The organism is Polaromonas sp. (assembly GCF_012927455.1).
Lineage (GTDB): Bacteria > Pseudomonadota > Gammaproteobacteria > Burkholderiales > Burkholderiaceae_C > Polaromonas.
This window is the reverse complement of the sequence record NZ_JABBPE010000005.1, coordinates 55,671-284,642: the sequence shown is the minus strand read 5'-3', so window position 1 is coordinate 284,642 and position 228,972 is coordinate 55,671. Positions and strand designations below refer to the sequence as shown.

Here is a 228,972-nt window from a genome sequence, read left to right as displayed (position 1 = left end):
ATTTGACTCTCTTTTTAAGCTATTTGCCGTTGTCGTGGCTGCCGCTGCCGTAAACATAGGGCTGCTGCGCCACCCGCGCTTGATCGTGTTCCGACTGCTCGGCCCGGCTCAGGTTTTTGTCCCACAGCAGGGCGCGTCCCGCGAGTTGCTCGGCTTCCAGCGTCGGCTTGTTGGCCTTGAGCTGGTCGATAAACAGGGTGGCTTCGGAGGTGTAGTCGGGGCGGCGAAAAATGGACATGGATCTGAGCTGCCTAAAACGTATAGTGGGCTGATTTTACCGGGGGCTTGCCTTGCACTCATTATTTCGTTTGACTGTGCCCGTGAAAACGGGCTCAGCATCGGCGGTTTCGCTGACAACTTGGCTAAGGACGGTGCTTTTTATGGGTTTGCTGTCGTTTGTTCTGTGGCTGGCGGGCTGCGACCAGCAACGCATCAACGAGTTGGAGGAGGGCGTGGCGACCGAAACCGATGTGCGGGCGCGTTTTGGCGAGCCCGAAAAAGTCTGGCTGCCGGCCGACATGGCCAGCGTGCCGTTGCCGCGCGCCACGCTCGACGTGGTGGCCGCGCCCGGCGCGCGGACGTTCGAATACAACCGCCAGCCGGCCGGTAATGTCAACTACATGATTACCATCGGGCCCGATGGCAAGATGAGCTCGCTGCGCCAGGTCTTGAGCCCGCAAATCTTCAAGCTGGTGATTCCGGGCATGCGCATGGAGCAGGTCAGGAAGCTGCTCGGCAAGCCGATGAAAATCACTCCGTATGGGCTCAAGCAAACCACCGAATACGACTGGCGCTACCTCAGCTCGCCCAATGTGCCGCACATCTTCACCACCGTGTTCGATGCCGATCTGCGCGTTGTCAGCACCGGGTCGGTCGAAGAAGCGCTGGTCAACCCGATGGGCGGGCAGCGCTAGGCTGGCCTTACGGTCGTAAACTCTTTTTTGATTAAATCAGAGAGAAAGCCAGGCTTTAGCCCACATAAATAGTGTGCAAGTTGCTATATTTGTGATAGCAATCCGGCGTTGCCCATCAGCCGCCGCCGCTGCCAACCCGCAGGGCCTCCCACGCCAAATTCAGCCTTGCCCGAATCCAGCGGCCGGTTGCGCGTGTTGGTGGCGGGCCGTCGCCTCGTCTTTTTCAACAACCAGATTTCTTACAAAAACCGGCTGTTGATAGACCATAATAACTACCACTGCTCTGTCTTTCGAGATATACCATGCTCGTCAAATATGTAAAAAAAGGTGGCGACTTGTGAACTTTGTCCTGTTGGGAAGAAGCACCCGGGTAGCGATCGAAGTGCTGCAGGCCATTCGTAGTTTCAGCCAAGGGGACTGCTTGGTCGCGGGCGATGAGGCCAGCCGGCCACTGCGCTGGTCAACGCATTGCTCCAGGCATGTCATGATCGAATTGGGCGGCAGCGGAGACGATGAATTTGTAACCATGATCAATGGTTTGGCTGCGAGGAATTCAGAGACCGTGCTGATACCGTTCGATTGCGACGGCATCCGCATGGCCAACCGCGTACAAGGCCGGCTGCAGGTCAAAACGGTTCCGGTGCCCGACGTGGCCACGCTCGATTTGCTGGAAGACAAATGGTCTTTTCACGCGTTTTGCAGCCAACACGCGCTGCCCGTGCCGCTGACGCGTTTCGTCGGCACCAAAGAGGCGGTGGACTTTGACGCCGTTGCCGCCGAATTCGGCCTGCCCTTCGTGCTCAAGCCCACTAACTGGTCGGGCTCGCTGGGGGTTCAGATCGTCACCAGCCGGTCGCAGTTCGAGCAGGACATTTTGGGCGATGCACGCTACGTGTTTGACACCTTGGTCGTGCAGCAATTCATCGAGGGCGAGGACGCCTGCCTGAGCGTGCTGGCCAACCGCGGCCGTTTGCTGGCCCTCGCCATTCAGCGGTTCGTTCTTAACCGGATCGAGTTCATGCCCAACGCCGGGCTGGAAGTCATCGCCAGCCAAATCTGCCGCGACAGCGTTTATCACGGCGTCATGAATCTCGACGTGCGGATTGAAAAGGACACTGGGAAGCTATTTTTGATCGAGGCGAATCCGCGCTTTTATGCCTCGCTCACCGCCGCGGTGTTTTGCGGGCTGAATTTTGTCGCCGAAAGTCTTGACCCCCCCGACGAGGTGAGCGAGCCCAAACGCCTCGTGGCTGGCCACTTCGACAAGCGTCACCCGCTGCTCACGCCGTCGTTATGGCCGCGCCTGCTGCTCGAACTGGGTGCGCGCGGCCGCTTGCTCAGGGCCAAGGCCTTCGATCTGTTCACCTTCGGCATGCTGCTTCGGCAACTGCCGTCAATGCCGCTGCGACTGGCGCGACGCAGTGCCGCGCTGGTCTTCAGGCCGCGTCATCCACGGCCAGCAGGGGTTGGTAGCACTGCCGACAAGGACGGTGCAAGTTGAAGTAGAAATGACTGTCGCGCCTGTAGAACGTGCGCCAGCAGCTATATTGTTGGTAGCAAAAAATTTCAGCCGGCAGCGGCCACCGCATCCACGTCGATCTTTTCCAGAAAGCCCGAACGCTCCATTACGGCCTTGGGCTGGGCATTCAGGCCGGCCAGCCTGAGGCGGCCGCCGCGCAGCACAATGGTTTTGTGCAACTGCTCAAGCACGTCCAGGCCGGAGGTGTCGAGCGCCTACAGCGACTACAGATCCAGCCGCACCACCAGAGCCTGCGGCGCGCTTTCGACGATGTTGACAATTGGGTCGAGCTTGGCCACCGCGCCAAAAAACAGCGAGCCGTAAAGCTGAAAACTCGCCGCGTCCGCGCTGCGCGACACCTCAACCACCTGAAACAGCGAGCTCATGCGCCGCGCGAACAGCACCCAGGCCAGCATCAGCCCGACCTGCAGAGCCACGGTCAGGTCAAAAATCACCGTGAGATGCGGCAGGCTGTTCAGTGAAAATGGGCGGCTCAGGGCTTGTCGGAGTCCGGCAGCACCGCGTCGGCGGTGGCCCCGACGGCTTTGCCGGCAATGCGCACGGTGCCAATCGCCGCATCGGCGACCAGCCCCACGGTGCCGACCGCCACCGAGGCCACGGTGCTGGCGACTGCCACCACGGCGCAAGCTTGCAGAGTCAGGCCGGCCAGCGCGATCAGAGCGATCAAACAGGCGCGGCGGCGTGGAAATAAAGGCATAGCTTCTTCTTCTATGTGATGGCAGGAAATTCTGATGACGACCTGCGATCAGTGGATACGCATGCCAGGCATCGCGCCCGGCAGCGGTTCCAGCACGTAAATGCCGGGCTGGGCCTTTTCATCGGCGTGGCTGGCCGCCAGCACCATGCCTTCGCTGATGCCGAATTTCATCTTGCGCGGTGCCAGGTTGGCCACCAGCACCGTGTGTTTGCCGATCAGGTCTTCGGGTTTGTAGGCGGAGGCAATGCCGCTGAAGACATTGCGCAGTTTGCCCTCACCCGCGTCCAGCGTCATGCGCAGCAGCTTGGTCGAACCCTCCACCGCTTCGCAGTTGACGATTTTGGCGATGCGCAGGTCGATTTTGGCGAAGTCGTCGATATTGATGGTGGGGGCGATGTCTTCGCCGCCGGGCCGCCCCAAGGCGGAGTCAGCCCCCTCGGGGGGCAGGAAGGACGCGCCAGCGTCTACCGTGGGGGCTAAATTCCTTTCGCCGCCGGGCCGCCCCAAGGCGGAGTCAGCCCCCTCGGGGGGCAGGAAGGACGCGCCAGCGCCTACCGTGGGGGTTGAATTCTTCCCGCCGCCAGGCGCTATGCTTTCGATAGCTGCTTGCGCAGGCGCTGCCTCGGCTGGAGGCTCAAACAGTGCATCAAGCTGTTTCACATCGACGCGCTGCAACAGGTGGGTATAGGGCTTGATGACATGACCGGCAGGCAGTTTGACAAGTGCCGAGTCCCACTTCTGGACATCGACACCCAGCCAGTCGCTGACCTGAGCTGCCAGGCGCGGCAGGATGGGCGCGAGTAAAACGGTCAAGTCCTTGAAGAGACCGATTGCAGTGGTACAGACCATATGCAGTTCCGCATCGCGCGCGACATCCTTGGCGATCAGCCAGGGCGCTTTTTGGTCTACATACTGATTCACCTGATCGGCCAGGTTCATGATGGTTCGAGTTGCTTTGGCGAATTCGCGGCTCTCGTAAAAGTCTTTGACTTCGTTCAACGCCGAGGAGGCCAGCTTGTAAAGCAAGTGGGCCTGGGGGTCCTCTTCGCCTAAGCGACCGGCAAATCGTTTCGTGATGAAACCCGCCGAGCGCGAGGCAATGTTGACATATTTGCCAATCAAGTCGCTGTTGACTCGCGCCATGAAGTCATCGGCATTGAAGTCAATGTCCTCATTGCGCGCATTGAGCTTGGCGGCCAGGTAGTAACGCAGCCATTCCGGGTTCATGCCCAGGCTCAGGTATTTGAGCGGGTCCAGCCCGGTGCCGCGGCTCTTGCTCATCTTTTCGCCGTTGTTCACCGTCAAAAAACCGTGCACAAAAATGTTGTCGGGCGTTTTGCGGCCGCTGAAGTGCAGCATGGCGGGCCAGAACAGGGTGTGAAAGGTGACGATGTCCTTGCCGATGAAGTGGTACTGCTGCAGACGCGGGTCGGCCATGTAGGCGTCGTAGTCTTCGCCACGCCGGTCCAGCAGATTCTTCAGCGAAGCCAGGTAGCCGACAGGCGCATCGAGCCAGACATAAAAATACTTGCCCGGCGCGTCGGGGATTTCGATACCGAAATAGGGCGCATCGCGGCTGATGTCCCAGTCGCCCAGGCCTTCGCTGGTCGTGCCGTCGGCGTTGGTGCGCACTGAAAACCACTCCTTGACCTTGTTGGCGACCTCGGGCTGCAACTTGCCGTCTTGCGTCCAGGCCTGCAAAAATTCGACGCAGCGCGGGTCAGACAGCCTAAAAAAGAAGTGTTCCGAGCTTTTCAGCACCGGTACCGCACCCGACAGCGCCGAATAGGGGTTGATCAGGTCAGTAGGCGCATAGACCGCGCCGCAGACCTCGCAGTTGTCGCCGTACTGGTCTTTGGCGCCGCACTTGGGGCATTGGCCCTTGATGTAGCGGTCAGGCAAAAACATGTTCTTTTCGGGGTCGAAGAACTGTTCTATGGTTTTGCTTTCGACCAGGCCGGCCTTTTTCAGATCCAGGTAGATCAGCCGCGCCAGCTGATGGTTTTCCGGCGAATCGGTCGAACTCCAGTTGTCAAATTTGATGTGAAAGCCGTCCAGATAGGGCGTGCGGCTGGCAGCGATGTCGGCGACAAACTGCTGCGGCGTTTTTCCGGCTTTTTCGGCGGCAATCATGATGGGCGCACCGTGGGCATCGTCGGCGCCGACAAAATTTACCGCATGGCCCTGCATGCGTTGAAAGCGCACCCAGATGTCGGCCTGGATGTATTCCATGATGTGGCCAATGTGGAAATTGCCGTTGGCGTAGGGCAGGGCGGTGGTAACGAAAAGGCGGCGCTGGGACATAAAAAGGGCTTTTAAAAGGCTTTAAGAAGGCTGGGCGGCTTCACGTGGAGTAAGGAGACTGAGCGGCGATTTTATGTCGCGCCAAGGCAGGCCGCACCCAGCAGCCAACGCCCCCGCAATACCCTGCACGCTTAAGGTCCGTGCTGCGGCGTTAGACTTAATGGCCGCCGCTGGCAGACGTGTCTGCTGAAGACACCTAAAACGCAGTCGTGCCGACTGCCCGATCTACCTGGAGAATTTTTCAATGGCCCTAGAGCAACAGACGCAACAACAGGCAGTTTTAAATGCCGTGCAAACCGTGTTGGACCCCAATACGGGCAAAGATTTTGTGACCAGCAAGGCGCTGAAAAACCTGCAGATCAGCGGCGGCGACGTGTCGTTTGACGTGGAACTCGGTTACCCCGCCAAAAGCCAGATTGCCGGGCTGCGCAAGGCGCTGATCGCGGCGGCCAAGGGCGTGGCCGGTGTTGACAACGTGTCGGTCAATGTCAGCGTCAAGATCGCCAGCCACAGTGTGCAGCGCGGCGTGCAACTGCTGCCGCATGTGAAAAATATCATTGCCGTGGCTTCCGGCAAAGGCGGTGTCGGCAAGAGCACCACCGCCGTCAATTTGGCGCTGGCCTTGGCCGCAGAAGGCGCCAGCGTGGGTTTGCTGGACGCCGACATTTACGGCCCCAGTCTGCCCATGATGATGGGCATTGAAGGCCGGCCCGAGAGCGTCGACGGCAAAAACATGGAGCCGATGGAAAACTTCGGCATTCAGGTCATGTCCATCGGTTTTTTGGTGGCGCAAGACGAAGCCATGATCTGGCGCGGCCCCATGGCCACCCAGGCGCTGGAGCAACTGCTGCGCCAGACCAACTGGAAAGACCTCGATTACCTGATCGTCGACATGCCGCCCGGCACCGGCGACATCCAGCTCACGCTAAGCCAGCGCGTGCCCATGACGGGCGCCGTGATCGTCACGACGCCGCAGGACATCGCACTGCTGGACGCCAAAAAAGGCATCAAGATGTTCGAAAAAGTCGGCGTGCCGATTCTGGGAATTGTTGAAAACATGGCGGTGCATGTGTGCAGCCAGTGCGGCCATACCGAGCACATTTTTGGCGCCGATGGCGGCAAAAAAATGGCGGCTGACTACCACATGGACTACCTCGGCGCACTGCCGCTGGACATGCAGATCCGGCTGCAGGCCGACAACGGCCGGCCTACCGTGGTGGCCGACCCTGACGGCGACGTGGCGGCCATCTACAAGGCGGTGGCGCGCAAGATGGCGATCACGGTGGCGGCGAAGGCGAAAGACTTCTCGGCCAAGTTCCCGACCATCACGGTTTCCAAAAACACGTGAGGCCAGGCCAGGCGCCGGTCAGGACCAGGTGCTAGGGCCATCCGCATGAACCTGCTGACCTCGCTGCGCTACCTGGTCGCGTTAGCCGAGCACCGGCATTTTGCGCGTGCTGCCGAGTCTTGCCATATCACGCAGCCGGCGTTGTCCAACGCCTTGCGGGCGCTGGAAAAGGAGTTGGGCACCTCCATCGTCAAGCGTGCCCGTAGCTACGCCGGCCTGACGCCCGAAGGCGAGCGCGTGCTGGTCACAGCCCAGCGCATGCTGCATGAACACGCCTTGCTGCAGCAAGAGCTGGCCAGCCGTGCCGGGCAACCCAGGGGCCGCTTGCAGCTGGGCGTGGTGCCGACGGCGGTACCGGTGGCAGCGCGTTTTGCCGCGATGCTGCAGGCCACGCATCCGGGGATTGCCCCGGTGGTACGCACCCTGAGTTCGCAAGACATTGAAGAGGGGCTGGAAAACCTCTCGCTTGACATGGCGCTGGGCTTTACCGATCGACTGAAAAAGGGCGGACCGCTGGCGGTGCTTCCACAGTATGCAGAGCATTACTTTCTGGTGCGTCGTCTTGAACAACCGGCGCGCGCAAGCAAAGCTGAACTGCAACTGGGCGCGGCCATGCCTTGGGCTGACGCCGCGCAGTTGCCGTTGTGCTTGCTGACGCCAGAAATGCACAACCGCAGCATCGTTGACCGGGCTTTTTCTAAAGCCGGCGCCGTGGTCACGCCTGTCATGGAAACCAATTCGGTGTTGACGCTCGCCCTGAGCGTGCTGGCCGGCGATGTCTGCAGCGTGCTGCCCGGCGCCATGGTGGGCGCGATTCGCGGCCAAGGCGAGCTTGAAGCCTTGCCGCTGGTCGAGCCGGAAATGGTGACGGCCATCGGCTTCATGCACCTCGCCAAAAACAGCGCGTCACGCGTATTGGAGGCGGCGCTGGCGCTGGCGAACGACGAGCGCTGGCTGCAGCATGCGGCGCAGCACAGCGGATCGCTCAAACCTTGAGTGACGCGCTTGCTGTTCGATGCGTTTCGAATCAAGTGCCGCTCCACAACATGCCGCTCCTTACCCGACGCCTGCGCTGCGCTGTCTGCCTGCGCGCGCAAAGCAGCTGTATCTGCCAGTGGATTACGCCGGTGGCCCACCGGGTTGAGGTGGTGCTGTTGCAGCATCCGCTGGAAGTGGCCCATGCCAAGGGCAGTGCGCGGCTGTTGCACCTGAGCTTGCCGCACAGCGCCCTGGCAGTTGGTGAAGTGTTTGCCGAGGTGGTATTGCAGGCGCTGATCAGCGCGCCGCTCGATTCACAGACGCCCCCGCCCAAATACACCATTTTGCTGTACCCGGATTCGCCGCCAAACCAGGCCCAGGCGCTGGGCCTGGCCGCGCCGCCCGCGCTGGCGTCGGAGCGCCTGCGGGAGCCGTCGGAGCTTCGCCTGATCGTGCTGGACGGCACCTGGCGCAAGAGCCGAAAAATGCTTTACCTCAACCCGCTGCTGCAGCATTTGCCACGACTGACGCTGCGTGACCTGCCGGCCTCCGGCTACCGCATTCGCAAGGCCCACAAACCCGACCAGCTGTCGACGCTGGAGGCCACTTGTGCGGCGCTGGCACAGCTGGAAGGCGATGCCGAGCGGTTTGCGCCCTTGCTGCGGGCATTTGACGGCTTTGTCGCGCAGCAGTCGGCTTATCGGGTTTAGGCTGCGCCACTGCCTGCGCGATTGTCTGCGGGGGCCAACCTGTCACCGCAATGCATGGCAAGCGCGTTATAAAAAGCGCCACAAAATTACTACCAGTTAAATCCAATGAAAATTTACAAAACCCTGGTCGGGCTTGGCCTGGCCGTGCTGCTGGGAGCTTGCGGAGGCGGCGGTGAAAGTGGCGGCGCCGTTCAGTTGGTTGCCGGCCGCACGTCCGTTTCAGCGATCGATGATCTGACAGCGGCGCCCGGAACCGCTGCTTCGACGCAGGGCTCGACGCTGTGCGGCTTTGATGTGGGGGCCAAAAAATTGCAAGGTTCGGTTTCTGCTGTTCATGATGGAGACACCGTGAAGCTGAATGCTGCTGGCGTCGTCCACAAAATCCGGCTGGACGGCATCGATGCGCCGGAGTTGGCGCAAGCGTTTGGCAGCCTGTCGCAATCCACCCTGGCCAGCGCCGTGCTGGGAAAAACCGTGCAGGTAGCCTATTCCCAGACCGATCAGTACGGCAGGATTGTTGGCGCGGTGTTCACGGCCGGTTGCGATTACGTCAACTTGAAGCAGGTGGCTTCGGGCATGGCCTGGTTTTACCGAGCCTACCAGTGTGAATTGAGCGCACCTTTGCGCGCGCAGTTTGCGAAAGCCGAAGATGCGGCCGTCGCCAGCAAAACGGGGTTGTGGCTTGATGCCGACCCGACCGCTCCTTGGCTGTACCGAAACGGCGTAGATCCAGTGGCGCCGGCCTGCTCCAGCGCTTCATCGGTCTGGACCGGCAACCCGGCGCCGCTTTCGGGCAGTTCGAGCGCATCGACTGGCACCGTCGTGTCCAGTAATTGCTTCCAGATATGGGTAAACCCTTACACGCGCAGCAACGGTACACACGTCAACGGCTACTGGCGCGACAGCGCAGGATGCGCTTGATTTCACTTTTAATTCCTCTACGTCCAGGGTCATTCACCGATTGAATCAGCCCATACAGCAATTCAATTTGACGCGCAGACCCCTGCGGCGCACAGTGCGGCATGAATCCATCCAGCCAGCATTCCAGCATGAAGGTCGTCGCCGTCGCCACGGTTGACGAGTTGCGCGAGCGCATTCGCCGAAAAAGCAAACTCAAGGGCCGCCAGGCCGACGATGCATCCCTCGTCGAGGTACGCGCGCTGATCGGCCTGCGGCCAGCTGATGGCCATAGACGCGACTTGCTGATCGAGCACCTGCACCAGCTCAACGACGTTTACCGTTGCCTGCATGACCGCCATCTGGTAGCGCTGGCCAGGGAGATGAAAATTCCCATGGCCGAAGTGTTCGAGGTGGCGACCTTTTATCACCACTTTGAAGTGGTCAAGGGCGATGCGAATGGCGACGGCAAGACCCCTGGTCTGACTGTGCGGATATGCGACGGGCTGGCCTGCGAAATGGCCGGTGCACAGGATTTGCTGGCGCGCTTGCCCGCGTTATTGGGCAATAGCGACGTGCGTGTGGTCGCCGCGCCCTGCATTGGCCGCTGCGAACAGGCACCGGCTGCGGCCGTGCACCAGCGCGCCGTGCCTTTTGCCACGCTGGACTCCCTTCAAGTCGTTATTTCAGAGCAAAATATGCCTGCAGCCCAGGTGGTACGGGCGCAAGCAGCTATCAATTTTGTAGCATCCGAGTTTGCCGAGCGGGCCATTCCCGGGCAGCTTGCCCGGCTGGACAGCGCTGCGCCGGTACACACCAGCTACCAGACTTACCGCGCGCACGGCGGCTATGCCCTGGCCGCCAGGCTGGGCAACGGTGAAGACGAGGCCGAGCGCGTCCTCAAGTCCATGGAAGATTCTGGCCTTCGCGGCCTGGGCGGCGCCGGCTTCCCGGCGGGACGCAAATGGCGCATCGTGCGCGCCCAGCCGGCGCCGCGCGTGATGGCCGTCAACATCGACGAGGGCGAACCCGGCACCTTCAAAGACCGCGTCTATCTGGAGCGCGACCCGCACCGCTTTCTGGATGGCCTCTTGATTGCCGCGCAGGTGGTAGGCGTTGAGGCTTGCTACATCTACTTGCGCGATGAATACCATGACTGCCGCGCGATTTTGGAGGCAGAGCTTGCGCTGCTGCGCGCCGACCCGCCCTGCCGCCTGCCGCTGATCGAGCTGCGGCGCGGCGCCGGTGCCTACATTTGCGGCGAAGAGTCCGCCATGATCGAAAGCATTGAAGGCAAGCGCGGCGAGCCCCGCATGCGCCCGCCCTACATCGCCGAAGTGGGGCTGTTTGGCCGGCCAACGCTGGAGCACAACTTCGAAACCCTCTACTGGGTGCGCGACATCCTTGAAAAAGGCCCGAACTGGTTTGCCGGCTTTGGCCGCAACGGCCGCAAAGGCCTGCGCTCTTTCAGCGTCAGCGGGCGTGTCAAGCAACCGGGTGTCAAGCTGGCACCCGCCGGCATCACGCTGCAACAGCTGGTGGACGAGTATTGCGGCGGCATGGCCAAAGGTCACCAGCTGTATGCCTACCTGCCGGGCGGCGCTTCGGGCGGTATTTTGCCAGCCAGCATGAGCAACATTCCGCTCGACTTTGACACGCTGCAGCCCCATGGCTGTTTCATCGGATCGGCGGCCGTGATTGTGCTGGGCCACAAGGACAGAGCCAGAGACGCGGCACTCAATGTGATGCGGTTTTTTGCCGAAGAAAGCTGCGGCCAGTGCACGCCGTGCCGCGTCGGCACCGTCAAGGCGGCCAAGCTGATGGAAGCAAAGGTCTGGGACGGGCAAACACTGGACGACCTGGCGCAGGTGATGGGCGATGCGTCGATCTGCGGCCTGGGACAGGCGGCGCCCAATCCGATTCGCAGTATTCACAAATATTTTCCGCATGAAGTCGGTGAAACACCTTGGACTGGCGCCTTGCCGCCACCGGGCGAGCCCGCAGTGACCGAACACGCCGTTAACGGCGAAGCACGAGGAAACGCACCATGAACGCACCGTCACGCCTGGCTGAGGTCACGCCGCAAACCATTGAATTCAAACTCGATGGAAAAACCGTTCACGCCTTTGAGGGCGAAACCATTTTCAAGGTGGCTGAGCGCCACGGCATAGCCATTCCGCACCTTTGCTACAAAGATGGTTACCGGGCCGACGGCAACTGCCGCGCCTGCGTGGTCGAGGTCAAGGGTGAACGGGTGCTGGCACCGAGCTGCTGCCGCAGCGCCACGGCTGGCATGGAGGTGCAGGCAAGCAGCGAGCGCGCGCTGAAAAGCCAGCAGATGGTGCTGGAGATGCTGCTGTCGGACATGCCCGATACCGGCTACAAATGGAATGAAGCGGACGAGTCGCTGCAGCACGGCGAGTTGAGCGAGTGGGCTGATCGCCTGAAGGTGTCGGTGCGCCCGCAGCTCAAGACCCTGCGCCGCGAGCAGCCCAGGGCGGATATTTCACACCCCGCCATGGCCGTCAACCTGGACGCCTGCATCCAGTGCAACCGCTGCGTACGCGCTTGCCGTGAAGAGCAGGTCAACGGCGTGATTGGTTATGCCATGCGCGGCTCGCACAGCGAGATCGTGTTTGACCTGAACGACGCCATGGGCGAGAGCAGCTGCGTGGCCTGCGGTGAATGCGTGCAGGCCTGCCCGACCGGCGCGCTCATGCCAAAGACCCAGATCGGCTCGCAAATAGTCGATAGGAAGGTCGATTCGGTTTGCCCGTTTTGCGGCGTCGGCTGCCTTGTCACGTACAACGTCAAGGACAACAGAATCGTCAGTGTGGACGGACGTGATGGGCCGGCCAACCACTCGCGGCTGTGCGTCAAGGGGCGCTTTGGCTTTGACTATGCCCACAGCCCGCAGCGCCTGACCAAGCCGCTGATTCGCAAGACGGGCATTGCCAAAGACCCCGAGGCCTTGCGGCATCTGAACCGCGATAGCGGCGACTGGTCGGACGTGTTCCGTGAAGCCAGCTGGGAAGAAGCGCTGGCGCTGACCACTGGCGCGCTGAAAGGCCTGCGCGATACGCAAGGCAAAAAATCGCTCGCTGGTTTTGGTTCAGCCAAGGGCAGCAATGAAGAGGCCTACCTGTTCCAGAAGCTGGTGCGTACCGGCTTTGGCAACAACAACGTGGACCATTGCACCCGCCTGTGCCACGCATCGAGCGTGGCGGCGCTGCTTGAAGGCGTCGGTTCCGGTGCGGTCAGCAACCAGGTCAATGACGTGGCTCATTCGGACCTGATTTTCGTCATCGGCTCCAACCCCACCGCGAACCACCCGGTGGCCGCGACCTGGATGAAGAACGCCGCAAAAAATGGCGCAAAAATCGTGCTGGCGGACCCGCGCATCACCGAACTGGGCCAACACGCCTGGCGCACGCTGCAGTTCAAGGCCGACACCGACGTAGCCATGCTCAACGCGCTGATTTACGCGGTGATTGACGAAGGTCTTGCCGATCTGGACTTCATCAATAAGCGCGCCAGCAACTACGAAGCCTTGAGAGAAAACATCAAGGGCTACAGCCCCGAGGCGATGGCGCCGATTTGCGGCATTGCGGCGCAAACCCTGCGTGAAGTGGCGCGTGAATTTGCCAAGGCCAGGGGCGCGATGATTTTGTGGGGCATGGGGATTAGCCAGCATGTGCATGGCACCGACAATGCCCGTTGCCTGATCGCCCTGGCCACCGTGACCGGGCAGATTGGCAAGCCCGGTTCGGGCCTGCATCCGCTGCGTGGCCAAAACAACGTGCAGGGCGCCAGCGATGCCGGCATGATTCCCATGATGTTTCCCAACTACCAGCGCGTGACCGACAACGCTGCGCATGCGTGGTTTGAGGATTTCTGGAAGATGCCGCTCGATGAGAAACCCGGCTACACCGTGGTCGAGATCATGCACAAAATACTGGCGCCCGAAAGTGACCCGCACAAGATTCGCGGCATGTACATCATGGGTGAAAACCCCGCCATGAGCGACCCTGACCTGAACCACGCGCGCCACGCGCTGGCCAGCCTGGAGCACTTGGTGGTGCAGGATATTTTTATGACCGAAACCGCCTGGTTGGCCGATGTGGTGCTGCCCGCCACGGCCTGGCCCGAGAAAACCGGCACGGTTACCAACACCGACCGCATGGTGCAACTGGGCAAGCAGGCGGTCGAGGCTCCGGGCGACGCCAAACCCGATCTGTGGATTGTTCAACAGCTGGCCCTTGGGATGGGTTTGAACTGGAATTACAGCGGTCCGGATGAGGGCGTGGCCGCCGTTTACGAAGAAATGCGCCAAGCCATGCACACGTCGATCTCGGGCATCACCTGGGAGCGCCTGCAGCGCGAATCCAGTGTGACCTATCCTTGCCTGAGCGCGGACGACCCGGGCGCGCCGACAGTGTTCATCGACCGTTTTGACACCGCAGACGGCCGGGTCAATTTGGTGCCGGCCGACATCATTCCGGCCAACGAACGCCCCGATGCCGACTATCCCTTCGTGCTGATCACCGGGCGCCAGCTGGAGCATTGGCACACCGGCAGCATGACGCGCCGTGCCAGCGTGCTCGATGCGATCGAGCCGATGGCAACCGCTTCGATGTGTGGCGCTGACATGCTGGCCCTTGGCCTGGCGGCGGGCGATGTCATCACGGTGCAGTCGCGTCGCGGTGAGGTCGCCATTCACCTGCGCCGCGACGACGGCACGCCGCAAGGCGCCGTGTTTGTCCCCTTTGCCTATTACGAGGCCGCCGCCAACCTGATGACCAACGCTGCGCTGGACCCTGTCGGGAAGATCCCCGAGTTCAAGTACTGCGCGGTGGCGGTTCGCCGGGGCGGTGAGCCTGCCGTGGCGGCGGGTTATGGAACGGCGGCGCTTACCAGCCAGCACTAAGCTGGTGGCGGGTTGACAAAAAGGCCCTTCCGCGTGTGGGCATGCAGGGCGCCGTACACTGCCGGCATGTCTGATTTTCTGCTGCATTCGCCCGCTCCCGACGCGGCCTTTCATCGGCCGTTTGTCAGGGTGGCGGTCGTCATGCGGCGCGAGCACATTGACAACCGCTGGCAGCCCTGGCGCTGGGTGCTGGCCGACATCGTGCCCCATGAAGACGGTTTTGGCGCGCTGCCGCGCCTGCTGCTCAAGGATGAACGCGAAGAACGCTGGTTGCACCCGGGCTTCACGGTTGAGTTGTTTGCCGACGATGCGGAAGGTTACTACCTCAACGTCACGACGCAGCAACCTTGTTTCTGGGTGGTCTGGCGCATGGAAGAAGAGGCCGCGTTGGCCGACGAACCCATCGCCGTGCCGCAGATTGTGACGCTGAGCTACCACGCCGCCGGCCGCTGGCTGGACGCGCAGGAAAACGTAGAGCAGGTGCCCGCGGGGCCGCAGGTGGTGCAGTGGCTGCAGGCGTTTGTCGATGAGCACCATGTGCTGGAGGCCAAACGCCGGCAGCGCCCGCAAAGCTTCAAGACCCTGCAAGACCGTTTTGGCAACCCGGCGCGCGTCAGCACCGACAAAGATTTTTTAGGTCCGCGCCGTGGTTGAAGAAGCCCGTGGTTTTTTGGGCCGTTGGGCGCGCCGCAAAACGGACGCCTTGCAGGGAACGCCTTTGGACGAGCCGGTGGCGCTGCCGAAAACTGGCGCGGTTATTGGCACGGGGGGCGAGGCTGCGCTTTCGGCGCCGGCAGAAGTTACGCCCGTCGCTGCGCCATCGCCCGGAACTGCTGCTGACGCCGACGCCGACGGAGCGGAACTATCGAAAAAACCGGCGTTGTCACTTGACGACGTGAAACTGCTCACAAAAGATTCTGATTTCAGGCCCTTCATGACCAGCGATGTCGGGCCCGAGGTGCGCAACGCTGCGATGAAGAAGCTGTTTGCCGATCCGCACTTCAATGTGATGGACGGGCTGGACATCTACATTGACGACTATTCAAAATCCGATCCCATCCCCGAGTCCATGCTCAGGCAAATGGCCAGTGCAAAGTTTCTCAAGCTATTCGATGAAGATGAGGAGGAGGGAAAAGATGGAGAAGCGAGAGAGGAGAGAGAGGAGAGAGAGGAGAGAGAGGAGAGAGAAGAGGGCGGTACGGTAGCCGCAAAAAATGGCACTACCAACGATAAAGAAGACGCTGCGTCGCGGGAAAGTGCGAATATCGCCGACGTCCAAAGCGTGGCACAGTTCAGTGAAAATCCTGATCTTTCCGGTCAAAACCTCAGCAGCTCCCCCCATTCCAGCCAAGCCGCGCCATTGCCTGACGCCGCTGCCAGCTCACAAGACCATGCCCACTCTCATTTGCAACTGCAACCAGACCATGCCGCTCCAGCCCCAGACCTTGGGCGCGGCACTTGACGAAAACCTGACGCTGCATTCGGCGCTGTGCCGGCGTGAAGCGGGCGCTTTCCAGAAGGCGATTCTGTCGGGCGATGATGTTGTCGTCGCCTGTACCCAGGAAAAGCGCCTATTTTCTGAACTGGCGCAGCAGACCGAAGGCGCCACTTCGGTTATCAAATTCGTCAATATCCGGGAAATTGGCGGATGGAGCAAAGACGCCGCCAAGGCCAGCCCAAAAATTGCGGCATTGCTGGCGGTAGCGCATCTGCCGGACGCCGAACCGGTGCCGACGGTCACTTACAAAAGCGCGGGCCGCCTGCTGATCATCGGCCCGCTCGATGCGGCCGAGCGGGCTGCCGGGTTGCTGTCGGACACACTCGATGTCACGCTATTCAGCCTAGGGGCCGGTCGTGACGGCGGTTTGCAGGAGCGGCGTTACCCGGTGCTGACAGGGCAGATCCAGCAGCTGACCGGGTGGCTAGGCGCGTTTGATCTGAAGTGGACGCGCAACAACCCGATTGACCTCGACTTGTGCACGCGCTGCAATGCCTGTCTGGCCGCCTGTCCCGAAGGCGCAATCGGTTTTGACTATCAAATTGACCTCGACTTGTGCAAGTCCCACCGGGCTTGCGTGAAGGCGTGTGGTGCTGCCGGAGCGATTGATTTCAGTCGTCAGCCAGAGGCGCTGAACGAGACCTTTGATCTGGTGCTCGATCTGCGTGCCACGCCAGCCTTCACGCAGCATGCCCTGCCGCAGGGCTACTTCCGCTGGGATGGTCAGGACAACCGCACGCTGCTGCAACTTCGCTCGCTGGTCGGCGAGTTCGAGAAACCAAAGTTTTTTGTCTACAAGCAAAAGCTGTGTGCCCACAGCCGCAACGAAAAAATCGGCTGCAACGCCTGTATCGATGTGTGTTCGGCTTCGGCCATCAGCAGCGAGAAGGGGCGCCAGCAAATCAAGGTCAACCCGCAACTGTGCGTGGGCTGCGGGGCCTGTACCACGGTTTGTCCCAGCGGCGCACTGACCTTTGCCTACCCGCGTGCTGCCGAACAGGGTACAAAAATCAAGACCCTGCTGGCCAGCTATGCCAGCGCCGGCGGCAGGCAGGCTGCACTGTTGTTGCACAGCCAGGAAGAGGGCGTGCGCCTGCTCGGTGATCTGGGCCGCGCGGCCCGGCTTGATCCGGCCACCCACGGCGTGCCGGCGCGCGTGCTGCCGCTGGCCTTGTGGCATACCGCCTCGACCGGCCTGGAACTGTGGCTGTCGGCCGTGGCCTATGGCGCCTCGCAGGTGTGGCTGCTCATGACGGACGAGGAAGCGCCCCAGTACCGCGACGCCGTGCAGGCGCAGATGGATGTGGCGCAGGCCATCCTCAGCGGCCTGGGTTACCAAGGGGAGCATTTCCGTATTTTTCACGCCAGGGATGCGCGCGATCTGGCCGCGCTGGATACCGCATTGCAAGCCGCCCCGGCCCAAGGCGTGACCAAGGCAGCAGGCTTTGCCGTGCAGGCCGACAAGCGCGTCACGCTGGAGCTGGCACTCGATCACCTGGTGACGCAAGGGCGGTCGCAACCCGAGCTGATCGTGCTTCCGGCCACCGGCTCGCCGCTCGGTGCGCTGGCCATCAACAAGGATGCTTGCACCCTGTGCCTGAGCTGCGTGAGTGCCTGCCCGGCCAGCGCCCTGCAGGACAACCCGGAGCGCCCCCAGCTCAAATTTATCGAGAAAAATTGCGTTCAGTGCGGCTTGTGCGTCAAAACCTGCCCCGAGAAGGCGCTCTCGCTGGTGCCGCAATTCAGGCTCACGGCGCAGCGCAGGGAAGCGACCGTGCTCAACGAAATGCAGCCCTATGCCTGCATACGCTGCAGCAAACCCTTTGGGACCCTCAAGGCGATCGAGTCCATGCTGGGCAAGCTGGCTGGGCATGCCATGTTCCAGGGGGCGGCGGCCGAGCGCCTCAAGATGTGCGGTGATTGCCGGGTCATCGACATTTACTCCGCAGACAATGAACTCAAGATCACCGATATTCGCTAACCATGCTGCAAGCCCAACTCATAACCTCGACCCTCGATGAAGAAACCGCACGCGCCGAGGTCTACGGTCTGCTGGCCGCGCTTTTCTATGCGGCTCCGTCGGCCGAGTTGCATGAAAACCTGCGCGTTGCCGTGACCGAGGCGCCTGCCGCAGGCGCCTTGCTGGAAAGTTCGTGGGGAGAACTGGTGGCTGCCGCGCGCGAGCGGAATCTGGCAGACATAGGCCAGGAATATGACGTCCTGTTCGGTGGCATCGGCAAGCCCGAGGTCTACCTTTTCGGCTCTCACTATCTCAGCGGATTCCTTAACGAAAAGCCGCTGGCGGCCTTGCGTCACGACATTGCGGCGCTAGGCCTGGGGCGCGATGAGGCCATGCCGGAAACAGAAGACCACGTCGCCTACCTGTGCGAGGTCATGCGCTACCTGATCGCCGGGGATGATGTGGAAGTGGCCAACCTGACGCGCCAGCGCGAATTTTTTACGCGGCATCTGCAGACCTGGCTGCCAACGATGTGCGAGGTGCTTATGCAGCATCCAAAAGCCGGTTTTTACCGTGCACTCGCCGTTTTTGCGCAGGCCTTTATCAACATTGAAGCACAGGGCTTTGACATGCTGGCGTGAAACCTTGCGAGTGCTCCCCCATAATTCGCGCGTCGAGCGTTTTCAAAACGTTGCAAGAAGCGCTACTCAGACAATAGGTTTACATATCGTTTTCCCTTAATCTGGGTATTTGGGTTGTACGAGGCAGTGCGAAAAATGTCGCGCTGACGTACAGTATCTTGAGAGTTGTACATCTATTCAGCAAGCTTCCTTGGAGATCAAGAATGCAGGACAGCCAGCCAAAACCCTCGCGAAGAGGCTTCTTTTTCGGTGCAGCCGCCGTTAGTGCAGCTGCTGCGGCGATAGTGGCCTTGCCCGGTGCCCAAGCACCTGAAGCCGCACTTTCCGAGCCCAAACCGGCGCCCGAAAATGGCGGTGGTTACAGCCTGACGGAACACGTCAAGCACTACTACAGAACCACACGCATTTAATCCGTTCCCGTTTTCATTCTTGCGGAGGGCCTCATGCTGCTCACGAAAAAATCTCACGATCTCCCTAGCAGTCCCGCACATCGCGCCGGCTCATCACGCTTCGTACAAAGTCTTGCGCGCGGCCTGTCCAATGCGCTGCCTACCATGGACCGGCGCGCATTTTTGCGGCGCTCCGGCCTGGGTGTGGGTGTCGGCTTGGCGGCTACCCAGTTAACGCTGGTGAAAAAGGCCAAGGCTGCAGCGTCAGGCGATGGGAACCGCAATGGAAAAATAGAAGTCAAGCGGACTGTCTGCACTCATTGCTCGGTCGGTTGCGCAGTCGATGCAGTGGTTGAAAATGGCATCTGGATCCGCCAGGAACCGGTGTTTGATTCACCCATCAACCTCGGTGCGCATTGCGCCAAAGGTGCCGCCTTGCGTGAACACGGCCATGGCGAGTTCCGCCTGCGCTACCCCATGAAGCTGGTGAACGGCAAATACGAGCGCATTAACTGGGACACCGCACTCAATGAAATTTCCGCGCGGATGCTCGAATTGCGCAAGGCCAGCGGCCCCGATTCGGTGTACGTGATTGGCTCTTCCAAACACAACAACGAGCAAGCCTACCTGCTGCGCAAGTGGATGAGCTTCTGGGGCAGCAACAACTGCGACCACCAGGCGCGCATCTGCCATTCGACCACGGTGGCTGGAGTTGCCAACACCTGGGGTTATGGTGCCATGACCAATTCCTACAACGACATGCAAAACAGCAAGTGCGCGTTGTACATCGGCTCCAACGCTGCCGAGGCGCATCCGGTGAGCATGCTGCACATGCTGCATGCCAAGGAAACCGGCTGCAAGATGATTGTGGTCGACCCCCGCTTTACGCGCACGGCAGCCAAGTCCGACGAATATATCCGCATCCGGTCGGGCTCCGACATTCCCTTTCTGTTTGGCATGCTGTACCACATCTTCAAGAATGGCTGGGAAGACACCAAGTACATCAACGACCGCGTCTACGGCATGGACAAGGTCAAGGAAGATGTTCTGGCCAAGTGGACGCCCGACAAAGTCGAGGAAGCCTGCGGCGTGCCCGAGGCCCGCGTCTATCTGGCCGCTGAAATGATGGCAAAAAACAGGCCGTCAACCATCGTCTGGTGCATGGGCCAGACCCAGCACACCACTGGCAATGCGATTGTTCGTGCCTCCTGCATCCTGCAGCTCGCGCTCGGCAACATCGGCGTATCCGGTGGGGGCGCCAATATTTTCCGCGGCCACGACAACGTGCAGGGCGCGACTGACGTCGGCCCCAACCCCGATTCTCTGCCGGGTTACTACGGCTTGGCTGAAGGATCTTGGAAACATTTTGCCAAGACCTGGGGTGTTGACTTTGACTGGATCAAGGGGCGCTACGCCTCGCCCGCGATGATGGGCAAGCCCGGTATCACCGTCTCGCGCTGGATCGACGGCGTGATGGAGAAAAACGAATTTATCGACCAGGACTCCAACCTGCGCGCCGTCGTCTTCTGGGGCCATGCACCCAATTCCCAGACCCGCGGCCTGGAAATGAAGCGCGCCATGGATAAGCTCGATCTGCTGGTTGTCATAGACCCCTACCCATCGGCAACAGCGGCTATGGCGGCGATGCCGGGCAAGGCGGAAGACCGCAACGCGAACCGCGCTGTGTACCTGCTGCCGGCGGCCACCCAGTTCGAGACCAGCGGCTCGGTTACGGCGTCCAACCGTTCCCTGCAGTGGCGCGAAAAAGTCATTGAGCCACTCTGGGAAAGCCGCAGCGATCACATGATCATGCACCAGCTGGCCGAAAAACTGGGCTTCGCCAAAGAGCTCTCCAAAAACTACAAGATGCAGAAGGTCAAGGGGATGGACGAACCCATGCCCGAAGACATCCTGCGCGAGATCAACAAGACTTGCTGGACTATCGGCTACACCGGCCAAAGCCCGGAGCGCTTGAAGGCGCATATGCGCAACATGCATTTGTTCGATGTCAAGACCCTTAAGTCCAGGGGCGGCAAGGACAAGGAAACCGGCTACGACACAACCGGCGACTATTTTGGTTTGCCTTGGCCGTGTTACGGCACGCCGGAACTCAAACACCCCGGTTCACCCAACCTCTATGACACCTCCAAACATGTCATGGAAGGGGGCGGCAACTTCCGCGCCAACTTCGGCGTGGAGCGCGAGGGCAAGAGCCTGCTAGCTGAAGATGGCTCTTTCTCCATGGGCGCTGATATCACCACGGGCTATCCCGAATTTGACCACTTGCTGGTGAAAAAGCTCGGCTGGTGGGACGAATTGACCGACGCTGAAAAAACCGCAGCCGAAGGTAAAAACTGGAAGACTGATTCGTCTGGCGGCCTTATCCGTGTGGTCATGAAAAACCATGGTTGTCATCCGTTTGGCAATGCCAAGGCGCGCGCCGTGGTGTGGAATTTCCCGGATGCGATCCCGCAGCACCGCGAGCCCTTGTACGGCAACCGTGCCGATTTGATGGCCAAATACCCGACGCACGACGACAAGAAAACCTTCTGGCGCCTGCCCACGCTGTACAAAACCCTCCAGCAGAAAAATATCGTCGACAAGGTGCATGAAAAGTTTCCGTTGATCCTGACCTCAGGTCGTCTGGTCGAGTACGAAGGCGGCGGCGAGGAAACCCGGTCCAACCCCTGGCTGGCCGAATTGCAACAGGAAATGTTTATCGAGATCAATCCCAAGGTCGCGGCCGAAAAAGGTATTCGCAATGGCGAACGAGCCTGGGTCAGTTCGCCTACTGGCGCGCGTCTGAATGTGCAGGCGATGGTGACGGAACGCGTTGGTCCCGACACCGTGTTCATGCCGTTTCACTTCTCGGGGCACTGGCAGGGCGCTGACATGCTGGCCTATTATCCCAACGGCGCAGCGCCGGTGGTGCGCGGCGAAGCCATCAATACTGCAACCACCTATGGTTATGACAGCGTGACGATGATGCAGGAAACCAAGACGACGGTCTGCAACGTCGAGAGGGCATAAGGAAAATACCATGGCACGCATGAAATTTGTTTGTGACGCAGAACGCTGCATTGAATGCAACGGTTGCGTCACCGCCTGTAAAAACGAAAACGAAGTTCCGTGGGGTGTCAACCGCCGCCGTGTGGTAACGCTCAACGACGGCGTACCGGGTGAGAAATCGATCTCGGTGGCCTGCATGCACTGCAGCGACGCGCCGTGCATGGCCGTCTGTCCCGTCAACTGCTTTTACCGCACCGACGAAGGTGTGGTTTTGCACGACAAGGACATCTGCATCGGCTGTGGCTACTGCGCCTATGCCTGCCCTTTTGGCGCGCCGCAGTTTCCAGCATCCGGCACCTTCGGTGTGCGCGGCAAGATGGACAAATGCACCTTCTGTGCCGGTGGCCCTGAAGTCAACGGCAGCCAAGCCGAATTTGAAAAATACGGCCGCAACCGGCTGGCGGAAGGCAAGTTGCCCGCCTGTGCCGAAATGTGTTCCACCAAGGCTTTGCTGGCCGGTGACGGCGATGTCGTCGCCGACATCTTCCGCAACCGCGTGGTGGTGCGCGGCAAGGGCGCCGAGGTTTGGGGTTGGGGAACGGCCTATGGCTCCAAGCAGGCTGGACAGCCGCAAGCAGGAGCCAAATCATGATGCGGCTTGCGCTGGCTGCTTTGGCGGTCATGGCCTTGGCGGCCTGCGGCGAAAGACCGCAAACGGCCAGCGCTGGCAAAAGCGACGTGAGCGCTTTCAAGGGAGCCGACAACCAGTTTGTGGTGCCGGGCTGGAAACCGGGTGACAAAACCAGCTGGGAGCAAGGGCTGAAGGCCCGCGCGCAGAACACCCAGAACGAATATTCCAAGGCGAAGTGACCAGGAGCCAGTATGCAACGTGCACGCTTAGCTATATTTTTAATAGCGTTTGGTTTGGCTGGATGGGCCGGAGCGCAGACCTCGGCGGCCCAACCGGCGGCACCGGCCCAGTCATCGGGCGTCGTCACGCCGGCGCCTGCGGCAACTGGCGGCATTCAGGGCCAAAATATTTTTGACGTGGCGCCGGACGCCAGCAGCGAGCCCAACTATGCCAAGCAAAGCAATGGCGAGCGCGCCAAGGTTCAGCCCGGTAACAACGCCCCCATGTGGCGCCAGATCGGCCAAGGCATTACCGGCTACAGCAGCCTTCCGAAAAGCCAGGCGCCAGAAGCGGGTAATTTGATCCAGTCTTTCGTGCAGTACCCGGGTTCACGCCTGACCAACGCCGGCGAGGCTTGGCGGCAGGTTCGCAACAACTGGTTGATTCCCTACGGCGGGGCGTTTTTACTGATCGTGCTGGGTGCGATCGCCTTGTTTTACCTGACCAAAGGCCGCATCATGCTGCACGGCTCCGAAACCGGCCGCAAGATCGAGCGTTTCACACCCTTTGAGCGTTCGGCCCATTGGGCCAATGCCATTGCGTTCAGCATTCTGGCCATTTCTGGCCTCGTGATGGCCTTTGGCAAGTTCTTTTTGTTGCCGGTCATGGGCAGCACGCTTTTTGGCTGGCTCGCCTATGCCCTTAAAAATATGCACAACTTCGCGGGACCGCTGTTTGCCGTGTCGCTGGTGATCGTCATTTTCACTTTTGCGCGCGACAACCTGCCCAGCCGTGGTGACGTGAACTGGCTTCTCAAGGGCGGCGGTCTGATGTCTGGCAAGGAGGTACCATCGCATCGTTTCAACGCCGGAGAAAAGCTGATTTTCTGGGGTGGCGTGCTGTTTCTTGGCTTGGTCGTAGTGGCCTCCGGCCTGGTTCTAAATCATCTGGTGCCTGGTCTAATCTATGAACGCAGCACCATGCAAATCGCCAATATGGTCCATGGCGTGGCAACCACGCTGATGGTGGCCATGTTCATCGCGCATATTTACATTGGCACGCTGGGAATGGAGGGCGCTTACGGCGGGATGAGAACCGGCTATGTCGACGAAACCTGGGCCAAGGAACACCACGAATTCTGGTATGACGATGTGAAGGCTGGCCATATTCCGGCCCAGCGCTCGCAGCCCGCGGCACCCAGTCAAACCGTACAGGCATGAAAAGCGAGAATTCCATGAGAAAATGTTTTCGACTTTTGACGCTTAGCCTGCTTGCGAGCAGCTCTTTGCTGGCGCTTGCCAAGCTTCCCCCACCCAGCGCCGAAGAAAAGGCCAAGGCTCCTGAGGCTGCCGCCAAGGCGGCCTGGGCCGGCAAGGTCGATGCTTATCAATTGTGCAAGTCGCAGGACAAAGTTGCGGCCAGCTACTACACCACCGCCAAGGCAGCAGGCAAGGAAACCAAGCCCGCAGCTGCTGCGCCTGCTTGCGCTGACCCGGGTACTTTTGCCTATGCAGCAGCGCCGGCTGAAGTCGCCAAGCCGATTGAGGCAGCGGGTGCACATTCGCCTGCGACAACGGCTGCCAACCCGCCCAGCAGCTTGCAGCCTGATGCCGTGGTCAATCCGGCCAATCCTGCCAAAAAACTCTAAGACACCAGCCCCACTGTCATCCCCGGAAAAAGGCCGGCCCGAGAGGGCCGGCCTTTTTTGTTGTAGTCTGCTCTCATGCCCTTGCCCCACCTGACGCTAGCCCAAGCCCCCTTGACCTGCGAGATCGACGCCGTCAATGAATACGGCGAGCACCTGCGCGTTTCCATTCCAGCCGAGCGCGCGCTCACGCTCTACGTTGACAAACGCGAACTGGTCACCTTGATGACACTGGGCGCGCACCCCGAACTGCTGGTGCTCGGCTACCTGCGCAACCAGCGGCTCGTCACATCGATCGACGACATCGAGTCCATCACGGTCGACTGGGAGGTGGGCGCCGCTGCGGTCAAAACCCGTCACGGCATTGAAGATATCGTCGAGAAAACGTCACGACGCATCGTCACTACCGGCTGCGGCCAGGGCAGCGTATTTGGCGGCCTGATGGACGAGGTTGACCAGATCGCGTTGCCGCCCAACGCAGGAATCACGCAAAGCCAGCTTTATGCGCTGGTCAACACCATCCGCCTGAAAGAAACCACCTACAAATCGGCCGGTTCCGTGCATGCCTGCGCGCTGTTTGACACGACATCTGCTGAGCCCGAGATGCTGCTGTTTGTCGAAGACGTGGGAAGGCATAACGCGATAGACACCATCGCCGGCTGGATGTGGATGCAGGAGATTGCCCCCACGCTCCCCACTGCGTGTGGTTCGCTGTCCCCCGAGAGGGCTGTTCCGCCTAAGGGCGGCCTGTCGGCGGAACTGGCCCCCGCGCTTGTCGCTTCGCGTGCTGCGCTGCCCCCCGAGGGGGCTGAACTTCGCTTGGGGCGGCCCGGCGCTTCGTTCGTGTCCCCCACGCTTGCCACTTCATGTGCTGCGCTGCCCGCCGAGGAGGCTGGCCTTGCTCAAGGCGGCCCTTCGCTGCGTTCGATGGCCCCCGCGCCTGACGCTACAGACGCTGTTTCGCCAACTTCAACGACAGCAGGACTGGCGTTCTACACCACCGGCCGCCTCACCAGCGAAATGGTCATCAAGTCGGCGCAGATGGGCGTGCCCATTGTGGTGTCGCGCAGCGGCATCACCCAGATGGGCCACCAGGTCGCGCAAGCGGTGGGCCTGTGCGCGATTGGCCGTGCCACCAACAAGCGCTTTGTCTGCTACAGCAACCCGCAGCGCTTGCAGCTGCAGCCGGGTCTGGTGATCAAGCCTGAGATCAAGGATGAATCCAGAGCCGAACTAAAGGCTGAACAGAGCGCCTGACACGCCAGGCGCGGGTGCTGCAATCAGTGTCCTGCCATTTAGATGGTTCCTGCGTTAAGGTCACCCCATGAACACCCTTTTTCTCAAGCTAGGCTGGCGCACGTTGTTGCGCGATTTGCGTGCTGGCGAGTTGCGCCTGCTGATCGTGGCGGTCACGCTGGCGGTCGCCGCCCTCACGGCGGTGGGTTTTTTTGCCGACCGCCTCAAAGGTGGGCTGCAGCGCGATGCCGGGCAACTGCTGGGCGGCGATGCCGTGGTGCGCAGCGACGGTGTGACGCCGGCAGCCTTCATCGCCAAGGCGCAGGCGCTGGGTCTGCAGGCCATTTCCACCGTCACGTTTCCGACCATGGCCCGCGCCAAAGATGAAGACGGTGGCGCCAGCAAGCTGGTCGCCTTCAAGGGCGTGCCCGCAAACTACCCGCTGCGCGGCGCCATGACGGTGGCCGGGCAGTTCGGCAGCACTGGCCAGCGAACCCGCGACATTCCGGCGCCCGGCAGCGCCTGGGCCGATGCCGCGCTGCTCGATGCGCTGGGCCTCAAGCTCGGCCAGACCCTGCTGCTGGGTGACGCCAGCTTTACCTTGAGCCGCATCATCGTGCAAGAGCCCGACCGCGGCGCCGGCTTCATCAGCTTTTCGCCCCGCGTTATGGTCAACCAAGCCGACGTCGCCGCCACCGGCCTGATCCAGCCCGCCAGCCGCACCAATTACCGTTTTGCCGTGGCCGGCGATGAGCAGGCCGTCAAAACCTACGTGAAGTGGGCGGCTGACGAGATCAAAAAGCCCGGCAGCGAATCGGGTATTCGCGGTGTGCGGCTGGAAAGCCTGGAAAGCGGCAGCCCCGAGATGCACCAGACGCTGGACCGCGCCGAGAAATTCCTCAACCTGGTGGCGCTGCTGGCGGCCCTGCTGAGCGCCGTGGCGGTGGCGATTGTGGCGCGCGGCTTTGCCGCCAAACACCTGGACGACTGCGCCATGCTGCGCGTGCTGGGCCAGCCGCAGCGCACCATTGCGCTGGCTTACGGTTTTGAGTTTGTGCTGGCCGGGCTGCTGGCCAGCGCGCTGGGGGTGGCGTTGGGCTTTGCGGTGCATTACGGCTTTGTGCTGCTGCTGGCCGGGCTGGTCGAAACCGCACTGCCGGCCCCCACGCTGTGGCCGGTACTGTTTGGCATGGGCATGGGCCTGACGCTATTGCTGGCGTTTGGCCTGCCGCCGGTGCTGCAACTGGCCTCGGTGCCGCCGCTGCGCGTGATTCGCCGCGACGTCGGCAGCCTCAAACCGGCCTCGCTGGCGGTGCTGGGCCTGGGCATGACCGGTTTTGCCGCGCTGCTGGTAGCCGCCAGCAGCGATCTGAAAATGGGCCTGATTGCCGTCGGCGGATTCTTGGGCGCCGTGCTAGTGTTTGCGGCCGCCAGCTATCTGGCCGTCAAACTGCTGCGCGCCAGCGTCAACGAGGCCACGGCGCCGCGCTGGCTGGTGCTGGCCACGCGGCAATTGTCGGCGCGCCCGGTGTATGCGGTGGTGCAGACCAGCGCCCTGGCGGTCGGCCTGCTGGCGCTGATTTTGCTCGTGCTGTTGCGCACCGACCTGATCAGCAGCTGGCGCAAGGCCACGCCGCCAGACGCGCCGAATCGTTTTGTCATCAACGTGCAGCCTGAACAGGGCGAGGCTTTTCAGCAGGCGCTGCGCGATGGTGGCGTGAAAAAATTCGACTGGTATCCCATGATCCGCGGCCGTCTGGTGGCGGTCAACGGCAAGCCCGTGACGCCCGAAGACTTTGAGGACGAGCGCGCCAAGCGCCTGGTTGACCGCGAGTTCAACCTGTCCAACAGCGCGCAGCAGCCCACGCACAATCAGGTGGTCTCCGGGCGCTGGACGGCCGGCGAAAAAGACGCCATCAGCGTGGAAGAGGGCCTGGCCAAGACCCTCGGCCTCAAGCTCGGCGACAGCCTGCGCTTTGACATGGCAGGCCAGCTCAGCGAGGCCAAGATCACCAGCCTGCGCAAGGTCGACTGGAGTTCGATGCATGTCAACTTCTTTGTGATGTACCCGGTGGCGCAACTGCCCGCTGAAGTTCCGGTGTCTTTCATCAGCGCTTTCCGAGCGCCCGAGCCCGCCATGCAAGCCGAAAACGGGCAAGCCAGGCCGCAAAGCTTCGACAACGCCCTCGTCAAAGCGTTTCCCAACATCACCAATGTCGATATGAGCAGCACGCTGAACCAGGTGCAGCGCGTGCTCGACCAAGTGATACGCGCGGTCGAATTTCTGTTTGGCTTCACCCTGGCGGCCGGCTTGGTGGTGCTGTTTGCCGCCATCACCGCCACGCGCGAGGAGCGCGCCCGCGAGTTCGCCATCATGCGCGCCGTCGGCGCCAGGGCCTCGCTGCTGCGCCAGGTGCAGCGCGCCGAACTGGCCGGCGTCGGCCTGCTGGCGGGCTTTCTCGCCTCCATCGTGGCGCTGGCCGTCGGCTGGGCCTTGGCGCGCTATGTGTTTGACTTCAGCTGGACTGGCTCCTGGAGCGTGCCTGTGCTCGGCAGCCTGGCCGGCGCGCTGCTGGCGCTGGCCGCGGGCTGGTGGGGGCTGCGCTCCGTGCTCAATACGCCGGTCGTTGAAACGCTGCGCAGGGCGCACTATTCAGAGTAAGGCTGGTACGTCAGATCAAGCTGCATTTAAATTTTGTTTGCTATTAATTAGATAGCTGCTTGCGCCCGTAGATATTGGGATTAAAGCCGATTTGATGGCTGAAAATCGGTAAGGACCGTAACAACGACCGGGCCAGAGCCCCGCGCAACCCGCAACGCCCTGCGCGTGCCGCCAGAACGCTGTTTCCAGATCAAAAAAATTCACGACCGGGGCCAGCCCACAGGGGCGATGCTCCGCGCGGGGGAAGCTACGCAGATGCGGCCTGGGCTGCGCATGACATGCGCTGAAGCGCCGACCGGATCGCCCATGTCGTGCAGGCAATCGAGCACCGCGACCAGGTCATAGTCATTGCCTGGAAAATCCTTGGCGCTTGCCACCTCGACGCGCACTGCTCGCCCAGGCCGGCCTTTATCGCCGCTTCGCGGGCACGCGCTATCGACGGCGCGTGGTAGTCGAAGCCCACATAGCTCGATGCCGGATAGGCCTGCGCCATCAGAATGATCGAGGCGCCGTGACCGCAGCCGACATCGGCAATGCGCGCGCCTTGTTGCAGCCGCGCCGCGACACCTTCCATCGCCGGAATCCACTGGCTCAGCGGGTTGGCCGCGTAGCCCGGGCGAAAGAAGCGCTCGGTGCCGTGGAACAACGCCGCATCGTGATCGTGCCAGCAGCCAACGCCCAGGCCGGTGCGCGTTGCCCCGCACCATCTTCTGGATGGCCTTGAACTGCGCCACCACGATCTCGACTGCGCCGGGAATGAAGGCCGGACTGCCTTCGTCGGCCAGCGTGAGAGCTTGTTCAGCGCTGAGCGAAAAGCGCTCGCCTTCGGGCTGCTACTGCACATAGCCGCTGGCAGCCTGCGCCGACAGCCACTCGCGCAGAGAGCGCGCATCGGTCTGGCTGCGCCTGGCCAGCTCCTCTGTCGTGGCGGGGCCATGGGCCAGCGCCTGGTACAGGCCGAGCTGGTCGACGACGACGAGGGTGGCGGCATGCATCGCAGCGCCGAAATCGTGCACCAACCGGCCCATAAAACATTGAGTTTTGTTTCGTCGATGGTCATGCGTCCCTCCTCGTTGCGAGGCTTGCAGCACAGCTGGTGCGCCATCACGGCCTCAAGGGAGGCAGGCTGACGCGGCGTATCTTCGATCTGGTGAGCCGGCACGACTTTCAGCGCAGCGCTTTGTAGGGCGACTACTACCGCGCATCGGGCTGGAGGACGCGATTGCCCTCCCGCTGCTTTGGGGTCAGCGCACGCTGGTAAGCGTGATGCTGAATCGGCGCGGCCTGGATTTCGGCAAGCGCGGCGAACTCTTTGCCAGCGGGCGCCGCGCAGTTGCCTTATGTGCCGGAGCCGCTCGACGTCGGCGCGACTGGCCTGACACCGCGTGAAGGCGAGGTGGTGCATTGGCTGGCCTGCGGTCAGACCGATGCGGAGATCGCGGCACTGCTGTCCATCAGCCCACGCACCGTGCAAAAGTACCTGGAGTTTATTTACGTGAAGCTGGGTGTGAAAACCCGCACCGCTGCGGTGATGTGCGCGCTGGCGTTGCGCAACCATGGCGGGATTGACCGGCCGCTGGCACCGGCGGCGCGTCAGGCCAGCTGACGGCACTCGGTTGCTATAAAAAGAGAAGCAGTTTGCGCCCGTCCTTATTGGGCTTAAGGCACTTTTCATGCTGAATACTGGCTCGTAGATCGGATTTATCGAAGGCGTAACCCGACCCACAAAAAAACCAGAGAAATAGGCCTCTAGCCCAATAAATACGGGCGCAAGCAGCTATTAAATAAATAGCAAACTGGCTGAAGTCGCCGGCGTCAACTCTGCGCCAGCAGCACCACCAGCGCCCCGGCGCCGCCCTGGGCCGGCCGCGCCTGCACAAAGGCCAGCACCTCCTGTTTCTGAATCAGCCAGCCTTGCACCTTGCCCTTGAGCACTGGCGCCTTGCCCGGCGAGCCCAGGCCCTTGCCGTGCACCACGCGCACGCAGCGCCAACCCATCTTGTTGGCGTCCTTGATGAACTGGCTGAGGGCTTGGCGCGCATCTTCGCGGCGCAGGCCGTGCAGGTCGAGCTGGCCCTGAATGCTCCAGCCGCCGCGGCGCAACTTGACGCAAACGTCCGGCCCCATGCCGGGGCGGCGAAAACTCAGCGCTTCATCGGTGTCGAGCAGGGTTGCGCTATCGAACTCGTCAGAGATGGCCTCGCGCATCACGGCCTGCTCGTCGCGCAGCTGCTGCACCGGGATGGGCGCCGGCTGCGCTGCTTTCAGCCTGGCCCGGTGGCCGGGATTGTCGGGCCGGTGCTGCGCGGCCAGGGCCCTGACCGGACCGATGGCAAGCGAAAACTCCTCCTTGTCGGCCTTGACTCTGGCTGCGGCGGCCAGGCGTGCGGCTTCCCTTTCCTTTTCCAGTTGGACGCGCGCCTCTAACTGCCGCTTCACGGCCTTCAGATCTTTCAGGTCGCGCAGCGGGCGGACCTGGAGGGTTTTGCGGGCGGGCGCAGTCATTTTTAGGCGGGGGTGAGGCGGGGGTGGGACGCGGGGTGACTCGGAGATGTTAAAGCAGCCCCAGCTCGGCCATCGATACCGCCTGGGTACTTGTCACCACAAAATGGTCGAGCACGCGCACATCAACCAGCGCCAGCGCGGCTTTCAGCGTCTGCGTCAGCGCCTCGTCGGCGCGCGACGGCTGGGCCGCACCGCTGGGGTGGTTATGCGCCAGCACCACGCTGGCGGCGTTGAGTGCCAAGGCCCGGATGACGACCTCACGCGGGTAGACGCTGGTTTGCGTCAGCGTGCCGCGAAACAGCTCCTCCAGCGCAATCAGGCGGTGCTGGCTGTCCAGAAACAACACGGCAAAAATCTCGTAGGGCCGGCTGCCCAGCATCAGCTGCAAATAGTCGCGCACCGCTTGCGGCGTGGCAAACAGGGCTTTTTCCTTCAGTTCTTCGGCAAGCGCGCGCCGCGCCAGTTCAAGCACTGCGACAATTTCCGCGCGTTTGGCCGGGCCCAGTCCCTTGATGCTTTTCAGCGCTTCGGGCCCGGTGTGCAGCAGTCCGGCCACGCCGCCGAAGTTGTCGAGCAGCTCCTGGCCCATCTGCAGCGCATTCTTGCCGGGCAGGCCGGTGCGCAGCAGCAGCGCCAGCAGCTCGGCGTCGCTGAGCGCGCCGGGGCCACGGGCCAGCAGTTTTTCGCGCGGGCGCGCGTCCTCGGGCAGGTCTTTAAGCAGCATGGGCGGGCCGGTCGGTGAAAGGATTGGGAATTGGAGATTCGAAATTGGGGGCTGGGCAGTTGTGGCGAGACTGTAGCGGTAAAGCCCCTCGAAAAGCGGGAAGGGGAGAAAAAGCTGAAAAAGCCGGCGTTGACCCGCGCTGGCTCCGGCTTTGCACAATTTTCTACAATGGAGGCAGATCACCAACACCTGTCGGCCAGCCGGGCTGACGCAGAAAGTTTTATGTCCACCGTGGAAACTTCCGCCCATTCCGCCCATTCCGCCCAGTCTGTCTGTCATCCCATCGTCCGGCCGGGCTCCTTCCTGACGCTGCACTACCGCATGGCCGGGCCGCATGGCATGAACATCATCACCACGTTTGAAGGCAAACCGGCCACGCTGAGCCTGGGCGCGGGCGAATTGTCGCCGGCGCTTGAGGCGCGCCTGCTGGGCCTGCCGGAAGGCACGCGCGCCACCTTCGAGCTGGCCGCGGGCGAGGCCTTTGGCGAGCGCAACCCCGAGCTGCAGCAGTGGGTGGCGCGCAAGTTGCTCAATCAACTGGGCGAGCCCGATCATCCCTACAGCGTCGGCGATGTGGTGCAGTTCCCCACGCCCGACGGCATGGGGCAGTACGCTGGCGCCGTTCATCAGGCGAAAGGTCCCGGCGATGCCGTGCAATTCGATTTCAACCACCCCCTGGCAGGGCAGCCCGTGGTGTTTGAAGTGCATGTGATTGGCGTGCTGTGAAAAATGTAGCCCCCACGCTTGTCGCTTCGCGTGCCTTCGGCGGTGCGCTGCCCCTCGCACCGGAAGCAGGGGCTGAACTTCGCTTGGGGCGGCCCGGCGCTCCGTCCGCTGCGCTTCCCTTGGACGGAGCTGTTCCGCCTGAGGGCGGCCTGTCGGCGGAAGTTGTCGCCAACCAGCTGCCGCAAGAAATCCTGCTCGCCGAGCCGCGCGGCTTTTGCGCCGGGGTTGACCGCGCCATTGAAATCGTCGAGCGCGCGCTGACCAAGTTTGGCGCGCCGATTTACGTGCGCCATGAAATCGTGCACAACACCTATGTGGTGAACGAGCTCAAGGCCAAGGGCGCCATCTTCATCGAGGAGCTGTCCGAAGTGCCGCCAGGCGCCACGCTGGTGTTCAGCGCCCACGGCGTGAGCAAGGCGGTTCAGCAAGAAGCACTGGCGCGCGGCTTTCAGATCTTTGATGCCACCTGCCCGCTGGTCACCAAGGTGCATGTCGAGGTCGCCAAACTGCACAAGGAGGGCTACGAGTTCATCATGATCGGCCACAAAGGCCATCCCGAGGTCGAGGGCACCATGGGCCAGCTCGACAGCGGCATCCATCTGGTCGAAGAGGTGGCCGATGTGGCGCGCATCACGCCGCTGCAAACCGAGCGGCTGGCGGTGGTGACACAAACCACGCTGAGCGTGGACGATGCCGCCGAAATCAGCGCCGCCGTGAAGGCGCGCTTTCCGCAGGTGCGCGCACCCAAGCAGCAAGACATCTGCTACGCCACGCAAAACCGCCAGGACGCTGTCAAGGTGATGAGCCCGCAGGTCGATATCCTGATCGTCGTCGGCAGTCCAACCAGTTCGAACAGCAACCGCCTGCGCGAACTGGCCGCCAAGCTCGGAACCGAAGCCTACATGGTCGATGACGCCAGCGAGCTGCAAGAACAGTGGTTTGTGGGCAAGAGCCGGGTCGGCCTGACGGCAGGCGCCTCGGCCCCGGAGGTGCTGGTCAAGCAGGTGATTGACCGCATCCGCGCGCTGGGCGCGGTGTCGGTGCGCAAGATGAAAGGGATTGAGGAAACCATCAAATTCCCGCTGCCCAAGGGCCTGAAGCTGGATGCGCAAGGCCAGCGGCTGACGATCAGCGACAGCCAGCTGCATCATTTGAGCTGACCTGTGATGGTGTCAAGCATCGTAGACCGCTATCAAATCGAGAGCTGCCAGCGCACATTCAGCAAGGGCTATAGCCATTTTATTCGCCAGACTCCACTGTGGAAGCTGCCCGGAAAGGCGCTCGGGGTGGACTGCGCCCAGGTCTGGCTCAAGCTGGAGCATCTGCAAACCGGCGGCAGCTTCAAGGCGCGCGGCATGCTCAATCGCCTGCTGAGCAACCCGATTCCGGTCAGCGGCGTGATTGTGGCTTCGGGTGGCAATGCCGGCATTGCCACCGCCGCCGCCGCCCGCGAACTGGGCGTGCCCTGCGAGGTGTTCGTGCCCGAAGTGTCCAGCCCAGCCAAGCGCGCCAGGCTCGCCGCGCTGGGCGCGCGCGTGGTGGTGACGGGCGCGGCCTACTTCGACGCGCTGCAGGCCTGCCTGGCGCGCCAACAGGAAAGCGGCGCGCTGCTGACGCATGCCTATGACCAGTCCGAGGTGCTGATAGGCGCCGGCACGCTGGCGCTGGAAATTGAGCAGCAAGGCGGCGTGCCCGATGCCGTGCTGGTCAGTGTGGGTGGCGGCGGCTTGATTGGCGGCGTGGCCAGCTGGTTCGGGCAGCGCAGCCGCGTCGTCGCGCTAGAGCCCGAACGCGCACCCACCTTGCACAGCGCGCGCGCAGCCGGCCAGCCGATCGATGTGGCGGTCAGCGGTATTGCCGCCGATTCGCTCGGTGCACAGCGCATAGGCACGCTGGCCTGGGCTGCCACTCAAGCGCATGTAACGGACGCGTTGCTGCTCAGCGACGAATCGATTCGGGCGGCGCAGCTATGGCTTTGGAAGGAGCTCAAGCTTGCAGTCGAGCCCGCCGCCGCGCTGCCGCTGGCGGCCTTGCACAGCGGCCGCTATGTGCCGCAAGGCGACGAAAACGTGTGCCTGATTCTTTGCGGCGCCAATCTTGATCCCGCCAGCCTGAATTAAGGCCAAAACCGAATCCGCTGCCGAATGCGGCAGGGCTGCGCGACAAAATACAATCCACCCATGCTAGACATCAACCTGCTCCGTAAAGACCTGCCTTCCGCCATCGCCCGGCTGGAGACCCGCAAAAGCCCGCAAGCCTTCCTCAATGTCGAAGCGTTTCAAGCGCTTGAGGCCGAACGCAAGGCCCTGCAAATCAGAACCGAAGAGCTGCAAAGCCAGCGCAACACGCTGTCCAAACAGATCGGCCAGTTCAAATCCAGGGGCGAGGACGCCAGCGCCGTTATGGCGCTGGTGAGCGCTTCCAAAACCGAGCTGGAGTCGTCCAGCAGCCGGCTGGAGCAGCTCCAGCTGGAGATGCAGGCGCTGCTGCTGGCCGTGCCCAACTTGCCGCACGACAGCGTGCCGCAGGGCGCGGGCGAGGCCGGCAATCTGGAAGTGCGCAAATGGAGCCCGGTTGAAGGCCTGGGCGGCTCGCCGCCGGCGCTGACGTTTGAGGTGAAAGACCATGTCGATGTCGGCCAGCCGCTGGGGCTGGACTTTGCGCTTGGCAGCAAGCTGACGGGTTCGCGCTTTACCGTGATGAAAGGCCCGCTGGCGCGCCTGCACCGCGCGCTGTCGCAGTTCATGCTGGATGTGCAGACGGCCGAGCACGGTTATATCGAATGCTATGTGCCCTACATCGTCAATGGCGATTCGCTGCGCGGCACCGGCCAGTTGCCCAAGTTTGAAGCTGATTTGTTTCATGTGGATGCTTCCCAAGGTTTGGCCTCGCTATTTGACGAACAAATTGCAGAGCTTGCTAAGCGTTCGCTTTACCTGATTCCCACATCCGAAGTGCCGCTGACCAATTTTGTGCGCGATGAGATCGTGGCCGAGACTGATCTGCCGATCCAACTCACCGCCCACACGCCTTGCTTTCGCTCGGAGGCCGGCAGCTATGGCCGCGATACGCGCGGCATGATTCGCCAGCATCAGTTTGACAAGGTGGAAATGGTGCAGATCGTCCATCCCGAGAAAAGCTACGAAGCGCTGGAAACCATGACCGGCCATGCCGAAGCGATTCTGCAGAAGCTGGCACTGCCTTACCGCGTCATGCTGCTGTGCACCGGCGACATGGGCTTTGGCGCCAGCAAAACCTACGACCTGGAGGTGTGGCTGCCCGGCCAGAACAGCTACCGCGAGATCAGCTCGATCTCCAACTGCGAAGCCTTTCAGGCGCGCCGGCTGCAGGCACGTTTCAAGAATGCGCAAGGCAAGAACGAATTCGTGCACACGCTCAACGGCTCTGGCCTGGCAGTGGGGCGTACTCTGGTCGCTGTGCTGGAAAATTATCAGCGCGCAGACGGCAGCGTCGAGGTGCCGGCTGTGTTGCAGCCTTACATGGGCGGCATGACGGTCATTGCACCGCCCGCGAAGTAAAACAAGCCTAACAGGCTGCTAGAATTGTGGCTCGACACAAAGGAGAGGTGGCAGAGTGGTCGAATGTACCTGACTCGAAATCAGGCGTACCGTAAGGTACCGAGGGTTCGAATCCCTCCCTCTCCTCCAGTAAGCATAAGGGTTTGTTGCTATGAATTTAGTAGCAAGCCTTTTTTGCTTTTGGGCTCATGTAGCCACCATGTAGCCACCGGTACGGCTTTTGTACCCTGTCGCCGCCAGCACTAACGGCAGAAAATCGCATCTCGCTTACCCGACTTGGCCGAGTCATCCTTCCTCCCGGAGTCTTTCGGTTTCACTCGGTACAACCAGACTGGCCAACGAAGCGCACCGTTTGCCCTGCGCCGGTTGTTGCTTGCCTAGAGGCTCTATACCGTACAGGCCGCGCAGTGTGGATGCCTTTAAGGCTACCTGGCACAGATTGAAGCGCATATTCTGGAGCAGGCCGGAATAGTGTTCGATGTCAAGGCCGCGCCCGGTGCGCTGCGTGTGGTGGCTGGCTGAAATAGCGTAACTACAAATAACCTTTGCAAATCAAATAAACGTAACTACAATAAAATATGAATGTGACGTTTGATCCGGCCAAAGATGCCGCAAATCTGGCAAAGCATGGCTTTTCACTGCTAGATGCCGTGGGCTTTGAATGGGAGGCTGCCGTGGTGTGGCCTGACAAGCGCCGCGAGTATGACGAGGCCCGCATGGTCGCGCTGGGCTATATCGGCTTGCGCATCATGGCCGTGGTGTTCGTTGACCGCCCGCCTGAGCAACCGACCGAGCGCCGCATTATCAGTTTGAGAAAAGCCAATACGCGAGAGGTGAAACGCTATGCCGAAACTTAAATCCGGAACCATCCTGCCAACCCTTGCCGAGGATGCCGCCATCACTGCCGCTGCCCTGGCAGACCCGGACGCCATGCCCTTCACGGATGCCGAATGGGAGCAAGTCAAACCACTGGTGCGCCGTGGCCGCCCGCTGGGCAGTGGCAGCAAGACCCAGATAACTTTGCGCCTGGACGTGGAGGTAATACAAAAATTCAAAGCCTCTGGCGATGGGTGGCAAACGCGCATCAATGACGCCTTGAAAAGCTGGGTGCAGAGTGACGCCTGACGGCAGCCCTCAACGATGGCACGCATGTTTAACCCCCCGCATCCCGGCCTAACGCTGAAGGATGATGTTTTGCCCGCGCTGGGGCTGACCGTTACCAAAGCCGCGCAACAGCTTGACGTGTCCCGTGTGGCACTGTCTCGCGTATTGAATGGCCGGGCTGCTATCTCGCCTGAAATGGCCCTGCGTATCGAGGCCTGGCTAGGCGTGGCGCGTGGTGGCGAGGCTCGGTTATGGCTGGCAGAGCAAAGCGCTTACGACGTGTGGCAGGCTGAACAGCGATTCAAGGCTGCGCCCATGCATGTTCGGCCTGCGCCGGCGCTGGCTGCCTAAGACATTTTGCCCCTGCCTGGCCTGCACTAAATTACCGCTGACGAAAGTCGGAATCATTCCCCGACAGGCATCGGCGTCTCAATAAATAACGCCTGAAGGGGGTGTGACATCGAATACACGATAGATGTACCAGAGTTCCTTGGCGAAATTTCCACACTTGATGGCGTAGCCCGTGCCATGGCAAAAAAAAGTGCTAGCGCTGGTGATAAAGGATTTCATAAGCCTGCATACGACGGAGCGCTTCGGGGGTTCACATTGGCATTGATTACCGACGCTCGGTCGGGCAGGCTTAAAGTCTGCAATCGATTTGGCACATACGGCATGCCAGATGAAATCATCAAAGCTTCCAAGCTTGAAGGCCCAATAGTTGAAGTCGAAAGCGACGCAAATCTCACCATAGCCTTGAATGTTTTCGTAGGCCTGCCACAACTGAATGCATGGGCCAAAGAGCGCGGTGACGTATTTCATATCAATCACAAAAATGCTCCATGGATTGACGGGCGCGGCTGGAATAACGTTGACGGCGAGCCGCCAGCGCTTCAAATCACAGTAGAACCAGTGCCGGCATCAGTTCCCCAGCCCCGGCCCGTCGGGGTTGTACCCGCGTTCGATGGCCCGGAACCTGTAAATAAGCTTACTGCCGAAGTTTTGCCTGAAGAGGTAGGCAACGGCTCAAGCGACATTGATTTGCCGGACGCATCACAAGACCCTTGGCTCGTAGCAGACGCAAGAGACCCACCAGCGGAATATCCTTGGTACACACCCGCTCGATACTTCGCCCGTCAACTTGTACGGTATGACAGCACCTTACTTATCAAAAAGCTGAAATTGGCGGATAAGGTTTCAAAGTCGCTTTTCAACGCCGGGATTTACAAGCGTGGCGGAATAAAACCACTTCTTGCTGAAACGATATTAAAAGCGTTTGTCAACGTGCCATTGGGATAAAACTCTCGAACTTTGGGTGAAAGTTTTAGCGAAAACCGGCCTGCAAGCCAATAGCCATGCGGGTTTTGACGAACTCTCGCAGTTGCTTGTAAGCGTTAAACGCACGACCCTACTAGTGAACCTCAACAGCGCTAAACGCGCAGAAAGGTTCACAAATGGAAACCGCATCAATCAGCATTCAAGCAACGCGCGAGGCAACAGCCCCGCAGCAAGGCAGCAAGCGGCGCATTGCCCGCGCACAGTGGATAGCGGAACTCAACGGTCTGCCGCAATTGCCGCAGTACCTGCCGCTGGAACTAGTCACAAAGCCAAACCTCACGACTCGCGAACTGGCGTACTACTCCAACATGGCAGAGCAGACGTGGCGGGAAAAAGCCTGCTACGACACCGCACCTGAAGGACTGCGCCCTTTGCGAGTCTGCGGAAGACTGGCCTGGCCCACCGCAGGTGCCAGAAAACTGCTTGGGGTGGGCGTAATGATAGCCACGCACCGCATGACCGATATTGAACGCGAGCGTCAAATCGAGGACCTCGGCCAGAAAGCAGAGGCTGCCTATGCCCACTACGAGCGCACTGGCGCCCTTGCAGACCATGGCAAGGCCCATGCGTTCCGCCTGGAAATGCAGCGCGCCATTGCCCAGCGCAGTCCTGCGCAGGTTGCCCTGATGGAAACTGCAAGGGGCTTGAAATAATGGCCCGCATTCGAACTGTCAAACCAGAAATCTGGACTGACGAAAAATTCACGGAGTGCTCACTGGGTGCTCGTCTGCTATTTATCGGCATGCTGAACTATGCAGATGACAACGGCAATCAGGCCAATTCGGCCAAGCGCTTGAAGATGCAAATCTTCCCGGGCGATGAGCTCCACTTGCAGCCTTTGCTTGATGAACTGATTGCTCAGGGAGTGGTCATTGAATACTCAGTGAGCGATCATAAATTCCTACACATCAAAGGCTTTCGCACCCATCAAGTCATCAACCACCCATCGCTTACACGGATTCCTCAGCCAGCACTCATTGAGCCGTCACTGAGCGCTCACGGAGTACTCCCTGACGGAAGGGAAGGGAAGGGAAAGGAAAGGAATAAAGAAGCTAACGCTTCTGTCGCCAGGGCAAGCCTGCCCACCTGTCCGACGCAATCGGTGATTGACCTTTATCACGAAGTCTTACCAGAACTTCCCGCCGTCCGATTGTTGAACGATGCCCGTAAAAAAGGGATATCGAACTTTTGGAAATTCGCTCTGACATCCAAGCGCTTCGATGGCACATCGCGCGCCAATGACGCCGAGTCGGCAATGGCATGGATACGCGAGTACTTTGAACTCGCCCGAGAAAACGACTTCCTGATGGGGCGCGGTGTCAAGTCGGGCACCCATGAAAACTGGACCTGCGACATTGACTTTTTGCTTTCCGAAAAGGGAAAAAAACATGTGATTGAAAAAACCAAGGATGCGTCATGAACATGCCTGTTGACGGATTCCTTGTGGATACCTTTACCTCAATCGAAGCGGAGTCAGCCTTGATTGGCGCCATGCTGCTTGACAACGCTGTATTCGACCAAATCAGCGACAAGCTGCGGCCCGACCATTTTTCTGCCGGCGGTCTGCGTGATATTTTTACTGAAGTGACGCAGCAAATCCTTGCGGGCATGGAGTGCGACATCGTCACGGTGTCGGCCGCAATGGGTGACAAAACCAGCCTCTCGCAGCTGAACTTGCTGGCGCAGTATGTGCCCAGCGCTGCCAATATCGGCCGCTATTCAGAGATTGTCATCGGGCGCGCCAAAAGCCGCGCCTTGATGGCACTGAGCCGCGAAATTAACGAACTGGCCCAAGACCACCGGCGCGGCATTGAAGAGCGCGTGCAAGAGGCTCAGGCACAGTTGGCCAGGCTGGTTGATGACGCGCCGCGTGATGAATTCGTAAGTGCCTATGAAGGCATGACGCAGCATACGCAGACCCTGGAAGACCGCGCTGAAGGGAACATCAAGGTCTGGCCAACGGGCTTGGCCGATCTGGACGAGTACCTGGAAGGCGGTTTGCGGCCCGGAGAGTTGGTGATTGTGGGCGCGCGGCCTTCCATGGGTAAAACAGCATTAGCCATGACGCTGGGGCTGAATATGGCTGCAAGTCACAGCATAGCAATGTTAAGCATGGAAATGCCGCACAACGAGGTGCGCGACCGTATGACCGCCATGCTTGGCAATGTAAGCCTGTCCAGCGTTAAGCGGCCAAATTTTGGCGATGGACTGGAATGGAACCGGGTATTGGAGGGCGTGGAAAAAGCCAAGCAGTTGATGTTTTATGTATCTGACCAAGGTGGTTTGAACATCAATGATGTGCGCAGCAAGGCGCGTTACGTCAAGCGCCTGCACGGCATGAACGTGCTGATCGTGGACTACATCGGCCTGATGTCCGGGATGGATGCCAGGCAGCCGCGCGCTTACCAGCTGGAGGAAATCAGCCGTGGCCTGAAGACGCTGGCCAAGGAGCTGGAAATCGCCGTCGTGTGCCTGGCACAGGTCAATCGCAAGGTCGAAGAGCGGGCAGACGCCACGCCCGCTCTCAGCGACCTGCGGGATTCTGGTGCGATTGAACAAGACGCCGACGTGGTGCTGTTTGTCCATCGACCGATTCAGGCAAAGCCGGACATGAACGACGATTGGCAACACTACGCCAAGGTCAGCATTGCAAAAAACCGGCAGGGGCGCTGCGGCGTGATCAGCTTGAGCTATATCGGGGAGCAGACGCGCTTTTCTGACTGGTCAGGGCCAACGCCTTCGCGCTCAGCATTTAGCTCTGGCAGCAGGGCTGGAATATGAATGTGTTTCATACCTTGCCCGAGCTGGTGCTAAACGCTGACGCGGCTCATAGCGAACCGCACGACAAAAGTCTTCCCGCTGCCGCATCCTTGATAAAACAGTAAATCACCACTGGAACTGGCCTTTATGACCATGAAAAATCCCGATACGAATATCGATAGCAACGGAAAAAAAGTCAATGCCTGGCAAGGTCGAACGCCGACACCGAGGCCATGAGTCAATTGACGGCACAAGCGGTTATTTCGCCGGAATTTTCAGCCGCGATCGTGGCGATGGCTTTCAGCCAAAGTCACACCATTGACCAGCAAGCCCGTATGGAGCAACTACGCGCGCAGCATGCAATGCACTTTATTGAATCCCCCTGTTTCAACAAGGAGCCCCATTGAAACACCCTCTTCTCGCTGATGTACGTCAGCAAGTGTTGGACCTGCGTCGCAGCTGTTCACTGCGCGAGGTGGCCCAACAGACCGGCCTAGCCATCGGCACGGTGAAAACCATCTGTTCACGGTCTGGAGCTTTCCGCGATAACCCGGCGCACCGTGCGCTGTTCAGCTTGCCACCGATTCAAGCCAGTAGCAACACAGAGCTTGTTGTGCCATCCCTGCCGCCGCAGGAAGCCGTCACGGGCGACAACGACCTTGATGCAGTACTGTGGCTGCGGTCAGTGATTCAGACCGGCCAGGCCGCGCTGATTGAAAAGGCAATGCTGGCGGCCAAGCTCATCAAGACGCCCCTGGCTGAGCTGGAAAAGCGGTACATGAATCACCTGGTTTCAAAGAACCCCGGCGACTTCACAAACATTTTTAAGACAATGGGCTTCGCTGACCTTGAAGGGCTGGCCAAGAGTGCGGTAACGAATCTGTCCACTCAGAATGAGGCAACGGCACGTTTTGGTGATGCCTTGTTTGCCGACACACCGGCCGAACAGTTCTGCATCGAGGCGCTGTCTGGACTCAATTGTGGCAAGACGCTGGAGTTTGACGAAAAAAAGGTTGACGCCAAATTCAAGGCCCGCCCTGAGTTGATGCCAAACACCCTGAGCGACTGCCTGCATGAACTCGCGTACTGGCGCGCCTTGTACTGGCTTAGAAATTCATTGGGCGGAGTCGATAACGCGCCAGAAGCGGGCGCCCGCGACTCATTCGTTTTCCGCTGCTTGGCCCGCATTCGCGCCAGGGCAAAGGATGAAGCCATCGCCGTGTTCCGCTATCTGGTCGACGACGAGCGAATGGACGACACGGATACCGAAGCCATCTTGCTGAACTTGATTGGCCATGCAAGTGCATAGACGGGGCTGGGATGAACTTGATGCAGCGGGTGATGCCCCCCCAAGCCGCACGCAGATACGGTAGTAAAAAGGCCGCACAGATGTTTATAGAGCCTCCGCCTTACTGCCAGCCCTTAAGTTACCGGCGCGTAATCAAACCCTTTTTCTTGCGCTGCTTTTGCAGCGCTGCATGAAGGTCATATTGTCCGATTCCAGATGAATCCCAGATCACCGCTCATACAGGGCGGACAGGTCAAGCGGGCCGGATGCCATTGCGCTTCATTTCGGCAATCTGCTTGAGCGCTGCATCGATTGGGTTTTCTCTGCAATCTTCTGCGCCGATGCCAAAGGCCTCACGTTCAAGACGGACGACCTTTTCCAGCATTTCAACGAGCTTCTTGGCGTTATCAACGCGGCCAGTCAAGCCAGTGACCTTGCGATACAGCTCATTGAGCTTGTCGGGGCGACCTTCATCGGCGGATCGGTCCAGCAGTTCACCGAGTTGCGCGAACAGCTCTTTGTTGCCGGCTGTCTCTTCCAGCTCGTCCATGAGCGCTGCAAACAGTGCGCGGCAGCGTTGAATGTCCTTGCGATGGCCCAGCCGAATGACTACTTGCTGGTTGGCATTGGCTTCAACGTCCTGCTTTTCGGTACTCACCGACACTTGCGTACTTGGCGTGCGTACCTCGGCTTTGCGTACCAACTCATCAGCCCTGGCTTTAATCCTTGCGCTTAGGTCGCGCGGCCACTTGTCGCGCTTGGCGCGCTTGCGTATCGCACCCTCTGTAACGCCAGCGTCGGTCGCCATTTCGCGCAAAGACTGGATACCGGCGCGGTAGTGGCGCTCGATCAGTTCCCAGTCGGCGGCCGGCCTGATAGTCTTTTTTTCAGTCATAAATTATATTTCCTGTTTGGCCTTTGTGCTTTTCCGAGTCAAGCTGCGATTGCCAGCGCTGCGAGTTCACCGCTGTCCTTGTCTTCAGGCTTTTTGGCCATGAAGCGATACCCCAGGCCCTCACGCTGGTTTTTGGCGTAGGCAGCCATGGCGTCAAAAGCAGTCAAGAACGCCACATTGCAAACCACCGCCTTTTTGCCGGTGGACTGCATCGCGAGCAATGTGAAGCCGTCACGGGTCAGCGTGTACGACACGCAGCTTTGGCCCTGGCTGTTCAAAAAGATGGCGGGCCGAAAATTACGCGTGCCGAAATCGACAGGTGATTGCTCGATCAATGCCCGGATGTCGCGCAGTACCTGGTCATGGGGCTTGCCTCTGACAAGAGCAACATGCACCGACGTAGTTGTTAGCGTTTCACCATCGGCTGAAATGAAATCCGTGAATTTGAGAATAGGGACAGGTGATTGGTTCATTTGCGCAATTTCATTGGTTGCAACGCCACCTTGAGCGGTATTGCGGCTTTGTTGGGTGCGTGCAATGTAGGCGTTCCCTGCGCCGTAGGGAAGGTGTAAACGAACATATTTTTGAACCAGATAGGCGCGCGTGGCACAGGTGATGCTCAGACCTGCGCTATTGCGGCCACAACCCCTCAAACCACTGCTTTTTTAATGCCTGGTATCTCGCCCTTGCGTTTGAGCATCAGCCTTGAGCCAATCGGTCAACGAATTGCCTTTAGAAGTGAAGACTGGAGTGATGCACTCCCCAGTGCATCGCTTTTGTATGGCTGCAATCAGCACGGTTGTCTCGGGGGCGCTTGAGAAAAGTACCTGGCCGGTCTGATGCGGTTGCATTGCCACGGGCCACAGCGGCGCGGCGCAAGTCGAGCAATGGAGCTGAGTAAATGGCCAGAAGCGAAAGCCACAAGGCATTTCGCTGGCTTCAATCACGTCCAGGTTGAAATCAGCGTCAATCCACATGGCGTAGGCGTACACCAGCGGCTTGGTCACATAGGTGCCTTGTTCGCTGGCGGCTCCCCCTTTGATGGTCACAACGGGAGCGATGCACTCCCCAGTGCATCGCTTTTGTATGGCTGCAACCAGCGCGATTGTCTCGGGGCGCTTGAGAAAAGTGCCTGGCCGGTTTGATGCGGTTGCTTTGCCGCGCGCCACAGCGGCGCGGTGCAAGTCGTTCAGGCAGTAGCGGCCTTCAATGTCCTGGCGAATGGCCGTGTTGATAATCGTTAGGGGTTTCATTGAGCGGCCTGGTTGATTGCCCCAGCAAGGTCGAAGCACGGGGTTGGCATGCGCCTGGTGTTTGGAGTGCTGACTTGCGAGGGGCGAAAAAAAAGCCACCCGGTTTACAACGCCAGGCGGCTGAAAAATGTGCCGAACTTTCCCGGCCGTCACACAAGCAGAACCTTAAGCACTGGGCCGTGTTTGCCTTGTGTGCGTAGCCGAATCAAGAAGGCCGGCTCAGCAAAGCGACGCCGACCGGCCAAGGCACATGCTGCAGGCGGCCGAAGAGGTGTTGGCTACGCTGGCGAAGACCAAACCGGAGGCGGGTCTGGTCAAGCGCGCCATTGCCGTTATCCGCGCGTGGTTGCGTGAGCACATTCCGGCGTTCAAGAATCTGGCGATGACGGATGACGAAATCATCACCCGCTTCATTCTGCCGGCGCGCAAGCACATTGAAGGCGGCGGGCCAGAGCCGCAGGGTGGCCAGCCGGTGCCGGCATTCAACCGCACCAATACAAGCGCTCAAAACGCACTGCAGGCACTGAGCGAAAACGACAAACTGTTTGCCCTGGCCAAATCGGTCCAGGACACGGTGGAGGGCATCGCAAGCGACACGGACTCTGCCATCAAGGTCAACAAGGAAAAGGATCCCGTGGGCCGCACGGTTTACACCTTCACCATGCCAGACGGCAAGACCGCAACAATGTCAGTGCGCCCGTTCAATGCGTATGCCACCGGGGAAGCACCGACGCTTTACGGCTACACCCTGAAAGACGGGGAAATGAGCGGGCTTGTGACACAACGGCCAGGGGAGAACCCCGAGGACGTGGGACCGACCGATGACGTGTGGATTGACGTATCGCGCCTGAACACTGGCGATGACGGGACAAAAATCTACAACATTGCCGAAACCTACGCCCACAACACCGAGCGGCTGTTTATTGGCGACCCGGCAGGCCTGAGTGACGAGGCATTGCGTCGCAGGACGGAGCAGATGCTGTCTTCGGCGCTGAAATTCGGCACTACCAGCCACCTGGCCCCTCACCCACGGCAGGTTGAAGGCGATACGGCCATGGGCGTGCCGCCTTTGAAGTGGACTTATGGGGATGATATTGGTAACATTGAAGCACTAATTCACACCTCACTGGCCTCATACAACCATGTCAACCCTCTTACCTTCGAGCCTCGCACTGGGCGATTCGTTGATTCAGAGGGTCATGAGCTTGATGAAGACGCCATTCGACAAATTGCCGACACAGGACCGGGCCGAGCGGCGGGAGCTGGGGGCAAGACGCTGCAAAGAGGCGCTATCTTCAACGCATTGGTACAAGAGGGGCGCGGAGCAAGCAGCAGCAATGGGGCCGGGGGAGGAAGCGGAATACTGGAAGGGCTTGTGGAGTTCGCACTGCAACATGGTGCATCCACCAACAAAGTCTTCTACAGCCGAGGCGGTACAAACACCTCCGGCACAGACGGCCTAGCCTTTAGCCGTACCCCGGCTGCTGACAGTGCGGGTGCCGATCCCGCCCCGCGCGCTACCCTGGCCAAGTACACCAGATAGCCACCGACAAGCTGAACGAGGTTTACAGCCATCCCGGCAAAATCTCGCTGTGGGACAAGACGGTGGGCAGCATGTATCACCTGGCCGAGCGCAACTTGCCATTCAAACGTGTGTTCACGACCACCCGGCCTGACCTATTGAGTGGCATGGCAAGCAGCGCAGCCGGAAGTTTTTGCTCGATGCTCGAATCCGAGCATCGGGTGCCAAGTCCGTGCGTGCGTTCGATCGAATCGGCCTGCGGATAGCGTCAAGCGGTATTAGAAAAGTTGCGTACTCCCCACTTGCTGGCATTTTGACTATTGGCCAGTCCCTGTTACTCGGTTGCGCTTTTCATGCGAAGCGGGCGATTTCACTGAGCTCAATTTTTCGTGCCCAACATGCGGGACAAACGCCTTGGGCACCTCCACGCCAACAACATAGGTCCAAAAGCGCGCGATCGCTGCGAAACATGTCAACCGGTATTTGGCTCTGTTGTTAGATGGGTATTTATAACTTGATTTGTATCAATTGCTGATCAAATCAATCGATTTCAATAGCTTTAGAACTGGTAATTCCATAAAATTGTTCGGTTAATAGCTGTAACAGTTTGTTAACAAATGTGCAGTGGGCGCCGATGGGAGTTGACTGTTTTGTGTGAGGTGGGACGGCACGGGATAAACCAGCAAATGGGATTTCAGGGGTTAAAAGCTGAGACGTTCGAGTCTTTGACTGAGCAATCTGAAGAGCAAGGCTGGTATGTGGCATATACCCAACCCAAGCGCGAGCAGGTCGCTACAACCAATCTTGCGCAACAGGGGTTTGAGGCCTATCTCCCCCAATACAAGACGTTCAAAAAATTGCCTGCTGGCTCCGTTGTTGTGTCGGAGCCCATGTTTCCTCGTTATGCTTTTTTCCGACCGTGTAACGCCGGGCAGTCCATTTCGGGCGCACGCTCGACTCGGGGTGTTTCTTTCATCCTGTCATTTGGTAGTCATCCTGCCATGCTAAAAACATTTGAGCTTCGAGCCATTCAGGCTTGCGAAGCCGAGCGAAATCTGACTGATCTCGCTGCGATCAGTCCGTTTCAGCCCGCGAACCGGGTGCGCCTTCGTAATTGCGGGTTGCGCGGACTCGAAGGTCTGGTTCAGTCTGTCTCCAGCAAACGCGTGGCGGTGCTGCTTTTGTTGCTGGGGCGCCAAAAGGTGGTGACTGTTGGTCATCACCAGCTTGAACTTGCCTGAAAACCGAGTGCCTTTAAAGGCTGACGCGAGTCAAGACCTGGGCCGGGTCAGGGTAGGGCGGGCCGGAATTTTCCGACGATGTGTTTCGACTTGAATCGCAAAACACTGCGGTAGCCTGCTCGTCACTTTTATTTCACAGATTTCTGATTTATCAATGTTCCCTATTGCATCCTTATACAAATTTTCACAAATGTCGCTCCTGCGCTGGCCGGTTCAGGCGCTGATCGTTGCATGGCTCGCGGGCTGCGCTTTCGCACCCGGACTGACCATGGGCGACGGCTTGACCGGCGCCGAACAGAAGGCCTCACGTTATTCCATTACCAGCCAGCGTGGCACCACGTCGTCCCCGGCTGAAGGTGCCAGCGCCGATGCGCCGCCGCCCGGTGCGCTGCTCAGCATCACCCCCGAGTTGATCCGCCAGCAGCGTGCTGCCCAGGCCACTGATGTCGGGCAAGACGTCAAGCGCCTGTTTGGCGTGGCCAAGCCTTACCTCATCGGACCGGGTGACGTGCTCAACATCGTCGTCTGGGACCACCCCGAGCTGGCCATTGCCCCCGCCGGCGCGTCCTTGACCGCAGACGCCACCAGCCTGTCGCCGGTCGGCAACGGCTACAACGTCAGCCCGTCCGGTTTGGTGCAGTTCCCCTTTGTGGGTAACCTTACACTCGGCGGCCTCACGGAATACGAGGCGCGCGACCTGCTGTCCACCCGCCTGGCCAAGTTCTTCAAGAACCCGCAGGTCACCGTCCGCATCCAGTCCTACCGCAACGGCAGGGTGTATGTCGATGGCGAGGTCCGAACACCCGGCCTGCAGTCAGTCAACGACATTCCGATGACCTTGCCCGAGGCCATTAGCCGCGCCGGCGGCTTCACCGCCACGGCCGACCGCTCGACCGTCTCCGTCTCACGCAATGGCAGCACCACCGCCATCAATTTGCCGCAGCTCACCGCGCTCGGCATCAATCCCACCAGCATCCTGCTCGGCAGCGGCGACCTGGTGCGCGTGCTCAGCCGCGACGACTCCAAGGTCTATGTCATGGGCGAAGTTACGCGCCCGCTGGCCCAGCCCTTGCGCAACGGCCGTCTTACGCTCAACGAAGCGCTAGGCGAGGCCGGTGGCGTCAACCCCACTTCGGGCGACCCGCGCCAGATCTACGTGGTGCGCAGCGCACCTGACGGCCCGCCCGAGATTTACCACCTCGATGCACGCTCGCCCGTAGCCTATGCTTTGGCCGAGGGCTTCGAGCTCAGGTCGCGCGATGTGGTCTATGTGGACCCCTCGTCGCTGGTGCGCTGGAACCGTGTCATCAGCCTGATTTTGCCGAGCGCGTCGGCCGTCACCTCCACTGCCTCGGCGATCAAGTGATCTTCACCATGGCGAGCGCAACGCGGCAATCCATAACCGCCATGAATCGCCACGGATCGCCTCGCAGCTACGCGCCTCTTCACCTTTTCATGACCATTTCATGAACCACATCCTGACGCTGTGTATTGGCAATATCTGCCGCAGCCCCATCGCTGAAGCCTTACTCAAACAGCAGTTTCCTGAAAAAACCGTCTGGTCCGCCGGACTTGGTGCGCTGGTCGGTCACCCGGCCGACCAGCTATCTGTAGAAGTGGCGGCGGCGCATGGCCTGGATTTGTCGGCCCACCGCGCCCAGCAACTGGTCAGCTGGATGTGCCAAAGCGCCGACATGATTCTGGTCATGGAACAAGGTCATAAAACCCAGATCGAGCAGCAGTATCCGCTGGTGCGCGGCAAAGTCTTCCGTCTCGGCGAGCTCGGCCAGTTCGATATTGCCGATCCTTACCAACAACCCAAGCCTGCGTTCGAAGCTGCCTATGCCCGCATCGCCCGCGGCGTCGCCGACTGGGCCCCGCGCATCCGGCAATTGGGCTGAAACCGCCCCCCATTAGAAATAGCAATCAGCGAATGAACTCCCGACTACAGAATTTCCCCCCCGTACAGCTTCCCTTACCCGACGAGGCTGAAGACGACGAGATTAACCTGTTAGACCTGCTTGACGTGGTGCTCGACAGCCGCTGGCTCATCGCCGCCGTCACCGCACTGGCCCTTTTGCTGGGCGGCGGCTATGCGTTTTTAAGCACGCCGATTTACGAAGCGAACACCCTGATCCAGGTCGAAGAGAGCAAGCCAGGCGGTGGCGCCGCCTCCAGCGCGCTGGGCGAGGCGTCCAGCCTGTTTGAGATCCGCTCCCCCGCCACGGCCGAAATGGAAATATTGCGTTCCCGCCTGGTGGTGGGGCAGGCAGTACAAAACCTGCAACTCGATTTGAGCATCCAGCCCAAATACACTCCCATGATTGGGGGCTGGCTGGCGCGCCGCGCCACAGAACCGTCCAATCCCGGATTGCTGGGCCTGAGCGGCTACGTCAGCGGCAACGAGTCGCTGAAGGTCGGCGCTTTTGACGTTCCGCGCAAGTCGGAGGGCGAGCGATTTTCGGTGCTCATCACCGCCGCCGGCTACGACCTCATCTCGCCTAAGGGTGAAACTCTGGCAAAAGGCATCTTTGGAACCACGCTTGAGTTTGTAGACGCGGGTCAAAAAGGCCAACTCTTGATCACTGAAGCGGTCGCCAAACCCGGGGCCGAGTTTTACCTCAAGCGCTTTTCGCGCCTTGGGGTGATTGAAGAGCTGCAACGCTCCCTGGCTATTACCGAGCAAGGCCGTCAGTCCGGCGTGATTCTTACCAGTCTGAATGGCCCTGAACCCGAAAAAATCGCCTGGACCTTGAACGAAATCGGCACCTTGTACGTTCGCCAGAACGTGGCGCGCAAGGTTGCCGAAGCCGAGAAAACATTAAGCTTTCTTGGCAACAATTTGCCGCAATTGCGCGCCAGGATTGAAGAGTCTGAAAATAAATTTAACCAGTTTCGCAACCGCAACAGCGCCTTCGATCTGACGACCGAGGCCAAGCTGGTGCTTGAGCAATCCGTCAAGCTGCAAACCTCCCTGCTTGAATTGCAGCAAAAGCGCAAAGACCTCGAAACCCGCTTTACTGCACAACACCCCAGCATTCAAACCGTCGATGCGCAAATCAAAAACATCAACGCCGAACTGGGTGCAATCAATGGCCGGGTCAAGGCCTTCCCCAATGTCGAACAAGACTTGCTGCGCCTCACGCGCGACCTGAAGGTCAACACCGAGCTTTACGCCAGCTTGCTCAACAGCTCGCAGCAGCTGCAGCTGGTCAAGGAAGGCAAGGTTGGCAACGTACGCATCGTCGATGCGGCGGCGGTACCCGAGGTCCCGGTCAAACCCCAGCGCCAGACTGTGCTGGCATTGGCGGGGGTGCTGGGCCTGTTGGCTGGCCTGGCGCTCGCATTCCTGCGCAATAGCCTGCGCCCTGGCATCAAAGACCCCGCGGACATAGAACAGCATGCCGGATTGCATGTGTTTTCAACCATTCCGTTCAGCCCGGATCAGGCGCTGCTGGTCAAAAAGGTCAAAGGCAAAGCCGCCGGAAACCATGTCCTGGCAATCGCGGCGCCGGAAGACCCGGCCATCGAAAGCCTGCGCAGCCTGCGCACCGCCCTGCAGTTCGCCATGCTGGACGCCGCCAACAACGTCGTGCTGATCACCGGCCCCACGCCGGGCATTGGCAAGTCGTTCACCAGCATCAACTTTGCCGCGGTGCTGGGCGCGGCCAATAAAAAAGTACTGCTGATCGACGCCGACCTGCGCAAAGGCCACCTGAATCAGTACTTTGGCATGGCCCGCGGTAAAGGCCTGAGCGAGCTTATCTGCAGCAGCGTCAAGCTGGAAGACGCACTGCACCGGCAAGTCCTACCCAACGTCGATTTTCTGACCACCGGCCAGCTGCCGCCCAATCCGGCCGAGCTGCTCATGACAGGCACCGCCCAGCAGTTGTTGCGGCAAGTCGCCACGCAGTACGACCTGGTCATTATTGACTCCGCGCCTGTGCTCGTTGCCTCGGACACAGCGATTTTGGCGCCCCTGGTGGGTGCAGTGTTTCTGGTGGCCCGCGCCGAGGTGACCAGCCTGAGCGAGCTGCAGGAATCGGTCAAACGCCTGGCCCAAAGTGGCGCCCAGGCCAAGGGCGTCATTTTCAACGGGCTCAACATCACCAAGCGCCGCTACGGCTACGGCATGGGCAACAAATACGGTAAATACCGCTACACCAACTACAAGTACTGAGCCCTCAATACCATGCACCAGGCTTCGCTAACCACCACAACCGTGCCGCAGCACATCGCCGTCATCATGGACGGCAATCGCCGCTGGGCCCGCCAGCGCGGCCTGCCAAAAGCCATTGGCCACGCCAGCGGTGCCAAACGCGTGCGCAGCCTGGTTGAAGCGTGTTCTGCGCGCGGCGTGCGCTGGCTTACGCTGTTTGCCTTCAGCACTGAAAACTGGAAGCGGCCGGCCGAAGAGGTGACCAGCCTGATGGGCCTGTTTTTGCTCTACCTGCAAAAAGAAGCCAGCGACATGCACAAAAAGGGCGTGCGCCTGAAAATCATTGGCGACCGCAGCGCCTTTGATGCGCGGCTGCAGGCGCTGATGGCTAACGTCGAGGCCATGACGGCCGACAACAGCACCATCACGCTGACCATTGCCGCCAACTACGGCGGCCGCTGGGACATGCTGCAAGCCGTTCAAGCCTGGCAGGCAGCCCAACCTCAGCCGCCCGTGAATGTACTGACCGAAGACGCCCTGCAACCCTACCTGAGCCTGGCCGACGCGCCCGACCCCGAGCTGCTGATTCGCACCGGCGGCGAGTCGCGCATCAGCAACTTCATGCTGTGGCAAAGCGCCTATACCGAGCTTTATTTCACCGACGCCCTGTGGCCCGATTTCAATTCCGGGTCGCTCGACCAGGCCCTCGCCTGGTATGCCCAGCGCGATCGCCGCTTTGGCGGGGCCAATGCCACAAGCCCCATCAGTGAGCTTGCCGCCGGCTAACCCCGGCTAATTTCGGCTAACCCTGGTTAAACCATCATGCAAAATTTTTTAAGCCTTCTTCCCTGGTCGGCGCTCTTGGCCGGTGGTGTTGCATTGATGGCGGCCATGCTGCTGGTGGCCACCCAGCACCAACATGGCCATTTCAGCATGGACAGCACCCTGGGCGTGCAGAAGTTTCACATCCACCCTACCACCCGTGTCGGCGGCGCTGCCATCGCATTAGGTGTGCTGGCTGGCTATGCGCTGGCGCACCCCAGCCGCCAAAGCCTGCTGGGGCCCTTGCTGCTGGCCGGCAGCCCGGCCTTTGTTTTTGGGCTGCTTGAAGACCTGACCAAACGCGTCAGCGTACGCACCCGCCTGCTGGCCACCATGGCGTGCGGCGTGCTGGGCTTTGGCATTACCGGCCTGTCGATTACCGATGCCAATCTGCCGGGGCTGGACTGGCTGCTAGGCATTACCGTGGTGTCGGTGGCCTTCACGGCCTTTGCGGTGGGCGGCGTGGCCAATGCCATCAACATCATCGACGGTTTCAACGGCTTGGCGGCCGGCACCGTCATCATCATCCTGACCAGCTTCGGCTTCATGGCCACCGCGCTGGGCGACGCTGACCTGGCCTACACCTCGCTGATTCTGGCCGGCGCCGTGCTGGGCTTTGCCTTGGTCAACTGGCCTTTAGGCAAGATCTTTCTGGGAGACGGTGGCGCTTACTTTGTCGGCTTTGCCGTGGCCTGGCTGGCGGTGCTGCTGCTGGCGCGCCACCCCGAGGTCTCGGCCTGGGCCCCCATGCTGGCATGCGGCTACCCCGTACTGGAAGTGTTCTTCAGCATCGCCCGGCGCCGTCGGCGCAAGCTCAGCCCTGGCGATGCCGACCGCCTGCACCTGCACAGCCTTGTCAAGCGCCGCGTGGTGCGGGCGCTTTTGCCCCGCGCCAGCAATCTGTTGCGCAACTCGGTCACTGGCGCATTGATGTGGACCGCCGCATTCCTGCCTGCCATCATTGCCGTCAACCTGCCCACCCATACGCCGGCGCTGGTGCTGGGCTTTGCGGTGTGTGCGCTGCTGTACTCAGTGGTCTATGCGCGGTTGACGCAGTTCCGCTGGTGCTTTAAAGCAGCCACTTTGGCTGCAAAAACCAGCGCCGCATGATTCAACCCCTCATCTTTTGTGGCGGCGCCGTTACGCGCCGTTGACCGCTTTCCTGGAGCAGCCGCAGCGCGGCAATCCATCCCCACGCAGCGTACCGGCAAAAATACCGATCAAATCAGCCTCTAGCCCATACACCACGGGCGCAAGCAGCTATAAAAAACAGAGCAAGCAGCGTCAGCCCATTCGCTAATGTCGGCTGTCGCTGCGCGAAGCAGAGCTTTGAAGCCGCAAGGCGATGCTCGATAAACCTCATAGAAATTCAACAGTCCATGCCCCTGAAAGTCTCCCCGCCTTTGGCTCCCATCCTGGCGCCACACGTCAGGCCCCGCCTCAGTTTCATTTGATCTAGCAAAGGATGGGCACTTCCAATCGAGTTCGAGCGCTGAACGTCGCCTTGCACGGAGCAACGCTGGCAAGCAGATTTCTTTTAATTTTTTTTCTGGCTCGATTTCTCGAACCCGCCCAACTAGGTCTGTACGGCCTGCTTACAGCCACCATTGGCTACTCTTTGTATTTGTTGGGTTTTGACTTTTACACGTTCACGACTCGTGAGGTGCTCAAGCGTGAACGCAGCGAATGGGGCGGGTTGCTTAAAGACCAGGGCGCACTATCGCTGCTGCTGTATGCCGTGTTCATCCCTTTACTGACCCTGATATTTTTCAAGGGATTGCTGCCCTGGAGCCTTGCCGGGTGGTTCTTTGTGCTGCTGGTTCTTGAGCATCTGAACCAGGAACTGGGGCGCTTGCTGATTGCAATTTCTGAACAATTGTTAGCCAGCGTGATACTTTTCATTCGGCAAGGTACATGGGCCATAGCAGTTACTGCGCTGATGGCCATCGAGCCGACGACACGCTCGTTAGACTACGTTCTCGGCGCGTGGATGGTAGCCGGTCTGGTCGCTGTTCTAGCGGGTGCTTATCGCCTAACCCAGCTTCGCATTGCCGGCTGGCACAAAAAGATCGATTGGCGCTGGATTGTTGCCGGTCTGAAGGTCTCTATCCCGTTTTTGATAGCGACTCTTGCACTTCGCGGAGTTTTTACGCTAGACCGCTATTGGCTCCAGTCACTCGGGGGGCTTGAGGTTGTGGGGGCCTATGTTCTGTTTATGGGCATTGCCGGCACATTGATGGCTTTCCTGGATGCCGGCGTGTTTGCCTTCAGCTACCCAGGCCTGATTAGCGCTTATCAAAAGAATCAGCCTGCCGCGTTCTACAAAGGCGTGCGCACCTTGCTAATCCATACGGTAATGCTCTCGGTGGCCTTTTCCGTTGTGAGCTTGCTGCTGCTCTCGCCCTTGTTAAGCTGGCTGGGCAATCCGCTGTATTCGGCAAAGCAATATTTATACCCTTGGGTGCTAATTGCCATGGTTCTCTACGCGCTGGGTATGGTTCCGCATTTCGCGCTGTATGCGCAAAGACTTGACCGGCCCATCATTCACAGCCACCTGGCCAGTCTTTTCGTTTTCGTCATCGCAACAGGGCTGTTTTCCCAGCGCTGGCCGATGGTGGCCGTTCCGCTTGGCTTGTGTGCAGCCTTTACCATCATCCTGATCTGGAAGGCATGGGCTTTTTTCAGGTTCACCCCCTTGCAGTACCGTTCTGCGCAGGCGTGACCACCCCCAATCCAAGAGTCGCGCGGCTACAAGAGTCGCGCCCACAAATACCGCTTAAAAATCCTATCGAAAGCCTCCCACCCATGATTCCTTACGGTCGCCAAGACATTACCCAAGCAGACATCGACGCCGTGGTGGAAGTGCTGCACTCCACCCACCTCACGCAAGGGCCTGCGGTTCCGCGCTTTGAGCAAGCCGTGCTCAGCCATTGCCAGGCCAAACACGCGCTGGGCGTTAACAGCGCTACGTCTGCACTGCACATTGCCTGCCTGGCACTCGGTCTTGGGCTTGGCGACTGGCTGTGGACCACGCCCAATACCTTTGTAGCCTCGGCCAACTGCGGCCTGTACTGCGGCGCGCAAGTTGATTTTGTAGACATTGACCCGCGCACCTACAACCTTTGCCCGCGGGCGCTGGAGCAAAAGCTCATTGCCGCAGAAAAAGCCGGCCGCCTGCCCAAAATCGTGGTGCCGGTTCACTTGTGCGGACAGCCTTGCGACATGCAGGCCATCCATGCCTTGGCCCAGCGCTATGGCTTCAAGATCATTGAAGATGCATCGCACGCCATAGGCGGCAAATACTTGGGCGAGCCCATTGGCAACTGCCGCTTTAGCGACATTACGGTGTTCAGCTTTCACCCCGTCAAGATCATCACCACTGCCGAGGGCGGCATGGCACTGACTAACGATGACAAGTTGGCAGAGCGCCTGGGCCTGCTGCGCAGCCACGGCATTACCCGCGACTCGGCCTTAATGACCAAAGGCATGGACGGCCCCTGGTACTACCAGCAAGTCGCGCTGGGCTACAACTACCGCATGACAGACCTGCAAGGCGCACTGGGTGCCAGCCAAATGAACCGTCTGGAGCAATACGTCGCCCGCCGCCACGAATTGGCCCGGCGCTATGACGAGTTGTTAAAAGACCTGCCGGTCACCACACCCTGGCAACACCCAGACGGCTACTCCGGCCTGCATCTGTATGTCATTCGCCTGCAGCTGGACAGAATCCAGGAAACCCACCTGCAAGTGTTTGAAGCCCTGCGTGCAAAAGACATCATCGTCAATCTGCACTACATCCCGGTACACACCCAGCCGTATTACCAAAATATGGGCTTCCAGGTAGGCCAGTTTCCAGAGGCAGAGCGCTACTACGCTGAAGCCATCAGCATTCCCATGTACCCCGTCATGTCTGAAGCGCAGCAAGACGAAGTGGTCAGTTGCTTGCGCGAAACGCTTGGCGCATGAGGCTTGCCGTCATTCCTGCGCGCGGCGGCAGCAAGCGCATTCCCCGCAAGAACATTAAACCGTTTTGCGGCAAGCCGATGATTGCGTGGTCGATTGAGGCTGCGCTGCAAAGCGGCTGCTTTGACGAAATAGTGGTGTCCACCGACGATGCCGAAATTGCCGAAGTTGCCCGGCAGTGCGGCGCTCAAGTGCCATTTACGCGCCCAACTGAACTGTCGGACGACCACACCGGCACCACAGCCGTTATTGCGCATGCCATCGACTGGTTTGCAATGCAGGGGCAAACACCGAAACAGGTCTGCTGCCTGTATGCGACCGCACCCTTTGTCGGCGCTGACGATCTGCGCCGGGGTCTCGTCGTGCTTGGCGAAACGGGCAGCGACTACGCTTTCTCAGTGACCAGCTACGCTTTCCCGATCCAGCGTGCCATCCGCATCACACCGGCTGGCCGTGTCGGCATGTTCAACCCCGAGCACTTCAACACCCGCTCGCAAGACCTTGAAGGGGCGTATCACGACGCAGGCCAGTTCTACTGGGGCCGCGCAGACGCCTGGCTGCAGGGGCGAATGATTTTTAGCTCGGCCGCCGCGCCGGTCATGCTGCCCCGGCATCGGGTGCAAGACATCGACACGCCCGAAGACTGGGCGCGGGCCGAATGGATGTTCAAGGCCCTGCAAGCGCAAACCAACAGCGCACCGCAAGCATGAAAATCGCCTTCCGCGCCGATGCCTCCCTTCAAATGGGCAGTGGCCACGTCATGCGCTGCCTGACGCTGGCAGATGCGCTTCGTGCACAGGGAGCGCAATGCCACTTCATCAGCCGGGCACACCCTGGCCACCTGCTTGAAGCCATACGCCAGCGCGGTTATAAGGCAAATAGCCTTGTAGCGCCCGTGCAGCAAGCGCAAGAAGCTATTAAAAACATAGCAAAAAAAGTGCCAGATCTGCAGCAAAAACCCACCCATGCAGCCTGGCTAGGCAGCACCTGGCAGACCGATGCGCAAGAAACTGGCGACATCCTGGCCCGCCTGCAGCCCGACTGGCTGGTGGTAGACCATTACGCCCTTGACCAGCGCTGGGAAGAGGCGCTTGCGCCCCATTACCGCAAACTGCTGGTCATAGACGACCTGGCAGATCGTCCCCACCGCTGCGACCTGCTGCTTGACCAAAATCTGGGCCGCCAGCCCGAGCACTACGTCCAGTGGATGCCTGCGCACTGCCAGGTGCTCACCGGCCCGCACTACGCCTTGTTGCGCCCGGAGTTTGCGGCACTGCGCCCCTACAGTCTGCAGCGCCGCAAGGCGCAGCCCGCCTTGCGCCAGTTGCTCATCACCATGGGCGGCGTCGATCAACCCAACGCCACCGGGCAGGTGCTGCAGGCCCTCAAAACCTGCGCTTTGCCAGCTGAATGCCACATCACCGTGGTCATGGGCCTGACGGCGCCCTGGTTGCAAAACGTCCGCGAACTGGCGGCACAAATGCCCTGGCCTACCGAAGTGGTGGTCAACGTCAACGACATGGCCAGGCGCATGGCCGACAGTGATCTGGCGATTGGTGCGGCGGGCAGTACATCGTGGGAGCGGTGCTGCCTGGGCTTGCCGACTTTGATGGTGGTGCTGGCTGATAACCAGCGTGATATTGCGACTGCTCTTGAGCATGCATGCGCCGCCATTACTCTGGACATACACAAAGACGCTCAGTTTGCAACCGAGCTTAAAAATGCAATCGTGAACCTTGTTAGCAATGAAATTGCTCTTATGAACCTTAGCCACGCTGCCTCAAATGTGACTACTGGCTGTGGCACAAATTTGGTAGCTGATCAAATGTTAGACAAATCTTCGTCATGAAAATCACAATCTTGTGCAGTTCCGCTGTGCATCCAGTCAACTCTTACCTTCAATCATGGATCGTCAGGCATCAGGAACAACATCAAATTGATCTTGTTCGAAAGAAGGCCGACTTGAGGGGTGGTGCCTTGTTGTTTCTGATTTCCTGCTCGGAAATAGTGAGCGAGGTGGATCGAAGCTCATACGCAAAAACATTAGTTATTCACGCCAGCGACTTGCCACTGGGACGAGGGTGGAGTCCGCATATCTGGCAAATACTCGGCGGAGCGACAGAAGTCACAGTAACCCTACTTGAAGCGGAGAACAAAGTCGATACCGGCGCCATCTGGAAGAAAGTACAAATCAACGTTGGTAACGATGCATTGTGCGATGAAATAAATCACGCGATATTTAAGGCTGAACTCATGCTCATGGACTTTGCCGTGGAAAACTGCGAGGTGATTAAACCGACGCCTCAATCAGCAACGATTCCACCAACTTACCTTCCAAGGCGAACTCCTGCAGACAGCAAAATTGACCCTGAAAAAAGCATCCAAGATCAGTTCAATCTTATTCGGGTCTGTGATCCCGAAAGATTCCCTGCTTACTTCGAGCTGCATGGTCACAAATACATCATCCGATTGGAAAAAGCCTAATGTCTAAAACAATTTCAATTGACGGTCGAGTGATTGGGGCAGAAATGCCGCCCTACGTCATTGCCGAAATGTCCGCCAACCACAACGGCAACATTGAAACCGCATTCAAACTCATTGAGGCCGCCAAACAGGCGGGTGCCGACGCCGTCAAGTTGCAGACCTACCGCCCCGACACCATTACCCTGAACTGCGACTCTGAAGACTTTCGCATTCGCGGCGGCCTATGGGACGGAAGAACGCTGTACGAGCTGTATGAAGAAGCCCACATGCCGTGGGAGTGGCACGCCCCGCTGTTTGCGCACGCCCGCAAGCACGGCATCACCATCTTCAGCTCACCGTTTGACAACACCGCCGTCGATCTGCTGGAAGACCTGAACGCACCGGCCTACAAAATCGCATCTTTTGAAGCGGTCGATCACGCATTGATTAAATACGTCGCCCGCACCGGCAAACCCATGATCATTTCCACGGGTATGGCTGATGCCCAAGAGATTCAGGAAGCGATTGACGCAGCGCGCGAAGGCGGCTGCAAAGAACTGGCCATCCTGCACTGCGTCAGCGGCTACCCCGCACCCGCAGAAGACTACAACCTGAGCACCATTCCCGACATGATCCAGCGCTTTGGATTAACCGTCGGTCTTTCTGACCACACTCTGGACAACACCACAGCCATCACCAGCGTAGCCATGGGCGCATCCATCATCGAAAAGCATTTCACGCTGGACCGGAAAGGCGGCGGGCCGGACGACAGTTTCTCGCTCGAACCTCTGGAACTGGCTGCGCTGTGCAAAGACAGCAAGACGGCCTGGGCGGCGCTTGGATGCGTGGACTATGGCCGCAAGTCCAGCGAGCAGGGGAATGTGAAATTCCGGCGCTCGCTCTATTTTGTCAAGGCATTAAAGGCCGGTGACGTAGTTACGAGTGAGGCGATTAGGAGTGTCAGGCCAGGATACGGTGCTTCCCCTAAATATGTCAAACAATTAATTGGCAAACACGTAAAGTCAGATGTTGGTGAAAATGAACCCGTTCTGCTAGAAAATATATACAAATGAAAAGACGTGTGTTTATTGTCGAACGTCCACTTCAAATATTAATCGTTTTTGCTATTTTAGATCAATTAGAAGATGATTGTGTAAATGATATTTTGGTTGCAAACTGCTTCCATGGGGCGGCAGAAGTTGTTAGCAGATTTAATAATCTGTCAACCAGTGGCATCAACTACATGCTATTTGGTGACTACAAGAAAGCATTTCTTTTTGCTGAGAAAAATAAATACGAAGAAATTTTTATACATTGGGATATTGGGTTTCGAACAAGCATAAGACTGAATCGCCTAAACTTCACAACTCCGAGAAGTAAAATTTATGTATTTGAGGAAGGTGCTGGTACATATCGAGATGACCTGTATACAGGTATCAAAAAAAGAATTTTCTCTAAAATTGGAGTGGCAATCAATAATGGGGGACATAATAAAATAGATGGAATTTTTCTATACTCTCCAGAATATTACAGACTAAGTGTATCAAAACCTGCCAAATCAATCGTACAAATTAATCTCAATGTTTCAGAGGTTATAGAGCAAAATGACGAGTTTTTAATCGCCATCTTTGATGGAACTAATTTTATTAAAAAATTAAAGATAGAAAAAAGCATTGAATGTGTCATATATTTGTCAAACTGGTGCTTTAGCCCAAGCGACCTTGATTTTATTCAAAACAGCAAAAGTACAAAAATACTAAAGCTTCACCCTCACATAAAGATTGATCATACAAACATTCGATCTGACTTTATAGTCTGCCCAAATGGAATACCTGCGGAACTGTTGATATCAAAACTACAGACTCTATACGAAAAGATTACTATATTTCATCATGGTTCGAGTGTTGCACGTTACGTAAATAGTAACTCGACAAAATTCATAGACTTACGGATTCCGTGCAAAAATTAACCTAGTGTCATATGACAAAGTGATCCAAAAAAAGCTTTCTTTAAATGAACAGTAGGTATTTCAGCAGCCTGTTAGCCAGTTCAGTTTTTGCATTCTGTGAGATGTATTCAGGCGTGGCAGATTCAGTGCGAAAAACGCACAAGAAGCCTAATGTTTTTGACCCCGATGGGGTACAAACTTTCTCTTGGGCAACCAAAAATTATTTGCAAAAACATAAACTGGTTGAGTGCCCGATTAATCTTGCGATATAACGGAAAATTGGTATTGCCCAAGTGGATTCGCCTTGTCCGGGGTAAGTACCTATGCCTGAAATAGATGAGCCTTTTAACATTAAATACTTCAACAATGGACAGAGGTGAAAATTCACAAAGCGAAAGATCCATCGGGACAATAAACTAAACTGGCAGGGGGCAACGAATGAGCCACAGGCGAAAACTAATAAGTATCCCTAAGACCGACTGTTCGCCGGCTCAGCAGCCGTCAATTCAAATCATGAAGAAAATTATTAACAAAGAAAACGAAAGAGGGAAAAAGAATATAGCCCACTATTATTATAGGATTATTGCGATAATCTTATTTCCGTTAATGATATTTCTAGAGCCACGCCTTGGAAGTGACGGCTATTTGTACTTTACTTACGGTGCAGCAGTTCTATATTTGTTTATATACTTGAGATCACACCACAAGCGGTCAAATACTTTTTTACTAGTCAACTTTTACCAAATATACACATTTATTGGCCTCCTAATCAGCGCGGCAATCATATCTTTCCGAGTGCCAATGATTGAAGTCGGTGAAACAGGAAAACCAAATGGACTTTTCTGGGTATTAATGATTTTTCTTATAGCAGGCTTGGAATGTTCCCACGCCTCGTATAGCAGAAGCATGAGTATCAATGTAAGAAGGCCGGCGCCGAGATTAGGCAGAAAAACTACTAAGCGAATTATTGCTGGGACTATCGCAATATCTCTGACATCGGCCACACTAATTCTTTTAAAGTACTCTGCCCCGATGTTTTTGGGGGTTGATAGAGTTACGTTTTGGACTCAAATTATTCCATCGCCCTTAAGCGTATTTGCAAGTGTAATAAGTCAGTCCTTTTTCTTTTGTGCTTATTTATACTTCAACCAAAAGCACGAAAAAAAGAATACAGCAATTCCAATTATCCTAATTTTCGTATATATCTTTTTCTCTATAATATTGCTCGGCGAAAAATTCTCCGTATACATAATATATTTGACAATGTGGCTATTTGTTTCCGTGGGATTTGGAGCGGCGCCAAAAATAAATATTAAATTTTTTATACTTGGATTTCTAATGTTGCTAGCCGTAATTTCTCTTGTCATCTTTAGCTATGTCAAGGAGGGGAAAGACGAGATATTCATTCTTTCAAGAATTGCACTTCAGGCGCAGTTAATGTGGAGTGTGATGAACGAGGGCAGCTCTATCCTACTTTCTGGAGCAAACTGGCAATGCTTTTTTGGGTGTGGAACTTTTTTGAGTGGTGAGGATTACATCTCTTTGCGATATCTTCCAACTCATTTATTCCATGCATACAAAGAATCCGGGGCGGGCCTAACCGGCTTCATGCCTGCACTTCCAGTTCTTCTGTGGGGCTTGCCCGCCGCACTATTAATCCATTCCCTTTTCTCGTATTTCTTTGGAACTATTCAAGCGAAAATTGTAAAATATATTAAAATGCAAAATTTCATTTTTGCGTTGCTTTTATGGAAATTTTATTTGGCTGGCACTATACTCTGGTTTGCCGCAAAACTAATTGTTATCCCTGGATTGGTAGTTGTCTCGATACTATTAATTCTGTATAAATTCATCGGCCGGGGCCTATTTACTCAATCTAGTAGTCAGGATGAAACTGACCAATTTGTATTTACGCATCAAGTTAAGTGAGTAAAACATGTAATCGCAACTGTTTGAACGGATATTTAAAACGGATGCTCCCTTTTGTGTATAAACCTTGTAACTGGCACCCAGAGAGGGCGGGGAAGGAATGCCGCATGGGGGTGAAGCGTCAGGAAAGTAAAGATATTAAGTACAGAAAGCACGAGAAGCGCAAGCGAATCACTGCAAGTGCTAAAAATGGGTAAGCGAATTGTCAGACACACTCCAGCGAGATAAATACTTCGTAAAAGCTGGGATTGTTAACCACTGCGGAAACCCCACCAGGGAACCAATCCCGATGAGAAAATAATCATGGAGTCGATATGCATAAATTTCCGCAGCGAAAATATTTCCACTTTTTGCGTAAGACCTGTTAATGAAGTTTTTATTTATAGGCCCACTTCCAGAACCGATAACCGGTCAGTCGCTAGCTTGCCAAATATTTTTTGATGAAATTAGTAAAAAACATACTGTCAATGTCATAAACCTAAGCAAGCGAAATTTCAGTTCAGGAATCGACTCACTTGGGCGTATTCGCGAGGTGTTGGCCTTCATCTGGCATGCATGGCGAAAGAGTCGGACGGCTGACTGCATCTATTTCACGATATCGGAGTCAGTAGCCGGTAATTTAAAAGATATTCTCATCTATCTTGCCTGCTTCGACAAGTTGTCAGGCATGGCTGTGCATCTTCATGGCGGTGCCGGTATGCGTGAGCTTCTGAAGCCTTCCAACAGAATACTCCGGGCACTGAATAGATTTTTTTTTGGTCGTATCGGTGCCGTGATCGTGCTGGGCGCTAGACATGTCGACATATTCGAAGGCATCGCACCGGTCGACCGCATTCATATTGCGCCGAACTTTGCAGAGGACTCGCTGTTCGTTGATGAGGCGCCCACTCGTCTGAAGTTCGACAAAATTGATCCGCTTCGATTGCTGTTTCTCAGCAATCTGATACCCGGGAAAGGGTATATCGAGTTGCTTGAGGCCTACAAATCTCTTGATGTTAATACGCGCGCCAGAGTACAAATCGACTTCGCAGGGGGATTCCAGTCAGATGACCATAAGAAGGAATTCCTGCATTCAATTGACGGCATCCCCCAAGTGCAGTACCACGGTATTGTCCGCGGAGCTCGCAAGTTGGAGTTATTTCGTGAGGCGCATTTATTCTGTTTGCCTACTTACTACCCTTACGAAGGACAACCGATCAGCATCCTGGAAGCTTATGCTTCAGGTTGTGCGGTGATGACGACTGATCACAGTGGAATTCTTGATGTTTTTGCCAATGGTCAAAACGGCTACTGCGTTGAAAAGCGGTCACCTGACTCGATTCGGCAGGCAATAGAACGCGCAGTGGCAGAGCCTGCCGCCTTGTGCCGCATGGCATTGAACAACCGTGCTGAAGCAGATGGGTTGTATCGGACCGACCGTTACAACGCTAGGCTTATACAAATTCTTGAATGTCTGAAGTGATATTCTTTTCCCGGTCGTCTGCACTATGAGAATGCTATTTATTGGTCCCTTGCCTGAACCGGTGACCGGTCAGTCGCTAGCCTGCCAAATCTTCCTTGATGAGCTCAGCAAAAAATATACTGTCGACGTTATAAACCTAAGCAAGCGAGATTTCAGTTCAGGAATCGACTCACTTGGACGTATTGGCGAGGTATTAGCCTACATTTGGCAGGCACGGCGAAAAAGCAGGATGGCAGACTGTATCTATTTCACGATCTCGCAATCGATCTCTGGGAATTTTAAGGATATTTTGATCTACCTTGCCTGCTTCGACAAGTTACCCCGTATGGCTGTGCATCTACATGGTGGCGCCGGTATGCGTGAGCTTTTCAAGCCTTCCAACAGAATACTCCGGGCACTGAATAGATTTTTTTTTGGTCGTATCGGTGCCGTGATCGTGCTGGGCGCTAGACATGTCGACATATTCGAAGGCATCGCGCCGGTCGACCGTATTCATGTCGTTCCGAACTTCGCTGTGGACCCACTGTTTGTGGACGAGGCAACCATTTGTCTTAAGTTTGATAGAGTCGCGCCCCTTCGTTTGCTTTTTCTCAGCAACCTGATATCAGGAAAGGGATATATCGAGATGGTTGAGGCCTACAAATCGCTCGACAGTAATACGCGTGAACAAGTACAAATCGACTTTGCAGGCGGTTTCCAGTCGCAAGAAAAGAAGAATGAGTTTTTGAGTTCGATTGACGGTATCTCCCAACTGCGATATCACGGCATTGTCGGCGGTGTTCGCAAGTTAGAGCTATTTCGCGACGCGCATTTATTCTGCTTGCCTACTTACTACCCTTACGAAGGGCAGCCGATCAGCATACTGGAAGCCTATGCCTCCGGGTGCGCTGTGATGACGACTGATCACAGTGGAATTCTTGATGTTTTCGCCAATGGTCGAAACGGCTACTGTGTTGAAAAACGATCACCTGACTCGATTCGGCAGGCAATAGAGCGCGCAGTGGCGGAGCCTGCCGCCTTGTGCCGCATGGCATTGAATAACCGTGCTGAAGCGGATGAGTTGTATCGTACCGACCGTTACAACGCCAGGCTTGTCCATATTGTGGAGCAGCTGAAATAATATCTATCACGAATTCTCTTTATGGGTGTAGCTGTCCATTTCCGTTAACAGTTAGAAAATTATCTTATTTTTTATACGCCACGGTGGCACAAGACGGTTCAATTTTGTTTCAAAATAATCTGGTTAATAAACTTTCATGACACTGCGCCGTTATCAAATTTGCTCCAACTGCATCATGGACACCAGCGACTCGAACATCACGTTCGACGAAAAAGGATGGTGTGACTATTGCAACAACTACCACACGAAGATACTGCCGCACTGGCACCCGGATGAGCGTGGTCGGCAGAAGTTGCTGACTACGGTGGAGCGTATTAAGCGCGACGGCAAAGGCAAAGACCATGATTGCCTTATTGGCCTCAGCGGTGGGGTAGACAGTTCACACGTCGCTTATCTGGCCAAGCAATACGGCTTGCGCCCGCTGCTGTTTCACGTTGATGCCGGCTGGAACTCGCAACAGGCTGTCAACAACATTGAAAAAATGGTTGATGGACTAGGCTTTGATCTGCATACAGAAGTGATTAACTGGCTGGAAATGAAGGACCTGCAACTGGCCTTCTTCAAGGCCCAGGTTCCACATATTGATACGCCGCAGGATCACGCTTTTTTCGCATCCTTGTATAACTTTGCAGCAAAGAATGGCTTCAAATATATTTTGACCGGTGCGAATTACTCCACCGAGTGCGTTCGGGAGCCTCTGGAGTGGCACTATCATGCGTCTGACCTGCGACAACTGAAGGATATCCACCGCAGCTTTGGTACACGCCCGCTCAAGACCTTTCCCTTGTGCGACATCTTCACCTTCAAACTCTATTACCGATTTGTGAAGGGCATACAGGTTGTCAAGCCGCTTAACTGCGTGCCTTACATCAAGGATGAAGTTATACAGGACCTGGTCGATAAGTTCGGCTGGCAGAAATTTGCGCATAAACACTATGACTCGCGCTTTACCCGGTTTTATGAGGGTTACTGGCTGCCGACAAAGTTTGGCTTCGACAAACGCCGTGCGCACTTTTCCAGCCTGGTTCTGACCGGGCAGCTGACGCGCGAGGACGCGCTAGAGAAGATTTCCAAGACGGCTTACGACGAAGAAACGGTGGCGCAAGACTTTGAGTACATCGCCACCAAGCTGGGGCTTACTGTGGCAGAGTTGCAAGAGCTCATGGCGGGCAAGAACAAGAGTTATCTGGATTACAAGTCCAGCATGCCCATGATCGAACTGGGTACCAAGGTGCTGCGTGCCCTGGGAATTCAAAAGGCAATCATTCGATGATCAAGATCGTTGACTACGGGCTTGGAAACATCAGCGCCTTTACCAACATCTTCAAGTGCACGAATCTGCCAGCAATGGTGGCCAAGACCGCTGCTGAGCTGGAGGGCGCCAGCAAAATCATTCTTCCGGGTGTGGGGGCATTTGATCATGCGATGGAGCTGTTGCATGCATCGGGCATGCGCCCAAAGTTGGAAGAACTGGTGCTGGGGCTCAAGGTGCCTGTTTTGGGCATTTGCGTAGGTATGCAGATACTGGCTGACGCCAGCGATGAGGGGCAATTACCTGGCCTGGCTTGGGTGCCGGGGCGGGTGAGGAGTTTCCAGTCTGACCCAGGCCCAGCCCAGCTCCCATTGCCTCATATGGGCTGGAACGATGTGTCGCCTAACGCCAACTCAACCCTGTTTAAAGGCTTGGAGAGCGACGCAAGGTTCTACTTCCTTCATTCATTCTTTTTTGAATGCGCGTCCAGCGACAGCATTGCCGCCACTGCAAACTATGGGCTTGACTTCAGCTGTGCCGTGCGTTCCGGCAATGTGCATGGGGTGCAGTTTCACCCTGAAAAGAGTCACCACTACGGTGCGACGCTGCTGAAAAACTTTGCGGAGGCCTGACTGATGCTGCGCCCAAGAATTATTCCCTGCCTGTTGGTGCATGAAGGCGGATTGGTCAAAACCACTGAATTCAAGAACCCCAAATATGTGGGCGACCCGATCAACGCGGTCAAGATATTCAACGAGAAAGAAGCCGACGAGTTGGTGGTGCTCGACATTGACGCCACTGTCAACGGCGTAGAGCCCGACTACCAGATGATCGCCCATTTGGCTGCAGAGTGCCGCATGCCTTTGTGCTACGGCGGTGGCATCAAGACTTCAGAGCAGGCAAAACGCATTATTGGGTTGGGCGTAGAGAAAATCGCCATCAGTGCCGCAGCGATTGATGACCCAGGCTTGGTAACGCGCGTTGCTGAAGAGATTGGCCGTCAGAGCGTGGTCGTGGTGCTGGATGTGCGTAAGACGGGGCTGCTCAGCAAAGACTATGAAGTCTGGACCCATAACGGCACCATGAATCGAAAAATCAGTGCGATGGAACTTGCACGCAAGTTTGAGGCGGCAGGCGCTGGCGAGATCGTGATCAACTCGATTGACCAGGACGGCCAGATGAAGGGCTACGATTTGAACCTGGCCCGCAAGCTGCGCGAAGCCGTGAAGATTCCCATCACGATTTTGGGCGGTGCTGGCTCCCTGGACCACATTGGCGCACTGATCAACACTTGTGGTGTGGTGGGGGCGTCTGCTGGTGGCCTTTTTGTCTTTAAGGGGACGTACCGCGCTGTGTTGATCAACTATCCCACGCCCGCGCAAAAAGACCAGATCATCCGAGAAGCACTTTCTTCGAAACCTTAATAAGCACAACACTTTGGCTGACACTTAGAACTACATGTTTACTGATAAAACACTCCTCATTACCGGCGGTACGGGCTCCTTCGGCAACGCCGTTCTCAAGCGCTTCCTTGACACCAAGATCTCGGAAATCCGCATCTTCAGCCGCGACGAGAAAAAGCAGGATGACATGCGCAAGCGCTACAACCATCCCAAGCTCAAGTTTTACATTGGCGATGTGCGCGATCGGCACAGCGTGGCCTCAGCCATGCGCGGGGTTGACTATGTCTTTCACGCGGCGGCGCTCAAACAGGTTCCATCTTGTGAATTTCATCCTATGCAGGCGGTGCGCACCAATGTGCTGGGCACTGAAAATGTGTTGGAAGCGGCCATTGCGGCCGGTGTGCAGCGCGTGGTGTGCCTGAGTACTGACAAGGCGGTGTACCCCATCAACGCCATGGGCATCAGCAAGGCCATGATGGAGAAGGTCATGGTGGCGGCCAGCCGCAACCTGGAAGGCACCAATACCGTGATTTGCGGCACGCGTTATGGCAATGTGATGGCCTCGCGCGGCTCGGTGATTCCGCTGTTTGTCGAGCAGGTGCTGGCCGGCAAGCCGGTTACCGTGACTGACCCGGCCATGACGCGCTTCATGATGACGTTGGCCGATGCGGTGGACCTGGTGCTGTATGCCTTTGAGCATGGCAACAATGGCGACATTTTTGTGCAAAAGGCACCGGCCGCCACGGTGCAGGTGCTGACCCAGGCCATCCTGGCGCTAATGCGTAAGCCCGAGCATGAGGTACGCGAGATTGGCACCCGCCACGGTGAAAAGCTGTATGAAGCGCTGCTAAGCCGCGAAGAAATGGCCTGCGCCGAAGACCGGGGCGAGTACTTCCGCGTGCCACCCGATGGCCGCGATTTGAACTACGCCAAGTTTGTGGAACAGGGCGACGAGCGCCTGACGCAAAGCTCGCACAGCGAGGAATACCACTCGCACAACACCACCCGGCTGGATGTAGCGGGCATGAAGGCGCTGCTGCTGAAGCTCGACTTCATGCAGCGCATTGCGCGCGGTGAACATGTGTTGGCAGAGGACTAAGCCCATGAAGGTGCTGATCAGCGGGGCCAATGGCTTCGTCGGTAAAAACCTGCAGTTGCAACTGGCCGAGCGCAAGGACGTGCAGGTGGTGAGCTTTACCCGTGGCGATGACGTGGCCCAGCTGCCCGCGCTGCTGCAAGGCGTGAATTTTGTGTTTCACCTGGCGGGGGTTAACCGCCCGCAAGACCCGCAGGAGTTTGTGTCGGGCAATGTGGATTTGACGCAGGCCCTGTGCCGGGCCGTTAGCGCGATGGCTGAGGCAACCGGCCAGCCGGTGCCCATCGTCTACACCTCGTCCGCCCAGGCGGAGTCCGATAACCCCTATGGCCGGAGCAAGCGCGGGGCCGAAGACGCCTTGCGGGCCGCAGCGCGCAGCCACCAAGTTCCGGTGCATATCTTCCGGCTGCCCAATGTGTTCGGCAAATGGTGCAAGCCCAACTACAACTCGGCGGTGGCCACGTTTTGCCACAACATCGCGCGCGGCCTGCCCATACAGGTGAACGACCCGGCCGCACCCGTCGCGCTGGTGTATGTGGACGATGTGATTGAGCGCTTTGTGCAGTTGATGGACGGCGCTGATGCTGCCGTGCGTGCAGATGGCTTTGCCACCGTGTCGCCGCAATACAGCACCACTGTGGGCGAGCTGGCGCGGCAGATTCAGGCTTTCAAAGACAGTCGCGACACTCTGATGACCGAGCGCGTGGGCAGCGGGCTGGTACGGGCGCTGTATGCCACTTACGTGAGCTACCTGCCGGTGGAGCTGTTTGCCTACGCCGTGCCGCAGCATGGCGACCCGCGCGGCGTGTTTGTGGAAATGCTCAAGACGCCTGATGCGGGGCAGTTTTCTTACTTCACGGCGCACCCCGGCATTACCCGGGGCGGGCATTACCACCACAGCAAGACCGAAAAATTTCTGGTGATCAAGGGCCAGGCGCGCTTCAAGTTTCGCCACATGCAGACTGGTCAGGCGCATGAGTTGGTCACCAGTGGCGACAAGCCTGAAATTGTGGAAACCGTGCCCGGCTGGACGCACGACATCACCAACATAGGCAATGACGAGATGGTCGTGATGCTGTGGGCTAACGAGGTGTTTGACCGCGCCCGGCCGGATACCTTTGCCTGCGCGCTCTAAGGAACGTTGGAATCAACAAAATACCTTCGTCATCGCGAGGCCGCAGGCCGTGGCGATCCATCGTCGCAAAAGCGCAGTCATGGATTGCCGCGCTGCGCTCGCGATGACGGGAACGGCGATCAGCAACGCTGCGATCCTCTCTTTCGTCACTGCGAGGCCGCAGGCCGTGGCAGTCCATGAATTGCTTTCTACTTACTTGTAATCATGAAAAAACTCAAAATTATGACGGTGGTCGGCACGCGGCCCGAAATCATTCGCCTGTCGCGCGTACTGGCGCGGCTGGACGAGCATTGCGAACACATCCTGGTGCACACGGGGCAAAACTACGACTACGAACTGAACCAGGTCTTTTTTGACGACCTGGGCGTGCGCAAACCCGATCATTTCTTGAATAGTGCCGCCAACGCCACCAGTGCGGTGCACACCATTGGCAACCTGATCATTGCGGTGGACCAGGTGCTGGCCGAAGTGCAGCCCGAGGCCATGCTGGTGCTGGGCGACACCAACAGCTGCCTGTCGGTGATACCGGCCAAGCGCCGCAAGATCCCGATCTTTCACATGGAAGCGGGCAACCGCTGCTTTGACCAGCGCGTGCCTGAGGAAACCAACCGCCGCATCGTCGACCACACGGCCGATGTGAACATGACGTACAGCACGATTGCGCGTGACTATTTGCTGCGCGAGGGCTTGCCGCCTGATCTGGTCATCAAGACTGGCAGCCCGATGTTTGAGGTGCTGACGCATTACAGGCCGCGCATCGACGCGTCCGACGTGCTGCAGCGTCTGGGCCTGCAGCAAGGGCAATACTTTGTGGTCAGCGCCCATCGCGAGGAAAACATTGAATCAACCCAGTCCTTCATCAAGCTGGTGGCGGTGCTCAATGCGGTGGCCGAAGACCACGGCTTGCCGGTGATCGTCTCCACCCATCCGCGCACGCAAAAGCGTATTGACGCGACGGGCGCCGTCTTTCATCCGCAGGTGCGGCTGCTCAAGCCTCTGGGCTTTCATGACTACGTGAAGCTGCAGCTGTCGGCACGCGCCTCGCTGTCAGACAGCGGCACTATCAATGAAGAGTCGTCGATTCTGAACTTTCCGGCGCTGAACCTGCGCGAGGCGCATGAGCGGCCCGAAGGCATGGAAGAGGCCGCCGTGATGATGGTGGGGCTGGAAGTTGACCGGGTGCGCCAGGGCCTGGCCATTTTGACCACGCAGCCCCGCGGTGAAACCCGTGGCTTGCGGCAGGTGGCCGACTACAGCATGCCCAATGTGTCTGACAAGGTGCTGCGCATCATTCACAGCTATACCGACTATGTGAACCGCGTGGTGTGGAAGAAATACTGATGACGGGGAAATCGCTGCGCCTTGCCCTGATCGCCGATGTCTTTCCACCGCTTCGTTCTTCGGGCGCGGTGCAGTTGCGGGACCTGTCGCATGAGCTGGTCAGGCAGGGCCACAAACTCACCGTCATGATCCCGGCCTCGGATATCGGGCAGCCCTGGCAGCTTGAGGACATGAACGGTGTCGAGGTGCTGAGGTTGAAGGCCCCCAGAACTAAGGACATGGGTTACGTGCGGCGCACCCTCAGCGAGCTTTTGATGCCCTTCGCCATGCTGCGCAGTCTTGGCAAAAGCCCGCTGGCTGGTGTGCGCTGGGACGGCGTCGTGTGGTATTCGCCGACCATTTTTTTGGGGCCGATGGCGAATTCGCTCAAGAAAGCCAGCGCCTGCCGCAGTTACCTGATCATTCGCGACATTTTTCCCGAGTGGGCGGTGGATATGGGCTTGCTGGGGCGCGGCCTGCCTTATCGGTTTTTCAAGGCCATCGAGCGCTATCAATATTCAGTCGCCAACGTCATCGGCGTGCAGACGCCGGCCAATTTGCCTTACTTCAGCAAGGCCGGGTTAAAGCCGGGCCAGCAGGTCGAGGTGCTGCAAAACTGGCTGGCCCACGCCGCCAACACGGGCTGCAGCATTTCGGTGGCCAACAGCGCGCTGGCCGGGCGCACCATCTTTGTGTATGCCGGCAACATGGGTGTGGCGCAGGGCATGGGCATCTTGATTGACTTGGCTGAGCGGCTGCGCAGTCGGGACGATATCGGGTTTCTTTTTGTCGGCCGGGGCAGCGACGCCAAAATTTTGCGCGAAGAGGCCATTCGGCGCGGGCTTGGCAATGTGGTGTTTTATGACGAGATAGAGCCCGAGGAGATTCCGGGCCTGTACGCGCAATGCCATGCAGGCATCGTGGCGCTGGACCCGCGCCACAAGACCCACAATGTTCCCGGCAAGTTTTTGACCTATATGCAGGCCGGCCTGCCGGTGCTGGCAAGCATCAACCCGGGCAATGACTTGATCCAGATGATTGAGCGTGAGCGGGTAGGGCGGGTGTGTACGGATCAGTCCGTTGCCAGCCTGGAAGCTTTGGTAGGCCGTCTGGTGGACGAAATCAAGGCCGATTCCGGGTTGCCGGAGCGTTGTAAAGCGCTGTCAGCCAGGCTTTTTGCGCCCGAAGCGGTGGTGAGGCAGATTACGTCTGCTTTGATTGTTAAGGCAGCAGTGTGAAGACTTCCCGGACTGGCGGAGGCTGGCCGTATCAGCACGCACTCACATTGGTCCTGGCCAACGTGCGCTCAAGGAGTTGGACGAGCGCATCGTGATCAGGCAGACGCTGGCGGTGTATGGGAGTTGCCGGGCGGGGCGGCAATTTATTGAACGCCCCAGGCGATAGCAAAAGCCACCTCCACCCGGCCACCAATCAGCATCAAATAAGCTTCCAGCCCATATCTGACGGGCGCAAGCAGCTACTAATTTAATAGTGACCAGCGGCCCCTTCTTTACCAACGGATGGGGGGCTCTAGTGTTCCGGGCATTTCGGACCGATCGCCGCCGCCGGTGTTGCAAGAACCCCTCAATCAGCTGCCATCTGATCGGCCATGTGCCTCTCATCGGCACGCCTACACCCCATAACGCGCGACGGCCCATAGATTGTTTCAAATAGCTAAATAATGATAATTAAAGTAACTGAGATGTCGGCAGGCCTGTATCCCCGACGCCCGCCCGCCGCCCGATGGGCCACCACCGTGCTGGGGCTGGCGTTGTGCCAGGTCACGGCGGTGCAGGCGCAAGGCTTGGGCGTGGCCAGCCTGGGCGCTACCGGCGGGCTGACCATTCCATCGGCTTATGTGCTGGGTTCGGGTGACTTGGCACTGAGCCTGGGCAACTATCAGGACCCGAAGTTTGGCAAGCTCGATCGCCAACGAAACTTCTCGATGGGCATTGGCCTGCTGCCCCGGGTTGAACTCTTCGGACGATTTGCGGAGTATTCAAACCGATTTGCCATCTCGCCCGGCGCGTTCAATCTGACGGGAGGCATCAGCGACATCTCAGCCAACCTCAAGTGGCAACTGCCGATTGAGCTGCGCGGCCTGCCCAGGCTGGCCGTGGGCGCAACCGACATCGGCGGTGGCGCAGTGTTGTTCAGCTCAAAGTACGCGGTGGCCAGCGATGAATACGGCCCGTTGCGCTGGTCGCTGGGCTATGCACGGGGCAAGCCGGCGCTGGGGCAGGCCAAAGGCGCAAAGGCGCTGGATGGCGTATTCGGCGGGGCTGAGTTCAAGCTGGGAAGCAGCCGCGCCACGCTGCTGGCCGAAACCGATGGCACGCAGCGCCACGCCGGCCTGCGCTACTACTCGGAGGTGCTGCCCTGGCTGGGCGACGCGCAATTGGTGGGCACACTGCAGCGCTCATTCGGCGCCACCAACCTGGCGGGGCGCGCGGCCGATGCGACAAGTTTTAATGTGTCGCTGATCGTGCCGCTGGGCACAGCTGACAAAACCCGCCAGGCTCGGGTCGATGCCGACGCCAAACCCTTGCCATCGCTAGCTCCAATGGTGCAAGCCGGCGCTGCCCCTGCTACCGGCGTCATGGTGGCCACAGCGCAAGACCGGCTGGACGATTTGGCCCGCGCGCTGCGCGCCACCGGCCTGGACCGGGTGCGCGTGGGCACATTGGGCGACCAGCTGGTGGTGGAGTACGAAAACCACCGCTATCTGCACAACGAGGCCGATGCCCTGGGCGTGGTGCTGGGGCTGGCGGCCGAGTACGCGCCAGCGGGCACGGTGCGCGCGCATGCGATCACGCGCAAGGCCGGGCTGGTGGTGTCTGAAACCTCGGTCGAGGTGGCGGCATACCGCAGCTTTCTGCGTGATGGCGATGCTGCGCGCGTGCAGGACACGCTGGGTTTTGGGCGGCTGCCGGGCTATGCCGCTGTGCAGTGGGCCGCAGGCGAGGCCGGGGCCGGGCGCCGCCGGACCTGGCTGCGTATGGAGCTCAAACCCCTGCTCAATTACACGCTGGGCACGGAGTATGGTGCTTTCGACTATTCGCTGGCGGCCCAGGTGCGCAGTACGGTGGGCTTGTGGAAGGGTGCCGAGGTCTACGCCGACGTGGTGCAGCGTCTAGCTCATAGCGACAACGTCGAGCCGGGGCGGGTGTTTGCCAGCTCGCTGCACCGCAATGGCCTGAAAACGGTGGCGCTGCAGCAGTCTTTTTGGCTCGGGCCGCGCTTGTTCACCAGCGTTGGGGCAGGGCGGTATAACTACGACGACCGCGGGGCCGAGGGCGAGTCCATCATGTTCCTGCCTTGGAACGACGACACGCTGCACCTGAAGGGCAGCTATATGCGGCACCAGGCCGACGTGCTGCCTCGTATCGAAGAGGCCTATGCGGCTTCGTACCGCTGGAGGTTCAACCCCCAGACCTGGATTGAGGCCGGCTACCAGCAGTACACCGACCGCTCAACAGGCCCGGCCTTGACCTTTACGCGATGGTTTAGTGATGTGGCAGTGCAGTTGTTTGCGCGCAAGGGCGGCAACAACACCTTTGTGGGGCTGGAGCTGAGCCTGCCGCTGGGACCGCGCCAAGCCATGGGAGCCGGCCCGCTGCAGATCACTGGCACCCCGCGTTATGCGCAGTCGATCCGCACCCGGCTAACCACCGGCGGAAACACAGGCAATTTTGTGGACGACGCGGCCGTGCGACCGGTAAACCTGAATTACAAGCCCGAAGTGGAGCTGCTCAACTCGGGCCGCATCGCGCCGGACTACATCAAGAGCCAAGTGCAGCGCATGCGGGAGTCTTTTTACTTGTATGCGCGCGAAAAAATTAATTAATTTATCAATTTTTGATGTTTGCCGGTGACTCTGCAAGGGCAGATCGGCTAGCATCAAGCCCGGGGTATCAAGTGGATACGTTTTATACAACTTGTAGTAAAGGGATGGAAATGCGTTTAAACAGAATCGTTTTGGCAAGCTTGGTTCTGAGTGGCAGCGCTTTGCTGGCCGCTTGCGGCGGCGACGGCGGTGGAAGCCTCGGTGGCGGATCGACTTTATCCCTCAACGGCACCGCCGCTACCGGCAAGGCTTTGGTTGGCGCCGTGTCGGCAACCTGCAAGACCGGCACTGGCTCGGGCACCTCGAACTCGGACGGTTCGTTCACGGTTCTGATCAACAACGGCGTCGGCCCTTGCCTGCTGTCCATCACGGCCGGCGCTACCACGCTGTACTCGGTCACCAGCGGCTCTGGCGCGACGCAAACAGGCAACATCACGCCCATGACCAACATGCTGGTGCGCTATCTGCGCAGCGTTCCCGGCATGGAGGACAACACAAGCCCAGAAAGCTGGTTTGCCTTGGCTACGACCCGGGCGCTGCTGGCCGACACCCCCGCCCTGACGCTGCGCATCACACGCGACTTCATTCCGGAGCTGAAAAAGATGCTGCCAAGCCTGAGCTTGAGCAGTGCCGGATTTCTATCCACGGCGTTCACGGCCAACCCGTTGACCTCAACCGACGACGCCGATCTTGAAAAGCTGTTGAAGGCTCTTATCGTCACGGTCACGGGCTTACCATCAGAGGCCGCGATAAAGGCGCTAGTAGCCGCAGCCATTGACGATATCCGAGCAGTTTTCGCCACGGGTGCCACGGGCGCTGGTAGCTGAGCCTCCTCTGACCTCTCGAAAAGCCCGCCTCGCGCGGGCTTTTTTATAACCGAATGTCAACACAACTTGACGCTCAAACGCGCCGAGCAGTTGGCAATCAGAAATCAGACGATGGTAAGTGTCGGCTCTCAGCGGTGCAGCAACAGCCATGCGATCTGCCGGTTCTGTGCGTAGGCACTCTCTACCAGTGGCCACAGCTAGCCCTCGATTCAGGGATGGGCTGCGCGCAGTCATTCAAATGTGCGACGGTGCGGGAATGTCTTGCCCGGCATCAATGGCGATTTCAATCCAGCCCGTGCACAGTGCACCTGGCGCGGCCCTGAATCGCCGTATACCTTGATGTAGCTAAATCGCGACCGGCTTCACTTTGAACCGTTTGGCGTTCTTGGCCAACACGACATCCAGGGTCACCATCCCTTGTGCCTTGGCCTCCATGGCAGACGCAAGGTGCAAGGCATCGCCCGCACGCAAGCCTGCGGCTGCATCCATGGTTAGCATGGCCGCCCTGTGAAACGTCATGACTTCCACCGGCAGCAAATGCAGGTCGTTGGCACAGATGCGTTCAAACTGCATCCATGCGGTTTGCGCCTGGGTCTCTGTCAGCTGCCCGGTGCGCTGCTTGAGTCCCATGGCGCTGGCAAACTCTGTGACGCACCAGGCAGCAGATGCCAGTTCTTCGGTGCAATCGGAATACCACTTGACCACGGCGGCGGTCTTGCCCTCATGCGTGCACAGAGCCACTAACACGCTGGTATCAACATACAACATCAATAGCGCGCCTCTTGGCGCAGCTGTTCCATCACCGACATGCCCATGGGCAGCGTTAAAGTGTTGCTGGTTAGTTCGTGTGCAAATAATTTGCGGTTCCACAGAGATGGCCGCAAGTTAAGTGCGCCATCAGCGCTTAGATGGGCTTGCAGCTGGTCGCCTTCTTTGACGCCAATTTGGCGCACATAGTCAGCAGGGATGCGCACAGCAAGGCTGTTTCCCCATTTGGCAATCTGTAGATTCATCATGATGGTTTTGGATATACGTTGAAGTGTCTACATTTTAGGGATTTATGAAGCAACGCGCAACTTGCCGGGCGCGACCTTGGCATCGAACACAATCCCGGCTTGCTCCAGAATCCACGCTTCAATTTTTTCATGGTGAATTCGCAGCAGGTCAAGCGGACGCACGGTGTAGTGTTTTTCAGCTGTGGCGCTTGGCTTGTGGCCCATGATTTGAGCCACCACCCCGGCGGGAATCTCTAACCACTCTGTCAGGGACTTAAACGAACGGCGCAGGCCGTGAATTGTTAGGTCGTCAATGCCAGCCACCTTGCACGCATCGTGATGCGGGTTACGCGGTATGACTACGGTTCCACCGGCAGCAATGGTGCTGGAAAAAACAAACTCATTGCGGCGGGGCAGGGCGACCAGTAGGTGCGCGACATAGGGCGTAAATGGGATAACGCGCGTTCCCTCCACTTTGTCTCGAATAGTCAACCCGCGCCATTTCGTGTTTATGTCATCCCAGCGCAAACCCAGCACCTCGCCAGCCCTTGCACCGGTCAACAATAAGGTCTGCAGGTAGGCGGCTATCACCGGGTTTTGTAGTTGGCCCACCGCGTCGAACCATGCGGGTAGTTGTTCTTTGAGGAGTGCATCCTGTTTTACGCCGGATTTCCCCAAAGACTCGCGGGCCTTCTTTGTCTTAGCTGGATTTGCTGATTGCAGCGCGGGCGCATATTCCGGCTGCTCAGAGCACCAGCTTAGAAAGGCTTTAAGGCATCGCCATGCAAGGCGGGCAGCAGCTGGCCGGGTTTGTGTTTCGCGTGCGGCCCACGATTCGATTACTGGCGCTGTCAAGTCACGCAGGGGCAAGGCCATCAGCGAGTGCAGTATTCCCGGCGCGGTCACGCCACCTGCAGCGCGGTTGGATGCGACTCCGCCGGGCTTGACCAGCAAAAGATGCTCGGTGTAGTGACGATCGCCCCAGTGCAAGCGGCGGGCCTTTAGATACACGGCCCAAACCTCACCCACGGTCACGGCATGGGCTGCGGCGGCGCTGGCCTTTACAGCTTTGTCAGCTTGTTGCTGGCGCTCAACCTCTCGCGGGTCTGTCCCGCTGTCCAAGGTCACGCGCAGTTGGTGCGCCTCATTGCGGGCGGCTTCAATGCTCCATGCTCGAACGTCCCCAATAGTGCGGCGAATGGTTTGCCGGTTCAGCTTCGCCTCGAACACGAATGCTTTAACGCCTTTGGGATTTTGGGCCGTGGCAGGGGTTACTCGCACCCGAAGACCAGGCGCTTCACTGTCTCGCATAAACGCCTGCTTCTTGCCTGTTGGGCAGGTCAGGCGGTCGATTGCTCCAACAGTCAGGTTTACCCGCACGGCTAGATCTGGTGCTTCGCTTTTCTTTGGTCGGGCCATGACCCACCCCCTTGTTGTTTGGCTACATGGGCAATCCATGTAGCCACCATGTAGCCACCATGTAGCCAAAAACCCCCAATTTTAGGGAATACGCTTCAACACTCAGGCTGCAATTTCTGGAGAAAACAAGCCTAACTTGTTGATTTATATAGTTTATGTCAACATTGATCAACATAGCGAAATCTATATTCTGCCCGACTCGAAATCAGGCGTACCTTAAGGTACCGAGGGTTCGAATCCCTCCCTCTCCTCCAGTAAGTCAACGATCAAGCGCCTTCCAGGGTGCTTTTTCTTTGCCCACTGCCTTTGCTCCACCACGGGGCAAGGCAGTTGCAGTTGCAGTTGCAGTTGCAGTTGCAGTTGCATGTTCGGCGTCAGGCGTCAGGGCGCAAATGATCTAGCTCAAGAAAGCATCAATCTGCTTGGGTGGCGCCGTTGCTTGACCTTAAACTCGCGGTTTCAGGAAACCCTACATGCCAAGCACCCAGAAAAAAATAAAAATCAATTCGGTGCTGTCCGCCAAAGTTGCGGATGCTCGCTTTCAACTGGTGCGCTATTTTTCGCTGACCGGATTTGGTCTGTTTATCGTGGTGGCGCTGGCGCTGACGTACTTTGAGCGTGACCAGGGAAAGTTCTTTCAGAGCGTGCAGCAAAAGCAGGGTGCATTTTTCAAACAGGTGCAGGAAGGTTTTGCGACGCAGCAGGATTCGGCGGCGCGGCGCGATCTGCTGTCGATTCATGAAGCCGGTAACGTCAACCTGACCCGGCTGTTTGCCAACACGCTGTGGGAGCGCGACTTCGCACCTTACGTTGCGCGGGCGCAAGCCATTTCGGTCGACCGGTGCCGCGCCATTGCCGACGTGAAGGACCCGACGGACGGCAAGATGAAGCCGCCCGGCGAGAAAAAGGCGTGTTTTACCGAGGTCGGCCAGCAGCTGGCTGCGTTCAAGGACTTTCCAGCGCTGAACGCCAAGGTCTTTGATGCGATGAAGAAGACGTCCGTGTTCAAGATCAAGGTGTTCGATTTGCGCGGCATCACGGTGTACTCGTCAGAGCACGCCCAGATGGGCGAGGACAAGATCACCAATGCCGGCTGGAAGTCCGCGGCGCTCGACGGCAAGCCGTCCAGCGAATTGACATTTCGCGGCAAATTCAGTGCCTTTGAAGGCGTTGTTGAAAACCGCGATTTGATCGGCAGCTACTTGCCGGTGCTGGAGCCCGGCACCAGCAAAATCGTTGGTGTGTTCGAGGTCTACTCGGATGTGACCCCGTTCCTTGATCAGATCAAGGCCACCTCGGTACAGATTCGCAAAGCGTCCGACGATTACCAGTCCGACGTCGAGGCGGTCGCCATCACGAACCAGTCGAGGGTCGAGGCCTCGAGCCGGACCACGCTGCTGATCGTGATCGGTTTGCTTGCCATTTTGTTTGCTGCGCTGTACGCGATTGTGCGCCGCGCCGACCGCATTCTGGTGCAGCAGGGAAGCGAGCGCGAGCATGTGCAGCAACAACTCGCGCAGTCCGAAAAAATGGCATCGCTCGGCCAGATGGTCGCGGGTGTGGCGCACCAGCTCAACACGCCGCTCGCGTTCTCGCACAACAATGTCAGTATGGTGATTGACGTGCTAAACAACTTCAGCCTGCCACTGAAGGTTGCCGGCAAGTTGACCCAACTGGTCAAAAGCACCGATGCAGACTGCGTCAAACTCAACGTCACCAAGGTGCGGGCCCAGATCACGGCAATTGACGAAGATGATCTGGATGTGTCGATGCCGCTGGAGATGCTGGGCGACACGCTGCTGGGCATCAGCCAGATGCGCGAGATGGTCGAGAACCTGCGCGACTTCACGCGCCTGGACCGCAGCAAAACCGCCGAGTTTGACATCAACAAGGGCTTGCACAACGTGATCTACATCGCCCGCAGCGTGATTCCGACCCATATCGAGTTGGTCGAGGCCTTCGGTACGCTGCCAAAAATAGAGTGCAATGCGTCGCAGCTCAACCAGGTGTTCCTCAATCTGATCAATAACGCGTCCCAGTCGATTGTTGCGGATCACGGCACCGTGACGGTGTTCAGCTGTGTCGAGAACGATCGCATTCGGGTGGATGTGAGCGACAACGGATCGGGTATTGCGCCCGAGGTGCTACCGCACATTTTCGACAACTACTACACCACCAAGGCGGCCTCCGAGGGTACCGGGCTGGGGCTGGCCATTGCGCTCAGCATCGTGCAGGAGCACGGCGGTGAAATCAAGGTCGCGACCGAATTCGGCAAGGGCTCGACTTTTACCGTGTTTCTGCCGGTCACGCTGGACGCCGCCACGCAAGCCATTGAAACGTCAGGGGCCTACGCATGATGGAAGCAGTCCGCACTCCAGAAAAACTCGGGCAGGTGCTCTGCGTCGATGATGAGCCGAGCATCTTGCGTTCGCTCCAGTGGCTGCTGAAAAAACAATTCGACGTCAAGACAGCGGCCAGCGGCAATGAGGCGCTGGCCTTGCTAGAGACGAACGACTTCGACGTGATCGTCAGCGATCAGCGCATGCCCGGCATGATGGGTTCCGAGTTTCTGCACGAGGCGCGCAGGATCTCTCCGCGCGCGATGCGCATCCTGCTCACCGGCTATTCGGACCTGCCGGCGATCCTGCGCTCAGTCAACGACGGCGAGGTATTTCGTTTTGTCAACAAGCCGTGGAACATCAAGGAACTGCCTAAGATCATCGCCGATGCAGCCAGCATTGCAAAAAGCCAGCTGGCCGAATCGTTGCCGGGCGGCGACGACGACAGCGAGCTCGATATCCGCGAGGAAACCATACTGCTGATTGACGACGACCCGATGATGGGGCAACTGATTGCGCTGGCGCTCGGAAGCGGGGTCAAGGTCGCCCATGCCACTTCGCTGGCCGAGGCCGTTGCCATCTTCGACGAGCAGAATGTTGGCATCATCGTGTCGGATACTCGGGTGTCCAATCTGGACACCACGACGATGCTCAAGGTGCTCAAGCACGAGCACCCTGAAATCGTCACGGTGGTTTATACCGCCACAGCGGATGCAGTGGATGTGATCACGCTGATCAACGAGGGCCAGATTTTCCGCTTCATCCCGAAGCCGGTGAAGATGGTGACGCTGAAACAGGCCTTGATGGCGGCTGCGCTGAAACGCAGACAACTCCGCGCCAGCCCCGATGCGGCAAAGCGGCACGCGGTCGAGAGCGTGTCTGCAGAGGTGCGGCAGGACATGCTCAACACCATTCAGTGGTCCGCAACCAGCGTTGCTGCAGTGGCGGGAGGCAGCCTGCTGCAGCGCATTGGCGGATCATTGAAGCGAATGTTGGGCCGTCGCTTGCCGCACTAATGCGCCAGTGACAATCCCGTCTTCCGGCGCTGATCTGGCAGGCACTACGTCGCCCTTTATCTCATGAACGCAGGGCTATGGCCGTCAAACCGTGGGAGCCGGCGCTGATTTGCCTTGCCGCTCGCTGATGGTCTGATCAATTTGTGTGAAGGTCTGCGACAAATCGTTCTGTTCGGAAATGATTCCCAACTGCCTTGCAATCTGCGAGGCAGAGAAAAGACCGCGGATCATTGGCTTGCCGGTGAACGGCGCCGCGTCGAGCACCAGTGCATGCTGCCGGCCGGAATGCTTGAGTGTTTCGATAATGTCGCCAACGCGCGCGTGAAGAACCGCTTCCAGCGCAATGACCTCCACCTCACTGGTCATGACGTCGCGGACTTTCAGTTGCTCCAGGCTGCCGCCAGTCGCGTGCAAGGCCTCTTCTACCCGGCGACCGGCCAGATCGCGCGCCGTGATCAAGCCGGTGACATCGTCTTCACTGTCCACAACAAGAAGCTGTCGCACGCCCCGCGCAATCATCTTCTGCGAAGCGGTTGCGACACTGACCTCGGCGTGAGTGGTCGCGGCAGGCACAAACTGTAGATCCGTCATCACCTCCAGTGCGTACGAAGTGATCTCAACCGGGTTCGGCGAATAGAAGTAGGGCCTGATAAAGCCGGTGCCGGGCTGCAACATCGACAGCAACTGGGGCTTGAAAGCTGTATCGGATTTGATTGACATGGTCTTTCCCGGTTGTTATCAGTTCATCTCTGCTTCGTTGCGCGGCAAAGCATCCTGTGAGCAAAACTGTGTGGCCGGACGAAGCTTGCGTGCCTACAGGAGGCCCTGGGTGCGGGCGAGGTGGCTTGCCTGTGAACGGCTTTTGACGTTGAGACGCCGGAATAGCCGCCACAGATGCACTTTGACGGTGTGCTCGCTGATTTGCAGTTCTTCGGCGATATCCCGGTTGCTCATGCCCCGGTCTAGCATCACCAACAGTTGTTTCTGGCGTTTGGACAGTTTTTCAGTGGGCGCCAGAGACTCCAGCTGGAGATCTTCGCTCAGGAACACGCGCAGCATGTTGGATATCTCGGTGGCGCCTGCCGACTTCTGGATGTAGGCATCGGCCCCTGCTTCGATGGACAGGTCTTCATAGTCCTGCGCAGATGAGGCCGAGAGGACCACGAGTGGAACATCGGGAAAATGTTGCTTGAGTTCCCGAACTCCCGACACGCCGTTGGTGTCGGGCAGTTTCAGGTCCAAACAGATCAGCTCAGGCACACCATGCTCCTGCACTGCAGGCATGACGGCGGCAAGTCGGTCGAGCTCGGTTACGACAGCCTTGCTGCTCAGGCGGCGTATCAGCATGACGACGGCCTCACGCATCAGGGGATGGTCGTCTATTACAAAAATACTCATGGGATTAGTACTGACAAATTGTTTCTGGAATTTGTCAAGCATAACTGCTACAAGATAACTTTAGCACGTAGAAAAATAGTGAATAACAGTAATTGTTCCTCTATTTGACTTACGACAAGTCTCAGCTAATAAGTCTAATGGTCTGGCCAGCTTCGCAGCTTTACAGCTTGACTTGATGGCCACAACTGCGGTTTAGGTTTTCATAGATGAAAAGAATTGCAAAGCCAGTTCAACTGCCAAACGGTCGGGCGCAGCTACCAGCTTGTCTTGTAGCCCGGCCAGTGCGGCAGCGCCTTCTTTTTGCAGCATGGAAACGGTCAGCGCCGCCTCGCGGGGCGAGTCAAAGCCGTGGCTTTGCAGCAGCAGCCTGGCATCAGCGTCGAGCAGCTTGAAATAAAACTTGCCATCGTTTTCGCGGTATTGCTTGAAGGATGGTGCCGTGCTTTTGCTGCTTTTGCTTTTTTGAGCCACGGCAGGCAGCGTGCTCAGGCTGCGCAGTCCGACGGCCTGACGCAACTCGCGCAGGAAAGGCGTGGCTACGGCGCGGGCTTTCTCGGCGCCCGCCTGCAACAAGCTTTCGATTTCGCCGGGATCGCTGATGAGCGCGTGGTAACGCTCGCGCATGGGCGCCACCTCTTGGTCAATGCGCTCGAACAACCGCTGTTTGGCGTCGCCCCAGGCGATGCCGTCGGCGTAGGCCTGGCGCAGCGCGGCGGTCTCGGGGGCGTCGGCAAAGGCCTGGTAAATCTGGAACAGCGCCGAGCCTTCGACCTCCTTAGCTTCGCCGGGCGCGCGCGAGTCAGTCACGATGCCGGCAATCAGCTTGCGCAGCTGGTCCGGCGGCGTGAACAGGGGAATCGTGTTGTCGTAGCTCTTGCTCATCTTGCGGCCATCCAGGCCGGGCAGCAGCGCCACGGATTCCTCGATCGCCGCCTCGGGCAGCACGAAATGATCGCCATAGAGGTGGTTAAAGCGCTGCGCCATGTCGCGCGCCATCTCGATGTGCTGGATCTGGTCACGCCCGACCGGCACTTTGTGCGCCTTGAACATCAGGATGTCGGCGCCCATTAGCACCGGGTACATGAACAGGCCGGCGCTGACGTCGGCATCGGGGTCGTGGCCGGCCGTTTCGTTCTTGTCGACCGCCGCCTTGTAGGCATGCGCCCGGTTCAACTGGCCCTTGCCGGTGACGCAGGTCAACAGCCAGGTGAGCTCGGGAATTTCAGGGATGTCGGACTGGCGGTAAAACATCACGCGTTCCGGGTCCAGCCCGGCTGCCAGCCAGCTGGCCGCGATTTCCAGCGTCGAGCGCTGGATGCGCGCCGCATCGTCGCATTTGATCAGTGCGTGGTAGTCGGCTAAAAAGTAAAAGCTTTGCACGCCGGGCAGGCGGCTGGCTGCCACCGAGGGGCGGATGGAGCCCACGAAGTTGCCCAGGTGCGGCGTGCCGGTGGTAGTGATGCCGGTCAGAAAACGTTGGGGAGATGGAGGGCTCATACGTGAAATGTCGGCTGGAAAGGGTAAATGACGGGCGAGGACGGGCGACGGCAGCGCGTGGCAGCTTAACGAAGCAGCGACAGCACGGGCGCCATCAGGGTATTGATCACGGCGTAGCCTAGCGTCATGAGCGGGCGCAGCCACAGCGTGCCGACCACGCCGGCGATCACCAGCGCCATCACGACGAAGAAGCCCCAGGGTTCAACGCGCTGCACCCACTGCGCTTGTTTCCATGGCAGCAGGCCGACCAGAATGCGGCCACCGTCCAGCGGCGGCAAGGGGAACAGGTTGAAGGCCCACATCACCAGATTGACCAGAATGCCGGCCTGCGCCATTTTGATGAAAAAAGGCTCTTGCGTACCCAGCGCCGCCAAAACCAGCAGTGCCACGGCCCAGAGCAGGGCCTGGGCAAAGTTCGACGCCGGGCCGGCCAGCGCCACCCAGATCATGTCGCGCTTGGGGTTGCGCAGCGCGCCGAAATTGACCGGCACCGGCTTGGCGTAGCCAAACAGAAAAGCGCCGGACGTGGCGAAATACAGCAGCAGCGGCATCGCGATGGTGCCGATAGGGTCTATGTGCTTGAGCGGGTTCAGCGTGATGCGGCCCATCGCGTAAGCAGTATTGTCGCCAAAATGGCGAGCCGCGTAGCCGTGCGCGGCCTCGTGAATCGTGATGGCGAACAACACGGGCAGTGCATAAATGGCGACGGTTTGAATCAGGTTGGCTATATCCATGCCCGGATTGTCTCAGACGCTGTAAGTCCGCCGTCCGTCCCGGCTTTACAGGCCCAGTGCGGCCAGGCTGCCGCGGCCTTGCCGTATCACTATCGGGTCACCGCCATCGGCCATGGGCGTCAGGTCAATCACGGTGGTCGGCTCCTTGTGGCAGGCGCCGGCGTCAATCACGGCGGCCAGTTCGCTTTCGAGCTGGTCGCGAATCTCTTGCGGGTCGCTGAGCGCTTCGGTTTCACCGCGCGGAATCAGCGTGGTGGCCAGCAGCGGGCCGCCATGCAGCTCCAGCAGCGCATGCAAGGCTTTGTGATCGGGCACGCGCAGGCCGATGGTCTTGCGTGACGGGTGGCTGATGCGGCGCGGCACTTCCTTGCTGGCCTCAAGGATGAATGTGTAGGGTCCGGGCGTGGCCGCTTTGAGCAGGCGGTACTGCTTGTTGTCGACGCGCGCGTAATTGGCCAGCTCGCTCAGGTCGCGGCACAACAGCGTGAGGTGGTGCTTGTCGTCGACGCCGCGGATGCGCCGCAATCGGTCGGCTGCCGCCTTGTCGTCCAGCTGGCAGACCAGCGCGTAGCTGGAGTCCGTTGGCACGGCCGCAATGCCGCCGCGCTGTATCAGCTCTACCGCCTGGCCGAGCAGGCGTGCCGGAGGATTGTCAGGATGAATCTCAAAAAGCTGGGCCATACAAAGGTTTTAGGGTTTCGGGAAGGTCTGGGTTGCTGAAATCGCTTCAGGATTCCGTCGGTTCGATCATTATCCGGCTCTCGCGCACAGTAAGCCAGGCGCCGGCCGCGCCGCACAGCGCGACCAGCGCAATGCCCAGCAAGGCCCAGTCATCGGGCACATGCGAGAACGCCAGCCAGCCACCTATCATGGCAAAGCCGATCTGGGCATACAGGAAGGGCGTGAGCGTCGCTACCGGCGCCCGCGCATAGGCCAGAATCATCATGAAATGCCCCACGGTGGCCATCAAACCCATCAGGACCAGGCTGGCCCACAGCGTCCACGAGTCCAGCGCGGTCCAGACAAAAGGCAGGGCGATGGAGGCCAGCAGCATGCCGACCCAACCGGTATAAAAATGCATGGTGAACGGGTCTTCGGTGCGGGCCAACCGGCTGGTCAGAATCTGGAACCAGGCATTTGTCACCACCAGGCCAAGCGGCAGCAGCATGCTCCAGTCAAAGCGCTCGCCGCCGGGGCGGATGATGATCAGCGTGCCGGCAAAGCCACCCGTCACGAGTGCCCAGCGCAGCGCCGAAACGCGCTCGCCCAGCGTCAGCGCAGCCAGCAGCGTGATGACCAGCGGGGTGATCATGACGATGGCGGTGAACTCGCCCACTGGCATGTAACGCAGGCTGAAAAACGCCAGTGCGCTGCTCGCGAGCAGCAGCACGCCGCGCAGGCACTGGAACTTCGGGTGCGCCGTGCGCAGCAGCGACCAGCCGCGGCGCGGCAGCACTGTCACGGTGGTGGCTATGGCCTGGAAGGCGTAGCGAAACCACAGTGCCATCAGCAGCGGAACGCTCAGCGAGACGAATTTGGTGGTGGTGTCCAGCACCGCGAAGCAGGCCAGCGCGGCCACCAGCAGGGCGATGCCTGTAAGCGCACTGGCCCGGCTGCTCGAGCGGGCACTACCTGCTGTACTCACTGGATGCGGTCAGCCAGCAGTTCCCATACCGGGGTCAGCGTGTCCGGTAAAAACGGCAAGGTGCCCAGCTCGGTGTGGCTTTCGTCGGGGCTGTGAAAGTCGCTGCCGCGCGATGCAGCCAGATCGAACTCCTTGGCTGTTTCGGCGTACTTCAGGTATTCATGCGGCGTGTGGCTGCCGGTCACAACTTCCACCGCCTGACCGCCATGCGACTTGAATTCGGTAAACAGCGCGTACTCTTCATTGGGCGTGAATTTATAGCGCCCGGGGTGGGCAATCACCGCGATGCCGCTGGCCTGCGTGATCCAGTACACGGCGTCGCGCAGCGTGGCCCAGCGGTGCGGCACATAGCCGGGCTTGCCTTCGGTCAGATACTTGCGAAATACTTCGTTGGTGTCGCGACAGACACCCGCTTCAACTAGAAAGCGGGCAAAGTGGGTGCGTGAAATCAGTTCGGGATTGCCGACAAACTTCAGCGCGCCCACATAAGCGCCCTGAATGCCGGCCTTGGCCAGCGACTCGGACATGTCCATGGCGCGTTGCTGGCGGCCGCCGCGCGTGTCGTGCAGGCCTTGTTGCAGCGCGGTATCCTCGGCGTCAAAGCCCAGGCCGACGATGTGCACGGTCTGGCCGGCAAAGGTGACGGAGACCTCGACTCCGCTCAGGTAGCGCAGGTCGTGCGCCTTGGCCGCGGCGGCGGCGCGCCGCTGGCCGCCAATCTCGTCGTGGTCGGTCAATGCCCACAATTCGACGCCGTTACTTTTGGCGCGTTCAGCCAGCGCCTCCGGGCTCAGTGTGCCGTCCGACACTACAGAGTGGCAGTGCAGGTCAGCGTTCAGTATGGTTTTGGAAGTCACCCAGGCATTTTAGGCTTTCTGATCTGCGGCCGTGGCCCGCGCGCTGCGGCGTCGGGACAGGCGTTGGCAGCGCCATAGCCTACCATTGCTCTTCAGACTGGCTGAATTAACCTTGGCGGAGCGCCCATGATCACCGTTCACCACCTCAACAACTCGCGCTCGCAACGCATTGTCTGGCTGCTCGAAGAGCTTGGCCTGGACTACGAAATTAAACGCTACCAGCGCGACCCCAAAACCATGCTGGCGCCGGCCTCGTTGCGCGCGGTGCACCCGCTGGGCAAGTCGCCGGTGATCACCGATGGCGAGCTGACCTTGGCAGAGTCCGGCGCCATCATCGACTATCTGATAGAGCGCTACGGCGCTGGCGGCTTTGCCCCTGCTGCCGGCACGCCGGCGCGGCTGCGCTACAACTACTGGTTGCACTACGCCGAAGGCTCGGCCATGACGCCCTTACTACTTAAGCTGGTGTTCGACCGCATCGAGAGCGCGCCCATGCCGTTTTTTGTCAAGCCGATTGCCAAGGGGATTTCCGCCAAGGTCAAAAGCAGCTTTATCGAGCCGCAACTCAAGCAGCACCTGGACTACCTCGAAAGCGAACTCGGCCAAAGCGGCTGGTTCGCCGGCGATGCGTTCAGCGGCGCAGACGTTCAACTGAGCTTTGTGCTGGAAGCCGCCGCAGCGCGCGGTGGGCTGGATGCGAGCCGGCCGAAGTTGATGGATTTCCTCAAGCGCATTCGTGAACGGCCGGCTTACCAGCGGGCATTGGGCCGCGGCGGAGAGTATGCGTTGATGAAATGAACGCTCACTCTGCGCGGTTTTACGCCGTTTCGGGTGTGTTTTAAGCCTCTAGCCCAATGAATACGGGCGCAAACAGCTATCTATTTGATAGCTTTTAGCAAGTCAGCGCTTGCCCGCGAGCGCACAGCGATGGCTTTACTTGGCTGCCGGCGTCTGGCGCTTGGCAGCCTTCGCGCCGCCTCAGCGAAAGCCGAAGTAAGACAGGATGACGCCAATAATGACGACCAGGCCGACGATGTAAATGATGGAGTTCATGCTTTTCCCCTCTGGCAAGGATTGACGCGTCGAAGTGAGCGCCTTCTGAATCTTGATCTTTGCCGCCGTGTTGGCGCCCGGCTGTAGGCGGCCCGGCGCAGGCATCGTCAGACAAATTCGGACAAATGCGCTAGCGCCGGGGCGCGGGCTGCCTCAGGCCCGGCTCTTCAGGGGGCAGCTGTTCAAGCCCAGCATGGCGTAAAGCGGGCACCAGCCGATCAGACCGGTGGCCAGCGGCACGATGCCGATCCAGCCCCACAGGCCGACCGTGCCGGTGGCGGCCAGGCCGATCAGCACCAGGCCGAGGACGATGCGCAGCATGCGGTCGATGCCGCCTTCATTGGATTTCATGGCTATTTCCTTGGGTGAAGTGATTGATGACTCGATTGGACGCTTGCCTCCGCCGGGGGGTCTGTGACCTGAGTCACCCAGCGCCGCGTTCAGGCCGGCAGCGTGGCGGCCAAGGCGCGCAGCGCGGCGCTGTCGCTGATGTGAATGCGTTCGCGCGACAGCGTCACCCAGCCTTCGCGCTCAAAGCGGCGCAGCAACCGCGAGACGATTTCGCGCACGGTGCCCAGCTCATCGGCCAGCGCCTGGTGCGTGATGGTGAGTTGCTGGCCACGGCCCAGCAGTGCGGCGGCCAGGCGTTGGTCCAGCCGGTGAAAGGCCACCGCATCGATCAGCCCCGTCAGGTCGGCCATGCGTTCGGCGAACAGGCCCAGCACCTCATTGCGAAAAGCTGGCGTTTCCAGCCACTGGTTGAACACCGGCGGCGCAATCATCAGCAGCGTGGTCGCCTTGGTGGTCACGCCGTGGGCCGACAGCGGCTGGCTGCGAAACAGGCAGGCGCTGGAAACCAGGCACAGCTCGCCGGGCACCACGCGGTACAGCTCCAGCGAACGCCCGTCGCTGGAATGGCGCGACACCTTGATCTCGCCGGCCAGCAGCAGCGGAAAGCCCTGGCAGGGTGCGTTTTCGTCAAACAGCACGCTGCCCGCCGGCACGCTGAGCGGACCCACCGTCGGCCCCAGCTCGGCCAGCGCGGGAACGACGTGCGCCAGGGCGGGGTAGAGCGCGAAGGGGTCGGTCATGCGGTGGTCCTTGTCTTGATGGTTGGCTGATTGCTATGAATTAAATAGCTGCTAGCGCCCGTGGATATTGGGCTAGAGTCGTTTTTGATACCTGTTATCAGACTTCGGCCGCTTCCACCAAAAAGCGCACCCGCCGCACACCCTGCCACTCATCGGCATCAAGCCGAAACGCCAGCGTGACGCGCGTCGGCAAAGCCTCGGTATGGCCAAACCAGATGCCGTCGACCGGCTGGCCCTGGTGCTTGAGCTTGAGCGCCAGGTGCTTCTCACCGACCAGGCGCTGCGACACTACCTCGACTTCCTCGCTGAAGGTGGGTGCGGCGAAGCCCTGGCCCCATACCTCCTTGTGCAGCGTATCGACCAGATCGGCACGCCGGTACTCCGGCGCCAGCGGGCCGTCGGTGTCGAGGCGGCGCGTCAGGGTGGCGGCGTCCAGCCACTCGTGGGCGACCTGCTGCAGCGCCTGCTCGAAAGCCTCGAAGTTTTCTTCGGCAATGGTGCAGCCGGCCGCCATGGCATGGCCGCCAAAGCGCAGCAGCACGCCGGGACAGCGCTTGGCGACCAGATCGAGCGCGTCGCGCAGGTGAAAGCCGGGGATTGAACGGCCGGAGCCTTTCAACTCGTGCTCCTTGCCCGGCGCCTGGCTTGCGGCAAACACAAAGGTCGGGCGGTGCAGCTTGTCCTTGATGCGCGAGGCGACGATGCCGACCACGCCTTCGTGAAAGTCCGGCTCAAAAATCGCAATCGCCGGCGGCGGCTCCTCATCCTCGTCGATCATCGCGTCGGCCGCCAGCTGCGCCTGTTCGCGCATGCCGGCCTCGATGTCGCGGCGCTCGCGGTTGATGCTGTCAAGCAACTTGGCGAGTTCGTCGGCGCGCGCCGCGTCGTCGGTCAGCAGGCACTCGATGCCCAGCGTCATGTCGGCCAGTCGCCCCGCCGCGTTGATGCGCGGACCGAGTGCAAAGCCAAAGTCAAATGTCGTGGCCACAGGCGCCAAGCGGCCTGCAGCGGTAAAAAGGCTGGCAAGCCCCGCCGGCAGGGCGCCAGCGCGTATGCGCCTGAGCCCCTGCGCCACCAGGCGGCGGTTGTTGGCGTCGAGCTTGACCACATCGGCCACCGTGCCCAAAGCCACCAGCGGCAGCAGCGTGTCCAGCTTGGGCTGCTGGCTCGCATCAAAAACCCCGCGCTGGCGCAGTTCGGCGCGCAGCGCCAGCAGCACATAAAACATCACGCCAACGCCGGCCAGCGCCTTGCTTTCGAAGCCGCAACCGGGCTGGTTCGGGTTGACGATCACGTCGGCGTCGGGCAGCACGACCAGCCCGCCCTTGAGCGCCGGCAGGTGGTGGTCGGTCACCAGCACCTGCATGCCCAGCGCCTTGGCGCGGGCCACGCCGTCCAGGCTGGCAATGCCGTTGTCGACGGTGACCAGCAGATCGGCGCCGCTGGCCTTGACGCGCTCGGCAATCGGCGCCGTCAGGCCATAGCCGTCTATCACCCGGTCTGGCACCAGGTAGCTAACGTGTTGGGCACCCAGCAGCTTCAGGCCGCGCAGCGCCACGGCGCAGGCGGTGGCGCCGTCGCAGTCGTAGTCGGCGACCACGCAGATCCTTTTGCCGGCGGCCATGGCATCGGCCAGCAACCGGGCGGCGGCGCTTGCGCCTAGCAGCGAGGCGGGCGGCAGCAGCCTGGCCAGCCCGTCGTCGAGTTCGTCCATGGAGTGAACGCCGCGCGCCGCGTAAAGCTGCGCCAGCAAGGGGTGAATACCGCCCTGCTGCAGCGCCCAAACGCTGCGCGGCGGCACGTCGCGTACCTGTATCTTCATGGTGTCATTTTCAGTTCTGTAGTTGCTATGATAGTTATAGCTGTTGCAGCCCGTCCCATATGGGTTTGGGAGCTAAAAGACTGGAAATCCGGGCAAAAAGGCCGGCTTGGCTGGATGCAAAGGTTTGCGCGCTGCGCTCGCCGCACAAGGTCAGCCGCACGGCCTCGCCAGCCTGCTGGCGCGCCAGCAGCTGGGCCACGGCGCCGCCGTCGAGCTGGGCCCAGGCCTGCGCGTAGGCGTCCCAGTCGTCGGCAAAGACCGCCTGGGCCAGGCTGCGCGTCACGTTGATGTTGGCCTTGGCCGCAGGTGCGTAGTCTGTCGGCAAGGCGCCGGTACCGCTGATCCAGATCGAATTGACCGGTAACTCGCGCCGGGCCGCCCGCTCATCGTTGAGCGGATGCGTGTACAGCAGCATCTGCATTTCGTTTTGCAGCAACGTTATCTTTTTTGCCCCCACGCTTTTTGCGCCGGGCAGCCAGGCATCGACATTGCGGCCCAGCACGCGGTCCAGCGAGGCCGTCGGCAGGCTGCGAAACAGCTCGCCTTCGGCCAGCCAGCGCTGTGGCCCGGGAGCGTCGACGTCATGCAGCGTGATGCCGTCGGATTCAAAATAAGGTTGCATGGCCGTCAGCAGGGCGCGCGATTCGTCTTCGCGCAGCGCCAGCGCGGCCGGGTCGCTCAGCGTGGCGTGCCCGCGGCCCATGGCCCAGTGGCAAGGCGTGATCCAGGCCCAGGCCAGCTGGCCGTCAGCTTGTAGGTGCTTGGCAGCGTCGCTGGCCGCCCAGGGAATCAGCCCATCGACGCCGGCGTCGCCCAGCAGGCCTTGCGCCCGCGCCAGCGCCCGCTCGTGCGGTGGCGACAGCGTGTGCGCGTCGCCTTCGTCCGTGCGGATGGGTTTCATGCCCTGCAGCAAACGGCTTAGGTTGCGCGTGCTGTCGCGCGGCAAGGCCTGCATCGTCGGCAGCCAGGCCGGGGCGCTGCAGGCGGCAAATGGAATCAGCAGGTGTGGCAGGGCGGAATGCGCGCGGGAGGAGGAAGACGAGGTGGCTGAATTGGCTGACATGGGTCTATTGTCCGGGATGCCACAATCGCGCTCATGCAAATTCCTTACGAGCTGCTTCTGGGCTGGCGCTACACCCGCGCCGGCCGCGCCACCCGGCGCAACGGCTTTATTTCCTTTATTTCGGGCGTGTCGATGCTGGGCATTGCGCTGGGGGTGGCGGCGCTGATCATTGTGCTGAGTGTGATGAACGGCTTTCAGAAGGAAGTGCGCGACCGCATGCTGGGCGTGATCTCGCACATCGAGGTGTTCGCGCCCCAAGGCGTTGCCTTGCCCGATCCGCAGAAAACCCTGGCCGAGATAAAGGCCAACCAGAACGTTCAGGGCGCTGCAACTTTCATAGCATCGCAGGCCCTGCTGGCGCGCGGTGAAGACATGAAGGGCGCCATGGTGCGGGGCATTGACCCGGCACTGGAAGGGCAGGTCACCGACTTGGCGGGGCAGCGCACCGGCGCGGCTTTTGCCAAACTGGTCAGCGGTGAGTTTGGCGTGGTGCTGGGCGGCGAGCTGGCGCGTTCCCTGGGGGTGCGCGAGGGCGACCGCGTCACGCTGATTGCGCCCAGCGGCCAGGTCACGCCGGCCGGTGTGGTGCCGCGCCTGAAGCAGCTGACGGTGGTCGGCACCTTTGATTCCGGCCATTTTGAATACGACTCGGCGCTGCTGATGCTGCACCAGGACGACGCTGCCAAGATTTTCCGGCTCGACGGCCCCACCGGTATCCGCATCAGGCTCAAGGACCTGAACAAGGCGCGCGAAGTGGCGCGCGAGTTGGCGGGCAGCCTGAGCGGCGACCTCTTGATTCGCGACTGGACGCGCCAAAACAAGACCTGGTTTGACGCTGTCCAGTTGGAAAAACGCATGATGTTCATCATCCTCACGCTGATCGTGGCGGTGGCCGCCTTCAACCTGGTCAGCACGCTGGTCATGACGGTGACCGACAAGCGCGCCGACATCGCCATCTTGCGCACGCTGGGCGCCAGCCCGAAAAGCATCATGGGAATTTTTGTCGTGCAGGGCGCCATGGTCGGCGTGATTGGCACCTTAGCGGGCCTGCTGCTGGGCCTGGGCATCGCGCTCAATATCGACGTGCTGGTGCCGGCGCTGGAACGGCTGTTCAACGCCAGCTTTCTGCCCAAGGATATTTACCTGATCAGCCGCATGCCGAGCGACCCGCAGTACGCCGACATCATGCCGATTGCCGTCATCTCGCTGGTGCTGGCATTTTTGGCAACCATCTACCCAAGCTGGCGCGCCAGCCGCGTCAATCCGGCAGAGGCCCTGCGTTATGAATGATGCCCCCACGCTCCCCACTGCGTGTGGTTCGCTGCCCCCCGAGGGGGCGCTGCGCCGGCGGCCCGGCGAAGCCGGTTCCGCGGCCCCTGCTGGGGAAGATTGCCCCCTACGCTCCTCTCTGCGTGTGGTTTGCCCTCAAGGGCCGCTGCGCCTGCGGCCTGGCAAAGCCAGATCTGCCGCCGGTACTAACTTGAAGAGGAGACCGCTTTGACTTTTGCTGCACCCGAATTGCTCCTTCCCCCGCTGGGGGAAGGCAGGGATGGGGGCCTCCCCGGCGCCAAATTTGAGCAGCGAGGCGAGGTCGTGCTGCGTGCCAGCGGCCTGACTAAACGCTTCACCGAAGGCCGGCTTGACGTAACCGTGCTGCAGGGCGTTGACCTGCAGGTGCATCGCGGCGAAACGCTGGCCATCGTCGGCGCCTCGGGTTCCGGCAAAAGTACCTTGCTGCACCTGATGGGCGGGCTGGATGCGCCAACTGCCGGGCAGGTTGAGATCAAGGGGCAGCGCCTGTCCACGCTGTCACCGGCCCAGCAGGGCGAATTGCGCAACCAGCACCTCGGCTTCGTCTACCAGTTTCACCATCTGCTGCCCGAGTTCAGCGCTCTCGACAATGTCGCCATGCCGCTGTGGATCAGGCGGCAGGCTAGGGAGGAAGCTGCGCGGGTTGCTGCAAAAATGCTAGCGGATGTGGGCCTCGGGGACCGCCTCCACCACCGCCCCTCCGAGCTTTCGGGCGGCGAGCGCCAGCGTGTCGCGATTGCCCGCGCCCTGGTAACGCAACCGGCATGCGTGCTGGCCGACGAGCCCACTGGCAATCTTGACCGGTCGACGGCCGACGGCGTGTTCGAGCTGATGCTGCAACTGGCGCGTGAGCACGGCACGGCGTTTGTGCTGGTGACGCACGACGAAACGCTGGCGCTGCGCTGCCGGCGACATTTGAGGCTGGTGCTGGGGCGCTTGTCGGAGGCGGGGTGATGGCGCGGTCGTGCCTGAGCAGCCCGTTCAGCGCAGTCTGGGCTGTTACTTGATTTCGTGAAGCGCCATGCCGGCAAAGCTCGGCCAGGCTGAAAAGACGCTCTCCAGTTCAGGAAGCTGCCTGAGCAGACTTGCCGTATCCCCATAAAAACTCGTGGCGCTTCCCGTGATGTTGTGGGTGCCAAGCGCGCGCAAAGCGATACCGTGCGGATTTTCCATCGGCCGCCTGAGCACCAATAGAAAATACTGCTTGCCGAGCAGAACCTGCCACAACTCGCCTGCCGCCGCCGGTTCGTAGCGGTAGCGGGTCTCAAGCGCAATCGGGCCCGCTTCAAGCGCTACCCGAACGCTCTTGCCGTGTCGATCGCCCCAGTCAAGAAACGTTGCGGCAAAGCGATAGATCTCTTCGGGGTCGGTGCGGTAGTCCATCACCACCAGGCCGCTCAGCCAGGGCGCGATGCTGTCAAGCAGGGCTGGCTTGCCGGCCCACCAGAAGGGCACGACCATTTCCAGTGCCATGTCGCTGTTGTCGTGCAGGGACTTGACGAGTTCGACGTAACGCTGGTCCCACGCCGCTGCGGCCATTTCGTAACCCGCCAGCAAATAGGGTTCCACATCGAACTGCACGCCGCGCAAGCGAGCGCCGGGCGGCATGGCGCTGTTAAAGCGGGAATAGGCGCGGGCACGCGCCAGCGTGGCCGGGCGCTCCTTCAGTTGCACCATATTCGGATCGCCGTCCACGGCCCACACCGCAATACCTGCTGCCCCAGCACGCCGGATAAAGGCGGCGAGCCGATCGGGCTGGTGCACCGCGCCGGCTGCGACGGGCACGGTGATGTAAAGCGTGCCCAGCGCGTACTTTCGAGCCAGTGCAAGAACCGCCTCAGGCTTTTGCTGCCATTGCGCGGCCTGCCACACCCATGCGGCGCGCGATGGCACTGTCGTGGCCTGCGGGAGAAGCAGCAAGCTGTCCAGCTGCAGCTGGGCCGAGCCCGCCGGGCAGGCGATGGTCCAGTGGCGCCAGTCGGACCGGGCAGCTACCTTGTCCAGCGCATAGGCCTGTGTAAGGTCTGACGGTCGGGCCTCAAAATAGCCCAGATGCGAGCCCGCATCGCGTGCGGCCTGCGCAGCACTGACCGCAACTATTTCAAAGCTTCCGTTGCCATTGCCCCGAATCTGCAATTGGCTGCGGGCGCGCGGCAAGTAAGAGGAGGGCGCGCTCAGCACCACGCCCGCCGGTTGTCCGCCCGGGCTGCATTGCATCGACAACCGCCCCTGCTGTAGCCTGGCGTTCACCCGGTTTTCTGCGCCGAATGTGGCGGCGTTCAGCTGGTTTAGCAAATTGTGGCCCAGCGGCAGGGGCAGCGTTGCTGGCGCAGGCGCGCTGCTGGTTTCGGCAGCGATGATTTCAGTGATCAGGAAGCGGCTGTCCTGCGTTTTCCCCGACAGCGCAAACGGGCTACCCGGCTGCGCCGCCTGCGCTGGCGTGATCGGACGCAAGCCCACGACATCCTGGGCGGACAGTTCCAGCACCTTGTTCTCGCATCGGGGGCTGGGCAGCGTATCGCTGATGGAGGCGCGCAGTTCGGAGCCGTCAGGCCGCAGCATCTGGACCTCATACCGGCTGGATGCCGCGTCATCGCCTGCCGGGCAGATTTGCAGCCAGGCCGCTAGCGCCTGCTGGCCAAAGAGCAGGGCCAAAACAGCTAGTCCGTACTTCATGAAGTTTGACCGGGAGGCTATTGGGAAAACTGTATTTCTACGTTTCCGCTGAAGCTGGGCAGTAGCAGTTGACGGCCGGACTGTACAGGGGCCGCCGTGGCGGGGCGGCTGCCTGTCAGGCGCCAGCCCGCCGGAACCTCGACAGTTAGCCCGGCAATGGGTTGCGGCGCCTTCAGGGTGAGGGTCTTGCTGCTGTTGACTGTGACCACATCAACGCTGACCTGATCGCGCGCGGCCCACCACTGGCCGAAAGAAGCCAGGGTGCCAAACCATGCCGTTGGTTTCATTGCTTGCACCAGACCGCGCGTGAAAGCTAGCTTGTGGTCAAGAACATTCGGATGCGTCAGCACCACGTAAAGCCCACCGTAGCGCTGTATTTTTTCGGCGATCTGCAGGGCCTGCGGGAGTCGGCTGCCCATCAGCGGCGCGCCCTCATCTTCAATGGTGATCGGAAACTCAAAAATGCCGGTCTCATCCACTGAGCGGCGGTTGTAGTTCAGTCGAAACGGCAAATGCGTCAGCGCGTTGTTGGCTGTGGCAGAGGAACTGAAGCGGTAGCCGGTCGCTTCAAGGGCCTGTGGCAGGGTTTCGGGATTTTCCAGATGGCCGGGCCGAAAACTGGTCACAGCCAGGCCGGGCACGGTGGCCTCCAGTAGGTAGCGGCTGATTCGCAGTTCGCCAAGCACCGTCGCGTGGCGGGTTTCGGTCCGGCTCTTGACGAAGGGCTCATAAGCGGGATAAGCCTCACTGCCGCTTCCCAGTGGCAGCGCGCCGAACGCTTTTGAGTGGGCCACCGAGTGACTGGCTACTTCCATGCCCATCTCTGACAGCTGACGAACTTTGGCGGCGCCCTCGGTGTTGAAAAAGACATCGTCATTCCAGTCCCGGATGTATTTGGTCTGTATGAAATAGGTAGCCGCGATGCCTTGCGACTTCTGGTACTGCGCGTAGCTCAGGGCGTTGTTGACTGAGCGGGTGTAGTCAATGTCGTGCGTCAAAATGATTGAAAGCCGTTTGCCGTCCGGCACAGTGCCCAGCAGCACGGCATCAGGTTCGCGCTCGGCATAGATGTCACGCAGCAGCAGGTAGAGCGTGTCAAGGCCCGGCTCAAAGCTGTTGACATAGCTTTTGGCCACACCTTCTTGCCGGTTGTTGTAGCCCAGCAGGCTGAAGGCGCCGATATCCAGTCCAAGTGCATAAGCGCGGCCCTTTCCCACGTCCTGGCTTATGAGTGCCGGCGTGTTGTCGTCATAGCGGGCCAGCACGCGGCCGGTGGGGCTGGAATAACTGTAGGTTCCGCGCGGCTGCAGCGTGCTGCCGATGGGAATGTTCAGATCAGCGTTGCCAAAATACCGTTGGATGAAAGCGTTGTCAGATGCAAAGCGTAGCTGGGTATGCGCCGTGGACGAAACGGCTTCCGAGAACCCGAACAGGCTGTTCACGCCGCCTCCCAGCACGTGGGTGGCCACCAGCGTCCCGCCTTGCCGGGTGAATTTGGCCAGCGCTGACAGCGCCTGCGCCGTCATGGTCTTGCCTGAAATGACGGGATAGACCATTACCAGTCCGTGTTTCAGGGCCTCCTGGTAATCCTCGGTGAGGGTAAAGGGAATACCGAAAGATTTCAGGCCCTGCACCAGGCCGAGCCAACTCGAATCGCGGTCCGTCAGCAAAATGGCCATGCGGCTCAATCCGCCTCCTGCGTATTCGCTGATGGGTGTAGGTACGTCTGGCCCCACCACGCTGGTTGTGCTGGGGCCTGACAGGCCCGGGAAGCGAAAAACGCTGTCGTCCAGAAAATGCCACAGCGCGGCGATGAGCAGGGAAAAAAAGACAAGCCCCGAGAGGAGTTTTGCAGGACGGGACATGGCACAAACCGATCAACCAAAGGATTGCGCATCGTAACAAGCTTGTGCTGCCACTTTTTGCGGCAGCGCTACGCGCCAGCCCCGTCGGCAAACTCGACGCGGCAATCGCGCGACGGCGCCTTCGAGTTGATGCTGCAACTGGGGCGCTTGTTGAAGGCGGAAAGCGCATTTGCGGGGCATTTCCTGGCCTATGCCGCATCCGTCGCTGTGGTGGGCCTCAGCGCATTGGGAATCCATCATGCACCGCAGCGTTGTTGCTGGCGCTGCTTGCGGGAATGGCGGCCGGCATTGCGGCTGACTTTGATGCACCGAGTTGGCCGGGCGCTGTTGGCGTCGCCGGGTCAATGATGTTCATTCTGGGTTGTGCGCTGGCCGCATTTCACGATTTGGCTGGCCTGCCTAAACTTCAGTCCATTTTGCCCATCGCACGGCGGGTGCTTGGTTCGTGGGTCGCGGCAATAGGGCTGTAAATGACCACACTGGCTATCCATTTGAGTAAGAATTGATTTAAGGCGGCCATCACTACGGTCAGTCACGGACCTGATTTTTCCCCGTGCATGAACTCTGCGACACCGGTTGCACTTCACACGCGAATGACTGAATCGTCTAACGAAGATAATTCTCATTGGCAAGAGGAAAATTCTCAATTTTCGCCTCCGCTCAAGCTGCTGATTGTTGATCACTTTTTCGGCTAGTATTTATTTCATGGGACTTCGCCGACTAACAAGATGCCTGACTGCATGGATTGCATGTTTTGTCATGCTGTTTGCGTCGCTTGCGCCGTCAATCTCCCATGCTGTTACTGCTGCACGCAGTAACACTTCGTTCTGGGCCGAGGATTGTTCGATACATGGTGAAGTGCACAAGGCGGCAGATCACCAGGATCACCAGGATCATGGGGTTCCGACTCATGACCCGAAGGGGTCGCATTTTGAACACTGCCCGTTTTGCCTGACACACGCGGGCTCGTTTGCCTTGATACAGACTTCTGCGACCGCGGTATACGAGGCCGGCGGCTTTTCTGAGTTTCCTTTACTTTTATTTCAGGCCCCGCGCCTGCTTTTCGTCTGGGTCTCTGCCCAGGCACGCGCTCCCCCCGCTGTTTCCTGATCGCTATTGGCGCCACGCTCGTCCGCACTGATGCGGGAGCCTGTGGTTTTATTCCTGGCCCAGCCAAGGAAGCTGTCCTGCTAATCGGCAGGCGGCAGCCATCACCCGAGAGCCTGCATGTCTCTTGGGGAAAAAGTCAGATATCAAACACATCAGAGTTGGAGCATTCATGCAAAAAACATCTTTGTGCCTGGCGCTAGCCATGGCGTTTCAAATCACCGAAACACGCAGCGAATCCGATCTCAACCTTAACGGCATCACCTTTGGCAAACGTCTTTTTGGCGACTGTAAGTCCGGTGTCGATGGGCGCAGCTTTAGCGTGTGCCAACGCCGACGGCAAAGGCAGCAAAAGGGTCAGCTTCCTGGGCGCTGCCATTTGCCGCAACAAGTCTCGAAAATGCGCCGCCACCTTCGGTGCTGACATCTGACCGGCCAAGCACAGCTGCGAAAGCCGCTGAATTGTCATGATGTCAGGCGCCAGTCCGCACCACGGACCCGGCTGGCGCCTCTTCCCAGATTGCTTGCATGTTGGCCTGATGGCTTGCATGTCTATGACCGTTCCGTTCAAAGGTGAGTTTCATGAAATCAATTCGTGCCTGTTTTTCGTTTCCTCTCAATGCCGTAGCCGCTGCCACGCTGGCCAGCCTGACGGCGGCCGGAGTCATGCTTTCCCTGCCTGCTTTCGGGCAGACTTCAGCCGATGCGGTATCGGCCGCTACTGCCGATTCGCCCACCAAGTCGCTGGGCATGGTCACCGTCAACAGCGGCCAGCCGACCTCGCTGCCCACGCAGATTCCCACCACGATGGAGGGCATCACCCGCGAGCAGATCGAGCAGACCATCAACGCCACCGACAGCGAGGATGCGCTCAAGTACCTGCCCAGCCTGTTGGTGCGCAAACGCTACATCGGCGACTACAACCATGCCATCTTGTCCAGCCGCGCCTCGGGCACCGGCAACAGCGCGCGTTCGGCGGTTTATGCCGACGGCATCTTGCTTTCCAACTACCTGGGAAACGGCGTCGGCGGCCTGAGTTTTCCGCCGCGCTGGGGCTTGGTGACGCCCGAGGAAATCGAGCGCGTCGACGTGATGTATGGCCCGTTCTCGGCCGCCTACCCCGGCAACTCGGTTGGCGCCGTGGTCGACTACGTGACGCGCATGCCGACCAAATTCGAGGCGCACGGCAAGATCGACTACGTGAGTCAGCCCTTCGAGCTGTACAGCACCAGCAGCACCTTTACCGCGACGCAGGCCAGTGCCTCGCTGGGCAATAAAAACGGCGGCTGGTCGTGGTGGATTAACGCCAACCGTACCGACAGCCACGGCCAGCCGCTGACCTTCCCGACCCGGGTAGTGTCAACCGGCGCAGCGGGCAATGCCGGTACGGCGGTGAGCGGTGCGGTGCTGGAACGCAACAACGCCAACCTGCCTTGGTACATCCTCGGCACCGGCACCGAGTACCACACGATTCAGGACCACCTCAAAATCAAGCTGGCCTACGACATCACGCCCACGCTGCGTGCCGCCTACACGCTGGGTTACTGGCAGAACAAGTCCGAGGGCGATTCCGTTTCCTACCTGCGCAACGCGGCAGGGCAGCCGGTTTACAGCGGCCCTGTCAACATCAACGGCCGCTCCTTCACCCTCAACGGGGGCGACTTCGCCCTCACCAGGGAAAACCTCAGCCATGTCATGCATGGCTTGTCGGTCAAGAGCCATACGCAAGGCGTGTGGGACTGGGAGGTGGCAGCCAGCCTTTATGACTACGATCGCGACCTGAAGCGCCAGAACGGGGTCGCCAATCCGCTGCCCGCAGCGGCGGTCGGGGGCGCTGGAACCATTGCCGACGGCAGCGGCACCGGCTGGTACACGCTGGCACTCAAGGGCACCTGGCGTCCGCAGGGCCTCAAAGGCGCGCACATCGCCGATTTTGGTGTGCAGCAGGACAGCTACAAACTACGCTACCGCACTTCCAACATCGCCGGCAACTGGCTGGCCGATGGCGCCGGCACGCTGGCGAGCAATGTACGCGGCGACGCGCAATTGCAAAGCCTGTATGCGCAGGACGCTTGGGCCTTCGCGCCACGCTGGAAAACCGTGCTGGGTGCGCGGGTCGAACGCTGGACTGCATCGGACGGCCTGACCAATTTTTCCGCCAGCAACGCGCTGAGTTTTTCTTCGCGCAGCGAGAGTTTTGTTTCGCCCAAGGCCGCGCTGTCCTGGCAGTGGACTGACGATACCGTGCTTAAGGCGTCGGCCGGACGGGCCATTCGTTTTCCAACGGTCGGCGAACTGTATGGCGCAACCGCGACGGCCAACTCGCAGTTCATCAACGACCCCAATCTGCGCCCCGAGAAGTCCTGGACCACCGAATTGACGGCCGAAAAAGACCTTGGCAGCGGACTGCTGCGCCTGACCTTCTTCACCGAAAACACACGCGATGCGCTGTACACGCAAACCGCCTTCGATCCGGTTGCCAACTTGAACATCAGCCGGGTGCAAAACGTCGGCCGCATCGCCACCAAGGGTCTGGAGGCGGCCTACAACGGTTTTGACGTGGGACTTAAGGGACTGGACCTGGGCGGCAGCATCACTTACGCCGATTCGATCATCAAGGAGAACAGCGGCTTCGTCGCCACGCCGGGCGATACCGTGGGTAAACAGCAGCCCAACATCCCGCGCTGGCGCGCCACCGCGCTGGCCAGCTACCGCTTTAAACCGCAGTGGACGGCCACGCTCGCTGCGCGTTACAGCGGCACGCAGTACCGAACGCTGAACAACGCCGATGTCAATGGCTTCACCTATCAGGGCGTCAGCAAGTATTTCACCGGCGACCTGCGCGTGCGCTATCAGGTCAGCAAGGCCATGACGGCAGCCTTTGGCATCGAGAACCTGAACAACTACAAGTACTGGAACTTTCATCCCTATCCGCAGCGCAGCTACGTGGCGGAACTGAAGGTTAATCTGTAAACCAGTCAACACGGTTGCCAACTGAGTAAAGAAATTCCTTGGGACACAAGCCTTTTAACCACGCGTTCCGCATGTAGCGCACACAGGAGTTTTTATGAAATACCGCTTTTTAGTGGGTCTGATGTTGTCGGGGATGCTATTGCTGTTGGCAGGGGGCCAGGCCCAAGCGCAGGCGTCCTCGTCTGTCAAGAATCTTGGCACCTTCGGCAACGACTTTCATTTAACTGATCCCGAGGGCAAGGAAAGATCGTTCGGCGAGTTTCGCGGCAAGGCCGTGATGTTGTTCTTCGGTTTTACGCAGTGTCCGGCGGTATGTCCGACCACGCTGGCAACAGCGGCCGGGGTACGCAAACTTCTTGGCAAGGATGCCGAGCGACTACAGGTAATTTTTGTAACGATCGACCCGGAGCGGGACAGCGCTGCGGTGCTTAAAAACTATGCCGCCGCCTTCGATCCCACCATTCTTGGTTTGCGCACCGATATGGCACATACCAAGAAAGTTGCAAAGGCATTCAATATTTTCTATGAAAAAGTTCCCACTGGCGGCTCTTACACGATGGACCACACCGCGTTCAGTTTCATCTTTGACGGCAAAGGCGATTTTCGCCAGGCGGTGCACCACGGCCAATCCGCCGAGCAAGTCGCAGCCGATGTGCGCCAGCTTCTTTAATGCAATTTGAAGGAATCACCATGAAAACCCATTTTTTAGCTTTGTTGTTCAGTCTTTTTGTTTCGTCAGCATTCGCGCAAGTCACCGTGCGCGACCCATGGGTACGGGCAACCGTGCCAGCGCAAAAAGCTACCGGGGCATTTATGCAAGTGATCTCATTGCAAGATGCCCGACTGGTTGAAGTGCGTTCGCCGCTTGCTGACGTGGTCGAGATTCACGAAATGAAGATGGAAAACGACGTGATGCGCATGCGGGCTGTGCCGGGCATCGACTTGCCCGCAGGCCAGCGGGTTGACCTTAAATCGGGGGGCTACCACATCATGCTGATTGATATCAAACGGCAAGTCAAAGAAGGCGAAACGGTTCCCTTAACGCTGGTTGTTGAAGGCAAAGATAAGCAGCGCCAGACCCTTGAACTCAATGTTCCCGCGCGTGCGCTGACGAATGTGCCGGATCATTCGAGTCATTCGAAACCCTAGCCGCATGAACAACCCGACTTACAAAGCCGCAGGAGGTTTGACATGACGCAGGCACCCCGCCATGGCAGCGGCCCGGCAGGCCGGTTGCCACAAGATCGGCATCATTGCCGAACCGAAGAATCAAGGAGAAAACGCTATGAATAACAGAGTGCCGTGCGCGCGTTACATATGGGCTGCAGCCGTTTTAGGCATTATTTTGCTGGGCGGGACACACGCTGCGGTGCGCGCCCACGAGGCGCATGAGCGTGGGGCCACCGCCGCGTCGGCCCCCAAGATAGCCAAATCGCACACCTCCCGCACGCAGCTTGCCAGCGGGGTGGCATTTGCCCCTGACGGCGCGCTGTGGCTGGTGGGGCTCAATGCGCAAAACCAGCTCTTCGTGCAGCACACGCCGCCCGGGCAAAGCGGCCCCTGGACCGCGCCGCGCGTCGTGTCCAACGCGGGCGATGCCGTTTCGGCCAATGGAGAAGCCTTTCCCAAGCTGGCTTTCGGTCCCAAAGGCTGGGTAGTCATCAGCTACACGCAGCCTCTGGACAAGCCGTACACCGGCTTTGTCCGCATGCTGCGCTCCAGCGATGGTGGCCAAACCTTTTCTGCGCCGTTCACGGTGCATGCCGACCGGCAAATCATCACCCACAGCTTTGAGTCCATCGCGTTTGATGACAAGGGCGTACTGCACACCAGCTGGGTCGACAAGCGTGACCTGACGCTGGCGCTGAGCGAAAGCGCCGCAGCGTCCGTCAACGCCGGCGGCAAGGCCGGCAATAAAAGCAGCTACCGGGGCGCTGCCATCTACCGCAACGAATCGCGCGACGGCGGCGCCACCTTCGGCGCGGACATCAAGCTGGCCGACCACAGCTGCGAATGCTGCCGCATTGCTATGGCGCTAGGGGCCGATGGCCAGTTGCGCGCCCTTTGGCGGCAGGTGTTTGAGCCCAATGTCCGCGATCATGCCTTCGCCAGCCTGGCTACCGATAGCGCCAAGACCCCGCCGGTCCGCGCCACCCAGGACGACTGGCGTATTGACGCCTGCCCGCACCACGGCCCCGGTCTGGCGCTGGCGCCCGACAAAGGGTTTCACGCCGTCTGGTTCGGCATCCGCAAGGTTGATGGGCAAGACCAGGCGGCCGTGCGTTATGGCCGGCTGAACGCCGACGGCATACCGCGCCTGGACACGGTGCGGCGCCTACCCGATATGCGCGCCGAACATGCCGACGTGCTGGCCGACGGCGACAATGTGGCCATCGTCTGGCGCGGCGTAAACGCCACGGGTAGCCAGCTGCGCGGCTGGTTTTCGTCCGATGGCGGGCAGACATTTGCCCTGAAAGAAATTGCCAGCACCACGTTGGACAACGATCAACCCCGCCTGGCCCGCCAAGGTCACCGCATGGTCGCGGTATGGCGCAACTCCCAAGAGGTACAAGTCCATGAACTCCATCCCTGAAGCCTTGATGCGGCCTGTGTCGCGTCGTCAGTTGCTGCAGGCGGGCAGTGCCGCCAGCGCGGCCTGGTGCCTGAACGGCGTTGCCTTTTTTATACCAAATAAGGCTGCAGCCCAGGAAGGACGGGCGCAACCCGCTATTAAAACAGTAGTGAATTTTGATGCCGGCGTTTGGCAGCAGTTGCTGGCGAGCGGACCACGCCCGGCCGCCTATGTGTTCACCACCAGCTATTGCCCCAGCTGCCCGGCCGTGGTGGCGCAGCTGGCGCAGCATATCCGGCGCCAGGGCCGCCAAGTAACGCTGGCAGCTGTGCTGATGGATGTGGTGGGCGACGCCGCGCTGGCGAACCTGCACCACTACAAGGGCATCACGCAGGTGTTTGCGTTTGACGGTTTTGAACCGGCCATCCGCCATGCCGTCGATCCGAACTGGCCCAACGTCACGCCCTACACGGTGCTGGTCTCGCGCTCCGGCCAGTTGCAGCGCGTGATCGGTCCCCCCGACCCCAGCTTGCTGCAACGCTGGTTGTCGTGAAAAAAAGGTGCTTGTGGAAATGGTCAGCAATTGAGACAAATAGCAGTGGAAGACTGAAAGCGTCCAAAGCGTCCAAAGCATTTAAGGATCGACGCAACACAATGAGTGAGCGTCTTTGGAAACGTTTTTGTGTGCGGCCCGAATGCCGCTCACTGGCAGCAGCCAGTGCGAAAGCTCCCGGGCTCGAAGGCTCTGGAATTCACAAACTTACCGCCATTTCAAGAATGCTTGATGTATGACCATCAAATACTTCTCTTACAGCTTAGCTTTTGCGATGGCCTTTGTCGCCAGCGCAGCCATGGCCCACGACGTCTTCCGTGCCCCTAAAAAAACCTTTGACCCCGCAACGGTTGAAGAGACTGCCTTTGGTCGAGCCGGTGACCCGAGGAAGGTCACGCGCACGATCAAGATAGGCATGAGCGACGCGATGCGCTTTACGCCGTCCAGCTTCACGGTCAAGCCCAACGAAACCGTCAGGTTCGTCATTCGCAACGGCGGCAATGTGCTGCATGAAATGGTTATCGGCACAGCTGAAGAATTGAAGAAGCATGCAGAACTGATGCGCAAGTTTCCGGAGATGGAACATGACGAGGCTTATATGGCGCATGTGAAACCCGGCAAGCGCGGCGAGATAGTTTGGCACTTCACCAAGCCTGGGGAATACAGCTTTGCCTGTCTGGTACCCGGTCACTTCGAGGCCGGCATGGTCGGCAGGCTGGTGGTCCGATAACCCGCCTGACCGGAGCTGAGGACACGGGGCCGACATGATCGACTTGCCTGGGGTCAAGCATTTCAAAAAATAAATTGATCCGCATCAATTTATTCAGATCAAATCAGCTCGCATGGTTACACGCGATGCTGGCGAAAGTGAAAAATGTAAGGATTTATCGCTTTAAGCTCGGCAGCGAACAGACCCTGCTGTGCGTGCCGTCATAATAATTTGTTCGGCCGTTTTGGCCGGGTACGACCCAATAAGGAAATGTTATGAAATATTTAACGCCCTCACTTTTGCTGATCGCGCTGCTCGGACTTGGCGCCTGCACCGGCCCGATGGGCCCTCAGGGCAGCCAAGGCAACACGGGAAACACCGGAGACGCCGGTGCCAGGGGCGCCACTGGTAACCGCGGAAACACGGGAAATACGGGAAACACAGGCGACACCGGCGCTACCGGTAATCAAGGCAACACTGGGAATACAGGCAACACCGGCGAAACCGGTGCCACTGGCAACCAAGGAAACACCGGCAATACCGGAGACACTGGCGCCACGGGCACGCGCGGCGCTGCTGGAAACACGGGCAATACAGGCAGCACCGGCGCTACGGGTGCTTCTGGCGCCAAAGGCCGTGCTGGCACAGGTCCTAGCACCATTGTCGTGGTGCCGCCAGCCCAGTAATTTGCGCCTCGCCTGAAGCAGGGCGCCGGGACTAAAAACCTGCCCTGCTTCTTGCCCGACGAGCAGCATGGGTTGCCGTCGCGGTGGGATCGTCTTCGACAACGCTTCCTGCCCCCCCATCGGACCTTTAGGACCTGCAGGCTGCAGATCCAATCTCACAAAATACGGTTAAACCAGAGCAGCGACAAAGCGGCCGACAAAAGTCCCAAAGCCGCCGCCACCAGTGCCAGCAGTCCAGATATTTCGGTTTCCTTTTTCTCGACCGCTAGCCGCGAGCTGAGGGTTTCATAGACTTTTTTAAGGTCGGTCGCGGTGCCCGCATAAAAGTATTCGGCCTGCGTTGCTCTGGCAATGCCTTTGAGCGTCTCCTCGTCAAGTTTGACGCGCATAGACCAGCCTTCAAAACCAATCGTTTCCCCATCCACCGTGCCTATGCCGACGGTGTAGACGCGCACGCCTCGGTCAGCCGCCGCCTTGGCCGCATCCAGGGAATCGACGCCGGTGGTGCGCTGGCCGTCGGTCAGCAAAATAATGGCGGCCGAGGTGTAGGACCCGGGTGCTACCGGGATGAATTCCTTCTTGGCTTCCTTGGCTTCTTTGTCCGGGTCCAGAGCTTGGTCCAGAGAGGTTCCGCGCGGACGCTCGCGGCCGTACTGCATGGAGGCAATGTCTATACCGGCGTCAGGGAACAGTTCGGACAGCGACATCACAATGCCATTGCCGATGGCGGTGCCGCGTTGCAATTGAAACTTGTCAATCGCCGTGATCAGGTCTTCACGGCTCAGCGTGGGCTGCTGCACAACGGCGGCAGTGCCGGCAAATGCGACGATGCCAACTCGCACGCTGCGTGGCAGCTCGGCCAAAAAGGCCTTGGCGGCGTTTTGCGACGCCACCAGTCGGTTGGGCAGCACATCGGTGGCGCGCATGCTGCCCGACACGTCCATGGCAAGCATGATGGTTTCGCGCTGCGAGGGCAGGCTGACCACGGCAAACGGGCGCGCCGCCGCCATCAGCATGGCTGCCAGCGACAACAAAAACAGCAGCGGTGGAATGTGCCGGCGTACGCCGGAGCCCTTGCCCATGGCTTCGCGCACGATGGACAGGCTGGCGTACCGCAAGGCCAGCTTCTTCTTGCGGCGTAACAGCCAGACATAAACGGCGACCAGCAGCGGGAGGGCCAGCAGCAGCCAGAGAAATTGAGGCCAGAGAAAGTTGGGCCATGGCAGGTTCATAGTGAGCTCCTAGTCGCGCCTGCGGCTCAGGCGTGCATCAGGTGGGCCGGCAGCTTGCCGCCCGCACGGGCGCCGGATAGGCGGCTGCGGCGTTTTCGCATGTCTACAAATCGCATGATGGTGTCTACCAGATCATCATCGGTTGAAAGCTCCAGCGTGTCGACGCCGGCACGGCCCAAGGCTTGGCGCAACTCGGCTTCACGCTGGGCCGCAATGCGCGCGAAGCGCCTGCGAAAGCCTGCATCGTGGGTGTCCACCAGCAACTGCTCGCCGGTTTCCACATCGCGAATCGGAATCAGGCCCAGGTCGGGCAATTCCAGCTCCATGGGATCGAGCAGACGCACGGCCACGACTTCGTGCCGCTGGGCCAGCAAACCCAAGGGCTTTTCCCAGCCCGGCTCGCTGATGAAATCAGACACCACAAACAGCGTGGAGCGGCGCCGCACCAGGTTGGCAGCAGACTCCAGCAGCTCGCGCAGGCGCGTCAGGCCAGTCGCCTTGTCATGGGCGCCATCGCCGTCAGCCGCAGGTCGCGTCTGCAGCGTGTGCAGCAGGTGCAACACATGGTGGCGACCGCCGCGCGCAGGAATGACGGCATCCACCCCTGCGCCATAGAGCATGGCGCCGACGCGGTTGCCGTGGCGCGTCAGCATGCGCGCCAGCACGGCGACAAATTGGCTGGAGACATCGCGCTTGCGCTGATCACCGGAGCCGAAATCGACGGAGGGGCTGAGGTCCAGCAAAAACCAGGCGCCCATTTCACGGTCTTCGGTGAAGACGCGCACATGCGGCTGCTGCAGGCGGGCAGTCACGTTCCAGTCAATGTGTCGCACGTCGTCGTTATGCTGGTACTCGCGCAGGTCGGCCAGGTCCATGCCGGTGCCGCGCAGCAGCGTACGGTAGTCGCCCTGCAGCAGCCCGTCGAGGCGGCGCAGCACAGTCCATTCGAGCCGGCGAAGTAACTGCTCCGCGCTTTCGGCGGGGGCTGATGCATCAGGCGGCTGTACAGCCTGTGAAAGCTTAGGCATGGCACATTCCCCGGTCGTCCAAGTACCGGCCGCGGAACCGGCTTTGCCGGGCCGCAGGCGGGGCGGCCCCTTTGGGGGGCAGCGAACCACGCGAAGCGGGAAGCGTGGGGGCTACAGGACGCTGCGCCGGGCCGCCCCAAGCAAGGCCAACCCCTTCGGGGGGCAGGGCAGCACGCGAAGCGGCAACCGTGGGGGCCATATTTTCAAGCGGCGAGTTTTTCATGTTCAAGCGGCTTGGCCGGTGGCGGAATTTTCGCCATGATCTGGCTGACCAGGCCGTCGGGAGAGAGACCTTCTGACAGTGCTTCGTAAGACAGCACCAGCCGGTGGCGCAGCACGTCGGGCACCAGGTCTGTCATGTCTTCGGGCAAGGCGTAGCCGCGACCACGCAGCAGGGCCAGCGCGCGGGCGCCCTCAGTCAGGTTGATGGTGGCGCGTGGACTGGCGCCGAAGGTGATGAAGCGTGCCATATCCTTGAGCCCATGCCGGGCCGGGAAGCGCGTGGCCGACACCAGCCGCACCGCGTATTGCACCAGCGAAGGGTCGACATAAATGCGTCGGCATTCCGCCTGCAAGGCAGACAGCTGTTCGGTGCTGGCCACCGCTGACACGGCCACTGCCGGGCCGGTAACGCGCTGAACAATAACGAATTCTTCCTCGTCGGTCGGGTAATCGACCAACACCTTCATCATGAAGCGGTCCACCTGCGCTTCGGGCAAGGGGTAGGTGCCCTCGGTTTCTATCGGGTTCTGCGTAGCCATGACAAGGAAGGGCTCCGGCACCTTGTGCGTCACGCCGGCAATCGTGACCTGTCGTTCCTGCATCACCTCCAGCAGGGCACTTTGCACCTTGGCAGGAGCGCGATTGATCTCGTCGGCGAGCAGCAGATTGGCGAAAACCGGCCCGAGCGAGGTGCTGAACTCGCCAGTTTTCTGGTTGTAGATGCGCGTGCCTACGAGGTCTGCCGGCACCAGGTCGGGCGTGAACTGGATGCGCTTGAAATTGCCGCGCACGGTGCAGGCCAGCGTCTTTACCGTCAGGGTCTTCGCCAAGCCGGGCACGCCCTCCACCAGCAGATGGCCCTGCGCCAGTATGGCAACCATGACGCGTTCAAGAAAACGGTCTTGCCCGACCACCACGCGTTTGACTTCGTAAAGAATTTTTTCCATTAGCTGCTCGGTGTCGTGCCGGGCCGGGAATTGATCGGGCAGGTGCTGTTCCATACGGGTCTTTCAGAACGGGGGGATACCGGCGGCTGACGCGGCATTTTCAATCGGCACCGCAAAGGCGATACCGACAAAAGTACGTTGCTTGTTGGGGTTGTAAATGGCGGTGACGATGCCAATCACCTGGCCGTCCATAGTGACCAGCGGGCCGCCTGAATTGCCGGGGTTTGCGGCGGCGTCGAACTGGATCAGGTTGGTCATCTGCTGCTTGCCTTCGGGCGAGCGGAAAGTGCGGTGCAGCCCCGAGATGACCCCGCTGGAAACCGAGGGGCCAATGCCAAAGGGATAGCCCACTGCCGCGACCAGATCTCCTGGCGCCAGATCGGCGGTGGAGCGCATGGTGGCGGCAATCATGTCGTCCGGAATTTTTTGCGCCTGCAGCACTGCGAGGTCGTTTTCGGGCTGCACGCCGGTAATCGTGGCGATGGACTCCAGGCCGTCCGCAAACGTTACCTTGATGGTTTCGGCGCCCTGCACCACATGCAGATTGGTCAGTATGACTCCTTTGTCGACAATCACCACGCCCGTGCCGACGCTGCGATCAACATCCTCCTTGCGCTCCTTGTCCGTCTCTTTGCCCAGGCCCACCACGCGCACGACTGAAGGGCGGATGATGTCGTAGGCTTTTGCTGCGGGCGAGGGCAGGATCGTGGATTCAAGCGTTTTCAGCACTGCGGCATTGATATCGTTTTGCGTCAGCTTGCGGGCTGCGGGGCGCAGCGACAGCGACAAGCTGATGGCCAGCAACAAAGCCAGCAACCCCACCACCGACCACAGCAGGTACAACTGGTTACCAGCCAGTCGCTGACGCATGCTGGAAAGGCGCGACGGGGGCAAGATCGTCGATTCTGGAGAGGGGGTTTGTGGCGCTGCCGTGGCGTCGGCCGTGCCCGGTGAATCGCCGCCACGGCGATCATGGCTGAAACGGTTGGAGCTACTGTAAAGGGCAGGCCTTCGCATCCGTACACCTGTGAGATAAGTAAGTATAAAAACCCGGGCTCACCTCGTAAAACTTGAGGTGGGCCGGTCAAAACACACTCAGATAACGGGGCAACCGTATCACGATTTTTGCATTCCTGCACGCCATTTGGAAAGACGTGCCAAGACGCTGTAACAGACGGTTCTTTTGGTGTGATGATCTGCTATCAGGCGAGCGTTTCAAGCCGCCGTGCGCTTGACCGGTTGGCGCAGCAAAGTCAGCGCCAAGGCGGCTGATGCCAGCATCAAGAACAGGCTCACGGCATTGAGCACCGGGGTGGCGCCTTCACGCATGCGGCCGTACATCATGACGGTGAGCGGCGCATCAGAGCCCACCAGCATCAGCGTGGTATTGAAGTTTTCGAAAGACATCAAAAACGAGATGGCCGCGGCACCGACCAGCGCGGGCCTGAGCGCCGGCAGCGTGATGGTGGCAAATACCGCAGCGCGCGAGGCGCCCAGGTTGTAGGCGGCCTCTTCCAGCGTGCTGTCGAAGCGCTTGAGACGCGCCGTGATGATCAGGGTGGCAATCGACACGATGTAGGAAAACTGGCCCAGCACCACCAGCGGTAGGCCGGGGCGCAAAAAATCAAGTTCGATCCCCAAAAGGTCGTCGGCTAATTGCGCCATGCGGCTGGCAAAGGCCAGTATCGAGATGCCCAGAATCACGCCCGGAATCACCAGCGGCGCCAGCATCAGCAAGGACAGGGCCTGCTTGCCCGGAAAGCGGCTGCGTTCAATTAAAAAAGCGTTGCTGGTGCCCACCAGCACTGCCAGTAGCGTGACCCAGCTGGCCACCACCACGCTGGTCCAGAGGCTGGCCAGCAGCGGGGCATCGGCAAACAGGCCGGTGCGGCCCTTCAGGCTGCCAAAAAACCAGTCGAGCGTAAAACCGCGCCAGGGCGGGGCCGGGTAGGGCGCGTCATTGAACGCAAACACCGCCACTACTGCCAGCGGCAGGAACAAAAAAGCGAAGAAGACAATGGCATAGGCCAGCGTGCTGGCCCGCAACCAGGCCGGACGCGGCAGTGAAGCAATCATTCGATGATTCCCCTGCGTGCGCGGTGACATGCAAGTGACATCGCGGAACCAGCTTTGCCGGGCCGCAGGTGTCGCTCCCTGCAAGGGGGGAGGCGGCTACACGAAGTGAGTCCGCAACGGGGGTGTGTCATGTCCGGTTCATCACTTCGCCGAATTTTTGGCCGGTGAGCTTGAGCCCCAGCCAGACGATGGCAGTTGACAGCCCCAACAGCAAAAAGCCGAATGCCGCCCCCTGTTCCCAGTTGAAGCGGGTGATGAACTGGCTGTAGATTTGCTCGGTAAACCAAAGCGAATTTTTTCCGCCAAGCAAGGTCGGTGTGAGGTAGTTGCCCAGTGTCAGCATGAAGACCACGATGCAGCCCGCCAGAATGCCGGGTGCCGCGTGCGGAATCACGATCTGGCGCAAAATGGATGGGCCGTCGCCACCCAGGTCGTAGGCCGCTTCAATCAAGGCGTCGTCCAGGCTTTCGAGTGCGCTGATCAGCGGCACCACCATGAACAGCATGGAGGTGTAGACCAAACCCACCAGAATCGTCGCATCGCGGTAGAGCAGTTCCACCGGCATTGTCGTGATGCCGAGTTGCACCAGCAGCGCCGGCAGCACGCCGGACTCGCGCAGCAAGATCATCCAGCCCAGCGTGCGCACGGTTTCGCTGACCCAGAAAGGAATCAGGCACAGCACCAGCAGCAGCGACTTGATACGGCCGCGCACCAGCTTGGCAATGGTCCAGGCGATGGGAAAGGCCAGCAGCAGCGTGATCAGCGTCGCCAGAATCGACAGGCTGGCGGTGCGCACAAAGGTGTGCCAGTAAAGGGGCTCTTCGATGAAGGTGCGGTACTGCGCCAGGCTGGGCGCATATTGACGCGGGGCGACGCGTTCGCGCAGCGACAGCACGGCCAGGTCGATATGCGGCAGCACGATCAGGCCGAGTAGCCAGATCAGCGCCGGCGCCAGCAGCAGCAAGAGCATCAGCCTGGCCTGCAGGCCAGCAGAAGCAATTCCCCTGATCGGAACGGCAGTCGTAGCCATGACGTTAGCTGCTTGCCGACGCAAAGCAGACCGCCTGCTGCGGATCAAAACTGAAGGCGACGGCCTCGCCGATGCGCAAATCGGAAAATCGGCCGGTTTGCGGCAGCGCGATGCGAAATTCCATGCGGCTTGCCGTCTCGCGCAGCAAAACGGCTGAGTTGGCGCCGTCAAACAGCAGGCTTTGCACTTCGCCCGCCTGTGTGGGATGCTGCGCTGGCAGTTCAGCCGCTTGACGCGCCAGGTTGACGGCTTCGGGCCGAATAAACGCTTCCACCGCCTGGCCCGACTCAATTGGCCCGATGGCGCGGGCGCGCATGGCCAGCCCCTGGGCTGTGGTGAAAGCCACCAGACCACCAGCGGCAGCGCCCGTTGTTGATGATGATGTCGCCCGGCCCGAAAGCCGGTTGCTGGCGCCCACAAATCCCGCGACAAATGGCGTTTGCGGTTCGTAGTAAAGCTGCTGCGGCGTGCCCACCTGCTCAAAGCGGCCGGCGTTCATCACCGCGACGCGGTCAGACAAAACCAATGCCTCAGACTGGTCGTGCGTGATATAGACAAAGGTTGTGCCAAAGGCCGCCTGCAGCTGCTTGAGCTCCAGCTTCATGTGCTCGCGCAGCTTCAGGTCCAGCGCCCCCAGCGGTTCATCGAGCAGCAGCAGCGTAGGCTCCAGCACCAGGCTGCGTGCAATCGCGACGCGCTGCCTTTGTCCGCCCGACAGCTGGTCAACGCGCTTGTCTTGCATGCCGGGCAGGCTCACACGCTCCAGCATGGCACCAACCTTTTTTGCAATCTCGGCACGCGGCAAACCGCGCCGCGCCAAGCCGTAACCGACGTTTTCGCCGACCGACATCATGGGAAACAGCGCCAGGTGCTGAAACACCATGTTGACCGGCCGCTTGTTCGGCGGCACACCGTTCATGGGCTTGCCGCCGATGTGGATCTGGCCGGTATCGGGCACCAAAAAGCCGGCAATCATGCGCAGCAAGGTGGTTTTGCCGCAGCCCGAGGGGCCGAGTATAGAAAAAAAACTGCCGCGTTCGACTGTGAAAGACAGGTCTTTCACGGCGGCCTGGCCGCCGTAGTGCTTACCGACATGCTCGGCTTGCAGATCTACGGGCAGCACGGATGTCGCGGGCAAGCGGCGCTTACTGCGCAGCCTTGATGCGGTCGAGCACGCGGCCTTCTATGTCTTCAATGCCGGCGGGAACGGCCGGATACCACTTGACGTTTTTCAGCGCCGCATCCGGAAAGCTGGTGGCGAACTGGGCTTTCAGCTTGGCGTCCATCAACTGGTCGGCGCCTTTGGCGGCGGTGAAGTTACCGGCCGAACCCGCCACCTTGGCCGCGATGTCGGGGCGCATATTGAAGTTGATCCAGGCGTAGGCGGCGGCGTCATTGCGGCCCTTGGCGGGCAGCGCAAAGGTGTCAATCCAGCCAAGCGCGCCCGATTTGGGGGCGATGAACTGAATCTCGGGCTTTTCTGCATTGAGTTTCCAACCGCCGGTGTCCCACATCATGGCGCCCACCACTTCGCCTGCCCGCATGCCGTTGAGCAGCTGGTCCTTGTTGTCCCAGTAAAACCTGATGTTGCCCTTGCAAGCCATCATGGTTTTGCCGACCTCGTCCATCAGGGCGCTATAGGCCTTGGGATCGTTATAAAGCGCGAACGGATCCTTGCCGGAGGCAAACGCAAAGGCCAGCAGGGTCGGGCGTTTCAGGCGAACAGCGGTCTTGCCTTTGACGTCGGCCTTGCACAAATCGGGGTAGTCGCCCATCTTCGCCAGCTGGGTGTTGACGACCAGGCCATCGGTGCCCCAGATGTGCGGCAGGCCATAGACCTTGCCGGCCAGCGTGGTGTTCTTTTTGGTGGCGTCGAGCATGGCGGGAATGAACAGCTCGGTCTTGATCTTGCTGAGGTCCATCGGCTTGTAAATGCCGAACTCCTGCTGCGGGCCGGTGATGCGGTCCTGCGAAGGCTGCGCCAGATCAAAACCGGCGCCGCCGGTGGCACGCAACTTGGAGATCATTTCCTCGTTGTTCGACAGCGTGAGCTCCACGTCAATCCCGGTTTCCTTCTTGAACTGCGCCACCACATCGGCTGGCACATAGTCTGCCCAAGTGATCAGCCGCAGCTTTTGCTCCTGCGCCCACAGCGGGCTGGCCAGGCTCGAAGCAAGGAGACTGGCGCCAATGATCAGGCGAGATAATTTCATTTTGGTTTTCCTTGGTTGAGGGGGGCGAAGGCTCGGGAGATCAGGCAAGAACATCAGAAAATGGGCCGGTAGGCAGGGCATTTCCCGCCAAAAAAGCATAGCGTGTCCCTGTTTCATTTATGTGTCAATGGCTTTTGCTCGCCTGTTAACCTGTTGACATGAGCTTCTGGATTGACACGCATTGCCACCTCGATGCCAGGGAATTTTCCGGCGACGTGGCGGAGGTTCGCGCCCGCGCCAGCGCCAATCAGGTAATGCATTGCGTCTTGCCGGCTGTGGCGGTGGCCAATTTTGACGCGGTGCGCTTGCTGGCGCATCAGTTTTCCGACAGCTATGCGCTGGGCATCCATCCGCTGTGCGTGGCCGAGGCGCAAGACGCCGATCTGCAGGCACTCGATGCCGAACTGGCCCTCAGAAAGTCCGACCCGCGGCTGGTGGCGGTCGGCGAGATCGGGCTGGATTATTTTGTGCCGGCGCTGCTGCAAAGTCCCCTGCGTGAGCGCCAGGAGTATTTCTACCGCGAGCAACTCAAGCTGGCGCGCAAGCACGGCCTGCCGGTGATCCTGCATGTGCGGCGCTCGGCCGACAAGCTGCTTAAACACTTGCGCGAACTGTTGCCCGAAGGCGGTTGGCGCGGCACTGGACATGCCTTCAATGGCAGCGAGCAGCAGGCGATGGAATTCATCAAGCTGGGTTTCAAGCTCGGCTTTGGCGGCAGCGTCACGTTTGATTCTGCCTTGCAGATCAGACGCCTCGCAAGTGGGCTGCCGCTGGACAAGCTGGTGATGGAAACCGACTCGCCGGATATTGCGCCGCACTGGCTTTACCAAACCGCGCGGCAACGCGCCGACGGGCAGGCGCAGGGCCGCAACGAGCCCGGTGAGTTGCCGCGCATCGCCGGCGTGCTGGCGCAGCTGCGCGGCATTTCACCCGAGGCGTTGGCAGCCGCCACCAGCGCCAACGCGCTGCAGGCTTTTCCAAAGCTCAAGGCATTGCTGCCGTGCTGACCGGCTTGCCGCCGCTGGTGGGCAGCCGCACGCGCCTGCTGATTCTGGGCAGTTTCCCCGGCGTGGCGTCGCTGGCGGCACAGCAGTACTACGGTCACCCGCAGAACCATTTCTGGCGCATTTTGCAGGTCATTTGGCCTTCCAGCCCAATAGGGACGGGCGCAGATAGCTATAAAATTCGTAGCGAATGGTTGCTTGCCAGGGGCTTGGGCCTGTGGGACGTGTACGCCGCATGCGAGCGCGAAGGCAGCCTGGACAGCCGAATCCGCAACCCGCAGGTAAACGACTTTGCAGCGATCAGGCGGCTTTGCCCCGAGTTGCAGGCGATTGCGCACAATGGCGCCGAGAGCTTCAAGCATTCTCGCCACACTCTGCTGATCGGTTTGTCGGTCTACCAGCTGCCGTCCACCAGTCCTGCAAACGCGTCGTGGAGTTTTGAGCGCAAACTCGCTGCCTGGCGCGAGGTTTTTGAGAAACACGGATTGATTTAATGTCGAGAAAAGATACCGCGAAAGCCGCGCTGGAACTGCCGGAAGTCAATTTTTCGGACTACGGCGATGTGCGCTTTCTGCACCTGGGCACCGAGTGGGTGCAGGGCTCCATGCTGCGCGATGCACCCTATGACCTCGAGCTTGAGTATGTGCAGCGCATGATGGTCGGGCTGCTGTTCACCGATGCGACCACGGTGGCCAAAAAGCATGCCATGCAGCTGGGCCTGGGCTCAGCGGCGCTGACCAAGTTCTGCTACAAAAAGCTGCGCATGAAAACCACTGCGGTCGAGATCAACCCGCAGGTGGTCACGGCCTGCCGGCTCTGGTTCAAGTTGCCGCGCGATGACCTGCGCCTGCATGTCATTGAGGCCGACGCTGCCGCAGAAATTCAAAAGCCGGCGCACCAGGGCACGGTGGACCTGTTGCATGTTGACCTGTACGACCATGAAGCGGCCGCGCCGGTGCTCGACAGCGCTGATTTTTATGCGCATTGCCGCGGCCTGCTGACCGAAGACGGCGTGATGACGGTCAACCTGTTTGGCCGCGATTCCAGCTATGTCCAGTCACTGACTAAACTAGCCGAGGCGTTCGGCCCTGAATCCGTGTGGGCTTTTCGCCCTACGCGTGAAGGCAATACCGTGGTGATGGCCCAACGCGAGCCGACGCGACCCGAGCGAGCCGACCTGCTGGAACAGGCGGGCATTATTGAATCGCGCTGGGACTTGCCGGCTAAAAAATGGTTGCGGCTTTTCAAGCCCGTGGCGTGACGTACTTAGGGATGTAGCAAGGCTGTGGCAGCAATGGTTGCGGTAAAGTGCCTTCCATGACTGCAGTGCTGCCTCCCACCTCCCCACGGGCCTCTCAAACCAGCCAAGCCCACGCTGGCCCGCTCGACTGGCGCACCTTGGTCGAATGGCTCAGTGAAGACGGCGTCATCAGCCGCGCCGAGGCGCAGCGCACCATTGCCCGTTGCGCGCAGGTGCAAAGCGCCCAGCATGCGCTGATTCGCTTGGCCAGTGTCAGCATGACGCGTGTGGCCGATGGCAAGCCACTGGATATCGAAACCATTGCCCAGTGGCTGGCCGGCCGCGCGGGCCTGAACTACCTGCGGATTGACCCGCTCAAGGTAGATGTGGGCAAGGTGGCCGACACCATGTCGGCCGTCTACGCAGAGCGCCACAAGGTGTTGCCGGTGCAGGTGACGCCGCTGGAGGTGGTGATTGCCACGTCCGAGCCGTTTGTCACCGATTGGGTGCAGGAGGTAGAGCGCCAGTCCAGACGCAGCGTGCGCCTGGTGGTGGCCAACCCGGTGGACATCGCCAAGTACACCGTCGAGTTTTTTGCGCTGGCCAAATCGGTCCGGGCGGCGCTGAAGGCGGGCGGTGCATCGGGCACGGCCAGCTTTGAGCAGCTGGTTGAACTGAACAAGAGCAACAAGCAGCTTGACGCCAATGACCAGGGTGTGGTGCAGGTAGTCGACTGGCTCTGGCAATACGCTTTCGACCAGCGCGCCAGCGACATCCACCTGGAGCCGCGGCGCGAGCAGGGCGTGATCCGCTTTCGCATCGACGGCGTGCTGCACCCGGTCTACCAGATGCCGATGGGCGTGCTGGGCGCCATGACGGCGCGCATCAAGCTGTTGGGGCGCATGGACGTGGTCGAAAAACGCCGGCCGCAAGACGGCCGCATCAAGACCCGCAACCCGCGCGGTGACGAAGTGGAAATGCGCTTGTCGACGCTGCCCACCGCCTTTGGCGAAAAAATGGTGATGCGGATTTTTGACCCGGACACCACCGTCAAGGACCTTGATGCGCTGGGCTTTTCGCAGCACGATGCCGGGCGCTGGGAGCAATTGGTCAGGCGCCCCTATGGCATTGTGCTGGTGACCGGCCCGACCGGTTCAGGCAAGACCACCACGCTGTATTCCACGCTGAAGCGGCTGGCCACCGAAGAGGTCAACGTCAACACGATTGAAGACCCGATCGAGATGATAGAGCCAGCCTTCAACCAGACGCAGGTGCAGCCGCATCTGGATTTTGGTTTTCCCGAAGGCCTGCGCGCCTTGATGCGGCAGGACCCGGACATCATCATGGTGGGCGAAATCCGTGATTTGCAAACCGCCGACATGGCGGTGCAGGCAGCGCTGACGGGCCACCTGGTGTTCAGCACGCTGCACACCAACGACGCGCCCTCGGCCGTGTCGCGCCTGATGGAGCTCGGTGTACCGCCTTACTTGATCAACGCCACCTTGCTGGGCGTGCTGGCGCAGCGGTTGGTGCGCACGCTGTGCAGCCATTGCCGTGTGCCCGATGCGAGCGCTTCACGCGAAGCCCTCGCCGAACTGGTCAAGCCTTGGCAAATCAGTGGCGGTTACCGGCCCTACAAAGCGGTCGGTTGTGTCGATTGCCGCATGACCGGCTTTCGCGGACGCATGGGCTTGTACGAGTTGCTCACGGTGACCGAGGGCTTCAAGGAAAGGGTTTCGAAAGAACCTAACATTGACTCCCTGCGCCGGCAGGCGGTTACCGACGGCATGCGCCCGCTGCGGCTGGGCGGTGCTTTGAAGGTGGCCGAAGGTCTGACCACGGTTGAAGAAATACTGGCAGCCACGCCCTCTTTGTCCTGAGGCGGCCCGGCCTTGGGGTATTCCCGCACGAGCTGACACATTGCTGCCTGCAACGGGCTGCGTAGGTGAAAGCCACATGCCCTGCACCGGGTATTAAATGCACAATCAGCCGATTCATTCTTTAATATAGGAGAGACGAACCGTGCAAATCAAAAGTCAGAAAGACTTCTTTTCCGGTCTCATGTTCATGGGAATCGGGGTGGCGTTCGCTTGGGGTGCAACGACTTACAACGTCGGTGAGGGAGCGCGCATGGGCCCGGGCTATTTTCCGCTGATGCTGGGCATCTTGATGACCATTTTGGGAATAGCCATCACTTTTAAAGCGCTGGTCATCGAAGTGGAGGGCGGCGACAAGATCGGCAAGTGGGCCTGGAAGCCGCTGATCTTCATCATCCTCGCCAACCTGATTTTTGGCGTCCTTCTGGCCGGCCTGCCTGTCATCAAACTGCCAGCCTTCGGCATGATTGTTGCCATTTACGCCTTGACCTTTATTGCCAGCGTGGCGGAGCCAGGCTGGAAGGTCAAAAACACCTTCATTCTTGCGACGATATTGGCCGCCGGCAGCTACCTGGCTTTTGTCGTTCTGCTCAAGCTGCAGTTTCCGGTGTGGCCCGCCTTCATCACCGGCTAAGGAGATAAAAAAATGGAATTGATTGAACATCTGTCGCTGGGTTTTGGTGTGGCGTTCACACCTATCAACCTGCTGTACGCCTTTATTGGTTGCCTGCTGGGCACGCTGATTGGTGTATTGCCCGGCATTGGTCCGGTGGCCACCATTGCCATGCTGCTGCCCGCCACCTACGCGCTGCCGCCGGTGTCTGCGCTGATCATGCTGGCCGGTATTTATTACGGCGCGCAGTACGGTGGGTCCACCACCGCCATTTTGGTGAACCTGCCCGGCGAGTCTTCCTCGGTGGTTACCTGCATTGACGGCTACCAGATGGCGCGAAAGGGGCGAGCGGGGCCTGCGCTGGCTGCTGCCGGTTTGGGCTCGTTCTTTGCAGGTTGTGTAGGTACGCTAATTTTGGCGGCGTTTGCGCCCCCATTGACCGAACTGGCCTTCAAGTTTGGTCCTGCTGAATATTTTGCGCTGATGGTGCTTGGCCTGATAGGTGCGGTGGTGCTGGCTTCCGGTTCGCTGCTTAAAGCCATCGCCATGATCGTGTTGGGCCTGCTGCTCGGTCTGGTTGGCACCGACGTGAATTCGGGTGTGGCGCGCTTCAGCTTTGACGTTCCCGAACTGACCGACGGCATAGGCTTTGTCGTGATCGCAATGGGCGTGTTCGGCTACGGCGAGATCATAAGCAACCTGGCGCAGCCCGAGCACGAGCGTGAAGTGTTCACGGCCAAAGTGTCGGGCCTGTTTCCGACCAAACAAGACTTCAAGGACATGATACCGGCGATGCTGCGCGGTACCTTCCTGGGCTCTGCTCTGGGTATTCTGCCCGGTGGTGGTGCCTTGTTGTCCGCCTTTGCGGCCTACGCGCTGGAAAAGAAAATGAAGATGAAGCCGGGTGAAGTACCTTTCGGCCAAGGCAACATTCGCGGCGTGGCGGCACCCGAGTCTGCCAACAATGCTGGCGCGCAGACCTCCTTCATTCCGTTGCTGACCCTGGGCATTCCACCCAACGCCGTAATGGCCTTGATGGTGGGCGCCATGACCATTCACAACATCCAGCCCGGCCCGCAGGTCATGACCAGCAACCCCGAGCTGTTCTGGGGTCTGATTGCTTCGATGTGGATCGGCAATGCGATGCTGATCATTTTGAACCTGCCGCTGATCGGCATGTGGATCAAGCTGCTGACCGTGCCCTATCGATACCTTTTTCCGGCGATTGTGCTGTTCTGCGCGATCGGGGTTTACTCGACCAACAACAACACCTGGGACGTCTGGATGGTGGGTCTGTTCGGCGTGATCGGCTACCTCTTTGTCAAGCTCGGCGCGGAGCCCGCGCCCTTGCTGCTGGGCTTTATTCTGGGCCCCATGATGGAAGAAAACCTGCGCCGCGCGCTGCTGCTGTCGCGTGGTGACTGGAGTGTCTTTGTCACGCGTCCCTTGTCGGCCGGGCTGCTCGCGGCCGGTGCGCTGATGCTGGTGGTCGTGTTGCTGCCCGCAGTCAAGTCCAAGCGCGAAGAGGCTTTCGTCGAAGACTGACGATGAATGCGTGGGGCTGAAGCCCTTGTTGAAAAGGGCACCTTCTGGTGCCTTTTTCATTTCCATCCTATCCTTCCTGGTGCAAGCGTCTGACCGGGGAGTGCACCGAAAATTGTTTAAACGCCGGATAATTCTGTATGAACTTCAACTTCAGCAATCCCTACACCTCCACCCGTCTGCCGCTGTTTGCCCGCAATGTGGTGTCGACCTCGCACCCACTGGGCGCGCAGGCAGGCCTGCGCATGATGCTCAAGGGCGGCAACGCGGTGGATGCGGCCATCGCCGCCGCCGCTGCGATGACCATCGTCGAGCCCGTCAGCAATGGCCTGGGCAGCGATGCCTTCTGCATTTTGTGGGACGGCAAGGAATTGCATGGGCTCAACGCCTCTGGCGGTGCGCCGCAGAGCTGGACGCCCGAGTATTTCAAGCGCAAATACGGCGCCGATGCCGCTACGCCGCCCAAACGTGGCATGGACGCCGTCACCGTGCCCGGCGCCGTGGCCAGCTGGGTTGCTTTGAGCGAGCGCTTTGGCAAGTTGCCATTTGCCGACCTGATGGAGCCGGCCATTGAAATTGCCGAGCGCGGCTACTTGGTGCCCACCGTGGTGCAACAGAAGTGGGCGGCGGCTACGGCCGAACTGCAATCGCAGCCCGGTTTTGCAGCGTCCTTTTTGCCCTGGGGCCGGGCGCCGAAGGTGGGCGAGTTGTTTCAGTTCAAGGCCGCAGCCAAAGCGCTGCGCGCCATCGCCGAAAGCAAAGGCGGCGCGTATTACGGCGGCGCCATCGCCCAGGCGATTGAGAAATTCTCCGCGCAAAACGGCGGCAGCATCACGGCCAGGGACTTCGCCAACTATCAGGCCGAATGGGTCAGGCCGATCGCACAGAACTACCGTGGCTACACGCTGCACGAGATTCCCCCCAACGGGCAGGGCATTGCGGCGCTGATTGCGCTGGGCATTCTGGATCAGTTCGACCTCGCTGGCCTGCCGGTCGATGGTGTGGATTCGCAACACCTGCAGATTGAAGCCATGAAGCTCGCGTTTGCCGATACCTATCACTACGTCGGCGAGCCTTCGGCCATGGAAGTGACGCCAGCGCAGATGCTCGATAGCAGTTACCTCGCCGCGCGCGCCAAACTCATAGACATGAAAAAGGCGCAGGACTTTGGCGCCGGAAACCCGGTCAAGGGCGGCACGATTTACCTCACGGCGGCCGATGAAAACGGCATGATGGTCAGCTTTATCCAGAGCAACTATATGGGCTTTGGCTCGGGTTGCGTCGAGCCCGAATTTGGCATCAGCCTGCAAAACCGCGGCCACGGCTTCAGCCTCAAGCCGGGCGCCAACCAGGTGGCGCCGGGCAAACGCCCGTTTCACACCATCATCCCGGCCTTCCTCAGCAAAGACGGCCAGCCCGTGATGAGCTACGGCGTGATGGGCGGCAACATGCAGCCGCAAGGCCATATGCAGACGCTGGTGCGCATGCTCGACTACGGCCAGAACCCGCAAGCCGCCTGCGATGCGCCGCGCTGGCGTTTCAATGCCGGCCTGGAGATCAACGTCGAATCAGCGATGACGCCGCAGACAGCGCAAGGCCTGGCAGCGCGCGGCCATCGCGTCGACGTCATCAACGACTCCTACCAGGACTTTGGCGCTGGCCAGTTCATCTGGCGCGCCGGCGACCCCCAGGTTGAGGGCTATGTGGCCGCCAGCGACGCGCGACGCGACGGCCAGGCCGTCGGTTTTTAAGCCGCTATCTTGAACCCAAGTTCGGAGCAAAAACTGCTTGCAGCCCAGGCAGAACGGGCGCATGTAGCTACTAAAAGCATAGCACCCGGGCTTTTGCTGGCAACCTTCGGCGCCATCGCTTTCAGTGGCAAGGCGATCATCGTCAAGCTGGCCTACCGCCACGGCGTCGATGCCGTCACGCTGATCATGTACCGCATGCTGTTTGCGCTGCCGATTTTTGCCGTCATGGCCTGGTGGGCCAGCAGAGGCAAAGCGCCGCTGACGCGCAAGGAATGGCTGGGCGTGCTCTGGCTGGGCTTTACCGGCTACTACCTGGCCAGCTTTCTGGACTTCGCCGGGCTGGCCTACATCAGCGCCTCGCTGGAGCGGCTGATTTTGTACCTTAATCCCACCCTGGTCTTGCTGCTGGGGCTGCTGCTGTATCAGCGGCGCGTCAAGGCGCGGCAGATGATAGGCATGGCGATCAGCTACTGCGGCGTGGTGCTGGTGTTTGGCCACGAGATCACGCAACAAGGCCATGGCGAAGCGGCGACTTCGACCGCCTGGGGTACGTTGCTGGTCTTTTTGAGTGCGGTCAGCTATGCGATTTACCTGGTCTACAGCGGCGAAATGGTCAGGCGTCTGGGTTCGCTGCGGCTGGTCGGGCTGGCCAGCACGGTCGCCTGCCTGCTTTGCCTGCTGCAGTTCGTGCTTCTCAGGCCGCTGAGCGCCGCCGTCGTTGCGCCCGAGGTGATCTGGCTGTCGCTGCTGAACGCGACGCTGTGTACCGCCGTTCCGGTGCTGATGGTGATGATGGCGATAGAGCGCATTGGTGCCGGCCTGGCGGCGCAGACCGGCATGGTCGGCCCGCTCTCCACCATCTTGATGGGCGTGGTTATTTTGGGCGAACCTTTCACCGCCTGGGTCGCTGCCGGCACAGTGCTGGTGATTGCCGGAATTTTTGTGGTGACCCGATCGGGCCGTTAGGCAAACGCAAGCGCCCACCGAGCATGCTGGTTTTGACTGTTATCACTGAACGAAGGAGTTGCTATGAACTTTGGTATTGAAGGCAAATGGGCGCTGGTCTGCGGCGCCAGCAAGGGTTTGGGCTTTGGCTGCGCGCAGGCGCTGGTGCGCGAGGGTGTGCATGTGCTGATCGTCGCGCGCGGCGCCGCTGGCCTGCAAGCCGCTGCTAGCAAATTAATAGCTGATAGCGCCCGCCCAGCAAGCGCCAGCGTCCAGTTTGTTGCAGCAGACATCACCACGGTGGAAGGCCGTTCCGCCGTCTTTGCCGTGCGCAAGGACTTTGACATAGTCGTCACCAACGCCGGCGGACCGCCGCCGGGCGATTTCCGCGACTGGGACCGCGACGCCTGGATCAAGGCCGTCGACGCCAACATGCTGACGCCGATCGAGCTGATCAAGGCCACGGTCGATGGCATGGCAGCACGCGGTTTTGGCCGTATCGTCAATATCACGTCGAGCTCGGTCAAGGCGCCCATCGAGGTCCTGGGCCTGTCCAACGGTGCGCGCAGCGGCCTGACCGGTTTTGTCGCTGGCGTGGCGCGCAGCAAACTGGCGGCGCAGGGCGTTACCCTCAACAATCTGCTGCCCGGCGTATTTGACACCGACCGCATCAAGACCATGCTGCAGACAAGCTCGCAAAAGACCGGTCAGTCGGTCGAGGCCTTGGCGGAAGCGCGCCGCAAGACTATTCCAGCCCAGCGCTTTGGCACGTCCGAAGAGTTCGGTGCCATCTGCGCTTTTTTGTGCAGCGTGCAGGCCGGCTACATGACGGGCCAGAACGTGCTGGCAGATGGCGGTGCGTATCCGGGGACGTATTGAGCGGAACCGGCTTTCATGACGCTGAACTATCTGCATTTTGACTACGGCGAGGACACCGAAGGTGTGGGCACGCTGGAGGCAATGGCTTCCACCTGGCCGGAGCAGGTGGCCGCCGTGCAGGCCGAGGTGGCCCAGGTGCTGGACTGGGCCTACGCGACCTTTCCGGATCGGCGCGGTCCCATCGAAGAAGGCGGGGACTGGGACTATGACTTGCAGGGCATGCAAGAATTCACGGCGCCGCAGACGATACGGTACGACGAAGTCACGCGCCAGTTTTCAGTTGACCTGGGTCCAGCCGGCAAGCCGCGCCACTCCGTCACCGTTTGCATCAGCGGGACTGCTGAGTTTTGCTTGGCCTTCAGGCAGCACTTTGCTTTGGATGAGCAGGCCTAGCGCTGCGCCTGGGCTGTCCGCCTTGCGGATTTCGGACGACGCAAGCCAATGGCGGGGAGTATCCGGGGACTTGCTCCGAACTCAATGGCCGGTGTCCGTTTCAATCGGGTATCTCCCCCATGAACTCTCTATTTTCCGCCGGGCATCAGGCGGCGTATTTCAGGCGGGATGGCGATGCCGCGCTCTGCATAGGCATCGCATCCAAACTGTTTTGAAAGCGCTGCTGCACAGCCCCTCACTATGTCAGCCATGGTGCCGCCCGGTGAGGGCGGAATGTTCTGGATGGAGCCGACGATGGCGACAATTCCTATCAGGTCTTTGGCGCTTCGCAGGATGGGCGCGGCAAACACGTTGATGCCCGTCAGGGCCTCGTTGGGCGCGTCTTCCATCAGTTGCTCGCGGATGCGTTGCAGGCGCAGCCTAATGGCCTGGATGTCCAGCAGCGAATGCGGTGTGTGGGCTGCCAGAGGCCCACTCAGCAGCCGTTCCCTTTGTGTGTCCGTTGCATAGGCCAGGGCGATGCGGCCCTGGGCCGAGCAGTGGGGCAGCGGGCGGTTGCCGGGCTTGACGGTGATGCTGACGTTGCTGTCATTGTCCACTGCAGCAATGACCAGCGCCTCACCATTGAGTGGAATGGACAGCAGCGAGCTCTGCCCGGTGGTTTCACACAGGAGCTTGAGATAAGGGGCGGCCATGGCGCGAATGTTCGATTGCACGCCGGCCCGTTCGCCCAGTTGGAACAGCTTCCAGCCCAGGCGGTATTTGTCGGTCGCTTCATCCTGGTCGATCAGGCCAAAATGCTTGAGCGAGACCAGATTGCGGTGAATCCGTGCTTTGGACTGGTTTAAGGCACGGGCTATTTCACTAACTCCCACGGGTGCCGGCGCGGCAGCCAGTTCATCGAGCAATTGGGCTATCACTGCTACGGAATCGAGCGAATTCGCGTTCTCCTTTTCCACGGTCACGGCAGTGCCCTTTCGCATCATTGCAGTTACTTCAGGCCGATCAGATCAGCCGCATTGGTAGACACCATTTTGCGCACATCTGCTTCGCTGTAGCCCAGATCAAGACAGGTTTCAATGACGTTCCTGAAGCCGTCGACGAGTCGCGGGTTACCGATCTGCCCGAGGTCAGAGCCGAGGATCGTGCGATCTACCGTGCCGGCTGTGATCATGGCCTGCAACTCGGGCGGGTCGTAGAACTTGAACTTGGAGCCGGGAACGAACATGCACATTGAGTGTTCCATATAGGCGCCCATGCCCACCATCTGGCGGATATCGTCAAGCGAAGCATCCACCACATAGGTCGGGTGGTTGCACAGCAGGCGCTTGACCCCGCGCCGTCTGGCCTCTTCAAACAGCGGCCAGATTTCGCTGATGTGCAAATGTCCGGAGGACAGAACAATATCGCTTTCCGCAATCAGGTCCAGGATAGGCAGAACCTCGGGCAGCAGCTTGCCGGCCCCGTCCGTGACGGTCAGCGGCGTCGGTTCGATCATGACCTTCTTGGTCTGCGGAAATTTGTCTTTGAAATGCTCGTCCTGCTTGTGGTGATCGAGGTGGTTCTTGGCTGAAAAAGTTGGCATCCAGACCAGTTTGGCTCCCAACTTGATACCGTGCTCCACCGCATACAGGTTGAGTCCGCCTGTGGTGTTGTTCAACGGTATGCCAGACAGCAATGTCACTTTCAAGTGGGAAAAGTGCTTGTTGAGCACTTCGGTCACGGGCGTGGCCGAGTAGTAGTGGTCCTTGATGAGCAGGGCCCGCATGCCGACCGAAGAGGCTTCGTGCATGGCATCGTAGTGGTCAAAATAACGCGGCATGACCGAGGGACCACTGTGGCAGTGCAGGTCAATGGCGCCTTCAAGCAGGCGGTCCGGCAGACCGGGATCGGTGGCGCGCCACGCGGCAGGATTGATAGCGCTTGCTGTTGCTGTTGCTGTTGTCATAGTCGGTTCTCCTCAGGTTTTGTCGGCAAACTCGGCAGCCTGGTACTCCACCAGGTGCTTGTAGTCATCGCGGATGGGAGCGAACACGTCCAGGTTGAGCGCCACCTCGTCGCCCAGGGGCTCGACATAGTGCATGGTGTGCGGCGGTACGCGTACCATGCAGCCAGGCGTCATTTCGAACACCTGATCGCCGACGTGGTAGTTCATGCGTCCCTGAACGCAGATGGCGATCTGCTCAAAGTCGTGCTGATGCGGACGGAGCTGGATCCGGGGCTGCACGAAGTTCATCACCATGATCACGTCTTCGCCGCGAAATCCGCAGCGTTCAATGCCTTCGCGCACAAATTCGCGGGGTAGCTTGTTCCAGTCAAACATCTGGGTCATAACCATTCCTCTCTGTATTGAAAAAAGTTTTTGTTCATCAGGCAGACCGGACTTGGCTGGCCGTTGCGCTAGCGCCCGCACGCAGGTACGCCTGGTCCGATCCAATGACAAAAAAGCTGACGCCCCTTTGTATCCATTCGTCCAATTCACTCAGGTTCGCCAAGAACATGCCAACTGGCCTTTTTAGTGCGACACAGGCTTGGCAGATCCGAACCGTCGCCGCGTAGACCTCGGGATGCGCCGGGTCAAAAACGCCATAGGACACGGCCAGGTCGGCGCGTCCGATCAGGAAACCATCGACTTCCTTCAGGGCGGCCAGGGTTTCGATCGCTTCAACTGCCTCACGGTCTTCGATCTGGAACACCACCGCTACGTCCCGGTCGGCGGCGTCCACCAGCGGCAGCATAGGCGTCAGGCCGTACTGTCCGGCCCGCGATGAATTGGAAAATCCCCTGCTGCCACCGCGGTAGCGAGTGCATGCCAGCACTGCCTGGATGCCGGCAACCGTCTTGGCGTGGGGCACCAGCAATCCGGTAGCGCCCATGTCCAGTGCCTGCAAGATCGTGGCCGGCTGGCTGTCGGCAATCCTTACTAGCGCGGGCAACTGCGTGGCTCTGGCCGCGAGCAGGCAGATGTCCAGAGCATTTTGGCTAAAGGGTGCGTGTTCAGCGTCAATGACAATGAAGTCCAGCCCGCTGGTCCCCAGCACCTCGACCGTTTGATGGCTTGCAGTCTTGACAAAGGTGCCCGCCAGCCGGTTGCGGGCACGCACGGCCTGCCGGAAGCTGCTGCTAATCAAGTTTGATCCCCAATGCCCTGATGCGCTTGCCGGACACGTCTTTGTCCTTTTTTAGGAAGGCTTCAAACTGTTGTGGCGTGTCGCCTATGGGCTCATAGCCGTAGGGATCGACGAAGCGATCCAGAAAGTCCTTGCTTTTCAACACCTTCTGTACGTCAGCCGTAATTTTGTTGGCGATGGCGGGCGGCGTTCCGGCCGGGCCGGCGAGTGCCAGATAGAGGTTGGCCATCACGTTGGGGTAGCCGGATTCGGCAAAGGTGGGGACATCGGGCAGGGCCTTGGCACGCTTGGACCCGGCGATTGCCAGTATCTTGACCTTGCCACTGGGCAGATGAGGGATGGCAGCAGAGGCCCCGGCCACCATGGCGTCGATGTTGCCGCCCAGCATGTCCTGTATCGCCGGGGCAATGCCCTTGTAGGGCACATGGACCATGTTAAATCCGGCTTCCTGTTTCAGGCTCTCAATGGCCTGGTGCGTGGTGCCGCCGCTGCCGGCCGATCCGTAGCTGTGTTTGCCGCCTTCTTTTTTCATCAGGGCCACAAAGTCCTTGAGCGTTGGGGTTTTTAGATCCCCCCTGCTGATCAGCACCATGTTGAAGTGAACAGCGCGCGTGATTGGGGCCAGATCCTTGTCTGCGTCGTAGGGCATCTTGGAATAAAGAAACGCGTTATGCGTGAACGCCGCGTCGGAACCTACCAAGAGCGTATAGCCATCGGCCGGGGCTTTCGCCACAAAGGAGGCGGCGATGATTTCATTGGCGCCGGGCCGGTTGTCAACGATCACCGGTTGCCCCCACAGGCCGGTGAGCGCCTCGCCCAAACCCCGGGCAAAGTTATCGACCGGCGCGCCTGCCGGATAGGGCACGATCAGTTTGACCGGTTTGTTTGGGAACGGCTGGGCGCTGGCTGGCGACGCTGCAGCCGCCAGCGCCAAGACGCATGCGCCCAGCAGGTGTTTTTTAACAGCTAGCTTGATCATCAGAAATCTCCATGGATGAATGAAATGCAAATACAGAAATTAGTACTGTCTCGCCAATAGGAACACTGTACCTTTCAACGGAACGATTTGGGAATCAAGGTTTACCCTTATAAAAACCTTGCGAGCCGCTTTTTTGCTGGCTTGCATCGGTATCAGTCACGCCCGTCAGCGTCATGTTGTGAGCCGGGCAACGCTATCTGTGGCAGGATGCCGCCTGAGTCCAAACTTGAAAAAATACCCAAGGAGATAAGACATGAGTCCGACCACATCCAAAGCCGTCCGCATTGACCAGCACGGCGGCCCCGAAGAACTCAAGCTTGTTGATGTCAGCGTGGGCGATCCCGGCCCCGGCGAGATTCGCATCCGCCACAAGGCCGTGGGCCTGAACTTCATTGATGTCTACCAGCGCAGCGGCCTGTATCAGCTGCCCATGCCGCTGCAGCTCGGCATGGAAGCGGCGGGCATTGTCGAGGCCGTGGGCGAGGGCGTGACGCACCTCAAGGTGGGTGATCGCGCCGCTTACGCCAGTCAGCCGCCGGGCAGCTACTGCGAGTTGCGCGTGATGCCCGCCAAGTGCGTCTGCCAGCTGCCCGATGCGATCTCGTTTGAAACCGGCGCGGCCATGATGCTCAAGGGCCTGACCGCGCAATACCTGCTGCGCCGCACGCAGCCGCAGGGCGGCCTGAAAGCGGGCGACTTCGTGCTGTTTCACGCGGCTGCCGGCGGCGTTGGCCTGATTGCCTGCCAGTGGGCTAAAGCCATGGGCCTGCAGCTGATCGGCACGGCAGGGTCTGACGAAAAATGCGCCTTGGCCAAGGCGCATGGCGCGGCCTTTGCCATCAACTACGCCAAAGAAGACTTTGTCGCCCGCGTCAAGGAAATTACCGGTGGCCAAGGCGTCAAGGTGGTTTATGACTCGGTTGGCAAGGACACCTTTGACCGGTCGCTCGACTGCCTGCGCCCCTTCGGTCTGATGGCGAGTTTTGGCAACGCTTCCGGGCCGGTCGCGCCGTTTTCTCCCGGCATCCTCGGACCCAAAGGCTCACTCTACGTGACGCGCCAGACCCTGTTCAGCCACATCACCACGCGCGAAAGTACGCAGCAGATGGCCGACGAGCTGTTTGAGATGGTGACCAGCGGCAAGGTCGTCATTCGCATCGACCAGCGCTTTGCCCTGGCAGATGTGGCCGAGGCCCACCGCGCGCTGGAAGCCCGCAAGACCACCGGCTGCACCATATTGACGCTGTAAGCGTTGCTGGCGTCATCACTGGCGCGCATGGCTCTGGATGGCTTGCTGAAAATCGCCTGAGTTCAGTAAAAAGGCATTAAATAGCCTTCTAGCCCAATGAATACGGGCGCAAAGTGCTATAAAAAATATAGCACTTGGCAGGCATCCGCAGCCTTTGATGGGCGCTGCCAGGACCGTCTGCGGGCTCAGGGCTCTTCGGCCAGCGCCAGGGGGCGCAGCCGGTTCGGTGCCAGCGCGCCGGCTGAATCCAGAATCGGGTAGGCAATCGAACAGATGTGCGAGTTGATGCGCTTCAGGTCACTGATCAGGTCAATATGCAGCGCGCTGGTTTCCTGGCTTTGCAGCGTGTTGGCGTAAAGCCGGCCCAGGTGCGCGGCGGCGTAGGCGTGCTCCAGATCGCGAAAGCGCGCTTTTTCTTCCAGCAATTTTTGTGCGTCGCGCACGCTCCCGTTTAAAAACACGCTCATGCCCAGGCGCAGGTTGTCGCCCAGCCGGTTGTGCAACTCGGTGATCTCAGCCATGCCGGCTTCGGAAAAATGCCGGCGCGGCTTGATTTTCTTGTCTTCAATGTCAATCAGCACGCGCTCGATGATGTCGCCGACCTGCTCCATGTTGATGGTGAAGCTGATGATGTCGGTCCAGCGCCGGCTTTCTTCCTCGGCCAGCGCTTCGCGCGAGATTTTGGTCAGGTAGTACTTGATGGACGAATACAGCTCATCCACCGTGCCGTCCATCTCGCGCAGCGCTTCAGCCAGCTTGATATCGTCTTTCTGAATGACGAGCAGCAGGCCACGCAGCATGGTTTCCACCACATCGGCCTGGTGCAGCGCCTCACGCGCGGCGCATGAAATGGCCAGCGACGGCGTCGCCAATGCCGACGGGTCCAGGTGGTTTTGCCGGCCGTTGCCGCCGGAGCGGTTGGGCTTGGGCAGCAGTTTTTCAACCCAGCGCGCAATCACCTGCGTCCAGCCGATAAACACCAGACCCACCAGCACATTGAAGGTGAAATGAAACAGCACCACCACGGCGGCCGGCTCGCCTAGATAAGGCCGCGCATGGCGCAGCCACAGGCCTATAAACGGTGCGGCCATGGCGACGCCGAGCAGCTTGAAGAAGAAGTTGCCTAGCGGCACCTGGCGCGCCGCCACGGTGGAGCGCAGCGTGGTCAGCACCGCCAGCAGGCCGCTGCCCAGGTTGGCGCCCAGCACCAGACCCAGCGCCACATCGATAGGAACGACGCCAGAGGCGGCCAGCGTGGCCGTCAGCAGCACCAGCGCCAGGCTGGAATAAGACAGCACCGCCAGGCAGGCTCCGACGGTGATCTCGAGCAGCAGGTCGCTGCTCAGGGAACCCAGCAGCGCCTGAACGGCGGGGGCCTGCGTCAGCACGCTGGTAGCGACGGTCACCAGCCGCAACGCCAGCAGCATCAAACCCAGGCCAATCAGCACGCGGCCACAGCGGCCGGTATTGGAGTCTTTCTGCGAAAGAAACAGCACCACGCCGACGAAGATGAACAGCGGCGAGAGCCACGACAGGTCAAACGAGAACACCACGGCCATCACGCTGGTGCCGATGTCTGCGCCCAGCATGACGGCCAGCGCCAGCGGCAGGGTAACCAGGCCTTGCCCGGCAAACGAGGAAACAATCAGGGCGGTGGCGGTGCTGGACTGCACCAGCGCGGTGACGCCTAAGCCAGCGACAGCGGCGGCGTAGCGGTTGCCTATGCTGCGCGCCAGCATTTGGCGAAGATTGGCCCCGAATACGCGCAAGATGCCGGTGCGTACCAGGTGGGTGCCCCAGACCAGCAGCGCAATGGCGGCCAATAAATCCAGCAAATGCTTCATAGGTGTCCGATTGACTATATGCAGGCGCAGCGTCCCTGCTGGGGGGCAGAACCTTGGGAAACCTGTTTACTTTGCCCTGCGCACCCGCAGCAATTCGTCAAGGATCAGACAGACTGCGCCTACGGTGATGGCGCTGTCGGCTATGTTGAAGGCCGGGAAATGCCAGTTGCCATAGTGAAAGTCCAGAAAGTCCACGACATAGCCGTGCAGCGTCCGGTCAACCACGTTGCCGACGGCGCCGCCCAGAATACAGGCCATGGCAAACGAGAACAGCTTTTGCCCGGCATGCGACTTGAGCATCCAGATGATGAAGAGCGCTGCCACGATGCCAATGCCCGTGAAAAACCAGCGCTGCCAGCCCGAAGCCGATGCCAGAAAGGAAAACGCCGCGCCGGTATTGTGGACGCGCACGATACTGAAGAAGCTGGTGACATAGGTGGCATCGCCCAGGCGGTAGTAGCCCAGGATCAGCACTTTGGTGAACTGGTCGGCAATCAGCAGCAGCAGCGCCAAGCCCAGCCAGGGCAACATGGCGCCCGACGATTTGACGAAAGTAGTCTTGCTCATTACGCAAACCTCCTGACTTCACCGGCGCCATGCAGGTTGCTGCTGCAGCGCCCGCAGATGGTCGGATGCGCAAGGTCGATGCCGACGTCCTCGCGGTAGTGCCAGCAGCGCTCGCATTTAAGGTCTGAACTGGCGCTCGCGCTTGATTGAAGGGCACTGCCAGCTATCAAATCAATAGCGGATGTGATGAAGACAAACTTCAGGTCGTCGCCCAGACTGGCGAGCAGGGCGTAGTCTGGCTCTGGTACGGTCAGCGTCACGTTGGCCTGCAGTGACGAGCCCACCTTGCCGTCGGCGCGCAAGGCTTCGATGTCCTTGTTGACGGCGTCGCGAATCTCGCGGATGCGTGACCACTTCGCCAGCAGGATGGCATCCGGCGCCGGGAGTTCGGCGTAGGTTTCCAGAAAGATCGACTCGGACTGGCCGAAGATTTTCCATGCCTCTTCGGCGGTAAAGCTTAAAAACGGCGCCATCCAGCGCAGCATGGCGTGCGTGATCTGGTGCAGCGCGGTTTGTGCGCTGCGCCGTGCCAGCGACTTGGGCGCGCTGGTGTAAAGCCGGTCCTTCAAAATGTCAAGGTAGAACGAGCCCAGGTCTTCGCTGCAATAAATCTGCAACTTGGAGACCACCGGGTGAAATTCATAAACCTCGTAATGCGCCAGAATGTCGGCCTGCAACTGCGCTGCTCTGGACAGCGCGTAGCGGTCTATCTCCAGCAGGTCTTCCAACGGCACGGCATCTTGGGTTGGGTCGAAATCGCTCACGTTGGCCATCAAGAAGCGCAGCGTGTTGCGGATGCGGCGGTAGGCATCGACCACGCGCGCCAGGATCTTGTCGTCAATGCTCAGGTCGCCCGAATAATCGGTGGAGGCGCACCACAGGCGGATGATTTCTGCGCCCAGCTTACCCGAGACCTCTTGCGGCGCCACCACATTGCCTTCGCTCTTGCTCATCTTGCGGCCCTTGCCGTCCACCGTGAAGCCGTGCGTCAGCAGGCCCTTGTACGGTGCGTGGTCGTACATCGCGCAGGCTGTCAGCAGGGAAGAGTGGAACCAGCCGCGGTGCTGGTCGTGGCCTTCAAGGTATAAATCGGCCGGCCAGGTCGATTGCGCGGCGTGGCTGTGGCGCAGCACATGGTCGTGCGTGGTGCCCGAGTCAAACCAAACGTCGAGAATATCGGTACTCTTGATGTAGTCAGGGGCATCCGCGCCAATCAGGGATTCGGCCCTCGCCTTGCTCCAGGCCTCGATGCCGCCGGCCTGCACCATGCCGGCTGCCTGATCGATGATGTCCATGGTGCGCGGGTGCAGTTCGCCGGTCGCGGTATGGATGAAAAAGGGCAGCGGCACGCCCCAGTTGCGCTGGCGGCTGATGCACCAGTCGGGCCGGCCGGCAATCATGCCCTGCAGGCGCGTCTTGCCGTTTTCCGGATAAAAGCGGGTTTCCTCGATGGCGGCAAGCGCCAGCTGGCGCAAGGTTTTGCTGGCCTTGTCCTTGCTGAAGACGCCTTGGGTGCCTGGCGTTTCCTCGTCCATGCGGATGAACCATTGCGCCGCTGCGCGGTAGATCACCGGCGTCTTGTGGCGCCAGCAGTGTGGGTAGCTGTGCACGATGTTCTCGGTGGCAAACAGCCGGCCGTGTTCGCGCAGCTTTTCAATCACCAGCGGCGCGGCCTTCCAGATGTTGAGCCCGCCAAACAGCGGCAGCTCATCGACATAGCGGCCATTGCCCTGCACCGGGTTCAGGATGTCATCCAGGGCAATGCCGTTGGCGACGCAGGAGTTAAAGTCTTCCACGCCGTAGGCAGGCGAAGAATGGACGATGCCGGTGCCGTCGTCGGCGGTGGCGTAGTCGGCGAGAAAGACGGGGCTTAGGCGTCGGTAGCCGTAATTGCCCTCGTCATCTTTGACGTCGTAAAACGGGTGCATGAAATTGAGCAGCGCCAGGTTTTTGCCCTGCGTGGTGGCCAGCACCGAGCCGGTCAGCTGGTAGCGCTCAAGGCATTTTTCGACCAGAACGCTTGCCAGCAGCAAGATGCCGCGTTCGGTATCGACCAGCGCGTAGTCAAGTTCGGGGTTGAGGTTGAGCGCCTGGTTGGCCGGAATGGTCCACGCGGTGGTGGTCCAGATCACGGCAAACGCGTCTTTGGCCAGGCTCGTCAAGCCAAAGACGGCGGCCAGCTTGTCCGGCTCTGCACACTTGAAGCCGACGTCGAGCGTTTGCGACTTCTTGTCGGCGTATTCAATTTCAAACTCGGCCAGCGACGAGCCGCAGTCAAAACACCAGTACACCGGCTTCAGGCCGCGGTAAACAAAACCGCGTTCCATGATGCGTTTGAGCGCGCGGATTTCATCGGCTTCATTTGCGAAATCCATGGTGCGGTAGGGGTTGTCCCATTCGCCCAGCACGCCCAGCCGTTTGAAGTCGGCCATCTGGCCGGCGATCTGCTCGGTGGCAAAGGCGCGGCTTTTGGCCTGAACCTCATCACGCGGCAGGTTACGTCCGTGTAACTTTTCGATGGCGTTTTCGATCGGCAAGCCGTGGCAGTCCCAGCCCGGCACATATATCGCGTCAAGCCCCCTGAGCTGGCGTGCCTTCACGACCATGTCTTTGAGCACCTTGTTGACGGCGTGGCCGATGTGGATCTGGCCGTTGGCATACGGCGGGCCGTCGTGCAGCACAAACTTGGCCGCGCCACTGCGCGCGTCACGCAGCTTTTTATAAATACCCTGGTCTTCCCAATCCTTGACCCAGCCGGCCTCGCGCTTGGGCAGGTCGCCGCGCATCGGAAAGGGGGTGTCGGGCAAGTTCAGGGTGCTGCGGTAATCGATTTTTTGGTCAGACATGGGGGCGTTTTTGTTGAGGGCAGCACTGGGAATGCGCAGCAGGGAGATTGGGTCGGTGGTCAGGCGTTCGCCCAAGGGGCAAAGGCTGGGGACGAGGCACGAGATCGTCTAAATTCGGTCGCGCGCGCTCTGGCGGCTGGTTTGCGTGTTTAACGGTAACGGTAAGGCGGCTGCAAAGTCCGGATCGGCAAGAGCTGCCTGGGCAAAAAATGTCCGCGCATCGTCGCAGTCCCTGGCAATGCCCGCTTTCAGGCTGTCCAGACCCTCGTATTTCAGTTCGTCGTGCAGTTTGTGTAGCAATTCCACACGAATGATTTTACCGTACGCCCCTTCTGCGCCCAGGCTTTGCGGCCAGTCCAGGCAGTGGGTTTCCAGCAGCACCCGCCCACCGTTGACGTCATCCGGGTCCAGCGAAGGCCGGATGCCGAGATTGGCGACACCGGGCAGCGGCTGCGCCGCCAGGCCATGAACCTGCACCGCAAAAATCCCGCTGGCAGCCGGGTTCCAGTGGGAAAAACGCAGGTTCAGGGTGCTAAAGCCGAGTTGACGGCCCAATTTGCGGCCATGCACCACATGGCCCGAGACGCTGTATGGCCGGCCCAGCAGACTCGCTACCCGGACCATATCGCCTTGCGATAGGGCTTCACGCACGGCCGAGCTGGATACGCGCGCGCCATGCACCTCGTAGCTGTTCATGCGCGCCACGTCAAAACCCAGGCGTTCGCCGGCCGCATCCAGCATGGCGTAGTCGCCCGCGCGTTTGGCGCCAAAGCGGAAGTCATCGCCCACCAGCACGTACTGCACCCCCAGGCCGCGCACCAACGCATCCTGAATGAAAGCCTCGGGCGACAGCGCTGCCAGCCGCGCATTGAAGGGCAGCACTACACACTGGTCAATGCCGCAGCGCACCAGCTCGGTCAGCTTGTCGCGCAGCGTTGCAATGCGCGCGGGCGCCAAAGCCGGTTTGCGGGCGAGCGCGGCGAAATAGTCGCGTGGATGCGGCTCAAAGCTCATGACACAACTGGGCACGCCGTGGTGCTGCGCCTCGTTTTTAAGCAGCGCCAGCATGGCCTGGTGGCCGCGGTGCACGCCGTCGAAGTTGCCAATCGTCAGGGCGCAATGCTGCGCCAGCTCGGGATGAAGGTAGCCGCGGAAAACTTTCATGAGGACAATTATCGTTTTTATAGCTGAGGGGCCGATTGGGGGCAGCCCGGCAGGCGTGGCATGAGCGGCATGAGTGGCAGGAGCGCAAGAAGGATTGAGCAGTTTCCTCTGGCTTTAGCGTGGTTAAGTGTCATGTGCAGGGTTTTCGTCATAAATTCACTGTATATTGATACACGCTCCGCTTGACATCATCTTTCCGTCTTTCCATCTGCATGGAGGTTCGTTTGAAGGTCTTGAAACTCTCAGCCCAGGGCTTGCCGCAATCGTGGATCAGCCTGGAAGAAGCCGTGTTGCATTACGCGACCGATGAAGTGCGCTGGGAAATTGGTGCCCGGGTCGCCACCTTTCATGGTGGCTACAACGCCATCACCGGCGCGCAGTCCATCATCGACGTCAACAGCATCATTGGCACCAAGGGCGTGCCCAACATCAATCCATTTGACCTGAAACCGGGGCTTACCAACGGCAAACTGTTTGCGCGGGACCGCAATGTGTGCGCCTACTGCGGCCGGGACTTTCACGAAGAAGACCTGACGCGCGAACACATCATCCCGTTCGCCCAACAGGGCGTCGACATCTGGATGAACGTAGTTACCGCCTGCCGTGCCTGCAACCACCGCAAGAGCAGCCGCACGCCCGAGCAGGCCAACATGCCACTGCTGTACACGCCTTATGTGCCCAGCCTGTGGGAAGACTTCATCTTGCGCAACCGCCGCATTCTGGCCGACCAGATGGAGTTTTTGATGGCGCACGTTCCCAAGTCGTCGCGCCTGCTTAACTGAAAAGCGGCGTTCGTTTCGGCTTCAAAAGGGTTCTACGTAGCGCTCGAACCCCCCCTCCTGGATGAGGTAGTGCGCGTGAAACGGCAGCGCTTCGACAATCTTCTTCATGACATCGAGCTCGCCCTGCATAAACGCGGCGGCATTTATTGCCGGAACATAGCTGTTGCTGGTCGCTTCTTGTTTATCAAGAAAGCTTTTGTATTGCGGCATGGCTGCAACCTTGTCGAGTGCTTCGGACATCAACTTGACCTTCGCCGGATCGGTGCCGGCCCTGACGACGATGGCGCGGAACTGGTTGCGCCCATTGCCAAAACCCAGTTCACTGGATGCCGGCACATCCTTGAAGCCGGCAAGGCGCGTGGCGTTGAACACGATGATGGGCCGAAGCTGCTTTGCGTCGATAAGCGACTGCACGTCACCGGGCTGCTCGTACAGCGCATCGGCTTGTTCGTCAAAGGGCGCACGGTAGCGCTCCTCGGGATTGGCTAGCGGCACCGGAGCCAGCCGGATGCCTTTGGCGGCCAGCTGCTGCAGCATCAGGTAGTCAGGACTGCCGAATCCCGTGATCGCCACGCGCAGCTTGTCGGGCCGCAAGCGCGCTTCTTTCTCGAAGTCGGCCCAGGTTTTGAAGCGGCTATTTGCAGGCAGAAAAAGCGCCGACGGCTGTTTCATCATGATCGCCAGCGGGATGACATCGGCCATTTTCCAGCCCGGGTTCAGGTACGCAAGCAACGAGAACGTATCGGCGGTTAGCACCGCCATCGTGGTGCAGTCATTCGGTGCGGCCATCAGCTTGGCCATGCCGGTGTTGCCCGTGGCGCCGGGAACGTTCGTCACTGTCACGGGCGCGGCCAGAATGCCGATGAGAAGCTTCGCGCTTTCGCGCGCCAACTGGTCCGCGCCACCGCCAGGTCCGAACGGAACAATGAGTTCCAGCGCGGTGGCATTCGGCTTTTCGTCGGCCCGCATTGGTGTGGTGACGGCGCATGCGAGCACGATTACCGGAACGCAAAACGCAGATGAAAGCCGCCTCGATTGCAATAAGGGGTACATATCAATTTCCTCAAGTGCGTGTCAAATGTAAGAAGGCACGCGAACGATAGTTCCTGACCAGTAAAGTTGCTATCCTTCTCAAGGAGGGGATCGTAGGGCCGTGCGACAAGATACGGCGGTGACTTTATGACCGGTATTTGGCCTTGGTGGCTGACGGCACACAGAGCACGCGTCTGCTTTCGTGCAATCACAATGCAACGCTTGGGGAGGGCCCGCAATGTTCAAAAAAACCGGGGAAATGGCGAGGCTTCGTCAGACCTGCTGTCTGGGATTGACATCGTCCATCGTCATGCCGCAAATTTTGGCTGATCTTCATCAGGTCGTGATGTCGGACCGGATACATTTCGCCTGGACCGACAGACTGGGCAATGTGGTCAACGGCTACTTCGAAAAACCCGATGCCAGGGCGCTGGATTACTTCAAGCACCATCACCTGCGCTTTTTTGATGACGCCGGCCTGTCCTTTCGGCAGGCCCTGCTGTTCGGGAAATCGACCGGCAACTTTCGCTGGCCCTTTAAACCCGGGTTTGAAAGTACCGAAAGCCATGAGCGGCTTTTTGGATCGCTTGGACTGGAACATTCCCTTGATGGAGTGCTGCGGGATCGCTATGGTCCGCTCGGGCTGATTTTTCTGCTTAGACGTAAGGGCGATGCTGATTTCAGTGCCGAGGACGAAGCCAATCTTGCGCAGACGCTGCCATATATCGCCCATGCCATCTCGCATGAAGCGAAAACACCCGAGTCCTTTATCGAAGCGGGCGATGCGGGTTTGATGGTGTTTGACTTTGAAGGCCAGTTGAAATACCAGTCGGCGCATGCCAGGGATTTATGTCTTTACGCGCTGGCTGACAACATGGCACCCGGATGGGAGGCGACTATTGGTATCCACGACATGCAGCATGCGCTGTGCTCGCTGTTTGATCGCATCAGGCGCGCGTTCGATGAAAACTTGCCTGCTGACCCGCCGGCGTGGATCATCGCCAACAAGTGGGGCGAGTTTCAGCTTCGGGCCTACGCGCTGCACGAAAGCACCGGCAAGCCTTCTTCCTACGGCGTCATCGTGAAAAAAAAGCTTCCGATCGAGGTGTGGCTACTGCAAAAAATCAAGGAAATGCCGCTTTCGAACAAGCAGCGCGAGGTGTGTTTTTTGCTGGCCCGGGGCGTTGAAACGTGTGAAATTGCCAAGCAGCTCGGCATTGGCCAGACTACGTTGAAGGAACACATCCAGACGGTCTATCGCAAGCTTGGCATCCACAAGCGCGAAGAGCTGCTGCGGCTGGTGCTTTCATGAAGGGGCTAAGCCCGCAACGGTCCAAAAAATCCGTCTTGGTTCTTGACACCTCAATCCTGAGTTGAACCGCTGCGACAGTTGCCTGTCGGTTTTCCAAAACAAAAAGATGTGTCGAAAGGGCCGGCATCTTCTTGTGATATCACAGTGGCACGCGTCACGAAGGAACAGGGTTGGGCGCTCTGTGTCTTGACCGCCTTCCAAGGCCTCGTACGCCGTCGCTGCGGTCTCGCGCACGGCGCATATACGATCCCCTCCTTGGGGAGGATGGCAACGCCTCTCGCCCACAACTATCCTTTGCTTGTCACCGTAAATAGCTGACCCCTTTTGGCATGACAAACCGAACCCCCACCTTTTCAGGAGATTGTTATGAACTTTGTTCCAACCCCCGGTAGAGCTGTGCGCGCCGTGCTCGGGGCGCTCGCGTTACAGACGCTTTGCCTGCCGTGGACCAGCGCGCTGGCCGCCCAGCCACCCGATCAGGTAATCGTTATCAATGGCCCGGCGAGCCCGGTTCCGGTTGCGGTTGCGGGTACGTTAAACGTTAATCCTGCGCCACAAGTTTTGAATCCCTACCAAGAAATGAAGTCGATCTCGGATTCATCAACCTGTGCCCCGCAATGCATCATTACTTTCAATTCGGTGCCCGTCGGGAAACGGTTGGTCATTACCCATGTTTCTTCCCAGATCGGCACAGTGATAGATGCCTTCGTCATCGAAGGCAATGCAAACACGATTTTCATCCCGAAGGCATACCCAACCGCTGGCGTTATATCTGCACCGGTGACGATCTATTTCGAGGCTGGGAGCACCCCAACTGCCCGCTTCTTTGTGCAAGATGCGACGCAACATACCTCCCTGATCGTCACCTTCGTCGGGTACTTCGTTCCACTGAAGTAAGAGGCCGACTGGTTTTCAGCAGGCCTTGCTGTTCGGAAAATCGGCCGGCAACTTTCGCCGGCCGATTTGCCGGGGATTGACGCACCGAAAGTCATGAGCGGCCTTTTTATTGCTCGGACTAGACCACCACGACAGCGGGCGAGATCGGTGAGCACTGGATGTCCCCAAAACCCTAGGCAAACACGCCCGCCGTGTCCTGCATCTGCCTGGACACCTCGCCCAGATGGTGCAGCGTGTCGCCAAACGTCATCTCCAACTGCGTCAGTTTCTTGAAATAGTGGCTCACGATGTATTCGTCCGTCATGGCAATGCCACCATGCAGCTGCACCGCCTGCTGGCCGACAAACCGCATGGAAGCGCCGAGCTGGTACTTGGCGCGCGACAGGCACTGGCTGCGTTCTTCGGCCGGTGCATTGAGCTTGAGCGAGGCGTAGTAGCTCATCGAGCGCGCCAGTTCCAGCTGCATCTTCATGTCGGCCACGCGGTGGCGCAGCGCCTGAAAGCTGCTGATGGCCACGCCAAACTGCTTGCGCGTTTTCATGTACTCCACCGTGATGGCCAAGGTCTTGTCCATCACGCCGACGGCTTCGGCGCAGCTGGCGGCAATGCCAATGTCGAGGGCGTGGCTCAGGGCGGTCAAACCGTCTAGCGTGATCAGCGTGGCGGGTGCGTCTTTCAGCACCACATCGGCCGCCCGCCCGCCGTCTTGTGTGCTGTAGCCGCGCGTGGTCACGCCGGCAGCTGCGCGCTCCACCAAAAATAGCGCCAGCGCGCCGTTCATCATCGCCGGTACGATGAAGGCATCCGCCGAGTCGCCTGCGGGTACTATGCTTTTAGTAGCAGTCAGACCCCATAAACCTTGGGCCAGAGCCGCTTTTGCTTCACATTGTTCAAATTGGTAGCGGGCTGCGCGCTCCTGCTGGGCCAGCACCACCAGGCTGTCACCGGCGGCGATTTTTTGCAGCCAGGCTGACCGGATCGGCTCTGGCGCATAGCCCGAAAGCACGGCACCTGCGATTAGCGTCTGAGCGAAGGGCTCCAGCACGATGCCGCGCCCCAGCTCTTCCATCACCACCATGCCTTCGACCGGCCCCAGGCCGAGCCCGCCCTGCGCTTCGGGGATGTAGAGGCCGCACAGCCCCAGCCCCGCCAACTGGCCGTAGGCCGCACGGGAAAATCCACCGGCCCTGGCGATGCCGCGGCGGCGTTCAAAGTCGTAACCTTTGTCGACCCACTTGCGCACGGCGTCGCGCAGTTGTTCCTGGTCGTCGGTGAAATCAAAATCCATTTTTAATCCTTGTGTAGCCTTGCTGAAAGCCCCCTCACGGAGGGGGTGCGGGGGAGCAGTCTTGTTTCGCAAAGCGAAAAATCGTCGCCATCCCGGAACAATTTTTTAACCCAGTACCGTCTGAGCGACGATATTTCGCTGCACTTCGTTGGAGCCGCCGTAAATCGTCGTCTTGCGCAGGTTGAAATAAGTCGATGCCAAGGGCGCATTGGCCGACACGCCCCCAGGAAAATTGCCTTGCCAGCCCGCTTCCATGGCCTCTTCGATAAAGGGCAGGCTGAACGGGCCGGCGGCCAGCATCATCAGCTCGCCGTAGCGCTGCTGGATCTCGCTGCCGCGAATTTTCAGCAGCGCGGCTATGTCCAGCGAGTTCTTGCCCGATTTCTCGGCCGACAGCACGCGCAGCACCAGCATTTCCAGCGCCACCACATCGACTTCGAGTTTGGCGATCTCGTCGCAAAAACGGCTGTCTTCCCACATGCCTTCGGCTTTGGCGATGCGCTTCAAGCGCTCCAGTTCGCGCTTGCTGCGGTTCACATCGGCGATGTTGGTGCGCTCGTGGCTAAGCAGGTGTTTGGCATAGGTCCAGCCCTTGTTTTCCTCGCCGATCAAATTTTCAGCGGGTACTTCGACGTTGTCGAACCAGACCTCGTTGACCTCGGCCTCGCCGTCCAGCAGCACGATCGGCCGCACCGTCACGCCGGGCGATTTCATGTCGATCAGCAAAAAGGAAATGCCGGCCTGCGGTTTACCTTCAGTGCTGGTTCGCACCAGGCAAAAAATCCACTCGCCGTACTGGCCCAGCGTAGTCCAGGTTTTCTGCCCGTTGACGATGTACTGGTTGCCGACGCGCTCGGCCCGGCACTTGACCGAAGCCAGGTCAGAACCGGCGCCCGGCTCGCTGTAGCCCTGGCTCCACCAGACGTCGCCGCTGGCGATGCCGGGCAGAAAACGCTGTTGCTGCTCGGTATTGCCAAAAGCCATGATGACGGGTGCGACCATCACCGGGCCAAACGGCACCACGCGCGGCGCGCCGGCCAGCGCGCATTCTTCTTCAAACAGGTGTTTTTGCACCGCGTTCCAGCCCGGACCACCAAACTCCTTGGGCCAGCCATGGCCGAGCCAGCCCTTGGCGCCGAGTATTTTGGCCCAGCGCTGCAGGTCGTCACGCGACAGGCGCAAGGCGTTGTGCACCTTGTGCGAAATATCGGCCGGCAGGCTGGCCTGGACCCAGGCGCGAATCTCTTCGCGAAAGGCCTGCTCTTCAGGGGTAAACGCTAAATCCATGTGAAGTTCTCCAGTTTCGTATTTTTAGCACGATGGGGCGCACGGCGCTGTCAGGCTTGAGACAAGCCGAGCTCTTGCTGCAGGTGCGCGAGCTGACTCTGCAATTGGCCGACCTGGCTTTCGAGCGCCTGCAGGCGCTGTTCCAGCCGCTCGGCCTGGCCCAGGGAAATCGGTTCTGCTTCAGGATTGCTAGCGCCATCGCCGAACTGGGCGGGCGACAGTCCCGCCAAAGCCCCGTCGCCGCAAAGCAGATGAAGCCAGCGCTGCTCGCGCATGCCGGCGGCGCGCGGCAGCTGCGCCACCAGCGCCGTGCCGCTGTCCTCGCCGCGCGCCTTCAGGCCCGCCAGCGCATCTTCCACGCTGGCAATGTCGGCAAATTTGTACCAGCGCTCGCTGTTGGTGCGCAGCTCGCCCGGGGTCAGCGGGCCGCGCAGCATCAAAAGGCCCAGCACCACCGCCTGCGGCTCGGTCACGCCAAAGCCGCGCTGAAAGTTGTGCTCAAAGCGCGGCACGCGGCTGGAGCTACCCTCAAACACCAGGCTGCGCGCCTTCAGCGCGTCAACCGCCGCCTGCGCCTGGGCTTCGGTGATGTCCGTCACCGGGTCGCGGCTGGTTTTCTGGTTGCAGCCCAGCAGCAAGGCGTTGAGCGACAGCGGGTAACTGTCGGGCACGGTGCGGGCTTTTTCCATCAGCGTGGCCAGCACGCGGGCTTCGATGGGGGTGAGTGCTCTCATGGGGATAATCCTAAAACAATGAACAACATCGTGATCTTAATTTCTGGCAGCGGCTCCAACATGGCCGCCATCGCCAGAGCCGCCCAAAAGGAAGCCTGGCAAGACAAATTTGGCGCACGCGTCGCCGCTGTTTTCAGCAACCAGGCCGATGCGCCGGGGCTGGCCCTGGCACAACGCCTTGGCATTGCCAACGCCACCTTGTCGCACCGCGACTTTGCTTCGCGCGAGGCCTTTGACGCGGCGCTGATGGCGCGCATTGACGCGCACGCGCCGCAACTGGTGGTGCTGGCCGGTTTCATGCGCATCTTAAGCCCGGCTTTTGTGCGGCACTACGCTGGCCGGCTGATCAATATCCACCCGTCGCTGCTGCCGGCTTTTACCGGCCTGAACACGCACCAGCGCGCCCTTGATGCGGGCTGCGGCGTTGCCGGGGCGACCGTGCACCAGGTGACGGCCGAGCTGGACCATGGCGCCATCCTGGCGCAGGCAGTGGTGCCGGTGCTGCCGGGCGACTCGGCTGACACGCTGGCGGCGAGGGTGTTGACGCAGGAGCATCTGATTTTTCCGCGAGCGGTTCGGGAGTTTTTTGAGGGTCAGGGGTGGGGGAGGGATCAGTGTGCTTGACGTGGTAGGGACGGTACAGGGCGGGTTTATTCTTGTTAAATTGGCCTTTAATCCGATGGATATGGGTGGAAGCAGCTATTTATTTGATAGCACTGTTTTCTTTTATTAGTCCGCTGGCCGGGCTACCCCCGGCCCTGGAACTGAAAAAACCATCAGACGCCAACCAGCAATTCGCTATTTATTCAATAGCTACTTGCGCCCGTACTCATTGGGCTACAGGCCAATACGACACCAAAAACCAGCTTACAGCCAACCCGCAAAAATCTAATCCCGCTTGCCCCGCTCAGAATCATCAGCCATATAGGCCTCACGCAGGTTCACGGGCTTGCCTGCCTTTTTGCGCATCCGGATATTGAGCAGCTCCACCCCAAGCGAGAACGCCATCGCAAAGTACACAAAGCCCTTGGGTACGTGGTAGTCAAACCCTTCGGCAATCAGCACCACGCCTACCACCACAAGGAAAGCCAATGCCAGCATCTTGATGGTGGGGTGATCAGAAACGAAACGGCCAATGGCCGGCGCGAACAGCATCATCAGGCAGACCGAGGCGACAACCGCCGCGATCATCACCGGCAGGCTGTCAACCATGCCGACCGCCGTGATGATGGAGTCGAGCGAAAACACCATGTCCACCACCATGATCTGCAAAATGACAGCGGCAAACGTGGCCTGCACTGCCTTCGAACTGTGGCCCTCTTCGCCTTCAAGGGATTGGTGGATTTCCCCAGTGCTTTTCCAGATCAGGAACAGGCCGCCGGCAATCAAAATCAGATCGCGGCCCGAGATGTCCTGGCCCAGCACGCTGAAAATCGGCGCGGTCAGGCCAATGATCCAGGACAGCACCAGCAGCAAGCCGATTCGCATGAACATGGCCATGAACAGGCCCAGGCGCCGCGCCAGCTCCTGCTTCTCACGCGGCAGTTTGTCCACCAAAATCGAAATGAACACGATGTTGTCGATACCCAGCACCAGTTCCAGCGCGGTGAGCGTGGCAAAGGCTATCCACGCTTGCGGATCGGTCAGCAGTTCCATTATTCTTTCCGTTCAAGGTGTTGATTTAAACCAGTGATTATCAGCAATACCAGATGGCCGCCTCGCTCTCTTCACGCAAGCAGGGGCTGCGGAACCGGCTTTGCCGGGCCGCAGGCTCCGGACTGCAAGACGCAGTCCTTCTGCGTGCCGTCCAAGCCTGCACTGCAGGCTCGGAGCCGCGGCACACAGCCCCCTCGGGGGGGCAGAGAGCTACGCGAAGCGAGCGAACGTGGGGGCGATGTCATGACCCCAAAAACTCGCCAATCGGCTTTAAATCATCAACCCGGTCGCAAACCGATTTGACAATCATCAAAATGGGAACGCCGAGCAGCAGGCCCCAGATACCCCATAACCAGCCCCAGGCCAGCAGCCCGACAAACACGGCCACCGGGCTCAATCGGCTGGCGCGGCTGGTCAGCCAGGGCGTTAGCAAATTGCCGATCAAGGTGTGTATGAGCAGCGAGGCGCCGCCTACTGCCATGGCCATGTTGAGCGAGCCAAACTGCAAAAAACCGACCAGCCCCGAAGCCGCCGCCGTGACCAGCGAGCCGACGTAAGGCACCAGATTGAGCACGCCGGCAATGACGCCCCACACCGGCGCGTTGTCCAGCTTCAGGGCCAACAGCGCCAGCCACGTGAGTACGCCTACCAGCACGCTGGTCAGCAGTTGCACCTGCAGGTAGCGCTGGATCTGGCCAGTAACTTCGTGCAGCGCCTGCAACGTGATTTTCTTGCTGCTGAGGGTGGGGCCGGCCAGCTTGATCAGCTTGCGGCGAAAGGTATCGCCGGAGAGCATCAAAAAGTAGGTTAGGAAAAGTACCGCCGTGGTCTGCCCGATCAGCGCGATCAGCCCTATGGTGCCTGACCACAGGTATCTTTTGATGTCAAAACGCGCCGGCTCGACGATTACCCGCATGGCGCCCCGCGTGATAGCCGGCGCGTTACCGCTTTCCTGCGCGGCCTGCTCGATTTGCGCCGCGGCTTTCTGCACGATGTCGAGCGTGCTGTTTGATTTGCCGCTGCGCGTCTTCATGGCCTGGCGAAACTTTTGCGCCGCTACCGGTATCGCCTCTACCAGTTGCGAGGCCTGGTCGCCGAGCGAATAGACGGTTGAGCCCATGGCGCTGACAAACGCCAATAGCAGCACCGCAGAACTCAGCCAGCGCGGAACGCGCTTGAGCTCCAGCCAGTTGACCATAGGCGAAAGCGCGTAGCTGAACAGCACGCTGAGCATCACCGGAATAAAAACGGCCTTGGCCCAGTGCAACACAAACAGGCTGGCCAGGCCGGTCAGCAGCACCAGCGAGACACTGCGGATGTCCACCGGCGTGCGCAGATGAAAGCGTTCGGGTTCGGGCGCAGCGGCCTCCAACGCCGCGGCGCTGGCTGGCGGGGCGGGGGCCTTCATGGCTTGTGCTGCTGGCGGCGCTGCTACAGCGTCTTGTTCGGGCATGTTGTCTTTCATAAATCGCTGCGCGCGCCGCCTTGCGGATCTGCTGGTTGACCGTTCCGCTGGAAGCTTTTCCCAGACTCGAAGCTCTTTCTATTCAACCCGAGGGACGGCCGAAACCGTGTAGGACGCTTGCGCTGAATGGCGCCGAAACGGCGCGCCTGGCCGTCAGTCCCAGCCCTGCTCATCCTGCCATCGCGCCACGCACCGCACTGACCTGGCGCCGCGACACCACCAGTAACTCTTCTATGCCCTTGAGCCGAACCGCCCAGCCCTCGCCTTCTTCGGGGTCGAAGTGTTTTTCCAGCGCTCGCACGGCACGCCGGGCGATCAGCGCATTGCGGTGTATGCGCATGAACTGCGCGCCATGAAGCGCTTCCAGCTCGTTGAGCGAGCCGTCCAGAATATAGCTGCGGCTGGCGGTGCGCACGGTGATGTATTTGAGCTCGGCCTTGAGGTACAGCACCTCGGCCAGCGGCACCCGCTCGGTCCGGCCACGGTCTTGGATGATCAACACCTCCTCAGGCAAATCAGGCTGCAGCGCCCGCTCTGATTGCGTCAGGCGCTCCACTTTTTGTAGCGCCTGCTGAAGCCTCTCAAGCCGCACCGGCTTGGTCAGATAGTCAACTGCTGCCAGCTCGAAGGCCTGCACCGCATGGCTTGAATGCGCCGTGACAAACACCACGGCGGGCGGCTGCGGTAAGGTGGCAATGACCCGGGCCAGCCCCATGCCGTCCAGCCCCGGCATGCCGATGTCGAGTAACACCGCATCAAAGCTGTCGCGCTGCAGCGCGCTCATGGCCTGTACGGCATCGGCGGCTTCGGCAACTACCAGTGCAGCCGGCGCCACGCAATCAGCCAGCAAAGTACGCAGGCGCAGGCGCGCCAGCGCTTCATCGTCAACCACCAGTACCTTAATCGTCGTGTGGGGAAGCGTCATGCGGGAATCTCCAGACGGACCTGAAACACGCCGTCTTTGAAGACAGTCCTGAACTGCGACTGCACGTCGTGCAGCAGGGCCAGGCGTTCACGCACATTGGCCAGCGCCAGCCCGTGGCCGCGCGCGCCCACGCCAGAGGGCGTTGAATTGGTGACTTTGATAACCACGGTGGCACCGCGCCTGAGGGTTGATATCTTGATGTGCGCGCCGCCCGGGCTGGGCTCGACACCATGAATGACAGCGTTTTCAACCAGCGGCTGCAGCAGCAGCGGCGGCAGCTTGGCCTGGTCAGCGCTGGCGTCCAGGCTCCACTGCACCTGCAGGCGCTCGCCAAAGCGGATCTGCTCAATCGCCAGGTAACGCTGCGCCAGCGCGATTTCCTGGCCCAGCGTGACCGACTCGGCCGGGTCGGCCAGCGCATGACGAAACAGCTCGCTCAGGTCTTCCAGCACGGCCTCGGCCTTGGCCGGTTCGGCGCGCACCAGCGCAATCGCGCTATTGAGCGTGTTGAACAAAAAATGCGGCCGGATGCGCGCCTGCAACTCCGCCAGCCGCGCCGCCGTGGCCGCTGGCGTACGCGCCTTGGCGCGCCAGAACAGGCCCGCCAGCACCATGGCCGACAGCAAGGCGCCGGCGGCGCCGCTGGCCCACCAGGGCGCCGGCTGCAGCAGCCCCATCAGCGCCAGCAGGCCACAGCCGTACAGGCCCGCAGCCGTTCCCAGCAATACGCCGGCAAGCCACTGGTAAGAAGGTTGCAGCCGGTTCAGGCGGGTCTTCAGCGCGCAGACGGCAATTAACCAAGCCAGTGTGGCGGGCAGCACGCCGCCAGTCAGCAGGGAAAAGCGCAACAACCACTCGCCCACCTGGCTGGCGCCAAACATCGCGCCCACCCCCAACACCGCTTCCACAAACAGCACCGCGCGCAGCACCACACCGACATGGCAGGCGTCGAACATGCTGGCGCGCGCCGGCGCGGCGGGCAGCGTTTCCTCCTCCCCCGGAAACAAGGTGCCGCGCAGCGTGGATTCCGAGAAGGACGGTTGGTGTGAAGGCTTCATGGTTTGGACGCAGGGGTTTGGAGATTTGTCGGTTCCGTTTCTAGGTTCAGCGGAGAGCGAAGTTTTCCGGGCAGCCGGTGCACAGATAAAATCCCCAGCATAAGTATTGCACCGGTCGCGGCCTTCCAGCCATCGCTTGAACCCGTAAAAATCCGACCGCGCCCGCAAACTTGCCCAGAATAGCGCAGTTGGCCCCCTAATCCGGCCCGCTCCGACCCGTTACTTGCCTGCTACTGCCCCGTGACCGCCTCAAAGAAAGCCCGACGTGAATCAACTCGACAAAAAATCCCAAGCCTGGTCTGCCCTGTTTTCCGAGCCCATGAGCGAGTTGGTCAAGCGCTACACCGCCAGCGTGTTTTTTGACAAGCGCCTGTGGCAAGCCGACATTGCCGGCTCGCTGGCTCACGCCGACATGCTGGCTGCACAAAAAATCATCGCACCAACCGATCATGCCGCCATCCAGCAAGGCCTGGCGCAAATCACCGCCGAGATCGAGTCGGGCGCGTTTGACTGGAAGCTGGACCTGGAAGACGTGCACCTGAACATCGAGGCACGCCTGACCCAAATCGTCGGCGACGCCGGCAAGCGGCTGCACACCGGGCGCTCCAGAAACGACCAGGTCGCCACCGACGTGCGGCTGTGGCTGCGCGGCGAGATTGACCTGATAGGCGGCCTGCTCGGCGACCTGCAAAAAGCGCTGGTCGACCTGGCCGACAAAAATGTCGAAGTGATTCTGCCCGGCTTCACGCATTTGCAGGTGGCGCAGCCGGTCAGCTTTGGCCACCACATGCTGGCTTATGTGGAAATGTTTGCCCGCGACGCCGAGCGCCTGCTCGACGTGCGCAAGCGCGTCAACCGGCTGCCGCTGGGCGCCGCCGCGCTGGCCGGCACCAGCTACCCGCTGGACCGCGAGCGCGTCGCGCGAACGCTGGGCATGGTCGATGCGCAAGGCCTGCCGCAGGTCTGCCAGAACAGCCTGGACGCCGTCAGCGACCGCGACTTCGCGATTGAATTTGCCGCTGCTGCATCACTGGCGATGATTCACATCAGCCGCCTGAGTGAAGAGCTGGTGCTGTGGATGAGCCAGAGCTTCGGCTTCATCGACATTGCCGACCGCTTTTGCACCGGCTCATCCATCATGCCGCAGAAGAAAAACCCCGACGTGCCGGAACTGGCACGCGGCAAGACCGGACGCGTCGTCGGCCACTTGATGGGCCTGATCACCCTGATGAAAGGCCAGCCGCTGGCCTACAACAAGGACAACCAGGAAGACAAGGAACCGCTGTTTGACACCGTGGATACGCTGAAAGACACGCTGCGCATCTTCGCCGAGATGATGGGCGGCGTCGAAGTCAAGCCCGAAGCGATGGAACGCGCCGCCCTCAAGGGTTACGCCACCGCCACCGACCTGGCCGACTACCTGGTTAAAAAAGGCCTGCCGTTTCGCGATGCCCATGAAACCGTGGCGCATGCGGTGAAAGCGGCGATCTTGCACGCCGTCGATTTGTCGGAACTGCCGCTGGCGGTGCTGCAGCAGTTCAATCCGAAAATTCAAAAAGACGTTTACGCAGTGCTCAGCCTGCGCGGTTCGCTCAATGCGCGCAATATTCTGGGCGGCACAGCGCCGGCGCAGGTGCGGGCGCAGATTGCGCGGCACCGAACCCGGATGACTTAAACGAAAAATGCCTGCAGCCCGCCCAGATCCCCGGTTTGGAAAAGGCGCGATCTTCACGCTTGTAAAACGCAGGCTTCGCCAGGATTGAGCGTTATGTGCAAAGGGAAAAGCGCTTTTATTCCTGCATCGGAACGAGGCGTTTGCTTTCCCTGCAGCGCAAGTGATTTTGGTGGTAGCGAGGCAAAGTTGTCGACGCACCGCATCCCGTTGGTCGCATGACTTGCGCGCGACTAGCGTCGTAAATATGTGTTGTGGTTTCTACAACCACGCCCGTCACCCAGCAGTGCTGCGTCCACGAGTTACTGACCGCTCACGAGACGCAAGCGACCAAGTCTCGCCAGCCCTGCATTTCACCGGCAAAAAACGTTTTATCAGCCGGCGCGATGACTGACACGGACCGTGGCTTCTGTCTGACCTAAGCGTTTTGGTGCACCGAATTTACTTGGAATGTGGGAAATACACCCCCGCGATCCAAATGAATCAGCATGGTCATCATGTTTCAGGCGCTTTGTTGCAAATAACTTATCTGGAGATATTCAATGCTCAAACAGACTTCTAAATTCATCGCCGCGTCAGCGGTGTTCCTCGCGCTAGCCGCTTGTAGCGGAGGGTCGGATGATCCGGCTCCGGCTCCGGCTCCGGTTCCGGTTCAACCGGGCCAGCCGGGCCAGCCGAGTCAACCTAGCGCCGTCCTCGTCGGCGACACCATTATTCTGACCGCATCCGGCAAGCTGTCGTCTTTTAACCGGACAGCGCCGCAAACCGCTGTCGGTTCGATTGCCATTACTGGCCTGACCGCAGGCGAAACGCTTGTCGGCATTGATTACCGGCCTGCAACGGTAAACGCAGCGCCAGTCGCTCCAGCAACCAGCGCGCTTTACGGTGTCGGCGGTAAGGGCGGTATTTACACCATCGTCCCGACCACGGGCGTTGCCACACGCGTAGCGACGTTGAAGGCTGACGCAACCGACACCACAGCGCCTTTCACCACACTTGCTGGCGCGAGCTTTGGTGTTGGTTTTAATCCAGTTGTTGACCGCCTGCGCGTAGTTAGCAATACCGGCCAGAACCTGCGCATCAATGTCGCAACAGGCGACACCATCACTGACACCGCCATAACCCCCGCCGGTGCCGCCGTTTCTGCGTCAGCGTATACCAATCAGTTTGGTGGCGCCTCTTCGACCGAGCTTTATGCCATCAACCTGACTGGCACCGCTTCGCTGCAGTCGCAAACCCCTGCAAATGTCGGCACTCTTGTCGATACGGTTGCGCTCGGCGTGTCCCCAACAGCCGCCAACGGTTTTGACATCGACGGCACGAACAACATTGGTTATGCCGCTTTGACCGTGGGCACCACCACCTCACTGTATAGAATCAATCTGTCTGCAACGGCCGCACCTGCGGCCACGGTTGTCGCGGGCGGCGCTATTGCAGGTGGCGAAGGCGTGGTCGGCATGGCGCTGGTTCCAGCGGCCTCCGAAACGGCCACTGTCCGCATGGTCGGACTGGTTGATGATCGGTCAACCGCCAATCGATTGATCACCTTCGCTGCTGCAACACCGAACGCAACCACCAACGTGGCAATCACGGGTCTGACGGTCGGCGACACAGTGAAGGGTATCGATTTCCGTCCTGCAGACGGCGTGCTGTGGGCATTCGCAGTCGATGCAGCAAACACCGGAGCATTCCTCTATTCGATCAATCCAGATACTGGCGCAGCCGCAGGGCGTCGTGCTGTGACTGGTTACACGTCTGAGGGCAGCACCAGCTTCGCGGTGGACTTTAACCCGGCGGCCGGCGCACTTCGCGTCATCGGTTTTACTGGTCAAAATCTGGCTATCAATGTGGACACTGGCGCTGCCACGCAAGGCATCGCGTTCGGTCTTGGGCGGGCAACGGCAGCGGCTTATTCGAACAGCTTTGCAGCTGCCCCGTCGACGACTCTCTACACCGTTGACCAGCTTGCTGACAATCTCAATACTGTCCCCACGCCGGGCGACGGATCGACCATTACCCCGGTCGGACCACTGGGAATCAACGTAGGTGAAGTGCAATCGATGGATATCAAAGGCGGCGACAACGGACTAGTATTAGCGGCTCTCCGACTTAGCGGAGCGGCAATCACGGCTCCACATTCGCTGTACCGGATTGCATTGAAGGCAATTCCAGCAACGGGCACCACGCCTGCAATTCCTGCCGGCTCTGCCATCCGCTACGGCGCGCAAACCGCAGCACAGGCAGAAATAGGCGGTGCAGCTGGGCAGCCGCTTATTGACATCGCCATCCGCCGCTAAGTTGATGTAAACCTTGTAGAGCTTTTACAGACAGAGTCAATTGCGGCTGATGCGGGCAAATGCCTGCATCAGCCGCTTTACTTTGTCCGCGCGATTTATATACCTGTGCGGATAGCGAACTGACGGTCTCGGTTCCGACCCACTTTGCAGTTACCAGCTATTATTTTTATAGCTGCTCACTCCTATTTCCATTGGGCTACGACCGTGTTTTACTTAAACTTCTTGTCAGTGTTGATGAAGCCTCTGGCCGTGTGGGGTGCCAGCGCGAAATATCCACCATATAAAGCCCCTATCGTCATCAAGGCATCGCACCGACCGCACGACCTCCGGAAAATAAAATAACGCAAGTTATTGATCTGCACTGTGCCCATGCCTCGCTTCATTACTCCCGCTCGCTGCTGCGCTGCGCGTCTCCTGCATGCAATGTTGGGCGCCGCTGTGGCTGGCAGCGCTGATGGCGCTTGGCACAGCGCGCGCGAACTGAATTGCCGCCCGGCCCAGATCCCGGCCCGGTTTTGAATCGGTCCAACGCGCCGACACCTCCGACCAGTCCTGCCCCGATCACCGACCTGGCTTTTTCCGCCTGGGCCCCGATCTTGACGGCTTCTCTTCGGCAGACGAGCAGCTCTGGCCCGAACAAGACGGCGTGCTCTTCATTGGTAGTTCGACTATTCGCCTGTGGCGCAATTTGGCTCAAGATTTTCGCCACCAGCCGTTTATCATCAACCGCGGTTTCGGTGGCTCGACGCTGGCCGCCTGCAATTTTTTTGCAAAAGAACTGGCAGTGCTGCAGCAGTTCGATCCAAAGATCCAAAAGGACGTTTACGCAGTGCTCAGCCTGCGTGGTTGGCTCAATGCGCGCAATTTTATGGGCGGCACGGCACCGGCTCAGGTGCGCGCGCAGATCGCGCGCCATAAGACGCGGCTAGGATAAAGATTCGGCTATCGGAGGTGGACCGACAAACCCATGCAGATGATAAGGATTCGAACGCGCCGAACCTGGCCGATTACTTCGCTTACCTCTTGATGAAATCGAGCAAATCCTTGGTCAACAAATCTTTGTGGGTGACCTGCAAGCCATGAGGCCCGTCGTCGTACTCAATCAGCTCGGCCTGCGCAATGCCTCGGGCGGCAACACGGCCAGCCGCATCTATGGGCACAATCTTGTCCTCCACGCCGTGAATGACCAGCGTGGGAACGTTGAACGCGGGCAGGTCACCCCTAAAATCGGTGGTGGCAAAGGATTTGGCGCACTCCAGTGTTGCCTTCAGGCTGGCCTGCATGGTGACACTGCGCGCCCATTCCAGCACCTCAGGACTGGCCTGGGACGACATCAGACTGACACCAAAAAAATCTTTGAAGAAGGAGGCAAAAAATTTCGCCCGGTCAGCTTTCATGCCCTGCGCCATCTCGTCGAACACCGATTGCGGAGTGCCATTGGAGTTGTCGCTGGTCTTGAGCATGTAAGGCACCACCGAACTGACAAGCACGGCTTTGGACACCCCCTTGCCGTTGTGGCGGGACATGTAGCGGGCAACTTCGCCGCCGCCCATCGAAAAACCGATGAGCACGGCATCCTGTGCGCCCGTTTGCTCGATCACCGCCGCCAAATCGTCGCTCAGGGTGTCGTAGTCATACCCGCTCCACGGCTGCGATGAGCGGCCGAAACCGCGCCGGTCGTACGCGATGGTGCGGTAGCCCGCTGCGGCAATCGCCATGGCCTGATCGTCCCAGCTGTCTGATGAAAGGGGCCAGCCGTGCAGCAAAATGACTGGGCGGCCTGAGCCCCAGTCTTTGAAATAAAGCTGTGTGTTGTCAGTCGTCTTCACGTAGTTCATGGTTGCGCCTTCTTTCTAGGAATAAAACTGTAACTTTCGGATGGCGAAGCGTCCAGCTCTGTCGGTCAAGTCCCCACGGCGGTGTAAGCGCTGATCCAAAAAAAAGGCGAGCCGGATGACAAACCTTTTGCTGCGGCTCGGCCTGCAAAGTCGAGCGGCTTGGTTTTGTCGTCAGTGCCTTGCATGATGAGCTTAGGCAACTTGAACGCCGGCCGCCTCTGCGCACACGGATTGCCGCGGCGAAGTGGGCGGTGGCACGGTTAAACCGGCGTCGCACGCGTCGGTGAAACTTTCTTTGCTATTAATTCAGGAGCAGCTTGCGCCCGTCCTGTATGGGCTGCAGGCACAAAATCCTTGAAAAGAAGGCCCTGGGGCCGGCCCGCCCAAAAAGATGGCTTGTTGCGCGCCCTATCAATAATTTCAAAGTCGCCGAACCAGAATTCACGCACACGCCGCGCAGCGCCAGCTACCATGGCGCCTGCATCGAAAAACGCCTGCTTTCTGGAGACCCCATGCCCGTAATAACCAACATTGAAGATCTGCGCGTTCTGGCGCAAAAACGCGTGCCGCGCATGTTCTACGACTATGCCGATTCAGGCTCATGGACCGAGAGCACCTACCGCGCCAACGAAGCCGATTTTCAGAGCATCAAGCTGCGTCAGCGCGTTGCCGTGAACATGGAAAACCGCAGCACAGCCACCACCATGATCGGGCAGAAAGTTGCCATGCCGGTGGCGATTGCACCGACCGGTCTGACCGGCATGCAGCATGCCGACGGCGAAATCCTGGGGGCGCTGGCGGCGAAAAAATTTGGCATTCCATTCACGCTCTCGACCATGAGCATCTGCTCGATCGAGGACGTGGCCAAGGCCACCGACGGCCATCCGTTCTGGTTCCAGCTCTACATGATGAAAGACCGCGACTACATTGCGCGCCTGATCGACCGCGCCAAGGCCGTCAAATGCTCGGCGCTGGTCATCACGCTGGACCTGCAAATCCTCGGCCAGCGTCACAAGGACCTGAAAAACGGCCTGTCGGCGCCGCCCAAGCTGACGCTTGCCAACATGATCAACATCGCCAGCAAGCCGCGCTGGGCACTCGGCATGCTGGGCACGCCGCGCCGGCAGTTCGGCAACATCGTCGGTCATGTCAAGGGCGTGGAAAACATGGGCTCCCTGAGCGAATGGACGGCCAAGCAGTTTGACCCGGCGCTTAACTGGGGCGACGTGGAATGGATCAAGCAGCGCTGGGGCGGCAAGATCATCCTCAAGGGCATACAGGATGTGGAAGACGCCAGACTGGCCGTCAACTCCGGCGCCGACGCGCTGATCGTCAGCAACCACGGCGGCCGGCAGCTGGACGGCGCTGAAAGCAGCATCCGTGCGCTGAGCGCCATCATCGACGCCGTCGACAGCCAGATCGAAGTCCACATGGACGGCGGTATCCGCTCGGGGCAAGACGTGCTGAAGGCGGTGGCGCTGGGCGCAAAAGGCACCTACATTGGCCGCGCCTTTTTGTATGGCCTGGGCGCCCTGGGCGAAGCCGGCGTGACCAAAGCGCTTGAGATCATCCACAAGGAGCTCGACATCACGATGGCGTTTTGCGGCCGGACCGACATCAACACCGTAGACAAAACCATCCTGCTGCCCGGTACGTTTTGAACATTGAAAAAGGCGGCAACCCGTGCGGGGCGCCGCCTTTTTATTTCAAAAAAAAACTTCGAAGATTACTTCAAATCAGCTTGGCGCCGGTCTTGGCCTGCAGCGCCTCCCGCGTCACGCCGGGCGCCAGCTCCATCACCTTCAGGCCCTCGGGCGTCACGTCCATCACGGCCAGATCGGTGATGATGCGGTTGACCACGCCCACACCTGTCAGCGGCAGCGTGCAGTGCGGCAAAATTTTCATGTCTTCGCTGCCGTCTTTCTTTTTGGCGACATGCTCCATCAAGACGATAACGCGCTTGACGCCGGCCACCAAATCCATGGCGCCGCCCATGCCCTTGACCATCTTGCCCGGAATCATCCAGTTGGCCAGATCGCCTTTTTCGCTGACCTGCATGGCGCCCAGAATCGACAGGTTGATCTTCCCGCCGCGAATCATGGCAAAGCTCTCGTGGCTGCCAAAAATCGACGAGCCCTTGATAGTGGTGACGGTCTGCTTGCCGGCATTGATCAGATCGGCGTCGACCTGGTCATCAGTGGGGAACGGGCCAATGCCCAGCATGCCGTTTTCCGACTGCAGCCAGACTTCTTTGTCGCTCGGTACAAAGTTGGCCACCAGCGTCGGAATGCCAATGCCGAGGTTGACATAAAAACCGTCTTCGAGTTCCTGGGCGGCGCGCGCCGCCATCTGGTCTTGGGTCCACGCCATGATTTATGCTCCTGCTTTTTCGGTGATGGTTCTTTTTTCGATGCGCTTTTCGGGGTTCGGGTTGTGCACGATGCGGTGCACGTAAATGCCGGCCAGGTGAATCGAATCGGGTTCGAGTTCGCCGGTTTCGACAATCTCTTCCACTTCGACGATGCAGATCTTGCCAGCCATGGCCGCCGCCGGATTGAAGTTGCGCGCCGTCAGGCGAAACTGCAGGTTGCCGGACTTGTCCGCCACATGCGCCTTGACCAGCGCGATGTCGGGCACCAGCGAACGCTCCATCACGTAGATTTCGCCGTCAAACTCCCGCAATTCCTTGCCTTCTGCCACCAGCGTACCGACGCCGGTTTTGGTGAAGAAGGCCGGAATGCCAGCGCCGCCAGAGCGCAGCTTTTCAGCCAGCGTGCCTTGCGGCGTGAACTCCAGCTCCAGCTCGCCTGCCAGGTACTGGCGCTCGAACTCCTTGTTCTCGCCGACATAGCTGGAGATCATTTTCTTGATCTGCCGCGTCTCCAGCAGCTTGCCCAGGCCAAAGCCGTCGACACCGGCATTGTTCGAAATCACCGTCAGGTCCTTAACGCCAGAGTCGCGCAGTGCGTCGATCAGCGCCTCGGGAATGCCACACAGGCCAAAGCCGCCAACGGCCAGCAGCTGACCGTCCTTGACCACTCCCTTGAGGGCTTCCTGGGCAGAGGGAAAAAGTTTCTTCACAAAAATGTCTCCTTGTTTCGTTCGGCCTTCAGAACACCGGCTGGGCACCTGATCGGTCCATTACGATACTACCTATTTAACTAGGTAGTTTTTCGTAAAGGTTAGCCCTCATGGAAATGGATTACAAGCTGGCTTTCGATCTGGCTCCGGTGGGTTTGGCGCTGTCGCGCAACCGCACCATCATGGATTGCAACCAGCATATCTGCGAGATGTTCGGCGCCACGCGCGAGCAACTTGTCGGACAGTCTTTTCTGATTCTGTATCCCAGCGTCGACGAGTACGAGCGCATCGGCGTGCGCATGCTGCCTATCCTCAACGCCACGGGAATGTATTCCGACAATCGCATCATGAAACGCGTCGACGGCTACAACAAGGGCGAAGTCTTCTGGTGCCACGTCACCGGGCGCGCGCTGAACCGAAGTGAACCGCATGAGGCCGGCATCTGGACCTTTGAAGACCTGAGCTCGCGCCGACCGGTGACGGCGGAGCTGACGGCGCGCGAACGCGAAGTGGCCGCCCACCTGATGGACGGTTTGACCTCCAAGGAAATCGGCCGCGCCCTCATCCTCAGCCACCGCACCGTGGAGATTTACCGGGCGCGCCTGATGCGCAAGTACGAGGCTTCGACCACGGCCGATCTGGTGCACAGGCTGTTGGCAGGCTGAAATGCTATTGAATTAATAGCTGCTTGCGCCCGTCCCTATTGGGGTAGAGGCATAAAACACCCCCAAAACGAATTGCAGCGCATGGGGTGGCATTAAGCGGTATTCGGCCCATCGACCACTTCCGCAGCGCTGCGGAAGGCCTCGACCGCTGCCGGCACGCCGCAATATACCGCCGCGTGCAGCAATACCTCCTGTAACTCGACGGGCGTTGCGCCATTGTTCAGTGCGCCGCGCAGATGGCCCTTGAGCTCATGTTGTTTGCCCATGGCTGTGAGCATGGCCACCGTGATCAGGCTTCGGGTCTTAAGGTCCAGCCCGGGTCGCTGCCAGACGTCGCCCCAAGCCTTCGCCGTGATGTGCGCCTGGATTGGCCGGGTGAAGTCGGTAGCTTGGGCAAAAGCGTTGGCCACAAAGTCCTCACCCATCACCTGCTTACGGGTGGCAAGGCCTTTGTCAAAAGGGGCATCCATCGCAACTCTCCGGTGAAAAAAACGGCCAGCATAGCGCAGCGTACGGGCTCAGGGGGACCAACTGCTGATACGGAACCTGGACGGCCCGTGAGCATATATCTATCAACTATCGGTATCATTATCATTATTGAGTTGCTCTATCGATGACACACACCTAGACTCGGTTCTGCAAGAATTTGATATCACCCCCAGGAGAAAATTTTGACAACAGAAACAACATGCCCATTTGCGGGCACCGCCCTCAAACCCACCGTGGCTGGAGCCAGGAGCAATGCGGACTGGTGGCCCAATCAGCTGAACCTCAAGATCTTGCATCAGCATTCCGAAAAGTCCGATCCCATGGGCAAGACGTTCAATTACGCTGAAGAGTTCAAGAGCCTGGACTTGCACGCCGTGGTCAAAGACCTCCATGCCTTGATGACGGATTCGCAGGACTGGTGGCCTGCAGACTATGGTCACTATGGCCCGTTCTTCGTCCGTATGGCCTGGCACAGCGCCGGCACTTACCGCATCGCCGACGGTCGCGGTGGCTCAGGCTTCGGCACGCAGCGATTTGCGCCCCTCAACAGCTGGCCGGACAACGTAAACCTGGACAAGGCGCGCCGCCTGCTGTGGCCGATCAAGCAAAAATACGGTCGCAAGATCTCCTGGGCCGACCTGATCGTTCTGACCGGTACGGTCGCCATGGATTCGATGGGCTTGAAAACTTTCGGCTTTGCCGGCGGTCGCGAAGACGTCTGGGAACCAGGTGAGGACATTTACTGGGGCCCTGAAGACACCTGGCTTGGTAACCAGCGCTACACTGGCGACCGTGAACTCGAGCAGCCTCTTGGCGCCGTTCAGATGGGTCTGATCTATGTGAACCCGCAAGGACCGGATGGCAACCCGGATCCGATCGCGGCAGCACGCGATATTCGCGAAACGTTTGCCCGCATGGCAATGAATGACTACGAAACCGTGGCGCTTTGCGCTGGCGGACACACCTTTGGTAAGTGCCATGGTGCGGCGTCTGAGGACTACAAAGGTCCGGCACCTGAAGGCGCCAGTATTGAAGAGCAAGGCTTTGGCTGGACCAGCAGCTTTGGCAGCGGCAAAGGTGTCGATACTATTTCCAGCGGCCTCGAAGGCGCGTGGACGGCTACACCTATCACTTGGGACAACGGCTACTTCGACACCCTGTTCGGTTACGAGTGGGAGCTGACAAAGAGCCCTGCCGGAGCGCACCAGTGGAAACCAAAGGATGGCGCTGGCGCCGGCACCGTGCCTGATGCCCACGACCCGGCAAAGCGTAATGCGCCCTTCATGGCAACCACCGACCTGTCCCTGCGCATGGATCCGGCCTACGAGAAGATTTCCCGGCACTTCCATCAGAACCCTGCAGAGTTCGCAGACGCTTACGCTAAAGCTTGGTACAAGCTGACGCACCGCGACATGGGTCCGATCGCGCGTTACTTGGGTCCTTTGGTTCCAAAAGGCCTGCAGCTGTGGCAAGACCCGGTGCCTTCGGTCGATCACGAACTGGTCGGGGCGGACGACGTGGCGGCACTCAAGGTTACCGTTCTTGCATCCGGACTGTCGATTTCGCAACTGGTCTCGACGGCCTGGGCATCGGCAGCAACTTTCCGCGGCAGCGACAAGCGCGGCGGGGCTAACGGAGCACGTATTCGCCTGGCGCCGCAAAAGGACTGGGAAGCGAATCAGCCGGACCAGCTGGAGACGGTGTTGCAGGCTTTGGGAAGCATTCAGAGGGACTTCAACGGTGTGCAGTCGGGCAACAAAAAAATCTCGATGGCTGACTTGATCGTTTTGGCAGGTTCAGCGGCCGTAGAAGCCGCGGCCAAGAAGGCCGGTCACGATGTGACGGTTCCGTTCACAGCGGGACGCACCGATGCTTCGCAAGAGCAAACCGATGTGGACTCGTTCGCTGTGCTGGAGCCGTCAGCCGACGGATTCCGAAACTTCATCAAGAAGGACCACTCGAGGTCGGCGGCCGAGCTGCTGATTGATCGCGCGAACCTGATGACACTGACCGCGCCCGAAATGACGGTATTGATCGGCGGCATGCGCGCCCTCAACGCTAACTTCGGGCAGGCTCAACATGGTGTTTTCACCAACCGGCCTGAGACATTGACCAATGATTTCTTCGTGAACCTGCTGGACATGAGCACGAAGTGGCAGAAGTCAGCGACCGCCGAAGGCGTGTTGGAGGGGCATGACCGGGCGTCGGGCGAGGTCAAGTGGACGGCTACTGTCGTCGATCTGGTCTTCGGTTCCAACTCTCAGCTTCGCGCCATCGCAGAAGTTTATGCATGCAGCGACTCGCAGCAAGTGTTCGTGCGTGACTTTGCCGCAGCCTGGACCAAAGTGATGATGCTGGACCGCTACGACCTGGCGTAAAACTGAAAGCAAGGCCCTGAAGCCTTGCACCGCGCGGCCGCCAGTTGGTACCGGGTTATTCCGGGCTGACTGGCGGCTGTTCTATTTCCAGCCGGCTTTTGGCCCACGGTTGTTTGCATTTCACAGTTAATCTCAAGGTTTACCAACTCCAGGAGCCCGTCATGTCAGCGCCACAGTCAACTCGCATCGCCTCCCCTCGTTACCCGGCCCCCGAGCTGGCAAACCTGCCCGACGACATAAAAGCCAAGGTGCTGGAAGTCCAGGAGAAGGCGGGCTTTGTGCCCAATGTGTTTCTGGCGCTGGCCCGTCGTCCGGCCGAATGGCGGGCCTTTTTTGCCTACCACGATGCGCTGATGCTGCGGGAAGAATCCGGCCTCACCAAAGGCGACCGAGAGATGATCGTCACCACCACCAGCGCAGCCAACAACTGCCTGTACTGCGTGGTTGCGCACGGTGCGATTTTGCGAATTTACGAAAAAAAGCCATTGGTGGCCGACCAGGTTGCAGTGAACTACCGCAAGGCCGACATCACGCCGCGCCAGCGCGCCATGCTTGATTTTGCGATGAAGGTGTGCCTGCATTCCGAGCAGATTGAAGACGCCGATTTTGCAGCGCTGCACGCGCACGGCTTTGACGATGAAGACGCCTGGGACATCGCGGCCATCACGGCGTTTTTCGGATTGTCCAACCGCATGGCGAGCTTTTCCAACATGCAACCCAATCCAGAGTTTTACCTGATGGGGCGCCTGCCAAAGCCAGCCAAGTCGGCTTAAGGCTTGCAGGGTGATGCCGTGCGCTTCGCCACTGATCTCTGGATGGATGTGGATGTTGACGTTGAGGTGAGCGGACCCATTTTCCCAGCGGCGTGTAAGAAAAACGCTGGTTACACGACCAAATCGCAAGCAGTGCATTGAAGTACTGCTTGCGTAACGCGAATTCGATCCGGGCGTTCTGGATGAGTCAGCGATGTCCCGAAACTTTTCAACTTTGAAAGATCTTTTATGAAACAAATCACCAACACCCTTGCCATCTTGCTGCGTCCCTGGTGCCGATCGCGCCGTTTGCGGCTCACGCCCAAACCGACCAGCCAATGGTCGGCAAATTCAATGCTCGGGCGGGTTTGAAAATGGCCAAAAAAGAGGGCACGATGAAGAAAGCCGGCGTCATGAAAATCGTCAGCGAGAAGTTCGACAAGATGCAAAAGGGCGGCATGATTTTCATGGACCAGATGGAGGAAATGCTCAAGGACCTGCACCACGGTTATTGATTCGCCTGCATCCTAGGCGGCATAGACGGCTCGGTCGTTCTTGCCCGAACGGCCTGCGCACAAAGGCAGCGCAGGCCGGCACCTTGTCCCGACCGGTTGCCGAAAAATTTGCCAGTTAGCTATTAATATGGTAGCTGTATACGCCCGCCCATCATGGGACGCAGGCACTTTTTTATATTAATGCGGGGAAGACGGCAGGGCCTGACCTTCAACCAATCAGCTGGCGCATCCAGTCCGGCAAGGTCTTGGCTTTTTGCGCCGGAAAGTCAACCCAGATGGTGGTGGCGCCACCGGCGGCGTAAATCACACCGGGCTGGTCCACACGCTCCAGCGTGGCCCAGCTTTCAAACGTGGTGCGGCCCGGGTCGCTGACGTACATCTTGACGAGCACATCGCCCGGGTATTCAAGCTGCTTGTAGAAATTGCAAAAGGCGTTGACGATAACCGGGCCTTCGCCTCGCGGGTCGGGCATGCAGCCGATGGCGCACATCCAGTCGATGCGAATGGTTTCAAGATAACGAAAATAACTGGTGTTGTTGAGGTGGCCCATCGCGTCCATGTCGCCCCAGCGGATGGCGATATGCATCTCATGGACCAGTTTTTTCTTTTCAGGAATTTCAATTTTCATGGGGTTCAGTAGTTCAGCGGTAGTTTATCGGTGAGTCCGTGTAGAGCATTTCGTTATACACAAGTCCGAATCAGGCATGAGGCATGAGGCATGCTATGAATTTAATAGCATTAGAAATAAATGAGCTGGGCTGCCACGGAATTTGAAAGCATTGATCTCGGAGACCCCAGACGCAATCGGCGCACGATCGGGTGGATCGAGCGCTTGAGCGCCGAGCTCACGGCCAGCATTGTCCAGGCCTGCGGCATGTTCGCGCACCCTACTTACGCGGTCTCGACCTCGCGCGAACCAGCGCCTTGGTGCTGGATAGGGTGGTGGCTTGGCGCATCGCCCGGCTGATGCGGCTGGGGCGAAGTTGCCCGGGGCTCGATGCACAACTGATTTCCGAGCCCGACGAGTGCGACGCTGGCTGCATCCTGAACAAGAAAAATCACCTGACAAGCCGCCCACACTCAACGAGGTGGTGCGCCTGGTTGCCAGACTGGGCCGCTTTCTTGCGCGAACGGGCGATGACAAACCGGGCGTCAAGACCATCTGGCTGGGTATGCAGCGCATCCTTGATTTCGCCGCTGGCATCAGGTTCCAGGGCGCAATGAAAATGAATCCTGAAATGGCAACTTTTCTGCGTTGGTTTGCCAGCAAACCGCCCGCATTTACAAAAGAATTGCAGCGCCCGACACAGCGGCGTTGAATGTTTGAAATTCAAAAACGACTATTTTTAGGAGCTTTTAATGCTGTAGCCCAATAGCTACGGGCGCAAGCGGCTATTATTTTCATAGCAATTTAATCGCCGTTTTAGCTGCCGGCACTGGCACGGGCCGTGCGTTTTTCACGGGGCGTCTGCTGCAGCGCCCAGTCAAAGCGGATGGGTTCATCTCCCCGCAAGCCGGCGACTGCCAGCGGAACCGGCCACTCGCTGCGCCCATCATCAAATGCCACGCCATGACCCCACCCGGCGCCGTTGCCGGGTAGTTGCGGCACCCCTTTGCCTGAAATTTGCGTACAGTGGCAGCTGCCATGAACGATTCCACACCCCACCCTCTCTTGACGCAAGCAGCCGCCACCAGCCCGGAGCGCGACCCCGACCCGCAGGAAACCGCCGAGTGGCGCGAGGCCTTTGAAGCGCTGGCCGCCGCCCAGGGCCCGGCGCGGGCGCGCCGGATGCTCGACGAACTGAGCCGGGTCGCCAGAGCCCACCGCATCGGCTGGCAGCCCGAGCTGTCCACGCCCTACGTCAACACCATTGGCGTTGACGAACAACCGGTTTTCCCCGGCGACCTGGCGTTGGAAGAACGCCTGGCCTCGCTGATGCGCTGGAACGCGCTGGCGATGGTGGTGCGGGCCAATCAGGCCGAATCGGGCGGATCAAGTGAGTTGGGCGGCCACATCGCCAGTTATGCCAGCGCCGCTGACTTGTTTGAAACCGGCTTCAACCATTTCTTTCATGCGCGCGAGGGCTTGGATGAGGGCCAGCACCGCGGCGACCTGGTTTTTTTTCAGCCGCACAGCGCGCCCGGCGTGTATGCGCGCGCCTATCTGGAAGGCCGGCTCACTGAAAAAGACCTGAGCTTTTACCGGCAGGAACTCTCGGCATCCAAAGAAGGCGCGCAGGGCCTTTCCAGCTACCCGCATCCCTACCTGATGCCCGACTTCTGGCAGTTCCCGACCGGCTCCATGGGCCTGGGACCGATCAGCTCGATTTACCACGCGCGCTTCATGCACTATCTGACGCATCGGCGCCTGCTCGACTGCGCGGGACGAAAAGTCTGGGGCGTATTCGGCGACGGCGAGATGGACGAGCCCGAATCCATGAGCGCGCTGACGCTGGCCGCGCGCGAAGGCCTGGACAACCTGGTGTGGGTCGTCAACTGCAACCTGCAGCGCCTGGACGGCCCGGTGCGCGGCAACGGCCGCATTATCGACGAGCTGGAAAAACTGTTTCTAGGGTCCGGCTGGAACGTCATCAAGCTGGTCTGGGGCAGCGACTGGGACGGGCTGTTCGCGCGCGATGTGACGGGCGCGCTGACCAAAGCCTTTGCGCAGACAGTGGACGGCCAGATGCAGACCTTTGCCGCGAAAGACGGGCGCTTCAACCGCGACAACTTCTTCGGCCAGAACGAGGAACTGGCGCGACTGGCCCAGGGCATGACTGACGAGCAGATTGACCGGCTCAAGCGCGGCGGCCACGACCTGGTGAAGATACACGCGGCCTATGCGGCGGCGGCCCATCACACCGGCCAGCCCACGGTGATCCTGGCGCACACCAAAAAGGGTTACGGCATGGGCAGCGCTGGCCAGGGCAAGATGACCACGCATTCGCAAAAGAAGTTTGACGAGACCGATCTGATCGGTTTTCGCAACCGCTTTAATCTGCCGCTCAGCGATGAGCAGGCCAGACGAATCGACTTCTACAAGCCGGCCGAGAGCAGCGCCGAAATGCAGTACCTGCAGTCCCGCCGCGCCGCGCTGGGCGGCTATTTGCCCAGGCGCGACACCACGGCCGACGCGCTGGCCATTCCCGCCCTGAGCGCCTATGCCGGCTTTGCGCTGGCCGCCGCCGGCAAGGAAATGAGCAGCACCATGGCTTTTGTGCGCATGCTGGGCGGACTCTTGAAAGACCCGTCGCTCGGCCCCCGCATTGTTCCCATCGTCGCCGACGAGGCGCGCACCTTCGGCATGGCGAACCTGTTCAAGCAGGTCGGCATTTACTCCAGCGTGGGGCAGCGCTATGCCCCCGAAGACATCGGCTCGGTGTTGAGTTACCGCGAGGCGCTCGATGGCCAGATCCTCGAAGAAGGCATCAGCGAGGCCGGCGCGCTGGCCAGCTGGACGGCTGCGGCCACCAGCTACAGCGTGCATGGCCTGGCGATGCTGCCGTTTTACATCTACTACTCGATGTTCGGCTTTCAGCGGGTGGGCGACCTGATCTGGGCCGCTGCCGACCAGCGGGCGCGTGGCTTTCTGCTGGGCGCCACCTCGGGCCGCACCACGCTGAGTGGCGAGGGCCTGCAGCACCAGGACGGCACCAGCCATCTGGTGGCCGCCACCATTCCCAACTGCAAGGCCTACGACCCGGCCTTTGCCTGCGAGCTGGCCGTCATCTTGGCCCGCGGCATGCAGGAAATGATGGCCGAGCAGCAGGACGTTTTTTACTACGTCACGCTGATGAATGAGAACTACGCCCAGCCCGACTTGCGCGCCGGCGCCGAGGCCGACATCCTGCGTGGTTGCTATGAATTCAATAGCTACTTGCACACGTCAGATATGGGCCAGAGCCCTAAAACACCAGTAAAACCGGGCCAGGTCACGCTGCTCGGCTCGGGCGCCATCCTGACCGAGGTCATCAAGGCCGCGCAGCAGTTGGCGGCCCAGGGCATAGCCGCCACGGTCTACAGCGTGACCAGCTGGAGCGAGCTGGCGCGCGACGGCGCCGCCTGGCAGCAGCGCGTGCTGCGAGAGGGGAAAGGGGCCGGCGCAGACCAGCCGCCCTTCATCACCGGACTGCTGCGCGCCAGCCAGGGCCCCATCATTGCGGCCAGCGACTATGTACGCGCCGTGCCTGAAAGCATTCGGGCTTTTTTGCCGGAGGGCCGCAGTTATCTGACGCTGGGCACCGACGGTTTCGGGCGCAGCGACACCCGGGCCGCCTTGCGCGAATTTTTTGGCGTCAACGCGCAAAGCATTGTCAAAGCGGCGCTGCTGCAGCTGCAGCCGACAGACCAGCCGGCGAAACCCGAGCCGCCAGCTGAGCCGCGCTATTCGGCACTGCAGTTTCCGCGTCGGTCGAGTTAGCTGCGGCGGTGCGGGGTGGGCCCGGGAGGCTGGACGGACAGCCGCCGCGCCGGCATCGATCTTCTGGAAGGTCGGTCGGCGTTCATCTCTCTGTTTAGGTTTCGAATTGGCCCCTAGCCCAATGGAGACGGGCGTTAGCAGCTATTTATTTAATAGCATAGTTCGCTTTTCCTAGTCCGCTGGCCGGGCGACCCCCGGCCCCGGAACTCACGCCAACACCAAACTCCAACCGATACCGCTATTAATTCAATAGCTGTTCGCGCCCGTATTCATTGGGCTAGAGCCAGATTTAAGTAAAAATACCATCAAAAAAAATTAAACCGAGCTCTTTTCCTTCTCAGCCGGAGCCGCCGTCACCCCCTCGCCCCGCACCAGCAACACCGCCCGCTGCGGCAGCGTATCCAACTCCACCCACTCACCCCAGGCCAGCACCTGGTCGGCCTCTTGCAGCCATCTGGAATCCCGCTCGCGCTGCCAGTGCACGGTGATGTCGCGTTCCTGCAGTTTCAGGCGGAGTTCCACGCTCGGCCAGTGTGCCGGCAGGCGCGGCGACAGCGACAGCCGGCCTGGCCTGACCGCCAGACCCAGCAGCGTTTCCAGTGCCGCGCGGTACAGCCAGGCGGCCGAGCCGGTGTACCAGCTCCAGCCGCCCCGGCCGACGTAGGGGGCGGCGCTGTAGACGTCTCCGGCCATCACGAAAGGCTCCAGCTCGTAGGCCGGGCCGCGTTGCGCGTTAGCGCTGCGGTGGGCCGGGCTGAGGGCTTCAAAGCTGCGCCAGGCGCCCTCGGTGTCACCGTTGAGGGCTTGCGCCATCAAAGCCCAGACGCCGGCGTGCGAATACTGGCCACCGTTTTCGCGCACGCCCGGTGGGTAGGCCTGGATGTAGCCGGGGTTGTTGGCCGAATGCTGCAGCGGCGGATCGAGCAGGCGCAGCAGGCCGGCCTCGTCGTCGACCAATTGCTGCTGCAGCGCCTGCATGGCGGGCGTCGTGAAGGCGGGCGTGGATGCGCCGGACAGCACGGCCCAGGCCTGCGCGATCAGGTCGATGCGGCATTCGGCGTTGGCGGCCGAGCCCAGCGGCGCACCGTTGTCGAAAAAGGCGCGGCGGAACCAGGCGCCGTCCCAGCCGGCATCGTGCAGCGCGGCAACCCAGCCGCGGCGTGCCTCCAGCCAGCGCGCGGCGCGCGCGTCGTCGCCGCACATGTGAACAAAAGGCACAAAGCTATCGACTACGCTGCATAAAAACCAGCCCAGCCAGACCGATTCGCCCTGGCCCTCATGGCCGACGCGGTTCATGCCGTCGTTCCAGTCGCCGGTGCCCATCAGCGGCAGGCCGTGCGCGCCTACCGCCAGGCTGCGGTCTATGGCGCGGGCGCAGTGCTCGTAGACGCTGGCGACCTGGCTGCTGGTCTGCGGTGCATAGTAGGCGTCTTCGGCGCCCTCGGGAATTTGCGGGCCGTCGATGAAATGGACCTTTTCATCGAGCAGCGTCACATCACCCGTGACCTCAATGTAGTGCGCGCAGGCGTAGGGCAGCCAAAGCAGGTCGTCGGAAAAATGCGTGCGTACGCCTTCGCCGCCTGGCGCGTGCCACCAATGCTGCACGTCGCCTTCAGGGAACTGGCGCGAAGCATTCAGCACGATCTGCTGGCGCAGGCGTGCCGGGTCGGCCAGCGCCAGCGCCATCGCGTCCTGCAACTGGTCGCGAAATCCGAAAGCGCCGCCGGCCTGGTAGAAGCCGGCCTTGGACCAGAGCCGGCACACCACCGTCTGGTAGAGCAACCAACGGTTGAGCAGCGCGTCAAATAGTGGATCAGGCGTTCTCACCTGCACCTGGCCCAGCAGGTTGGACCACCAGGTCTTGACGCCTGCCAGCGCCTGGCTGCTACCTTGGCTGCTGCTGGCGTCACTCGCATCGTGGGCATCGGATTGAGCCCAGTGCGCGGCCATCTGCTCGGCGGCAGCGGCGTTTTCCGCATGACCGAGGATGAAGCTGAAGGCCAGTGTGCCCTCGCCGCGCAGTTCGAAGTCGCTGGCCAGCGCCGCGCAGGCGTCGTAGGCGCCGCCACTGCGCTCTTCCAGGCCGGCGGGCAAGGCCAGCCGCCCCAGCGGGTCAAAAAATTCGGCGCGATTGCAGGTCCATTGCAGCTCCGGCGAAGCGCCGCTCATGGCCACAAAGGCCGTGGCCCCGCCGAAGCCGCCCTTGCTTTCGCGCTGCTGGGCGAACAGCGCCGCCTGTTCGGGCCGCTTCCAGGTGTGCAGCGTGCGCCGGTCGTGGCGCGCCTGGCCCATCTGCCACTCCACCATGGCCCAGGCGCGAAAGCGCCGCCGCCCGCTGCCTTCCAGCCGCACCCGCACCTGCACCACCTTCACCGCCTCGCGCAGGTCGGCGAAAAGAGTGGTTTCTGTTTTGATGCCGCCTTGATGGCCTTCAAACACCGAATAGCCTTGGCCGTGACTGACACGCCAATGGCTGTCGGGTGCCGCCAGCATCGAAGGCGTCAGGGGCATGACTTTGCCGCTGTCCAGGTCCTGCAGCAGCCAGTGCTCGAAGGCGGGGTCGCGCACCGGGTCGTTGGACCACGGCGTGAGCTGGTAGAGCCGGCTGTTGCCAGCCCAGGTAAAGCCGCTGCCGGTCTCGGACACCTGAAAGCCAAAGCTTGGGTTGGCGATGACATTGACCCAGGGTCGGGGCGCCGCCTGGCCGCCTTGCAAGTCGAAGCGGAACTCGCCGCTGGCGCTGTCAAAACGGCCCTGGGGTGCTGCTGCTGCTGCGGGCGGCGCGCTCGCCTCTGAGGCAGCGCCCGACAGCACGGTCCGGTCCAGTAGCTGGCTGCGCGGCGGCAGCCAGCTCTCGCGCAGGCTGGCGACCTGCAACTCCAGCGGCCGGCCATCGGCGCTAAGTACGACGCGCGCCAGCCCGGCCAACGCGGCCCGTTCGCCGGGCGATGTCTCCTGCTCGCGCAGCAGGTAAAACCCGGCAGAAAAATCCGCACCCTGGTGGTTTGGGAAACTGTTTTGCACCGAGCGCATCAGGCGGTCGCGCAGCGCCAGAATGTCGCGCTGCAAGGGCATCAGGTAAGAGTCGGATTCGCTGTTGAGCACTACCACGTCAACGGCCAGCCCGCCAAAGGCCCACCACGGCCTGGCGCGCAGCAGCGAGTGCACCAGTGCGATGCCGCTGGGTGAGTGAATGCGCACGAGCACGATAGGCTTGTCGCCCGAAATGCCAAAGCGCCAGAGCTGACGCTGGTCCAGCGGCGTTCCCTCGGCGCCCGGCCGGGGCAGGCTGTACATCAGCGCCGTGGTCAGGTCCTGCAGCGCCAGACTTTCTTCTGGGGTCAATGCCAGGTCGCGCAGCCGGACCTGGGCCAGCGTGGCGGCCATGCGGGTGGCGCGCTCGATATGCATGGGCTGCAAATACTTGTCGATGCGCGCGGCCAGCTCTTCCGCGTTGTCGGCGGCGGCGGTGGCAAAGCTCAGCCTGGCCATGGCACCGGGCGCCAGCCGCAGCGTCACGCGCAGGCTGGCCACCGGGTCCAGGCCGTTGATCGGGGCGCCGCTGCTGTCCAGCAGCTGTTCCCCCAGTGCCGGCCGGTGCGCCGGCTGGCTGCGGCCGGCAAACACCCGGCGGTCGGCGATGCAGTCCACCGCCAGCAGCTCGGCATCGGCCTCGGCCAGAAAGTGCGACACCGCCATCTGCGGGTCGCCGTGCAGGCGTGGCTGGCGTGTCAGCATCAGGGCGCGCCAGCGCGGCTCCCAGCGCGTCTGCACAAACAGGTTGGAAAAGGCCGGATGCGCTTCATCGGCACGCTGCTCGGCCAGCACCGCCTCAAAGCATGAGACCAGTTCAAGCACCTGCTCGGTGCGGCCGCTGTTGTGCAGCGTCACAGTGCGCAGTTCGGTGTCATCCTCGGGGCTGACCAGCACGGTGATGCTGGCGCTCAACTCGTCGCCATAGGCTTCGAACTGCACCCGGTCGGCCATGAAGCGCGCCTGGTAGCTCCAGCCCTCGCCCGGGGCCGGCGTAGCGGTCAGCGAGACCAGCGCCTGCTCGCCTTGGCGCCGCAGGTAGAAAAAACTGCCGTAGCCGTCGCGCAGCAAGTCGTCGCGCCAGCGTGTCACGTTGCGACCGCGCCAGCGGCTCAGGCCGGCGCCGCCGGCGTGCAGGGCGACGTTGTAGCTGCCGTTGGACAGTAGTTGCGTGGGCGTCCAGCCCGGCGCAAACGGGTTCACCTCGCGCGAATGGAACACCGGCTCGGCCACATAACCGCCGGGTTCGGGTGGTAGGCGCGGGTCAGCGCTTTCGACGATCTGGCGCGGCGAGCTTTCGTGCAGCAACGCGCCGTGCGCGGCTACCTGGGGGTCGGCCGCAAACCAGCGCCGCGGCGCATCGCCGCACAGCACGTTGCACAGCGCCGTCAGCGACATGCCCTGGTGGTGCGCCATGAAAGCCTCGACGATGCTGAACGCCTGTTCGTCTGGTTGGTGCGACACGGTGAAGTCCAACGCCTCGAACAGGCCGAGTTCGCCGCGTGCGCCCAGGCGCTCCAGCCGCTGCAGATTGGCGACGGCTTCATGCGGCTCAAACAGCGTGGCCAGCACGCTGGCGTAAGGTGCCACGACGCGATCAGTCTGCGGGGTGCGGCGTAGCGCCAGGCGCGGCACGCCGAAGGGCGAGTACTGGTAGGCCAGCGTGTGGTCCTGCGCGAAATAGGCCGACTCCGAAACGCCCCAGGGCAAGTGCTGGGCGGTGCCAAAAGCGCGCTGTTCGGCCACCGCCGCGCAGCCCGCGACATGCAGCAGGCCGCCTTCGGGTTCGCGCATCAGCAGCGAGGGCATCAGGTACTCGAACATCGAGCCCGACCATGATTTGAGCCCGGGTGCCGCGCCGACCGACAGGAACGGCCGGCCCAGCGCGGCCCAGTGGCGGCGCGGCACGTCGCCCTTGGCAATCGCCAGGAAGCTGGTCAGGCGCGACTCGGAGGCCAGCAGGTCGTAGTAGCTGGCATCCAGCGTCTGCTCCTGCACCCGCAGGCCGATGTGAAACAGGTGGCGTTTGGTGTCGTACAGACCGCGAAAGTCCATCGCCGCGTAGTAAGTCTGGCAGCGCTCAGCCAGGCGTAACAGGACGGTCTGCGCTGGCTTGCCGTCGGCGCCGTTGCGCGCCAGGCTGCAGCAGGCCTGCGCCACCGCCAGCAGCAGACCGGCCAGGTTGCCGCTGTCCACGGTCGAGACATAGGCCGGTTGCAGGATCTCCAGCGTGCGCGTGTCATACCAGTTGAACAGGTGGCCATGGTGCTTGGGCAGCCGCTCCATGGTGTCCAGTGTGTTGCCAAGGCGCTGGATCAGCTCGGCCGTGCTGATCCAGCCAAATTCGCGCGCGCAGCAGGTCGCCAGCAGGTACAGCCCAACGTTGGTGGGCGAGGTGCGGTGCGCCAGTGTGGGCTCTGGCACCAGCTGCAGGTTGTCCGGGGGCAGGTGGTTGTCCTCGGGACCGACGCAGCGCTCAAAAAAGCGCCAGGTGTCGCGCGCCAGGGTTTCCAGGTACAGCCGGTCCTTGTCGCGCAGCTCGTGCCCGGCGCCGCGCGGGCGGGGCTGGCTGGCCCACCAGGCGGCCAGTGGTGATACCGCCCACAGAAAGAACAGAGCGATGCCGGCGAGCGGGTGCGCGCCCCAGGGTGCCGCCAACGCCAGACCGGCGCAAAGAAAGGTGGCTGCAGCATGGCGGCGCGTGAACGCCGTCAGCTCGCTTTTGGCCGAGGCCTGAACCTGCGCGGCGGTGGTCCATTCCAGCAGGCGGCGCCGGCTCAGCGCCATGCGCCAGAGCGAGCGCAGCACGGCATCCAGCAGCAGCACGGCCTGCGCGCCCAGCTGGCTGAACTGCCAGGCAGCGCTGGCGAAGGCGCGTAACATTTCGCGCACACCCATGTCAAAAAAGTGACGCCAGGCAATGCCGCTGCGTGTCGGCACCAGGCCGGCCAAAGCGCCCAGCAGGGGGCCGGCCAGCAGCGCGGCGAAGCTCACCAGCAGCGCGGTGGACAAGGGCAGCGCCCCGGTGAACACGACCCAGACCAGCAGGCCAAAAGCGCCGGGCACGACCAGCGAGCGGCGCAGGTTGTCGCTCATCTTGAATAGCCCCAGCGCGTCCACGCCATAGTGTCTGGCGCGCCACATCAGCGGCAGCAGCTGCCAGTCGCCGCGCGTCCAGCGGTGCACGCGCGAGGCCGCCACGCCCGCGTGGTGCGGATGCTCTTCAATCAGCACCACGTCGCTGACAAAGCCGCAGCGCGCCACGCTGCCTTCAAGCAAGTCGTGGCTCAGCACCAATCCGTCGGGCAGGCGGGCGTCCAGCACCGCGTGCACAGCCTCGACGTGCAGCAGTCCCTTGCCGCTGAAGCTGCCGCTGCCGAACAGATCCTGGTAGACGTCAGAGACGCCGTTGTTGTAAGGGTCTATGCCGCATTGCCCGGCAAACAGCTGGTGGTACAGCGTGCGTTCTGACCGATCCGGCAAGGGCGTGACGACGCGCGGCTGCAAGATGCCGTAACCGCTGACGACGCGGCGCGAAGTGCTGTCTATCTGCGGGGCGTTCAGCGGGTGCGCGGCCACAGCCACCAGCTCGCGCAGGGCGCCCGGTGGCAGGCCGGTGTCGCTGTCCAGCGTGACGACATAGCGGATGCCTTCGGCCAGACGCAGCCCTGGCGCTACTGGCGTGAAGCCGTCCAGGCTGCCGGTGACCAGCGTGCGAAGAAGCTGTTCAAGCTTGCCGCGCTTGCGTTCCCAACCGAGCCAGCGCTGCTCGGTGTCGCACCAGCTGCGCGGCCGGTGAATAAGCAAAAAACGCGGCGCGGCGCCCGCGGGCACGGCAAAGCGTGTGTTCAGCTCTGTCACCTGCGCCAGCGCATCGTTTAGCAGGGCGGCGTCGCCGGGCAGGCTGGCGCTGGGTGCATCGGCCCAGTCCGTCAGCAGCGCGAACTGCGCCTCGGCCTCGCGGTTGGCCAGCCAGTGCAGTTCGAGCTGCTGCACCAGCGCGCGGGTGGAGGCCGCCGACGTCAACAGCGTCGGTATCACCACCAGCACGCGGTGTTCCGGCGGAATGCCGCTGGCGAAGTCCAGGCGCGGCAAAAAGCGCACCTTGAGTGACTCGGCGATCAGACGATGCCCAAACGCTGCCGCCGCTTCAGACGCTGGCCAGGCCAGCAAACACAATGCGAGCACCGCCTGCCAGCCGCGCGCGTCGGCGTGCTGCCAAGCCACCAGTACGATCAGCAGCGTTGTTAGGGTGATGGGCGCCATGTACAGCGGCAAGCGCCAGTGGCGTACGCCGGCGCGTCGCGCGGCGCCTGGTCCTGGCATGCCGAGCGCCGCTTCCAGTGACGCGCGGCCCGCGCCCATCAGATAAAAACCGGCAGTGCGCTGGGCGGTTGCCGCGCCGCCGCTGGCGTTTTGCGCGGCGTTGACCACGGCCTCGGCTACTTCACGTTCGGATTTGCGGCTTTGTCGCGCCAGCCGCTCCATGGACTGGGTGATCTGCTGGCGCGTCAGCTCGCTTTCCAGCACAAAGCTGGGCAGGCGCCGCAGCACCTGCAGGGAACGGCTCACCGGCTCGATCAGATCGAGCCAGTCGACCTGACCAATCAGGCGCAAATTGGTGATGATGTTGCCCACGGTCAGGTTGGCCGCGACCTGGGCGCTCTGGCTTTCGACCATCAGCACCTGTCCGTCAGGGCAATGCCTTTCGGTCCAGAGCACCAGCGCCGGCGCGCTGTCCAGCCGCTCCGTCGGCATGCGCTGCCACAGCTGCGTCAGGTAAGCGCGCCGCAGGCCGCGCTGCTTCATCAGGTCCTCGATCGCGTCGAGGTCGCTATCGTTCAGCCGGTCGGCACAGTCCCACACCGCATGCGCCACTTCGCGCGCCACCTTGCCGCGTGCGATTTCATCTGCCATGCGGCGCAGGTTTTCCAGCAGCACCACGCGCAAAGTGGTCGGCAAGGCCCACAGCTCGCTCAGGCGCAGTTCGCTGTGTTCCTGGTAGGCATTGAGGAAGGCGACGAAAACGTCGGGGTTCAGCACGCTGTCGGTGTGGGCCACATAAGCCCAGGCGATGCCGTAAACCCGTGGCAAACCCTGCAGCGGTGCTTCTGCCAGCTTGGGCAGGCTGGCGTAGTAGCGCCTCGGAACACCCTCGCGAATTTGCTGCAGCTGCGCCTCGACCAAATGAAAATTGTCCAGCAGCCATTCAGCGGCCGGGGTCACGTAGTGACCGCTGCGTGACATCAGAGCTATGTAGTCATAGGCATGGCGCAGAGCCGCCAGGTTTTCATCGACCCGGGGAAAAAAGAAAGCACGGCGACGCGAATTTGCATCGGTTTCTATCGCCTGGGCCTGCGCCAGGCTGTGACCGTGCTCTTCAAAGCGCTGAACGCCGAACAACTCCGCGCGGATGGGTGCCTCTGCATCAACCGTGCGCGACAGCAGAAGGGCGCGAGCGTAGGGGGTTAGTGCTTCGAGCCGGTCAAGAACCGCCGCGTCCACCCGTCAGTCCGGCTCAGGCCAAAGCCAAAAGGCCAAGCGCGCAAAAGGCGAAGACTGCGGCGGTCGTCACGATGCGCGGCGACGCCATCGCGTGCAGGGACTCCAGCGTGGCACGCAAGGTAAACCATCGACCGCGCGAGCGCTGACACGCGTTCATATGCGAAGCCAAGGCCGAAAAATCACTGGATACAGGGTTGTCGACAGGTGAAAAGCCGCTGGCGGCCCCGGACGCAGGGGTGGACATGTTTGTAGGCTCCTGTGGTTGCTGCAGCACCGCAAAGCGCAGTGCATTATTAGGGTTTCCACTTATGATAGGAGCGCGAAAAGCTTGGCGCTATCGGACGCCGCCGGTGCGTTTGTAGGAGGGGACCGACAGTTGCAGCGAAGGTGGTGCGGCCCGCCGGAAAACAGCTGCGCTCGTTTGGATGACTGGAGCGCGTCAAGTGCCGGGTTTTGGTGTCAAACTGGTTTGCAGCTCATGGGCTGGAAGCCAATTTGACCAGGAAACCAGCGCTAACCAGTGTTGCGCAAGCCTGCTGCAATCCCGTTGATCGAAATATGTATCCCCGTCTGCACGCGCTGGTCAGTCTGGCCGGCGCGGTAACGCCGCACCAGCTCGACCTGCAAATGGTGCAGCGGATCAATGTAGGGAAAACGGTGGCGGATCGAGCGTTGCAGCGCGGCGTTGCCGGCCAGCCGTTGCTTTTCACCGGTGATCAGCGCCAGCGCGTCGGCCGTGCGGTGCCACTCGGCCTCGATGGTGCTGAAGACCTTTTTGCGCAGCCGGGCGTCGCCCACCAGTTCGGCATAGCGCGAGGCCAGCGCGAGGTCGCTCTTGGCCAGCACCATGTCCACGTTGCTCAGCAGCGTACGAAAGAAGGGCCATTGCCGGTACATCTTTTGCAGCAGGGCGAGCGCCTCCTTGCGGCTGGCGGGGGTGCCGCCCTGCACCAGAAACTGTTCAATGGCGCCGCCAAAGCCGTACCAGCCCGGCAAGGTCAAGCGGCATTGGCCCCAGCTGAAACCCCAGGGAATAGCGCGCAGGTCTTCGATGCGTGAGAAGGGTTTCGCCGCTGGGCCGCCCCGAGGCGGAACAGCCCCCTCGGGGGGCAGCGCAGTGCGCGAAGCGACAAGCGTGGGGGCCACATACCGTGAGGCCGGGCGCGAGCCGATGTTGAGCTCGGCAATCTCGCGGATCGGTGTGGCGCTGAAGAAGTATTCGGTGAAGCCGGGGGTCTCGTACACCAGCGCCCGGTAAGCGGCCATGCTGGCCTGCGAGAGCTGGTCGGCGGCCTGCAGGAAGGCCTTGGTCGCAGGTTTGGTGGGCTGCAGCAGCGTCGCCTCCAGCGTGGCGGCGACCAGCGTTTCGAGGTTGCGCCGGCCAATTTCCGGGTTGGCGTATTTGGAGCCTATGACTTCGCCCTGCTCGGTCAGGCGAATCTGTCCGCGCACCGTGCCGGGTGGTTGCGCCAGGATGGCCTGGTAGCTCGGACCACCGCCGCGGCCTACCGTGCCACCCCGGCCGTGAAACATGCGCAGCGTGATCCTGTGGGAAGCGGCCAACTGGTCAAACAGTTCGACCAGCGCGATCTCGGCGCGGTACAGCTCCCAGTTGCTGGTGAAGATGCCGCCGTCCTTGTTGCTGTCGCTGTAGCCCAGCATGATGTCCTGCTCGCCGCCGCTGCGCTGCACCAATTGCGCCACGCCCGGCAGCGCATAAAACTCGCGCATGATGGGCGCCGCATTGCGCAGGTCTTCAATGGTTTCAAACAGCGGCACCACGATCAGGTCGCAGGTCGCGGCGCTGCCTGCACTGCCGACACTGCCTGAACCGGAATTGGGCGCGTCCTGCAAAATGCCGTGCAGCAAGTCCACCTCTTTTTGCAGCAGCAGCACTTCGAGCAGGTCGCTCACTGTCTCGGTGTGGCTGATGATGTAGTGGCGAATCGCTTCCTTGCCAAAACGCGCGAGCGCCGTGCGGGCCGCTTCAAAAATCGCCAGCTCGCTTTGGGCCAGCGCCGAGTAAACGGCGCCGAGCACGCGCAACGGCCGGGCGTCATTGAGCAGTTGCAGCAGCAGCGCGCGCCTGGCCGGCTCGTCCAGACTGGCGTAGCGCGGCGTTATGCGGGCCACGGCCAGCAACTCGGCCACCACTTCCTGGTGCTTGTCAGAGCTTTGGCGTAGGTCAATCGTCGCCAGATGGAAGCCAAACACCTCGACGGCGCGAATCAGCGGATGCAGGCGCTGGGCAATCAGTGCTTGGCCGTGATGGCTGCGCAGCGAGGCCTCGATGGTGCGCAGGTCGGCCAGAAAATCTTCGGCTAGCGCATAGGCGTTTTGCGGCGCCACGGCATGGCGCGCCGCCTCACCGCCGGTCAGCGCCTTGAGCGTGGCGGCGAGCCGGGCATAAACGCCGGTGAGGGCGCGCCGATAGGGTTCGTCCTTGCGGTGTTCGCTGGTGTCAGGTGAGCTTTCAGCGAGTAGCCGCATGGCGGGGCTGAAGTCGACCAGCATGGCCGACATCGACAGCTCCGCGCCCAGAAAGTGCACCTCGGTCAGGTAGTGGCGCAGCGCCACGTCGGCTTGCCGACCGAGCGCGTAGTTGAGCGTTTCGGCGCTGACGTTGGGGTTGCCGTCGCGGTCGCCGCCTATCCATTGGCCCATGCGTAAAAAGCTGTGCACCGGCTGGTTGCCGAGTTCGCGCTCCAGGTTGGCGTAGAGCTTGGGAATCTCGCGCAGAAAAGTGGCTTCGTAGTAGCTCAGCGCGTTCTCGATTTCGTCAACTACCGTGAGCTTGGAAAAGCGCAGCAGCCGCGTTTGCCACAGCTGCATGACGCGGGCGCGCAGCTGCGCTTCGTTGGCCGCCAACTCGCGCGGGCTCAAGGCATCTTTGGCGGCGTTGCTGGCCTGGGCCAGCGCCTTGATGTCATCGCGCGCCGTCAGCAGTTGCGCAATGTCGCGTTCGGCGTCCAGAATGCTTTTACGCTGTACTTCCGTCGGGTGCGCCGTCAGCACCGGCGAGACAAAGCTGCGGGCCAGCGTATTTGCTATTGTTTTAGGAGCTATACCGGCCCAGCGCAAGCGGGCCAGTGCCACTTCTATGCTGCCTTCCTGAGTGTCGCCGGCGCGCTCGTGAACGGCCCGGCGGCGAATGTGGTGGCGGTCTTCGGCCAGGTTGGCCAGGTGGCTGAAGTAGGTGAAGGCGCGAATCACGCTAACGGTCTGGTCGGCCGACAAGCCCTTAAGTAATTTTTTCAGGGCCTTGTCCGCCTCCTGGTCGGCATCGCGCCTGAAGGCCACCGATAGCCTGCGCACCTGCTCGATCAGTTCGTAGGCGGCAACGCCATCCTGCTCGCGAATCACATCGCCGAGCAGGCGGCCCAGCAGGCGGATGTCTTCGACCAGCGGACGCTCGTTGTCGCGTGATCTATTGGAAGCCCTGGCGAGGATGGGCTCTTTGGTGTCTTTGGTGATGCGGGCGCCTGCTGCAGTGACCATGTCTATCTCTTCCCCTAAAGTCGCTCGGGTTTAAAACCTCGCATGCTAGCATTCACTTCGTTTAAAAAGATTACAGGCAGGAACCCAGTGGCAGCAGTATTGCAAACCGTTAAAGAAGTCGGCACAGCTCTCAAAGTCGTCATCGCCACGCGCGAAAGCCGTCTGGCGCTGTGGCAGGCCGAGCATGTCAAGGCGCTGCTCGAAGCGCGTCTGGGCTGGCAGGTCGAGTTGTTGGGCATGACCACGCAAGGCGACCAGATCCAGGATCGCTCGCTCAGCAAAGTCGGCGGCAAGGGGCTGTTTGTCAAGGAACTCGAAGTGGCGCTGAGCGAAGGCCGCGCCGACCTGGCCGTGCATTCGCTCAAGGATGTGCCGATGGATCTGCCCGACGGCTTCGCGCTGGCCTGCGTGCTGGAGCGCGAGGACCCGCGCGACGCCTTTGTGTCCAATCAGTTCGCCTGCCTGGCCGATTTGCCGCAGGGCGCGGTGGTGGGCACCTCAAGCCTGCGCCGGCTGGTGCTGCTTAAGGCCATGCGGCCCGACCTGAACATACAGCCGCTGCGCGGCAACCTTGATACGCGGCTGCGCAAGCTTGATGAAGGCCAGTACCAGGCCATCGTGCTGGCAGCCGCCGGCTTGAAGCGGCTCGGGCTTGAATCACGCATTCGCAGTGCCTTTGCACCGGCTGACATGTTGCCTGCGGCCGGGCAGGGCGCTTTGGGCATTGAAGTCTGCGCCGATCGCGCCGATTTGCTGGAGGCGCTGGCCACCTTGGCGCATCAACCAACCTGGCTGGCCGTGACGGCCGAACGCACCGTCTCGCGCGCCATGGGCGGTAGCTGCTCGATGCCGCTGGCGGCTTTTGTCACCGATTTTGGACAAGACCCGTCCGCTGCAGGCGAGCACGCCATGCAGCTCAACGCGGCCTGGGGCGATCTGGCCAGTGCCGAAGACTTGTCCGCCTTGCCACCGGTTCCCCTGGTACAGGTGCAACTCAGCGCCGCGGTACGCAACTTTGCCGAGGCCGAGGCCTTGGGCGAAGCGGTGGCGGCGAAGTTGCGCGTCGGCGGCGCCGTCTGGGCCAGCAACGACTCAGCCCTGTGATGCCGGGGGCTGGCGTGACGACCGCCGGTGCCTCGGCCCATGTGATCGTGACCCGGCCCGCGCGCGACGCGCAGCGCTGGGTGCAGCAGTTGCAGCAGAACGGTTTCAGCGCCGAGGCCTTTCCGCTGATCGAGATTGCGCCGGCTGACGATCCCGCCGACGTGCAGGCGTTGGCGCGGGCCTGGCAAAGGCTGAGCGACTACGCCGCCTACCTGTTTGTCAGCGGCAATGCCGTGACCTATTTCTTCAAGGGAAAAGAGGCGCTAGACCAGCAGCTATGGGCGCAGGCAGCTATTAATTCAATAGCAGATAAAAGTCCTGGCTTGCGCTGCATGGCGCCCGGCCCGGGCACCGTGGCGGCGCTGCGTGCCGTGGGCGTGCCGGCCGGTCAGATTGACGCACCGGCTGCGGACGCCCAGCAGTTTGATTCGGAAGCCTTGTGGGACACCGTGGGCCGGCGCGACTGGCGGGGCCGGCGCGTGCTGATCGTGCGCGGGGCCAGTGCTGCGTCGGACGCAGGCGCTGCCGCACCCTCGGCAGGGCGCGACTGGATCGCCCAGCAATGGCGGGCCGCCGGTGCGCAGGTTGATTTCGTCGGCGTGTACCAGCGTCGCGCGCCCGCACTGACGCAGGCGCAGGCCGAGCGCGCACGCGCTGCCGGAGCCGATGGTTCGGTCTGGCTCTTCAGCAGTTCGGAGGCGGTGGCAAATCTGGCCAGCTTGCCCTCCCTGGCTGGCACGGACTGGAGCGGCGCGCGCGCCGTCGCCACGCACCCGCGCATTGTTGACGCGGTACGCGCGGCCGGCTGGGGTGTTGTTGTGGCGTCACGTCCGGCGCTGCAGGACATCAGCGCCACGCTGCGCTCGATAGAATCACTCTATCCATGAGCGACAGCCAACCTGCTTTGCCCCTTTCATCTGCACCCCGTGAAGAACCTGTCGGCGCTCCGATGTCGGAGCGCGGACTGATCCCGCTCGATGCGCCCATCCCGCCCTATGCCTGGCTGGTGTCGCGCAAGTGGGCGTTGCTGGTGCTTGCGCTGGCGGCGGTCGCCCTGCTGAGCAGCTTTTTGCTGTGGCAAAAGCTCAACACCATCCAGGAAGAACTGGCGCGCCGCAGCACCGATTCGGGCGCCCAGGCAATTGAGGCGCGCACGCTGGCGCGCCAGGCCGAGAACAGCACGCGGGAACTGGCGGCTCGGCTGACGCTGCAGGAAACCCGCATCAGCGAAGTCAGCCTGCAGCGCAGCCAGCTTGAAGAACTGATGCAAAGCCTGTCACGCTCGCGCGATGAAAACCTGGTGGTCGACGTTGAATCAGCGCTGCAGCTGGCGCAACAGCAGGCGCAACTCACCGGCAGTGCAGAGCCGCTGCTGGCCGCGCTCAAATCGGCCGAGCAACGCCTGGCGCGTGCCGCCCAGCCCCGACTTAACCCCTTGCAGCGCGCGATTGCGCGCGACATGGACCGCATCAAGGCGGCCAGCCTCACCGATGTGCCGGTGCTCATGCTCAAACTCGATGAGCTGGCGCGCCTGGCCGATGAACTGCCGGTGGGCAACGCCCTGTCAAGTGCCGTGACCCCCACGCTACCGGCCGCAGTGGTCGTTTCTCGCAATGGCGCGTCGGCGGCCAGTGGCCTCTCCTTGGGATGGTTTGATAAATTGAGCCTCAGTGCCTGGTCGCGTGGCGCGCTGGACGGGCTGCGCGAGGAAGCGCGCAAGCTGCTGCGCGTCAGCCGCATCGAGCAGCCCGAGGCGGCCCTGCTGGCGCCCGAACAGGCGTTTTTTCTGCGTGAAAACCTCAAGCTCAGGCTGCTCAACGCGCGCTTGGGATTGCTGTCGCGCCAGACCGACAACACACACGCCGATCTGGCCAGCGCCAGCGCCTGGCTGGACAAATACTTTGACCCGGCTTCGCGTAAAACCCAGACCGCCGTCCAGTTGCTGGCCCAGGTGCAAAGCCAGCTGAAAACCAGCGAGCTGCCGCGCCTGGACGACACCATGTCGGCGCTGTCCACAGCCGCGGCTGGCCGTTAAAAGTACCAGGGCGGGAAGCTACAACATGCGCGCGGCACTCTGGCTTTTGGCCCTGTTTGGCGTGGCCGTCGCGGTCGCCCTGTTTGCCGGCAACAACCAGGCGGTGGTTTCCATTTTTTGGCCGCCGCACCGGGTCGATATTTCGTTCAACCTGATGGTGCTGCTGTTGGCAGGTTTGTTCTTGCTGCTGTACCTGGCCCTGCGCGCCATGTCCGCACTGTTTGCCTTGCCGGACCAGGCCCAGCGCTGGCGCGCGCAGCAAAAAGAGCGCGCCATGTACGGTGGCCTGATGGACTCGCTGGCGCACTTGCTGGCCGGCCGCTACATTCGCGCGACCAAGTCGGCGCACAACGCGCTGGCGCAGGAAAAAAGCCTGGCTCAACTCGCCGACTCGCCCGTGCATACCGACGGACACAGCCTGAGCCGCGCCGCGCAATTGCGCTCGCTGGCGCATTTGCTGGTCGCTGAAAGTGCGCAGTCGCTGCAAAACCGGACGGTGCGCGACCAGCACCTGCAACTGGCCCTGCAGAGTTCGGCGCAGCGCAATGCACTGGAACTGCGCGAGGGCGTGCATTTCCGCGCTGCCCGCTGGGCGCTGGAAGACCGCGACGCCGATGCCGCGCTCGACTGGCTGACCCAGCTGCCGCAAGGCGCGGCCCGCCGCACGCTGGCGCTGCGCATGAAGCTGCGCGCCGCCCGGCAGGCGCGGCAGACCGCGCAGGCGCTGGAGACCGCGCGCCTGCTGGCCAAACATCGCGCCTTTTCGTCGGTCGCTGCTCAAAGCATCGTGCGCGGTTTGGCGCTGGAGTTGCTCAACGAAGCGCACGATCCGGTGCAACTGCAACAGGCCTGGCAGTCACTCGACGACAGTGAGCGCGCAATGCCCGAGCTGGTGGTACATGCGGCAGCGCGGCTGCTGGCGCTGCACGGCGACGCCACGCTGGCGCGTTCATGGCTGCTGGAAGTGTGGGAGCGCATGCTGCTGCTGGACGCCAGCATCAACGACAGCCTGCGCATCAAACTGATAAGCGTCCTCGAAACCGGACTCGATTCCCTGGATGCCGCCTGGCTGGCCCGCATCGAAACGGCCCAACTCAGCCGTCCGCGTGATGCCGGCCTGCAGTATCTGGCGGGCATGGCCTGCCTTAACCGCCAGCTTTGGGGCAAGGCGCGCCAGCTGCTGTCGCAGGCGGCGCCAGCCTTGCAGGACAAAACGCTGCAGCGCAACGCCTGGCGCGCTTTGGCGGTGCTGGCTGAACAGCGCGAAGATGAGGCGGCTGCCGCGCAGGCGTACAAGCGGGCGGCGCAAGACTGACCGTATTTCGATACCGCTCAAGCTTCTTCTTGCGCTCTGTACCGGTATGGCGTTTGCCGCGGCTTTCGCATCGACTTTCACGTAGCAGCCCGAACGCCAGGCGCAGCGCTGCTAGGCACCGCAGACGAGCGATTTTGCTTCATCCCATTTTCCCGATGTGCCCGCAGGCGCTGACAACTGGCTGGCCGAGATGACATCGCCTTCGCCTGGCTGGCCGACGCCCCCTGGTGGTATGGGGCGCTGCCGCGCTGCTCCCCCTGGTCTTTGAGTGCAGATTAAAAAAAAGGCCCGCGATGCGGGCCTTTTTCAATCGCTCAAATGAGCATAGGGCGTCGCTTTGTCCGCCGTTTAATCCGCTGACTTCTCAAACGGCAGCGTCATGGCGGCCAAATCGCGTTTGGTCTCGACCAGCACCAGCGGACCTTCTTCCGACACCGCCGGTGCGGAACGCTCGCGCGGCACATGCACCGGCTTGACCGCAGCGGCTATGGCGGCTTGCGCCTCGGCTATCTTGGTCGCATCGGAATTGACCCATTGCAAACCTGAACCCTGAGCCACTTGGGCCAGGTCCTGCATCGGCAGATCGTAGGACTGGACCTTGGGTAGAGCTGTCGTAGCGGCGGCGGGCGCCGCGGCTACGACGGGTACTGGTACAGGTGCAGCTACAGGGGCCCGGGGCGGCGCGACAACCACAACTGGCGCCGTGTAAACAACTGCGGGTGCAGCTGCCGGTGGTGCTACGGGTGCTACAAATTCAGTAGCTAGTGGCACCCGTGCTTGCTGGGATAGAGGCTGATTAGGCTCTGAAAACCCGGAAAACGCCGGCGCTGCCGGGGCGCTGCTGCCATCGGCAGGTTGCTCGTTGCGGTCGCTGCGTTCACGGCGTTCGCGGCCATAGCGATCGCGGCCGCGACGCGGCTGGCGCTGCTCGTCGGCTTGATCATTCTGGGCCGGTGCCAAGGCGTTGCCGGCCTCGTCCAGCGCTGCTGCGTGCAGCGGCGTGGCTTCGGCGTCCAGGTTGGCGGGGGCATCCAGCGCTGCGCTCTGGTTGTCGCTGCCCTCTGGACGCTCGCCACGCCTGTCGTTGCGGCGGCCACCGCGCTCAGCACCGCGTTCACCAATACGCTCGCCACTGCGTTCACGGCGGCCTTCGCCACGACCTTCACGTCCACCGGGCTGGCGTTCGCCCTCACGGCCTGCGTCTTGCGGCGCATCTTGGGCTGGCCGATCCTGGCGTTGGGCCGCTTCGCCGCCCATGGCTGCGGCCATGGCCGCCTGATTGGCCAGCGCCAGGTCCTGCTCCACGGCATCGCGCGGGATGCGCTCAGCGCGCTCGCCACGGCCACCGCGCTCGCCTCTTGGGCTGCGTTCGCCGCGCTCACCCCGGCCTTCGCGGCTGTCGCTGCGCGGCTGTTCTTCATTGCGGGTGTCGGTGCGGCCTTCGCCGCGGCTGTCGGTACGTGGTTCAGCGGCAGGGCGTTCCTGGCGACCGCCTTCAGCACGACCCTCCGGGTTGCGTTCGCGGCGCTCGCCACCCCGGCCCTCGTTGCGATTTTCGCTGCGACCTTCAGGGCGACCTTCGGTGCGACCGTCCGCGCGGCCCTCACCACGGCCTTCACCTCGGGCCTCGCCACGTCCCTCACTGCGACCACGGCCACCACGGCGGCCATCTCGGCCACCGCGCTCGCCACGGTCCGAACGCTCGCCGCGTCCATCAGGGCGAATGTCGGGGCGCGTGTCGGCGGCGCGTTCGTCTTTCTTGACTTCCTGGGCAGGCGCTGCAGCTGGTATTTCCGCGCCGCCAAACAAGTTTTTGACCCAGCCAAAGAAACCGTTTTCCGCGGGTGCTGGTACCGGAGGCGCGACCGGCGCCAGACGCGCTGCCGGTTTGGGTGCCGCATGGACAGGTGCTGCCGGCCGGGGCTGCGCCACCGGAGCGGGCGCATCGGGCAAAACGCCCTTGATGATGGGCTCCTGCTTGTTGTGCTTTTCCTGGTTGCGACGCGTGACCAGCGTCGGGTCTTCGATTTCCTCGGCCATCTTGTAGCTGGCTTCGATGTTGTCCAGACGCGGATCGTCGTGCTTCAGGCGCTCGAGTCGGTAGTTGGGCGTTTCCAGCGTCTTGTTGGGCACCAGCAGCACATTGATGCGCTGCTTCATCTCGATCTTGGCGATCTCGGAGCGTTTCTCGTTGAGCAGGAAAGACGCCACATCGACCGGCACCTGGCACAGCACCGAGGCCGTGCTGTCTTTCAGCGACTCTTCCTGAATGATGCGCAAAATCTGCAGCGCCGAGCTTTCGGTGTCCCGGATATGGCCGGAACCACCGCAACGCGGGCAGGGAATCGATGCGCCTTCGTTGAGCGCCGGGCGCAGACGCTGGCGGCTCATTTCCATCAGGCCGAACTTGCTGATAGTGCCGAACTGCACGCGTGCGCGGTCTTGCCGCAGCGCATCGCGCAAGCGGTTTTCCACGTCGCGGCGGTTGCGAGATTCTTCCATGTCGATAAAGTCGATGACGATCAGGCCGCCCAGGTCGCGCAAACGCATCTGGCGCGCCACTTCGTCGGCGGCTTCCAGATTCGTGCGGGTGGCGGTTTCCTCGATGTCGCCGCCCTTGATGGCGCGCGCCGAGTTGACGTCGACCGACACCAGCGCTTCGGTATGGTCGATGACGATGGCGCCGCCGGATGGCAGCTGCACAGTGCGGGCGTAGGCCGACTCGATCTGGTGCTCGATCTGAAAGCGGCTGAACAGCGGCGCGTCGTCGCGGTAGCGCTTGACGCGGTGCTCATGCTCGGGCATCACGTGGGCCATGAACTGGCGCGCTTGCTCGTACACGTCGTCGGTGTCGAACAGGATGTCGCCGATGTCGCTGTTGAAGTAGTCGCGGATGGCGCGAATCACCAGGCTCGATTCCTGATAAATCAGGAAAGCACCCTTGCCGCCCTTGCCGGCGCCGTCAATCGCGGTCCAAAGTTTGAGCAGGTAGTTCAGGTCCCACTGAAGTTCAGGGGCGCTGCGGCCGATTCCGGCGGTGCGCGCGATGATGCTGGCGCCCGCCGGGTATTCCAGCTGGTCCATCGCTTCCTTGAGGTCGGCCCGGTCTTCGCCCTCGATACGGCGGCTCACGCCGCCGCCGCGCGGGTTGTTGGGCATCAAGACCACGTAGCGCCCGGCCAGCGATACAAAGGTGGTGAGCGCAGCGCCCTTGTTGCCACGTTCTTCTTTTTCAACCTGAACCAGCAGTTCCTGGCCTTCCCGGATCACATCGCTGATGCGCGCCTGGTTGACCGGCACGCCTTGCGTAAAGTACTGCTTGGAGATTTCCTTGAAAGGCAGAAAACCGTGGCGGTCTTCGCCGTAGTCAACAAAACAGGCTTCCAGCGAGGGCTCGACGCGGGTGACGACGGCCTTGTAGATGTTGCCCTTGCGCTGTTCCCGCCCTTCAATTTCAATTTCGTAGTCGAGGAGTTTTTGTCCGTCAACAATCGCCAGACGGCGTTCTTCTGCCTGGGTGGCATTTACCAGCATTCGTTTCATCGGGTAGTCCTTTGTCGTTCTTCGTTTCCGATGTCGCAAAACATCTCATCGATGTCAAGCTCATCTCATGCCCAAAATGGGCTAACGATGCCAGGAGGGACGCTGCGCGAACGTGGGGAATTGCCGGAGAGCTTTTGACCGCGAAATGCCTGACTGAAAAAACAGTCGGCTAACCGGGTCTGGGCGTAGGCGCGTGGATGGAGTGAGCGAAGGTCCGACCGGTGTTTGCTATCAAAATAATAGCTGCTTGCGCCCGCTGTACATGGGCTACAGGCTGATTTATGCCATAAAGCAGGGCCAAGAGGCGCCGCTGGCATAGATAAATCAGACTGACCGGTGTTGTCATCGGAGGGCGACCTGTGAAGGACTTTTGTCTCAGCTGGATCCGCATGCAGCCATTTGTTCGTGACTCGGGCTGCACGCATGGTATTCCGTAGTTGTATTCGCAAAACGTCGACTCGCTTGCCGCTTAATACGCTCGCCGCGGGGTGACTGGCACTCGTCGCTTGCGGGCAATTGCCGGCTTGGCATCGACCTTCCAGCGACGCTGCAGGTTGGCCTTTTCAGGGGCTTGCGACTCGCGTGGACTAAACTCCAGACGAATCAACAACTTACAGCATATCGCTAGTGAAACACATTATAGGGGCAGCTTCAGGCAAAACGCGGCAGGCACTCAAGCCGCCTGTCCGCACCGCGACGCCTGCCGTCCCGCCCCGTCCCCCCGTCCCAGAGCGCCCGGACATCCGCGAGGAGCCGGGCAAAGCGCCGCCGCAGGCAACCTTGGTCACTGTGGATGAGGACTACGCAGGCCAGCGGCTTGACAATTTTCTGATTCGCCAGCTCAAGGGCGTGCCCAAAACCCATGTGTACCGCATCATTCGCAGCGGCGAGGTGCGCATCAACAAGGGCAGGGCGCATGCCGACACCCGGGTTGAAGCCGGTGACATCGTGCGCCTGCCGCCGGTTCGCACCTCGGAGCGGGCCGATCAAAAGGCCCAAGCTATGGCCGAAGAGGTGGCACGCCACGGCGCCAGTTCCACCCTGGGCGGTTATGCGCCTTCGCGTGAGTTTCCGATTCTTTTTGAAGATGATTTCCTGCTGGCCATCGACAAACCGGCCGGCGTGGCTGTGCACGGTGGCAGCGGCGTGAGCTTTGGCGTCATCGAGCAACTGCGCATGGCGCGCCCCGGCGCGGAGTTTCTGGAACTGGTGCACCGGCTAGACCGCGAAACCAGTGGCATTTTGCTGATTGCCAAGCGGCGCATGGCCCTCAAAGTGCTGCAGGAGCAATTCCGAGAACGCGAAACCGACAAGATTTATCTGGCGCTGGTCAGCGGCATCTGGCCCGCCAATCTGCGCGTGATCGACAAGGCGCTGCACAAATACCTGCAGCCCGACGGCGAGCGGCGCGTCAAGGTGGTGGCCAATGAGCATCCCGACGGCATGCGCTCGGTCACGCTGCTCAAGGTCAAGTCTGTCATTGCCGCCAATTCCGCAGCGCCAGCCACGCCGTTCACCCTGCTCGAAGTCACCATCAAGACCGGGCGCACCCATCAGATTCGGGTGCACCTGGCGGGCGAAGGGCATCCGATTGCTGGAGACGACAAATATGGCGATTTTGAGCTGAACAAGGCGCTGCAACGATCCAGTGCGGGCGCAGCATCGCTCAAACGCATGTTTTTGCATGCCTGGAGCCTGAAGTTCAATCATCCCAAAACTAGAAAAGCGATTCATCTGCAAGCCGGCTTGCCCGATGAACTGCAGCAGTTTCTGCCCGCCCGACCTCCCGAGCCGTCCCGCGCGCCCGCCACAGAGCCCGACAATTCCTGATGGTTTGCGTTGATCGGCCGGGCATTGCGCTTGGCGGCCAGCGACAATCGAGTCATGTATATTCGAAACTTTGACCTGATTGCCTTCGACTGGGACGGCACCTTGTTTGACTCTACCCAAATCATCGTGCGCTGCATTCAAGCGGCGGTGCGCGACGTGGGTGGTACGGCGCCCACCGATGCGGCGGCGGGCTACGTGATCGGGCTCGGTCTGATGCAGGCCTTGGCCCACGCAGCGCCCGATGTGCCGCCCGAAAAATACCCAGCACTGAACGCGCGTTACCGCCACCATTACGCCACCCACGCCAACGACCTAAGCCTTTTTAAAGGCGTGTTGCCCCTGCTCGCCGGGCTGAAGGCGCGCGGCCATCTGCTGGCGGTGGCGACCGGTAAATCCCGACTGGGGCTGGACGAGGCGCTGCAGAGCGTGGAACTCAAGGACGTTTTTGACAGCTCCCGCACCGCCGATGAGACGGCCGGAAAGCCTGATCCGCGCATGCTGCACGAGTTGATGGCGCAGTTCGCCATCCCGGCTGAACGGGTATTGATGGTGGGCGACACCACGCACGACCTGCAGATGGCGCTCAATGCCGCTTGCCCCAGCGTGGGCGTAAGTTACGGCGCGCACGAGCCCGAGGCGTTCGTAGCGCTGCGCCCGCGCCACATAGCGCATTCGGTGCAGGGGCTGCACGACTGGTTCCTCCTCAATGGCTAGCCTGCAATTTCCCAACCATTGCACGCCGTCGTGAACGCGTTGCTGCCCCTTTGCAACAGCCGCGATTTGCTGGAAGGCGGGCAGGCGGTGCCGTTTGACATCAATTACGCCGGTCAAACCTGCCGGGCCTTCGCCGTCCGTTACCAGGGCCTGCCCCATGCCTACCTGAACCGCTGCACCCATGTGGCGATGGAGCTCGATTGGCAGCCCAACCAGGTTTTCGACGACAGCGGCGAGTGGCTGCTGTGCGCCAGTCATGGCGCCGCTTACCGGCCCGATACCGGTCAATGCGCGGGCGGGCCATGCCAGGGCGGATTGGTGAAAATCACCTTGTCGGAAAATGACGGGGTTATCTATTGGCATTGCGCCTACAACCTCAAGCCGGTACTCTTTTAATTATTCTCTAAACTAGTGACCATGAACGACTCCAACCGCCCCGGCAATACCGATCCCACTTTTGATCCGTCCACGGATCCGCTTCCTCAGGGAAAGCAGGCGGAAGCGCTTGCCAGTGGGGCGCAAGGCGCTCCTGAATTGATAGCAAAAAAATCAGCAAAAACAGATCCCGTCAGCGTTCCTGGCTGGGAGCGGGCGACGCTGGAGAAGCTGGCATTTGCCTCGCTCAATGAGCAGAAGGCCACGCGCCGCTGGAGAACCTTTGTGCGCCTGTCCTGGCTGGCTTTCTTCGTCGCGCTGGTGTGGCTTGCATTGCACCGTGGCACGCCGGTGAATGCGGCGTCCGGGCCGCACACCGCAGTGGTGGAGATTAAGGGTGAGATTGCTGCAGGTGCTGATGCCAGCGCCGAGTTTGTCAATGCCGCGCTGCGCGCTGCGTTTGAAGACGAGGGCTCCAAGGCCGTTGTGCTACTGATCAACTCGCCGGGTGGCAGCCCGGTGCAGGCCGGCATGATGAATGATGAAATCCTGCGCCTGAAGGCCAAACACAAGAAACCGGTGTACGCCGTGGTGGAAGAAACCTGCGCCTCGGCCGCTTATTACATCGCCGTCTCGGCCGACAAAATCTATGTCGACAAGGCCAGCGTGGTCGGCAGCATCGGCGTGCTGATGGACGGCTTTGGTTTTATCGGCCTGATGGAAAAGCTGGGTGTAGAGCGCCGGCTGATGACAGCGGGTGAAAATAAAGGCTTTCTGGATCCGTTCAGCCCGCAAAGCGACAAGCAGCGCGCGTTCGCGCAGTCGATGCTGGACCAGATTCATCAGCAGTTCATCGGCGTGGTGAAAGCCGGACGCGGCAAGCGCCTGAAAGAGACGCCCGAGATGTTCAGCGGCCTGTTCTGGAGCGGCCAGCAGGCCGTTGAGCTGGGTCTGGCCGACCAGTTGGGTAATCTGGATTACGTAGCGCGCGAAGTGATCAAAGCCGAGGAAATCATCGATTACACACGCCGCGAAAACGTGGCGGAGCGTCTGGCCAAAAAGTTTGGCGCGTCCATGGGCGAAGGCGCCATGAAGGCGTTCAAGGCGATCCCCTCGATTCGCTGAGTGTCTGGCCGCATGGGCTCACCGGCAGCGTCAATCAGCTGGCAAAAGCCCGCCAAATACCGGGTATTTGGCGGGCTTTTTCATGCCTGTTAGCGGCCTATGCAAAACACCGTGGGCAAGTCCAGCGGGGCGTGTTGCTTGTCGCGCTTCCAGCTGCTGACCTGCGCGCTGTGCGACCAGCCGCTGGACATCGTCAGGCCACAGCTCAAAGCCAGCCGGGTGTTGTGCTGCAGCGATTGCAGCAGCGATTGCAGCAGCGCGGCGTTGCGATAAGGCGTTTCAATAAAGAGCTGGGTCTGGCCGGTTTTCAGCGCTAACGATTCCAGCTCGCGAATGCGCTGGGCACGGCCGGGAGGATCTTGAGGCAGGTAGCCGACAAACGCGAAATTCTGGCCGTTCAGGCCACTTGCGGCCAACGCCAGCATCAACGACATGGGCCCCGTTAGCGGCAGCACCTGCAGCCCGAGATCGTGGGCTGCGCGCACCACCGACGAGCCCGGGTCTGCTATGGCGGGCATGCCGGCTTCGCTGACCAGGCCCATGTCGCGGCCATCCAGCGCGGCCAGCAGAAGGGGCCGCGCATCGAAGTTGCCGCTGTGGTCGCCTTTCTTGTGAACCTCTCGTGGCAGCTCCTGAATTTGTAGCGCCTGTAGGGCATGGCTCAGGGGCTCCAGCTCGCTGATGCGCTTCAGATAGGCGCGTGTGCTCTTGGCATTTTCGCAGATCCAGCAGGGCAGGCGGGCCGCGATCTGCAGCGTGGCCCAAGGCATCACGTCTTGCAGTGGCGCTTGTTCGTTGCAGCCGAAATCGAGTGGCGCGGGCACCAGGTAGAGCTTCCCGCGCGCAGGTTTGGCGGTACTTGTCATGGCTGTCATCGATCGACCTGCCCGCCAGCCAGCAGGGCAACGCCGGCGGCCCGGATCATTTTGCAGGTGCGAATCAGCGGCAACCCGACCAGCGCGGTGGGGTCGTCGCTGTCTATAGACTCCAGCAGTGCAATACCCAGGCCTTCGCTTTTGGCGCTGCCTGCGCAGTCATAGGGTTGCTCGGCGCGCAGGTAGTTCTCAATCTCATCGTCGCTCAGGTCGCGAAAACGGACAGCGACCGCAGCCACCTCGCTCTGCTCAAAACCGCTTTCCAGGCACACCACCGCGACTGCTGTCTGGAAAATGACTGTTTGTCCTCGCATCAGGCGCAATTGCGCGACCGCTCGTTCATGGGTGCCCGGTTTTCCCAGGGGCAGGCCGTTCAGGTCGGCGACCTGATCCGCGCCTATGACGACGGCATGGGGGAACGCTGTGGCCACCGCACGCGCCTTGACCAAGGCCAGGCGCTCGGCGAGTGCGCGCGGACTCTCGCCCGAAAGCGGGGCTTCTTCGACCCCGGGCGACATCACCTCAAACGGGATGTGCAGGCGCTGCAGCAATTCGCGGCGATAACGCGATGTGGAGCCCAGTATCAGCAGACGGGTGGCCCGAAGGCTGCAAGTCGTGATGTCCGGGACCGCCGGCAGAGTGGCGACAAGGGAGGAGGCAGAGTTCATGCTCCGATTCTCTTACACTGCACTCATGTCCTCAAATCTTCAAGCCAATCGCCTCAACATGCAGGCCTTCGTGCAAGATGGCGTGCCGCTCGCCGAAACCACTTTGCTACAAAATATGGAGCGCCTTGCCAAGGAAATGCAAGGGCTGCAGCCCGATTCAGCTGTGCATTGGACAGCGAAAGGTGAGTTGCGGCCGCAACCCGGTGCGGAGCCCGGGGTGTGGCTGCATTTGCAGGCCAAGGCGGACCTTCCGTTGACCTGCCAGCGCTGCATGGGGGCGGTGATTGCGCCGGTGGAAGTAGACCAGTGGTACCGGTTTGTGGCCACCGAAGACATCGCCATGGCCGAAGACGACCAGTCCGAGGAAGACTTGCTGGTCATGGAGCCTCACTTTGATTTGCTCGCCTTACTGGAAGACGAATTGCTGATGGCGCTCCCGCTAGTGCCCATGCATGAGCAGTGCCCAGTGACCCCGACGCTTAGTGCCGGCGAGGTTGACATCGCCAGCGAAACCGCGGAGAAGCCCAATCCTTTCGCTGTTCTGGCCGAACTCAAGAAGAAAAAAATAGTGATTTAGTCTTGGTTTTTTCGATGGGAAATACGCTGGCGGCAGGCCTTGCTGAACACCCGAGTGGGGGCATTGGAGGATGTGCTCTGTATCGAGCTATAATCAAAGGCTTCGCGTACCAATGCAGTGATACGGGCCCATACGGTCAATCTACCTGAATTGAAAATTCTTGGTGCGTAATTAGCAACCCCTTTACCCCCTTAGGAGCGGATCATGGCCGTCCAACAGAACAAAAAGTCACCTTCCAAGCGCGGTATGCATCGCTCGCACAACGCTCTGACCGTGCCAGGCATCGCCGTGGAACCCACCACCGGCGAAATCCATTTGCGGCACCACATCAGCCCTACCGGTTTTTACCGTGGTCGCAAAGTGCTGAAAACCAAAATTGAAGCGTAATCCCAAGCTTTGAACATTGGCCCGCACTCATCTTGCGGGCCATTCTTTTATTTAGGCGCCAATTCGTGATCGATCCGATCTTCTCATGATCAGCATCGCCGTAGATGCCATGGGCGGCGACGTCGGTCCCGCTGTCACTATTCCGGCAACTCTTGCGTTTCTGGAAGGGCACCCCGGCGCTTCGGTGCTTCTGGTGGGGCAGCCTGAAGTTCTGGCGCTGCATCCGCTGCATGCCCGACTACGATCTCACGCCCGTTGTCAAATCGTTGCAGCCAGTGAGGTCGTCACCATGGACGATCCGCTGGAAATTGCCTTGCGGCGTAAAAAAGATTCGTCGATGCGGGTGACGATGAATCAGGTCAAGGGCGGTTTGGCTCAAGCTGCAGTTTCAGGCGGTAACACTGGTGCGCTGATGGCGATTGCCCGTTACGTCCTTAAAACGATGGACGGTATAGACCGGCCAGCCATTGCCTCCCAGTTGCCCAATGCGGCGGGTGGTGCCACCACAGTGCTTGATCTGGGTGCAAATGTAGATTGCACCGAAGAGCACCTGCTGCAATTTGCAGTCATGGGATCTGCGCTGGTGGCCGCTATTGCCGACAAGCCGTCGCCCACAGTCGGTCTTCTCAATATCGGAGAAGAGGCTATCAAAGGCAGCGAAATAATCAAAAGAGCTGGTAGATTGTTGCGATCAGCGTCTAATTCCGGTGATATCAATTTCTTCGGGAATGTCGAGGGTGATGACATTTTCAAGGGCACAACCGATCTCGTGGTGTGTGACGGTTTTGTCGGAAATGTCGCGCTCAAAACCAGCGAAGGCTTGGCGCATATGATTGGTGACTTCATTAAAGCAGAGTTTTCTCGCAATATTTTGACGAAAATTTCCGCGATTGTCGCCTATCCGGTCTTAGCTGCATTTAAGAATCGTTTTGATCATCGTCGTTATAACGGTGCTGCTTTGCTGGGTTTGCGCGGACTGGTGTTCAAGAGCCATGGCTCTGCTGACGCCTTCGCGTTTGAGAGGGCGCTGAATCGGGCTTATGATGCTGCGCGAAATAATCTGCTTGAGAAGGTACGCGAGCGCATTGACCATGCTGCGCCTTTGTTGGCGGTGCCGGTCGGACCGTCAAGCGATGTGTTGCTTGATGAGTCATCAAGGCCCGGAGCCTTACCTGTTGCAATCCAGGCACACTAATCATTAATCCCATGACCCGTTATTCACGCATCACCGGTACCGGAAGTTATTTGCCTCCGCGTCGACTGACAAATGCCGAACTAGCAGCTGAACTTGCGACCAAGGGCGTTGAAACCTCCGATGAATGGATTGTCGAGCGCACCGGAATTCGGGCCCGCCACTTTGCGGCGCCTGATGTTTCCAGCAGCGACCTAGCCGTTGCGGCCGCCAAGCAGGCCTTGGAAGCTGCTGGCTTACTGGCGTCCGACATTGATCTCATCATCGTTGCCACATCAACCCCGGACATGGTGTTTCCATCGGTGGCGTGTATTGTGCAAAACAAACTGGGGATAGCCGGTTGCCCGGCTTTCGATGTCCAGGCCGTTTGCAGCGGATTTATCTATGCGCTGACTGTGGCTGATGCCTTGATTAAAACGGGTTCCGCTACAAAAGCCTTGGTGATAGGGGCCGAGGTTTTTTCGCGCATTCTGGATTTTTCAGACAGGACCACCTGCGTGCTGTTTGGCGACGGAGCGGGTGCGGTGGTGCTGCAAGCCTCGGACACACCTGGCATTCTTGCCAGTGATCTGCATGCCGACGGCAAGTATGTGGGCATCTTATGCGTGCCAGGCCATGTCTCGGGTGGCCAAGTTGTGGGCGACCCCTTGCTCAAAATGGACGGACAGGCTGTGTTCAAGCTTGCTGTGGGCCTGCTCGAAAGTACCGCCCGCGCCACGCTGGCTAAAGCGAATCTGAGCGAAGCTGACATCGACTGGATGATTCCGCACCAGGCCAATATCCGAATCATGCAGAGCACGGCCAGGAAGCTGAAGATGCCGCTTGAAAAGGTGATTGTTACGGTGGACCAGCATGGCAACACCTCCGCTGCGTCCATTCCTTTGGCGATGGATGTAGCCGTGCGTGACGGTAAGGTCAAGAAAGGCGACACCCTCTTGCTGGAGGGCGTGGGTGGAGGCTTCACGTGGGGTGCGGTGCTGCTCAATTATTGAGATGAGTTCCCGCATTCCTCTGCCTACTTCAGCCAGACAGGTGGCCGCGTGAACTTTAGACCCTCGGTCTTTACTGCGCGCTTCGACCGCTTTGCTGCGCTATTGCTGGCGCTGGCCTTTGCCCTTGCCGGATGGAAAATTCTCGACCGCCCACCCGCAGCGAACTTTGCCACGGTGCCGCAGCAGCCCGAAATGGCAGAAAACGTGGCGGGACTCTCTACCAAAACAGCTCCGCTAACGAGTTTGCCTCAGCAGCAGGTCTCACCCGATGGCCGTTTCCGATTTGACGCGCAATTTGTCTCCTCTGCCCCGGGCCAGGCCGTGCATGCCCCTTCCATTGTTGAATTGCGCGATGGCAGCTTGCGGGCGGTCTGGTTCTCAGGGTCGCGCGAAGGTGCGAGAGACGTCACCATTCAAAGTGCCATCATGGACGCAACCAGCTTGCACTGGGGCGCTGAAAGCACAGTCGTGGACAGGCGACAGCTTCAGAAGGGCCTCTGGCGCTATGTTAAAAAAATGGGTAATCCGGTGATAACGCGCGCCCCCGATGGATCGCTGTGGCTTTGGCTGGTCAATGTTTCCCTGGGAGGGTGGGCCGGCAGTTCCATTACATGGGCCCGTTCCAGTGATGAAGGGTCCACTTGGAGCGCGCCCCGGCGCCTCGTGACCTCGCCCTTTCTTAATATCAGCACACTGGTCAAAGGGGCGCCAATTGCCTTGCAAGATGGCGGAGTCGCGCTGCCGGTTTACCACGAGTTTGTAAGCAAATTTGGTGAAATACTGCGAATCAATGGCAGCGGGCAGGTGCTTGACAAAGTGCGTATCGCCGGCAGCCGAAACAGCCTGCAACCGGTGGTACTGGTAGCCGGGCCGCTACAAGCGCAGGCCTATATGCGTTCGGGCAACGCCATTGCCATGATGCGGTCCACGACTGACGACGCCGGCAGCACCTGGTCTTCCACGCGGCCAAGCACCTGGCCTAACCCGGATTCAGCGCTCGCCGGGGTTGTGACAGCGACAGGTGCGCAGTGGCTGGCCCTAAACCCTGCAACCAGAAACCGCGAAGTTCTCGCGCTCTTGCAGACCAGCATCGGCGGCAGCTTCGATGGCGCGCGCCCGTGGATTGTGGAGTCATCCACCACGCCTGAAACCCGATTGTTGACAGATAACTACGAGCGTTTGTTGGGTAATGAACTCAAGGCGCGCGGGGCGAGCGAAGAGCAGACTCGGGCCTATGTAGCCAGCGCCAAACGCCAGCTGTGCGGTGCTGCCAGCTGCGCGCAGGAGTTCTCATACCCTTATTTGTTGCAAAGTAGAGATGGCTACATCCATCTTGTGTACACCTGGCACCGCACGCGCATCAAGCATGTGCGCTTTGACCCCCTGCAACCTGTTTCAGCTGCCCAAGCAGTCCCCGCACATGTTGCCGCCCCTAACTGATCTGGCGGCTCTGATGGGCATCGCTCTAGTGCTGTGCACCGGCGTCTTGCGGTTGCTGGACTGCATGCGACGGGGCTCGGGCGTCGCTGGCGTCACCCGCAGTACTCGATCGGCCAAATGGGTTGCGGCGATCTTTTTTGTGATTTTTTGGTGCCCCTTTGGATCCGTTCAGTTGCCCCTGGTGGCTTACATAAGAGGCATCAGTTCGGACCTCAGTATCACGCTGGTGGCGCTGGCTTGTATGAATTTGCGCCAGCGTTTGTTGGGGCTTGGCGCAGTTGATCTGCGGGAGCGCATGGCCGTGAACGCTGTGGTCGGAGTAGCCGCGTTGCTTCTATATCCGCTGGCGCTGGGCTGGAGTGATTGGGATGTCTATCGGGCCGGATGGGGTGCACCCGGCATGTGGGTCGGGCTGCTGGTACTGTCACTGTTTTGCTGGGCCCAAGGTCTGCGGCTGGTGCCGATTCTTGTGGCACTGGCCTTGCTGGCATGGCGTTTCGGCGTACTGGAATCTACTAATCTTTGGGACTATCTCCTGGATCCCTGGCTGGCATTCGCAGCGCTTTTCCAGTGTGTAAAGTGCGGTGCTCGACATTTGCTGGCTAGGTCCAGGCGGACTGAATCGGATGCTGCGTACCAGTCGGCCTGATGCGCCCGTTGTGCAACCGGCGATGGCTGCGTGTGTATTCCTGAAATTGGCCCTGATATTTTTCATGGCTTGAGTTGAAAAGTTTGATAACCGGAGTGTTCACTTGAAATCGTTCGCCTTTGTTTTTCCGGGCCAAGGCTCACAGTCGGTCGGCATGCTGGATGCCTGGGGTGACCACCCCGTCATCGCGCAAACGCTGGTGGAGGCGTCTGACGCGCTGAATCAGGACCTCGGTCGACTGATTCGGGAAGGTCCGAAGGAGGAACTGGGCCTGACGACCAACACCCAACCTGTGATGCTAGTTGCAGGCGTGGCGATTTACCGGGCGTGGATGGCCGAGACCGACGCCGTACCAGCTGTAGTGGCCGGGCACTCCCTGGGGGAGTATTCAGCGCTGGTGGCGTCGGGCGTGTTGTCCCTGACGCAGGCTGTACCACTGGTGCGATTTCGGGCGCAGGCCATGCAGGACGCTGTTCCCGTGGGGGTGGGCGCGATGGCCGCGATTCTGGGGTTAGATGCGGCCAAGGTGATTACAGGATGTGCAGAGGCGGTGCGGACGTTTGGAATCAACACGACTGAAGTGGTTGAAGCCGTCAATTTCAATGACCCCCTGCAGACGGTCATTGCAGGCAGCAAGGCTGCAGTGGACAAAGCCTGCGAAGTCCTCAAGGCCAACGGCGCCAAGCGAGCCTTGCCCTTACCGGTTTCGGCGCCGTTTCATTCCAGTCTGATGAAGCCAGCGGCTGAGAAGCTCAAGGAAAAATTGGCGACCGTTCATTTTGCAGCTCCCCAGATTCCGGTCATCAATAATATTGAGGCAGCTAGCGAGACCGATGCCGACCGGATTCGAGCGGCGCTTTACGAGCAGGCGTTTGGTCCGGTGCGCTGGGTTGAATGCGTGCAAGCCATTAAAGCGCGCGGACTGACTAGCATTGTTGAATGCGGGCCGGGCAGGGTGTTGGCGGGCACGGTGAAAAGAATTGATTCCGAGCTGACGGGTACGCCCTTGTATGATCCTGCCTCGTTGGTTGATGTGAAGGGGATGCTTGCATGAGCGAATTAAAGTTTGAAGGACAGGTCGCGCTGGTCACCGGTGCATCGCGTGGCATAGGTGCTTCCATTGCGTTTGAGCTGGCCCGAAAGGGACTTAAGGTGATTGGCACCGCAACCAGCGACGAAGGGGCCGAAAAAATTAGTCGGGTTCTAGCGGCATTTCCGGGCTGTGTCGGGAAGAATCTGAATGTGAATGATGCGGCAGCTGCAGAAGCGCTGATAGACAGCATTGTCAAAGAGCACGGCGGGTTGCAGGTTTTGGTGAACAATGCAGGCATCACGCGTGACATGCTGGCGATGCGCTTGAAGGACGATGACTGGGATTCGGTAATCGACACCAATCTTAAAGCGGTGTTCCGCATGAGTCGTGCGGTGATGCGGACCATGATGAAGCAGCGCTATGGCCGCATTATCAGCATTACGTCGGTGGTCGGTGCGTCAGGCAATGCCGGGCAGGTTAATTACGCAGCAGCCAAGGCTGGCGTGGCGGGTATGACGCGTGCGTTGGCGCGCGAGCTGGGCTCGCGCAACATCACGGTCAATTGCGTGGCGCCAGGCTTTATTGAAACCGACATGACCGCCAGCCTGTCGGAGGAGCAGAAAAAAATGCTCTTGGGACAGATTCCGTTGGGTCATCTTGGTAAACCCCAAGATATTGCGCATGCTGTGGCGTTTGTAGCCAGTCCGCAGGCGGCTTACATCACGGGCCAGGAAATTCATGTTAACGGTGGCATGTACATGTAGCCGTCCAAGCTGTTGACCTTGCGGGTTTCATGAAAGCTGCGGGTTGACAGTGGTAAAACACAGGAAATCGAAGCCGGTTTTTATCCGTCCGGCCCGGTGCTTAGAGAAACGACTCTAAGGCTGTAAAATCACGGATTAATTTACAACCCTCAGAGGGAACTATGAGCGATATCGAAGCACGTGTTAAGAAAATCATTGCCGAACAACTTGGCGTGGAAGAAGGTCAAGTCACCAGTGAAAAAGCCTTTGTGGCCGACCTGGGCGCTGATTCACTTGACACCGTAGAACTGGTTATGGCTCTGGAGGACGAGTTTGGCATCGAGATTCCCGACGAGGATGCCGAGAAAATCACAACTGTCCAAAACGCGGTTGACTACGCGAATACCCACCAAAAGGCTTGACGAACATCTGCTCACTCGTCTTAGGTTGACCAGCCGCAAGGTTGGGAGATTCAGGGCGCCGCATTTTTTGAACAATAGCTGGGATATCGGCTGTAAAGTGCGGCTTGCGATCTATCCCGGCCTGTAGCGCTCGCCGGGTCGAGCCATGCACAGATTCCGAGGCTTTCGTGCCTTTGCTGTTATCAAACCTGAAAGGTCTTTTATGGCCTTTCGTGATTTTTTCAGGATTACTGAATGAGCCGTCGTCGTGTCGTCGTGACAGGTCTGGGTTGTGTCAGCCCGGTAGGTAATACCGTGGCCGATTCCTGGGCCAATGTGCTTGCCGGAACCCCCGGTATTGATCTGATCACCCATTTTGATGCAAGCGATTTTTCCTGCAAGTTCGCAGGTGAGGTCAAGGGATTCAAGATATCGGATTACATCCCCGAGAAAGACGCTCGTCACATGGATCGCTTCATCCACTTGGGGCTGGCAGCAGCTTTCCAGGCGGTGGCTGACAGCGGCCTGCCGACCGGCGCTGCCTTAAGCGATGAGATGGCGGTACGCATCGGGTGCAATATCGGTTCAGGCATTGGCGGTTTGCCACTGATTGAGCAGATGCATGGCGAACTGGTCAGTCGCGGCCCGCGCCGTGTCTCGCCGTTTTTTGTGCCGGCGTCAATCATCAACATGATCTCCGGGCATGTATCGATCCAGTTTGGCTTCAAAGGCCCCAATATCGCGGTCGTGACCGCCTGCACTACCGGCCTTCACGCCATTGGCCTGTCGGCCCGCATGATTGAGTATGGCGATTGCGATGTCATGGTTGCCGGTGGCTCTGAAGCGACGATCTCTCCGCTGGGCCTTGGCGGCTTTGCTGCGGCTAGGGCTCTCTCGACTCGTAATGAAGACCCCAAAACAGCTTCGCGACCCTGGGACAAGGACCGGGATGGCTTTGTGTTGGGCGAAGGTAGCGGCGTGGTGGTGCTGGAAGAGTACGAGCACGCCAAAGCGCGTGGTGCGAAGATTTACGCCGAAGTCATCGGCTTTGGTATGAGCGCTGACGCTTATCACATGACGGCACCTGACATCGACGGCCCCCGCCGCTCCATGGTTATGGCGTTGAAGAATGCTGGCATCAATGCCGATCAGGTTCAATACCTCAATGCCCACGGCACGTCCACTCCGCTCGGGGACTTGAATGAAACCAATGCTATCAAGGCGGCGTTTGGCAGCCACGCCAAGGACATGGTGGTTAGCTCCACTAAATCCATGACAGGCCACCTTCTGGGAGGCGCTGGCGGTGTTGAGTCGGTGTTCACTGTACTGGCACTGCATCATCAGAAAATTCCACCGACCATCAATATTTTCAATCAGGATCCCGAGTGTGACCTGGACTACTGCGCCAACACAGCGCGAGATTCCAAAATCGAAATTGCGATCAAGAATAATTTTGGATTTGGTGGTACCAACGGCACACTGGTATTCAAGCGCGTCTGACGCGGCTTTATTTCACTGTTTCTTGCGCGCGCCAAACTACAAACTGCCTTGAGCGCACATAACGCCCCACCGGTCATCTATCCGCTGGGGCGTTCGCGCTTTCAGGGCTGGGTATTGCTGGGTTTGTGGCTTGCCGGTCTGCTGTTAGTGCCACTCTGGGTTTACGTTACCCGGCAGGTGGATTGGCGCACCGTTATAGCCCTCGTCGCCGTTTTTCTTGCTGGCGTGGCAGCATTTATAGGCACCAAAAACGCCCCGGCCGGCCAGTTGGCATGGGATGGAGATGTCTGGCGCTGGGAAAGGCTGAACTACCAGGCCGGAATTACAGAATATGAACTCTCGGTGGCCGCCGATTTTCAGCATAGATTGCTGCTGCGGCTGCAAAGTCAGGCGCAAGCCAAATTGTGGATCTGGGTAGATAGTCAAGCCGCGCCCGAGCGCTGGCTCGATCTGCGCCGCGCGGTCTATTCTCCGCGCCGGCCGACCGTTGCCTCGACGCCGCACGGCTCGTTGCACGCCGAACCGCCGCATGCTGTGGCAGTATCCGTGTCTATGCACCCGGTTGTTGCCACGCAAAAAAATCCATGATCTCCGACCCGCCACCGTTGCCGGCCGAGAAGGCTACCGACAGCGATGCCATCCTCGTCGAACGTACGGTTGCGGGTGATCAGAAGGCTTTTGAACTGCTGGTCATCAAGTACCAGCGGCGAATTCAGCGCCTGATAGGACGCATGGTTCGTGATGTGGATCTCGTCGAAGATATTGCTCAAGAGACCTTTATTCGGGCCTACCGGGCATTGGCTCAATTCAGGGGTGAGGCCCAGTTCTACACCTGGCTGTACCGGATTGCGGTCAACACCGCCAAAAAAGCCTTGATGGACCTCAAACGCGATCCGACCGTTTCAGAGAATTCCTTCAAATCGGCGGATGACGATGAAACTTCCCCGCTGGAAAACGAACTAACAAGTTCCGAAACACCAGATGCCGTGTTGGCCAGCAAGGAAATAGCGCAAATCATCAATTCCGCCATGGACGCGCTTCCGCATGAGCTCCGCCAGGCTATTACCTTGCGTGAAATTGAAGGGCTGAGTTACGAGGAGATATCGGAAGCTATGAACTGCCCCATAGGCACGGTTCGGTCCAGAATTTTCAGGGCCCGCGAAGCGATTTCGGAGAAAGTCAAGCCCTTACTGGAAAACCAGTCAGGCAAGCGCTGGTGAAGCGTTAGAGCCCAAGCGTTGAAGAGCACAAAGATCATGAAGAGCGGATAGCGAGTAAGAGCAAGTTTTTCAGCCATTAAGAAACTGGCAGCTACGCTGCCCAAACACATCATGAAACCGTTTCAGCAAACCAGCGAACTCATGTCTGCCTTGGCCGATGGCCAGTTGAGCAGCGGGGATGTTGCAGCTGTACTCCAGGTCTGCGAGCGCGGCGGGTCCGCGCTTGCCGACTGGAACACCTACCACCTGATCGGTGAGGTGCTTCGATTGCCTGCTGGTCTGTCGGTGCTCGCAACGCATGGTGCGGACATGGCGTTTGTGAGTCGGCTCAGCCAACGCATCGCGCAGGAATCTTTCTCTACGGCCGAAATGCTACCACTTGACTTTGATTCCACAGTTCTGGTCAGTGGAAATGCTGCCGCTGACTTGATACACCACCGGGGCGCGGCGTCCAATGATGGTAATTTTCGCTGGAAGCTGCTCGCTGGCCTGGCTTCCCTTGCCGCCGTGACCGCCGTCGCCTGGAACGTTTCTGGATTTATTTCGCCGGCCGTTGCGCCGCAGCTTGCCCAGGGTCCCGGCGTCCAGCAAGTTGTGGTGACTTCGCCGCAAGGCCCGATGGTGCGCGATGCCAGGCTTGAGGAACTGCTGGCAGCACACAGACAGTTGGGAGGTAACTCTGCCTTGCAGGTGCCCTCGGGTTTTTTGCGAAACGCTACTTTTGAAGCACCGCAGAATGCGAGACGTTGAGTGAGCTCCGAACTCAGGCCCTGCTTGCATAAATCCATGAATTCCAGGTGTTTTCGCCTTCTAGCCCTTGCTACATGGTCGCTTCTAGCTACGAATTATGTAGCGGCCCAAGGATTTTTGCCGGCAGTGCTTTTTCATAGTGGGCCACCGCCCCAAGGAAAGTTAACCACCTCCGCCGAGGATGAGGGCGCTAAAGCCTTCGAAGCGGCTGGACCCGCACCCAGCCGCGCTGTGTTGCCTGCGGAAGCAGAGTCCAAACACATTAATGACTGGTTAAAGCGCATCCACGAAGCATCCAGGAAACTTTCGTATGTCGGGACGTTTGTCGTGCAGTCTGGCGGGGCCATGTCCAGCGCCAAAATCTGGCGTGTTTGCGAAGGCGGTCAGCAGTTGGAGCGGGTTGAAACGCTCACAGGCGCGCCGCGTTCCATCTTTCGGCACAACGACCAAGTCGTCACCTTTCTGCCGGACCATAAAGTGGTGCGCAGCGAAAAACGGGAGTCATTGGGAATATTTCCCGAGTTGCTTCAATCGACCGACAGCCGCATTGCCGACTTCTACAAGGTTCGGCACGATGGCGCCGAGCGCGTGGCTGGAGTCGAAGCCGACATCATCGTACTTGTTCCAAAAGACAAGCTGCGTTTCGGCTACCGTGTCTGGACCGAACAGAAAAAGGGTTTGGTGGTAAAGCTGCAGACACTGGATACCGATGGCAAAGTGCTCGAGCAGGCGGCTTTTTCGGAATTGAAACTCGATGCGCCCGTGAAAATGGACAAACTCGTGCAAATGATGACCAAGGTAGACGGCTACCGCGTTGAAAAACCTGTGCTGGTAAAGACTACGGCAAGCGCCGAAGGTTGGGTTATGAGGGCGCCGGTGGCTGGCTTCAAGTCCATGAGTTGCTACAAGCGCCCGGCTAACGCGACAAATGGTGTGATTGGCGAAGAACCACTTCAATGGATATTTTCAGACGGGCTGGCGTCGGTCTCGGTTTTTGTGGAGCGTTTTGATCGGCAGCGCCATGACAAAGAGTCCAGCCTTTCGTTGGGCGCTACCCAGACCATGACCAAACAGATCGAGGGTTATTGGGTAACCGTCATGGGCGAGGTGCCCATGACGACCTTACGGCTCTTTGCCGACGGGATGCAGCGTAAGAAATAGTTGCCGGGCATACTTTTGCCATGACACCAGAATTTTGTGCAGCACGGTAGTTTGCTTTTATTGGTCCTGACCCCACTTGCTTTGGTGTGAATTTTTGTTCACCATCTTTTTATCTGATCACCCCCCATTTATTTATTTATGACGAGGCCGATGATGCTTGAAATGAACTGGAAACCCCTGCGCTCTTATTTTGCTGCAGGGTTGCTGGCGGCCGTTGCCGCAAGTACTGTGCTGCCTGTCCAATCCGTTTGGGCGCAAGGCCGTACGCTGCCTGACTTTACTGACTTGGTGGAGCAAGTGGGGCCATCGGTGGTCAATATCCGAACGCTTGAGAAAGTCAAAGCGTCTGGCCCAGGGGGCGCCGACGAGCAGATGCTTGAGTTTTTTAAGCGTTTCGGGATCCCGGTTCCCCCCAACATGCCTCGCGCGCCGCGGCCGGATCGCAACCACCCGCAGCCCCAGCCGCAGCAACCGGACGAGGACCAGCCGCGTGGCGTGGGCTCGGGGTTCATTCTCACGGCCGACGGCTTTGTCATGACAAACGCCCATGTGGTGGAAGGCGCGGATGAAGTGATCGTCACCCTGCCGGACAAACGCGAATTCAAGGCCAAAATTATCGGGGCGGACAAGCGCAGCGACGTAGCGGTGGTCAAGATCGAGGCGACCGGGTTGCCCGCTGTAAAAATCGGTGATATGAATCGCCTCAAGGTGGGCGAATGGGTCATGGCTATTGGTTCGCCCTTTGGCCTTGAGAACACCGTAACGGCGGGCATTGTCAGCGCCAAGCAACGTGATACCGGCGACTACCTGCCTTTCATCCAGACGGATGTGGCCATTAATCCGGGCAACTCGGGTGGTCCTCTGATCAATATGCGTGGGGAGGTCGTGGGCATCAACAGTCAAATTTATTCACGCTCAGGCGGCTTTCAAGGTATTTCCTTTGCCATACCGATCGACGAAGCGGCGCGGGTATCAGACCAGTTGCGCAGTAGCGGCAAGGTAACGCGTGGGCGCATTGGCGTTCAGATCGATCGTGTCACCAAGGAAGTGGCCGAGTCCATAGGTCTGGGCAAGGCCCAGGGGGCACTGGTAAGAGGTGTTGAAAGTGGTGCGCCAGCAGAAAAGGCAGGCATAGAAGCCGGAGACATCATTACTAAGTTTGAGGGTAAATCGATTGACAATTCCAGCGATCTTCCACGTATGGTGGGCAATGTAAAGCCTGGTACCAAGGCTGCGATCACTGTATTCAGGCGTGGTGTGGTGAAAGATCTGTCGGTCACTATCGCAGAAATAGAGCCAGAAAAACCAGTGCGTAAAACTTCCGCTCCAGAGCCCAAGCCGCCAGTGGCTGGTCCCGCGCAAGTGGTGGGTCTGGCGGTGAGTGATCTGCCTGAAGCGCAAAAAAAGGAACTCAAGATCAAGGGAGGGGTAAAAGTCGACACTGCTGAAGGTGCGGCAGCACGGGCAGGACTTCGCGAGGGCGATGTGATTGTTGCGATTGCGAATTCTGAAGTCACAAGCGTCAAGGAGTTTGAGGCTGCGTTGGCGAAAATTGACAAGTCAAAGGTCGTCAATGTCTTGTTCCGGCGCGCCGAGTTGGCGCAGTATGCGCTGATCCGGCCGGGACGCTGATGTTTTGACCATGGCTCAGGCGACGGGCTCTTCATTTGATCGCTGGTGTTCAGCAAGTTGTACATTCGAGCCATCAAAAGACCCTATTGCTCGCTCGGCTGCGGTTTTTTCTCAGAAAAAGTAGAGTGTTTTTACCAGTTCTAAAAATATATTTCGATGAGAAAACGTATGCATGTCTGTTTGCGCTCACTTACTATAAATATAGGTTACTGATGAATTTGGTTAGAATGTAGCAAGATTTTTATGCTGTTCCGATATATCAAAGTACAGGAAGTTCGGGATTTCCCCGTCAATCCGTGCTGCGCACTGTCGATCCACAGATCACCCACAAGTTGTCCATAGGTAAACAGTATAAATTGTGAACAAGCTGTGCATAAGTTTCTTGTTGCTACCTTGCAACGTCAAAGATTTGGCCGTTTTGGGACTGTTCGACACGGGCTTTTTGCCTACAATGAAGCTCCAACTATCGCAGTTGCCATAGATTGTTGGTTCAGGGCGCGTCGCTACTCGACGCGCCCTTTTTTATGGTTCATGCGATTGGCGTGCAACTTCTTCGCATTGCTTTCAAGTACTTAGGCGTTCTCTTTGATGAATCACATCAGAAATTTTTCGATCATTGCGCACATTGATCACGGCAAATCCACGCTCGCAGATCGAATCATTCAACGCTGTGGCGGCTTGCAGGATCGTGAGATGAGTGCGCAGGTGCTCGATTCGATGGAGCTTGAGAAAGAGCGTGGGATAACCATCAAGGCGCAGACCGCTACGCTGAAATACAAGGCACGCGATGGTCAGGTTTATCACCTCAATCTGATCGATACACCGGGTCACGTGGACTTCTCATACGAAGTGAGCCGCTCTTTGTCTGCCTGTGAAGGTGCGCTGCTAGTGGTGGATGCCAGCCAAGGCGTGGAAGCGCAAACCGTTGCCAACTGCTACACCGCGCTGGACCTGGGCGTGACAGTCGTGCCGGTACTCAACAAGATGGATTTGCCGCAGGCCGATCCGGAAAACGCCAAGCAGGAAATTGAGGACGTTATCGGCATTGATGCGACCGATGCCATCCCCTGCAGCGCCAAGACCGGCATGGGCATTGACGAGATTCTCGAAGCCGTGATTGCCAAGATCCCACCACCCCAAGGGAATCCCTTGGGCGCGTTGCGCGCCATGATCATTGACAGCTGGTACGACGCTTATGTAGGCGTGGTCATGCTGGTGCGTGTGGTGGACGGGCGTCTGGCGAAGGGCGATCGCATCAAGCTCATGGCCAGTGAAGCCACTTACAACGCCGACCAGCTGGGAGTCTTCACCCCCCACACCGAAGATCGTCCGTCACTGGAGGCTGGGGAAGTGGGCTTTGTGATCGCTGGCATCAAGGAACTGCAGGCCGCGCGCGTTGGCGACACACTGACCATGATCAAACCCGGCACAGGTGGCGCTGCATTCACGGCCACCGAGGCCTTGCCCGGCTTCAAGGAAATCCAGCCGCAGGTGTTTGCCGGTCTGTATCCGAGCGAGGCCAGCGAGTACGACTCTTTACGCGATGCGCTGGAAAAGCTCAAGCTCAATGACGCGTCGCTGCATTACGAACCTGAGGTAAGTCAGGCCCTCGGCTTTGGCTTTCGCTGCGGCTTCCTCGGCCTGCTCCACATGGAGATCGTCCAGGAGCGCCTTGAGCGCGAATTCGACCAGGATTTGATCACGACAGCTCCCAGCGTGGTGTACGAGGTACTCAAGGCCGATGGCGAAATCATCAGGGTTGAAAATCCTTCGAAAATTCCAGATGCCGGAAGAGTTAACGAGATTCGCGAACCTATAGTTACCGTGCATCTTTATATGCCGCAGGATTATGTCGGCGCCGTCATGACGCTGGCCAACGTCAAACGCGGCGTCCAAATGAACATGGCCTACCACGGCAAGCAGGTCATGCTCACCTACGAGATGCCGCTAGGCGAAATCGTGCTCGATTTCTTTGACAAGCTTAAATCCGTGTCACGCGGTTACGCGTCGATGGACTACGTTTTCAAGGAGTTTCGCGCTTCCGACGTGGTCAAGGTCGACATTTTGCTCAACGGCGAGAAGGTCGATGCGCTATCCATCATCGTGCACCGCAGCCAATCAGCCTATCGCGGACGCGCCGTGGTGGCCAAGATGCGCGAGATCATTTCACGGCAGCAATTTGACGTGGCGATCCAGGCGGCCATTGGAGCCAACATTATTGCGCGTGAGACAATCAAAGCGCTGCGTAAAAACGTGATTGCCAAATGCTACGGCGGCGATATCTCACGCAAACGCAAGCTCCTTGAGAAACAAAAAGCGGGTAAAAAGCGCATGAAACAAATCGGTTCGGTGGAAGTGCCCCAAGAGGCCTTCCTGGCCATATTGCAGGTGGAAGATTAATGCGCGGTGTCATGAGTTCAATCACAGCGATCGTGCTGGCGATGTTTATCGGGTACGGCGCAGCTTGGTATTTTGGTGTGGTCGAAGGCAACTTTGCCCTGCTGCTGTTCTTGGCGACGCTGGTTACAGGCATCTATTGGGTGGCCGAGAGGGTGTACTTTCTGCCGCAGCGGCGCCTAGCCGTCGCAACGCTTGAGGCAAGTGCCTTGCGGCGTCAGGGCGAGCTCGCCAAAATGGGTATCAGTCAGGTCGATGACCACACCGTTGAAACCAAAAACCGCCTCCTCATGCAGCCTTGGTGGCTGGATTGGACCGCAGGTCTATTTCCCGTGATTGTGGTGGTTTTCCTGCTGCGGTCTTTCCTGTTTGAACCCTTCAAGATTCCGTCTGGATCGATGATTCCAACGCTGCTGATCAACGATCTGATTCTGGTCAATAAATTCCATTACGGTGTGCGCTTGCCCGTCATCAACACCAAGTTGCTTGACAACCATAGCCCCGAGCGCGGCGACGTGATGGTGTTTCGCTATCCACCCAAGCCGAGCCTGGACTACATCAAACGCGTGGTCGGTGTGCCAGGCGACGAAGTGGCTTACCTCAACAAAAAGCTCACCATCAATGGCAAGTCCCTAACCAAGACGCCACTGCCTGATTTCTTTGACGAGGATGCGCTGCGCTACGCCAAGCAATTCGAGGAAGTCAGCGGCAGCAAAAAATACCGTCTGCTTAACGACGAGGATCGACCCGCCTTCATCCCCGGAGCCGATGATTTTCCCTTCAAGCAAAATTGTCGCTACAGTAGCGAAGGGGTGGTTTGCAAGGTGCCCGAAGGGCACTATTTCATGATGGGCGACAACCGCGACAATTCACTCGATTCCCGTTATTGGGGCTTTGTCCCTGAAAAAAACATCGTCGGCAAAGCCTTTTTTGTCTGGATGAATTTCGGCAATCTAAAACGTATTGGTTCATTCCAGTAAGTTCGGCAGGGGGGGCGGACTGCGGAATGCCCAGGCCATAGTTCACAGCGTTCATCCGGCTTACCAGCTAGAGTAAAAGAAAAAATGAAACATCAGCAACGCGGCATTTCCTTCATCGGCCTTCTGTTTGTGGGTATCGTGCTGGCTTGCGCCGGGGTGCTAGCTGCCCAGGTTGCGCCTACGCTGATTGAGTACCAGGCCATCACCAAGGCGGCCAGCAAAGCCAAAGAGGGCAGCACAGTGGCCGAGGTAAAGTCCATTTTCGACAAAGCCGCGCAGATTGATGACATCAAATCAATCGCCGGCAAGGATCTGGAAGTGAGCAAGGAAGGCGGCAACACCGTGGTGGCTTTTGCTTATACCAAGGAAATTCACATGGCTGGCCCGGCCTACCTGCTGCTCAAGTACAACGGCCGATCCAAGTAAGTGCGAGCCAGTGCCACCTCAAGTCCAGATCTGCTGGCCCTGCAAAAGCGCCTGCAGCATGATTTTTCCAATCCCAAACTGCTGGTACAGGCGTTAACGCATCGCAGTTTTTCGGCCGACCATAACGAACGCATTGAGTTCCTCGGGGATTCCGTCCTCAATCTGGCCGTGGCGGGGTTGCTGTACGAGCAACTGAGCGAACTGCCTGAGGGCGACTTGTCGCGCGTCAGGGCTAACCTCGTCAAGCAGGACACGCTGCACAACCTGGCGTTGGTGCTGGGCCTGGCGGGCCTGATGCGTCTGGGCGAAGGTGAGGCCAAGTCCGGCGGCCAAAAGCGGCCTTCCATTTTGGCCGATGCGTTGGAAGCGGTGATTGGCGCGGTTTACCTCGACGCCGGCTTCGACGCCGCTTCCCGCCTGGTGCGTCGCCTGTTTAAGGATGTGGAAGTCAACCCGCAGATGCAGGCCATCGGCAAGGATCCCAAAACCGAATTGCAGGAGTGGCTGCAAGGGCGCAAAATGAATCTTCCCATTTACCGCGTGGTGGGCACCATGGGCGCCGCGCACCAGCAGACCTTCGATGTGGAGTGCGAAATCACCGAATTCGGACGCGCTGAACGCGGCATCGGCGGCTCGCGCCGGGCCGGTGAGCAGGCCGCCGCAGCCGCCATGCTGACGTTTGTCAAAACACTCGACGCCTGATTACGCGCTGCCAAATCCTGGCTCGGACCAGGGGGCCGCAGCCCAACACCATAGATAGACCATGAGTACAGTAAAAAAAGAAACCAGCAAGCCGGTAAAAGCGGCGCCCAAAACCACGCCTAAAGTTGGGTTAAAAGCTGCGTCAAAAACGGCAGCAAAACCGGTGGTGAAGGCTGCGGCCGCCAAGCTGTCGACTCCTCCACCAGAGCGCGGGCAGGAGCAGGACGCGATAGGCGCCATGCTGACCCAGGCTTTGGTGTCTCGCGGAGCCGCCGTCCCCGCCCCTGACAGAGACTCGCCTGCAACCAATATTCCCCCGGTTGGCGAGCAGCGCTGCGGCCTGATTGCCATCGTCGGCAAACCCAACGTGGGCAAGTCCACCCTGCTCAATGCGCTGGTCGGCCAGAAGATCAGCATCACCTCGCGCAAGGCGCAAACCACCCGGCACCGTATCACCGGCATGCGCACTATCGATGCGACGCAATTTGTCTTTGTCGACACGCCAGGCTTTCAGACCCGGCACAGCAATGCCTTGAACCGTTCGCTGAACCGCACGGTGGTCGGCGCCGTCAACGACGTGGACCTGATCGTGTTTGTCGTGGAGGCAGGCCAATTCAACCAGGCCGACGCCAAAGTACTGTCTTTGCTGCCCGAGAAAATCCCGGCGATTTTGCTGGCCAACAAGTTCGACCTGATTCATCGCCGCGCCGAGATTGCGCCCTGGCTAAAGGAGATGCAGGAACGCCACAACTTCGCCGAGTTTGTGCCCATGTCGGCCAACAATGCCAAGGATGTCGAACGGCTGTTCGGCATTTGCTCAAAATACCTGCCGCTGCAGCCGTGGATGTATGGTGCCGACGAGCTGACCGACCGTAGCGACCGCTTCATGGCCGCCGAGATCATTCGAGAAAAACTGTTTCGCCTGACCGGCGACGAGCTGCCCTACACCTCTACCGTGCTGATCGACCAGTACGAGGAAGAGGGCAATTTGCGCAAGATTGCCGCCACCATCGTCGTCGAGCGTGACGGTCACAAGGGCATGATCATTGGCGAGAAGGGCGAAAAGCTCAAGCGCATCGGTACCGAGGCCCGGCACGAACTCGAAGCGCTTACGGGTGGCAAGGTGTTCCTGGAGATCTGGGTCAAGGTCCGTTCGGGCTGGGCGGATGACGAGGCACGGGTAAAAACTTTCGGCTATGAGTAGACATGGTGCCTCCACGTTCGCCCACTTCGTGTAGCTCGCTGCCTCTTGAGGGGGCCGCTGCGCCTGCGGCCCGGCGAAGCCGGTTCCGCGGCCCTGGCTTGTATTTTTTTGGTCCCGTGGCGATGAGCTGCCGACTTTCTGTCTGACGCCTTCACTGTGGCGACCAAGCCTATTTCCGATGAGCCGGCTTATGTGCTGCACCGCTACGACTGGAGCGAGTCCAGTCTGATTCTGGAGGTGTTCACCCGGCAGTACGGGCGCCTGGCGCTGGTGGCGCGCGGGGCCAAGAAACCGAGTTCCAGCTTCCGGCCGATTTTGCTGCCGCTGCAGCCCTTGCACCTGGCTTTTGGCGGTGATGCTGAAATCCGCACCTTAAAAAGTGCCGAGTGGCAAGGCGGCCATGTCATGCCCACCGGGGATGCGCTGCTTTCGGGCTATTACCTCAACGAACTGCTGATGCGCCTGCTGGCCCGCGATGACCCGCACCCGGCCTTGTTTGACGCCTACACGGCCACGGTTCAGCTGCTTGCCAGCCAGAGCGTGGACACGCTGCAGCTGGCCTTGCGCGCCTTTGAGTTGCGTTTGCTGCGCGACATTGGCCTGCTTCCCCTGCTGGACCTTGAAACGGCGACGCTGGCCCCTCTGCACGCCCACACCCGCTACGTGCTGGTGGCGGAAGCCGGCCTGCGCCAAGCCCACGCCGACGACCGCAGTGGCCTGCCCGGCGAACAATGGCAAGCCCTGCAGCAGGCGCTGGGGCATGAGGCGGTGTTTTCGGACACGCTGCAGGCCTGTATCCCCGGCCTCAATGAACTTAAAATTCAGCTGCGCGCCTTGCTGCACTACCATTGCGGCGTCAAGGTGCTGAAAACCCGGCAAATGATGATGGACCTGCAAGCCCTTTAACAGTCGACACCGCCATGCCCCTTCTTTCCCGCTCCAAACCCCAGCTCACCCCGCCCGCCCCGCCAAGCGCTGCACGCGGCACGCCCAAAACGACTTTGTCGGTCAACATCAACAAGGTCGCCTTGCTGCGCAACACACGGCACGTCGACCTGCCGAGCGTGTCGCGCGCCGCCGAGTTGTGTCTGCAGGCCGGCGCCCAGGGCATCACGGTGCATCCGCGGCCCGACGAGCGGCATATTCGCCCCGAGGACGTGTATGAAATTTCGGCGCTGATGAAGGAGTGGCCGCACTGCGAATTCAATATTGAAGGCAATCCCTTGCAAAACCTGATGCACTTTGTGCGTGACCTGTCTGCCAGAGGCCTGCCGCTTCACCAGTGCACCTTTGTGCCCGACAGCGCCGAGCAGTTCACCAGCGACCATGGCTGGACGTTTCCCGACGACGCCGAACGTCTGCAGCCGCTGATCGAGCAGGCGCACGCGCGCGGCGTGCGAGTCAGTCTGTTTATGGACCCGGTGCCCGAAGCCATGGCAGCCGCCAAAGCCATAGGCGCCGACCGCGTGGAGTTTTACACCGAGAGCTACGCCCGGGCCGCGACTCCTGCCCAGAAAAACAAGGCTTTAAGCCGGTTTGTCGAGGCAGCACGGGCGGCGGCAGCTATCAATTTAGGAGTAAATGCGGGCCACGACCTGAACCGTGAAAACCTCACCGAATTTCTGCGTGCGGTGCCGGGCGTGCTTGAAGTGTCAATTGGCCACGCCCTGATTGCCGACGCGTTGGAGCTGGGCTATGCGGCGACGGTGAAAGACTACCTGCGCTGCATCGACGAGGCGCTCGTCCCGGCTTCCCCCACTCCCGCGGCTGTGCAGGGCTCTGCTGCCTGATGATTTTTGGCATAGGCACCGACATTTGCGATGTACGGCGCATTCGCGCCACCTTCGAACGCCACGGCGAGCGTTTTGCGCAAAGAATCCTCAGCGATGCTGAACTGAACACCTGGAAAGCCCGCAGCGCGCGTTGGCCAGACCGCGGCGTCAGCTTCCTGGCCACGCGCTTTTCCGCCAAAGAAGCCTTCAGCAAGGCCATAGGCACCGGCATGCACCTGCCCATGCGCTGGCGCCACTGCGAGATTTCCAACGCCGTCAGCGGCAAACCGCAAATCGTGCTGCACGGCGCGTTGAAGAACTGGTTTGAGGCGCGCCAGCTTACCGCCCATGTCAGCGTGAGCGATGAAACCGATTACGCCGCCAGCTTTGTGGTGGTCGAACATTCTCCCAACTCAGGTAATTCTGGTAAGCCATGACCTCCCCCTTGTCCCAACATGCTCAGCACGCCCCTCTCATCATCGACGTCGCCGGCCTGTCGCTCAGCAAGGCCGAACGCACCCGCCTCAAGCACCCGCTGACCGGCGGCATCATTTTGTTCGGCCGCAACTGGCAAGACCGCCAGCAGCTCGGCACGCTCTGCGCCGAAATCAAAAGCGTGCGCAAAGATCTGCTGATTTGCGTCGACCATGAAGGCGGGCGCGTGCAGCGCTTTCGCAGCGATGGCTTTACCCAGCTGCCGCCCATGCGCGCGCTGGGCCAAAACTGGATCAAGGACCAGCTCGCCGCCACCAACGCCGCCACCGCGTGCGGCTACGTGCTCGGCGCCGAGTTGCGAGCCTGCGGCGTGGACCTCAGCTTCACGCCGGTGCTGGACCTGGACTATGGCGAAAGCAGCGTCATTGGTGACCGCGCCTTTGGACGCGACCCGCGCGTTGTCACGCTGCTGGCCAAAAGCCTGATGCACGGCCTGCTGCAAAGCGGTATGGCCAATTGCGGCAAGCATTTCCCCGGTCACGGTTTTGTCAAAGCCGACTCCCACACCGACATTCCGGTGGACAAGCGCAGTCTCAAAGCGATCTTGCTAGATGATGCAGCGCCCTACCAATGGCTCAACACCACACTCACCAGCGTGATGCCGGCGCATGTGATTTACCCCAAGGTGGATGCCCGGCCCGCCGGTTTTTCCAGCCAATGGCTGAATTTCATTTTGCGCAGCCAGCTCGGTTTTGGCGGTGCGATTTTCAGCGACGACCTGAGCATGGCTGGCGCCCGCCTGATTGACGGCAAGCAGGTCAGCTACAGCCAGGCCGCCGTCGTCGCGCTCAACGCCGGCTGCGACATGGTGCTGCTGTGCAACCAGTCGGTGGGAGAAGGCAAGCCGATCGATGAGTTGCTCGATGGCATGGCCGAAGCCCTGCTCAAAGGTCAGTGGGAGGCGTTGGAAGCCAGCGAGTTGCGCCGGTTGGCGCTGCTGCCGCAGGGGAGGGCGCCCGGCTGGGACGAGCTGATGGTGCAGCCGGCCTACATGCACGCGATGGGGCTAGTTTCTTGAGCGCTGCCTGAAGCTGCACACTTTGCATGCTGTCAATTAAATAGCTGTCAACGCCCGAATCGATTGGACCACCGGTTGCTTTGATGTGGAAAATGTTGTTTGGAGGCGAGCATTGCTTTCAACGCGGTGGTAACCCATTTCGTCATACACAAGTCCCCTGAGCCTGCAGTTCCCGTGAGAACTTGTTGCCAGCGGCAAAATCAAGGATGCGCTGCATACCCAGCCAGATGGTTTTGACGCCCGGCTCGCCATTGCCCGTTCGCGCAAGAAAGCCGCCCAGCCTGGCAACCAGGTGCACCACCTCGTTGAGCGTGGGCGGCCTGTCAGGTAATTTTTTGTTGTTTAAATTGATGAAGAACCTAGAAAAATATTAGTCCGAATTCCAGCACTGCCTCACGCCACTTTGCCCCCTGTTCCAGCATGGGCTGGCAATATTGCGGCCGAGTTGCGGGATGCCATCAACGTTGATCTGCGCAACCCGGGTATCAAAACTGCGCACGCCTTGTTTGTCCAGTTGCAGGCGCAATACCCAGCCGATGCGCTGATTCGCGTTGTCGGTTTCCTTCATCACGAAATTTCCCACGCTGTAGATGATTGGTTTACCTTGGTAGTGTTCAATCTCCTGCGTGACATGCGGGTGTCCGCCAATCACTGCATCGGCGCCTGCGTCAATCATGGTCCGGGCTAGCTGGCGCTGGCGGGCGTTCGATGTCGGTTCGTTCTCCCACCCCCAGTGCATGACGGGGATGACCAGATCAGCTTTATAAACTGCGCGCGCTTTTTTGATGTCGGCCACAACCTGCTCATCTTCACTCCAGGCGATGCCGGGCGCGTTGTAATCTGCTTCGAAACTTCGGGGCATGAATTCGCTGTAGCCCAGCAATGCAATACGCATTCCTTTTCGTTCGATGATGAGCGGCGTGTGGGCTCCTGACAGATCATGACCGCCGCCAAATTGGCCAATATCCGATTGTTTCAACAGACCTAACATTTCTGCAAAGGCTTGGCGGCCGAAATCCCCGGAATGGTTGTTGGCCAGCGCCATCGCGTCAAAGTGGCGCTTCAAAATGGGCAGTGTGCGGGGATGCGCACGGAAGGTAAAGTTCTTGTCGCCCGCTGAGCCGGTGGTGGCGACGACGCATTCCAGATTGCCAATACGGATGTCCGCGCCCTGGAAAAAAGAAGCAAAGTCGGCAAAGGGATCCTCCCCACGGCGAATCATTTCGCCCGCAGCATCGTCAAGCACGATATCTCCAGCGAAGACCAGGCTGACAGGGGTCGATACCTCAGCGGAAAAACCCAGCGGGCACCAAACCAGACAAAGCGCGCACAGCAGATGATGTAAACCCGATTTCATGGCTGAATTCCTTCCAGCGTGCAGCTGTAAATCAATTCGCGCTCAACCGGTCCCGCATAAAGACGCTGCTCGCCGGTCAGCAGATAGGGCGTAGCAGTGGCTTTAAAGGGCGGCAGGAAGCTGACCTCCTGAATCAGCAGCGGCTGGCGGTGGGTATTGAGGTAGGCATACAGCTTGATGTAATCCACGTGTGCATCGTTCCCCACCATGACCGCCTTAAAACGAAAGCGCCCGCCGATATCGGCTGATGCAACAGGATAAGGGTCGGCCACGGGGCCGGTTTCAATAGCGTGAGTGCTGCCGGCATACGTCACACCGCAACGCAAGAGCGGCGCTGCGAATACGGCGTGATTGGGCAAAAGGCCCGCGACCACGAGCGCTGCTAAATAGTTCAGGCGCAGGCAATTCATGGCGCATATTCTGCATTAACCCGCGGCGGCAAGGCATCGTCGCTCACCAGCACACCACATCCCCACCTTTTTAACTCTTGCGCTTATCGACCAGCCATCGGCGATCCGCGGAAATTGCAGCTACCCCACTTGCGCAAGCTGGATACGGGAAGATTTCTTCGTCCAAAGCAGGGCTTAAAGTCACTCCCGGCGAGCGGTCAATTTGACTGTCATCGTCGCCCGGTCTTTTGCATGTGCACCATCGCACCGACAGATTGGTTCAAAATGAACGACTCTTGACCTGGTTTCAGGGTTCACCGTAACCGGAGTTGCTATGAAACTTTCGCACTTTATCCAAGCCCATATCAAGGAAATTCTTGAGGAATGGGACCAGTTTGCCCTGACGCTATTTCCGCAGAGCGCCCATGTCTCGGCGCGCGAGCTGCGCGATCATGCGTACGAGATTCTGATGGAACTTAGCAAGGATATGGAGACAGCGCAAAGCGCTCAACAGCAGGCGGACAAGTCCAAAGGAGAGGAGGTAAAAAGCAGCGACGCGCTGAGTGCCGCGTCTGCGCATGGAACCGACCGCCATTACAGTGGCTTCACACTGACGGAACTGGCTGCGGAATTTCGTGCGCTGAGAGCCATGGTGTTGCGTTTGTGGCTGCCAAAAATTCCGGCATTGACAGAACAGATTGCCCGCGACATGGTGCGCTTCAATGAGGCGATCGACCAGGCGCTGGCCGAATCTGTGGCTACGTATTCCAAGCAAAACACCCGGGCGCGCGATACCTTTCTGGCCATTCTTGGCCACGACCTCAGAAGCCCGTTGATGGGTATCCGGCTTTCTGCAAAAGTCCTGCAGAAAACGGGGGTGACCGCAGACGCTGTGGAGCAAGCCGGCACGCGAATTCTGACCAGCGCGGCGCTGATGTCATCGATGGTCAATGACCTTCTGGAATACGGCAGGGGCCAGTTGGGCGGTGTCATTCGGGTCAATCGGCAGCCGGTTGACCTGCTGGATGTCGGCCAGGCGGCCATCGAAGAAGCCAAAACGGCTCATCCTGAAATCCAGTTTGCGCTGGAAAGTTCGGGCGAGCTGCATGGAAAGTTTGACGGCGCCCGACTGCAGCAGGTGTTTTCAAACCTGCTCAACAACGCGGCGCAATATGGTTACCAAAGTCATGTGGTCCGCCTGGTGCTTCAAGGCCATGCGGACCACGTCAGCGTCCAGGTCTGCAACGCCGGTCCGGTTATTCCACCGGAGTCGCTTCAGGCAATTTTCGATCCTCTGGTACAGCTTTCCATCGGGGACAAACCAACAGGCCATTTTTCCAACAGTGCAGGGCTGGGTTTGTTCATCGCGCGTGAACTTACGTTTGGACATGAGGGAACGATCAAGGCCGAATCCAGTGCGGAGTTAGGCACCGTATTTACCGTCCAGCTTCCCCGCAGCGTTGCGGGCGCAGCATGATCTCATTCCCATTGAAAAACGGCGCTGGCGCATGCCGGTTTCATGAAGTCACGGACGCACGGTAACTGCAGTTTCTTAACAGGTCGCTGGACAGGGTAAGCGAACCGCAAGCCACCATCATCGCCATGAAGAAGCTCAACACCATTCCCGCCTTTCTACCCCTCACCGGCCTTTATGAGCCGTCCGCCATCCAGCAGCTTGCGGACGGGCGTTTCCTGGTGGTCGAAGATGAAAAGCAGCATTCCTTCAGCCTGGTCTCCATTAGCGCGAGTGGGGATGTCAAAAGTACGCCGCTCAACCCGGGATGGTTTCAGTCCGGCAATCCCGTCTGGAAGCTCGACGACCTGGAAGGGCTTGCGCTTGACGGCTTGGGCTATCTGTACGCGGTCACTTCGCATTCGCGCGACGACGACGGGAACGAGAAGAAGTCGCGTGAAAAGCTGGTGCGCTTTCGCATCGAGGGCGAGCGCGTGGTTGCGCCCGTCGTGGTGGGCGGGCTCAAGCCCGCGCTGGTTGCGGCGCATCCGCTACTTGCCGCGGCTGCGTTGATTGCCGATGTCAAGTCTGCCGGCGGCCTCAACATCGAGGCGCTGGAGATCAGCCCGGAAGGGGAGCGATTGCTGATCGGCTTTCGCAGTCCCCTGCAGGGCAGCCTCGCCCTCATCGCCAGCGTGGAAAATCTGTCGGCAGTGTTTGAAGCCGAAGCGACGCCACAGGTGTCAAACACGCTGCAGACGCTGTACCTGGATGGGCACGGGATTCGCGGCATGGCCTACGTGGCTTCGCTTGATGGCTACCTCATCGTCAGCGGCCCCGCATCGCGCGGAAATGTTGCGTTCGGGCTTTGGTTTTGGAGCGGTCAGCCCGATGCGCTGGCGCGGCGCGTCACGGTTGCCGGTTTGGCTGGATTTGAGCGCGCAGAAGGAGTGTGCCCGGCGGTTATTGATGGCGTGCCTCGCATCGTCATCGTCAGCGACGACGGCAGCCGAAAAGAAGGGCGTTTCGCCCGGTTGGTTCTGTTGGAGCCGGGGCAGCTGCAGATTGCGCCTTGACCTCCGGGCATGCGGTTTGGCGTGGACAGACCGGAATCTGCTATAAAAATAATAGCTGCTTGCGCCCGCAGTTATTGGGCTGCAGCACTAATACACCCGATATGGCTACGGTTACACCTTTAATTTTGTTGAAAGCAAGGGTAAAAAGAGGCTTTTTGACTTAAAGGCTAAAGTAAATTCCAAACTAACTTGGAGTATTTAGCATGTATCCCATTGAAGCTTCACGCAGATCATTCTTCCGTCTTGGCTACGGCGCCTTGGGTCTGGCGGGGAGCCTGAGCCTGCTTCCTGCAAACGCGGCGGAGGGGAAAAAGACCGAGCTCACGCCAGTGCAGGCGCTTGAGAAACTCAAGAAAGGTCATGCGGACTTTCTGGCCGACAAGCCGTCCCTCAAATCCACCCGCGACCATAACCGCCGCCTGGAAATTGCGCGCGGCCAGGTGCCTTTTGCGGTGCTGGTGGGCTGCTCTGACAGCCGCGTGTCGCCAGAATTGCTTTTCGACACCGGGCTTGGCGAATTGTTCATCGTGCGTAATGCCGGCAACACCATAGATACGGTGGCTATGGGCAGCATCCAATATGCGGTGCAGGTACTGGGCGTGCCGCTGATTCTGGTGTTGGGTCACGAGCGCTGCGGCGCCGTGGAAGCGGCGGTCTCGGTGGTGGAAAAAAATACGGTCTTTCCAGGAAGCATCGGCCAGATGGTCGAGCCCATCATCCCGGCCGTATTGAAAGCCCGGGCGCAGGGCGGACTCAAAGGCGATGCACTGTTGGACGCGGCCGTGCACGAGAACGTTCGCCGTACCGTGCTGCGGCTGCGCTCGACCGAGCCTTCGATGATTGAACCCATTGCGGCCGGCAAGCTACGCGTGGTTGGCGCCCGCTACGATCTGGACGACGGCAAGGTCAGTTTCTTCATGGAATAGGGCATCGCGCGGCCCCTGGCCACGCAGTGACGACATATCGAGCTTGTAATGTTGGAGCTGTGTGGCGGCTCTCGATTACTCCCCGCTAATCAGATGTTGCTTTCGGGCTTGGTTTTGGAGCGAAACTACGCCTGTGCTGACGCTAACCGATAGCCAATTTACAAGGATTTCAGGTACTGGACCAGATCAGCAGCCTGAGCAGGCGTCAGACCCAGCGCCCGCTTCGTGTTGTAGGTTTGCACCACCGCCTCCAGTGTCGGCGCCGTTCCGTTGTGGAAATAAGGCGCGTGCTGCCACAGCCCTGCCAGCGGCGCGGTCCGGTACTGCTTGGTTGCACTGCGTGAGGCGTAGCTGGGCGCGCCGTTCGGCTCCGGCTCGCTGACGGCGTCTGTGGGCGGATGCAGCCGCGTATTTGCATCCGTGAACTTGTCGCCGGTGTGGCAGGTCGCACAGGTGCCGGCAGTGTTGAAGACCAGCTTGCCGCGCGCAGCCGCAGAGGCATCGAAGCTGCCAGCTGGTGGAGGTGGTGCTGCAATCGAAAGCTGATAGGCCTGCAAGGCTGGCAACTTCGCGGTGATCAGGTCATCGGTTCCGTTGGTGACGTTGACACCCTTGACACCGATGCGCGGATCGGAAAACGATCCGTGGCCGCCCATTTGGGTCACGCCCACGTAGCGGTTCCAGTAGGCCAGGTTGTCGCCGTCGCCAGTCGAGATGATCTTGTTGATGCCCTGCAGCCCATAGGCCGGCGGGATGACCTGTGGGCCATTTATGCCGTCCTGATTGAAGCGGGGGTCGTACTTGCCAGCGCCCCAGGAGTTGTAGACCGCCTTTTGCGCGGCGCTCAGCGCTGGCGACAGACCGATGATGGCGCCAGGGTTCAGATCGCGGTTGGGCCAGCCGTCGAGCCGCTTGCCGATGCCGGCGCTAAACGAGTTATCGACGGTCGAATGGCACAGGGCGCAGGTCACGCCGACCCGCGTCAGCGTGTCTTTGCCGTTGACCGTCTCGACCGTGCCTTTGATGCCGACCACGGCATTAAGTTTGATCAGGGCGACGGTTGTGGCGGGGTCGGTCAGGCTGATCGATTTATTTTGGATTCCCTGCACCACGGCCGGCGGCAACACCTCGGCATCGACCTTCAGGCCAACCGAAAGAGCGGTTGTCGGATCGACCTTGGCGCTGATGGTTTCATGCAGGCGCAGCTTATCGGTCCACTGGGTCTCGTCGCCAAAGGTATCGAAGCGGAAAATATCTTTACCTTGCGCAACGAGGGCGGCTTGTTCGGCTGCCGAGTTGTCGGAAGAACCGGAAGAACCACCATTACCGCATGCCGCCAGCAGCGCACCGGCGGCTGCGATTGCGGTGGTGAATAGCGCGCCTCGCGCGCCGGCTGGTAATCGATGCGGCGGCGCCCAATCTGTGGGCATAAAAGGACGCGGCATTCCAGACATCCCCTCTTGCATGTCTTGCAAGGCGATAGCCGTTGGCAACAAGCTGGTGGTACGCATGGATGCTCCTTTTTTGATAGGTCTAATTAGCATAGGAACCAGGCAACACGCGAACAGCAGACTGGGCCGTCAGTTGCGGTAGTCCTTTTCCTACCCGTGCTGCCTGCCGCGCGCGGCCTTGTTCCGCGCCAGACGCAGCCTGCACAACCGCAATAGCTTTGCCCGTGCCCTTGGCGGGCGACCGGACCGCAGCACCCCACCAAGGGCTGCACGAAGTACAGCCGACGGATCGTTTACGAACGAAAATATGCTATAAAAATGATAGCTTCTTGCGCCCGTGGATATTGGGCTACAGGCCTAAAAAGCCTTGAAAGGCTACATTTTTGACTGAAATACCAGCCCAGCGTGCTCGCGCAGCGCATGGAACCTGATCTTGGGCCATTGCTGCTCGACGGCGCGCAGGGTGGCGCTGTGGTCGACCAGCAGCGTCGGTGCATCGACGGCATCTAGGGCCACGCGGTGGGCGTTGGCGTCCATGAATTTTTTTAGCTCGTTGGGGTCGTCGCAGGTGACCCAGCGCGCCAGGTTGAAGTTGCTGCCCAAGATGCGGGCCTTGACGCCGTATTCATGCTCGAGCCGGTGCGCCACTACCTCAAACTGCAGCTGGCCGACGGCGCCCAGCAGCAGCAACGAACCGGCAATCGGGCGGAACACCTGGATCGCGCCTTCTTCGCCGAGCTGCGTCAACCCGGCGCGCAATTGTTTGCTGCGCAGCGGATCGGCCACTTCGACGGCGCGGAACATTTCCGGCGCAAAAAAGGGCAGGCCGGTGAACTGCAGCGCTTCGCCTTCGGTCAGCGTGTCACCAAGCTGCAGAACGCCGTGATTCGGAATACCTATGATGTCGCCGGCAAAGGCGGTGTCGAGCAACTCGCGGCGCTGGCTCATGAAGCTGACCACGGTGTTGGGCCGGAGCTCTTTGCCGCTGCGCACCACCTTAAGCCGCATGCCGCGCGTGAACTCGCCACTGGCGACGCGCAAAAATGCAATGCGGTCGCGGTGCGCCGGGTCCATATTGGCCTGGATCTTGAACACCACGCCCGAGAATTTCCTTTCTTCAGGGTGCACCACGCGCTGAATGGCTTCACGTTCTGCCGGCGGTGGGGCCAGATCGACTAGCGCGTCCAGCACTTCCTGCACGCCGAAGTTGTTGATGGCCGAGCCGAAGAACATCGGCGTTTGCTTGCCGCCGAGGAAGGCGGCGCGGTCAAACTCGGGCGAGGCGCCGTTAAGCAGTTCGAGTTCGCCCTGCGCCTGGGTGAATTCGGCGCCAAAGCGTTTGCCGGCCTCAAGGTTGTCCAGGCCGGCCAGAATTTCATCGTCGCCGCCGGCCTTGTCTTCGCCGGGGCTGAAGACGCGCATGCGCTTTTCGCGCCTGTCATAAACGCCGTGAAACAGCTTGCCCATGCCGACCGGCCAGGTGAAGGGCACAACGGTCATGCCGAGCTCTTGCTCGATAGCGTCCATCAGGCTCATCGGATCCTGCACCTCGCGGTCCATCTTGTTGACAAAGGTCAGGATGGGCGTGCCTCTGGCGCGGCAGACCTGCAGCAGCCGGCGCGTCTGCGGCTCGACGCCGTTGGCCGCGTCAATCACCATCAGCGCGGCGTCCACCGCCGTCAGCACGCGGTAGGTGTCTTCCGAGAAATCCTGGTGGCCGGGGGTGTCGAGCAGGTTGATCACGCAGTCGCGGTATTCCATCTGCATGACCGAGCTGGCCACTGAAATACCGCGCTGCTTTTCAATCTCCATCCAGTCAGACGTGGCGTGGCGCGCCGCCTTGCGCGCCTTCACGCTGCCGGCAATCTGAATCGCGCCCGAGAACAGCAGCAGCTTTTCAGTCAGCGTGGTCTTGCCGGCGTCGGGGTGGGAAATGATGGCAAACGTGCGGCGGCGCTTGACCTGCTTGGCGATTTCGGTGTTTTCAGACATAACCCATGATTATCGGTGAGGTTGCATGGCCCCCACGGTCGCTCACTTCGTGTAGCTTCCTGCCCCCCGAGGGGGTCGCTGCGCCTGCGGCCCGACAAAGCCGGTTCCGCGGCCCTGGCTGGCAGGGGAAGCCTCTTTGATGCGCTTAATCGGGTTGCAAGGCGAAGCGCGGCTGGGCTACACCGTCGACCAGCACGTCTGCATTGAACATGGCGGTGGGCCGCACCCACAGACCCTGGTCGCCATACAACGCGCGGTATAGCGTCATGGCTTCAAGGCTTTCGCTGTGGCGCACCGTGCCCACCACGGCATACAGCCTGCCTTTGTAATGGCGGTACAGACCGGGCGGGGTGTCGATCAGCGGGGGCAGGGCATGTGACATGGTCAATCAATGCTGAATCAATGCTGAAGAAGAAGAGGGAGTAGGGCAGCAGTGGGACAATAGGTGCTATGCATCCTAACGCCTTACTCGACTGTTGTACCGAGCTACTCAAGCAGGTTCTTAAATTTGATTTTCCCGCCGACATGGTGGTGTCGCGCTATTTCCGCGAGCTCCGTCTAGGCCCGCGCGAGCGCGCCACCGTGGCCGAGACGATTTACGGCGTGCTGCGCAAAAAATCGCTGTACACCTACCTGGCCCAGCATGGCAGCGGCCCGCCAGAGCGGCGTCTGGCGATTCTGGGTTTTGCCGCAGAGCGCGATTTTCTGCTGGGCGCGCTGACCGATCAGGAGCAAGACTGGCTGTCGCGTTGCGATCAGGTCAAGCCGGCCGATCTGATGGAGCTGCATCGCCACAACCTGCCGCAGTGGCTGGTGGAGCCACTCAAGGCGCAGCTGGGCGCTGACTTCTGGCCGTTGGTTGAAAGCCTCAATGCCCCGGCCGGGCTCGATTTGCGCGTCAATACCTTGAAGGACAAAAGGGCAGATGTGCAGAAGGAGCTTTCCAAGTTTGCTATTAAAACGGTAGCAACGCCATACTCGCCGTGGGGCTTGCGGATGGTCGGCAAGCCGCAGCTGGGCAAGCTCGATGCGTTCACGCGCGGCGCCATCGAGGTGCAAGACGAGGGCTCGCAGTTGCTGACGCTGCTGGTCGATGCCAAGCGCGGCGAGATGGTGGTTGACTTTTGCGCGGGCGCCGGTGGCAAGACGCTGGGCCTGGGCGCCTCCATGCGCAATACCGGGCGGTTGTATGCGTTTGACACCTCGGGGCATCGGCTTGATGCACTCAAGCCGCGGCTGGCGCGCAGCGGCTTGTCCAATGTCCATCCGGTCGCCATTGCGCATGAACGCGATGAGCGCATCAAGCGGCTGGCTGGCAAGATAGACCGCGTGCTGGTGGATGCACCCTGCTCGGGTCTGGGCACGCTCAGGCGCAACCCCGACCTGAAATGGCGACAGAGCCCGAAGGCGATCGAAGAACTGACGGCCAAGCAGACGGCCATTTTGCAGAGCGCTGCGCGTCTTCTGAAGCCAGGCGGACGGCTGGTGTACGCCACTTGCAGCATCTTGCGCGATGAAAACGAGGCGATTGCCGAAGCCTTCAGCGCCGCTAATAAAGAATTCAAGCTACTTGAAACAGGGCCCTTATTGACCCATTTAGGAGTGGAGCATGCCGAAACGCTGTGCAGCGGCCCTTACCTCAGGCTTTGGCCCTATCTGCACCAGACGGATGGATTTTTTGCTGCCGTTTGGCAAAAAGAATGAATTTTTGGCGACAGATGACGGCATCCAGGCGAAAGTTGTTTTTGTTTTTGTTTTTTGCCTGGTCTGGCTTTTGCCGGGCGCTCGGACATGTTGCCGCAAGGGGTTTTTTCGTTAGTGCCCTAGCCGCCTAAAAGTTTCTGCTATTTTCCTGGGTCTCTGGAGTTTGCAGTGGCAGATCCTTGAGCCTGAGCGGTGTTTGGAAAGTTTTAAAGGAACTGTATGATCGTTTTTGATGCCGCCATCGACTGGCTGGCTCATGGATTGTTGGCTGCCAGCTGGTGGCAAATCGTCTTGTATGCGCTGGTGACAACGCACATCACGATTGCTAGCGTGACGATTTACCTGCACCGCCATCAGGCGCACCGCGCCATGGACTTGCACGCGATTCCCTCGCATTTCTTCCGCTTCTGGCTTTGGCTGGGTACCGGCCAGGTCACCAAGGAGTGGGTGTCAGTGCACCGCAAACACCACGCCAAGTGTGAAACCGCTGAAGACCCGCACAGCCCGCAGACGCGCGGTATTGAAACCGTATTTTGGAAAGGCGCCGAGCTGTACCGTGCCGAAACCAAAAATCAGGAAACCATGCTCAAGTTTGGCCATGGCACGCCCAGTGACTGGCTGGAGCGCAATCTGTACACGCGTTTCAGCTGGCAGGGCGTCGGGCTGATGTTGATTCTGAATCTGGCCTTGTTTGGTGCGGCTGGCCTGGCCGTCTGGGCTGTGCAAATGGCGTGGATTCCAGTGACGGCCGCCGGCATCATCAATGGCATAGGTCACTACTGGGGCTATCGCAATTTTGAAGCACCCGACGCCAGCACCAATATTTCGCCCTGGGGCATCATGATTGGCGGCGAAGAACTGCACAACAACCACCACACCTATCCGACCTCGGCCAAATTTTCGGTCAAACCCTACGAATTTGACATCGGCTGGGTCTATATTCGCGCCATGGAAAAAGTGGGCTTGGCGACCGTGAAGAAGGTACCACCCAAGCTTCAGCTGGGCGCCATCCAGCCAGTGGCTGACGAAAAAACGCTGGAAGCGCTAATTGCGCACCGTTATGAGGTGATGGCTGGGTTTGCGCGCGAGCTGCGGCGCGCCGGCAAAGCCGAGATCGCACTCTTGAAAGCCCGCAAGGCCGACATCTCGGTGATGCGGGTTGCCAGTCGCTGGCTGCATCGTGACGATGACAAAGTTCCGGCAGCGGCGAAGTCGCAACTGGCCCAGGCCAGGGCCGAGCATCCGGTGCTCGACAAGATGGTCACCATGCGTGAAGAGTTGCGCCAGATGTGGCTGACTACCTCGGCCTCGCGTGAGCAACTGGCGTGCGAGCTGCAAGCCTGGTGCCACCGTGCCGAAGAAAGCGGCATTGCTGCGCTGCGCGAGTTCTCGATGAAGCTACGCGCTGCGCGCAGCTAGGCTTTCTAAATTCCCGGGGCCGCCGTTCTCCACTTCGCTCCAGTCGACATGCGAGCGCTAAGCAACATGCACGGCGCGCTCGGTGTAGTTTTGCAACCGCGCGGTTGTCCGGACTAGATCGGTCGGTTGCTGCACCAGCAGGGCCTCGTCACCGTGCAGCGTGTCGATGTTGTTAAAGCCGCGCTGGAGTTGCGTGCTGAGATGGCTGGGAAGAATTTGCATCTCGCCTCATCCTGATGTGGTCCCTGAAACAGGCTTGATCCGTGGCCGCGGAAAGCCTCGAAAAGCCCTTTGTTTCATCGCGGCAGTTCTTGGACGGGAATCCGCGCAGCCGGAGTGCCGCGTCGCGCAGCGTCTGCTAACAGGTGTACCTAG

Annotated in this window: 208 protein-coding genes, 1 tRNA gene and 4 pseudogenes (1 of these 213 cut by a window edge); 138 read left to right on the top strand and 75 right to left on the bottom strand. The window is 60.0% G+C overall.

Annotated features, from left to right (window positions below; all coding sequences use genetic code 11):
* Nucleotides 1-19: 19 nt before the first annotated feature.
* Nucleotides 20-238 (bottom strand): DUF3460 family protein, encoded by a 219-nt coding sequence (locus tag HHJ18_RS07295; protein ID WP_296913309.1) that lies wholly within the window; start codon nt 236-238, stop codon nt 20-22.
* Nucleotides 239-380: 142 nt separating this feature from the next.
* Here HHJ18_RS07295 and HHJ18_RS07290 point away from each other — a divergent pair, with 142 nt between their 5' ends.
* The gene (locus HHJ18_RS07290; RefSeq protein ID WP_296913306.1) at nt 381-914 is read left to right on the top strand and encodes an outer membrane protein assembly factor BamE; all 534 of its coding nucleotides are present in this window, start codon (nt 381-383) and stop codon (nt 912-914) included.
* Nucleotides 915-1,251: 337 nt separating this feature from the next.
* Nucleotides 1,252-2,415: an ATP-grasp domain-containing protein gene (locus HHJ18_RS07285; RefSeq protein ID WP_296913303.1), complete on the top strand. Its 1,164-nt coding sequence runs from the start codon at nt 1,252-1,254 to the stop codon at nt 2,413-2,415.
* A gap of 65 nt (nt 2,416-2,480) precedes the next feature.
* On the opposite strand, the pseudogene HHJ18_RS07280 reads toward HHJ18_RS07285, so the two are convergent.
* The 4 genes and pseudogenes from HHJ18_RS07280 to metG all read right to left on the bottom strand — a co-directional run.
* A pseudogene (locus HHJ18_RS07280) lies at nt 2,481-2,633 on the bottom strand (STAS domain-containing protein); the annotation flags it as partial.
* Between the two features lie 24 nt (nt 2,634-2,657).
* Nucleotides 2,658-2,888 carry a hypothetical protein gene (locus HHJ18_RS07275; RefSeq protein WP_296913300.1) on the bottom strand — a complete coding sequence of 77 codons (231 nt, stop codon included), beginning with the start codon at nt 2,886-2,888 and terminating at the stop codon, nt 2,658-2,660.
* A gap of 38 nt (nt 2,889-2,926) precedes the next feature.
* Entirely contained in the window at nt 2,927-3,151 is a 225-nt protein-coding gene (locus HHJ18_RS07270; RefSeq protein WP_296913298.1) for a hypothetical protein, read from the bottom strand.
* A 48-nt stretch (nt 3,152-3,199) separates the two neighbouring features.
* Nucleotides 3,200-5,455, bottom strand: coding sequence for a methionine--tRNA ligase (gene metG, locus HHJ18_RS07265; protein ID WP_296913295.1), 2,256 nt, complete (start codon nt 5,453-5,455; stop codon nt 3,200-3,202).
* Nucleotides 5,456-5,699: 244 nt separating this feature from the next.
* Between metG and apbC the strand changes: the two genes are divergently transcribed.
* The 18 genes from apbC to HHJ18_RS07175 all read left to right on the top strand — a co-directional run bounded on the left by apbC (nt 5,700) and on the right by HHJ18_RS07175 (nt 28,205).
* On the top strand, nt 5,700-6,803 hold the full coding sequence (apbC, locus tag HHJ18_RS07260) for an iron-sulfur cluster carrier protein ApbC (RefSeq protein WP_296913291.1): 1,104 nt from the start codon (nt 5,700-5,702) through the stop codon (nt 6,801-6,803).
* A 45-nt stretch (nt 6,804-6,848) separates the two neighbouring features.
* Nucleotides 6,849-7,799 (top strand): LysR substrate-binding domain-containing protein, encoded by a 951-nt coding sequence (locus tag HHJ18_RS07255; protein WP_296913289.1) that lies wholly within the window; start codon nt 6,849-6,851, stop codon nt 7,797-7,799.
* Nucleotides 7,800-7,849: 50 nt separating this feature from the next.
* Nucleotides 7,850-8,491 carry a tRNA-uridine aminocarboxypropyltransferase gene (locus tag HHJ18_RS07250; RefSeq protein WP_296913288.1) on the top strand — a complete coding sequence of 214 codons (642 nt, stop codon included), beginning with the start codon at nt 7,850-7,852 and terminating at the stop codon, nt 8,489-8,491.
* Nucleotides 8,492-8,596: 105 nt separating this feature from the next.
* Entirely contained in the window at nt 8,597-9,412 is an 816-nt protein-coding gene (locus tag HHJ18_RS07245; RefSeq protein WP_296913286.1) for a thermonuclease family protein, read from the top strand.
* A gap of 101 nt (nt 9,413-9,513) precedes the next feature.
* Entirely contained in the window at nt 9,514-11,439 is a 1,926-nt protein-coding gene (locus HHJ18_RS07240; protein ID WP_296913283.1) for an NADH-ubiquinone oxidoreductase-F iron-sulfur binding region domain-containing protein, read from the top strand.
* Nucleotides 11,436-14,315: a formate dehydrogenase subunit alpha gene (gene fdhF / locus HHJ18_RS07235; RefSeq protein WP_296913282.1), complete on the top strand. Its 2,880-nt coding sequence runs from the start codon at nt 11,436-11,438 to the stop codon at nt 14,313-14,315. The genes HHJ18_RS07240 and fdhF overlap by 4 nt, the downstream gene beginning before the upstream one ends.
* A gap of 66 nt (nt 14,316-14,381) precedes the next feature.
* Nucleotides 14,382-14,969 (top strand): DUF3305 domain-containing protein, encoded by a 588-nt coding sequence (locus tag HHJ18_RS07230; protein ID WP_296913280.1) that lies wholly within the window; start codon nt 14,382-14,384, stop codon nt 14,967-14,969.
* Nucleotides 14,962-15,777 (top strand): DUF3306 domain-containing protein, encoded by an 816-nt coding sequence (locus HHJ18_RS07225; protein ID WP_296913277.1) that lies wholly within the window; start codon nt 14,962-14,964, stop codon nt 15,775-15,777. Before HHJ18_RS07230 ends, HHJ18_RS07225 begins: the two co-directional genes overlap by 8 nt.
* On the top strand, nt 15,707-17,794 hold the full coding sequence (locus HHJ18_RS07220; protein ID WP_296913275.1) for a 4Fe-4S binding protein: 2,088 nt from the start codon (nt 15,707-15,709) through the stop codon (nt 17,792-17,794). The genes HHJ18_RS07225 and HHJ18_RS07220 overlap by 71 nt, the downstream gene beginning before the upstream one ends.
* Before the next feature lie 2 nt (nt 17,795-17,796).
* On the top strand, nt 17,797-18,414 hold the full coding sequence (locus HHJ18_RS07215) for a molecular chaperone TorD family protein (protein WP_296913272.1): 618 nt from the start codon (nt 17,797-17,799) through the stop codon (nt 18,412-18,414).
* A 203-nt stretch (nt 18,415-18,617) separates the two neighbouring features.
* On the top strand, nt 18,618-18,824 hold the full coding sequence (locus HHJ18_RS07210) for a formate dehydrogenase (protein ID WP_296913269.1): 207 nt from the start codon (nt 18,618-18,620) through the stop codon (nt 18,822-18,824).
* A 33-nt stretch (nt 18,825-18,857) separates the two neighbouring features.
* Nucleotides 18,858-21,833: a formate dehydrogenase subunit alpha gene (locus tag HHJ18_RS07205; RefSeq protein WP_296913266.1), complete on the top strand. Its 2,976-nt coding sequence runs from the start codon at nt 18,858-18,860 to the stop codon at nt 21,831-21,833.
* 10 nt (nt 21,834-21,843) lie between these two features.
* Nucleotides 21,844-22,464, top strand: a complete 621-nt coding sequence (fdh3B, locus tag HHJ18_RS07200; RefSeq protein ID WP_296913264.1) for a formate dehydrogenase FDH3 subunit beta — start codon at nt 21,844-21,846, stop codon at nt 22,462-22,464.
* Nucleotides 22,461-22,682, top strand: coding sequence for a hypothetical protein (locus tag HHJ18_RS07195; protein WP_296913261.1), 222 nt, complete (start codon nt 22,461-22,463; stop codon nt 22,680-22,682). The genes fdh3B and HHJ18_RS07195 overlap by 4 nt, the downstream gene beginning before the upstream one ends.
* Before the next feature lie 12 nt (nt 22,683-22,694).
* Nucleotides 22,695-23,882 (top strand): formate dehydrogenase subunit gamma, encoded by a 1,188-nt coding sequence (locus tag HHJ18_RS07190; protein WP_296913259.1) that lies wholly within the window; start codon nt 22,695-22,697, stop codon nt 23,880-23,882.
* Between the two features lie 14 nt (nt 23,883-23,896).
* Entirely contained in the window at nt 23,897-24,310 is a 414-nt protein-coding gene (locus HHJ18_RS07185) for a hypothetical protein (protein ID WP_296913257.1), read from the top strand.
* A 75-nt stretch (nt 24,311-24,385) separates the two neighbouring features.
* Entirely contained in the window at nt 24,386-25,564 is a 1,179-nt protein-coding gene (locus tag HHJ18_RS07180; RefSeq protein ID WP_296913254.1) for a formate dehydrogenase accessory sulfurtransferase FdhD, read from the top strand.
* A gap of 67 nt (nt 25,565-25,631) precedes the next feature.
* Nucleotides 25,632-28,205, top strand: coding sequence for an FtsX-like permease family protein (locus HHJ18_RS07175; protein WP_296913251.1), 2,574 nt, complete (start codon nt 25,632-25,634; stop codon nt 28,203-28,205).
* A gap of 247 nt (nt 28,206-28,452) precedes the next feature.
* On the opposite strand, the gene HHJ18_RS07170 is transcribed toward HHJ18_RS07175, so the two are convergent.
* Both HHJ18_RS07170 and HHJ18_RS07165 read right to left on the bottom strand, forming a co-directional pair.
* The gene (locus HHJ18_RS07170) at nt 28,453-28,851 is read right to left on the bottom strand and encodes a class I SAM-dependent methyltransferase (RefSeq protein WP_296913248.1); all 399 of its coding nucleotides are present in this window, start codon (nt 28,849-28,851) and stop codon (nt 28,453-28,455) included.
* A gap of 187 nt (nt 28,852-29,038) precedes the next feature.
* Nucleotides 29,039-29,233 carry a hypothetical protein gene (locus tag HHJ18_RS07165; RefSeq protein WP_296913245.1) on the bottom strand — a complete coding sequence of 65 codons (195 nt, stop codon included), beginning with the start codon at nt 29,231-29,233 and terminating at the stop codon, nt 29,039-29,041.
* Nucleotides 29,234-29,517: 284 nt separating this feature from the next.
* Here HHJ18_RS07165 and HHJ18_RS07160 point away from each other — a divergent pair, with 284 nt between their 5' ends.
* Nucleotides 29,518-29,811, top strand: coding sequence for a helix-turn-helix transcriptional regulator (locus HHJ18_RS07160; RefSeq protein ID WP_366558811.1), 294 nt, complete (start codon nt 29,518-29,520; stop codon nt 29,809-29,811).
* A 209-nt stretch (nt 29,812-30,020) separates the two neighbouring features.
* Here HHJ18_RS07160 and HHJ18_RS07155 read toward each other — a convergent pair whose 3' ends face one another.
* Both HHJ18_RS07155 and radC read right to left on the bottom strand, forming a co-directional pair.
* On the bottom strand, nt 30,021-30,710 hold the full coding sequence (locus HHJ18_RS07155) for a Smr/MutS family protein (protein ID WP_296913242.1): 690 nt from the start codon (nt 30,708-30,710) through the stop codon (nt 30,021-30,023).
* 49 nt (nt 30,711-30,759) lie between these two features.
* Nucleotides 30,760-31,434 (bottom strand): DNA repair protein RadC, encoded by a 675-nt coding sequence (radC, locus tag HHJ18_RS07150; RefSeq protein ID WP_296913239.1) that lies wholly within the window; start codon nt 31,432-31,434, stop codon nt 30,760-30,762.
* 222 nt (nt 31,435-31,656) lie between these two features.
* On the opposite strand from radC, the gene HHJ18_RS07145 reads away from it, so the two are divergent.
* The 14 genes from HHJ18_RS07145 to HHJ18_RS07080 all read left to right on the top strand — a co-directional run bounded on the left by HHJ18_RS07145 (nt 31,657) and on the right by HHJ18_RS07080 (nt 42,207).
* Nucleotides 31,657-32,160, top strand: a complete 504-nt coding sequence (locus tag HHJ18_RS07145) for an FKBP-type peptidyl-prolyl cis-trans isomerase (protein WP_296913236.1) — start codon at nt 31,657-31,659, stop codon at nt 32,158-32,160.
* 176 nt (nt 32,161-32,336) lie between these two features.
* A complete protein-coding gene (gene ispH, locus HHJ18_RS07140) occupies nt 32,337-33,320 on the top strand; it encodes a 4-hydroxy-3-methylbut-2-enyl diphosphate reductase (protein WP_296913514.1) in 984 nt (327 codons plus the stop codon).
* Between the two features lie 6 nt (nt 33,321-33,326).
* A complete protein-coding gene (locus HHJ18_RS07135; protein WP_296913232.1) occupies nt 33,327-34,280 on the top strand; it encodes a threonine/serine dehydratase in 954 nt (317 codons plus the stop codon).
* Nucleotides 34,281-34,340: 60 nt separating this feature from the next.
* The gene (gene serS, locus HHJ18_RS07130; protein ID WP_296913229.1) at nt 34,341-35,699 is read left to right on the top strand and encodes a serine--tRNA ligase; all 1,359 of its coding nucleotides are present in this window, start codon (nt 34,341-34,343) and stop codon (nt 35,697-35,699) included.
* A 41-nt stretch (nt 35,700-35,740) separates the two neighbouring features.
* Nucleotides 35,741-35,828: transfer RNA gene (locus tag HHJ18_RS07125), tRNA-Ser, on the top strand.
* Between the two features lie 449 nt (nt 35,829-36,277).
* Complete coding sequence (locus HHJ18_RS07120; protein WP_296913227.1) at nt 36,278-36,556, top strand: BrnT family toxin; 279 nt, start codon at nt 36,278-36,280, stop codon at nt 36,554-36,556.
* On the top strand, nt 36,543-36,824 hold the full coding sequence (locus HHJ18_RS07115; protein ID WP_296913226.1) for a BrnA antitoxin family protein: 282 nt from the start codon (nt 36,543-36,545) through the stop codon (nt 36,822-36,824). Before HHJ18_RS07120 ends, HHJ18_RS07115 begins: the two co-directional genes overlap by 14 nt.
* Before the next feature lie 15 nt (nt 36,825-36,839).
* The gene (locus HHJ18_RS07110) at nt 36,840-37,154 is read left to right on the top strand and encodes a HigA family addiction module antitoxin (protein WP_296913223.1); all 315 of its coding nucleotides are present in this window, start codon (nt 36,840-36,842) and stop codon (nt 37,152-37,154) included.
* A gap of 177 nt (nt 37,155-37,331) precedes the next feature.
* Entirely contained in the window at nt 37,332-38,099 is a 768-nt protein-coding gene (locus HHJ18_RS07105; protein ID WP_296913220.1) for a hypothetical protein, read from the top strand.
* Nucleotides 38,100-38,254: 155 nt separating this feature from the next.
* Entirely contained in the window at nt 38,255-38,791 is a 537-nt protein-coding gene (locus HHJ18_RS07100) for a hypothetical protein (protein WP_296913217.1), read from the top strand.
* The gene (locus HHJ18_RS07095) at nt 38,791-39,558 is read left to right on the top strand and encodes a hypothetical protein (protein WP_296913215.1); all 768 of its coding nucleotides are present in this window, start codon (nt 38,791-38,793) and stop codon (nt 39,556-39,558) included. Before HHJ18_RS07100 ends, HHJ18_RS07095 begins: the two co-directional genes overlap by 1 nt.
* Nucleotides 39,555-40,919, top strand: coding sequence for a replicative DNA helicase (locus HHJ18_RS07090; RefSeq protein WP_296913213.1), 1,365 nt, complete (start codon nt 39,555-39,557; stop codon nt 40,917-40,919). The genes HHJ18_RS07095 and HHJ18_RS07090 overlap by 4 nt, the downstream gene beginning before the upstream one ends.
* 212 nt (nt 40,920-41,131) lie before the next feature.
* Nucleotides 41,132-41,305 carry a hypothetical protein gene (locus tag HHJ18_RS07085; protein ID WP_296913210.1) on the top strand — a complete coding sequence of 58 codons (174 nt, stop codon included), beginning with the start codon at nt 41,132-41,134 and terminating at the stop codon, nt 41,303-41,305.
* Entirely contained in the window at nt 41,302-42,207 is a 906-nt protein-coding gene (locus tag HHJ18_RS07080) for a hypothetical protein (protein ID WP_296913209.1), read from the top strand. Before HHJ18_RS07085 ends, HHJ18_RS07080 begins: the two co-directional genes overlap by 4 nt.
* A 232-nt stretch (nt 42,208-42,439) precedes the next feature.
* Here the strand turns inward: HHJ18_RS07080 and HHJ18_RS07075 are convergent, their stop codons facing one another.
* The 3 genes from HHJ18_RS07075 to HHJ18_RS07065 all read right to left on the bottom strand — a co-directional run bounded on the left by HHJ18_RS07075 (nt 42,440) and on the right by HHJ18_RS07065 (nt 44,334).
* Entirely contained in the window at nt 42,440-43,081 is a 642-nt protein-coding gene (locus HHJ18_RS07075; protein ID WP_296913207.1) for a hypothetical protein, read from the bottom strand.
* A 38-nt stretch (nt 43,082-43,119) separates the two neighbouring features.
* The gene (locus HHJ18_RS07070) at nt 43,120-43,554 is read right to left on the bottom strand and encodes a Rha family transcriptional regulator (protein ID WP_296913204.1); all 435 of its coding nucleotides are present in this window, start codon (nt 43,552-43,554) and stop codon (nt 43,120-43,122) included.
* Between the two features lie 192 nt (nt 43,555-43,746).
* A complete protein-coding gene (locus HHJ18_RS07065; protein WP_296913202.1) occupies nt 43,747-44,334 on the bottom strand; it encodes a KilA-N domain-containing protein in 588 nt (195 codons plus the stop codon).
* A 250-nt stretch (nt 44,335-44,584) separates the two neighbouring features.
* On the opposite strand from HHJ18_RS07065, the gene HHJ18_RS07060 reads away from it, so the two are divergent.
* The 26 genes from HHJ18_RS07060 to HHJ18_RS06935 all read left to right on the top strand — a co-directional run bounded on the left by HHJ18_RS07060 (nt 44,585) and on the right by HHJ18_RS06935 (nt 75,843).
* Nucleotides 44,585-45,877, top strand: coding sequence for a hypothetical protein (locus HHJ18_RS07060; protein ID WP_296913200.1), 1,293 nt, complete (start codon nt 44,585-44,587; stop codon nt 45,875-45,877).
* Nucleotides 45,878-46,581: 704 nt separating this feature from the next.
* Nucleotides 46,582-47,097: a transcription termination/antitermination NusG family protein gene (locus tag HHJ18_RS07055; protein WP_296913198.1), complete on the top strand. Its 516-nt coding sequence runs from the start codon at nt 46,582-46,584 to the stop codon at nt 47,095-47,097.
* Nucleotides 47,098-47,287: 190 nt separating this feature from the next.
* A complete protein-coding gene (locus tag HHJ18_RS07050) occupies nt 47,288-48,463 on the top strand; it encodes a polysaccharide biosynthesis/export family protein (protein WP_296913196.1) in 1,176 nt (391 codons plus the stop codon).
* Between the two features lie 100 nt (nt 48,464-48,563).
* The gene (locus tag HHJ18_RS07045) at nt 48,564-48,998 is read left to right on the top strand and encodes a low molecular weight protein-tyrosine-phosphatase (protein ID WP_296913194.1); all 435 of its coding nucleotides are present in this window, start codon (nt 48,564-48,566) and stop codon (nt 48,996-48,998) included.
* A gap of 32 nt (nt 48,999-49,030) precedes the next feature.
* Nucleotides 49,031-51,277: a polysaccharide biosynthesis tyrosine autokinase gene (locus HHJ18_RS07040; RefSeq protein ID WP_296913192.1), complete on the top strand. Its 2,247-nt coding sequence runs from the start codon at nt 49,031-49,033 to the stop codon at nt 51,275-51,277.
* Between the two features lie 12 nt (nt 51,278-51,289).
* Nucleotides 51,290-52,042: a polyprenyl diphosphate synthase gene (gene uppS / locus HHJ18_RS07035; protein WP_296913190.1), complete on the top strand. Its 753-nt coding sequence runs from the start codon at nt 51,290-51,292 to the stop codon at nt 52,040-52,042.
* A gap of 36 nt (nt 52,043-52,078) precedes the next feature.
* Entirely contained in the window at nt 52,079-53,188 is a 1,110-nt protein-coding gene (locus tag HHJ18_RS07030) for a glycosyltransferase (RefSeq protein ID WP_296913188.1), read from the top strand.
* 355 nt (nt 53,189-53,543) lie between these two features.
* On the top strand, nt 53,544-54,800 hold the full coding sequence (locus HHJ18_RS07025; protein WP_296913186.1) for a hypothetical protein: 1,257 nt from the start codon (nt 53,544-53,546) through the stop codon (nt 54,798-54,800).
* Between the two features lie 83 nt (nt 54,801-54,883).
* Nucleotides 54,884-56,044: a UDP-4-amino-4,6-dideoxy-N-acetyl-beta-L-altrosamine transaminase gene (pseC, locus tag HHJ18_RS07020; RefSeq protein ID WP_296913183.1), complete on the top strand. Its 1,161-nt coding sequence runs from the start codon at nt 54,884-54,886 to the stop codon at nt 56,042-56,044.
* Nucleotides 56,041-56,751 (top strand): pseudaminic acid cytidylyltransferase, encoded by a 711-nt coding sequence (pseF, locus tag HHJ18_RS07015; RefSeq protein WP_296913180.1) that lies wholly within the window; start codon nt 56,041-56,043, stop codon nt 56,749-56,751. The genes pseC and pseF overlap by 4 nt, the downstream gene beginning before the upstream one ends.
* Nucleotides 56,748-57,890, top strand: coding sequence for a UDP-2,4-diacetamido-2,4,6-trideoxy-beta-L-altropyranose hydrolase (gene pseG, locus HHJ18_RS07010; RefSeq protein WP_296913177.1), 1,143 nt, complete (start codon nt 56,748-56,750; stop codon nt 57,888-57,890). The genes pseF and pseG overlap by 4 nt, the downstream gene beginning before the upstream one ends.
* Nucleotides 57,887-58,525, top strand: a complete 639-nt coding sequence (locus HHJ18_RS07005) for a hypothetical protein (protein ID WP_296913174.1) — start codon at nt 57,887-57,889, stop codon at nt 58,523-58,525. The genes pseG and HHJ18_RS07005 overlap by 4 nt, the downstream gene beginning before the upstream one ends.
* Complete coding sequence (gene pseI / locus HHJ18_RS07000; protein ID WP_296913171.1) at nt 58,525-59,577, top strand: pseudaminic acid synthase; 1,053 nt, start codon at nt 58,525-58,527, stop codon at nt 59,575-59,577. The genes HHJ18_RS07005 and pseI overlap by 1 nt, the downstream gene beginning before the upstream one ends.
* Nucleotides 59,574-60,473, top strand: a complete 900-nt coding sequence (locus HHJ18_RS06995; protein ID WP_296913167.1) for a hypothetical protein — start codon at nt 59,574-59,576, stop codon at nt 60,471-60,473. The genes pseI and HHJ18_RS06995 overlap by 4 nt, the downstream gene beginning before the upstream one ends.
* 780 nt (nt 60,474-61,253) lie before the next feature.
* A complete protein-coding gene (locus HHJ18_RS06990; RefSeq protein WP_296913164.1) occupies nt 61,254-62,381 on the top strand; it encodes a hypothetical protein in 1,128 nt (375 codons plus the stop codon).
* Nucleotides 62,382-62,748: 367 nt separating this feature from the next.
* A complete protein-coding gene (locus HHJ18_RS06985) occupies nt 62,749-63,843 on the top strand; it encodes a glycosyltransferase family 4 protein (protein ID WP_296913162.1) in 1,095 nt (364 codons plus the stop codon).
* 25 nt (nt 63,844-63,868) lie between these two features.
* On the top strand, nt 63,869-64,963 hold the full coding sequence (locus tag HHJ18_RS06980) for a glycosyltransferase family 4 protein (RefSeq protein ID WP_296913159.1): 1,095 nt from the start codon (nt 63,869-63,871) through the stop codon (nt 64,961-64,963).
* A gap of 136 nt (nt 64,964-65,099) precedes the next feature.
* A complete protein-coding gene (locus HHJ18_RS06975) occupies nt 65,100-66,236 on the top strand; it encodes an N-acetyl sugar amidotransferase (RefSeq protein ID WP_296913156.1) in 1,137 nt (378 codons plus the stop codon).
* Complete coding sequence (gene hisH / locus HHJ18_RS06970; protein WP_296913153.1) at nt 66,233-66,847, top strand: imidazole glycerol phosphate synthase subunit HisH; 615 nt, start codon at nt 66,233-66,235, stop codon at nt 66,845-66,847. Before HHJ18_RS06975 ends, hisH begins: the two co-directional genes overlap by 4 nt.
* Nucleotides 66,848-66,850: 3 nt before the next feature.
* Nucleotides 66,851-67,639 (top strand): AglZ/HisF2 family acetamidino modification protein, encoded by a 789-nt coding sequence (locus HHJ18_RS06965; RefSeq protein ID WP_296913149.1) that lies wholly within the window; start codon nt 66,851-66,853, stop codon nt 67,637-67,639.
* 34 nt (nt 67,640-67,673) lie between these two features.
* Nucleotides 67,674-68,717 (top strand): polysaccharide biosynthesis protein, encoded by a 1,044-nt coding sequence (locus HHJ18_RS06960; protein ID WP_296913146.1) that lies wholly within the window; start codon nt 67,674-67,676, stop codon nt 68,715-68,717.
* A gap of 4 nt (nt 68,718-68,721) precedes the next feature.
* Nucleotides 68,722-69,849 carry a capsular polysaccharide biosynthesis protein CapF gene (locus HHJ18_RS06955; RefSeq protein ID WP_296913143.1) on the top strand — a complete coding sequence of 376 codons (1,128 nt, stop codon included), beginning with the start codon at nt 68,722-68,724 and terminating at the stop codon, nt 69,847-69,849.
* Between the two features lie 204 nt (nt 69,850-70,053).
* Nucleotides 70,054-71,190 (top strand): UDP-N-acetyl glucosamine 2-epimerase, encoded by a 1,137-nt coding sequence (locus HHJ18_RS06950; protein ID WP_296913140.1) that lies wholly within the window; start codon nt 70,054-70,056, stop codon nt 71,188-71,190.
* Nucleotides 71,190-72,407, top strand: coding sequence for a glycosyltransferase family 4 protein (locus tag HHJ18_RS06945; protein ID WP_296913137.1), 1,218 nt, complete (start codon nt 71,190-71,192; stop codon nt 72,405-72,407). The genes HHJ18_RS06950 and HHJ18_RS06945 overlap by 1 nt, the downstream gene beginning before the upstream one ends.
* A 464-nt stretch (nt 72,408-72,871) precedes the next feature.
* The gene (locus tag HHJ18_RS06940; RefSeq protein WP_296913135.1) at nt 72,872-75,016 is read left to right on the top strand and encodes a YjbH domain-containing protein; all 2,145 of its coding nucleotides are present in this window, start codon (nt 72,872-72,874) and stop codon (nt 75,014-75,016) included.
* 131 nt (nt 75,017-75,147) lie between these two features.
* Nucleotides 75,148-75,843, top strand: coding sequence for a hypothetical protein (locus HHJ18_RS06935; protein WP_296913132.1), 696 nt, complete (start codon nt 75,148-75,150; stop codon nt 75,841-75,843).
* A gap of 345 nt (nt 75,844-76,188) precedes the next feature.
* On the opposite strand, the gene HHJ18_RS06930 is transcribed toward HHJ18_RS06935, so the two are convergent.
* From HHJ18_RS06930 to HHJ18_RS06920, 3 genes are read right to left on the bottom strand one after another with little or no spacing between them, the layout of a single operon-like run.
* Nucleotides 76,189-76,611, bottom strand: coding sequence for a type II toxin-antitoxin system VapC family toxin (locus HHJ18_RS06930; protein ID WP_296913130.1), 423 nt, complete (start codon nt 76,609-76,611; stop codon nt 76,189-76,191).
* Nucleotides 76,611-76,856 carry an AbrB/MazE/SpoVT family DNA-binding domain-containing protein gene (locus HHJ18_RS06925; protein ID WP_366558813.1) on the bottom strand — a complete coding sequence of 82 codons (246 nt, stop codon included), beginning with the start codon at nt 76,854-76,856 and terminating at the stop codon, nt 76,611-76,613. Before HHJ18_RS06925 ends, HHJ18_RS06930 begins: the two co-directional genes overlap by 1 nt.
* A 45-nt stretch (nt 76,857-76,901) precedes the next feature.
* A complete protein-coding gene (locus HHJ18_RS06920) occupies nt 76,902-78,257 on the bottom strand; it encodes an integrase family protein (RefSeq protein ID WP_296913125.1) in 1,356 nt (451 codons plus the stop codon).
* A 473-nt stretch (nt 78,258-78,730) separates the two neighbouring features.
* Here HHJ18_RS06920 and HHJ18_RS06915 point away from each other — a divergent pair, with 473 nt between their 5' ends.
* Nucleotides 78,731-80,614: a HAMP domain-containing sensor histidine kinase gene (locus HHJ18_RS06915; RefSeq protein ID WP_296913122.1), complete on the top strand. Its 1,884-nt coding sequence runs from the start codon at nt 78,731-78,733 to the stop codon at nt 80,612-80,614.
* Nucleotides 80,611-81,612 (top strand): response regulator, encoded by a 1,002-nt coding sequence (locus tag HHJ18_RS06910; RefSeq protein ID WP_296913119.1) that lies wholly within the window; start codon nt 80,611-80,613, stop codon nt 81,610-81,612. The genes HHJ18_RS06915 and HHJ18_RS06910 overlap by 4 nt, the downstream gene beginning before the upstream one ends.
* An 84-nt stretch (nt 81,613-81,696) precedes the next feature.
* On the opposite strand, the gene HHJ18_RS06905 is transcribed toward HHJ18_RS06910, so the two are convergent.
* From HHJ18_RS06905 to HHJ18_RS06875, 7 genes are all read right to left on the bottom strand, one after another.
* Nucleotides 81,697-82,332, bottom strand: a complete 636-nt coding sequence (locus HHJ18_RS06905) for a CBS domain-containing protein (protein WP_296913116.1) — start codon at nt 82,330-82,332, stop codon at nt 81,697-81,699.
* Nucleotides 82,333-82,425: 93 nt separating this feature from the next.
* Nucleotides 82,426-83,010 (bottom strand): response regulator transcription factor, encoded by a 585-nt coding sequence (locus HHJ18_RS06900; protein WP_296913114.1) that lies wholly within the window; start codon nt 83,008-83,010, stop codon nt 82,426-82,428.
* 192 nt (nt 83,011-83,202) lie between these two features.
* Entirely contained in the window at nt 83,203-84,507 is a 1,305-nt protein-coding gene (locus HHJ18_RS06895) for a tryptophan--tRNA ligase (RefSeq protein WP_296913111.1), read from the bottom strand.
* Between the two features lie 65 nt (nt 84,508-84,572).
* Nucleotides 84,573-85,241, bottom strand: coding sequence for a site-2 protease family protein (locus tag HHJ18_RS06890; protein ID WP_296913109.1), 669 nt, complete (start codon nt 85,239-85,241; stop codon nt 84,573-84,575).
* A 45-nt stretch (nt 85,242-85,286) separates the two neighbouring features.
* Complete coding sequence (locus tag HHJ18_RS06885) at nt 85,287-85,922, bottom strand: L-threonylcarbamoyladenylate synthase (RefSeq protein ID WP_296913106.1); 636 nt, start codon at nt 85,920-85,922, stop codon at nt 85,287-85,289.
* Nucleotides 85,923-85,968: 46 nt separating this feature from the next.
* Complete coding sequence (locus HHJ18_RS06880) at nt 85,969-86,886, bottom strand: DMT family transporter (protein WP_296913103.1); 918 nt, start codon at nt 86,884-86,886, stop codon at nt 85,969-85,971.
* Nucleotides 86,883-87,743: a 3',5'-nucleoside bisphosphate phosphatase gene (locus tag HHJ18_RS06875; RefSeq protein ID WP_296913100.1), complete on the bottom strand. Its 861-nt coding sequence runs from the start codon at nt 87,741-87,743 to the stop codon at nt 86,883-86,885. Before HHJ18_RS06875 ends, HHJ18_RS06880 begins: the two co-directional genes overlap by 4 nt.
* Before the next feature lie 126 nt (nt 87,744-87,869).
* Between HHJ18_RS06875 and HHJ18_RS06870 the strand changes: the two genes are divergently transcribed.
* Complete coding sequence (locus HHJ18_RS06870) at nt 87,870-88,541, top strand: glutathione S-transferase (protein ID WP_296913097.1); 672 nt, start codon at nt 87,870-87,872, stop codon at nt 88,539-88,541.
* Nucleotides 88,542-88,721: 180 nt separating this feature from the next.
* Here the strand turns inward: HHJ18_RS06870 and HHJ18_RS06865 are convergent, their stop codons facing one another.
* From HHJ18_RS06865 to HHJ18_RS06845, 5 genes are all read right to left on the bottom strand, one after another.
* Nucleotides 88,722-88,901: a hypothetical protein gene (locus tag HHJ18_RS06865; protein ID WP_296913095.1), complete on the bottom strand. Its 180-nt coding sequence runs from the start codon at nt 88,899-88,901 to the stop codon at nt 88,722-88,724.
* Between the two features lie 48 nt (nt 88,902-88,949).
* Complete coding sequence (locus tag HHJ18_RS06860) at nt 88,950-89,147, bottom strand: DUF2892 domain-containing protein (protein ID WP_296913093.1); 198 nt, start codon at nt 89,145-89,147, stop codon at nt 88,950-88,952.
* Between the two features lie 89 nt (nt 89,148-89,236).
* Nucleotides 89,237-89,887, bottom strand: coding sequence for a Crp/Fnr family transcriptional regulator (locus HHJ18_RS06855; RefSeq protein ID WP_296913090.1), 651 nt, complete (start codon nt 89,885-89,887; stop codon nt 89,237-89,239).
* A 97-nt stretch (nt 89,888-89,984) separates the two neighbouring features.
* The gene (gene recJ / locus HHJ18_RS06850; RefSeq protein WP_296913087.1) at nt 89,985-91,709 is read right to left on the bottom strand and encodes a single-stranded-DNA-specific exonuclease RecJ; all 1,725 of its coding nucleotides are present in this window, start codon (nt 91,707-91,709) and stop codon (nt 89,985-89,987) included.
* 34 nt (nt 91,710-91,743) lie between these two features.
* Nucleotides 91,744-92,772 (bottom strand): hypothetical protein, encoded by a 1,029-nt coding sequence (locus tag HHJ18_RS06845; RefSeq protein WP_296913084.1) that lies wholly within the window; start codon nt 92,770-92,772, stop codon nt 91,744-91,746.
* Nucleotides 92,773-92,805: 33 nt separating this feature from the next.
* Between HHJ18_RS06845 and HHJ18_RS06840 the strand changes: the two genes are divergently transcribed.
* Nucleotides 92,806-94,062, top strand: coding sequence for a lipoprotein-releasing ABC transporter permease subunit (locus HHJ18_RS06840; RefSeq protein WP_296913081.1), 1,257 nt, complete (start codon nt 92,806-92,808; stop codon nt 94,060-94,062).
* Nucleotides 94,063-94,305: 243 nt separating this feature from the next.
* Nucleotides 94,306-95,037 (top strand): lipoprotein-releasing ABC transporter ATP-binding protein LolD, encoded by a 732-nt coding sequence (gene lolD / locus HHJ18_RS06835; protein WP_296913512.1) that lies wholly within the window; start codon nt 94,306-94,308, stop codon nt 95,035-95,037.
* Nucleotides 95,038-95,082: 45 nt separating this feature from the next.
* On the opposite strand, the gene HHJ18_RS06830 is transcribed toward lolD, so the two are convergent.
* Both HHJ18_RS06830 and HHJ18_RS06825 read right to left on the bottom strand, forming a co-directional pair.
* Entirely contained in the window at nt 95,083-96,738 is a 1,656-nt protein-coding gene (locus HHJ18_RS06830) for a hypothetical protein (protein WP_296913079.1), read from the bottom strand.
* Between the two features lie 38 nt (nt 96,739-96,776).
* Nucleotides 96,777-98,624, bottom strand: a complete 1,848-nt coding sequence (locus tag HHJ18_RS06825) for a polysaccharide deacetylase family protein (protein WP_296913076.1) — start codon at nt 98,622-98,624, stop codon at nt 96,777-96,779.
* Between the two features lie 705 nt (nt 98,625-99,329).
* Between HHJ18_RS06825 and HHJ18_RS06820 the strand changes: the two genes are divergently transcribed.
* Nucleotides 99,330-99,734 (top strand): DUF2946 domain-containing protein, encoded by a 405-nt coding sequence (locus HHJ18_RS06820; protein WP_296913511.1) that lies wholly within the window; start codon nt 99,330-99,332, stop codon nt 99,732-99,734.
* A gap of 196 nt (nt 99,735-99,930) precedes the next feature.
* Here the strand turns inward: HHJ18_RS06820 and HHJ18_RS06815 are convergent, their stop codons facing one another.
* Entirely contained in the window at nt 99,931-100,200 is a 270-nt protein-coding gene (locus HHJ18_RS06815; RefSeq protein ID WP_296913074.1) for a hypothetical protein, read from the bottom strand.
* 197 nt (nt 100,201-100,397) lie between these two features.
* Between HHJ18_RS06815 and HHJ18_RS06810 the strand changes: the two genes are divergently transcribed.
* From HHJ18_RS06810 to HHJ18_RS06780, 7 genes are all read left to right on the top strand, one after another.
* Nucleotides 100,398-102,704 (top strand): TonB-dependent receptor, encoded by a 2,307-nt coding sequence (locus HHJ18_RS06810; protein WP_296913509.1) that lies wholly within the window; start codon nt 100,398-100,400, stop codon nt 102,702-102,704.
* Between the two features lie 94 nt (nt 102,705-102,798).
* Nucleotides 102,799-103,374: an SCO family protein gene (locus tag HHJ18_RS06805; RefSeq protein WP_296913070.1), complete on the top strand. Its 576-nt coding sequence runs from the start codon at nt 102,799-102,801 to the stop codon at nt 103,372-103,374.
* A 20-nt stretch (nt 103,375-103,394) separates the two neighbouring features.
* Nucleotides 103,395-103,853, top strand: a complete 459-nt coding sequence (locus HHJ18_RS06800) for a copper chaperone PCu(A)C (protein ID WP_296913067.1) — start codon at nt 103,395-103,397, stop codon at nt 103,851-103,853.
* A 136-nt stretch (nt 103,854-103,989) separates the two neighbouring features.
* Nucleotides 103,990-105,297 carry a hypothetical protein gene (locus HHJ18_RS06795; RefSeq protein ID WP_296913064.1) on the top strand — a complete coding sequence of 436 codons (1,308 nt, stop codon included), beginning with the start codon at nt 103,990-103,992 and terminating at the stop codon, nt 105,295-105,297.
* The gene (locus tag HHJ18_RS06790; protein WP_296913061.1) at nt 105,281-105,829 is read left to right on the top strand and encodes a hypothetical protein; all 549 of its coding nucleotides are present in this window, start codon (nt 105,281-105,283) and stop codon (nt 105,827-105,829) included. Before HHJ18_RS06795 ends, HHJ18_RS06790 begins: the two co-directional genes overlap by 17 nt.
* A 235-nt stretch (nt 105,830-106,064) precedes the next feature.
* The gene (locus HHJ18_RS06785; protein WP_296913058.1) at nt 106,065-106,559 is read left to right on the top strand and encodes a cupredoxin family protein; all 495 of its coding nucleotides are present in this window, start codon (nt 106,065-106,067) and stop codon (nt 106,557-106,559) included.
* 254 nt (nt 106,560-106,813) lie between these two features.
* Entirely contained in the window at nt 106,814-107,224 is a 411-nt protein-coding gene (locus tag HHJ18_RS06780) for a collagen-like protein (RefSeq protein WP_296913055.1), read from the top strand.
* Between the two features lie 155 nt (nt 107,225-107,379).
* Here HHJ18_RS06780 and HHJ18_RS06775 read toward each other — a convergent pair whose 3' ends face one another.
* The 8 genes from HHJ18_RS06775 to HHJ18_RS06740 all read right to left on the bottom strand — a co-directional run bounded on the left by HHJ18_RS06775 (nt 107,380) and on the right by HHJ18_RS06740 (nt 115,972).
* Nucleotides 107,380-108,456, bottom strand: a complete 1,077-nt coding sequence (locus HHJ18_RS06775) for a VWA domain-containing protein (protein WP_296913052.1) — start codon at nt 108,454-108,456, stop codon at nt 107,380-107,382.
* Nucleotides 108,457-108,482: 26 nt separating this feature from the next.
* On the bottom strand, nt 108,483-109,484 hold the full coding sequence (locus HHJ18_RS06770) for a DUF58 domain-containing protein (RefSeq protein WP_296913050.1): 1,002 nt from the start codon (nt 109,482-109,484) through the stop codon (nt 108,483-108,485).
* 203 nt (nt 109,485-109,687) lie between these two features.
* A complete protein-coding gene (locus tag HHJ18_RS06765) occupies nt 109,688-110,707 on the bottom strand; it encodes a MoxR family ATPase (protein ID WP_296913047.1) in 1,020 nt (339 codons plus the stop codon).
* A gap of 9 nt (nt 110,708-110,716) precedes the next feature.
* Nucleotides 110,717-111,670: a trypsin-like peptidase domain-containing protein gene (locus HHJ18_RS06760; RefSeq protein WP_296913046.1), complete on the bottom strand. Its 954-nt coding sequence runs from the start codon at nt 111,668-111,670 to the stop codon at nt 110,717-110,719.
* Nucleotides 111,671-111,868: 198 nt separating this feature from the next.
* Nucleotides 111,869-112,729 (bottom strand): ABC transporter permease, encoded by an 861-nt coding sequence (locus HHJ18_RS06755; protein WP_296913044.1) that lies wholly within the window; start codon nt 112,727-112,729, stop codon nt 111,869-111,871.
* A 127-nt stretch (nt 112,730-112,856) separates the two neighbouring features.
* The gene (locus HHJ18_RS06750; protein ID WP_296913041.1) at nt 112,857-113,759 is read right to left on the bottom strand and encodes an ABC transporter permease; all 903 of its coding nucleotides are present in this window, start codon (nt 113,757-113,759) and stop codon (nt 112,857-112,859) included.
* Nucleotides 113,760-113,763: 4 nt separating this feature from the next.
* Complete coding sequence (locus HHJ18_RS06745) at nt 113,764-114,897, bottom strand: ABC transporter ATP-binding protein (RefSeq protein ID WP_366558810.1); 1,134 nt, start codon at nt 114,895-114,897, stop codon at nt 113,764-113,766.
* 7 nt (nt 114,898-114,904) lie between these two features.
* Nucleotides 114,905-115,972, bottom strand: a complete 1,068-nt coding sequence (locus HHJ18_RS06740; protein ID WP_296913038.1) for an extracellular solute-binding protein — start codon at nt 115,970-115,972, stop codon at nt 114,905-114,907.
* Nucleotides 115,973-116,130: 158 nt separating this feature from the next.
* Here HHJ18_RS06740 and HHJ18_RS06735 point away from each other — a divergent pair, with 158 nt between their 5' ends.
* The 10 genes from HHJ18_RS06735 (at nt 116,131) to HHJ18_RS06690 (ending at nt 126,216) form a co-directional block, all read left to right on the top strand.
* On the top strand, nt 116,131-116,979 hold the full coding sequence (locus tag HHJ18_RS06735) for a TatD family hydrolase (RefSeq protein ID WP_296913036.1): 849 nt from the start codon (nt 116,131-116,133) through the stop codon (nt 116,977-116,979).
* Nucleotides 116,973-117,470, top strand: coding sequence for a DNA-deoxyinosine glycosylase (locus HHJ18_RS06730; protein ID WP_296913033.1), 498 nt, complete (start codon nt 116,973-116,975; stop codon nt 117,468-117,470). Before HHJ18_RS06735 ends, HHJ18_RS06730 begins: the two co-directional genes overlap by 7 nt.
* Nucleotides 117,470-118,237 (top strand): spermidine synthase, encoded by a 768-nt coding sequence (locus HHJ18_RS06725; protein ID WP_296913030.1) that lies wholly within the window; start codon nt 117,470-117,472, stop codon nt 118,235-118,237. The genes HHJ18_RS06730 and HHJ18_RS06725 overlap by 1 nt, the downstream gene beginning before the upstream one ends.
* Nucleotides 118,238-118,293: 56 nt before the next feature.
* Nucleotides 118,294-120,096, top strand: a complete 1,803-nt coding sequence (locus HHJ18_RS06720) for a type II/IV secretion system protein (RefSeq protein WP_296913027.1) — start codon at nt 118,294-118,296, stop codon at nt 120,094-120,096.
* Between the two features lie 142 nt (nt 120,097-120,238).
* Entirely contained in the window at nt 120,239-120,727 is a 489-nt protein-coding gene (locus HHJ18_RS06715) for a tripartite tricarboxylate transporter TctB family protein (RefSeq protein WP_296913024.1), read from the top strand.
* Between the two features lie 12 nt (nt 120,728-120,739).
* Complete coding sequence (locus HHJ18_RS06710) at nt 120,740-122,251, top strand: tripartite tricarboxylate transporter permease (RefSeq protein ID WP_296913021.1); 1,512 nt, start codon at nt 120,740-120,742, stop codon at nt 122,249-122,251.
* 137 nt (nt 122,252-122,388) lie between these two features.
* Entirely contained in the window at nt 122,389-123,999 is a 1,611-nt protein-coding gene (locus HHJ18_RS06705) for a gamma-glutamyltransferase family protein (RefSeq protein ID WP_296913018.1), read from the top strand.
* Nucleotides 124,000-124,032: 33 nt separating this feature from the next.
* On the top strand, nt 124,033-124,965 hold the full coding sequence (locus HHJ18_RS06700) for a DMT family transporter (RefSeq protein WP_296913504.1): 933 nt from the start codon (nt 124,033-124,035) through the stop codon (nt 124,963-124,965).
* Nucleotides 124,966-125,028: 63 nt separating this feature from the next.
* Entirely contained in the window at nt 125,029-125,823 is a 795-nt protein-coding gene (locus HHJ18_RS06695; RefSeq protein ID WP_296913016.1) for an SDR family oxidoreductase, read from the top strand.
* A gap of 15 nt (nt 125,824-125,838) precedes the next feature.
* Complete coding sequence (locus HHJ18_RS06690; RefSeq protein ID WP_296913013.1) at nt 125,839-126,216, top strand: hypothetical protein; 378 nt, start codon at nt 125,839-125,841, stop codon at nt 126,214-126,216.
* Nucleotides 126,217-126,344: 128 nt separating this feature from the next.
* On the opposite strand, the gene HHJ18_RS06685 is transcribed toward HHJ18_RS06690, so the two are convergent.
* Genes HHJ18_RS06685 through HHJ18_RS06665 form a run of 5 tightly spaced genes read right to left on the bottom strand, consistent with a single transcriptional unit; the run spans nt 126,345 to nt 130,326 of the window.
* Complete coding sequence (locus tag HHJ18_RS06685) at nt 126,345-127,199, bottom strand: IclR family transcriptional regulator (RefSeq protein ID WP_296913012.1); 855 nt, start codon at nt 127,197-127,199, stop codon at nt 126,345-126,347.
* Between the two features lie 8 nt (nt 127,200-127,207).
* Nucleotides 127,208-128,164 (bottom strand): DUF6282 family protein, encoded by a 957-nt coding sequence (locus HHJ18_RS06680; RefSeq protein WP_296913009.1) that lies wholly within the window; start codon nt 128,162-128,164, stop codon nt 127,208-127,210.
* 12 nt (nt 128,165-128,176) lie between these two features.
* Nucleotides 128,177-128,548 carry a cupin domain-containing protein gene (locus HHJ18_RS06675; RefSeq protein WP_296913007.1) on the bottom strand — a complete coding sequence of 124 codons (372 nt, stop codon included), beginning with the start codon at nt 128,546-128,548 and terminating at the stop codon, nt 128,177-128,179.
* A 37-nt stretch (nt 128,549-128,585) separates the two neighbouring features.
* Nucleotides 128,586-129,347, bottom strand: a complete 762-nt coding sequence (locus HHJ18_RS06670; RefSeq protein WP_296913004.1) for an aldolase/citrate lyase family protein — start codon at nt 129,345-129,347, stop codon at nt 128,586-128,588.
* The gene (locus tag HHJ18_RS06665) at nt 129,340-130,326 is read right to left on the bottom strand and encodes a tripartite tricarboxylate transporter substrate binding protein (RefSeq protein ID WP_296913002.1); all 987 of its coding nucleotides are present in this window, start codon (nt 130,324-130,326) and stop codon (nt 129,340-129,342) included. The genes HHJ18_RS06670 and HHJ18_RS06665 overlap by 8 nt, the downstream gene beginning before the upstream one ends.
* A 253-nt stretch (nt 130,327-130,579) precedes the next feature.
* Between HHJ18_RS06665 and HHJ18_RS06660 the strand changes: the two genes are divergently transcribed.
* Nucleotides 130,580-131,575 carry a quinone oxidoreductase gene (locus HHJ18_RS06660; protein WP_296912998.1) on the top strand — a complete coding sequence of 332 codons (996 nt, stop codon included), beginning with the start codon at nt 130,580-130,582 and terminating at the stop codon, nt 131,573-131,575.
* A 185-nt stretch (nt 131,576-131,760) separates the two neighbouring features.
* On the opposite strand, the gene HHJ18_RS06655 is transcribed toward HHJ18_RS06660, so the two are convergent.
* The 4 genes from HHJ18_RS06655 to HHJ18_RS06640 form a co-directional block, all read right to left on the bottom strand.
* Nucleotides 131,761-133,419, bottom strand: coding sequence for a Na/Pi cotransporter family protein (locus tag HHJ18_RS06655; protein ID WP_296912995.1), 1,659 nt, complete (start codon nt 133,417-133,419; stop codon nt 131,761-131,763).
* A gap of 66 nt (nt 133,420-133,485) precedes the next feature.
* Nucleotides 133,486-133,986: a signal peptidase II gene (gene lspA / locus HHJ18_RS06650; RefSeq protein ID WP_296912992.1), complete on the bottom strand. Its 501-nt coding sequence runs from the start codon at nt 133,984-133,986 to the stop codon at nt 133,486-133,488.
* A complete protein-coding gene (ileS, locus tag HHJ18_RS06645; protein ID WP_296912989.1) occupies nt 133,986-136,832 on the bottom strand; it encodes an isoleucine--tRNA ligase in 2,847 nt (948 codons plus the stop codon). The genes lspA and ileS overlap by 1 nt, the downstream gene beginning before the upstream one ends.
* A 108-nt stretch (nt 136,833-136,940) precedes the next feature.
* Nucleotides 136,941-137,996 (bottom strand): bifunctional riboflavin kinase/FAD synthetase, encoded by a 1,056-nt coding sequence (locus HHJ18_RS06640; RefSeq protein WP_296912986.1) that lies wholly within the window; start codon nt 137,994-137,996, stop codon nt 136,941-136,943.
* A 224-nt stretch (nt 137,997-138,220) separates the two neighbouring features.
* Between HHJ18_RS06640 and HHJ18_RS06635 the strand changes: the two genes are divergently transcribed.
* Nucleotides 138,221-138,778 (top strand): HNH endonuclease, encoded by a 558-nt coding sequence (locus HHJ18_RS06635; protein ID WP_296913501.1) that lies wholly within the window; start codon nt 138,221-138,223, stop codon nt 138,776-138,778.
* Between the two features lie 21 nt (nt 138,779-138,799).
* Here the strand turns inward: HHJ18_RS06635 and HHJ18_RS06630 are convergent, their stop codons facing one another.
* Entirely contained in the window at nt 138,800-139,831 is a 1,032-nt protein-coding gene (locus tag HHJ18_RS06630; RefSeq protein ID WP_296912984.1) for a tripartite tricarboxylate transporter substrate binding protein, read from the bottom strand.
* A 217-nt stretch (nt 139,832-140,048) separates the two neighbouring features.
* Between HHJ18_RS06630 and HHJ18_RS06625 the strand changes: the two genes are divergently transcribed.
* Nucleotides 140,049-141,122, top strand: coding sequence for a helix-turn-helix transcriptional regulator (locus HHJ18_RS06625; RefSeq protein WP_296912981.1), 1,074 nt, complete (start codon nt 140,049-140,051; stop codon nt 141,120-141,122).
* A 366-nt stretch (nt 141,123-141,488) separates the two neighbouring features.
* On the top strand, nt 141,489-142,019 hold the full coding sequence (locus HHJ18_RS06620; protein ID WP_296912978.1) for a hypothetical protein: 531 nt from the start codon (nt 141,489-141,491) through the stop codon (nt 142,017-142,019).
* A 172-nt stretch (nt 142,020-142,191) separates the two neighbouring features.
* On the opposite strand, the gene HHJ18_RS06615 is transcribed toward HHJ18_RS06620, so the two are convergent.
* The 3 genes from HHJ18_RS06615 to HHJ18_RS06605 all read right to left on the bottom strand — a co-directional run bounded on the left by HHJ18_RS06615 (nt 142,192) and on the right by HHJ18_RS06605 (nt 145,328).
* Entirely contained in the window at nt 142,192-143,307 is a 1,116-nt protein-coding gene (locus HHJ18_RS06615) for an acyl-CoA dehydrogenase family protein (protein WP_296912975.1), read from the bottom strand.
* Nucleotides 143,308-143,412: 105 nt separating this feature from the next.
* On the bottom strand, nt 143,413-144,594 hold the full coding sequence (locus HHJ18_RS06610; protein WP_296912972.1) for an acyl-CoA dehydrogenase family protein: 1,182 nt from the start codon (nt 144,592-144,594) through the stop codon (nt 143,413-143,415).
* 50 nt (nt 144,595-144,644) lie between these two features.
* Nucleotides 144,645-145,328: a DUF480 domain-containing protein gene (locus HHJ18_RS06605; protein WP_296912970.1), complete on the bottom strand. Its 684-nt coding sequence runs from the start codon at nt 145,326-145,328 to the stop codon at nt 144,645-144,647.
* 18 nt (nt 145,329-145,346) lie between these two features.
* On the opposite strand from HHJ18_RS06605, the gene purN reads away from it, so the two are divergent.
* The gene (purN, locus tag HHJ18_RS06600) at nt 145,347-145,952 is read left to right on the top strand and encodes a phosphoribosylglycinamide formyltransferase (RefSeq protein ID WP_296912967.1); all 606 of its coding nucleotides are present in this window, start codon (nt 145,347-145,349) and stop codon (nt 145,950-145,952) included.
* Nucleotides 145,953-146,216: 264 nt separating this feature from the next.
* On the opposite strand, the gene HHJ18_RS06595 is transcribed toward purN, so the two are convergent.
* The 4 genes from HHJ18_RS06595 to HHJ18_RS06580 all read right to left on the bottom strand — a co-directional run bounded on the left by HHJ18_RS06595 (nt 146,217) and on the right by HHJ18_RS06580 (nt 150,432).
* Nucleotides 146,217-146,987: a TerC family protein gene (locus HHJ18_RS06595; protein ID WP_296913499.1), complete on the bottom strand. Its 771-nt coding sequence runs from the start codon at nt 146,985-146,987 to the stop codon at nt 146,217-146,219.
* A gap of 238 nt (nt 146,988-147,225) precedes the next feature.
* Nucleotides 147,226-148,437 (bottom strand): AI-2E family transporter, encoded by a 1,212-nt coding sequence (locus HHJ18_RS06590; protein ID WP_296912964.1) that lies wholly within the window; start codon nt 148,435-148,437, stop codon nt 147,226-147,228.
* Nucleotides 148,438-148,618: 181 nt separating this feature from the next.
* Nucleotides 148,619-149,374: a LytTR family DNA-binding domain-containing protein gene (locus tag HHJ18_RS06585; RefSeq protein WP_296912961.1), complete on the bottom strand. Its 756-nt coding sequence runs from the start codon at nt 149,372-149,374 to the stop codon at nt 148,619-148,621.
* On the bottom strand, nt 149,371-150,432 hold the full coding sequence (locus HHJ18_RS06580) for a histidine kinase (protein WP_296912958.1): 1,062 nt from the start codon (nt 150,430-150,432) through the stop codon (nt 149,371-149,373). The genes HHJ18_RS06585 and HHJ18_RS06580 overlap by 4 nt, the downstream gene beginning before the upstream one ends.
* Nucleotides 150,433-150,697: 265 nt before the next feature.
* Here HHJ18_RS06580 and argH point away from each other — a divergent pair, with 265 nt between their 5' ends.
* The 3 genes and pseudogenes from argH to HHJ18_RS06565 all read left to right on the top strand — a co-directional run.
* Nucleotides 150,698-152,107: an argininosuccinate lyase gene (argH, locus tag HHJ18_RS06575; RefSeq protein WP_296912955.1), complete on the top strand. Its 1,410-nt coding sequence runs from the start codon at nt 150,698-150,700 to the stop codon at nt 152,105-152,107.
* A gap of 539 nt (nt 152,108-152,646) precedes the next feature.
* Nucleotides 152,647-154,401 carry a DUF4394 domain-containing protein gene (locus HHJ18_RS06570; RefSeq protein WP_296912953.1) on the top strand — a complete coding sequence of 585 codons (1,755 nt, stop codon included), beginning with the start codon at nt 152,647-152,649 and terminating at the stop codon, nt 154,399-154,401.
* Between the two features lie 778 nt (nt 154,402-155,179).
* Nucleotides 155,180-155,335, top strand: a pseudogene (locus HHJ18_RS06565) (argininosuccinate lyase); the annotation flags it as partial.
* 82 nt (nt 155,336-155,417) lie between these two features.
* On the opposite strand, the gene HHJ18_RS06560 reads toward HHJ18_RS06565, so the two are convergent.
* The gene (locus HHJ18_RS06560; RefSeq protein ID WP_296912950.1) at nt 155,418-156,239 is read right to left on the bottom strand and encodes an alpha/beta hydrolase; all 822 of its coding nucleotides are present in this window, start codon (nt 156,237-156,239) and stop codon (nt 155,418-155,420) included.
* Between the two features lie 512 nt (nt 156,240-156,751).
* On the opposite strand from HHJ18_RS06560, the gene HHJ18_RS06555 reads away from it, so the two are divergent.
* Nucleotides 156,752-157,900, top strand: a complete 1,149-nt coding sequence (locus tag HHJ18_RS06555) for an alpha-hydroxy acid oxidase (RefSeq protein WP_296912949.1) — start codon at nt 156,752-156,754, stop codon at nt 157,898-157,900.
* Nucleotides 157,901-157,970: 70 nt separating this feature from the next.
* Here HHJ18_RS06555 and HHJ18_RS06550 read toward each other — a convergent pair whose 3' ends face one another.
* Nucleotides 157,971-158,609, bottom strand: a complete 639-nt coding sequence (locus HHJ18_RS06550; protein ID WP_296912946.1) for a CoA transferase subunit B — start codon at nt 158,607-158,609, stop codon at nt 157,971-157,973.
* A gap of 3 nt (nt 158,610-158,612) precedes the next feature.
* Nucleotides 158,613-159,320, bottom strand: coding sequence for a CoA transferase subunit A (locus HHJ18_RS06545; protein WP_296912944.1), 708 nt, complete (start codon nt 159,318-159,320; stop codon nt 158,613-158,615).
* Nucleotides 159,321-159,430: 110 nt separating this feature from the next.
* Between HHJ18_RS06545 and HHJ18_RS06540 the strand changes: the two genes are divergently transcribed.
* The gene (locus HHJ18_RS06540) at nt 159,431-159,985 is read left to right on the top strand and encodes a LuxR C-terminal-related transcriptional regulator (protein WP_296912942.1); all 555 of its coding nucleotides are present in this window, start codon (nt 159,431-159,433) and stop codon (nt 159,983-159,985) included.
* 92 nt (nt 159,986-160,077) lie between these two features.
* Here HHJ18_RS06540 and HHJ18_RS06535 read toward each other — a convergent pair whose 3' ends face one another.
* A complete protein-coding gene (locus tag HHJ18_RS06535; protein ID WP_296912939.1) occupies nt 160,078-160,455 on the bottom strand; it encodes a carboxymuconolactone decarboxylase family protein in 378 nt (125 codons plus the stop codon).
* Between the two features lie 201 nt (nt 160,456-160,656).
* On the opposite strand from HHJ18_RS06535, the gene katG reads away from it, so the two are divergent.
* The 4 genes from katG (at nt 160,657) to HHJ18_RS06515 (ending at nt 164,119) form a co-directional block, all read left to right on the top strand.
* The gene (gene katG, locus HHJ18_RS06530; RefSeq protein ID WP_296912936.1) at nt 160,657-162,852 is read left to right on the top strand and encodes a catalase/peroxidase HPI; all 2,196 of its coding nucleotides are present in this window, start codon (nt 160,657-160,659) and stop codon (nt 162,850-162,852) included.
* 161 nt (nt 162,853-163,013) lie between these two features.
* Nucleotides 163,014-163,625 carry a peroxidase-related enzyme gene (locus HHJ18_RS06525; RefSeq protein ID WP_296912933.1) on the top strand — a complete coding sequence of 204 codons (612 nt, stop codon included), beginning with the start codon at nt 163,014-163,016 and terminating at the stop codon, nt 163,623-163,625.
* Nucleotides 163,626-163,853: 228 nt separating this feature from the next.
* Nucleotides 163,854-163,976 carry a hypothetical protein gene (locus tag HHJ18_RS06520; RefSeq protein ID WP_296912930.1) on the top strand — a complete coding sequence of 41 codons (123 nt, stop codon included), beginning with the start codon at nt 163,854-163,856 and terminating at the stop codon, nt 163,974-163,976.
* A 2-nt stretch (nt 163,977-163,978) separates the two neighbouring features.
* Entirely contained in the window at nt 163,979-164,119 is a 141-nt protein-coding gene (locus tag HHJ18_RS06515; protein ID WP_296912927.1) for a hypothetical protein, read from the top strand.
* A 208-nt stretch (nt 164,120-164,327) separates the two neighbouring features.
* Here the strand turns inward: HHJ18_RS06515 and HHJ18_RS06510 are convergent, their stop codons facing one another.
* Nucleotides 164,328-164,747, bottom strand: coding sequence for an acyl-CoA thioesterase (locus tag HHJ18_RS06510; protein ID WP_296912925.1), 420 nt, complete (start codon nt 164,745-164,747; stop codon nt 164,328-164,330).
* 120 nt (nt 164,748-164,867) lie between these two features.
* On the opposite strand from HHJ18_RS06510, the gene HHJ18_RS06505 reads away from it, so the two are divergent.
* Both HHJ18_RS06505 and HHJ18_RS06500 read left to right on the top strand, forming a co-directional pair.
* Nucleotides 164,868-165,086 (top strand): transposase DNA-binding-containing protein, encoded by a 219-nt coding sequence (locus HHJ18_RS06505; RefSeq protein ID WP_296912922.1) that lies wholly within the window; start codon nt 164,868-164,870, stop codon nt 165,084-165,086.
* Nucleotides 165,041-165,318 (top strand): annotated as a pseudogene (locus tag HHJ18_RS06500) (IS4 family transposase); the annotation flags it as partial. The gene HHJ18_RS06505 and the pseudogene HHJ18_RS06500, both read left to right, overlap by 46 nt.
* Nucleotides 165,319-165,542: 224 nt before the next feature.
* On the opposite strand, the gene HHJ18_RS06495 reads toward HHJ18_RS06500, so the two are convergent.
* Nucleotides 165,543-165,728, bottom strand: coding sequence for a hypothetical protein (locus HHJ18_RS06495; protein WP_296912920.1), 186 nt, complete (start codon nt 165,726-165,728; stop codon nt 165,543-165,545).
* Between the two features lie 36 nt (nt 165,729-165,764).
* Here HHJ18_RS06495 and mdeB point away from each other — a divergent pair, with 36 nt between their 5' ends.
* The gene (mdeB, locus tag HHJ18_RS06490; protein ID WP_296912918.1) at nt 165,765-168,539 is read left to right on the top strand and encodes an alpha-ketoglutarate dehydrogenase; all 2,775 of its coding nucleotides are present in this window, start codon (nt 165,765-165,767) and stop codon (nt 168,537-168,539) included.
* Between the two features lie 315 nt (nt 168,540-168,854).
* Here the strand turns inward: mdeB and HHJ18_RS06485 are convergent, their stop codons facing one another.
* From HHJ18_RS06485 to ppc, 3 genes are all read right to left on the bottom strand, one after another.
* Entirely contained in the window at nt 168,855-177,077 is an 8,223-nt protein-coding gene (locus HHJ18_RS06485) for a glucoamylase family protein (RefSeq protein ID WP_296912913.1), read from the bottom strand.
* A 13-nt stretch (nt 177,078-177,090) separates the two neighbouring features.
* The gene (locus HHJ18_RS06480) at nt 177,091-177,321 is read right to left on the bottom strand and encodes a hypothetical protein (RefSeq protein WP_296912911.1); all 231 of its coding nucleotides are present in this window, start codon (nt 177,319-177,321) and stop codon (nt 177,091-177,093) included.
* A gap of 269 nt (nt 177,322-177,590) precedes the next feature.
* Nucleotides 177,591-180,575: a phosphoenolpyruvate carboxylase gene (ppc, locus tag HHJ18_RS06475; RefSeq protein WP_296912908.1), complete on the bottom strand. Its 2,985-nt coding sequence runs from the start codon at nt 180,573-180,575 to the stop codon at nt 177,591-177,593.
* Between the two features lie 87 nt (nt 180,576-180,662).
* On the opposite strand from ppc, the gene hemC reads away from it, so the two are divergent.
* From hemC to HHJ18_RS06455, 4 genes are read left to right on the top strand one after another with little or no spacing between them, the layout of a single operon-like run.
* Nucleotides 180,663-181,679: a hydroxymethylbilane synthase gene (gene hemC / locus HHJ18_RS06470; RefSeq protein WP_296912906.1), complete on the top strand. Its 1,017-nt coding sequence runs from the start codon at nt 180,663-180,665 to the stop codon at nt 181,677-181,679.
* A gap of 14 nt (nt 181,680-181,693) precedes the next feature.
* Nucleotides 181,694-182,566, top strand: a complete 873-nt coding sequence (locus HHJ18_RS06465) for a uroporphyrinogen-III synthase (protein WP_296912903.1) — start codon at nt 181,694-181,696, stop codon at nt 182,564-182,566.
* Nucleotides 182,563-183,714, top strand: coding sequence for a uroporphyrinogen-III C-methyltransferase (locus HHJ18_RS06460; protein ID WP_296912900.1), 1,152 nt, complete (start codon nt 182,563-182,565; stop codon nt 183,712-183,714). The genes HHJ18_RS06465 and HHJ18_RS06460 overlap by 4 nt, the downstream gene beginning before the upstream one ends.
* 25 nt (nt 183,715-183,739) lie before the next feature.
* Nucleotides 183,740-185,029: a heme biosynthesis HemY N-terminal domain-containing protein gene (locus tag HHJ18_RS06455; RefSeq protein ID WP_296912897.1), complete on the top strand. Its 1,290-nt coding sequence runs from the start codon at nt 183,740-183,742 to the stop codon at nt 185,027-185,029.
* A 348-nt stretch (nt 185,030-185,377) separates the two neighbouring features.
* Here the strand turns inward: HHJ18_RS06455 and HHJ18_RS06450 are convergent, their stop codons facing one another.
* Complete coding sequence (locus HHJ18_RS06450; protein WP_296912893.1) at nt 185,378-188,572, bottom strand: Rne/Rng family ribonuclease; 3,195 nt, start codon at nt 188,570-188,572, stop codon at nt 185,378-185,380.
* 741 nt (nt 188,573-189,313) lie between these two features.
* Between HHJ18_RS06450 and HHJ18_RS06445 the strand changes: the two genes are divergently transcribed.
* The 4 genes from HHJ18_RS06445 to HHJ18_RS06430 are packed head-to-tail and all read left to right on the top strand — an operon-like array spanning nt 189,314 to nt 192,616.
* On the top strand, nt 189,314-190,402 hold the full coding sequence (locus HHJ18_RS06445; RefSeq protein ID WP_296913496.1) for an RluA family pseudouridine synthase: 1,089 nt from the start codon (nt 189,314-189,316) through the stop codon (nt 190,400-190,402).
* Between the two features lie 54 nt (nt 190,403-190,456).
* Entirely contained in the window at nt 190,457-191,116 is a 660-nt protein-coding gene (locus HHJ18_RS06440; RefSeq protein ID WP_296912890.1) for an HAD-IA family hydrolase, read from the top strand.
* A 30-nt stretch (nt 191,117-191,146) separates the two neighbouring features.
* Nucleotides 191,147-191,512: a Rieske 2Fe-2S domain-containing protein gene (locus HHJ18_RS06435; RefSeq protein WP_296912887.1), complete on the top strand. Its 366-nt coding sequence runs from the start codon at nt 191,147-191,149 to the stop codon at nt 191,510-191,512.
* A 21-nt stretch (nt 191,513-191,533) separates the two neighbouring features.
* Nucleotides 191,534-192,616, top strand: coding sequence for a S49 family peptidase (locus HHJ18_RS06430; protein ID WP_296912884.1), 1,083 nt, complete (start codon nt 191,534-191,536; stop codon nt 192,614-192,616).
* An 89-nt stretch (nt 192,617-192,705) separates the two neighbouring features.
* Here the strand turns inward: HHJ18_RS06430 and HHJ18_RS06425 are convergent, their stop codons facing one another.
* Complete coding sequence (locus tag HHJ18_RS06425; protein ID WP_296912881.1) at nt 192,706-193,482, bottom strand: SAM-dependent methyltransferase; 777 nt, start codon at nt 193,480-193,482, stop codon at nt 192,706-192,708.
* Between the two features lie 5 nt (nt 193,483-193,487).
* On the bottom strand, nt 193,488-194,159 hold the full coding sequence (locus HHJ18_RS06420; RefSeq protein ID WP_296912878.1) for a Maf family nucleotide pyrophosphatase: 672 nt from the start codon (nt 194,157-194,159) through the stop codon (nt 193,488-193,490).
* Between the two features lie 25 nt (nt 194,160-194,184).
* Here HHJ18_RS06420 and HHJ18_RS06415 point away from each other — a divergent pair, with 25 nt between their 5' ends.
* The 24 genes from HHJ18_RS06415 to nagZ all read left to right on the top strand — a co-directional run bounded on the left by HHJ18_RS06415 (nt 194,185) and on the right by nagZ (nt 216,830).
* Complete coding sequence (locus tag HHJ18_RS06415; RefSeq protein ID WP_296912875.1) at nt 194,185-194,736, top strand: DUF177 domain-containing protein; 552 nt, start codon at nt 194,185-194,187, stop codon at nt 194,734-194,736.
* Between the two features lie 204 nt (nt 194,737-194,940).
* On the top strand, nt 194,941-195,123 hold the full coding sequence (gene rpmF, locus HHJ18_RS06410; RefSeq protein WP_296912874.1) for a 50S ribosomal protein L32: 183 nt from the start codon (nt 194,941-194,943) through the stop codon (nt 195,121-195,123).
* Between the two features lie 85 nt (nt 195,124-195,208).
* The gene (plsX, locus tag HHJ18_RS06405; RefSeq protein ID WP_296912871.1) at nt 195,209-196,318 is read left to right on the top strand and encodes a phosphate acyltransferase PlsX; all 1,110 of its coding nucleotides are present in this window, start codon (nt 195,209-195,211) and stop codon (nt 196,316-196,318) included.
* Nucleotides 196,319-196,329: 11 nt separating this feature from the next.
* The gene (locus tag HHJ18_RS06400) at nt 196,330-197,307 is read left to right on the top strand and encodes a beta-ketoacyl-ACP synthase III (RefSeq protein ID WP_296912868.1); all 978 of its coding nucleotides are present in this window, start codon (nt 196,330-196,332) and stop codon (nt 197,305-197,307) included.
* A 48-nt stretch (nt 197,308-197,355) separates the two neighbouring features.
* A complete protein-coding gene (locus HHJ18_RS06395; RefSeq protein WP_296912866.1) occupies nt 197,356-198,747 on the top strand; it encodes a sialidase family protein in 1,392 nt (463 codons plus the stop codon).
* Nucleotides 198,728-199,396, top strand: coding sequence for a hypothetical protein (locus HHJ18_RS06390; protein ID WP_296912863.1), 669 nt, complete (start codon nt 198,728-198,730; stop codon nt 199,394-199,396). Before HHJ18_RS06395 ends, HHJ18_RS06390 begins: the two co-directional genes overlap by 20 nt.
* A 103-nt stretch (nt 199,397-199,499) precedes the next feature.
* Nucleotides 199,500-200,450, top strand: a complete 951-nt coding sequence (fabD, locus tag HHJ18_RS06385) for an ACP S-malonyltransferase (RefSeq protein WP_296912860.1) — start codon at nt 199,500-199,502, stop codon at nt 200,448-200,450.
* Nucleotides 200,447-201,193, top strand: coding sequence for a 3-oxoacyl-ACP reductase FabG (gene fabG / locus HHJ18_RS06380; RefSeq protein WP_296912857.1), 747 nt, complete (start codon nt 200,447-200,449; stop codon nt 201,191-201,193). The genes fabD and fabG overlap by 4 nt, the downstream gene beginning before the upstream one ends.
* 161 nt (nt 201,194-201,354) lie before the next feature.
* On the top strand, nt 201,355-201,594 hold the full coding sequence (gene acpP / locus HHJ18_RS06375; protein ID WP_296912855.1) for an acyl carrier protein: 240 nt from the start codon (nt 201,355-201,357) through the stop codon (nt 201,592-201,594).
* A 234-nt stretch (nt 201,595-201,828) separates the two neighbouring features.
* Nucleotides 201,829-203,073 carry a beta-ketoacyl-ACP synthase II gene (gene fabF, locus HHJ18_RS06370; protein WP_296912852.1) on the top strand — a complete coding sequence of 415 codons (1,245 nt, stop codon included), beginning with the start codon at nt 201,829-201,831 and terminating at the stop codon, nt 203,071-203,073.
* A gap of 48 nt (nt 203,074-203,121) precedes the next feature.
* Nucleotides 203,122-203,661: a hypothetical protein gene (locus HHJ18_RS06365; protein ID WP_296912850.1), complete on the top strand. Its 540-nt coding sequence runs from the start codon at nt 203,122-203,124 to the stop codon at nt 203,659-203,661.
* Entirely contained in the window at nt 203,658-204,293 is a 636-nt protein-coding gene (rpoE, locus tag HHJ18_RS06360; protein WP_296912847.1) for an RNA polymerase sigma factor RpoE, read from the top strand. Before HHJ18_RS06365 ends, rpoE begins: the two co-directional genes overlap by 4 nt.
* Nucleotides 204,294-204,404: 111 nt before the next feature.
* Complete coding sequence (locus tag HHJ18_RS06355; protein ID WP_296912844.1) at nt 204,405-205,043, top strand: sigma-E factor negative regulatory protein; 639 nt, start codon at nt 204,405-204,407, stop codon at nt 205,041-205,043.
* Nucleotides 205,044-206,204, top strand: a complete 1,161-nt coding sequence (locus HHJ18_RS06350; protein ID WP_296912841.1) for a MucB/RseB C-terminal domain-containing protein — start codon at nt 205,044-205,046, stop codon at nt 206,202-206,204.
* Nucleotides 206,205-206,357: 153 nt separating this feature from the next.
* Nucleotides 206,358-207,836: a DegQ family serine endoprotease gene (locus tag HHJ18_RS06345; RefSeq protein ID WP_296912838.1), complete on the top strand. Its 1,479-nt coding sequence runs from the start codon at nt 206,358-206,360 to the stop codon at nt 207,834-207,836.
* A 588-nt stretch (nt 207,837-208,424) separates the two neighbouring features.
* Nucleotides 208,425-210,236, top strand: a complete 1,812-nt coding sequence (lepA, locus tag HHJ18_RS06340; protein WP_296912835.1) for a translation elongation factor 4 — start codon at nt 208,425-208,427, stop codon at nt 210,234-210,236.
* Between the two features lie 11 nt (nt 210,237-210,247).
* Nucleotides 210,248-211,213: a signal peptidase I gene (gene lepB, locus HHJ18_RS06335; RefSeq protein ID WP_296912833.1), complete on the top strand. Its 966-nt coding sequence runs from the start codon at nt 210,248-210,250 to the stop codon at nt 211,211-211,213.
* An 84-nt stretch (nt 211,214-211,297) separates the two neighbouring features.
* Complete coding sequence (locus HHJ18_RS06330; protein WP_296912832.1) at nt 211,298-211,639, top strand: DUF4845 domain-containing protein; 342 nt, start codon at nt 211,298-211,300, stop codon at nt 211,637-211,639.
* Nucleotides 211,640-212,341 (top strand): ribonuclease III, encoded by a 702-nt coding sequence (rnc, locus tag HHJ18_RS06325; RefSeq protein WP_296912830.1) that lies wholly within the window; start codon nt 211,640-211,642, stop codon nt 212,339-212,341. It abuts the gene before it with no gap.
* Between the two features lie 238 nt (nt 212,342-212,579).
* Entirely contained in the window at nt 212,580-213,545 is a 966-nt protein-coding gene (gene era / locus HHJ18_RS06320) for a GTPase Era (RefSeq protein WP_296913493.1), read from the top strand.
* Nucleotides 213,546-213,701: 156 nt separating this feature from the next.
* A complete protein-coding gene (gene recO, locus HHJ18_RS06315) occupies nt 213,702-214,451 on the top strand; it encodes a DNA repair protein RecO (RefSeq protein ID WP_296912828.1) in 750 nt (249 codons plus the stop codon).
* A gap of 14 nt (nt 214,452-214,465) precedes the next feature.
* The gene (locus HHJ18_RS06310; RefSeq protein WP_296912826.1) at nt 214,466-215,335 is read left to right on the top strand and encodes a pyridoxine 5'-phosphate synthase; all 870 of its coding nucleotides are present in this window, start codon (nt 214,466-214,468) and stop codon (nt 215,333-215,335) included.
* Complete coding sequence (acpS, locus tag HHJ18_RS06305; RefSeq protein ID WP_296912824.1) at nt 215,335-215,754, top strand: holo-ACP synthase; 420 nt, start codon at nt 215,335-215,337, stop codon at nt 215,752-215,754. The genes HHJ18_RS06310 and acpS overlap by 1 nt, the downstream gene beginning before the upstream one ends.
* Nucleotides 215,751-216,830, top strand: a complete 1,080-nt coding sequence (gene nagZ / locus HHJ18_RS06300; protein WP_296912822.1) for a beta-N-acetylhexosaminidase — start codon at nt 215,751-215,753, stop codon at nt 216,828-216,830. The genes acpS and nagZ overlap by 4 nt, the downstream gene beginning before the upstream one ends.
* A 142-nt stretch (nt 216,831-216,972) precedes the next feature.
* Here nagZ and HHJ18_RS06295 read toward each other — a convergent pair.
* The 3 genes and pseudogenes from HHJ18_RS06295 to HHJ18_RS06285 all read right to left on the bottom strand — a co-directional run.
* Nucleotides 216,973-217,167: pseudogene (locus tag HHJ18_RS06295) on the bottom strand (IS4 family transposase); the annotation flags it as partial.
* A 33-nt stretch (nt 217,168-217,200) separates the two neighbouring features.
* Entirely contained in the window at nt 217,201-218,187 is a 987-nt protein-coding gene (locus HHJ18_RS06290; RefSeq protein ID WP_296912820.1) for a CapA family protein, read from the bottom strand.
* Entirely contained in the window at nt 218,184-218,597 is a 414-nt protein-coding gene (locus HHJ18_RS06285) for a hypothetical protein (RefSeq protein ID WP_296912818.1), read from the bottom strand. Before HHJ18_RS06285 ends, HHJ18_RS06290 begins: the two co-directional genes overlap by 4 nt.
* A 313-nt stretch (nt 218,598-218,910) precedes the next feature.
* Between HHJ18_RS06285 and HHJ18_RS06280 the strand changes: the two genes are divergently transcribed.
* The 3 genes from HHJ18_RS06280 to HHJ18_RS06270 all read left to right on the top strand — a co-directional run bounded on the left by HHJ18_RS06280 (nt 218,911) and on the right by HHJ18_RS06270 (nt 222,031).
* On the top strand, nt 218,911-220,053 hold the full coding sequence (locus HHJ18_RS06280) for a sensor histidine kinase (RefSeq protein WP_296912817.1): 1,143 nt from the start codon (nt 218,911-218,913) through the stop codon (nt 220,051-220,053).
* A gap of 125 nt (nt 220,054-220,178) precedes the next feature.
* Nucleotides 220,179-221,105, top strand: a complete 927-nt coding sequence (locus HHJ18_RS06275; protein WP_296912815.1) for a DUF3616 domain-containing protein — start codon at nt 220,179-220,181, stop codon at nt 221,103-221,105.
* A gap of 203 nt (nt 221,106-221,308) precedes the next feature.
* Nucleotides 221,309-222,031, top strand: coding sequence for a carbonic anhydrase (locus HHJ18_RS06270; protein ID WP_296912813.1), 723 nt, complete (start codon nt 221,309-221,311; stop codon nt 222,029-222,031).
* A 158-nt stretch (nt 222,032-222,189) separates the two neighbouring features.
* Here the strand turns inward: HHJ18_RS06270 and HHJ18_RS06265 are convergent, their stop codons facing one another.
* The 3 genes from HHJ18_RS06265 to HHJ18_RS06255 form a co-directional block, all read right to left on the bottom strand.
* Nucleotides 222,190-223,542 carry a c-type cytochrome gene (locus tag HHJ18_RS06265; protein WP_296912801.1) on the bottom strand — a complete coding sequence of 451 codons (1,353 nt, stop codon included), beginning with the start codon at nt 223,540-223,542 and terminating at the stop codon, nt 222,190-222,192.
* Nucleotides 223,543-223,857: 315 nt separating this feature from the next.
* Nucleotides 223,858-225,474: a peptide chain release factor 3 gene (locus HHJ18_RS06260; protein WP_296912799.1), complete on the bottom strand. Its 1,617-nt coding sequence runs from the start codon at nt 225,472-225,474 to the stop codon at nt 223,858-223,860.
* A 145-nt stretch (nt 225,475-225,619) separates the two neighbouring features.
* Entirely contained in the window at nt 225,620-225,856 is a 237-nt protein-coding gene (locus HHJ18_RS06255) for a DUF1653 domain-containing protein (RefSeq protein ID WP_296912796.1), read from the bottom strand.
* Between the two features lie 68 nt (nt 225,857-225,924).
* Between HHJ18_RS06255 and HHJ18_RS06250 the strand changes: the two genes are divergently transcribed.
* Together HHJ18_RS06250 and HHJ18_RS06245 are read left to right on the top strand one after the other, a co-directional pair.
* The gene (locus HHJ18_RS06250; RefSeq protein WP_296912793.1) at nt 225,925-227,178 is read left to right on the top strand and encodes an RsmB/NOP family class I SAM-dependent RNA methyltransferase; all 1,254 of its coding nucleotides are present in this window, start codon (nt 225,925-225,927) and stop codon (nt 227,176-227,178) included.
* A gap of 219 nt (nt 227,179-227,397) precedes the next feature.
* Nucleotides 227,398-228,597 (top strand): fatty acid desaturase, encoded by a 1,200-nt coding sequence (locus HHJ18_RS06245; RefSeq protein WP_296912791.1) that lies wholly within the window; start codon nt 227,398-227,400, stop codon nt 228,595-228,597.
* 57 nt (nt 228,598-228,654) lie between these two features.
* Here the strand turns inward: HHJ18_RS06245 and HHJ18_RS06240 are convergent, their stop codons facing one another.
* Both HHJ18_RS06240 and HHJ18_RS06235 read right to left on the bottom strand, forming a co-directional pair.
* Nucleotides 228,655-228,819, bottom strand: a complete 165-nt coding sequence (locus tag HHJ18_RS06240; protein ID WP_296912789.1) for a hypothetical protein — start codon at nt 228,817-228,819, stop codon at nt 228,655-228,657.
* Nucleotides 228,820-228,955: 136 nt separating this feature from the next.
* Nucleotides 228,956-228,972: the 3' end of a galactose oxidase-like domain-containing protein gene (locus HHJ18_RS06235; RefSeq protein ID WP_296912787.1), read on the bottom strand. Its footprint extends 2,050 nt past the window's final position; 17 of the gene's 2,067 nt are visible here — the last part of the coding sequence; its start codon lies off the right edge, out of view — the gene reads right to left on this strand; its stop codon occupies nt 228,956-228,958.

Bases quoted from the DNA above. Each gene is read 5' to 3' on its own strand.
- HHJ18_RS07295 (WP_296913309.1), bottom strand. From the start codon at position 238: ATGTCCATTTTTCGCCGCCCCGACTACACCTCCGAAGCCACCCTGTTT.
- HHJ18_RS07290 (WP_296913306.1), top strand. From the start codon at position 381: ATGGGTTTGCTGTCGTTTGTTCTGTGGCTGGCGGGCTGCGACCAGCAA.
- HHJ18_RS07270 (WP_296913298.1), bottom strand. From the start codon at position 3,151: ATGCCTTTATTTCCACGCCGCCGCGCCTGTTTGATCGCTCTGATCGCG.
- metG (WP_296913295.1), bottom strand. From the start codon at position 5,455: ATGTCCCAGCGCCGCCTTTTCGTTACCACCGCCCTGCCCTACGCCAAC.
- apbC (WP_296913291.1), top strand. From the start codon at position 5,700: ATGGCCCTAGAGCAACAGACGCAACAACAGGCAGTTTTAAATGCCGTG.
- HHJ18_RS07255 (WP_296913289.1), top strand. From the start codon at position 6,849: ATGAACCTGCTGACCTCGCTGCGCTACCTGGTCGCGTTAGCCGAGCAC.
- HHJ18_RS07250 (WP_296913288.1), top strand. From the start codon at position 7,850: ATGCCGCTCCTTACCCGACGCCTGCGCTGCGCTGTCTGCCTGCGCGCG.
- HHJ18_RS07245 (WP_296913286.1), top strand. From the start codon at position 8,597: ATGAAAATTTACAAAACCCTGGTCGGGCTTGGCCTGGCCGTGCTGCTG.
- HHJ18_RS07240 (WP_296913283.1), top strand. From the start codon at position 9,514: ATGAATCCATCCAGCCAGCATTCCAGCATGAAGGTCGTCGCCGTCGCC.
- fdhF (WP_296913282.1), top strand. From the start codon at position 11,436: ATGAACGCACCGTCACGCCTGGCTGAGGTCACGCCGCAAACCATTGAA.
- HHJ18_RS07230 (WP_296913280.1), top strand. From the start codon at position 14,382: ATGTCTGATTTTCTGCTGCATTCGCCCGCTCCCGACGCGGCCTTTCAT.
- HHJ18_RS07220 (WP_296913275.1), top strand. From the start codon at position 15,707: ATGCCCACTCTCATTTGCAACTGCAACCAGACCATGCCGCTCCAGCCC.
- HHJ18_RS07215 (WP_296913272.1), top strand. From the start codon at position 17,797: ATGCTGCAAGCCCAACTCATAACCTCGACCCTCGATGAAGAAACCGCA.
- HHJ18_RS07210 (WP_296913269.1), top strand. From the start codon at position 18,618: ATGCAGGACAGCCAGCCAAAACCCTCGCGAAGAGGCTTCTTTTTCGGT.
- HHJ18_RS07205 (WP_296913266.1), top strand. From the start codon at position 18,858: ATGCTGCTCACGAAAAAATCTCACGATCTCCCTAGCAGTCCCGCACAT.
- fdh3B (WP_296913264.1), top strand. From the start codon at position 21,844: ATGGCACGCATGAAATTTGTTTGTGACGCAGAACGCTGCATTGAATGC.
- HHJ18_RS07195 (WP_296913261.1), top strand. From the start codon at position 22,461: ATGATGCGGCTTGCGCTGGCTGCTTTGGCGGTCATGGCCTTGGCGGCC.
- HHJ18_RS07190 (WP_296913259.1), top strand. From the start codon at position 22,695: ATGCAACGTGCACGCTTAGCTATATTTTTAATAGCGTTTGGTTTGGCT.
- HHJ18_RS07185 (WP_296913257.1), top strand. From the start codon at position 23,897: ATGAGAAAATGTTTTCGACTTTTGACGCTTAGCCTGCTTGCGAGCAGC.
- HHJ18_RS07180 (WP_296913254.1), top strand. From the start codon at position 24,386: ATGCCCTTGCCCCACCTGACGCTAGCCCAAGCCCCCTTGACCTGCGAG.
- HHJ18_RS07175 (WP_296913251.1), top strand. From the start codon at position 25,632: ATGAACACCCTTTTTCTCAAGCTAGGCTGGCGCACGTTGTTGCGCGAT.
- HHJ18_RS07165 (WP_296913245.1), bottom strand. From the start codon at position 29,233: ATGGGCCGGTTGGTGCACGATTTCGGCGCTGCGATGCATGCCGCCACC.
- HHJ18_RS07155 (WP_296913242.1), bottom strand. From the start codon at position 30,710: ATGACTGCGCCCGCCCGCAAAACCCTCCAGGTCCGCCCGCTGCGCGAC.
- radC (WP_296913239.1), bottom strand. From the start codon at position 31,434: ATGCTGCTTAAAGACCTGCCCGAGGACGCGCGCCCGCGCGAAAAACTG.
- HHJ18_RS07145 (WP_296913236.1), top strand. From the start codon at position 31,657: ATGTCCACCGTGGAAACTTCCGCCCATTCCGCCCATTCCGCCCAGTCT.
- HHJ18_RS07135 (WP_296913232.1), top strand. From the start codon at position 33,327: ATGGTGTCAAGCATCGTAGACCGCTATCAAATCGAGAGCTGCCAGCGC.
- serS (WP_296913229.1), top strand. From the start codon at position 34,341: ATGCTAGACATCAACCTGCTCCGTAAAGACCTGCCTTCCGCCATCGCC.
- HHJ18_RS07120 (WP_296913227.1), top strand. From the start codon at position 36,278: ATGAATGTGACGTTTGATCCGGCCAAAGATGCCGCAAATCTGGCAAAG.
- HHJ18_RS07115 (WP_296913226.1), top strand. From the start codon at position 36,543: ATGCCGAAACTTAAATCCGGAACCATCCTGCCAACCCTTGCCGAGGAT.
- HHJ18_RS07110 (WP_296913223.1), top strand. From the start codon at position 36,840: ATGGCACGCATGTTTAACCCCCCGCATCCCGGCCTAACGCTGAAGGAT.
- HHJ18_RS07105 (WP_296913220.1), top strand. From the start codon at position 37,332: ATGGCAAAAAAAAGTGCTAGCGCTGGTGATAAAGGATTTCATAAGCCT.
- HHJ18_RS07100 (WP_296913217.1), top strand. From the start codon at position 38,255: ATGGAAACCGCATCAATCAGCATTCAAGCAACGCGCGAGGCAACAGCC.
- HHJ18_RS07095 (WP_296913215.1), top strand. From the start codon at position 38,791: ATGGCCCGCATTCGAACTGTCAAACCAGAAATCTGGACTGACGAAAAA.
- HHJ18_RS07090 (WP_296913213.1), top strand. From the start codon at position 39,555: ATGAACATGCCTGTTGACGGATTCCTTGTGGATACCTTTACCTCAATC.
- HHJ18_RS07085 (WP_296913210.1), top strand. From the start codon at position 41,132: ATGAGTCAATTGACGGCACAAGCGGTTATTTCGCCGGAATTTTCAGCC.
- HHJ18_RS07075 (WP_296913207.1), bottom strand. From the start codon at position 43,081: ATGACTGAAAAAAAGACTATCAGGCCGGCCGCCGACTGGGAACTGATC.
- HHJ18_RS07070 (WP_296913204.1), bottom strand. From the start codon at position 43,554: ATGAACCAATCACCTGTCCCTATTCTCAAATTCACGGATTTCATTTCA.
- HHJ18_RS07065 (WP_296913202.1), bottom strand. From the start codon at position 44,334: ATGAAACCCCTAACGATTATCAACACGGCCATTCGCCAGGACATTGAA.
- HHJ18_RS07060 (WP_296913200.1), top strand. From the start codon at position 44,585: ATGCTGCAGGCGGCCGAAGAGGTGTTGGCTACGCTGGCGAAGACCAAA.
- HHJ18_RS07050 (WP_296913196.1), top strand. From the start codon at position 47,288: ATGTCGCTCCTGCGCTGGCCGGTTCAGGCGCTGATCGTTGCATGGCTC.
- HHJ18_RS07045 (WP_296913194.1), top strand. From the start codon at position 48,564: ATGAACCACATCCTGACGCTGTGTATTGGCAATATCTGCCGCAGCCCC.
- HHJ18_RS07040 (WP_296913192.1), top strand. From the start codon at position 49,031: ATGAACTCCCGACTACAGAATTTCCCCCCCGTACAGCTTCCCTTACCC.
- uppS (WP_296913190.1), top strand. From the start codon at position 51,290: ATGCACCAGGCTTCGCTAACCACCACAACCGTGCCGCAGCACATCGCC.
- HHJ18_RS07030 (WP_296913188.1), top strand. From the start codon at position 52,079: ATGCAAAATTTTTTAAGCCTTCTTCCCTGGTCGGCGCTCTTGGCCGGT.
- HHJ18_RS07025 (WP_296913186.1), top strand. From the start codon at position 53,544: ATGGGCACTTCCAATCGAGTTCGAGCGCTGAACGTCGCCTTGCACGGA.
- pseC (WP_296913183.1), top strand. From the start codon at position 54,884: ATGATTCCTTACGGTCGCCAAGACATTACCCAAGCAGACATCGACGCC.
- pseF (WP_296913180.1), top strand. From the start codon at position 56,041: ATGAGGCTTGCCGTCATTCCTGCGCGCGGCGGCAGCAAGCGCATTCCC.
- pseG (WP_296913177.1), top strand. From the start codon at position 56,748: ATGAAAATCGCCTTCCGCGCCGATGCCTCCCTTCAAATGGGCAGTGGC.
- HHJ18_RS07005 (WP_296913174.1), top strand. From the start codon at position 57,887: ATGAAAATCACAATCTTGTGCAGTTCCGCTGTGCATCCAGTCAACTCT.
- pseI (WP_296913171.1), top strand. From the start codon at position 58,525: ATGTCTAAAACAATTTCAATTGACGGTCGAGTGATTGGGGCAGAAATG.
- HHJ18_RS06995 (WP_296913167.1), top strand. From the start codon at position 59,574: ATGAAAAGACGTGTGTTTATTGTCGAACGTCCACTTCAAATATTAATC.
- HHJ18_RS06990 (WP_296913164.1), top strand. From the start codon at position 61,254: ATGATTGAAGTCGGTGAAACAGGAAAACCAAATGGACTTTTCTGGGTA.
- HHJ18_RS06985 (WP_296913162.1), top strand. From the start codon at position 62,749: ATGAAGTTTTTATTTATAGGCCCACTTCCAGAACCGATAACCGGTCAG.
- HHJ18_RS06980 (WP_296913159.1), top strand. From the start codon at position 63,869: ATGAGAATGCTATTTATTGGTCCCTTGCCTGAACCGGTGACCGGTCAG.
- HHJ18_RS06975 (WP_296913156.1), top strand. From the start codon at position 65,100: ATGACACTGCGCCGTTATCAAATTTGCTCCAACTGCATCATGGACACC.
- hisH (WP_296913153.1), top strand. From the start codon at position 66,233: ATGATCAAGATCGTTGACTACGGGCTTGGAAACATCAGCGCCTTTACC.
- HHJ18_RS06965 (WP_296913149.1), top strand. From the start codon at position 66,851: ATGCTGCGCCCAAGAATTATTCCCTGCCTGTTGGTGCATGAAGGCGGA.
- HHJ18_RS06960 (WP_296913146.1), top strand. From the start codon at position 67,674: ATGTTTACTGATAAAACACTCCTCATTACCGGCGGTACGGGCTCCTTC.
- HHJ18_RS06955 (WP_296913143.1), top strand. From the start codon at position 68,722: ATGAAGGTGCTGATCAGCGGGGCCAATGGCTTCGTCGGTAAAAACCTG.
- HHJ18_RS06950 (WP_296913140.1), top strand. From the start codon at position 70,054: ATGAAAAAACTCAAAATTATGACGGTGGTCGGCACGCGGCCCGAAATC.
- HHJ18_RS06945 (WP_296913137.1), top strand. From the start codon at position 71,190: ATGACGGGGAAATCGCTGCGCCTTGCCCTGATCGCCGATGTCTTTCCA.
- HHJ18_RS06940 (WP_296913135.1), top strand. From the start codon at position 72,872: ATGTCGGCAGGCCTGTATCCCCGACGCCCGCCCGCCGCCCGATGGGCC.
- HHJ18_RS06930 (WP_296913130.1), bottom strand. From the start codon at position 76,611: ATGTTGTATGTTGATACCAGCGTGTTAGTGGCTCTGTGCACGCATGAG.
- HHJ18_RS06925 (WP_366558813.1), bottom strand. From the start codon at position 76,856: ATGAATCTACAGATTGCCAAATGGGGAAACAGCCTTGCTGTGCGCATC.
- HHJ18_RS06920 (WP_296913125.1), bottom strand. From the start codon at position 78,257: ATGGCCCGACCAAAGAAAAGCGAAGCACCAGATCTAGCCGTGCGGGTA.
- HHJ18_RS06915 (WP_296913122.1), top strand. From the start codon at position 78,731: ATGCCAAGCACCCAGAAAAAAATAAAAATCAATTCGGTGCTGTCCGCC.
- HHJ18_RS06910 (WP_296913119.1), top strand. From the start codon at position 80,611: ATGATGGAAGCAGTCCGCACTCCAGAAAAACTCGGGCAGGTGCTCTGC.
- HHJ18_RS06905 (WP_296913116.1), bottom strand. From the start codon at position 82,332: ATGTCAATCAAATCCGATACAGCTTTCAAGCCCCAGTTGCTGTCGATG.
- HHJ18_RS06900 (WP_296913114.1), bottom strand. From the start codon at position 83,010: ATGAGTATTTTTGTAATAGACGACCATCCCCTGATGCGTGAGGCCGTC.
- HHJ18_RS06895 (WP_296913111.1), bottom strand. From the start codon at position 84,507: ATGAGCCCTCCATCTCCCCAACGTTTTCTGACCGGCATCACTACCACC.
- HHJ18_RS06890 (WP_296913109.1), bottom strand. From the start codon at position 85,241: ATGGATATAGCCAACCTGATTCAAACCGTCGCCATTTATGCACTGCCC.
- HHJ18_RS06885 (WP_296913106.1), bottom strand. From the start codon at position 85,922: ATGGCCCAGCTTTTTGAGATTCATCCTGACAATCCTCCGGCACGCCTG.
- HHJ18_RS06870 (WP_296913097.1), top strand. From the start codon at position 87,870: ATGATCACCGTTCACCACCTCAACAACTCGCGCTCGCAACGCATTGTC.
- HHJ18_RS06865 (WP_296913095.1), bottom strand. From the start codon at position 88,901: ATGCCTGCGCCGGGCCGCCTACAGCCGGGCGCCAACACGGCGGCAAAG.
- HHJ18_RS06860 (WP_296913093.1), bottom strand. From the start codon at position 89,147: ATGAAATCCAATGAAGGCGGCATCGACCGCATGCTGCGCATCGTCCTC.
- HHJ18_RS06855 (WP_296913090.1), bottom strand. From the start codon at position 89,887: ATGACCGACCCCTTCGCGCTCTACCCCGCCCTGGCGCACGTCGTTCCC.
- recJ (WP_296913087.1), bottom strand. From the start codon at position 91,709: ATGAAGATACAGGTACGCGACGTGCCGCCGCGCAGCGTTTGGGCGCTG.
- HHJ18_RS06845 (WP_296913084.1), bottom strand. From the start codon at position 92,772: ATGTCAGCCAATTCAGCCACCTCGTCTTCCTCCTCCCGCGCGCATTCC.
- HHJ18_RS06840 (WP_296913081.1), top strand. From the start codon at position 92,806: ATGCAAATTCCTTACGAGCTGCTTCTGGGCTGGCGCTACACCCGCGCC.
- HHJ18_RS06825 (WP_296913076.1), bottom strand. From the start codon at position 98,624: ATGTCCCGTCCTGCAAAACTCCTCTCGGGGCTTGTCTTTTTTTCCCTG.
- HHJ18_RS06820 (WP_296913511.1), top strand. From the start codon at position 99,330: ATGGGACTTCGCCGACTAACAAGATGCCTGACTGCATGGATTGCATGT.
- HHJ18_RS06815 (WP_296913074.1), bottom strand. From the start codon at position 100,200: ATGACAATTCAGCGGCTTTCGCAGCTGTGCTTGGCCGGTCAGATGTCA.
- HHJ18_RS06810 (WP_296913509.1), top strand. From the start codon at position 100,398: ATGCTTTCCCTGCCTGCTTTCGGGCAGACTTCAGCCGATGCGGTATCG.
- HHJ18_RS06805 (WP_296913070.1), top strand. From the start codon at position 102,799: ATGAAATACCGCTTTTTAGTGGGTCTGATGTTGTCGGGGATGCTATTG.
- HHJ18_RS06800 (WP_296913067.1), top strand. From the start codon at position 103,395: ATGAAAACCCATTTTTTAGCTTTGTTGTTCAGTCTTTTTGTTTCGTCA.
- HHJ18_RS06795 (WP_296913064.1), top strand. From the start codon at position 103,990: ATGAATAACAGAGTGCCGTGCGCGCGTTACATATGGGCTGCAGCCGTT.
- HHJ18_RS06790 (WP_296913061.1), top strand. From the start codon at position 105,281: ATGAACTCCATCCCTGAAGCCTTGATGCGGCCTGTGTCGCGTCGTCAG.
- HHJ18_RS06785 (WP_296913058.1), top strand. From the start codon at position 106,065: ATGACCATCAAATACTTCTCTTACAGCTTAGCTTTTGCGATGGCCTTT.
- HHJ18_RS06780 (WP_296913055.1), top strand. From the start codon at position 106,814: ATGAAATATTTAACGCCCTCACTTTTGCTGATCGCGCTGCTCGGACTT.
- HHJ18_RS06775 (WP_296913052.1), bottom strand. From the start codon at position 108,456: ATGAACCTGCCATGGCCCAACTTTCTCTGGCCTCAATTTCTCTGGCTG.
- HHJ18_RS06770 (WP_296913050.1), bottom strand. From the start codon at position 109,484: ATGCCTAAGCTTTCACAGGCTGTACAGCCGCCTGATGCATCAGCCCCC.
- HHJ18_RS06765 (WP_296913047.1), bottom strand. From the start codon at position 110,707: ATGGAACAGCACCTGCCCGATCAATTCCCGGCCCGGCACGACACCGAG.
- HHJ18_RS06760 (WP_296913046.1), bottom strand. From the start codon at position 111,670: ATGCGAAGGCCTGCCCTTTACAGTAGCTCCAACCGTTTCAGCCATGAT.
- HHJ18_RS06755 (WP_296913044.1), bottom strand. From the start codon at position 112,729: ATGATTGCTTCACTGCCGCGTCCGGCCTGGTTGCGGGCCAGCACGCTG.
- HHJ18_RS06750 (WP_296913041.1), bottom strand. From the start codon at position 113,759: ATGGCTACGACTGCCGTTCCGATCAGGGGAATTGCTTCTGCTGGCCTG.
- HHJ18_RS06740 (WP_296913038.1), bottom strand. From the start codon at position 115,972: ATGAAATTATCTCGCCTGATCATTGGCGCCAGTCTCCTTGCTTCGAGC.
- HHJ18_RS06735 (WP_296913036.1), top strand. From the start codon at position 116,131: ATGAGCTTCTGGATTGACACGCATTGCCACCTCGATGCCAGGGAATTT.
- HHJ18_RS06725 (WP_296913030.1), top strand. From the start codon at position 117,470: ATGTCGAGAAAAGATACCGCGAAAGCCGCGCTGGAACTGCCGGAAGTC.
- HHJ18_RS06720 (WP_296913027.1), top strand. From the start codon at position 118,294: ATGACTGCAGTGCTGCCTCCCACCTCCCCACGGGCCTCTCAAACCAGC.
- HHJ18_RS06710 (WP_296913021.1), top strand. From the start codon at position 120,740: ATGGAATTGATTGAACATCTGTCGCTGGGTTTTGGTGTGGCGTTCACA.
- HHJ18_RS06705 (WP_296913018.1), top strand. From the start codon at position 122,389: ATGAACTTCAACTTCAGCAATCCCTACACCTCCACCCGTCTGCCGCTG.
- HHJ18_RS06695 (WP_296913016.1), top strand. From the start codon at position 125,029: ATGAACTTTGGTATTGAAGGCAAATGGGCGCTGGTCTGCGGCGCCAGC.
- HHJ18_RS06690 (WP_296913013.1), top strand. From the start codon at position 125,839: ATGACGCTGAACTATCTGCATTTTGACTACGGCGAGGACACCGAAGGT.
- HHJ18_RS06685 (WP_296913012.1), bottom strand. From the start codon at position 127,199: ATGCGAAAGGGCACTGCCGTGACCGTGGAAAAGGAGAACGCGAATTCG.
- HHJ18_RS06680 (WP_296913009.1), bottom strand. From the start codon at position 128,164: ATGACAACAGCAACAGCAACAGCAAGCGCTATCAATCCTGCCGCGTGG.
- HHJ18_RS06675 (WP_296913007.1), bottom strand. From the start codon at position 128,548: ATGACCCAGATGTTTGACTGGAACAAGCTACCCCGCGAATTTGTGCGC.
- HHJ18_RS06665 (WP_296913002.1), bottom strand. From the start codon at position 130,326: ATGATCAAGCTAGCTGTTAAAAAACACCTGCTGGGCGCATGCGTCTTG.
- HHJ18_RS06660 (WP_296912998.1), top strand. From the start codon at position 130,580: ATGAGTCCGACCACATCCAAAGCCGTCCGCATTGACCAGCACGGCGGC.
- HHJ18_RS06655 (WP_296912995.1), bottom strand. From the start codon at position 133,419: ATGAAGCATTTGCTGGATTTATTGGCCGCCATTGCGCTGCTGGTCTGG.
- lspA (WP_296912992.1), bottom strand. From the start codon at position 133,986: ATGAGCAAGACTACTTTCGTCAAATCGTCGGGCGCCATGTTGCCCTGG.
- ileS (WP_296912989.1), bottom strand. From the start codon at position 136,832: ATGTCTGACCAAAAAATCGATTACCGCAGCACCCTGAACTTGCCCGAC.
- HHJ18_RS06640 (WP_296912986.1), bottom strand. From the start codon at position 137,996: ATGAAAGTTTTCCGCGGCTACCTTCATCCCGAGCTGGCGCAGCATTGC.
- HHJ18_RS06630 (WP_296912984.1), bottom strand. From the start codon at position 139,831: ATGTACCCCTTATTGCAATCGAGGCGGCTTTCATCTGCGTTTTGCGTT.
- HHJ18_RS06625 (WP_296912981.1), top strand. From the start codon at position 140,049: ATGTTCAAAAAAACCGGGGAAATGGCGAGGCTTCGTCAGACCTGCTGT.
- HHJ18_RS06620 (WP_296912978.1), top strand. From the start codon at position 141,489: ATGAACTTTGTTCCAACCCCCGGTAGAGCTGTGCGCGCCGTGCTCGGG.
- HHJ18_RS06615 (WP_296912975.1), bottom strand. From the start codon at position 143,307: ATGGATTTTGATTTCACCGACGACCAGGAACAACTGCGCGACGCCGTG.
- HHJ18_RS06610 (WP_296912972.1), bottom strand. From the start codon at position 144,594: ATGGATTTAGCGTTTACCCCTGAAGAGCAGGCCTTTCGCGAAGAGATT.
- HHJ18_RS06605 (WP_296912970.1), bottom strand. From the start codon at position 145,328: ATGAGAGCACTCACCCCCATCGAAGCCCGCGTGCTGGCCACGCTGATG.
- purN (WP_296912967.1), top strand. From the start codon at position 145,347: ATGAACAACATCGTGATCTTAATTTCTGGCAGCGGCTCCAACATGGCC.
- HHJ18_RS06590 (WP_296912964.1), bottom strand. From the start codon at position 148,437: ATGCCCGAACAAGACGCTGTAGCAGCGCCGCCAGCAGCACAAGCCATG.
- HHJ18_RS06585 (WP_296912961.1), bottom strand. From the start codon at position 149,374: ATGACGCTTCCCCACACGACGATTAAGGTACTGGTGGTTGACGATGAA.
- HHJ18_RS06580 (WP_296912958.1), bottom strand. From the start codon at position 150,432: ATGAAGCCTTCACACCAACCGTCCTTCTCGGAATCCACGCTGCGCGGC.
- HHJ18_RS06570 (WP_296912953.1), top strand. From the start codon at position 152,647: ATGCTCAAACAGACTTCTAAATTCATCGCCGCGTCAGCGGTGTTCCTC.
- HHJ18_RS06560 (WP_296912950.1), bottom strand. From the start codon at position 156,239: ATGAACTACGTGAAGACGACTGACAACACACAGCTTTATTTCAAAGAC.
- HHJ18_RS06555 (WP_296912949.1), top strand. From the start codon at position 156,752: ATGCCCGTAATAACCAACATTGAAGATCTGCGCGTTCTGGCGCAAAAA.
- HHJ18_RS06550 (WP_296912946.1), bottom strand. From the start codon at position 158,609: ATGGCGTGGACCCAAGACCAGATGGCGGCGCGCGCCGCCCAGGAACTC.
- HHJ18_RS06540 (WP_296912942.1), top strand. From the start codon at position 159,431: ATGGAAATGGATTACAAGCTGGCTTTCGATCTGGCTCCGGTGGGTTTG.
- HHJ18_RS06535 (WP_296912939.1), bottom strand. From the start codon at position 160,455: ATGGATGCCCCTTTTGACAAAGGCCTTGCCACCCGTAAGCAGGTGATG.
- HHJ18_RS06525 (WP_296912933.1), top strand. From the start codon at position 163,014: ATGTCAGCGCCACAGTCAACTCGCATCGCCTCCCCTCGTTACCCGGCC.
- HHJ18_RS06520 (WP_296912930.1), top strand. From the start codon at position 163,854: ATGAAACAAATCACCAACACCCTTGCCATCTTGCTGCGTCCCTGGTGC.
- HHJ18_RS06515 (WP_296912927.1), top strand. From the start codon at position 163,979: ATGGCCAAAAAAGAGGGCACGATGAAGAAAGCCGGCGTCATGAAAATC.
- HHJ18_RS06510 (WP_296912925.1), bottom strand. From the start codon at position 164,747: ATGAAAATTGAAATTCCTGAAAAGAAAAAACTGGTCCATGAGATGCAT.
- HHJ18_RS06505 (WP_296912922.1), top strand. From the start codon at position 164,868: ATGAGCTGGGCTGCCACGGAATTTGAAAGCATTGATCTCGGAGACCCC.
- mdeB (WP_296912918.1), top strand. From the start codon at position 165,765: ATGAACGATTCCACACCCCACCCTCTCTTGACGCAAGCAGCCGCCACC.
- HHJ18_RS06480 (WP_296912911.1), bottom strand. From the start codon at position 177,321: ATGTCCACCCCTGCGTCCGGGGCCGCCAGCGGCTTTTCACCTGTCGAC.
- ppc (WP_296912908.1), bottom strand. From the start codon at position 180,575: ATGGTCACTGCAGCAGGCGCCCGCATCACCAAAGACACCAAAGAGCCC.
- HHJ18_RS06460 (WP_296912900.1), top strand. From the start codon at position 182,563: ATGAGCGACAGCCAACCTGCTTTGCCCCTTTCATCTGCACCCCGTGAA.
- HHJ18_RS06455 (WP_296912897.1), top strand. From the start codon at position 183,740: ATGCGCGCGGCACTCTGGCTTTTGGCCCTGTTTGGCGTGGCCGTCGCG.
- HHJ18_RS06450 (WP_296912893.1), bottom strand. From the start codon at position 188,572: ATGAAACGAATGCTGGTAAATGCCACCCAGGCAGAAGAACGCCGTCTG.
- HHJ18_RS06440 (WP_296912890.1), top strand. From the start codon at position 190,457: ATGTATATTCGAAACTTTGACCTGATTGCCTTCGACTGGGACGGCACC.
- HHJ18_RS06430 (WP_296912884.1), top strand. From the start codon at position 191,534: ATGAACGACTCCAACCGCCCCGGCAATACCGATCCCACTTTTGATCCG.
- HHJ18_RS06425 (WP_296912881.1), bottom strand. From the start codon at position 193,482: ATGACAAGTACCGCCAAACCTGCGCGCGGGAAGCTCTACCTGGTGCCC.
- HHJ18_RS06420 (WP_296912878.1), bottom strand. From the start codon at position 194,159: ATGAACTCTGCCTCCTCCCTTGTCGCCACTCTGCCGGCGGTCCCGGAC.
- HHJ18_RS06415 (WP_296912875.1), top strand. From the start codon at position 194,185: ATGTCCTCAAATCTTCAAGCCAATCGCCTCAACATGCAGGCCTTCGTG.
- rpmF (WP_296912874.1), top strand. From the start codon at position 194,941: ATGGCCGTCCAACAGAACAAAAAGTCACCTTCCAAGCGCGGTATGCAT.
- plsX (WP_296912871.1), top strand. From the start codon at position 195,209: ATGATCAGCATCGCCGTAGATGCCATGGGCGGCGACGTCGGTCCCGCT.
- HHJ18_RS06400 (WP_296912868.1), top strand. From the start codon at position 196,330: ATGACCCGTTATTCACGCATCACCGGTACCGGAAGTTATTTGCCTCCG.
- HHJ18_RS06390 (WP_296912863.1), top strand. From the start codon at position 198,728: ATGTTGCCGCCCCTAACTGATCTGGCGGCTCTGATGGGCATCGCTCTA.
- fabG (WP_296912857.1), top strand. From the start codon at position 200,447: ATGAGCGAATTAAAGTTTGAAGGACAGGTCGCGCTGGTCACCGGTGCA.
- acpP (WP_296912855.1), top strand. From the start codon at position 201,355: ATGAGCGATATCGAAGCACGTGTTAAGAAAATCATTGCCGAACAACTT.
- fabF (WP_296912852.1), top strand. From the start codon at position 201,829: ATGAGCCGTCGTCGTGTCGTCGTGACAGGTCTGGGTTGTGTCAGCCCG.
- rpoE (WP_296912847.1), top strand. From the start codon at position 203,658: ATGATCTCCGACCCGCCACCGTTGCCGGCCGAGAAGGCTACCGACAGC.
- HHJ18_RS06355 (WP_296912844.1), top strand. From the start codon at position 204,405: ATGAAACCGTTTCAGCAAACCAGCGAACTCATGTCTGCCTTGGCCGAT.
- HHJ18_RS06345 (WP_296912838.1), top strand. From the start codon at position 206,358: ATGCTTGAAATGAACTGGAAACCCCTGCGCTCTTATTTTGCTGCAGGG.
- lepA (WP_296912835.1), top strand. From the start codon at position 208,425: ATGAATCACATCAGAAATTTTTCGATCATTGCGCACATTGATCACGGC.
- lepB (WP_296912833.1), top strand. From the start codon at position 210,248: ATGAGTTCAATCACAGCGATCGTGCTGGCGATGTTTATCGGGTACGGC.
- HHJ18_RS06330 (WP_296912832.1), top strand. From the start codon at position 211,298: ATGAAACATCAGCAACGCGGCATTTCCTTCATCGGCCTTCTGTTTGTG.
- era (WP_296913493.1), top strand. From the start codon at position 212,580: ATGCTGACCCAGGCTTTGGTGTCTCGCGGAGCCGCCGTCCCCGCCCCT.
- HHJ18_RS06310 (WP_296912826.1), top strand. From the start codon at position 214,466: ATGCCCCTTCTTTCCCGCTCCAAACCCCAGCTCACCCCGCCCGCCCCG.
- acpS (WP_296912824.1), top strand. From the start codon at position 215,335: ATGATTTTTGGCATAGGCACCGACATTTGCGATGTACGGCGCATTCGC.
- nagZ (WP_296912822.1), top strand. From the start codon at position 215,751: ATGACCTCCCCCTTGTCCCAACATGCTCAGCACGCCCCTCTCATCATC.
- HHJ18_RS06290 (WP_296912820.1), bottom strand. From the start codon at position 218,187: ATGAAATCGGGTTTACATCATCTGCTGTGCGCGCTTTGTCTGGTTTGG.
- HHJ18_RS06285 (WP_296912818.1), bottom strand. From the start codon at position 218,597: ATGAATTGCCTGCGCCTGAACTATTTAGCAGCGCTCGTGGTCGCGGGC.
- HHJ18_RS06280 (WP_296912817.1), top strand. From the start codon at position 218,911: ATGAAACTTTCGCACTTTATCCAAGCCCATATCAAGGAAATTCTTGAG.
- HHJ18_RS06275 (WP_296912815.1), top strand. From the start codon at position 220,179: ATGAAGAAGCTCAACACCATTCCCGCCTTTCTACCCCTCACCGGCCTT.
- HHJ18_RS06270 (WP_296912813.1), top strand. From the start codon at position 221,309: ATGTATCCCATTGAAGCTTCACGCAGATCATTCTTCCGTCTTGGCTAC.
- HHJ18_RS06265 (WP_296912801.1), bottom strand. From the start codon at position 223,542: ATGCGTACCACCAGCTTGTTGCCAACGGCTATCGCCTTGCAAGACATG.
- HHJ18_RS06260 (WP_296912799.1), bottom strand. From the start codon at position 225,474: ATGTCTGAAAACACCGAAATCGCCAAGCAGGTCAAGCGCCGCCGCACG.
- HHJ18_RS06255 (WP_296912796.1), bottom strand. From the start codon at position 225,856: ATGTCACATGCCCTGCCCCCGCTGATCGACACCCCGCCCGGTCTGTAC.
- HHJ18_RS06250 (WP_296912793.1), top strand. From the start codon at position 225,925: ATGCATCCTAACGCCTTACTCGACTGTTGTACCGAGCTACTCAAGCAG.
- HHJ18_RS06245 (WP_296912791.1), top strand. From the start codon at position 227,398: ATGATCGTTTTTGATGCCGCCATCGACTGGCTGGCTCATGGATTGTTG.
- HHJ18_RS06240 (WP_296912789.1), bottom strand. From the start codon at position 228,819: ATGCAAATTCTTCCCAGCCATCTCAGCACGCAACTCCAGCGCGGCTTT.